The following is a 230,686-nucleotide window of genomic DNA, read 5'->3' as shown; positions in this document are numbered from 1 at the left end:
CGATAAAGGCTTGCCGCCCCAAATCATGACGGCTCACCCCTTTTTCACCCAGCTGGCGTTCCACCACAATTTGGGTGGCAATCCCTGCGTGGTCTGTGCCCGGTACCCACAGGGTGTTATGCCCTTTCATTCGATAGTAACGGGTCAGGCCGTCCATAATCGTTTGGTTAAAGGCATGGCCCATGTGTAGCGTACCAGTCACATTAGGCGGCGGCAGTTGGATACAAAAAGCCGGCGAGCCCGATTGCATGTGGGGCTGGAAATAGCCCGCTTGTTCCCACTCGGGGTACCAACGGCGTTCAATATCGGCAGGTTCAAAACTTTTTGCGAGATTCATGATGGTGCGGTGCAGTAAAATAGAAAAGTCTTGCGATTATAACGAAAACCGGTGGTCTCGCATGATTGTGCGTGTACGACTGTTGAGGTGGGATTGAAAAAAGTTTGATCTACCCAACATGACAGCGTCCCCGTTTGCGGGGATGTATTTATTGACTTCGCTTTTTTAAAAGAAGGAAATCCCGTGATCTCCGCTCCAATTTCCGTCGGCACGCCCGCCATGTATGTCGGCTTTTTTGCCGCCGTTGTGGTGATGATTGCCATCGATATGTTTGCCTTAAACAAGGCTGGCAACCACAAAGTCAGTGTCAAAGAAGCCCTGTCATGGACTGTGGTTTGGATCACTGTTGCCATGCTGTTCAACGGCTGGCTATGGTGGCACCTTGCCAGCGATCCTAACGTTGGCCGAGACATTGCCAACCACAAAGCATTGGAATTTCTCACTGGCTATGTGTTAGAAAAATCATTGGCAGTGGACAATATCTTTGTCTTCCTGATGATTTTTAGCTTTTTCAAAGTTCCACCGGAATATCAACGTCGAGTCTTGGTGTATGGCGTGTTGGGGGCGGTGATTATGCGCGCCATCATGATCTCGATTGGCGCCGTGTTGGTGCAAGAATTCCATTGGATTTTGTATATTTTCGGGGCGTTCTTAGTCTTTACTGGCTTGAAAATGATGATGCCAGAAAAAGAAAGCGATGATGATTTAGCCAACAATCCATTGCTGAAATGGTTGCGCGGTCATATCCGTGTGACACCAGAATTTCACCAAGAGAAGTTCTTTATTCGTGACTCTAGCGGCTGGGTAGCAACACCGATGTTATTGGTGTTGATCATGATTGAGTTCTCGGACTTGATTTTTGCTGTCGATAGCATCCCCGCTATTTTCGCCGTGACCACCGACCCGTTTATTGTGATGACCTCGAATATCTTCGCTATCTTGGGTCTGCGTGCGATGTATTTCTTGTTGGCCGATGTTGCCGATCGTTTCCACTTGTTGAAATATGGTCTGGCTGCCGTATTGACCTTTATCGGTGCGAAAATGCTGATGGTGGAATTTTATAAAATGCCAATCGCTGTTTCGCTCGGTGTGGTGTTCTTCTTCTTGACTGCCTCGGTTGTCGCCTCGTTAATCGTGACCAAAAAACATTGACCCCGCGTGATATTTCCACCTCACCGAATCGGTGGGGTGGAAGTACAACACACTACGGCTGCTGCCAGCCAAAGGGGGACGATTGTTCCAACGCGGTCACCGGCACAGCCATGTGCAATACCCACTTCTCTTTCACATCGGGAAACCGAATCGGATAAAACACCGACAGTTGTTCACCATTGGCCGAAGGCTGAATCAACACGGTTCCTTCTGCCATCGCTTGGCGCACTTTGTCGGTTATCTCTGGGGCTTTTTTGCCTAACCAAGCTGGGTTAGGGTGGCTGGCATAGATGCCGCCATAAGAGATTAACTGTAACTTGGCTTGACGATTAAATGCCGTTTGCCGCGATAAAATCTGTTGAAAATCTGCCAGCGGATAATCTGCACCGACCACCCCCAAAAATTTCCCTTCACGCACAATCGGCACCACCAGTGACATTAACCATAACTGCTGACCGCCAATACTATCGACATACGGCTCGGTCACGAAGCGTTTCAAAGTGCGTTTTGGCGTGTAGTACCACGGATAGACTTTCTCTGGCTCGGGAACTGTCTGCAAAGTATAAGTCTCGGCAGCAATCTCACCGCGTAAACGATGCCACCATGTGAATAAACGCCCACTGGCATCATAAGGTGCAACGCCGGCATAGTGTGCATCTTGGCCATCAAAAGCGTTGGGTTCCCAATAGGAAGACAACCCCAGCAATTTAGGATTTAAACGTAGGCCTTGCTGAGCGAGTTCATCGGCTAAGGGTCGCCGATTACGACCGCTGGCGATTAAATCAACTAGACCATTGGCAAGATTCTGAGCCATCCCAAAAGAATAGTTGATTTCATTTTCAAGATAAAAAGCGTGGGCAGCAGCCACTTCTTTGAGTAGGGCATAGCGTTGTTGTTGCAGGGCTTTACGGCTCGACCAAGTATTCAGCAACAACAACACCGATAGCAGACACAGCGCCAACAGCGTGGCATACCACAGTACGTTATGTTGTTTGATTCGTTCAGCTATTTTCATCTTGATGACACCCGCTGATCGTGGAGACGGATGAATCCAAGAGTAACACCGATCAGCAAGCGAAATAGTGAATTTTCTTGTCGCGACTTTGTCAGTCAACCAACGTTGTGGTATAGCTGCCCGATATTTTTTTAACCCGATTTGTGGAGATGTGCGTGTCAACTGCAACCGCAACAACCTTAATTGACGCCCGTTGGATCATTCCTGTGGTACCCGAAGGCGTGGTACTTGAAAACCATAGCATTGCCCTAGCGGGAGAAAAAATCCTTGCCATCATTCCACCAGAAGCACGTCACCAGTGGCAGGCAGAGGAAGTGATTTCGTTGGGTGAGCATGTGCTGATGCCGGGATTAGTCAATCTTCACGGCCACTCCGCCATGACCTTATTACGCGGTGTGGCAGATGATTTACCTTTAATGGATTGGTTACAAAACCATATTTGGCCAGCCGAAGGCCGCTTGATGTGTGATGAATTTGTTTATGATGGCAGTGTGCTGGGAATGGCAGAAATGCTGCGCTCGGGCACCACCACCATTAACGATATGTATTTCTTTCACGGCGCAGTTGCACGGGCCGGTTTAACCACCGGCATGAGAACCGTCGTCGGCTGTACCGTGATTGAATTTCCCACGGCTTACGCCAGTACAGCCGCAGAACATCTCAGCAAAGCCTTGGCCGAGCGCAGCGAATTTGTTGGAGAAAAACTGGTCAGCTTTGCCCTAGCGCCTCATGCGCCATACAGTGTCAGTGACGCCACTTTCCGCGAGGTGTTAGCGGTAGCGGAAAAAGAGGATATGTTAATTCATTGCCATATCCAAGAAACACAAGGCGAAGTGGAAACGAGCCTGAAAGAACATCAACAGCGGCCGCTGGCACGCTTACATCAGCTTGGCCTGTTATCACCGCGCCTGATTGCCGCCCACATGGTGGCAGCAGATGAAGCGGATATCGCGTTAGCCGCCCAATGCGGCATCAGCATTGCCCACAACCCGACCTCGAATATGAAACTGGCTTCTGGCATTGCCCCCATCAGTCGCTACTTGGCAGCCGGTATCAATGTCGGCATCGGCACCGATGGTTCCGCCTCAAATAACAAGCTCGACATGCTGGCCGAAACCCGCATGGCAGCGTTATTAGCCAAAGTCGGCACGCTTGATCCAACCGTAGTGCCTGCGGCAACCGCATTGCGCATGGCCACTTTGAATGGAGCACAAGCCCTCGGGATGGCCGATAAAATTGGCAGCTTAGAAGCAGGAAAATGTGCAGATATGATTGCAATTAACCTGAATGCCGTCGAAACCGCCCCCGCTTTCGATCCTATTTCTCATGTCGTGTATGCCGCTGGTCGTGAACAAGTTGAGCATGTGTGGGTCAATGGTCGCCACGTTTTGAAACAGCGCCAACTCGCCACAGTGGACTATGCTGCATGGTTACAACGTGCTGAAGCATGGCGACACAAGGTGGTTAGCGCGTAAATTGCGAAAGGATGGGATATGTCAAATCAAGAAACACAGACTGCCAACGTTGACCCACTTGAGCTCGATAAGTTTAGCCAAGTAGCGCATCGTTGGTGGGATACCGAAAGCGAATTTAAACCGCTACATGAGATCAATCCGCTGCGCTTATCGTTTATCCAAAAACACTGCGAATTGCAAGGTGCCAAGGTGTTGGATGTGGGATGTGGCGGCGGCATTTTGTCCGAAGGGTTAGCCAAAGCAGGCGCCGAGGTGACAGGAATTGATCTGGCGAAAAAGTCGATTAAAGTCGCCAAATTACATGCCCTCGACCAAGGGCTAACCATCGACTATCAAGTCGTCGCGGTAGAAACTTTGGCAGAACAAGCGCCAGCCAGTTTTGATGTGGTGACCTGCTTGGAGATGCTAGAACACGTCCCCCATCCAGAAAGCGTTGTGCGCGCTTGCGCCAACCTTGTCAAACCGGGTGGGATGGTTTTTTTCTCGACCTTAAACCGTAATGCCAAAGCCTATTTATTGGCAGTGGTGGGAGCAGAGTATGTGTTGAGAATGTTACCGCGTGGCACCCATGAATATGCGCGGTTTATCAAACCCTCCGAACTTAGCCGCATGGCACGCACTGCCGGTCTTGATCTACAAGAAATGACTGGCCTCAGCTATCAACCGTTAACCAGACAATATCAACTCGGTAGCGATACAGATGTGAACTATTTGATGGCGATGCGGCGTCTATCTTGACCTGTTCTCCGGCCCTTGGGCCGGAGATGACAATATGTGCAGATTGCAACACTCCACGATACACATCAGCAAATCTGGCTAAACGCCGGCAGCAGCGGCTTTTAGCGAAAAATGCTTGCTAAACCAATACCTCATTATCACCTTAACAATTTCGACTCTCTCATCGGGTGTCGTGCTGAACAGTGCTACACCAAAATCATGCTTTGCAACAAAAATGTTGCAAGTTTGTGACTCACTGATTTCATCTAGCAAAATCACGGTTTTATTAGCTTTGGCTAGTTTGTTAAGACCACGCTACGTTTTTCTGTCATCTTAGGTTCTGGCAAATTGTCATAAATGCGTGTTATGGTTACTCCCATGCGGCGGTGCAAAACAACCCACGCCCCGCTAAATTGCTTATTGAGGAGAGCGCCATTGAATACGCCAAACCAGAATGAACTGTTAGAAAAATTCTTTTCGAGCATCACGGAAACCAATTCCCGCATGTTGCAGCAGTTTGTTAACGCCATGAGCCAAACCGCTTTCAGCGTGCCACAAGACAAGCTTAATCCTTTTGCTTCGCTGTGGACGACCCTGTTCCAAAACCCAACCACGTTGTGGGAAGCCCAAACCAAGCTCTACCAACAGCACATGGACTTATGGATGACCATGTTGGGCACCAAAAAAGCAGAAGAAGAAAAAGGCGACAAACGCTTTGCCGCACCAGAATGGAATGAACATCCGTTCTACAACACCCTGAAACAGAGCTATCTGTTAACCTCGAAATGGTTGACCGAGATGGTCGATGGCGCGACAGCCGATGATGAGCAAAAAGAAAAAATGAGCTTCTTCACGCGTCAATATATTGATGCGATGAGCCCAAGCAACTTTGCTTTGACCAACCCTGAAGTGATGAAGCGTGCCATCGAAACCAAAGGCGAAAGCTTGGTCGAAGGGATGAAAAACATGCTGTCGGATATGGAGCGTGGCCATATCTCGATGACTGACGAATCAAAATTCGAAGTGGGCAAAAATATTGCCACCACCCCAGGCACAGTGGTGTTTGAAAACCCACTGTTCCAACTGATTCAGTACACCCCCACCACAGAAAAAGTGCATGAGCGCCCGATGTTGGTCGTGCCACCGTGCATCAATAAGTATTACCTGATGGATTTGCAACCAGAAAACTCGATGATGCGTTATCTGGTTGAACGCGGTTACACCACCTTTATTATTTCGTGGAAATCGGCAGACGAGTCGATCAAAACTTATAAATGGGATGACTACATCGAGTCTGGTGTGGTGAAAGCAGCGGAAGTGGTGCGCAACATCACTCGCCAAGAAAAAATGAATGTCTTGGGCTTCTGCGTGGGTGGCGTGATTTTGACCACTTCGTTGTGCGTGATGAAAGCCCGTGGTTTGGATTGGTTTGAATCGGCAACCTTTATGACTTCGCTGGTGGACCACTCCGAACCAGGCGAAGTGAAGATGTTTATTGATGAAAACCTGATCCGCACCCGCGAAATGAAAGTGGCAACCGGACAAGGTGGTATTGTCGCAGGTAAAGAAATCAGCCGGACTTTCTCCAACCTGCGTGCTAACGACTTAGTGTGGAACTATGTCGTGAACAACTACATGCTGGGCAAAACCCCGCCTCCGTTTGACCTGTTGTATTGGAATAACGATTCGGCTAACTTGCCAATGCCAATGCACACCTACTTGCTGCGCAATATGTACTGGGAAAATAATTTAATCAAACCCGGTAAATTAGAGCTGTGCGGTGTGAAAATTGACGTCAGCACCATCACCATCCCACTGTATATCTTTGCTGCCCGTGAAGATCACATTGTGTTGTGGCAATCGGCTTACTCTGGCTTGAAATACCTGACTGGCGCACAAGAAAAACGCTATGTTTTGGGTGCCTCTGGCCACATCGCCGGTTCGATCAACCCTGTGACCAAAGATAAACGTAACTATTGGGTCAACGACAATCTGCCAGCCACTGCCGAAGCTTGGTTTGAAGGCGCAGAATCGCGTCCGGGTAGCTGGTGGAAGGATTGGGATAGCTGGTTGACACCGCGTTCGGGTAAAGAAATTGCCGCACCGAAAACAGCAGGCAGTAAAGACTACAAAGCGATTGAACCAGCACCAGGCCGTTATGTAAAAGAACGTGCAAAAGAGCTGATCTCGTTATAATGGCGACACATCCAACCCATACTTCGGTGTGGGTTGGGTGCCATACCCAAAAAACAAAAAGGAAATGACTATGCAAGATATCGTGATTGTTGCTGCGCGCCGCACTGCGGTGGGTAATTTCGGTGGGTCTGTGGCAAAAGTGTCGGCATCAGACCTCGGTGCGACCGTGATCAAAGCGTTGTTGGAAGACACGGGTGTCAAACCTGAACAAATCAGCCAAGTGATTTTGGGCCAGGTATTAACCGCTGGTGTGGGTCAAAACCCTGCCCGTCAAGCGCTGTTGAAAGCCGGTATTCCTGTTGAAGTGCCAGCCAGCACCTTAAACGTGGTGTGTGGTTCTGGTCTGCGCGCGGTGCATCTGGCCGCACAAGCGATTGCCACTGGTGAATCTGAAATCGTGATTGCTGGCGGTCAAGAAAGCATGTCGCTGTCGCCTCATATTTTGCCAGGCTCGCGTGATGGTTTCCGCATGGGCAATGCTCAGCTGGTGGATACCATGGTCGCAGACGGCTTGACCGATGTGTATAACAACTACCACATGGGTATTACTGCTGAAAACATCGCTGAAAAATACGGTATCAGCCGCGAAGAACAAGATGCGTTTGCTTTGGCATCACAAACCAAAGCGGCGGCTGCACAAGCGGCAGGTAAGTTCGATGCTGAAATCGTGCCAGTGGTCATTCCTCAGAAAAAAGGCGATCCTGTTGTGTTCGCCAAAGATGAATTTATCAAAACCAACGCCACTGCCGAAGGCTTAGGCAAACTGCGTGCAGCCTTCAAAAAAGATGGCACCGTAACCGCAGGCAATGCCTCGGGTATCAATGACGGCGCTGCAGCAGTGATGTTGATGACTGCAGCGAAAGCCGCTGAATTGGGTCTGACACCTTTGGCAACCATCAAATCCATCGGTTTGGGTGGTGTTGCACCAGAAATCATGGGCATGGGCCCCGTCCCTGCCACACAACAAGCGCTGGCCCGTGCGGGTTGGACAATCGACGACCTCGATCTGATCGAAGCCAACGAAGCCTTTGCTGCACAAGCTTTGGGCGTGGCTCGCGAACTGAAATGGGACGCCGAAAAAGTCAACGTTAACGGTGGTGCCATTGCCATTGGTCACCCAATCGGTGCGTCTGGCTGCCGTATTTTAGTGACCTTGTTACATGAAATGGTGCGCCGTGATGCCAAAAAAGGTTTGGCAACACTGTGCATCGGTGGTGGGATGGGTGTCACACTGGCAGTTGAGCGTTAATTCTTATCCCCTTAACGCTGACCGCTAAGAAAATCCCCTGTGAATAAGCAGGGGATTTTTTATTTTTTACTCTTAAAAAAACCGGAAAACCTAAAAATGCTTAAAGTTATTAAAACAGCAGAAGAATGGAAAAAATTATTAAGTCCGGAAAGCTATCGCATTACACGAGAAGCCGGTACCGAACGTCCTTTCACGGGCGAATATTATGCCACTACAGCAAAAGGGGAATATCATTGTATTTGTTGCGATAGCGTGTTGTTCGAGTCTGATACCAAATTTGATGCTGGCTGCGGTTGGCCCAGTTTTTGGGCGGAAGCCGCTGGCGACAAGATTACCCGCCACCGTGATGTTTCCCATGGTATGGAACGCGTGGAAGTACGTTGTGCAAGCTGTGAAGCCCATCTTGGTCATGTCTTTCCCGATGGGCCTCCACCAACAGGTGAGCGTTACTGTATCAATTCGGTTGCACTGCGTTTTGTGGCAAAAGCGTAAGCTTGCAAAATAACTTAGAAAAAACAAAGCTGTTAGCGCACCTACGTAGCAGAGAAGAGTAAAAAAGGATTTTTTATAAAAAAGATATCGTTTCTGCTTTTTTTTCACTGGCAAATCAATTTATCATGGGGGCCGATTTGCCAGCGGATTCTTTATTTTTGTGATGGCAAGGCGTTCACTTAATTAAGCAACTTTATTTTCAGGCTGCTGCATCCAGTGCAGGAGACGTCCTAACGAGGATGAACCATGTCGTCAACCACGCTGCCCCCGACCTATCGCCGGACTCAATCTCTTAAACTCAAAATTTTATTGTGGTTTGTGCTGATCAATCTGATTACGGTTGTCACATTCAGTGTCAGTGCCTACCTCAATAAAGCCAGCGATGTACGTACAGAGATGGATGCTCGCTTACGTGCGGCCTCGTATGCCTTACCACGCATTATTGGCGATGCCTACTTTGATCGGGCACAAACCCCCGATAGTGTAAAAGAGGCTGAGTATCGAGAACTGGTACGCAAATTAGGGGCTTATGCAGAGGATGTCGGCCTTAGTTACACCTATGCAATGGCAATTCGTGGCGACAAGGTCATGATTATTGCTGATGGTGCAACTAAAAAAGATGTTGAGTCGAATAATTATGCAGCCTATTTTGAGCACTATTCCGATGCCTCGCCTGCTGTGCTCGAAGCCTACCGCACACAAACACCGCAGTTTGATGAATACACCGACAAATTTGGCAACTTCCGTTCGATTTTTGTGCCATTCCAAACAGCAAATGGCACCCGCTATGTTGTTGGAGTGGACATTCAAATTAGCTACTTGAAAGACTTACTTTTTAACAGCGCATTAAAACTAGGGGGATTGGCGGCCATTTCGTTAAGCATTGCCGTGCTATTGTCGTTATTTGGTGCACGGTTAGTGGTGCAACGGATTTTATCAGTGGCGCATGAGTTAGAGCATATTGCCCACAATCGCGATTTATCCCGTAATGTCAGCAGCAATACCCAAGATGAAATTGGTCGCATGGCCTCTGCCATGAACAGCTTATTAGAATTGCTACGCACCACGTTTGTTGATGCCCGCGTGGTGTCAGAATCGAATGCCTCGATGGCAAAACAGTTTGTCACCACCTCAGACGACCTTGCGGGGCAAGTCCGTGATGGCAGCGGCCAAGTGACTGAAATTGCACGCGATGCACAACAAATTCGTGACAATGCTCAACACTCAACCGAATTAGCCAACCAAGTCAAACAAGATATCAGCCACGCCCGTGAACGTTTAGCCAACGCCAAGCAAGATCTCGACGCAATGGTGTCTTCTATCCGCGATAGCGCACAGGCCAACACCAGCCTAGCGAAAGATTTGGATAAACTCTCGGTTGATACACAAGATGTAACACGTGTGCTGTCCAGCATCGCGCAAATTTCTGAACAAACCAATTTATTGGCACTGAATGCAGCGATTGAAGCGGCCCGCGCAGGGGAACAAGGGCGGGGTTTTGCTGTGGTAGCGGATGAAGTGCGGAAATTGGCCACACAAACCCAAACAGCCCTGACAGAAACCCACACCACCATCGATCGCATTGTGGCAGCGATTAATGAGGTATCACGGCGCATGAATGATACTGCCGCCGGGACAGCACAATTAGTCGATTCTTCTATCGATGCCCTCAAATCGATTGAAGACATGACAGCACTGATTGGCAATACCGCCCAAGGGGTAGAACGCTCAGTCGCACGTTCCCATGATATTCAAGATGCAGTCAGCGGCATGAGCAGTCGCCTCGGCCAAGTGACGCAGGCATTGTCACGCAGCGCAGAGGAAGTGGTAGAAATTCAAAGTGCCGCCGATCAACTCGGGGCAAAAGCAGATGAGTTACGCAATAAGCTCGAAGCCTTCCGCGTTTGACACCGAGGGTATGCACAGCAAAAAAGCCAAGGTTTTCGCCTTGGCTTTTTCACGTTTTACCCTTAAAGAAGCGATAACACCCAGTTAGTGTGCAGATTCGTACTGCCGCCAAACACAGGGTTTACCTGCTTTTTTGTCCAAAATATTGAGATACGCTTGATGCGCTGCCAATTCATCGGCATCTGCCGGTAAGACAGGCAGTGGAGCACGTTCGGATTGTTTCATTACCGCAGTGGTCACCGTCTGTTCCTGTTCGGGGGTGTTGCTCACCTCCATCATCAGGCTCTCTTGACCACGCGTCATGGCAAGATACACATCCCCCAACAAAGCACAGTCAATCAAGGCACCGTGAAATGTCCGTGCAGAGCGATCAACCCCGAAACGGTCACACAAAATATCAAGATTATTGCGTTTGCCAGGAAAGCGTTCTTTTGCCATCACCAGCGTATCAATCACCCCTGCAACCACCTCGTTCACCCGAGGTCGGTTCGCTCGCGCTAGCTCACTGTTTAAAAAGCCGACATCAAACGGCGCGTTGTGAATAATCAGCTCGGCATCTTGGATAAAGTCCAAAATCTCATCTGCCACATCAGCAAACAGGGGTTTGCCGTGTAGCATGTCTCGGCTAATGCCATGTACCTTTTGCGCTTCAGGGTCAATATCACGCTGGGGATCGACATACAGATGCAAGCTGCGCCCCGTCAATTTTCGGTTCACCATCTCTAAACCGGCAAACTCAATCAAACGATGGCTGCTTGGCTCTAAACCGGTGGTTTCGGTATCAAGAATGATTTGTCGTGTCATGCCACACATCCCTCGCTAATCGCACGGTTAGCCAAGGCATCCGCACGTTCATTTTCAGGATGTCCGGCATGGCCTTTCACCCATTGCCATTGCACAGCGGTATGACGAGTTGCCGCGTGTTCTAAGGCCTGCCACAAGTCTGCATTTTTCACCGGTGCTTTGTTTGCTGTGCGCCAACCGCGCTGTTTCCACCCTGCTAACCATTCCGTCATTCCCTTTTGCACATATTGTGAATCGGTAAAGACTTTGATCTGACAGGGGCGTTTCAAACTGTTTAATGCTTGAATCACCGCCAACAGCTCCATACGGTTGTTGGTGGTCTCTAATTCCGCCCCAAACAATTCTTTTTCTTGGCCACGCCAACGCAAAATCGCCCCCCAACCGCCGGGGCCGGGATTCCCTTTGCATGCCCCATCGGTGTAAATTTCTACCCAATCTTGTTGTGTCATATCATCCTAAATGTACTGATTGGTGTGGTTGACACGCTACCGCTGGTCGAGGTCTGCGTGTACTCGATACCGCCACCAGTGGCCGTGTCGGTACGGTTTTCCAACTGGGTGCGATCAAGCGCATCCCACGTACTCGTTTCACGATTTCCAAAGCATAAACCCCACTCACCACCGGCCACAACCGATCACCCGCTTGCTCCATAAAGCGACAGCGTTCAAAACCTTGTTGCCGTTTCAATGGTGGGGCGTAACATAAAAATCCCCCTCCACACGGTTCGAGTGCCAAGGGATTGAGCCATTGTCGCAATCGCAACAAGCTGACAAAGCGCCCTTGCCACGGCATCCCTTGACAGCGTTTCATCCGCCGTTTCATACCCCATAAACTATACGGATTAAAACCTGTAAGGATTAAACGGCCTTCAGGCATTAACACCCGTTCGGCCTCGCGCAGCACTTGTTGGGGCGAGGCACAAAAATCCAGTGTATGCGGTAATAACAGCAAGTCGAGGCTTTGTGTAGCAAACGGCAACTGTTCTGGATAGGCCAATACCGCCACCGGCGCTGGCATCGGTTGTGGGCTTAAGACAATTTGCCACGGGATACGGTTTTCGCGCAGAAATGGGTAGCCATGAAACCCGACCTGTACCGCCCGAAAGCCAAAGATATCCGACACAGCGCGGTCGAAATACGCTTGTTCACAACGAATCACGTATTGACCCGATGGCGTCTGCAGCCAATCATGTAGCTCTTGCATCGCTATTCCCTGCCATGAGGACTCTATGTTACGCATCCTAGCCCTTCCCGCTTTTCAGGATAACTATATTTGGCTGCTGCATGATCAACACCACGCGGTGGTAGTAGACCCCGGTGATGCTGCTGTGGTGCAGCAAGCCCTGAGCACACGTCAGCTCACCCTGTGCGGTATTTTACTGACTCACCATCATCACGATCACACCGGCGGTGTTACCACACTCGCCACCGCAGGGGTGAAAGTGTATGGCCCGGCTGGGATTGCAGGTGTCACTGATGTGGTAGATGAGGGCAGCACCGTTGAGTTCACAACACCAGCCTGTCAATTCAGTGTGCTGGCCGTGCCAGGCCACACCCAAGATCATGTCGCTTACTATGGCAATGGTGTCTTATTGTGTGGTGATACCTTATTTGCCGGAGGCTGTGGCCGTATTTTTGAAGGCACTGCCGCCCAGTTACACCATGCCTTACAACGGTTTTGCCAATTACCCGATGACACTTTGCTCTATTGCACCCACGAATACACGCTGAGTAATCTTGCCTTCGCTTTACAAGTCGAGCCTAATTCAACCGTCTTACGGCAACGTTATGCCCTAGAACAAGCCCGCCGCCAGGCCGAACAACCGACGCTCCCTAGCCAAATGGCACTTGAAAAACAAACCAATCCTTTTTTGCGGGTTCACCTTGCCAGCGTGGCACAACCAATTCAACAACACTGTCAAATCGACACGGATGATGAAGTGACGCTATTCGCCGCGCTGCGTGAGTGGAAGAATCGCAGTTAAATCGCGGCAAAATGTGCCTGTAATGCAGTCAAAACCGTTTGGGCGTGGCCAGCGGCTTTTACCCCACGCCATGCCTGAATAATCTCGCCTTGTGGCGTGATAAGGAAAGTGCTGCGTTCAATCCCACGCACTGTTTTGCCATACATCTGTTTTTGTTTTATCACGGCGAAGGCTTGGCACACGACTTCATCGCGGTCGGATAACAGAGGAAAAGGCAATGCCAGTTTGGCCGCAAAATTTTGATGGGTTTTCACACTATCACGCGACACCCCACACACCGCCACGCCCAAGGCAACAAACTCATGATACAAAGCCGCAAATTCTTGATTTTCAGTCGAGCAGCCGGGGGTGTTGTCTTTGGGATAAAAAAACAGCAACACAGGGCGAGTTTGTTGTGACAGTTGAAACACGCTGCCATCATGGGCAGGTAAGGCAAAATCAGGACATAATGGTGCGGACATTGCTGTCATCGCGATACCTTCTCATTCTTGTCTAAAACAACATGGCACCATGCCGCAGCCAACTCATCAGGTCAAGTGCTTTGCATCTCTTCTCGTTTCTTCTGACTACCACTCGCTTAATGAGCGCCAGCCATCACGCGCTCACACTCATCTTGCGCCAGCCACAACGCTTGCTGCTGCACCTTGGAGATAGCGCGCTATTCGCTTGGCCGATTTTGACGCTCATTGGTATCGCTCTCGGCATCAGTGTGGTACACCAGTTGCACTATCAATTGGGTAATGCCATTGATACCACGCTGAAATGGTTGGCCTATCTGATGTTATTTGAACTGGCACCGCTATTCAGCAGTCTGTTACTGTTAGCGCGCAATGGCGTAGCCTGTGCCAATCAATTTGCCCCTTATCAACTGCATGCAGACAATGAAATCAAACTGGCCAGCCTGATCGGGGTGCGGCAACTTGCCTATATGCTCTCGGGCTGTGGCTTGGCGATTTATTTGGCAGTGGCCAGCTTGATTGCCGGTATTGTCTATGCCAAACCGCGTTATCTATTTGAAGAATGGCAACAATTATTAGCCCAACTACCGCTTAGCCTTTGGCTTAGTCTACCGTGTAAAACAGCGGTGTTTTGTGGTGTGATAACGTGGTGTTGTTGCTTGGCTGGTGTGTTTTCTAGTCGGCGGCGACATGCTTCTCTCGCAACGTCACGGGCGGTATTCAGTTCGTTGACCGCTGTGTTTTTATTGGATGGTTTATGGGCTGTGTTTTGGCCACTCGACGCATGAAAAAAACATTGTCTTTCCAACGCTTGCCAACATTAGGTTTTAACCTGAGAGTCGGCATTTTTTTATGTGGTGCCCTCGCACTATTTATCAGCATTATTTTCACCGCTGGCCAAGCACAAGGCTGGTTTGAGGAGCATAGCCAGCTGCGTTTATATGCCCAGTCGGGCGCAGACTTAAAAAAAGGGATGCCGGTTCGCTTTCGTGCTTTTGATATTGGCACCGTAGAACATTTCAGCCTGCAAGAAGATGGCCATGTCGAAGTGGTATTAGAAATCAAAACCCGCTATCTGCGCTTTTTACGTACCACCTCGTCAGCACGTATCGCGCGGCAAAGTGTGATTGGTAATAGCTATATCGCACTCGATACCCTCGATACCCATGCCCCCCCTCTACGCGAAAATGGCTATCTTGCCCTCGCGCCAGCAGCCGATTTAGAACAAGTAGCACGCGAGTTACAGATTAAACTAGAGCCGGTTGTCGATGCCATGAACGATATTGCACAGCGTTTGCGAGATCCGAATGGCGACCTCAATCAAACCCTACGCAGCTTGCAACAGGCCAGCGCCGGCCTGGTCGAAACACAGGACAAATTAAATCGTGTGCTCGATACCAGTCAGGGATTGTTAGAACAAGAAGTGAAACAAACCTTACAAAGCAGCCAACACACCTTACAGACGGTGCAACAACATGTACCGCCGGTGTTGGCCGATATTCAAGCCACCAGCACGGCCGCCAGACAGACCGCAGAGGCAGTGAAAAACATCACTGAACAAGCCTCACCCCACGCGGCTGGTATTGCCCAACAAACGGAACGTTTATTAGATAACAGCAACCAAACATTAGATGCCGTGCGGGGCAGTTGGCCATTACGCCATTTATTCCCAGCCACACCGGCGGTGGTGGAGCAAGACAGCCATGATTAAACACGCGCTTCTGCTGTCTTTTGTTTTGATACTGCATGGTTGTGCAAATACAAGCACTCCCGCCTCACACAGTGATGCTATTCGCCGTGGCGATGCCTACTTACAACAAGCGAATGAGGCCCTACAAGCGGATTTACCGAAAAAAGCACAACAGCTGCTGCAAAAAGGCTTGCAGGAATATCGCCGTCTCGATTGGCAAGCTGGCATCATTCAAACGGAATTGGCGTTAATCAGTCTGCACATTCGACAACAACAATGGCAGACCGCCGCCCAACGCCTAAACCAACTCAAGCCTAACTTGTCTGTGGAGCAGCCTTCTATCCGTTTACATTGGCTGACCCGTCAAATTGCGGTGTCACTTGGACAACAACAGTGGCAACAGGTTGAAGAGGCTTGGCAGAATGCCGATGCGTTATGTGCCAAACGCTGCCCACAACAGGCAACACTGCATAACCAGTGGGCACGTTATCAATTGGCACAACAAAAATTGCCGGAGGCGGCGCGCGCGGCGCAATTGGCGTTAACCGTCGCAGGTGAAAACATTACCGAACGTGCCAACGCCCATCGGGTTTTAGCGCAAGTGGCGTTTGGCCAACAACAATGGGCGCAGGCACAACAACACTACGACAGCACCTTAACTCTCGATCAACAGAGTGGGCGTAGTGATCGCATTATCACCACCTTGCAAGGACTGGCAGCGGTTGCCGTGAAAACTGGGGATGCGGCGCTTGCCCAACATTATCAACAGCGCGCCCAAGCTGTCGCCGCTGCCCGACCTCGTGAGCCATAACGTGAGCTATAAAATGAAACACAAATCACCACAATATTTGCAAAAATAAAACATTAAATCTGTTTTTTCAGCTAGCCGTCTATCCAGACGGCTATTTTTTTGACTAAAATCAACATAAGCAACAATTTTTTATATTTTAGTCATTAAATCAGCATTAAGACAAAATTTGTCATAGTATCTGCAAATATACAGTCTAAAATGCAGAAGGTTTGAGCACTGTGGATGAGCCTGGCATGAGCGGGTTTTTGAACGGAGATTTTTATGGGGAACCTCAACATGCTATCGACCCTATTCGGTAAGAATATCCATCAACAAGCGATGGAACAGTCATTGTTTGCCGCCGTGACGATCAATGACAAAAATCAGATAGTGTTTTTTAATGCTGCCGCAGAACGCTTGTTTGGCTACACACGACAAGAATTGTTAGGGAAAAACGTCGATATACTCATTCCAACAGCGTTGCGTGCTGGGCATGATGACAAGGTCAACCGCCATCGCGAGACCGGCAGCAATCGGATTGTGGGCACCTCGCGAGAGGTACAAATTCAAACAAAACAGGGCACCCTGATTTGGGCGAGATTGGCACTCAGCCAGTTGCTGGTAGGACAAAAAAAGTTCTATACCGCTTTCATTCGTGATGTCACGCGAGAACGCAATTACCGTGAAACCATCTTTCAAACCTTAGAACAGGCGCTGGATGCGGTTGTTACCATCGACGAAAAAAACAATATTACATTTTACAACCCAGCCGCAGAACGCTTGTGGGGCTATTCACAACAAGAGGTACTCGGCAAAAATGTCAGCATGTTGGTACCTCATGCCATCCAATCACGACATGATAGCTATGTCGAACAAAACCGCCGCACCCGAGAAGACAAAATCGTTGGCAAAAGTCGTAAGGTAGAAATTTTTCGTAAAGATGGCCGCAAACGCTGGGGTGAGTTGTCGCTGTCTCGTGTCGAGCTCGAAGGCAAAATCTGTTACACCGCTTTTGTACGCGATATTACTGAAGACGTTGCCTTACAAGAAAAAATGCATGTGCTGTCGTTGGTAGCAGATACCACACGCAACTCGGTAATTATCTGCAATGCAGCAGGGGAAATTGAATACTGTAATGCCAGTTTTAGCCAACTGACCGGCTATTCATTCGACGAGATGCAAGGCAAACGCCCGGGGCAATTTTTACAAGGTGCCGATACCAACCGCGAAACGGTCGAACAAGTTAGCCAAGCATTAAAACAGAAAAAATCGATCAGCACCGAAATCCTCAACTACCACCGCAATGGTAAGCCCTATTGGATTTCAATGACCATCAATCCAATTCTGGATGAAAAGGGTGTACTACAGCGTTTTATTGCCATTGCCGCTGATATTACCGCCACCAAACAAAATGCTTTGGAATTTGAACAACGCTTAGAAGCCATTTCGCAAAGCATGTTAGTCGCTGAATTCACAGCTGAAGGTGCCTTGCTAACCTGTAATACCGCGATGGCCGATTTTATTGATAGCAAACAATCGCAGCCCTTACAGAGCTTATTACCAAGAAATTTATACCAACAGGTATTGGCAGGTGCATCGGTTGAATGTGAATTACGGCCAGCACACCAGCCAGAACAGATGTTGAACGCCACCTTGTCTGGGCTGAAAGACCGCCAAGGCAAAGTGAACAAAATTTTATTGTATGGTTACGATGCGTCGAATCGTTCCGCCGCGATCAGTGAAACACTCAAAGCGATGCAACAAGTGTTATCTGTGACAGAACGCATTGGCGCAATTGTCGGCAGTATTCATAGTATTGCTGATAAAACCAATCTGTTATCACTGAATGCCTCGATTGAAGCAGCACGTGCTGGTGAAGCAGGGCGCGGATTTGCCGTGGTCGCTGATGAAGTTCGCGTGTTGGCCGGTCAATCGGGCACCTCAGCGAAACATATTGGGCAATTAGCACAAGAAGCGCAAAGCTGTGTGGCGGCGCTGTCGGATTCGCTACAACGCCTCAGCCAATCTCAACGCGGCCAAGGATAATAAAAAAATACCCCCCGCCGAGGCGGGGGGTATACATGTAGAAAATATTGAACTTAGTCGCGGCTCATGCCAGTGAACGCCATCAACAGCTGCAACAGGCTAGTGAACAGGTTGTAAACCGCAACAAACAAGGTCAGGGTCGCAGACACATAGTTTGTTTCACCGCCATGAACGATTTCGGACACTTGGAACAGAATTAGCATCGAGCTAAACAACACAAACGCTGCGCACAAAGTCAGGTGCAGCGCAGGAATTTGTAAGAACAAATTCGCTACCACCGCCACCATCAACACAACAGCGCCGATGCTTAAGAAATTGCCCAAAAAGTTCAGCTGTTTTTTCACGGTAGTCGCAATCGCAGCCATCACAAAGAACACCGCTGCGGTACCGCCTGCAGCCACTGCGATCAACTGACCTCCGTTAGCCATTCCCAAAGCAAGTTGTAGGATTGGGCCAAGCAACACACCCATGACAAAGGTAAAGGCCAACAGTAAGCCTACGCCTAAGCTGCTGTTGCGATTGCGCTCAACAGCAAACATCAGGCCATAAATCACCGCCAACATGGCAATGGTCGACACAATCGGGCTGGACTTCATAAAGCTGAAGTTCAGGTTCACCCCGAACATCGCGCCTAGCATCGTCGGAATCAGTGAGATGGCAAGCAGTAGATAGGTATTCCGCAGCACTCGGTTTTGGCTGGCAGAAAGGAGATAAGATGTAGATGATGTCGGGTACATGGTAAGCCTCCTTAGGAATGGCAAAATCGTCTTCCGGCACAGCTAATTTTTATCAAACCTGCCAAATTTCAAGACGTGCTTGTGACTTTTTAACTGAGTTTCCTTGTTTTTAGCTTAAATCTACGTTATTATTCGCCTCCCTCAAGTGCGAGGATGGCGGAATTGGTAGACGCACTGGATTTAGGTTCCAGCGCCTTTGGCGTGAGAGTTCGAGTCTCTTTCCTCGCACCAGCATGACTTTTGACATGCCTCACATTGTAATTTCCCAGCTTTTCAGTTTTACTCATCACATCACACAATTTCACCGCTGGCTCATCCAAATCAGGCTGTTTTTACTCGCCAAAGTTTAAATCGGCGTTCACTAAATGGTGATTTTGCTGGGCGGAACGATGAAAAGCACTGTTAATGGTCATGGCAATATCCCAACCAATCTGACCACCCACACCCAATCCAATCACTAGCAAGACAGCTAGCCAGTATTTTGCTTTCCCTTTCATATTACTTTATCCCTTTCTGTCATCGGCAGAATGCTATGGACAGGCAAGCCTGTGACCGTCCAGCCTTCGAAATGCAAACAAAACCCACAGCGTTTCAGTGCTTCGGCAAAGGTCTGCTGAATTCTCCCGATTATTTTTTGTGTCATCGTCATCATTCCCACACTAAATACGTCTGATGCCTGAAAACGCATAATACAAAAGCATTGTATATGGTTTCAAACCCATTATTGCATTATTTTTCCTAGCATTTTCGGCTGTATGTTGGGAAAACTTGAGAAATTTTTACGCAAGACAAGTTTTTACGGACGTAAAGTAAATTGATGACATGAATTTGGCAAATAGTGTTTTTTTGACTTTATTTCGGCAAAAAACAGCAGAAAAACCAAAAAACAAGTCAAAGGCGCGACGAGGTTTACAAATGAAAGGGAAAAGATTGTTTCAAGATTAAAATGGCATCGCAATTTGGCAAATTGCCAACAATTGTGCACGCATCTCGGCTAAGGACTGACTCAGATCGACTGTCTTAAATCTGAGACAGTGACCGTGTAACACCAACCATTCATCCACAGTTTCAGCCACCACAGGATGTAATAACACCCCTGTTGCCGTGTCTGCTAATGGGTCGCCACGCCCTTCTTGGGTTCTTAGATAGGCATAAAGCTGATAAAGATAGGGACTGTGTAACGTGCGTTCACGGTACCAACCCGATCTTAACAAAGCGGTTAATTTGGTATCGATGACAATACGATGAGCTGGGGCAGTGCGCTCTAAGACAATGTCGGTTTTCATACGTGGCAAGATGGTGGTGATGCCACTGCTTTGCGCCTCAACAGGCCAATGCCAATGTTGGCCGGTTTTGACCTTCCATTGTTGAGGGTCTAGCACAGCACGATAGAAACCGGCTACCGCCTTTTCAAATAAACGGCGGAGACTTGTCGGATCTTGGATAGGCGAGGGAAGTTGAGCGGAATTGAGGGCCGGATGAGGCAAGCCCAAACGCAATAATAATTTGGCAATCAGCATTAACCGACGATCAGTCGCCTCGCGTAATTTACCTAAGCGGGAGACTGTTGCTAGAGCCTGCGAAGGGGATAACGCCGTGACACCAAAACCGTGTAATTGCTGTGCCAACCGCTGGCATTGCTGTTGCTGACTGAGATGACTTGCCCAAGCCCCGGCCTGTTGCACTGCGGCCAGTAGCACACGATGGAAAGCAGTGTCGTAATCTAAAGCAGAAAACTGACAAACCACTTGACCACGCAATAAGCGTTGTTGCACCAAGGTCGGCAAAACTTGGATACGCCCACGCACCTGAGCCGAAGCAACCTGCCGTGGCAAATGCTCAACCGCCAAGGGGCGGCGTAATTTGCGCACCAGCTCAGGTAAAAACAGTTCAATCAGAATATGTGGCAGACGATCAATCGCGTTTTCAATATCATGTGGAGCATAGTCAGGTTCGATTGCCAATTCTGAGGCATACCACAACAACCACCATACATTCCGAATCGGAATCGCTTGTTCGTTCAACACCATTTAGACCGGAGCAAGCAACTGCTGGCAAAGTGTTGTCACTTCATCGGGGGCATCAAACCAATACTCTTGCAATAAAGGCTGGATTTCAGTGGTCACTGATTGACACCACCAGTCCCATGCAGTGGTGGTGGATAATGCAGTATTAGGCGTGGCATAGCTATGACCCAAGCAGAATGCTGGCCCGAGGCGAGGGTCTGCCGCGATGTGTTGATTTAGCTGCAACATGCGTTGTTGTATTGCTTCTGCCAATGTGATCGGAACAGCACAGTGTTGTTCCATCCATTGCAACCACAAGGCATTAAACACTGGGGATAGAGTGAAAAACGCAAAGCGGCGCCGCAAAGCAAAATCGACCACGGCTAAGCTGCGATCGGCGGTATTCATGGTGCCAATCACATATAAATTGTCTGGCAAGTAAAAGGGACGCAACTGACCGTCGGCATCTGGATAATTCAACAATAACGCCTCACTTGGCGTACGTTTACTGGCCTCGAGTAAAGTTAAACATTCACCAAAAATCTGTGCAGGTTGACCACGGTTAATTTCCTCAATCAACAAAACAAAAGGTAAATCGGGATAACGCAGTGCGTGTTGTGCCAATTGCAACAACACACCATCACGAATCAATAATTTACCTTCGGCTGTTGGTCGCCAACCGCGTACAAAATCTTCGTAGCAAACATTGGCATGAAATTGCACTACGCGCAGTTGTTGTTGTCGCTGATACCCCATTAAGGCAAATGCTAGCCGTTTTGCTAACCACGTTTTGCCAGTGCCGGGGGGGCCTTGCAGAATCAAGTTTTTCTTGTGACGCCATACCGAGAGGAAACGTGCCAAGGTCTCTTGAGGTAAAAAACAGCCCTCACTGACGATATCCTCAATGCTATAGCGATCTAGTTCACTTTCGGAGAGAGGTTCTTCCGGCTCGGACAGAACATCAACCGGAGGGAGCGTGGTCACAGCCGGCAGAAAATCGGCAATCTGTTGTGGTTGCTGATCGAAGGCAAAAGCAATCAGCGCATCCCCTCGTGGATCGTGACCATAGGTCACCGCTTGAATGGTGTTGCGAAAAGTGTAGCGGTACCATTCATTGACTGTGGGAAATTGATATAGCCAATTCACCGCAATTGATTTGCCATTGAGCGGATTCGCAGTGATCACACCAATGGCTTTGATATTCATCACTGACACCACCTTACCACGCTGCTGCAACAGCGGTGGCAAACCATGTTTGCGGGTATAGGCAGCCTTCACCGCAATATATTCTCCAACCTGCATCTGACACACTAATGCTTGATAGCGGTCGTTATAACCATTTTCCCAAATGCCATCTGCTAAAAAGCGCGGCAGTTGGTCATCTTGATGGCCATATAAAGCACCAACAAACCAATGACGTGGTGGACGCTGGGAAAGTGCAGGGAGAGAAGGGGGTTGACTCATGATAACGGCAGACAAGATCCAACGATGGCCCAGCATGATACGCCAACCACCGGCGGCGAAAAGCGTCGTCTAACGATTTAAGCAGCGAGGGCGAGCGCAGATTGTCGGCACCGCAATGCAAATTGCTCTAATAATGCCAAACCTTCGGCCCATTCAGTATGGCCTGACGCAACATTAATATGCCCAGCGTGAGGTAACCACGTTAATGTCGCCCCCCATTGTTGAGCGATAACCTGTGCACGCTGAGGCACACAAAACGGGTCGTTATCACTGGCAATAACCGCCACAGGACAAGGAAAATGAAGCGTGGGGACAGGCGCAAAACGGGCCAAGCACTCAGGTGCATGTTGACGCTCCACATCCGCCGGCGCCACCAAAAACACCCCTGCAAGCTTTTCAGATGGATGATGTTTCAAATAGTGTGCAACGGTAACACACCCTAAACTGTGGGCAATGATAATCACCGGTTTGTGTGCTTGGCGAAGGGTTTGGTCAAGCTGATGCAGCCACGCCGCTGGCGTCGGATCGACCCAATCGTGGTTTTCCACTCGATAAGCCTTCAACTGCTGCGCCCAATGACTTTGCCAATGTTCCGGTTCCGAACCTTTCCAACCTGGTTGAATCACATAGTCAAAGGCTTCTAACACTGCAGATTCCCACACCATCGCCAAGTCCTCTTTGCTCTCGCTGAATAAGTACCAGCATAGCCTGAAACCATTACAATCTAAACGAATAAAAAACGATTTATTTATTCTTTTTAGTGGTTTGCAAACACTTTCGCAGAGCGTGGATTTTCAATTAGCAGCGTTTGATAGCGTTGGTTTGGCACACCGGGGGTCTCCATTCCGGGCGAACCTGTCACCATCCCAGGCACAGCCAACCCAATGGCTTTCGGCTTTTGCAACAACAGCTGTTTAATATCCTGCGCGGGGACATGCCCCTCGATCAAATAACCACCCACTTTTGCTGTATGGCAGGAACCATATTCTCTTGGCATGCCTAATTGTTGTCGCGTTTGGTTAATGTTAGCCACCTGATGAATTTTGACTGCAAAGCCAGCTTGTTCAAGATGTGCCGCCCATTTCTTACAACACGGACAGCTGGGGTCCATATACATCTCTGCCTGCAGCGGTGTTTGGGCAACAGCCGACAGGCTCAACAACGCATAACACCCCGCCAATAACCACGGTTTCCATTGATTTGCCATCGTAATTCCTCCCTACCATCAGATATTGAACAACCCCTTTTGACAGTCGGCTAAGATATCACGTTCCCGTTGATAGACTTGTGTTTGCACAGACATCAAACCAAGCAGCGTAGAAAAAACATCATCATGACTATAAGGCTGTGTTGACTTTTTACGCATACACGCCAAAGAAACGCCATTTTTTTGTTGCCAGTCGCGAGAAAACCACATCACCATCGGAATATGCTTTTGTGCATCGGGGGCGAAAAGATAAGGTGTTGCATGTAAATACAGATTATTTTCTCCTAATGATTCACCATGATCAGAGAGATACCACATTGCGGTGCTGATCCCTTGTTGCTGCTTTAATAAAGCAACCACCTGATCTAACACATAATCGGTATATAAGATGGTATTATCAAAGGAATTAATAATTTCTGGTTGAGTACATTTTTGCAATTCCGCTGTTTGACATTCTGGCTGAAAAACTGCAAATGTTTTCGGATAACGCTTGTAGTAGGCTGGACCATGACTGCCTTTTTGATGTAAGACAATCACCGTATCACGACTGATTTTCTTCAGTTGTTGTTGTAAGCTTTCCACCAATACCTCATCAAAACATTCTTGCCCTTCACAGTGATTTTTTGATGGCCGTTTTTCAAACAGATTCTCCGAATCAACACGTTCACAAACCCCTTTACAACCCGAATTATTATCTAACCATAACACATCCATTTGCTGAGTATGTCGCAATACATCAAGTACATTTTCTTGACCCGCTGCCACATCAAGTTCAAATTTTTCTCGTGGAATGCCAGAAAACATACAAGGGATGGAAACAGCGGTTTCTGTGCCGCACGACCACATATTCGAAAAATTAATGATGTCTTCAATTTGGCTTAATTTGGGATTGGTTTGGCGTGAATAACCATTCATCGAGAAATGATCAGCACGTGCAGTCTCACCGACAACCAACACCAACACCTGCGGTTGCTGTGAGCTAACCGAGTGTTTAGCGTCTTGTCCCAGTAACACCAGTTCTTTTGGCGTTGCAAAATGCTCTTTCAAATAAGAAGAAGTGGCTTGCAGGTAGTTAAACGGGGTAACAATAAAACGAATTTCACGATGATTACGAAAAAGCGAAGCAAAATCTTGATAATAAGAAAAACCAACAACAGCAATAGTACAAAATGCAGCCAAGATAAAAGCACTTCGAACGAATAGCTCACGATAAAAACGGCGATATTGAATTTTAGTTTTGACTATAAAAACAGTGGGCAACAAAGCCGTTAATAAAAGCCAAACCACCATGCCCCAAGAAACTAAGTCAAGCGATTCTAAAAAATCAGTCTGTGCAGCATTTCTCACCATGTTTTTATCAATCATCACACCATATTGCATCATAAAATAACTAATGGCAGATGTTGCAATCAACAGAGAAAGCACAATTGGTTTAAACAAAAACGGAATAAGCAACAAACAAAAAACCAAATATAAAACAGCACCAATCAGCAAAAAAACCATGAAGATAACGGTGAACTCATCGAGCCCCATCGGACTCAACCAAGCAGAAAGATGCTGCCAAAAAGAAATGTTAAAAACTACAATAAAAAACAGTGTGCAAAGCAAGGCTATTTTTTCTGGCTTTTGAAATAAAAAATTTCGATAATTAATTTTTAACATCATTAAACAGAGGGAAATTGAATGGTAATCGAAAAACCAGCAGGGGAGGAAAAGTTCACCTCAGCATGGTGGAGAGCAGCAATTTCTTTAATAAGTGATAAACCAATACCAGAACCACTTATTTTTTGACCAGCTGGACGATAAAAACGGTTACCAAGGTTTGCTAATACTTCTTCGGACACCCCAGGCCCATTATCTTCTATGGTGAGACAATTATTATTGACAGAAACCTGTACCATACTAGCACCATATTTCTCACTATTGTCAATAGCATTTCTCAACATCACAGCAATCAAATCTTCATCGAGTTGAACCAGACAATCCGTTTCATCTGAAGTAGAAAAATCGATTTTTATCCCGCCATCACACTTAATTTCTTGTAATTTATTTTTCACCACTTCAATTAAGCTATTTTGTTTAAGCGTCATCACCTGACTATCAACACGCGCTAATAAGAGTAATTGCTCAACCAAACGGTGAGCACGCTGAGTAGACAAACGAATATTACGTAGACCGCGTTGTTTTGCTTCTTGGCGTTGTGTAGTTTCTATCACATCTAAGCTCAATAAAATCCCTGCCAAAGGGGTGCGGAGCTCATGCGCAGCATCAGCAACAAAACGTTGTTCTCGCTGTCTAAATTCAGCGATTCTAATCAATAGTTGATTCAAAGCCTGTGGCAATACTTCAATTTCTTTCGGTACAGGCATCGTAAAAGCAGATAAGTCGTCACCTGGGCGACAAGCCACTTCTTGAGAAAATAGCCTTAATGGTGCAAGGCCGCGCCATACACCAAAAATCATCGCAATGCCCAACAACAATAAACAAATCATCACCACAGGTGAAACATCTTTTGCTACATCTGCAGCAAGATAATTACGCACATCTAACGAGATAGCGACGATGATTTTTTGATCGTTTTTAATTTCACTGTGTGTTTGCCAAGAAGTGTCAGCCAGATCAATTTTTCCGGTGGCATCAATCGGGAAAGGTGGAAATTGATTGGTAGCTATCAGATGCTTGGTTTTGATATTGTACAAACTATACTTAGCGAATAAAGAATAATCCTTATCTAAAACCAAATCACTTGGAATTTGCATCAGAACCTGTTTTGGTAATAGTTGATAAAATCGCGCCGCTTCAACTAGACGAGTTTCTATGATTTCATCCACTTCGTGACTAACCTGTCTGGCCACCAACGCTAACATCACAAAGGTAGCAATCATAATTCCAAGAAAAATATTGACACTGAGATTCAATAGGATAGAGTGTTTTTTTAATTGAGCCGCCACCCTTCACCTCGAATATTTTCTATGTAGGTGTCACCTAACATTTTCCTAAGCCGTGATAAATGCGAAGCCAACGGATTACTGTCATGCTCCACTGCATTACCATACAGGTAATCATTGAGTTGTTGATAAGACAATATTTGTTGCGGATGTGTCATAAAAGCATGCAGCAGACGCAATAGAATGGCACTCGACAACAAAGGTTGTTCTGCTTTCCACGCCATAGAAGCATCATGGGTCATACGCAAATCACGCCATACGATATAACTCACTGTCTTTTTGTGGGTTCGTCTAATCAATGCCTGTAGTCGCGCAATCAACTCTGCCAAATTAAAGGGTTTAGCTAAATAATCATCTGCTCCAGCATTCAGTAACTCAATTTTGCTGTCTAATTGGCCACGAGCGGTGAGCACTAATGTGGGAATGGCGTTTTTATATTGACGTAATGTTTTTAGTAACACTTCACCATCCAACCCAGGCAAACCCAAGTCTAAAATCAGCACATGATAATCATGATTGTTTTGTAGTTGCGCTAGACCTTGCAATCCATCCTGACACCAAGTGACCTCAAAATTCGCATCCCATAAACCATCTAATAAGCTTTCACCTAAGATTGGATCGTCTTCTAATAGAAATAGCTTATACTTCTCTTTTACTGGATTGTTCATTAAGTTTCACCTTCTTTTTACCATGAATCATGGCAGCAATCAGATTGTCTTTTTGCAAGAAACTTTCAAGAATAGCTGCTGTCACATGAATAAAAACCATGACATAAATCATATTAACTAGCCATTCGTGTAACTCTTCAACCCACTCCTCACCCCAAAATTGATCTAATGTCATCATCCAGCCACTAACAATTAAGGCTGACATTACACCCCATAAAGCAAAAATCATCATGGCAGCTAAGGGATTATGCCCTAAACCATGCTTTTCTCCATCATGAATATGTTTAATGTGTAATACAATCTGTTGTGACGTAGGGAAAAAAGAGGAAAATCTTGCGTACTGAGTACCGATAAAGCCCCATATCCAGCGAATACACATAATAGCGAAAATGGCATAACCTAAGTAACGGTGAATTTCATCGCCTTCTTCAGTTAAAAATGCGTTAATGAAAAATAGCCCTGCGACTAGCCAATGTGAGGTACGAACCCATTTGTCCCATACCAATACTTTATTTTGCATTATCGTTCTCTATAGAAAAAGCCAGCAGCAGCTGGCTTTTTCGTTGAAATCAATTAGGATTCTGTCTTGGTTTTCACAACTTTACCATCAACAGGATTGAAATAGACTTCCACTTTCTGACCTTGTTTGTTCTTGCCATAGATTTCATAGCAATTACCATCGGTCACTTTGAATTTCTTAATTTGATAGCCTTGCTCAACCAATTGTGCTTGGAACTTATCCTGATTTTGCCAAGTGCTTGGTTCTGCTTGGGTACAGGTTGGGCCAGCCACAGCAACACCAGACAACAACGCCACGGCAACAGCAGATAACAGTTTCTTCATTACATTCTCCCTATCGAGGTCATTACCACAAGTTCGGCAGGGACCATTAGACAGGGAGAGATTCAAACCTAACTTAAGTAGGTCACAAGCAGCGAAGAAATATCATCAAGACCAAAATTTTTAACAGCAAGCAGAAAAAGCCTCATCTATACTTCATTACTCGCAATTTTGTATCGTGATTGACTATGTTAAACAAATTTTCTTTGCGGATTCGGCTATGGCTGGTGGTGTTAATTGCGTTGTTTGGCGTGCTTACGCTCGCAGCGGTCTCGGCACTGCATGTCCGAACGCTGATGTTAGAGGAGCGTAAGGCACAAATTCGTGCGTTAACCCAAGGGGCTTACAACATCCTTGATTACTACTATGCCCAAGAAAGCAGTGGCCGGCTAAGCCGTGAGCAAGCGCAAAGCTTAGCCAAAGAAGCCATCCGCCAAATCCGCTTTAATGGTCCAGATGGAAAAAGTGACTATTTCTATATCTGGACGCCCGAGGGGGTCAGTGTGATGCACGCATTGAAACCCGAATGGGAAGGCAAGCCGATGGGGGAAAAAATCGAGGATGGTAATGGCCAGAAAATCATCCTTGAACTGGCTAAGCTGTTACAACAGCAAACCAAAACCTATATGGACACCCACTTCGTCAAGAGCAATAACGACCCAACGCTTTATCCAAAATTGTTATATGCCCAAAAATTTCAGGCATGGAATTGGATTGTTGGCACTGGGGTTTATATCGATGAAGTCAAACAAGCCTTTCACCAAGCCTTGCTCTACCAAGGCAGTATTGCTGCGGCAGTGTTGTTGCTGATTGGTAGCATCTGTTGGTTGGTCACACAGAGTGTATTAAACCAGTTGGGGGGAGAACCTGCTTGGGCGACAAAGATCATGCAGCAGGTCGCAGCAGGCCAACTGAATGCCGATCTCGGCAAAACTCAGCCCGGCAGCCTTGTCCATGCCCTCGCCAGCATGGTGCAATCGTTACGCAACATCATGACGGATATTCATCATAATGCCGATTTGCTGGTTCAGCATGCAAAAGTAATTCATGTTGCATCGACGCAATTAGCCAAAAATACCGATGACCAAGCCGATGCAACCAATTCGATGGCAGCAGCCATTCAACAATTGACCGCCACGTCGAGTCATATCTCAGACAGCACAGAGAAAACCGAGGCCGATTCCTGTACCGCCGCCAACTTGTCGAAACAAGGCAAGGCGCGTGTCGATCAGGCAGCCGTGGCCATACAAAGCATTGCAAGTACCGTTGCCTGTGGTTCTGAACGAATTCGCAATCTTTATGAACAGGCCAATCGTATCTCTTCGATTGCAAATGTAATTAAGGATATTGCAGGCCAAACCAATCTGTTGGCATTGAATGCCGCGATTGAAGCAGCTCGGGCCGGAGAACAAGGTCGAGGTTTTGCAGTGGTGGCAGATGAGGTGCGTAAACTCGCAGAAAGAACCTCCTCGGCAACCATTGAAATTGAGCAGATGATTAGCAGCATCCAAAAAGAAACCGGCGAAGCCGTTGCCTCAATGGATAGCGCGTTGCCGGAGGTAAAACAGGGGGTTGATTTAGCACAAGCCGCCGCCGAGTCGCTGCATCAAATCGAACAGGGCGCATTGCGTACACTCGACCATGTGCGAGAGATGGCGCACGCCATTCGTGAACAAAATGCTGCCAGCAATGCTATTTCAGAACGGGTTGAAACTGTGGCCCAAACCGTGCAGGAAATCAGTGGCACCATGGACCACACCATGCACTCAGCAAAAGATTTAGAACAGGTGGCAGCGCAACTGCGCGAGTTGATTAAACACTTCCAACTCTAAGCTCTCATTGGATCTATACCGCTGTTGGCCGCTGAAAAGCGGCCAATTTCTTTTTCAAATCGTCTAATCGAAATGGCTTACAGAGAAAATCGTCCATACCTGCCTGCAAACAAATTTCACGGTCACTCTCAAACGCATTCGCAGTTAAAGCGATCACATACGGTTGTATGGCTAATGGTAATTGGCGAATGGCTTGTGTTGCCGAGATACCATCCATCACCGGCATTTGCATGTCCATAAACACAATATCGTATTGATGTTGCTGTACTTGTTCCACCGCCACCGCTCCATCGACCGCCGTATCAGCAGGAATCCCTAATTTAGCCAACAAAGCGACTGTTAAAGTGCGATTGACAGCGTTGTCATCGACCACCAGTGCGCGCACCGACTGTGTGGCCATCGACTCTGTTTGAACCATGCTAGGCGCTGTACTGCATAACGCTTCACCAATCCCAAACCGTACCGCAAACCGAAAAGTAGCCCCTGCGCCAGCTTCACTTTCAACGGTAATCCAACCTTGCATTGCCTCTGCCAGTCGGGCACAAATCGCCAACCCTAAACCAGTCCCACCATATTGCCGAGTGGTTGAAGCATCGGCTTGAGTAAAAGCTTGAAATAAACGGCTTTGCTTTTCTGGTGGGATACCGATTCCACTATCTTGTACCGCACACCGCAATTCCACCGCATGTTCAGAGAGAACATATTCTGCATGGACTTGAATCTGACCACGTGGCGTAAACTTGATGGCATTCGAGAGTAGATTAGAGAGAATTTGGCGCAGGCGAGTGCTATCACCTATCACCAAGTGATTCAGTTCACCCTTGATGGCCACGTTGAGGTGTAGATTCTTTTGGTGAACAGCCGGCTGAAATAAGTCAAGTGTGCTTTGTAGCTCTTTGCGTAGGTCAAACGCCCTTTGCTCCAGTTCTAAGCGGCCAGCCTCAATTTTAGAAAAATCAAGAATATCGTTAATGAGAACCAATAGGGCATCACCACTGCTGCGAATGGTTTCTAAACATTGCTGTTGTTCAGACGACAGCGGTGATAATTCCAACAGCTGTGTCATGCCCAAGATGCCATTCATTGGCGTGCGAATTTCGTGGCTCATCATGGCCAAAAATTCACTTTTTGCGCGGGTCGCCGCTTCTGCCCGTTCTAAAGCTTGTGTTAATTCTGCGGTTCGTTCCGCCACTTGCTGTTCAAGATTGGTGGCTAATTGCTGTAACTGTTGGTTGATGTGATACAGCTGTAGGCTTTTTTGCTCTAATAATTGTTCTGCTTGTTTGCGTGCCGCGCGTTCACGTTCAAGCCGCCGCGTGAGGCGGCTGACTTCATCCTGAGTGGTACCCGATTTAACAACGGGTGAGCATAAAGCGTTCACGGCGTGCATCGCCTTCTCCGATAGATTCACGGCTAATGTTAATTTCACCACCGAAATGGGCCACACAACCGCGCATCAAACCTTCTGCTAAATCTTCAAAATGCCGACCAGAATGATAGAGCAATTGCAGTCTTGTGGTGTCGTGGTGTTCTATGATAAAGCGCGGTAACTCAGCATCAGGATACAATTTTAATACTTCGGCATGAATAATGTCTTCAATACCAGCTAAAAATTGAAAAGCATCGGTTACACCGACAAAAAAAGCAGGATACCCCTGCACAAAACGACCAAATAGATGTTCACCAAACGCCAACAACAGATCTCGCACGCTCAAACCGGTTTGTTGTGACAGCGCCAGCACCAACGCCACAATTTCCTCATGGGGATAGGTGCCTACAGCGGTATATACCCCACCCGATGGCAGGTTAGCCGCATCAATCACATCATCGACCAAATCAGCCGAAAAACGTGCCTCGACCATTTCCAAAAACTCTGTAAATACGACGCCTTTCATCTGGCTCTCCATGCTGGTTGTCATTGCCTTTAGCACGATAACAAAAATGCTCTGACAACACCAACACCTTATCCTTAAATCAAAATACCAACAATTTAGTTATTTTTAACAAATGAAACAAATAAAATGAAACAAAATTGACAACGCACGCTCAGTAATTCACGAAACCATTTGATTATAATTGCAAAAAATAGAATTTTTGTTCAAAATTTATGGAAAGATACGGAGTCAGTCGCCAAAATTTTGGCTTGACTCAAAAAAAGACAGCATAAAAACATCAAAATCAACAAAAAATGGACAACGCCATGAAAGCCCAATCTTTTACCACCGAGGTTGAGACACAGGTTCCAGCCGGACAATTTATCTATTCTCGGACTGACCTCAAGGGAAAAATTGTTGAGGCGAATCAGGCTTTCGTGGACATCAGCGGCTATTCACGAGAAGAGATGATTGGCCAGCCTCATAATCTGGTGCGGCATCCTGATATGCCTAGCGAAGCATTTGCTGATATGTGGCGAGACCTGAAATCGGGCAGACCTTGGCGCGGCATTGTGAAAAATCGGCGCAAAGATGGTGGATTTTATTGGGTGGTTGCCAATGCTTCTCCTGTCCGTGAAGAGGGGAAAATTGTCGGTTATCAGTCGGTGCGAACCCGTCCGACGGTTGAAGATGTGATGGCAGCCAAAGCTGCTTATCAACGCCTGCAACAGGGTGATCGTTCTATCCGTGTTTTTCACGGTCGGGTTGTCCCCAAACGTCGTTCCTTATGGGCTTTGTTTTGCTGTTCCGAAGTTCAGCCTTGGCTATTGAGTGGCAGTTGCTTGTTATTTACCGGCTTGTTTTTATTGCGTGTCGTGTTGGGATGGACGTGGTTAGACAAGGTGTTACCCATACTGGCTACCTTGTTGTTGACCATCACCTTATTTTTTATGCTGGTTTTCATGCCAGCATTTCAAAAGGGCTTACAACAACTGACCGATTACCTTGAAACATTGTTGCTATCAGGTGATTTAACCAAACGATTTGACCTACAACGACAAGACCCCCTCGGCATTATTGCCAGAAAAGTCGATCGTTTTGTTTCTTCAGTACAAGCCACCATTCAATGTATGGGAGATGCCGCGCGCCAAGTTCGCGATATTGCCAACGAGGTGGAACAAGGCATGACCCAAGTACACGTTGCGGCACAACAACAGAATATCGCCTGTTCCTCTGCGGCCCATGAAATCAGTGCTGTCACCCGTTCCATCGCCGATGTTGCCAACAGTGCTGGCCACACCTGTCAGGTTTCCGCCTCGGCCAAACAATCCTCTGAGGCAGGTAGTGTGGTAGCACATCAAGCCAGCCAAACCATCGTCTATTTAGCCGATGCAGTGAAAGCGTCAGCGCAACAAGTTGAACAATTAGGGCAAGAGTCGGAAGAAATTTCCCGTATCACAGCAGTGATTAAAGACATTGCTGAACAGACTAATTTATTAGCGTTGAATGCAGCCATTGAAGCGGCAAGAGCCGGCGAAACGGGGCGGGGTTTTGCAGTCGTGGCAGATGAAGTCCGCAAACTCGCAGAACGCACTAGCATGGCGACTGAAGACATTAGCCGCATGGTACAGGCAGTGCAACAAGAAACGGTCAAGGCGGTGGCGGGAATGCGTTCGGGGGCGCAGCATGTAGAACAAGGGGTACAACTGGTTGAACAAGCAAAAGGGGCATTGCATGACATTAACCAAAAAATGCAAACCACGACTGAACGCGTCAGTGAGATTTCATTTTCTGCCCAACAGCAAAATCAAGCCGTTCATACCCTAGAAGAACATTTGGGACAAATTGCGGTAATGACAGAACAAAATCGGGTGGTGGTGTCGTCTACCAGTGACACCGTTGCACACCTAAACAAAATGGTATTGCGTATGGAAAAATCCGTTACGCAATACCGCGTTAAGGGCTAAAACTTATTTCACACCATACACTTGGTCAAACACGCCACCATCTGAGAAATGCGCTGTCTGGTTCTTTGCCCAACCGCCTAAATCGGCAATCGAGAATAGTTTGACCTGCGGGAATGTATTGCGATATTGGGTAGCGACCTGTGGATCGATAGGTCGGTAGTAATTCTGGGCAATCAAGGCTTGTGCCTGTGGGGTGTATAAGAATTTCAAATAGTCCGTCGCCAGCTGTCGTGTGCCTTTTTTATCGACGTTCTTATCAATAATTGCCACTGGCGGCTCGGCCAAAATTGATAGCGAGGGCACCACAATATCAAATTTTTCGGGCCCTAATTCTTTCTTTGCCAAAATGGCTTCGTTTTCCCATGCCAATAACACATCACCAATCCCACGTTCGGTAAAAGTCATGGTTGAACCACGCGCCCCTGTGTCCAGTACCGGAACGTTTTTATAGAGTGCGCGCAAATAGTCTTTTGCTTTTTGTTCGGTGGCCCCCGGCTGTTTTAATGCCCAACCCCACGCAGCTAAATGGTTCCAACGCGCACCACCGGATGTTTTTGGATTAGGGGTAATCACTTGCACCCCAGGCTTGACCAAATCCCCCCAGTCTTTAATCTGTTTGGGATTGCCCTTGCGAACCAGAAAGACAATGGTGGACGTATAAGGAGAGCTGTTATGAGGCAGGCGGCTTTGCCAATTTGCTGGCAACAGCTTAGCTTTTTGGCTAATTTCATCAATATCATACGCCAAGGCCAGCGTGACCACGTCTGCACTTAAGCCATCGATTACCGAACGGGCTTGTTTACCCGAACCGCCGTGGGATTGTTGAATCGTTAAGGTGTCTTTGGTGTTGCGTGCTTGCCAATCTTTGATAAAAGCAGCGTTGATCTCTTTATATAGTTCACGAGTCGGGTCGTAGGACACATTTAAAAGTGTCACTGGCGCGGCCCAAACCGATGAAGACAAACCGACAGCGGCAAGCAACCATGTAAAACGAGTCATGATGTTATCCTTAATTGAGTTGACTCGCCTAGCTTACCCCACCCACAACCAAGTAAAAAATAATAAATAACGCTTCTTTTATTCTCAATTCGTCTATTGATGATATTGACCAAGGGGGATCGGTATTTCAAACACCACACAACAGCCGCCATAATAGCTATCTTCAATCCACACCTTGCCGCCACAACTTTCTACAATACGCCGCACAATCGCCAAACCAATCCCCGTGCCACCACCATCGCGTTCACCAAGGGCATTCGATTGTAAACGCTCAAACACACGAAACACCCTTTCACGATAAGTCGCCTCGATACCCACGCCGTTATCACACACGGTATAGCGGACGCTGTTCACATGACGTTCACCGTGAATGACAATATGCAGTGGTAATATCGGTGGTGTTTTCTCTTGATGGGACGGCTGAGCATGCCGCAGGGCGTTTTCTAAAATCGTTTCGAAAATTTGATTGAGGCGTGGCGTATCAATCCAAACCGCCGGCAACGCTGGATGCACCTCTACCTCGGCATGATATTGCTGTAAAGCAGGGGTCAGACGTTGTAACAATACAGTCAATAATCGATTGACATCCACCTCCACCATTTGACCACGCGGTTGATCGGCGGCCAAATAACGTTCGACATCACGCAATAAATTCTGTTGGCGCCGCGCCTGTTGGCGAATAAAGTTTAAGGAAAACGCCACTTCGGGATCATCCTCAACGCGATTGCCTAGTAGAGAAGTCAAATGATCGGCATACGAGGCAAGACGGCGGGCAGGTTCTTGCAGATGGTGGGCGGTCACTTCAGCGAAGCGTTGTAACTCGGCATTACTACGCGCCAGCTGCGTCATCATCTGTTTTTGCTGGGTAATATCACGGCTGACATGCACCATCCCCATCGCCTGTTCGCCCCATGTCACAGGGGATAATATGACTTCAAACCAGCGTTGTCCTAAGCGATCCTCGACCTCGATACGATGTCCTGTTCCACCTTGATAAATCTGTTGGCACACCGGACAGTCTTGAATCGACAGATGTGAGGCATGTAATACATCATGGCAATGTCGGCCAACACACTCGGCCTCGGATAGATTGAACAACTTACGAGCCGCAGCATTGGTTTGGCGAATTTCACCATTCACATCAATCACCACCGTCGGGTCGGGAATGGCATCGTAGGTTGTGGCGGCATGGGCCATTAACCGGAACGGCCCCGCTAGGGCATATTCCACCAACGCCACATAGATATACCAATAACCAAGAATTTTAAACAAATGGCCAATCAGGTTGGATAAGCCATAGACATCAACATAAAAAGTAAACGCCAACTCGGCAATAATCGTGGCCACAATCGACACTGAAATCAGCGCCACCATGTGAGGATCAAAGCATTTTCGCCGCCAATAGAGGTGTAAACCAGCCAATATCAGCAATAACACGATGATATATTCACTCACGATTTTAAAAGGCGTGAGTCCTTTTCCTTCAATAAAGGCATCGGGAAAATAACCCGACATAATCCATGCCCATACCGCCAGCGCAATCCCTCCCATCGTGGTAATCAGCCAACCACGGTGTAGCGTACGCCCTCCAAACCACGGCACGGCCAATAACAACAGCGCCTGTAAATAACGGGTTGCAACCCAAACTTGGGTGGGTAAATTGGCATCAGTCACGCCGGGATAAATATTCATTCCCTTGTAAACCAAGGTATGAAATAAATCTAAGGCGCCCAACCACAACAAACCGGTACCGAGAAAAAGCAAAAACGGATTACGCGAAAAACCATAGGTATTCCATGCCACGATAAAAGCACTGGTTGCCACTACGATAGACACCAGTTCTGCCACGGTATGGAACAATAAAAAGCTGAAAAAACTTAACGGGATTAACAGCATCACCGCCAGTAGGGGCACAATCGCTCGCCGTCCAATTAGCATGGACTTGAGCGATTGTATAATTTCTGAACCATACCCATTCATTGGTTTTCTTTCACGCTTTCAAGCGTCATTTCCGTCAAATAGGGAATTTCAAAGGTGAAACACGAACCCAAGCCTTCGCCAGCTGATTCCACCCACAATCGCCCACCATGATGTTCAACAATTTTGCGACAAATCGCCAATCCTAAGCCAGTGCCTTCATAGGCCGAGCGAGATTGCAAACGCTGGAACATTTGGAACAAACGTCCGGCTTGCTCCGGCATGATGCCAATTCCATTATCTTGAATCGACACCGACCACATACCATCGCCGACCACTGCCCGGATTTCAATATGTGGCACACGCTCCGCCACACGAAATTTCAAGGCATTACCGATCAGGTTTTGTAACAAACGCAATAGCTCATCCGGACTGGCAAACAGGCGTGGCCATTCACCCTGCACTGTGATCTGTGCGCCCGACTCACGCACCATTGGCTGTAAGAATAACAGCACTTGTTGCAACACCTCTTGGCTTTCTATCCAAACAGGGGGTTCCCCCTTGCGGCCAACACGCGAATATTCCAACAACCCAATTAACATCGCATCTAGGCGTTTTGCACCATCAATCGCAAAATGACAAAATTGTTGTTGGTCTTCATCTAATTGATTACCCAAACTTTGCCGCAGCAATTGCAAATAACTCGAAATCATCCGCAGTGGTTGCCGCATATCGTGAGAAATACTGTAGCTAAATTGCTCTAGCTCAGCATTGGAATGTTCCAACGCATGGGTTTTTTCTTGCAATTCGGCTTCGCTGGCTTTGAGCGCACTGATATCAATTGCGGTCACCGCCACCAAACGCTGTTCGGCTAATTGCACCGGAATGGCATGTAACATCACTGCGATCTGACGGTCTGGTAGCGCAATATTGAGATGGTCAATTGTCGCCAACTGCCCCTGAATGGCCTGAGCCAACAGCCGTTGCAATGCTGCTTGTTGTTCAACCTGCGGCCAACAAGGTAAGTCAACTAAGGTTGCACCCAGCACTCGTTCCCGTTGTCCATGTAAGACAGTTAAAGCCTGCGAATTGACTTCTAATAGCCGCCCATCACTATCAACAATCGCCGCCATCAAACTGGATTGTTCAAATAACGCGCTAAATAAGCCTTGGCGATAGGCCAACGCTTGGTTAGCCTATGCAATTCTGTGCTCATCACGCTTCATCCGCATGATAAACAGCACAAACAGCACCATTAACACCACAGCAAACACCGATACCCATGCCACTTGTCGGTACCAATCGGCCAAATAATCCTCATCCGCCAAAGCCACCTGCACATAAAACGGATATTTTTTCAACACACGAAAACTCGCAAGGCGTGGTCTAGCATCGGTGGAGGCGATAAACCGTAATGAACCTGCGCTCACCCCCGCTTCAATTTGTCGGCGCACCGCATTACTCGGTGGAATCGGTTGATTGATGTCTTGCTCTTGTACGCTGCTATAAGGGGTGCGGAAAATCAGCCGGAAATTATCCGACCGCCGCAGTAAAGCACGCCCTTGATCGCCGACATCCAATTTCGCGAAATCATCGGCCAAATCGTCAAGGTGGAACAGGGCATTCACCACACCGATCAATTCGCCATCAGCGTTACGAATCGCCAGCGATTGCACCAATGCCCACTTTCCTGTGGCACGAGCGATTAACGGGTCAGAAAAGACATAATTTAACGAGGGGTTGGCGCGCAAGCGTTGGAAATGCGGACGATCAGCAATTGAAAACGGGCGCCATTCAGCATCAGAAGACAACAATAATTGACCATCGGCATCAAAAATAAACAACCCTGCTACGGCAGGAAAATCAACAATTAAATTCGCCAGCCGTTTTTGCATTGGCAATAGCGATTCTGAAGGAGTGCGGCTCCATAAGCCTTGGCTACGCACTTCGTCTGCCACAAAAGAAAGAATGCCATCCACACGAGAAAAGTCAGCCGCCACCCGTGTTTCTAAAACCTGCACCAAGTTATCAGTATTGATCTTGGCACTGTTCACGGCCTGTTGATGACTCGCCCACAGGAAATAGACCATTGTGGTAAGAAGACATAGTAAACCAAGGCTAAACGCCAACACCGGTGTCCGCATGGTTTGCATAGGCAAGGAGGATGAAGCAGAAAGTGGTGCCATAACGGTAACCCTAACGCTGCAATAGATTGATGTAAAAGTGAAAAAATAATAGAAAAAAGTTTTTTCACTTTAGAAGATCAGCACTGCGATAACTGACATTATTATACAATCTATCATATTTATATTTTTTGCGAAATCTCAATAAAAAAGCCCTGTTGTGGCACCAACAACAGGGCCTTGCCAACCAATCAGAAAGCCATTTAATTTTGAATCACAATTTTTGGCATCCGGCTCGAATAGTCTCGTGCTTTTTCTCCGACTTTAATTGCCACTTTGCGCGCAATTTGACGGTAGATTTCTGCAATTTTGCCATCTGGATCAGCAACAACCGAGGGCTTGCCTTCATCGGTATGCAATCGGATCGACAAATCCAGCGGCAGTTGACCAATCAACTCCACGCCATATTGCGCTGCCATTTTTTCACCGCCACCGTGGCCAAAAATCGCTTCCGTGTGGCCACATTGCGAACAAATGTGCATCGCCATGTTTTCTACAATGCCCAATACCGGAATATTGACCTTTTCAAACATCTTGAGGCCTTTTTTGGCATCAAGCAGGGCAATATCTTGCGGCGTGGTCACCACAATCGCGCCGGTAACAGGAATTTTTTGTGACAAAGTCAATTGCACATCTCCTGTGCCGGGCGGCAAGTCGATGACTAAATAATCCACCTCATCCCAACGGGTGTCGTTCAGCAGCTGCATTAACGCTTGCGTCACCATCGGCCCACGCCACACCATCGCCTGATCTTCATCCACCAAATAGCCAATCGACATGGTTTGCACACCGTAGTTTTCAACGGGATAGATTGATTTACCATCAGGAGATTCAGGACGACGGCCAGCCAACCCCATCATCAAAGGTTGTGAAGGGCCGTAAATATCAGCATCTAAAATACCAACTCGCGCCCCTTCTGCGGCCAAGGCCAACGCTAAGTTAACCGCCGTGGTCGATTTACCCACCCCACCTTTGCCACTGGAAACAGCAATAATATTTTTCACCCCCGACAACAAAGGCACGCCACGCTGTACGGCATGGCTGACGATCTCGCTTCGCACTGCAACACGCGCTTCACTAATGTCGGTTAACTGCAACAGATGATCGGCGATGTGTTGCTCTAATGTGGCCCACTGGGTTTTTGCCGGATACGGCAACACCACGTCCACTTCGACCACACTGCCTTGTAATTGAATACGGCGAATGGTTTTACCTGTCACCACATCATGGCCGGTATTGGGGTCGATACAGGTTTGCAGATGGTCGCGCAACTGTTGTTCGGTGTAGGTCGCGGTAGGCTGACCTTGTAAAAGTTGTTTAATTTTGGCAAACATGGCTGGGCTCCAAAGTAATATCCGACTATTTTAATCAACTTTTATTCATCCTGACCAGCATCACCGGTCTGGGCCGTGGCTGCGGTATACTTGCGTTTTGACTTCTAACTGTATTCGAGACCGTTACGCCATGACACAACGCAAAATTCTGGTCACCAGCGCCCTTCCTTATGCCAATGGTTCGATTCACCTTGGCCACATGGTTGAACACATCCAAACCGATATTTGGGTACGCTTTCAGAAAATGCGCGGCCATACTTGTCACTATGTTTGTGCGGATGATACTCATGGCACGCCCATTATGTTGGCAGCAGAAAAACAAGGCATCACCCCCGAACAACTGATTGAACGAGTTCATGCTGAACATTTCGCCGATTTCCAAGGTTTTCACATCGGTTACGACAACTATTACAGCACCAACAGCCCCGAAAACCGTCATTACAGTTACGACATTTATCAAAAGCTGCGCGATGCCGGCAAAATCGTCAGCCGCACCATTGAACAGCTCTACGATCCAGAAAAGGGCATGTTTTTACCCGATCGCTTTGTTAAAGGCGAATGTCCGAAATGTCATGCCAAAGACCAATACGGCGATTCATGTGAAGTGTGCGGCGCAACTTATAGCCCCACAGAATTGATTCACCCCTATTCCGCAGTCAGTGGCGCCACGCCGGTCTTACGAGAGTCGGAACATTTCTTCTTCCGTTTAGGGGAATGTGCCGATTTCCTACGGGATTGGACGGCTGGCCACAGCCCCCTCTCTGATGGCCGTGACCAACCCCACTTACAAGCAGAGTCACTCAATAAGATGAATGAGTGGATTGAAGGTGGTTTGCAAGATTGGGATATTTCACGCGACGCGCCTTACTTTGGTTTTGAAATTCCCAACGCCCCCGGCAAGTATTTCTATGTCTGGTTGGATGCACCTATCGGTTACATGGCCAGCTTTAAAGCCTTGTGTGATCGCGAAGGGTTGAATTTCGACGAGTATTTCAAGGCCGATTCAAGCACCGAGCTTTATCATTTCATCGGCAAAGATATTCTTTATTTCCATGCCCTATTCTGGCCAGCCACTTTGCAATACAGCGGCTATCGCACTCCAACCGGCGTTTTCGCACATGGTTTCTTAACCGTTGACGGTCAAAAAATGTCGAAATCGCGCGGCACATTTATCACCGCCCGTAGCTATCTCGATTGTGGTTTGAATCCAGAGTGGATGCGTTATTACATCGCCGCCAAACTCAATAGCAAAATTGAGGATATCGATTTATCGTTGAGCGACTTTGTGGCACGGGTGAACTCAGATTTGGTTGGGAAATTTATCAACATCGCCAGCCGTGCCGCCGGTTTTATCAGCAAGCGCTTTGATGGCAAATTGGCTGCCCAACTCAGTGACAGCAGCTTATTAGATGCCCTCACCGCCCCAGCAGAAAGCTTGGCACACAGCTTTGAACAACGCGAATATGCTCGTGCTTTGCGTGATGTGATGGCCTTGGCCGATCAGGTGAATTTGTATGTCGATGCCAATAAACCGTGGGAATTGGCCCGTCAAGAAGGCATGGAACAACAGCTACAGCAAGTCTGTACCGTGTTAATCAATGCGTTCCGCCTGCTCACGATTTATCTCAAGCCGGTGTTGCCAAAATTGGCCGAACAGGTCGAACAGTTCTTAAATATCGCCCCACTGACTTGGGCAGATAGTCAACAGACATTGCTCGACCATACCATCCAACCTTATCAACATTTAATGCAACGGATTGAACCGAAATTGATTGAACAACTGATTGAAGCCAATAAACAAAGCACCCCTGCTGTCAGCGAAACGGCAGCGGCGAACTACGAACCTATCGCAGACACGATTGCCATTGACGACTTTGCCAAAGTCGATTTGCGCGTTGGTGAGGTGTTAACGTGTCAATATGTCGAAGGTTCGGATAAATTGCTGCAATTTACCGTCAACCTCGGCTTTGAAACCCGCAATATTTTCTCGGGCATCCGTAAAGCCTATGCCGAACCAGAAAAATTAGTCGGTCGTAAGGTGATTGTGGTAGCCAACTTAGCGCCACGCAAAATGCGTTTTGGCGTTTCACAAGGGATGATTGTTTGTGCATCAGGAACCGACGATAACAGCGGTCTGTTCTTGTTAGATGTCGATCAAGGCGCACAACCCGGTATGCGTATCGGTTAACTGTTTTCTCTGAAAATTTTTACAACACTGCGCCAGCGGCTAAACACCGCTGGCAACAGCTTTTAGCGCAATTACACGCGTGGCGCAGCGGCGGTAAATTCTAAAGCTACCGATTCCCCTGCCACCGTTGGATCACTTTCTCCCGTTGCAACCGCAGCCATAGCGGTCATGTCTTCTTGCAAATCCGCTTCAAATTCGCTCACTGGTTTAGCGTTCACCAAACCTTCAGCTTGCACCAAAGCAGCAATTTCTTCTGGTGTCGCTTCCACGGCAACCGGTTCTTGCTGTGCCAAGCCCAAATCAGGGAAAGCCTCCTCCGCTGTCTCATCGACAGACGCAGCCGAAGCCTGTGCCGTAGCAGTGATTTCATCGGCTGCCGCTAAAAAGGCCTCGACTGCTGATGTTTCAGAAGCAGGGGTAGGCATTTCACCGGCTGCTTGCAACATGGCCGCCACTTCTTGCGAGTCTAGCAAGGCGCTATCGCTTGCCACGACAGCCTCTTCATCGTCAAAGGCCACGGGAAATTCTGGGGCAGCGTCGGCTTCTGTCACGGCTTCGACTGGCATATCGCTTGCAATCGACTCAGCAGCAGCGGTCACCTCCGCCATGACCTCAGCGTCAGCACTTGGGTTGTCTTCTACGGCAGGTGCTTCCACCACGTCAGGGGTTTCTGATACCAGACTGGCCATCTCTTCTACCGGTGTTGCAGAGGGTTTGACTGCCGCACCGGACAACAGCGAAGCCAAAGCAGCCACTTCTTGCGAATCTAACACCGCGCTCAGATGTTCTTCTAACAATAACACAGCATCGTTTTCGGCCAATTTCGCCTGATCGATCTCTGCGCGCACGTCTTTGATTTTCTGCACCAACACAAAACACAGCTTCCAAGCATGGCTTGGTGCCGCCGGTTGTTTCCCCAAATCAGCAGAACTGACATCAAGCAAGTCAGCATCCGCATCATAGTCGTTGGGTTGGCGTAGAGAGGTGTTTGGGTCTAGTTCAAGTAAAAGTGCATTCAGTTTTTCAGTCAGGGCAATTGCCGCTTTTTGATAAAAGGCCTCGGTATTGGGCTTCATAGGGATTCACCGCTCTCAAGAAAGTACACGCATGGGCGCATGATTCTCTTCCTGTTTGTGTTCACAGATGCACTCAAACAGGCATCACCTTCCCGACTATCTCTAGAACCCCTCCAGAAATAGCACCGCCGTTACCGGCTGGATTCGCCACGGGTAGAGCAGTTACGGTTGCCAGCCGTTCATCAAAACTGATGAGGTCATCGCAAGGCAAACGCTTACGATACGACAATCATGCCACAGCTGAGAGCGAAAAAAACCCCGATGTGGTGACATCGGGGTTTTTCGGGTCATCAAGCTTAGCTTATTTCATGCCACCCACGGTTTGCAGGGTTTCCCACTTGCCGTCTTTCACTTGGTACACCGTCACAGCACCGTTCACCAAGTCGCCCTTGTCGTCAAACTTGACCTTGCTGGTCACACCAGCATATTCGGTTTCAGCCAGTTTTGGAGCAAACGTAGCCGGATCAACCGAGTCGGCTTTTTTCATCGCATCGACCATCACGCGCACTGCGTCATAGGCATAAGGCGAGTACATTTGCACTTCGCCATACTTGGCTTTGAATTTTTCGTTAAACGAAGCAAACCCCGGCATTTGATCGCGTGGCATACCGATGAAGGAGGCGTAGTGACCTTCGGCAGCTTCGCCAGCCAATTTCAGGAATTCTGGCGAGTAGATCCCGTCAGCACCCAACAATTTGACTTCGATGCCCAATTTCTTCATCTGTTTTGCCAATGGACCGCCCTGAGCGTCCATCCCACCAAAGAACACCAGATCAGGCTTCGCAGCTTTGATAGACGTCAAAATCGCCATAAAGTCGGTGGCGGTGTTAGAGGTGAACTCACGCTTCACCACTTTCGCACCTTTGGCCTCGGCAGCCTTCACGAATTCGTCAGCAATCCCTTGACCATAGGCAGTGCGGTCATCAATCACCGCCACATTTTTCACTTTGAGGCTTTCTACCGCAAAGTTACCCAACGATGCGCCTTGTTGCACATCGTTTGCCACCACACGGTAAGCGGTCTTGAAACCTTGCTGGGTGTAAGCAGGGTTGGTAGAGGAAGGCGAAATTTGTGGAATGCCCGCGTCAGCATAAATTTTCGATGCTGGGATGGTGGTACCGGAATTCAAGTGACCAATCACGCCCACCACTTTTTTGTCCACCAAGCGTTGTGCCACTTGGGTTGCAATTTTCGGGTCGGCTTGGTCATCTTCAGACACCAACTCCAGACGCACTTTTTTGCCACCGATGGTTAACCCTTCGGCATTAATCTCGTCCACCGCCAAACGGGCACCGGACTCGTTATCTTTCCCTAAGTGGGCAATCGGGCCAGTCAATGGTGCAACACTACCGATCAGAACGGTGGTTTCTTCAGCAGGCGCTGCCGCAGCAGGTGCCGGAGCCGCAGCATCGGCGGCAGGCTTAGGGGCCTCGGATTTACCGCAGGCGGACAACGCTAATACAGCAGAGGCAATCAGGGTTAAACGAGCATACTTCATGGGGACATCCTTCACGTGAGCTTAAGGGAACGGGGATGATTATTATGAGTGCTTTGCCAGACTGTCAATCACATTGCCACATATGCCTTTAGCTTAACTTACCACCCAATTCGGGTTGCCGACGTTCGATAAATAGGCTGCAACCACTGGTTTTTTTCGCCACTTTTTTCGCTTCGGCGGCAACAGCAGAAATATCACGGTGTGAATGATAGAGCGTTGGTTCAATCCGAATCGCACCAATTGATAATGCCGTCAAGGGTAAAAAAGCACTCTCACCATTGCGCTGCACCGCTAAAAATCCACCAAGATCTAAATGTTCTGGCCGGAAAAAACGTTTCACCTGTTGTTCAAAAGCCGCCAAAATCCCACGGCAACGGGCTTCCCAATCGTCACTGCGAAATAACACAATAAAATCATCACCACCGACATGGCCGACAAAATCCTGATTAGGGTCGGCATGTTCTAATAACAGATGGCCGGTAAATTGAATCAATTCATCGCCTTGACTAAAACCGTATAAATCATTAAACGGTTTAAAGTGATCTAAATCACAATAAGCAACCGTGAATAACCGCCCTGTCAGTAACTCTTGGTCAATCGCTTCGTTAATCGGCACATTCCCGGGCAACCCTGTCAGTGGATTGGCATGACGGGCAGCACGAATTTGGATTTCGTTGATTTTTTTCATCAAGTCAAAGCCCGTTCCCATGCCGAGATAACGCCCTTGATCGGTGATGATAAAGCCATCAATCAAGTAACGGCGTTCTGCCGCCACCACAATGCTCGACAAGGTTTGAATACTCATCGAAGCGTCAACAATCAAGGGTTTAGGATCCATCATCCCAGCACAGGGTTTTTTCGCATATAGCTCGCGGCTAAACGGGCGTGCAAAGGTTTCGAGCACATGATGTCGCCGCAACAAACCGACTGGTCGGCCATCATCCACCACCGGAATAGCGAACAAATCGGCATCTTCGGCAAATAAGCGATAGGCGGTGTCAGCTGGAGCATGTGAAGCAAGGGTATCCACCGCCACCAATAAATCCCCCGCTCGATCTGCCGTTACAATGATTAAATTGCTTTCTTGCTGGCCAAAAGGACTGTGTTGGTGATGACGGATTTGAAACTGACGAGCAGGTAAGGCCGATGGTTTACCGAAAAAATAGCCCTGCCCAAAATTGACGCCAAGGTCACGCAGGGTTTGATATTCAGCTTGGGTTTCCACGCCTTCGGCCACCACATGGCAACCATTATGCTCAGCAAGTTGAATAATACTGGTTAAAAAGTGCCGATGAATCGGGTTTTCGTCGATGTTTTGGATAAAAAACTTATCCAGCTTCACAAAATCAGGGGAAATTTCTGCCCAACTACGCAGATTGGAAAAACCTTCACCCAAATCATCTAATGCCACTCGTAAACCCTGTTGACGATAAGCATGTAAACGATTGCGTAAAGTTTCAAATTGACCAAAGGGTCGGCTTTCGGTCAACTCAATAATTAAACGCTGTGGGGATAGCCCCTGTTTGAGCAACTGTGGCACCAATCGGTCTGGGTGAAAAGACTCAGTTTGTACCGTATCCGGCCCCAAATTAATCGACAGCGACCCCTTCAAATCGAGTTCAACAAAGCGTTCGAGCACGGCGGCAAAGCAAGTTCGCTCGAGCGCTTGCGTCATATTGCAGCGACCTGCGACTTCAAATAAATCCTGCGGCGAATACAAACGGCTTGATGCCGGGCCGCGAATTAGGCCCTCGTAACCGATGATAGAGGAGGTGGAAAAATCGACAATCGGTTGAAACACGGGTGTCAGACGCTCGCCCTCGATGATGGCAATCAGTTCGCCAATCAACGCAGGTTCAAGTTTTTCGGGGAGAGAAGATTGAGGCAGTTCACGGGTAAGCATGTTGACAACCCTTATCGCAAGGCAGTGAGCTAAGGGATACAGTGTAGCGAGTGATGATGAATTTTTTTTGACAGGTCATTCGCAGTACCTGAAATTTGAGAAAAAATTTCAAAATCAGCGTAAACCAGCGGAAACAACAATATAATGCTTTTACATCGCTGCCAAACTGTGACCAAGACCATGCCTACTTTTCGTCTGTCGTTGTTTGCCCCCTGTTGGCATACCCTGCTGATGTTAGGTGCGGGACTGTTGTTCTGTTTCGGCCACAGCCTAGCTAATCCAGCCCCGTCTCCGCCTCCAGCAAACAGCCCCCTCCATCGTTTCGTACTGCAACTGAAATGGCAACACCAATTTCAGTTTGCAGGCTATTACGCCGCCGTACAAAAAGGCTTTTATCGCGAAGCGGGTTTAGAAGTACAACTGGTTGAGGCCACCCCCGATACCGATGTGGTCAAAGAAGTGTTAGCGGGTCATGCTGATTTTGGGATTAGCAGCACCAGTTTGTTACCGCTGCGAGCCCAAGGGCATCCGGTGGTAGCGATGGCAGCCATCTTTCAGCACTCAGCACAAATTTTTATCACACGGCCAGTGCCCAGCAGTGACGACCGCCCTGGAGTGTTTCCCAATTTGCACGGCAAAAAGGTCATGATCGAATCACATGCAGATGAACTGTATGCCTATTTACAGCGAGAAAAAATTGATATTGGCACCATGACACCGGTGGCGCATAACTTTGGTATCCGCGCCTTCACCGAAGACCGCGTCGCCGCCATGTCGGGCTATCTGACAGATGAACCCTTTTTGTTACAACAACAAGGTGAGCCTTTTCAGGTGTTTAACCCACGTCATGTCGGCATTGATTTTTATGGCGAGATTTTGTTCACCACCGAAGACACTATTGCCAATTACCCAAAACAAGTCGAGGCCTTTCGTAAGGCTAGCTTAAAAGGTTGGGAATATGCTCTCAATCATCCAGAAGAAGTGATCCAGTGGTTACAACAACGCTATCAAACGCAAAAATCGGCAGCGCATTTGCGCTTTGAACACCAAAAAATGCAAGAGTTGATTCAACCGGACTTAATCGAAGTCGGCCACATGCACCAAGGGCGGTGGCAACACATTGCCCGCACCTATGCCGACCTAAATATGCTGCCAGCCAAGTTTTCACTAGACGGCTTTCTCTATCACCCGCCAGTCAAAGAAACCCTACCGACTTGGTTACGCTACACCATTGCCGGCGGGGTATTGTGCATGGTGTTAGGGCTGTTTGCTGTGGCGTATATTTTGCGCTTGAACCGCGAGTTAGCCGGACAAATTGCCACCAGCCAACACATTGAAGCCGCCCGCCTCCGCGATCAAGGCCGCATCCACGCTGCGAATGAACGTTTACAAGGCATGATGACGCATCTACCGATTGCGCTGGCGTTGGTCAATGCGGATACCCAACAATTTATTTTATTAAATCCAAAATTTGTTGCGACCTTTGGCTATCAACGAGAACAACTGCAAGACATGGCCACTTTTTGGGCGCAATGTGCGCCTGAACGCAGCAGCTATCTGCAAGAATATTGGCAACAACAAATCAGCAATGTCATTCGGCATGGTGGGGAAATTCCACCGTTTGAATTTCATGCCCAACACCCAAACGGACAACAAGCCATTTTGCAATGTCACATGGTGCAATTTGACGATTGGCAGCTGATTGCCTTTGTCGATTTAAGTGAACAAAAACGCTTGGAATCGCGCTTGCAATATATGGCGTTACATGACGAACTGACCGGTTTAGCCAACCGTACCTTATTGCGCGAACAGGTGGAACAGGCAATTCATCATGCAAAACGGCATCAATCCATGCACTTTGCGGTATTATTTATCGACTTGGATGGTTTTAAAGCAGTGAATGATGAGGCAGGCCACGCCATTGGCGATGAGGTGTTAAAAGAGGCGGCGCAGCGTATTAAACAGAGTTTACGGGCCAGCGATCAGCCAGCCCGCTTGGGCGGGGATGAGTTTGCGGTGATTTTGCATGATATCCAACGACCAGAAGATGCGCTCACCGTGGCACAACATGTGCTAGATGTCTTGAAACAACCCTATCCGGTGGGAGAACGCGAGTTTGATTTAAGTGCCAGCATCGGCATCGCGCTGTATCCAGATCATGCCACCGAAGTCAAAGCCTTGTTACATGCAGCGGATGATGCCATGTATCAAGTGAAACGCAATGGTAAAAACCAATGCCAACTGGCACAAAATCGTGCCCAACCGTCTGTTTCAATCTAAAGGAAAACAGCTATGGAAGTGATGGTGTTGCTGGCTCTTGCTGTGGTCATCGTATTGGCCAAAGCGATCAAAGTGGTTCCTCAACAGACCGCTTTTGTGGTCGAGCGTCTCGGCCGTTTTCACGCAGTGTTATCGCCGGGCTTAAATATCATCATTCCTTTTGTGGATCGCTTGGCCTATCGCCATTCTCTGAAAGAAATTCCGTTAGATGTACCGAGCCAAATTTGCATTACTCGCGACAATACACAATTGACAGTGGATGGCATTTTGTATTTTCAGGTCACCGATCCACAACGCGCCAGCTATGGCAGCAGCGACTATATTCTTGCAATCACTCAGTTGGCACAAACCACGCTGCGTTCAGTGATCGGGCGCATGGAATTAGATAAAACCTTTGAAGAACGGGATGAAATCAACCGTGCAGTGGTGGCGGCATTGGATGAAGCGGCAATCACGTGGGGCGTGAAAGTATTGCGTTATGAAATTAAAGACCTTGTGCCACCCAAAGAAATTTTGCACTCGATGCAACAACAAATCACTGCCGAGCGCGAAAAGCGCGCCCTGATTGCTTCTAGCGAAGGTCGCAAACAAGAGCAAATTAACTTAGCCACTGGTGAGCGCGAAGCCGCGATTCGTAAATCGGAAGGCGAACAACAATCGTTAATCAATCAATCGGAGGGTGAAAAACAAGCACGGATTAATAAAGCCATGGGGGATGCTGAAGCCATTCGCTTAGTCGCAGCAGCCAACGCCGAGGCCATCGCCAAAGTCGCACAAGCGTTACAACAAAACGGCGGCATTGAAGCAGTCAATTGGAAAGTGGCCGAACAATATGTTCAGGCTTTCTCACAATTGGCCAAAGAAAGTAACACACTCATTATTCCTGCTAATACGGCAGATGTGGCGGGGATTGTCGCCACAGCACTCAACACTATTAAAGCAAGCACTGACCCTCACTTGCCAAGGCTGTGAGCTTGCGAGGATAATCGTTCACTATGAAATTTCTCTCCGACCTCTTTCCGGTCATCCTGTTTTTTGCTGCGTTTTACCTCACCCGCGACATGTTTATTGCAACGGGTGTTGCCATTGTCGCGACCTGTTTACAAGTCGGTATCACTTGGCTACGAACTCGGCGCGTTGAAACCATGCAATGGGTCTCTCTGGCGTTAATGTTGGTGCTCGGTGGTGCAACACTGTTGTTGCACAATAAAGCTTTTATTATGTGGAAACCCACCGTCCTCTATTGGTTGATGGGCCTTGGCCTTGGCTTTGCCCATTGGGTCTTGCGGCGGCAACCTTTACGCGCCATGTTAGGTCAACACCTCAACCTGCCTGATCCGCTGTGGTCGCGTTTGACGCTGGCGTGGGTGGGCTTTTTCTTGGCCATGGGCGGCTTAAATCTGTTTGTGGCGTATCAGTTCAGTGAAGAAATCTGGGTCAATTTCAAGCTATTTGGTGGCATGGGATTGATGTTTGCTTTTGTGTTGGCACAAGGTGTTGTGCTGGCACGTTATATGGAAGACGATAAAACGTGATGTTGTATATGATCTTGGGGAAAGATGTCCCCGACTCACTCGCGCAACGTTTAGCAAGCCGGCCAGCGCATCTGGCACGTCTGCAAGCGCTACAAACCGAAGGCCGCTTAATCATGGCTGGCCCGTTACCGGCAATTGATAGCCCCGATCCGGGTGCAGCAGGGTTTACGGGTAGCCTGATTGTGGCGGAGTTTCCTTCTTTGATCGACGCCCAAGCATGGGCTGATGCCGACCCTTACTTAGCTGCTGGCGTGTATGCTTCCGTCGAGGTCAAGCCTTTTAAAAAGGTTTTGCCCTAATGGATGTCGCACAAGAAATCCATCAGCGTCTGACCGTATTACAGCCAGAGTTGTGCGATCTCGATGATGATAGCGCTGCCCATCAGGGCCATGCCGGTGCGGCAGGCGGGGGCGGGCACTATACCTTAACGATTGTCAGCGCTGCTTTTGTTGGTAAAAACCGCGTTGCCCGCCATCGCCAAGTGTATGACTTGTTGCAGGACTTAATGCCGCATACTATCCATGCCCTAGCGCTTAAAACCTATGCACCTGGTGAAATTTAACACTGGTCGTTGCTTTTTTCTGAATTTGTCTTAAAGGACCTGATATGCGTCTGACTCAAATCGCTGCTTTATGTTTGGCTGCCAGTTTAAGCACGGCGGCCTTCGCTAACGATAAAGTGGCCGCAGTCGTCAATGGCACAGAGATTCCACAAGCGGAATTAGATGCGTTTGCTCAACAAGTGGTAAATAGCAGCGGTGGACGGGTCAAAGATTCGCCAGAATTGCGTGCCGAGCTGAAGCAACAGATGATTAACCGCACAGTCATCTTGCAAGAAGCCAACCGCCGTGGCTTAGAAAAAACCCCTGAATTCAAAAATCGGATGGAAATTTTCCGCAAAGACTTGTTACAACAAGCTTTGTTTGAAGATATTGCCAAACAAAACCCTGTGACAGAAGCACAAGTCAAAACCGAATACGACCGCATCAAAGCCCGTTTAGCGGGACAAAAAGAAATGCGCGCACGTCAAATCGTGTTGAACAGCGAAGCTGAAGCACAAGAAGTCATTGCCCAACTCAAAAAAGGCGGCAAGTTTGACGAATTGGCCAAACAAAAATCGAAAGATCCTGCAGCAAAACGCACTGGCGGTGAAATGGGCTGGGTCAACCTCGGCGCAGTCCCACCACAGTTAGCCGATGCCCTCAAAGCCTTGGGTAAAAACCAAGTGAGCAGCCAAGCCTTGCGCTCTGACGTTGGCTTCCATGTCTTTAAAGTAGAAGACATCCGCGATGCAAAAGTGCCAACTTTTGAAGAAGTGCGCCCACAGCTGCAACGTCAAATGCAAAGTGCACAAATCGAGAAAGTGTTAATCGAGCTGCGCAACAAAGCAAAAATCCAGTAAGCTAATCTCGTTTTGTTGATCTCAATGGCCCGTATCAACGGGCCGTTTTCTCATAAGAAAATCTCTCTATGCGTAATCTGTTTTCAAAAACTGTTCTTGCGGCTGTCCTTGCTGTTGGCTGTAGTGCTTCCGTCTTCGCCGCAAATAATACTGTTGCCACTGTCAATGGCATGGCTATCCCACAGGCACGTGCCGAAGCCATGATGCGTCAATTAACCAGCCAAGGTCAGCCAGACACCGCCGAAGTGCGTGCGATGGTGCGTGATGAACTGATCATGACCGAGTTGTTGCGCCAGCAGGCGACACAAAAAGGCTTGGATAAAACAGCGGAATACAAAGCAGAGTTAGAAGGCTTATCTGCTCGTTTATTAGCCAATATGTATGTGCGTAACTGGGTTCGCACCAATCCTATCGGCGAAGCCGAATTGCGCACCCGCTATGAACGCTTAAAAGCACAAATGGCACAAAAAGAGTATCACCCACGCCATATTTTGGTTGCCACTGAAGCAGAGGCGGTTGCTTTGTTGGAAGACCTGAAAAAAGGCAAACGCTTTGATGAATTGGCAAAAGCCAAGTCATTAGACGCCGGTAGCAAAGAAAAAGGCGGCGATTTGGGCTGGATGATGCCCAATGTGCTCGACCAAGCTTTTGCTGCAGCCATGATGAAGCTCGAACGCGGACAAATCACGGCAACGCCGGTCAAGAGCCAGTTTGGTTGGCATATTATTCAGTTGGGTGATGTTCGCGACAGCGAATTCCCACCATTAGAAGGCATCCGTGCCCAACTGACACAACAAATTCAGAATGAGCGTCTGCAAGGACATCTCAACCAGCTGAAACAAACAGCCAAAGTGAATTGATATGCGGCAGCAACCACGCTGCCAACTTGATTGAAAAAAGCGACAGTGGAATGGATAAACTGTCGCTTTTTTGTTTTTTGTCATACTGTGAAACACGAATTTATATTATTTTTTGTTTTATTTGAAAAATACTCGTGCAATACCTCATTTTCTTTTCTTTTCGCATCATGTCATTTTTGTAGATGGTCGTTATAATCGTTGCAGCCAGATTCTTTCGCTAAGGAACCGCCGTGAGCTTCGTCAACACTTTGCAAGATATTTCTGTTGTGCTGGTTGAACCCTCTCTGATTCAAGCACGCTTAATTCAGGAGCATTTAGCAAAACAAGGCGTCGTCATGGTGAGGCATGTTTGTCAGGGACAAGAAGCCTTAGTCGAACTAGAACGCGCCCCTGTCGATCTACTGATCAGTGCCATGTATCTACCTGATATGTCGGGCTCTGATTTAATTACACAAATCCGTGAAGCACCGTTTCTTGCCGATCTCGCTTTTATTCTGATTTCTAGTGAAACCCGCCCACAGGTGTTAGAACCTGTCCGTCAATCCGGCGCCTCGGCCATCTTGCCTAAGCCGTTCACTGATTTTCAACTGGCCACCGCGCTGCGTGCCACCCTCGAATATATCGCCCCCACCAACAATGCCCTACCCATCGAGCTTGATTTTGATGCACTGAGGGTGTTGATTGTGGATGACAGCCGTTCGGCGCGGCATTTTATCCGCCATGTCTTTGAACAGCTAAAAATTCAAAACTTTTTTGAAGCCGGCAACGGCAAAGAAGCCGTCGCGGTATTGTCAGAAAATTATGTCGATCTTGTTGTCACCGACTACAACATGCCGGAAATGGACGGGCGAGCCTTGGTCGAATATATCCGTCAACAAAGCTGGCAGGCTTCCGTACCGGTGTTGATGGTATCAAGTGAGCAAGACGAAAGCCGGCTAGCAGCCGTCGAACAAGCCGGCGTATCAGCTATTTTTGATAAGCCGTTTGATCCATCGCGTGTTCGTGAATTGGTGGTGCAAGTGTTAACCTCGGGCGGCTAAACGGGTATGGCGTGCTGTAACAACAATTGCACACGCCGTTGCCCCCGAAATTCGTTGACCTGTAATTGATAAACCGCTTGGATGACATTGGGCAAGGGGTCGGGGTGATTGAAAAAAATCGCATCCCACGTTTGGTTAGCAAAGCCCAAGCTCAGTTTACGATGTTTCTCGGCAACCACGCGCTGTGCAAGCACAGTAAATTCACCACTAAATAACGGTGGCGGAAAACCTTGCCCCCAAATCAAACTGTCTAACTGTTCTGCTTGTTGTAAAGTCATGTCCTCTGCCAACAAAGCACCATCAGTTTCAATACGGCGAGTGAGATGGTATTCATCCAGCCATAGTTGCGCGACTTCTTCAAAGGCAGCAGCAAAACGTGGAAAATCTTGTTCGCGTAGCGCCACCCCCGCCGCCATTGCATGGCCACCAAAGCGTTGAATTAAGTCGGGATAGCGTTTGGCAATCCAATCCACGGCATCGCGCAAATGAAAGCCCGGAATAGAACGACCCGAGCCTTTAATTTGATCGTCATCAGCAGGAGCAAACACAAAGCAAGGCCGGTGGAAACGTTCACGCAAGCGCGCAGCCACAATTCCTACCACTCCCTGATGCCAGTCATCACGAAACATCGCTACGCTATAGCGGCTGTCGTCTAGGTTGTCTGGCAAAGCCGCTAATGCTTCTTGCTGCATCCCCCCTTCAATTTGCCGCCGTTCACGGTTGAGTTCGTCAAGTTGTTGCGCCAGTTGTTGTGCGCGAAGTCGATCATCCGTTAATAAACATTCAATTCCCACGCTCATATCGTCTAATCGACCTGCGGCATTCAAGCGCGGGCCAAGGGTAAAGCCCAAGTCAAAGGCACTGGCACGACCCAGCTGGCGGCCACTGACTTCAAATAGAGCCCGAATCCCCTCGGCACACTGTCCTTGTCGCATACGCAACAAACCTTGTTGTACCAAAATACGGTTGTTCGCATCCAAACGCACCACATCAGCCACCGTGCCAAGGGCAACCAAGTCTAACCATTGCGCCAGATTGGGTTCTGGCCGTGTCGCAAATGCACCACGCTGTCGCAACTCGGCACGCAATGCCATCAACACATAAAACATCACCCCCACCCCAGCCAAATGTTTGCTAGGGAAGGGACAGCCGGTTTGATTGGGGTTGACAATCAATGTCGTGGGGACTTGCTCACCCGGTAAGTGATGATCGGTAATCAGGACTTCTAAGCCCAAACGATGGGCGTGCTCCACCCCGTCCACACTGGCAATCCCATTATCCACAGTCAACAATAGCTGCGGCTTGGGTTGGCAAACACGCAAGGCAAGGTCAACAATTTCGGGAGTCAGTCCATAGCCATATTCAAAACGATTGGGGACCAGATAATTAACCTGTGCCCCCATCGCACGCAAACCACGCACCGCACAGGCACACGCCGTTGCACCATCGGCATCATAGTCAGCGATCACGGTCAGGGTTTGCTGAGCAGCAATTGCATCTGCCAACCGCCGCGCCATCGCTTCGATATTGTGCAGATCGTGGAATGGGACGAGATGATTCAAGCGCGTTTCTAGCTCGGCACGGTCTTGCACCCCTCGGGCAGCAAAAATCCGCGCCAGCAACGGCGATATCCCCTGTTGTTGTAATCGCGTTGCGCTTTCTGGCACTGGACGTACCACAATATCCGACATGGCCTCGTTCCTATTCTGCAGAAAATACCGTCAGGGGGCGTGGCCGCCGCCAAATTTGCCAGCGCATACCGGCGGTGAGCTGTGCCACAAAACCGTTATGGTCTGGTGCAATCAAGGTAAGACGGGATAATTGGCCGCTCGACCACGCTTGCCATGCCGGTGCAAACCAGTTTTCTTCCAAGATGGCCATACGTTGCAACCATTGATAGACGTCCTCATAACGCGCTGGACAATCGAGGCTATCTAACTCCACTAAAACCTCAGCCTGTTCCGGCCAAGTCGATACTGCCGCCGCATAGTCGTATGGTGCGCTATCGAGTGGGGTATGGCTAAGTTGTGCCAATGCCGCCAAAACCGGTTGCTCGGTGGCAATATGAGAAAAATTGGGTTTGGCCACCTGTGTAGGCAACGGCGTTGTTTCTCCCCAAAACCAGACGCTATTTAATGCTGGTTCACCCTGTTGTTCACGTTGTTGATTCACAGGATGTTCAAACCACAACATCTGGACTTCGTTGAGATAGCGTGACCAACGCTTACCCTCGGCCCCCGTCGGCATCGCCTGCCGCATGTCACGCAAAATGGCCTGTTGCAATGGGGTGAATACCGCCTGTGGTGGTGCCGCAAGGTGGACATACCAGCGATCAGGCGTGGGCGTCAAAAACCGCATCCCTTCGGTGGCAAAGCTGGCATTTAATGTGGCCGCCAATGCTTCAGCCTCAGCCAAAGAGAAGGTCAACACATCCGGCCCCACCAGCCGCATTCCCTCTTGGGTGATCTGAACATGCACAGGATCGGCCCGCAGATAATAGCCGTCCTTAATTGACAGCCCATCGTAATGGGCAGAGAGCGCCACCTCCGGCACATCAGAGACACCAAACCAAGTTTGGTAATACTCTGCCCGTGAGCGGGAGACAGGTTGTAGCTGACTGCGGCCCAAACAACGCGCCAACCACGGCGCTTCAAGATGGCGATACACCGCAGCCGCATCATCATGCGGCCACGACAAGCCGGGGATCAATAGCGTTAAAGCACGCATTAGGCGACAGTCACCTTAGCAAATTTACGTTTACCCACTTGGAACACCGTGCAAGTTCCACTCACCAATTGCAACCCCTTATCGCTCACCCGTTCACCGTCGGCTTTAACCGCACCTTGGTCAATCATCCGCAACGCTTCCGACGTGCTGGCGACCAAACCAGCTTCTTTTAATAAACGTGCAATCGCAATCTGTCCCTCTTCGGCAGTAACCGTGATTTCAGGGAGGTCATCTGGAATCGCATTTTTCTGGAAACGCGCTTCAAAATCGGCCAAAGCCGCATCCGCAGCCGCTTGATCGTGGAAACGCGCCACCAATTCTTGCGCCAGCATCACTTTAGCATCGCGAGGATTGCGGCCGGCTTCAACTTCTGCTTTCAAAGTGGCAATGTCTTGGGTCGAACGCAGCGACAGCAAATCAAACCAGCGCCACATCAAGGTGTCAGACACCGACATGGTTTTACCAAAAATTTCGTTCGCCGGTTCTGACACACCGATGTAGTTGCCCAACGATTTAGACATCTTGTTAACGCCATCCAAACCTTCTAGCAACGGCATCATGATCACACACTGCGGCTTTTGCCCGTGTTGTTGTTGTAGGGTACGCCCCATCAGCAAATTAAATTTCTGATCGGTGCCGCCCAACTCAATGTCTGCCTTCATCGCCACCGAATCATAGCCTTGCATCAGTGGATACATAAATTCATGAATTGAGATTGGCTGATTGCTGTGAAAACGCTTGTGGAAATCATCACGTTCCAACATCCGCGCCACCGTTGTACTGGCGGCCAGTTTCAACATGCCATCTGCCCCCAACTGACCTAGCCAATGTGAGTTAAAACAAATTTCGGTTTTTTCTGGATCAAGAATTTTGAACACTTGTTCCGCATAGGTTTTGGCATTCGCCTGTACCTGCTCGGGTGTCAGCGGTGGGCGGGTGGTGTTTTTGCCAGAAGGGTCACCAATCATGCCGGTAAAGTCACCAATCAAAAACATGATGTGATGGCCCATGTCTTGTAGTTGGCGCATTTTGGTTAACACCACGGTGTGACCCAAATGTAAATCAGGTGCCGTCGGGTCAAAGCCAGCTTTGACTCGTAATGGGCGGTTTTCTTGTAACTTGGCCACCAATTCGGCTTCAATCAATACTTCATCTGCACCACGACGAATGATGTCGAGGTTCGCTTGTAATGCTTCATTCATAATGTGTTGTCCTAAATCACTTAACCATAGCCAAGCATTTGTTTTCTTTTGAATATCTGCCAGTCACGCTAGTTTCACCGATGGCAGCTTTCTGCTAGGATGCGTCGTTTATTAGCTATCCTGCAATGCAGCGAAACAGGCATGGATTATCGCAAACCCCTCACGCAAGCGCAAAAAGCGACTTTTCTCTTCGATCAAGATAGCCCTTGGCGCAGTCATCTTGCTTGGCTCAGTGCAACCGCGATTGTACCGGCTTTAGCGATGGCCACAGCTTTTGCGATTGCGCCCAATAGCGCCACCGACGCCACCCCCAGTCGGGAATGGATCACCGAAAGCCTCGCCCTACCCACCGTCAATACCTTGCCGATGAGTGGCAATCGCTATTGGCGAGCTGAGATTATTCAACGCGGTGACCGCTTATTGACAGTCTTGAGTCGGCTTGGCATTCAACGGGCAGACAGCACGAGTTTGTTACAGCAAGACGAGATGTCGAAAGATTTGCTCAAACTGCCAGCCGGCGCCACTTTGCATGTGCAAACCAACGACCAAGGCCAGTTATTCGCGGTGCGCTTTCTAAAAGATGACGCACAAGGTGAAACGCAGTTGGTTTGGTTGCAACGTCGCGAAGGTCATTGGCAAACCCATGCGGATGCGATTGAACCGCGCCGCTTAGAGGGTGTGGCACATATTCGCTTGCAGGGGAAACAATCTTTCCAACAAGCCGCCCAACGCGCCGATCTGCCGCGAGAAGTCTTACAACAGCTGCAAGAAATTTTCTCCGACCGCATGGCACTGCAGAGCTTACGCAATGGCGACAGTGTGCAAGTGGTGTTTGAACGGTTGTATTACGAAGGCGATTTAATTGGCTATGGCCAAGTGCTGGCCGCCAATGTGCAACGGGACAAACAGACTTTCACTGCGTTTTATCATCAACATGACAGTGAATCAGGCAGCTACTACGACGGCAATGGCCAACCCTTAAAACAAGGCTTTACCGTCGAACCGGTTGAAGGGGCGCGCATTACCTCTGGTTTTGGTATTCGTGTGCATCCGGTGTTAGGGGGATTGCGGATGCACCAAGGGGTTGACTACGCCGCCGCCATCGGCACCCCTGTGCGGGCGCCTGCCGCCGGTCAGGTGGTCAGTGCCGAATATCAAGATGGCTATGGCAATGTTGTCACCTTGCGTCACCAAACCCGTTATCAAACCCTATATGCCCACCTATCCCGTTTTGGTGAACAGGCCAAACCCGGCAAAATGGTAAAAGAAGGCGACATTATTGGGTATGTTGGCAATACGGGTCGTTCAACAGGCCCGCATTTGCATTTTGAGGTGCGCGTTAATCAACAACCCGTTGATCCAAGCAGTACCGTCCTCAAAACCCCGCCTTTAAGCGGCCCAGCCTTAGCCCAATTCAAACAAGTTGGACAACGCTATCAACAGCAACTGGCCATGTTGCGACAATTGCCAGTACAACTGGCACAGGCAGAATAATGCAATTTGACTGCAACGCCGAGGATCGGTTTATTGGTTTAATGTCTGGTACCAGCCTCGATGGGGTGGATGCGGTATTAGTCCAGTTTCCTGCCCCACAGCAGGTGAGCGTGTTAGGCCGCGCCCACTTGCCTTACCCTGCCCCACTACGGCAGGCCTTATTGCGGCTACAAGACACCCATGCCGGCGAGTTACACCAAGCGGCCTGTGTGGGTAACCAATTGGCAACCTTATACGCTGAAGTAGTGGGTCAATTACTCAGCATTTGCCAACTTCCCCCCAGCGCCATCAAGGCAATCGCGTGTCATGGCCAAACCATCCGCCATGTCCCTGAACAAGGTTATACCCTGCAAATTGGCAACCCAGCACGCCTAGCCGAACTCAGTGGAATTGATGTCGTGGCAGATTTCCGCAGTCGTGATATTGCTGCTGGCGGTCAAGGTGCGCCGCTGGTGCCGGCTTTCCACGCGGCTTTTTTTGCCCATTCACAACAACAGCGGGTGGTAGCTAATATCGGGGGCATTGCCAATATCAGCATTTTATCGCCCGACCGCCCCGTGCTTGGTTTTGATACCGGCCCCGGTAATATGTTGCTTGATGGTTGGATTCAACAACAACGAGGGCTGGCGTGGGATGAAGGGGGGCAGTGGGCCAGCCAAGGTCGCGTGTTACCCGATGTCTTACACCGTCTATTAGCCGAACCGTATTTCAGTCTGCCCCCGCCCAAAAGCACAGGGCGTGATTTATTTTCACTGGCATGGCTACAGCGTCTGTTATCTGGCGAGGAAAGCGCGGTTGATGTGCAAGCCACCTTGCTTGCGCTCACTGTGGAGAGCCTCAGTCGAGCCATTGAACATCATGCCACCGAGAGTGAAGCAGTATTCATCTGTGGTGGCGGCGCATACAATCATGCTTTGATCACCGCACTGCAACAACGACTCACCCCGCGTTTGATTAGCACTACTGCCACCTTGGGCATACCCGAAATGGATGTTGAAGCAGTCGCCTTTGCTTGGTTAGGACACGCATTTTTTGCTGGTCATGCCGGTAACCTGCCAGCGGTGACTGGCGCACGCGGCCCACGGCGATTAGGCGCATATTATCCGGCTTAAGCCGTTATAATCCATCTCATTGCCCGTCATTAAGGATGGAAACCATGGCGCTCTTCAAACGTAAAGCAGTGGTGAAAAATCAGGCTTTACCCCCTTACTTGAGCACGTGGCTCAAGCAAAGTCGTTGGGTGCTCTATAGCCTAATCAGTGTGTATCTGATTATGGTATTAGTCAGTTACACCCCGACCGATCCCGCTTGGTCACACAGCAGCAGTAGTGATACCCCGATTACATTGGGTAATTGGGGCGGCGGCTTTGGTGCATGGTTGGCCGATTTATTATTGTATGGCCTTGGTGTCTCAGCATGGTGGAGCGTGATTTTCTTCGCGTGGCAAGCCATCAATAGCCACCCACGGTGGCAACTGCGGCGTTTACTACGCTCTAGCCGTCCTGCTCGTTGGGCTGGATTTGTTTTGTTTTGCATTGCCAGCAGTAGCTTTGAAGCCATCCGTTTTCATAGCCTAACCGCCACCCTACCCTTAGCCCCGGGGGGTATTTTGGGCAATTTAATTGGTGATGGCCTAATGGCGGTGTTAGGTTTTACGCTCACCTCACTGTTGGTATTTATCGGCATGGGCATTGCGTTTTCGCTGTCCACCGGCTTGTCTTGGCTAGATACCGCAGAAAAAACCGGTGAATGGATTGAAAACTTGGTGTTGAGTGTTGTCCCCATCTCATCACGTCGTGCTGCACTGGACACGGTGCCAAGTACCGCTGCACCGGTTCAGCTGCAAGAACCCCATTGGGACAGCGCGCCTCTGCCACCGACATTCAGCAAAACCACTGCCGAGCCAACACTAGATCGTCTGCCCGAAGTCGAAACACCGGCTTTTGATCCCCATGCCATTTTCACCCGCACCGCCGATAGCCCTCCGCCAACACTGAAAACCACGGTCGTCGAACCCACCACGCCCACCCCACCGAAGGTTGAGCCGATTCCAGACCCCATCCCTGCGATGGTGGAAGAAGCATTACCGCCTTTGGCAACCGAGACGATCAATCCGCCAGTATTAGAAACCGCTTTGCCACAACCGGCTTTAGAACTGCCGACGTTAGACAGTGTGGCACCCACCGCACCTGCGGTGACTCGCCACACTCGTAAAAAAGTCGAAGCAGAAAACACCTGCATTTTGCCTGAGGCACCGGCTCACGAACCGTGGGAAGACACCCCGATTTTCTTGGAGCTGCCGCCGGTGGACAGTATTGAATCAGACAACACAACGACAAATAAAAAGAAAAACTCACTTAAACAGACTTGACCGATGGACATATTCGAGTCATTGTCTGGTTTTTGTCCAATACAAAATTATGAGCCATTTCCACACCGAACCTGCTTACCGACACGACCAAGTGGCTAAGCTTGGTATTCTCCTTATCAACCTCGGCACCCCCGCCGCCCCCACGGCAGCGGCCTTGCGGCCTTATTTAGCCGAGTTTCTGTCAGATCGGCGCGTGGTTGAGATTCCCCCGCTGGTTTGGAAATTGATTTTACACGGGGTGATTTTGCGAGTACGGCCAGCGAAGTCGGCACATAAATATGCTTCGGTTTGGCAAAAAGACGGCTCACCCCTAGCCATTTACACCCAAGCACAAACCAATAAATTAGCCGCACGCTGGCAACAGCGTTACGGTGAAGCAGTCGTGGTGCGCTATGCCATGCGTTATGGTGCGCCAGCTGTGGCTGATGTAATGGCCGAGATGAGAGCACAAGGTGTCACTCGTTTTGTGGTATTGCCGTTATATCCGCAATATGCCGCGTCTAGCAGCGGCAGTGCTTTGGATGCGGTGTGTCGGGCATTACTGAAAAGCCGCAATATGCCGGAAGTGCATACCATTCGCCATTTTCACGATGATACTGGTTATATCGAGGCGCTCGCCCAGCGCATCGAACAGTATTGGGCCGAACATGGGCGAGGGGATCATCTGTTGATGAGCTTTCACGGTGTACCACGCTACACCCTCGACAAAGGCGACCCCTATCATTGTGAATGTCACAAAACCGGTCGATTGTTGGCTGAGCGCTTAGGGCTCGATAAGTCGGCCTACACGGTGGCATTCCAAAGCCGTTTTGGTAAGGCGGAGTGGATTAAACCTTATACCGCAGAACGGCTACAACACTTTGGCCTTGCAAAAACTCGCCGCTTAGATGTGGTATGTCCGGGGTTTGTGGCGGATTGTTTGGAAACGTTGGAAGAAATTGCGATGGAAGGTAAAGAAACCTTCCTTGAAGCAGGGGGTGGGGAATATCACTATATTCCTTGTTTGAATGACAGCGAGGGATGGATTGAGGCATTGGATCGTCTGGTGAGCCAACACGCCGCGCCTTGGCTACCGCCCATCGTCCCCGACCTCGCCAGCCGGCAACGTACTCTCGACCGCGCCAAAGCCCTCGGCGCTACGGCTTAAAACGACATGCCACACCCTGACGGTGTGGCATGGTTGTTTTGACTTATCGCCGCCAGCGCCCTGCGCTTAACAGCCGTTCCAACAAGTGCATGTCTTGTTCATTTTTCAACAATGCCCCTGTCAGCGGTGGCTGTTGCTGTAGCTGCTGCGCGTCCACTTCATGTGCAGTCAACAACCGCAGCCAATCTAACAATTCCGAGGTAGATGGTTTTTTCCGCAGCCCCGGGACTTCGCGCAACGCCAAGAAACACGATAGTGCTTCTTCTACCAATTCACGCTGTAAATTCGGGTAGTGCACATCAACAATCTGTTGCAAGGTCTCGCGGTCGGGAAAACGAATGTAATGGAAAAAACACCGCCGCAAGAAAGCATCTGGCAGTTCTTTTTCATTGTTTGACGTGATGATAATAATTGGCCGTTGTTTTGCTTTGACCAATTCGCGTGTCTCATAGACATAAAACTCCATCTGATCGAGTTCACGCAATAAATCATTAGGAAACTCAATATCGGCTTTGTCGATTTCATCAATCAACAAGACCGGCGCTTGTTCCGCAACAAACGACTCCCAGAGTTTGCCGCGCACAATATAGTTGCCAATATCGTGCACCCGCGCGTCACCGAGCTGTGAATCACGCAAGCGCGACACTGCATCATATTCATACAAGCCTTGCTGCGCTTTGGTGGTCGATTTAATCGGCCACACAATCAATTCCCGCGCCAAGGCACGAGCCACTTCCTCTGCCAGCAAGGTTTTACCGGTGCCGGGTTCACCTTTAATCAATAAAGGACGTTGTAAGGTAATGGCAGCATTGACTGCCATCATTAAGTCAGGTGTCGCAACGTAGCGGTCGGTTCCAGAAAAACCCACCGCCGCTGTCGTAGTAGAAACGGTCATGTCCCCTCTCATGTACGCGAAAATTCACGTTCCAGAATCTCTAAAGTGAGATGCCAGCGTTTCATCATGTGGCGCAACAAAGCCATTTCTGGTTCGCTGATGGTGTCATCGGCTTTGCACAAATCGAGTGCCAAGGCGCAAATCAGGACCCGCTTTTGATAATCGGTGATTTGATCAAACAGATAATCAACCCGCTCTGGATCAATCAGATGGATTAAGCCGTTGTCGTCAGCTTCTGCACTGATGTCGTCGCAATAACGCATCAACACTTCCAAGAAGCGTTTGCGCTCAATCCCGATCAACTCGAACAAATTCAGTTCTTCAATCGTATCCAACTCACGTTCGTCCATCACACCATCGCTGATGATAAACATGGCCAGAATGCGAGCCATCGCTTCTGGGCTATTCACGGGGTAATCTCTCATGGTTGTCTCTCTTCGCCAGCGCAGGCTTGTAGGAAGCATTCAGGCACTCGCGCCACTTTGCGTGCCTGATAATCAAAAAACACAATGCCGGTTTTGACGCGAGCAATTTCTTGCCCGTCACTGATACGACACAAACGATACAGTAAATCACAACCGTACTTATTGAAATCTGCACAGCTGACACCGACCTGTAAAACATCACCATGAAATGCCTCGGCTTTGTAAATCACAGCCGCATCGCTCATGATTAACCCCAAGCCACCGATGTCGAGTTCGGAAAATCCTAACGATTTCAGATAACGTAACCGTGCCTCGTGAGCAAGACCCAGCACTGCATCGTTGCCCAGATGGCCGCCATAGTTAATATCACGAATCGAGACGGTGATTTCGGTGTAAAACGCAAAATGTTCAGGAAGTTCAAGTGTTAAACGTGCCACAGGATGCTTTCTTATAGAGACTCATCGAAAAATGAGTGTAAGACGGTGTTTATAGTTTGCACAAGCCCCGCCCCTCATACCCACTTTGCAAAGGAAAAACCATGTATCAACGCCTCTATGTTCCAGTCGATGACAGCCACACCTCACACCGCGCGCTTGATGAAGCCGCCAAATTAGCCAAAGAATCGGGAGGAATGGTGCGCTTAGTGCATGTGGTGGATTTGGCACAGTTTGGCTGGGGCGGCAGTGAGTTTTTGGATGCCAATGAGTTGCAAAACAATATCCGCGAGGCAGGTCATAAAGTCTTGCAAGAAGCTGCCGACCGCCTGCAAGCAGCGGGTGTGCAGCATGACCAGCAATTATTAGAGAGCTGGGGCGAGAAAATTTCGGAGGTTTTACTGCAAGATGCCGAAAATTGGCAAGCCGATTTAATTGTGATGGGCACGCATGGCTGGGGCGAGTTGATGCAGTTGCTGTTGGGCAGTGTGGCCGAAGGTGTGCTACGCAAAGCCAACTTACCGGTGTTGCTGCTACGCAGCCAAGATAGCTAAGACAGCGGCACCACAACCCAGCCCGCGCTCGCGGGTTGGGAAAAATCATGGATGCCGGTGCCTGTTTCACCAAGGGGCTTAACCCAATCAGATGATTTAGTCTTGTTGGAAGGGATAAATTGAGCCCAGCGCTAACAGTTGCGTCAGTTCGTCCAAAGCTGTCCGTGATTCTTGCAACAATGTTGGATCAGCTAAATCTTCTATGCACAGACGATCACGATAATGTCGATTGACCCAATCGGTTAGCTGTTGATAACGCTGGTCGTTGATCCACACTTGAGGATTCACCGCTGCCCGTTCGGCTTCAGTGAGTACCACGCGCAAACGCAAACACGCCGGCCCACCTCCATTTTGCATGGACTGTTGCAGGTCAAATACTTTGAGTTCGGTAATCGGATAGCGGCCAGCATTCAAGATATTCTGTAAATAGCGCCACACTTTTGGCTGCTGCTGACACTCCTCTGGCACCACCAAACACATGCTGCCATCTGGCCGACTCAATAATTGACTATTAAATAAATAACTTTGCACCGCCTCGCTCACACTGACCGCCACCGCCGGCACTTCAATCGCTATCAAATCACTCCCTATTGCCTGTAGTTTTTGCCGTAACTCTGCTAACACCTGCTGCGGTTGATAAAAAGCATTTTGATGGAAAAACAATACATTACGATTGCCGACGGCGATGACATCATTGTGAAACACCCCTGCATCAATCGTCTGTGGCAGTTGTTGGGCATAGACAACGCGCTCTGGCGCTAAACCATGTTGACGGGCAATCGCTTGCGAGGCTTCGCGGGTTTGTCGCGCTGGAAAGCAGCGAGGCATAGGGGCGTGGGGGTCTGTCATGGCTTGGCCATAGACAAAAAAGGCAATACCAGCTTGACCATATTCCGCACAAAAACGGGTGTGGTTGGCCGCGCCTTCATCTCCAAACCAAGCATGGCTAGGCAAGGCGGCATGATGTGCGAAGTAACGCTCATCGGCAAAAATCGCCTGTAACGTACGCGATGTTTGCGAATGTTCAATCGTGCGATGCAATTTATTGTGCAAGTTGGCAGCAGTGAAATGTACGCGACCATCTGCCGTATCAGCCGAGGGACTGACCGTCGCCGCGTTCGCTGTCCACATTGCCGAGGCAGAAGAACAAGCAGCTAATAAAAAAGGGGCGTGTTGTTGTGCTTGCATCAAGACATCGGCATCAGACCCTGTAAAGCCAGCCGCACGCAGCACGGCCAATGCCGGACGCTCTTGCGGCGGCAAAACCGCTTGTGGAAAGCCCAAGTCGGCCAATGCTTTCATTTTATCCAGCCCTTGCAAAGCGGCCTCTCTGGGTGAAGAAATCGCAGCGCCATTCTCGATTGAAGCCACATTGCCATACGACAATCCAGCATAGTGATGCGTTGGGCCGACTAAACCATCAAAATTTGCCTCATAAGCAACCATCTCAGAAGTCTCCTCATTTATTTTTTTATAGCGATGCCAAGCCGCAGCATGACAGTTGAGCGTTCTCACCCTGCCACTGGGTCACATCGAGCATAAAACAGTGCTGTATTTCATTCTACGCAAGCCACAGCAAACAAGATTGCCCCAGCGCGACATGCTTTTTACAGATTGTCATTTTTTTAGCCAGATCGCCCAATAACATCGCTAAGACAACACCAAAGCCATTTTTTTCGCCTTTGTGCTAGAAACGACATAACCTGTCGTAACGCACTGCTATCATGCCAAGCCATTAAGCCATCATCTTTTTTCGAGGTTGTGCTCATGTCTTCCCACGATACCCTAGTGCGTCGTTTATCCGAGATGTTATTCAAGCTTAACCAAGGCGAACGCCTCGACCCTGCGGCCTTGGCAGAAGAATTCGGCGTCAATATCCGCACCATCCAACGCGATTTAAATGAACGGTTTGCCTATCTTCCATTAGAAAAACATGATCGCCTGTATGCCCTCGAGCCGAGTTACCTTGGCCGCCTGACTTTTCACGACATCAATCGCTTTGCTTCGCTGTCTGGTCTTGCCGGTTTATTTCCTCAAATCGATCAACACTTTTTGCGTGAATTATTCGATCACCGTATGCAAGAAGCCATGTTGATTCATGGCCATTCGTATGAAGATTTAAGCCAACAGTGGGAATTGTTTAAACAGCTGCAACAAGCCATTGTGCAACATCGACAAGTAACTTTTATTTATCAAAAAACAGAAGGGGAGAAAGAAGTCACGGTTAAACCTTATAAGCTGATTAACCATACAGGCATTTGGTATCTGGCAGCTGTCGATCAAGATAAAGTGAAATCGTATTCTGTGGCCAAGATACAAAAACTCTTTGTCAGCCAACACACTTTTCCGCCCGATCAGACGATTTTAGACATGCTTCAGCATGAGGACAGTATTTGGCTGAATAAGCAAAAAACTGAAGTGATTTTAAAAATCAGTGTTAAAGCAGCTCATTATTTCCGGCGTCGTAAATTGATTGCAGGCCAAGTGATTGAAAAAGAGTTAGAAGACGGCGGTTTGTTAGTCTCTGGTCGCTTTGCCCATCCTAATCAAATTTTGCCGATTGTCCGTTATTGGATTCCAAATGTAACGATTGTCAGCCCAGAGGCATGGCAACAAGATATGGAACAAGAATTACGCGATTATCTAAAGCAATGAGTATGGCTATGTTGCTATGGGCAGTTATTTTACTGTTGATTATTATCACAGTTTATCTGATTTTTCTTTACTTTCATCATTTCGACTCATTAACCCTAATGTTGATATTGGTGTTTGGTATTTTCTTGTTAGTGCTTTTCTATGGCACTGGCTTTGCATTAACTATCGCATCGTTATGGCTGTTACAAGCATGGGGGGCGTGGCTTGGGTTTTGTTCTGTGTTAGTGAATTTATTGCTTGGTGTGGCAATGGGTTGGTTGTTGTTTGAAAAACATTTATCAAAGGAGCGTGTGAAATGATTAAAAAATCTTTGTTGGCGGTTACCGCCATGATGCTAACCGCAGCGGTTTATGCAGAGCCCATTTCTGGTGTGTTAACCATTGGAAAACAACACTCGGCATTGGTTTCTGTAAGTGAGGGATCGGGTGATGTGGTGGCATATACTTTTGCCAATCAATCTAGCGTGGGAAAAGCTATTTTTAATCACTGTTTACCAGAGATGTGGTGTGAAATTGCACAACCTAAAGTTGGAACAGGGGATATTCCAAATTTGGGTTTTGATTTTACTGTGTCTGGTGGTTGGCCTTTGTTAGCAGCTAAGGGAGTCAGTTTAACAAATAGCCAAGTTTCTTATGGTGAGCGTTTGAAAACTCGTTATGGTGTTTTAAGCGTCAATGCTGATGGTAGTTTACGGTTAAACAATAAAAAATTTCTGCCTCATATCCAAGCAAACTCTTCTTTGAGTTTTGTAGGTCATTATGAAATGGGTAAAACCGATTTTGTTCTTGTGCAAAATACCGGCGGCACTGCATGTCCGGCTTTATTTCATATTGTCAGTTTAAATCCACAAAAACACACGGGGACGGCAGAGTTTGGTACTTGCTCGGATTATTTCAGCCTCGGCAGTCTTAGCAACGATGGTTTAACGATGTATGTTGCTGATTTTAATGACAATAAACCGAAACGGGTAACCTATCGCTTATCGCAAGGTAAGTTAACAGAGAATGGTAAACCTGTGAAATAGGAGCACTCCAATGCCAATTCCCCCTTCACCAATGAGATATCGGTGTGTGCAATGTGGCTGGTCCACTATTACACGACCAAAGAGTGATTGTTTGTTACCAGGAGATATTATTCATCGCTGTCCACAGTGTGGAAGTGCGCAGATTCAAAGTGAAACAGTCAACACATCATTAGCTATTTTAAATAGCTTATTTACGATATTGAAAAATAAGTAAAATAAAAAGCCAGTGACTAACACAATTCGCCCTCTGCCCCAACATAGCAAGTTTTAACGTCCAACACGATGCCAACTTGCCATGACACGGAAAATTCTCGGGCCATTCAATCGAGTCGAAGGCGATTTAACAGTCAGTATTGACATTCAAGATGGGGTAGTCGCTTCAGCACAGGTCAGCAGTGGCCTATTTCGTGGCTTTGAGCGCATTCTTGTTGGGCGGCACCCCTTAGATGCACTGGCCATCGTGCCGCGCATCTGTGGCATTTGCTCCGTTTCCCAATCCGTTGCCGCCGCACACGCCCTCGCTACACTCTATGGCATTCACCCACCACCCAATGGTGAGCGTGTCCGCAATATCATTCACGCCGTCGAAAATGTGGCAGACCACCTCACCCATTTCTACCTATTTTTCATGCCTGATTTTGCACATCCGCATTACAACAACCAAGCATGGTACCCAAGCATTCACGACCGTTTTATTGCTATTCAAGGCAGCGCACATCGTGAGATGTTGGCAGCACGTGCCATGTTGATGCGGCTGATGGGAACACTGGCAGGGCATTGGCCGCATAGCCTTGTGATTCAACCCGGAGGGGTCAGTCGCACCGTCAGCGCAGCCGAACGCATTCGCCTACAACATTGGTTAGCAGGGTTCCGTCGTTTTCTGGAACAAAAAACATTTGGTATACCACTCGAATCCTTGGCCGAACTCGCAACCACTGAGGCACTTTCGGTTTATCAAGCAAACCACCCACACGCCGATTTCAGCCAATTTTTACAACTCAACCCAACATTAAAGCTAGATCAACTTGGAACCTGTCGGGCGGCTTTGCTTGCTGCCGAGAGCTATCCGGTAGAGGGTAAAGCGTGGTCACCCGCTGGGGTGTGGCACAACGAACGCCAAGCGTGGCACTCGGCACACATTCGTGAACACAGTCATTATGCTTGGTTGGTTGATTATGACGCCGCTTCGCCACATCAAGATCACACCATGCCACTATTAGATAAAGCACATGCTTATAGCTGGAGCAAAGCACCACGCCTAGACGAACAGACCGCCCAAACCGGTGCCTTGGCACGCGGTGTCTTGCGTGGCGATCCGTTATTAGCGGCTTTGTGGCAACAACAAGGCAGTACAGTGTTGAGCCGTGTCGTTGCACGAGTACGAGAAGTTGCGTTGTTGACCTTGAAAATGCAGACTTGGTTACAGGAATTGGTGTTGGATGACCCGTTCCAAACCCCTTTGCCGACAACACCTGTCATCAGCCACAGCGAAGGATTTACTGAAGCGGCGCGTGGTATGTTGGGACATTGGCTCGGTATTGAACAAGGCCAAATTCAGCACTATCAAATCATTGCCCCAACAACATGGAATTTTTCACCACGAGATCATCAAGATCAGGTTGGGCCGTTAGAACAAGCCTTAGTTGGCACCCCTGCCACCGACGCAGATAGCTTGGCGATTCAACACATCGTCCGCAGCTTCGATCCGTGCCAAGTTTGCACCGTACACTAACCCTCACCACAGGTTCGATCTTCTATTAGGAAGGACAGCACCATGCAACGCAAAAAACTGCCGATTGGCATTCAAACCTTCAGCGAGATTCGCCAGAACCATTATTACTACATTGATAAAAGTGAAATGGCTTATCGCTTAGCGAATGAGGGCAAACATTATTTCCTGTCCCGTCCACGTCGTTTTGGTAAAAGCTTGTTCCTCGATACCTTGGCTGAACTGTGGGCAGGGAATGAAGCACTGTTTCAAGGGTTATGGATTCACGATAAATGGGATTGGTCGGTGTCTTATCCGGTGATTCGCATCAGCTTTGGCGGTGGGGTGATGATGAATGTGGAAACCCAGCTACCGAATAAAATTGCAGAGCAAATGCGCATCAATGCCGAGCGTTTAGGACTGAATATTGAGTTAGGCGAAGCAGAAACCTGTTTTGCTAATTTAATCCGTGCAGCAGAAGCGAAAACCGGTCAGAAAGTGGTGATATTGATTGATGAATACGACAAACCCATTCTGGATAACCTGACCAAACCGGAACTCGCCAAAGCGATGCGAGATGAACTGAGGAATTTGTATTCGGTGATCAAAGACCTTGATGCCTCGATTCGTTTTGTGTTTCTGACTGGGGTATCAAAATTCAGCAAAGTGAGCTTATTTTCAGGTTTAAACAACCTGAATGACATCACCCTTGATGCCGAGTATTCAGCGATTTGTGGTTACACCGACCACGATATTGACACCGTTTTTGCACCGGAATTAGCTGGATTAGACCGAGAGCAGATTCGTGAGTGGTACAACGGTTATAACTGGCTAGGTGAGTCCGTTTACAACCCGTTTGATGTGCTGTTGTTGTTTCAAAAACGCGATTTCCGGCCCTATTGGTTCGAAACCGGTACACCAACGTTCTTACTCGATTGGATCAAAGCACATCATGTGTGGCTGCCAGAACTGGCTGCCTTGCGCGTCAGCGGTGACTTGTTGCAAGCGTTTGATGTTGACATGATGCTCACGGAATCCTTGATGTTCCAAACCGGCTATCTGACGATTGCGAAACGCGAGTATCAGTTTGGTGAATATCTGTACCAACTGCGTTATCCAAACCGTGAGGTTTACCAAAGCTTTCACAATAGTGTGCTGTATGTACTCCAACCCGATGCGGTTCAAAGCAGCCGCACCAAACACCAATTGGGCCAACTGTTACTGAAAAATGACTTTGCTGGCATGGAAGCCTTATTCCACAGCTTATTTTCCAGCATTCCCTACGACTGGCAACGCAACAACGCCATTGCCCAATACGAAGGCTATTACGCTAGCGTGTTCTACAGCTACTTCGCTGCCCTTGGCTTAGACATTCGCCTTGAAGACATCACCAACAAAGGCCGCATTGACATGGCGGTGTTGTTTAACCAACAAGTCTATTTGTTTGAATTCAAAGTCGTTGAAGCCACACCACAAGGCAAAGCCTTACAACAACTGCAAGACCGAGGCTATGCCGAGAAATACCGCAGCCGAGGTGAACCGATTCACTTAATCGGGATTGAGTTTAGCCGTGAACAGCGCAATGTGGTGGGGTTTGAGTGGGTTACGATTGCAGAATAAAAATACAGGATAAAACCATGAGAAACAGCAGCCAAAAAAAACTGCCGATTGGCATTCAAACCTTCAGCGAGATTCGCCAGAACCATTATTACTACATTGATAAAAGTGAAATGGCTTATCGCTTAGCGAATGAGGGCAAACATTATTTCCTGTCCCGTCCACGTCGTTTTGGTAAAAGCTTGTTCCTCGATACCTTGGCTGAACTGTGGGCAGGGAATGAAGCCTTGTTTCAAGGGCTGTGGATTCACGATAAATGGGATTGGTCGGTGTCTTATCCAGTGATTCGCATCAGCTTTGGCGGTGGGGTGATGATGAATGTGGAAACCCAGCTACCGAATAAAATCGCGGAGCAAATGCGCATCAATGCCGAGCGCTTAGGGCTGAATATTGAGTTGGGTGAAGCAGAAACCTGTTTTGCCAATTTAATCCGCGCTGCAGAAGCCAAAACCGGCCAGAAAGTGGTGATATTGATTGATGAATACGACAAACCGATTCTTGACAATCTCACCGATCCAGAACTGGCAAAAGCCATGCGTAATCGATTGCGTAATCTGTATTCGGTCATCAAAGACCTTGATGCCTCAATTCGTTTTGTGTTTCTGACTGGGGTATCAAAATTCAGCAAAGTCAGTTTGTTTTCTGGGTTGAACAACCTCCGCGACATTACGATGTCTCCAGAATATTCTGCGATCTGTGGTTACACTGATCACGATATTGACACCGTTTTTGCACCGGAATTAGCTGGGTTAGACCGTGAACAAATCAGAGAGTGGTACAACGGTTATAACTGGCTGGGTGAGTCGGTGTATAACCCGTTTGATGTGTTATTGTTATTTCAAGAGCGCCAATTCCGTGCCTATTGGTTCGAAACCGGCACACCCACTTTCTTAATTGATATCCTGCGCCAACGCCAAGCCTTCACCCCAGAGTTATCACAGTTGGTGACGATGGAAACGTTGTTATCACGCTTTGATGTTGAAGACATCCCGACCGAAGCACTGATGTTCCAGACCGGCTATCTCACTATTGCGGATAGCTTCCACATGGGTGCCTTAACCGAATACACCCTGAAATATCCCAACTTAGAAGTCCAAGCCAGTTTAAATGGGGTATTGCTGGAAATGTTAATGGGCAACTCTTCATTGCCACATCAATACACCGGACAGTTATATCGGTTGCTCAGCAAAGCGGATGTTTCCAAGCTCGAAACGCTGCTGCACGCTTTATTCGCTAGCATTCCCTATGACTGGCAACGCAACAACGCCATGGCCCAATACGAAGGCTACTACGCCAGCGTGTTCTACAGTTACTTCGCTGCCCTTGGCTTAGATATCCGCCTTGAAGACATCACCAACAAAGGCCGTATTGACATGGCGGTGTTGTTTAACCAACAAGTCTATTTGTTTGAATTCAAAGTCGTTGAAGCGACACCACAAGGCAAAGCCTTACAACAACTACAAGACCGAGGGTACACCGAGAAATACCGCAGCCGAGGTGAGCCGATTCACTTAATCGGGATTGAGTTTAGCCGCGAACAGCGGAATGTGGTGGGGTTTGAGTGGGAAACTTTACCTGCCTCCAAATCAAATTAGGGAGACCCATGAGCGCATCTCAAAGTGAAATTGAACGCACTGGCCAAGCCTTAGCAGAAGAAGCATGGATTGATGTGATTCGGCGCATGGACGAGGTGTATACCGAGTTGGTCACTTCTCAAGAAACCTTAGAGACCAAACACCGCGAACTGGCTGAAGCACATCAGTTTACGGAAGGAATCCTCGCCGCGATGACGGATGTGATGGTGGTCTGTGACGCCTTGGGTTATGTCAAACAAGTGAACCGTGCGATGACCGAATTGACAGGACGCAGTGAAACAGGACTGATCGGGGAAAACCTACTTAATTTAATTGCCTACCCACAACAACAACCACAATTACAACAACAGCTCCCCCCCACTCAACCAGAGGTGAGCGACCTTGATTTGAATATTTTTTGTCAAAACGGCAACACAGTCCCCGTGACATGGAATATCAGCGCACTGTTCGATGGCCAACATCGTTACAGTGGTTTCGTTGCTGTGGGGCGGCCAATGGGTGAATTAAAACGTGCATATGCTGAGCTAAAACAGGCCCATCAAGCACTACAAGCCGCACAAGCCCAGCTCATTCAAGCAGAGAAAATGGCGTCTTTGGGTCGTTTAGTCGCAGGGGTGGCACATGAGTTGAACAATCCCATCAGTTTTGTCATGGGTAATAGCTATGCGATGCAACGCTATGCACAAAAGCTACAACGCTATCTCGCTGCCGTGCATCAACAGTGCCATGACCATGATTTGCAGTTATTACGCCAACAACTAAAAATTGACCGTTTATTGGCTGACCTACCGTCTCTTACCGAAGGTTTACTTGAGGGTGCACAGCGCAGCAGTGCCATTGTGGATGCGTTAAAACGTTTTTCTGCTGTTGAAACCGATATACAACAACCAGTCAATTTGGCCGAATGTATTCAACAAGCTCTGCATTGGGTGGTTCAAGCCATGCCACATCGAGTGACAGTGCAAGAAGTTGGCTTAGCTGAAGCCTGTTGGGTCTCAGGTTCGGCCAATCAATTACAACAAGTGCTAGTCAATTTAATTCAAAACGCGTTCGATGCGGTTGAAACTGTGCCACACCCCCAGTTGGAATTGACACTGTCACAAGACACTGACCAAGCCGTCTTTACCTTAGCAGACAATGGCACAGGGATTGCCGCCGCCGACTTAGCAAAAATTTTTGATCCTTTTTTTACCACTAAACCGGTGGGTAAAGGCACGGGTCTAGGTCTCTCGATCAGCTACAGCATCGTGGAAAAACATGGAGGCCAACTTACAGCAGGTAACCGCACTGAAGGGGGGGCTTATTTCAGTTTACGTTTACCACGATTGCAAAACTGATAAGTAAGCATCCAATCTGATGGATAGTAAAATTTCAGCATCCATCATCAAGCACACTCTGTTTTTTTCATCCACTCACAAAAACAATCACTTAGCTCACCTTTGCCTCCGAGTGTTGACTGGCACGATTTTTGTGTCGCGCTGACGTCAGCGCGCCAGCACTGGCGTGACCATAACAACATCTCGGAGACGCTATGAATCGCACCCGTTTACTTAGTGCTATCTGCCTTAGCACCCTCGCCCTGCCTGCCGCAGCCCACACAGGTCATCAGGATAGCTTCAGTTTCTTATCTGGTTTGGCTCACCCCGTTGGCGGTTTTGATCACCTCCTTGCTATGGTTGCAGTCGGGCTTTGGGCCGCCAAACAACAAGGCAAACAACGGTGGCTTGCCCCTGTCACCTTTGTGTTGTCAATGCTCATCGGCGCATTACTTGGTGCAGCTGAGTTGGCCCTGCCTGCTGTCGAATCGACTATTGCCTTATCAGTTCTGATTTTGGGTTTGATGGTTGCAAGTCATCGCACAGTCGCCCCTCAGATTGCCTTACCTTTAATCGCCTTGTTTGCCTTGAGTCATGGTCATGCCCACGGTGCCGAAGCCCCCTCTGGCGCACTCTGGCTCTATATGGTTGGGTTTGTGATTGCCACCTCAGCCTTACATACTGCAGGTTGGTTTGCTGGTGAAACGCTGTTACGGAAAGCCGGCGCGTTATTGCGTACCGCAGGTATCGCCATTGCTGCCAGTGGTCTGTGGTTATTTGGTAGCGCTCTGTAACTCGACTTCATCACAAAGGCCTGATCATGGAAACGTTCTATCAAGCGATGCGTCGGCAAGGCGTCACCCGTCGTACCTTTTTAAAATTCTGTAGCCTCACCGCAACCGCCATGGGCTTAGGGTCAACCATGGTGCCTCGAATTGCCCATGCCCTCGAAACCAAACCCAGAATGCCAGTGATCTGGTTGCATGGTTTGGAATGTACCTGTTGTACCGAGTCGTTTATCCGTTCAGCCCATCCCTTGGCCAAAGACGCGATTTTGTCGCTGATTTCACTCGACTATGACGACACAATTATGGCAGCGGCAGGGCATCAAGCCGAAGCCATCTTGGAAGAAATTGTTGAAAAATATAAGGGGCAATACATTGTTGCTGTCGAAGGCAACCCACCCTTGAATGAAGACGGTATGTATTGCTTCCCCGGTGGTGAACCGTTCGTTGAAAAGCTCAAACGTGTTTCTGCTCATGCTAAAGCCTTAATTGCATGGGGTTCTTGTGCCAGTTGGGGCTGTGTGCAAGCGGCAAAACCCAACCCAACACGGGCGACCCCCATCCACCAAGTGATTTTAGATAAACCGATTATTAAAGTCCCGGGCTGTCCTCCTATTCCAGAAGTGATGGCAGCGGTTATTACCTATCTTGTCACCTTTGATCGCATTCCCGAATTGGATCGCCAAGGCCGCCCTAAGATGTTCTATGGCCAACGGATTCACGATAAATGTTATCGCCGCCCCCACTTCGATGCCGGACAATTTGTCGAAACATGGGATGATGAAGGCGCACGACTGGGCTATTGCTTATACAAAGTCGGCTGTAAGGGCCCAACCACCTACAACGCCTGTTCTACTGTGCGCTGGAATGGTGGGGTGAGTTGGCCGGTGCAATCGGGTCATGGCTGTATCGGCTGTTCAGAAGACGGATTCTGGGATAAAGGCTCGTTCTACGACCGCGTTACCAATATCCCACAATTTGGCATTGAATCGACCGCGGATCAGATTGGGATGACAGTCGCCGGTGGCGTTGGGGCAGCGATTGCAGCACATGCGGCAGTCAGTGCAATCAAGAGCACGGTGTTGAAAAAACAAGACCTGAAACCGCTAGAGGCAACAGCACAGCAGAAGGAGAAAGCATAATGGCCGCTTATCAAACTCAAGGCTTTACGCTAGACAACAGCGGCCGGCGGGTGGTGGTTGATCCAGTGACCCGTATTGAAGGCCATCTGCGTTGTGAAGTGAACCTCGACAGCAATAATGTGATTGCAAATGCCGTCTCGACGGGGACGATGTGGCGTGGTTTGGAAGTGATTTTAAAAGGCCGTGATCCACGCGATGCGTGGGCCTTTGTAGAGCGCATCTGTGGCGTCTGTACCGGCACTCATGCCCTCACCTCAGTGCGAGCCGTCGAAGATGCCCTAAAAATTGACATTCCACCCAACGCCAACTTAATTCGCAATTTAATGCAGGCTGCGTTGTATGTGCACGACCATTTAGTGCATTACTACCATTTGCACGCCTTAGATTGGGTCGATGTCGTCTCTGCATTAAAGGCAGATCCAAAGCGCACCAGCGAACTGGCACAAAGCATTTCTAAATGGCCACTCTCAAGCCCGGGTTATTTTCATGATTTACAAACGCGGTTAAAGCGTTTTGTTGAATCTGGTCAACTTGGCCCGTTCCGCAATGGCTATTGGGGACACCCAGCCATGAAGCTACCGCCAGAAGCCAACTTAATGGCGGTGGCACACTACTTAGAAGCGTTAGATTTCCAAAAAGAAATCGTCAAAATTCACACCATTTTCGGCGGCAAAAACCCACACCCAAACTGGCTGGTCGGGGGGATGCCGTGTGCGATCAATGTTCATGACACAGGTGCTGTTGGCGCAGTGAATATGGAACGCCTGAATCTGGTTAAACAAATCATCGACCGCAGTATCGAGTTCTGTGAACAAGTGTATGTGCCAGATGTAATCGCTATTGCAGGATTCTATCCAGAGTGGTTCAAAATTGGCGGTGGATTGGCTAGCCAAAGCCTACTGTCTTATGGCGATTTCCCCGATCAGGCCAACGATCATCGCGCCAGCAATTTGCTGTTGCCGCGTGGCGCCATTATCAATGGCAAATTCAATGAAATTCATCCAGTTGATTTGTATGCACCTGATGAGATTCAAGAATTTGTGACCCATAGCTGGTATAGCTATGGGGATGACCAAAAAGGATTGCATCCCTTTGATGGCATCACCGAACCGAAGTTCGAGCTTGGCCCTAACCACAAGGGAACAAAAACCAAGATTGAATCGCTGGATGAATCGGCGAAGTATTCGTGGATTAAGTCCCCACGCTGGAAAGGTCATGCGATGGAAGTGGGACCGCTGGCACGGTATCTCATTGGTTATCATCAAAACAAGCCCGAGTTCAAAGAACCTGTTGATGCCCTGCTCAAGCATTTTAATGCCCCTCTCGAAGCCATGTTCTCGACCAATGGTCGGACAGCTGCACGTGCGATTGAAGCGGTGTGGGCAGCCAAGCAGATGTCACGCTTCTACGATCAATTAATCAGCAACATCAAAAATGGTGATTCCAGCACTGCCAACGTCGAGAAATGGGATCCAAGCACATGGCCGAAAGAGGTCAAAGGGGTGGGCTTTACCGAAGCACCACGCGGTGCATTAGGGCATTGGCTCAAGATCAAAGACACCAAAATCGAGAGCTATCAATGTGTGGTACCAACCACATGGAATGCAGGCCCACGTGATAACAAGGGACAGATCGGTGCGTATGAGGCCTCGTTATTGGGCACCAAAATGGCTATTGCCGATCAGCCGTTAGAAATTTTGCGTACCTTACACAGTTTCGATCCATGCTTAGCCTGTTCTACCCATGTAATAGGGGATGACGGTGGCGAGTTGGTTCGCGTACAAGTGCGCTAGGGGCTAACCATGAAAAGCTATGGATTTGACGGCAATGCACCACAGGGGCTGGGGCGTAAAGTCACATCGGTATATGTCTATGAAGCCCCAGTGCGGCTGTGGCATTGGGTGACAGTTGCCTGTATTGTGATTTTATCGGTTACAGGCTATTTCATTGGTCAACCACTACCCAGCACAGGCGGCGAAGCAACGTTTCAATATCTGATGGGATACTTACGCTTTGCCCACTTTGCCGCAGGCTATGTGTTGGCGATTGGTTTGGTTGGGCGGTTGTATTGGGCGATAGTGGGCAATCACCATGCCCGTGAAATTATCTTGGTGCCAATTTGGGATAAGGCATGGTGGAGTGAATTTTTCTTTGAGATTCGCTGGTATTTGTTCATTGAACGCTATCCGAAAAAATACATCGGACACAACCCTGTCGGGCAAATCGCGATGGCCAGTTTTATCTGGGCAACGGTGTTTATGTGCTTCACTGGCTTTGCGCTGTATGGTGAAGGCACCGGCGAAGGCAGCTGGGCGCACAGCGCCTTTCATTGGGTCATCGTTGCTTTTGGCAATAGCATAGATGTTCACAGCTGGCACCGCCTTGGTATGTGGGCCATTTTGGTGTTTGTAATGATTCATGTCTATGCCGCGATTCGCGAAGACATTATGTCTAAGCAAAGCATGGTTTCCACCATGATCAGTGGCTTCCGCATGTTTAAAGACTGAACCCAACCTTTACTCATCCAGAGCGCGCGCACCACGCTGTATTACACAGTGGGTGCGCGTACTGATCTCAGTCACTCCACATCATTCTCGGGTGTAGATCACTTCCCAATCGCCATCATCCCCATCGTCGATGTCATCCTCATCCGCTTGGTAATCAGGATTGAGGGTGAACTGATGTTCACGCAACACGGCTAATAGCTCACGGACATCTTCTGGCAAGCGTGATTTCCAACTCATTGCCTCGCCTGTGGTGGGATGAATCAAGCCTAACACCGCCGCATGGAGGGCTTGTCGGCCCAGTTTTTTCACTGCCAAGGCCAAGTCTTCTGGGATTTTATAGCGAGGATTGCCATATAACGCATCGCCAGCCAAAGGATGACCGGCTTGTTTCATGTGCACTCGGATTTGATGCGTACGGCCTGTTTCAAGACGGCATTCGATATAAGTATGGTAGTCAAACCGTTCTAATACCTTCACATGCGTCACAGCAGGTTTACCGCCAAACCGCACCACCGCCATTTTCTGCCGTTGGTGGGGATCGCGACCAATCGGCTCATCAATTACGCCATCGTATGCCACCTTACCATCGGCAATAGCACGATACACACGCTTGACCGTTCTGGCTTGTAATTGCCGCACCAAATCGGTTTGGGCAGCCAAAGTTTTGGCCACCACCATCAGGCCACTGGTTTCTTTATCGAGGCGGTGGACAATGCCAGCGCGGGGAATATGGCGCAACGAGGGCAAGTAATGCAGCAGGCCGTTAAGCAAAGTCCCCGACCAATTGCCAGCAGCAGGATGCACCACCAAGCCCACTGGTTTATCGATCACCAAAATGGCGTCATCTTCATACACAATATTCAGCGGCATCGCTTCTGGGGCAAAAGCGGCCTCTTCGGGAGTCAGTTGTTCGAAGACTTCGAGCTTCTCTCCACCATAAATTTTGGTTTTGCTATTGACCGGCGTGCCGTTCATCAATACAAAGCCATCCTTAATCCATTGTTGTAATCGACTGCGTGAGTAGTCGGTCAACAAGGCAGCTAAGGCTTGATCTATACGTTGTCCGCCGAGGTCAGTTGGGATTTCCACGACACGGGGGCTAGAGAAGTCGTTATAATCGACCGGATTATCAATGGGATCTGTCATGAAACGATTCGTTGTAGGAATGCTGATGGCGGCATCATTAGCCGCATGCTCGACCACTACCGAGCCAAAAGATGAAACCCGAGGCTGGCCAGTCGAGCGCCTGTATTATGAAGCGCGGGAAGAGCTGAACAGCAGCAATTATACCCGTTCCATCCAACTCTATGAAACTTTGGAGGCACGTTACCCCTACGGTCGCTTTGCACAACAAGCGCAAATGGACCTTGCCTATGCCCATTACAAAGAGCAAGAGCCGGCTTTAGCCCTCGCCGCCATCGACCGCTTCATGAAGCTCTATCCAGCACATCCCAATTTAGATTACATGTATTACCTCAAGGGATTGGTCAATTACAACGACGATGGTGGGATTTTTGCCCGCTTTACCGGCCAAGATCGCGCCGAGCGTGACCCAAAATCGGCCCGTGAAGCCTTCCTTGCCTTTAGTGAATTGGTCAAACGCTTCCCAGACAGCAAATACAGTGCTGATGCCACGAAGAAAATGGGCGATTTGGTCAAAGGCTTGGCAGAAAACGAGCTCTATGTGGCGCGTCACTATATGAAGCGCAAGGCGTATGTGGCAGCGATCAACCGCGCTCAACAAGTGATTAAAGAATTTTCAAGCACCGAGTATGTCGAAGAATCGCTGGCGATTATGGTGTCTGGTTACGATGCCCTCGGCCAAACCCAGCTGCGCGATGATGCCAAGCGTGTGTTAGCAAAAAACTACCCCAATAGTCGCTATCTCACACAAGATTGGCAGCCCCGCGATGTGCCGTGGTATCAATTCTGGTAATCCCCGTCCCCGCCTCGTGCGGGGATTTTTTTGCCGACATATTGCGCTCATCGAAGTAACATCATGTTGTAATGCAGCTACCGCAAGCTAACCCCACCATCAAAAAGACGTTCATGATCAACAAAGGGGTGTTGAGGTGAAGATGAAAAAAACTAAAATAAAAGCATTAGTCGGTCTTGCGGTGATGTTATTGCTTGTACAAGGGGCGGGTTATCATGTCGCCCATCAATTAAGTCATGCCTTTAGTGGTAAAAACGTCACTAAAGTAACAAAAGCAGGAAATTAGTTGCGTCTGAATCTGTCTAAATAGTTGCCGGTACTGCACGTGTGGTCTGGCGTCTGATATTGCTTGTGTCCTAATGGCCAATCAATAGGTTTTGCAGAACGAGGAGTAGCACATCATGAAAAAAAGAGCGATGACCCCAACCGAACGTCGTATTCTCAATGCTGAGATTTCTGCGTGGCGGGCGGGCGGTAAGCAACATGTTTTTCAGCCAATTAGCCTCGCCGAAGCCAAACGCCGCCAAGCGCGACTCGACATTGAATATCTACGCGATTTACGCGCCTGTGCGGCCTAAATTGCATTGAGCGTGAATACGGCTATTTTCGTACACACGCCACTGCTCGGCTGAGAGAATCGCAAAAAGCCGCTAAACGCCGTTATAGACAGTGATTAGCGGTTCGTGCGGTGTAGGTTTTTTCTAATTGTTCGCGCAATGCTGGACATTTTTCTAAGACAGCTTGTAAATGCTGTCGTTGCAACATCAACAGATGACACTCAGTCAGTGCGCGCACCGTCGCTGTGCGCTTCACCACTTTTAGTAAAGCAATCTCACCAAAATAATCGCCCTGTGTTAACTCGGCGAGTTGCTGTGTGCCTGTTGAAGGATGTTCAAGTATCACCTCGACCTGTCCTTGCTGAATCATATACAGACAATCGCCGTCCTCTCCCTGTCGAATAATCACCTCCCCCGCCATAAACTTGGCAGGGGTGATATGGCAATCAATATCGCGCAGTAGTTCGTGGTCATCGAGCATTGAAAACAAAGAGATTTGTTTAAGAGAAGAAAGAGACATGCGATTTCACCTTATATCAATCAGACAAAGTACCGCCGCAGCCTTGCCACGGCCCATAAAATATTCCATAAATCATAAAACCGTATTATTTTACGCGAAAAAGTAAGTAAGGTATGACGTAGATTTATTGAAAAAGGAAGGAATGATAAACCATTTAGGGCAAAAGCTCACGATAAATTATTAAATTGTCCTACATCAAACAAAGCCTAGAAAGAAACGAAATACGGTGTTTTTGTGATTTTTTACATATAAAATAGATTTATGGGAGTTATCTAGGCAATCTGGGGCAAAAAATGTTCTATTCAAAAGAAATTGATATCCATACCGACCGAGAAGTGTTGTTCAAAATTCGCGTGCAAAGCCTTGGCGTCACTGGCTGCCGCACCACACCACATTGCAGCGCGGAAGTGTTGGTCTACGATTCTGAATTCACCCCACCGTTTGCCTCTATCGTGTCGTTTCATCAGGTTTTTGACAGCATAGAAGGTGCTTTTCACCACGCAATGACATGGGTACGCCATTACAGTCGGCAACATCGCTATAACATCTCACACATTGATACTTTTTATGGCGAGAAAGAAAAACTGTTATTGGCCACCAATCCCTAATAGCTAACATATACCTGACGCTCGCAATCAAGGTAGCAACACAAGCGGACATGCTTTTGAAGTATGCACGCAGAGGAAACACACCCACGGGCGTGGGGAAGACGGTTGTCGGAGGCATCAATCACACGGATCGTTGCACGTCCTGATTTCCCTCGCCCAATTTTGTTAACTGAGACAAAGCAGGGGGCAAAGGCTTGGTTGGTTAAGGAGGTCGCAGAATGGCTGCATCAGAACCAAGCAAAAGTTCCGCGTGGCCGTCAACGTAGCAAATAACAGCATAGGGCTAGCTAACGCTGGCCCTTTTTCTCGTGTGCAATTGATATTTTTAGGAAAAAGTGATGGAAACATCTAGTTTGCTTAGTGTGGACTCACCAGCATAGGAAAGCCAAAATAATTAGAGTTACTAAAGCCCTTTATTTGATTTTAAACCAGTTAGCAAGAATATCTATTAGCTTTCAAAACCAGTATGTTGCTCATGTTTCCATGAGGAATTAAACTGTCCTGATCTCATCCAGTAAATCTGGATGTCGATCCAACAGTTTAAGTAACTTAACCAAAGCTAATGATGGTTTAGTCTTACCATTCTCATAACGAGAAAAGGCGTTTACACCACCACCGAAGATTTCAGCAGCTTGTCGTTGATCGAGGGCCAATTTTTTGCGCACATTCGTAATGAAACAGGGATCGACAATAGCTGCATTCACCTGTTTCGTAAATGCCTGCATCTCAGACATTACGCGGTCTGATTCCGAAGCATCCAAAACTGATTCAGCACAGGCAGGACAAAAATTACCTATCACAGAGGCAATCACTGTCGATTCACCTTTGTAGGTATAACGCACATCCCGGGTATCATGGATCAGTTCAGCCGCACCACAGACAGGACATTTCATATTTATAGCTCCTTGAAAGACACGATCAGCACATCATCAATGACCGTCAATTTCAGATAAATGTCACCAACTTGAGTTCTTGGCCGATAAACATCTTGCCAAATTGTATGGTTTGTATGAGTTGTCATACTTTTGTAAAAGTCCGAAGTCGTCAGTGACATGACAACATCTAGCATGTCCGAAAAACATAGACCCAACTCGCTTGCACCTGCACGCGCTGAGTGAGTAGTACCTACTTTTCCAGCTTCAACCAAGCTTTTAACGACTGACAATTTACAATGAGGGGTTAGTTTTTCCATTAACTAAATTTAACCTAGTTGGTTGATTTGTGCAAACCCTGCTTTCCCCCTTAACACCCCACCCAAAAACCCCGTAATTTGACTTCCTCCCCGCCCTAAAGAGCGGGGATTCCTGCTGCCAGACGGCGAAGTCCCGCCGCGAGAATGTTTTTGGCAGCGTTGGTGTCGCGGTCGTGTATTGCACCGCATTCGCTGCAAATCCATGCTCTTATTCGCAAACTTGCTCTACCTTTCGGACTGCTGGCGGGAATTTTCCCGCAGCACGAGCAGGTTTGGGTTGAAAACGCTTCGTTGATTTCCTCGAACACCACACATTGCCTCATGGCTTTGTACTTGAGTTGTGTTCTGAACGTTGTCCATGCCGCATCGTGCACCGATTTTGCCATCGGTGTTTTGGCGAGTGCCTTGGCGTTCACGTTACCAACGAAGATGATGGCGTGAGCTTTGACAAGACGTGTCGTTTCTTTGTGGATGGCGTCTTTGCGTTGATTGGCAATTTTCGCGTGTATCGCTCTCACACGGGCTTTTTTTCTCGCACGTTGCGCAATACCAAGCGCTGCCTCTGATTCTCGATACCACTGTTTTGGCTCGAATTTGCCGCCGTTGCTGTCTGTTGCAAGGGTTTTTCTTGTGGCTTGGCAGCTTTGATTATAGGGTCGGTTAGCTTCATGGCAGGCCCTTGTGTATAACAACATCCTATCGGATTCTAGCTATACGCAAAGTTATACACAAATTTCATTGTTCCCATCGTTGCCAACAGATAGCCACAAGCAACAAAAAACCCAGCAGGCACAAGGCTTTTGCTGGGTTTTTTAAGTCATGCTAAGCATCACTTTTTGATTCTGTGGTGCCGGCGGCAGGATTCGAACTCGCGACCCCCTGATTACAAGTCAGGTGCTCTACCAACTGAGCTACACCGGCGCTGAAGAGAAGCTCATTATGTCAGCGCTTATTAGTTTTAGCAAGCACTTTTTCTTGTTTTTTTCTCACCACAGCAGCTTTTTTAGCTACCTTATTGTTTTTACTGGTTTTTAGTAACGGTTTTTTCGCGTTGTTGATCGCTTTCTTTTTCACAACAGCACGACGTACCTGAGCAGGCGAGCGTTTCACTACCGTGGTTTTCTTGACCTGTTTAGCAGCAAGCGCAGTCTTCGCCCGCGTAGCTGGGGCTTTTTTGCTGGCGATTTTTGTTGCAGGGCGTATTTTTGCTTTTGTTAGCACCGCTTTTTTCTTGACAGCTTGTACTCGCAAGGCGGCTTTGTTTTTCACAACTTGACGTGAAGGTTTAACCGACTTGGCGAGTTTGCCTTTCAGTTGAGACTGAGCACGCGCTTTTAGCATACGCTGGTTTTTGGGCGTGACTTTTGCTTTGACCTTTTTCGCTTTGTTAACGGTTGGCTGTTTCTTAGTCACAGCCTTTCTTACTGCCCGTTGAGTCGGTTTTTTGTCTGCAACGGGTTGGCTAGGTGAGGCCGTACGAGTAACAGCAGGGCGTTTTTTTTGCACTTGTGGCACGAAATCACCTGGCAATGGCGCATCTTCTGCGTACGCCACAGGCATCATTGCAGTGCAAAAAACTACGAGAAGGACGTTGTATAAATGTTTCATCAGCAGTTTTTAGCAAAAAGGTAGAGAAAAATTGCATTTAATGATTGAAGAACTACTTAGGTGATATTTATATTACCACCGTCTGACTGGGACCGTCTTTGACGTGTCACCAGATGTTCAATATTTTGATGTGTTACGACACAGGGAGTTTCCCCATGGAATTTTCACGACGAAAGCTGTTAATGGCGCTGGTAGCAAGTGCCTTTGTGGCAGCATGTGGTAAGAGTGCTGAACCCAAACCTGCTGATAATGCAGCTGCCCCCGCTGCGCCAGCTGCAACTGAAACACGCACCTACGTCGTTGGAACGGATGCCGCTTATGCACCGTTCGAGTTTGAAAATGAGAAAAAAGAAGTCCAAGGCTTTGATATTGACGTCTTGAGTGCCATCGCAGAAAAAGCGGGTATTCAAGTTAAATTCGTCAACACCCCGTGGGAAGGTATCTTTGCTACGTTGGATCAAGGCGACCGTGACATCGTGATTTCTGCCGTCACCATCACCGATGAGCGCAAACAATCGATGGACTTTACCGAACCCTACTTTGAAGCACGCCAGCTGATTGCCGTCGGCAAAGGGGTGACCGATATTAAAACTTTCAATGATTTGAAAGGTAAAAAAGTCGGCGTTCAAACCGGTACTACCGGTGATGAAGTGGTACAAAAGCTGTTAGGCAAAACCAGCGAAGACATCAAACGCTTTGAAAGCACGCCATTGGCGATGAAAGAGCTGGAGAGTGGCGGCGTACAGGCTGTGGTGGCGGATAATGGTGTAGTCATTAACTATCTGCAAAACAACGCCAACGCTGGTTTGAGCCTGATTGAAGACAATCAAAGCTTCTCCCCTGAGTTCTACGGTATTGCAGTGAAAAAAGGCAATGCAGAACTCTTAGGCAAACTTAACGAAGGACTGAAAGCCATTAAAGCAGACGGCACTTACGATAAGATCTACGCCAAGTGGTTTGGCGAGAAAAAAGCGGGCTAACCCCATTTTCTCTGCTCTATTGGAAGCGCACCGGTCATCCCGGTTGCGCTTCTTTTAATTTTTTCACCACATAAAAAACGGGGAACGCTATGGACTTTCGCTGGGCGATGATTATCGAATACATGCCCTTGTTCATCAATGGCCTCAAGATGACGCTGATGATTACCCTCATCGCAGTCTTTTTTGGCACGCTAATTGGTTTATTGATGGGCATGGCACGTTTGGCTGATGCCAAACATGGGGCACAACACTATTTATTGCGTTTTGGCGTGCGGCTACCCGCTGCTGCCTATGTCACTTTTTTTCGTGGTACGCCGCTATTTGTACAAATTTTGCTGATTCACTTTGCACTGATGCCAATGTTAGTCCATCCAGTCGATGGTTTACTGATTGCTGGCGAGAGCGCACGCGAATTACGGCAAAACTATGGTGCCTTTTTATCTGGTTTGCTGGCACTGACGCTCAACGCTGGAGCGTACATCACTGAAATCTTCCGTGCCGGCATTCAGTCGATTGACAAAGGACAAATGGAAGCCGCTCGTTCATTGGGCATGTCCTATGGTCAAGCGATGAAGGAAATCATCATTCCACAAGCATTCCGCCGCATGTTACCGCCGCTGGGGAATGAAGCCATTATGCTGTTAAAAGATAGCTCGCTGGTGTCGGCGATTGGCTTGGCAGAGTTGGCCTTTGCAGCGCGTACGGTGGCAGGGGTGTATTCTCGCTATTGGGAACCCTACCTCACCATTTCTTTCCTCTACCTTGGCTTGACCTTGTTATTGGCTTGGGGCGTGGCTGCACTCGAGAAAAAATACCAAATGAAATCACGCTAAGTCGTTGTGTTGGGTTGCCAAGTTCCAGCAGCCCAACATGCTCTCTACACCAGTTGATTTTTGGGTGGATACGCTATGCTTATCCACCAAGTACAGATTTAGTGTGTTTTTTGCAAACTGCGGAAAATACGCTGATAAAACGCCACACGCTTTTCTGATAATTCACCACGCTGTACCGCCTGCTGTAGTGCACAACTGGGTTCAACCAAATGCAAACAATTATGAAATTTGCACTGCCCCAAGAAGGGTTGAAAATCGGGGAAATAACCGGCTAAAGCCAACGGCTCGATATGTTGCAAACCAAATTCTTGTAAGCCGGGAGAATCAATCAAGTGTGAGCTAGCATCAAGATGATAAAGCTGTGCATGGGTGGTTGTGTGTCGTCCCGAATCTAACGCCACAGAAATATCCCCTACCCGTGCCGCCGCTTCAGGCACTAAGGCATTGGTCAAAGTTGATTTTCCCATGCCGGATTGCCCAACCAATACCGATGTCTGGTCTTGTAACCATTGGCGCAATGGCGAAACATCTTGCAAGGCAGATAACTCTAGGACGGGATAGCCCAAGGCAACAAAGGGGGCTAATTGCTGTCGTGCTTGAACCACTTCGGGAAGATCGGCCTTGTTCAACACAATGCGTGCTTCTATACCAGCCGCTTCTGCAGCCAATAAACAGCACGCTAACAATTCCTCGCTAAACGTTGGCACGGGCGCGACCACCAAAACCAAGAGCGACACATTGGCCGCAATAATCTTGCTGCGAAACGCATCAGAACGATATAACAGAGAAGAACGGGTTTCATGGCCACTGATCACCCCTTGTTCGGCATTTTCAATTGTTAGGTACACCACATCACCACAGGCATAGTCGGTACGCTTGCCGCGAGTGGTACAGTCATAACAGGTGCCATCGGCCAATTCAACAATAAAGCGGCGGCCATGACTTTTCACAATCACACCGGTGAGTTCAGCGGTTTTTGCTTGTGCATCATGCAAAGAACGGGAAGGACGTGCGGGGGAACGACTCAAGACAAAAATCCTTGCAGTTTAGCCACCCGTGCGGTGGCGGGGGGATGTGAATCATAGAAAGCGGAGTGCAGTGGATCGGGCGTTAATGTGGCAGCATTATCCCGATACAGTTTGGTTAAGGCACTGATCAATGCGGCTGCCGGTGCATGTTGGGCGGCAAAATCATCGGCCTGATACTCCTGCCGCCGTGATAATGCGCTAAAAATGGGGGTCAGTGGGAACAATAATAGCGGTAATAATTGGCTGAATAAAAATAGTGCAGCCGCCGCAGAAGTCGTGGCGACCCCTAGCTGTTGATAAAAAGCAGGGGTATCAGCCAACACCCCCAACACCGCAAATAACAACAGGCTAAAAACCATGCTGCCGAATAGCCGTTGTCGAATATGTTGATAATGAAAATGCCCCAATTCATGCGCCAGCACGGCTTCAATTTCGTCATGACTGAGATGGTCTAATAACGTATCGAAAAACACGATACGCTTAGCACGACCAAAGCCAGTGAAATAGGCATTACCATGGGCAGAACGTTTTGAACTGTCCATCACAAAAATGCCCTGACTATCAAAACCACAACGCTGTAATAACTGTTCCACCCTATCTTTGAGTACCGCGTCAGCCAGCGGCGTAAAATGATTAAAGAGCGGTGCAATCCACAGCGGAAAAATCACCATCAGCAAAATAGAAAACCCAACCCACAATAGCCACGCCCACAGCCACCACAGTTCGCCAGCCCAGCTCATCAGCGCCAACAACGCAGCCATCAAACCTCCACCTAACACCCCACCCAATAATGCACCGCGAAAGACATCGAGGATAAATAGACGACGTGACAAGCGGTTAAAACCAAAACGGGCTTCAAGGTGAAAATGGGAGTAATAGAGAAACGGCAGTTCAACCAGCTGTAACACAGCAAAGACCGAGAGTAAAACTACGGTTTGTTGGGCAATGCCCTGCGGTAGAAGTCCTGCCCATATTTGTTGCAACCACTCAAACCCACCACCTAAGGTTAATAACAGCACCATCAGGGTATGGAATACCAGCTGAACCTGACCCAAGCGGCTTTTGGCAATGGTGTATTGCGCGGCTTTTTCATGCTGTTCAGGGGGAATATGCGCGGCAAACAGACGGGGCACCCGCCCTGCATAAGCGGCAACGTGACGGCGTTGTCGATACGCTAAATAACTCTGCACAACAGATGAGATACCCAACAAAGACAAAAAAACCACCGTAAAAGGAAAAGCGGACAGGGTATCGTTCATAAATGGGCGCTGCTTGACCTAAAATGTGTGCGACAATTTGAAGATTTTGAAGGACAGACCGCTATGGCGCAAGATCAAAACCATCTCATTTGGCTAGACATGGAAATGACTGGCCTGTTCCCCGACCGCGACCGCATTATTGAACTGGCGGTGGTGATTACCGATGCCAATCTAAACACAGTTGCCGAATCGCCGGTGTTGGTTGTTCATCAACCAGACACCGTGTTAGACGCGATGGACGATTGGAATAAAAACACCCACGGCAAAAGTGGCCTGATTGATAAGGTGAAAGCCTCTACCCTCACCGAACAAGAAGCCGAAGCCCAGATGTTGGCCTTTATCAGCCAATATGTACCGGCACGCAAGTCGCCCATGTGTGGCAACTCGATTTGCCAAGATCGACGCTTTATGGCGCGGTGGATGCCAACGCTGGAAGATTATTTTCACTATCGCAATTTAGACGTATCGACCCTAAAAGAGCTGGCAAAGCGCTGGCGTCCTGATGTGGCAAAAGGGGTGGTTAAAAAAGGGCGCCATGAAGCCCTAGCCGATATCTACGAGTCCATCGAAGAGATGAAACACTATCGTGAACATTTCATTCGCCTTGTCCCCTAACCTCTAAAACTTGTTGTGTATGAGTCAAATCAATCTTTCCTCGGTGTGGGTACAACTGCATCAACACCAACGTGCAACCCGTCATCTCCACATGCGCGATTTATTCGCCACCGAGCCAGATCGCTTTCAGCGTTTTTCATTACGGTTAGATGGCTTGTTGCTGGATTATTCAAAAAACCGCATCACCGAACGCACACGCGATTTATTGATTGAGTTGGCTCATACCGCTGAATTAGCCACTTGGATGCAGCGTTTACAGGCAGGTGACGCCATCAATGTCAGTGAACAACGTGCCGTGATGCACCACGCGCTACGCGCACCGGCGGACAGTGATATCCGTGTTGATGGTGAGAATATCGTGCCGTCAATCCAAGCGGTATTACAGCGCGTGGGTGAATTTGTCGAAAAAATTCACCAACAACACTGGCGGGGGCATAACGGCAAACCGATTCGACATGTCGTGAATATTGGTATCGGTGGTTCCGACCTCGGGCCAATGTTGGTCACACGCGCCCTCAAACCGTATTCAGTTGGCAAAGTAGAATTGCACTTTGTTTCCAATCTCGATGGGCGACATCTCGCCGATACATTAGAAGCCTTGGATGCAGCAGAAACCTTATTTATTGTTGCTTCCAAGTCTTTCAGCACTCCAGAAACCTTACTAAACGCACAAGCCGCCCGAGAATGGTTCTTGGCCCAAGGCGGCAGTGTTGAGGCCATACAACAACATTTCGTTGCTGTTTCCAGCAATATCTCTGCGGCAACCGCATTTGGCATTGCTCCCGAGAACTGTTTTCCTTTTTGGGATTGGGTGGGAGGGCGTTATTCCGTGTGGTCGGCGATTGGGCTGCCGGTGATGTTATCTATTGGTATGAACCACTTCCGGCAATTCTTGGCCGGCGCACATGCCATGGATTGCCATTTCTTTAGCGCGCCTTTTGCAGAGAATGCGCCCGTGCTGCTGGGATTGCTAGGGATTTGGTATAACACTTTCTACCGTGCACACACCCATGCCGTGATGCCATACGATCAGGGACTGTCACGCCTACCCGCCTATCTACAACAACTGGATATGGAGTCGAACGGCAAGCGGGTTGGTCGTTGTGGGGCACGCTTGGACTTTAACACTGGGCCGATTATTTGGGGCGAAGTCGGCGTTAACAGCCAACATGCTTTTTTCCAGCTGCTACATCAAGGCACTCGCTTAGTGCCATGTGATTTTATTATTCCCGCCTGTGAACATGGCAAACTCAAAACCCACCATACCGCTATGTTGGCCAACTTTCTGGCACAGACTGAAGCTTTGATGCGAGGAAAAAACGAAGCAGAAGTGCTAGCAGAGTTTGGAACGGAACTGCCTGACAATATTGATATTTTATTGCCACAAAAAGTATTTCCTGGCAATCAACCATCAAATACCCTAATTTTAGACAATTTAAACCCGTATAATCTGGGTATGTTGTTAGCGTTGTATGAACACAAGGTGTTTGTACAAGGTGTGATCTGGGGCATTAATTCTTTTGATCAATGGGGCGTGGAGTATGGCAAACAGTTGGCCCGCAAAATTGAACCTGAGCTACGCGCAGTAGAATTGCCCAACTTGCACCACGATGCGTCAACCAATGGATTGATACGCCATATTCACCAACTACGACAACAACGGAAATCGCTGCTATGACCCAACTGGCAAATGAAATCCAACACAGCGCACACCAGTTAGCCCAACAACTGTTACAACGCGGTGAAACAGTTGCCACTGCAGAGTCATGCACCGGTGGTCTGATTGCAGCAACGTTAACAGAGATGGCTGGTAGTTCTGCGTGGTTTGGTTGGGGAATCGTCAGTTATGCCAATGAAGCCAAGCAGCAATTGTTACAGGTCAAGGCTCATACTCTCGCTACCGATGGCGCTGTCAGTCAAGCGGTGGTCGAACAAATGGCAACCGGCGTGCACCAGCTCAGCGGCGCAAACTGGGCTGTCGCTGTTTCAGGAATTGCAGGGCCCAGCGGCGGTTCGGTAGAGAAGCCAGTGGGTACAGTGTGGATTGCTGTGGCAGGGGCACAAGGCTGCACGAGCCGTTGTCATCTCTTTACGGGTGATCGACAACACATTCGCGCCCACACCGTCTTGATGGCCTTGCAACAACTACAACAACAGATCGCATTGACTGTGTCAGACAATCAATAGCGTTTTGATAACCCCTTATTTTTAGGTGGCGCTAATATGTCTTTTTGGGCGAAATGGTCGCGCCAGGCGACTGCTGATGCTGCGGCGAGTAGCAATCACGATGTGATTCTGACTTTACAACTGAATGGAAACGCGCTCAGCAGTCAGGCATTGAGCCCGTGGGGAGACCTACAACAGCTCAGTTTGGTCTTAGCTTTTGTCTCACCACATCTCAATATGCAGCAGGTGGGACAACAATTACGACGATTATTCCCGCCCCAAGTTAAATTAGGCTTAATCAGTACCGCTGGTGAGTTGTGCCAATCTGCACAGATTGCTGCCGGACAAAGCTGCTCGCCTTATTTAGCAACCCCACAACAAGGCTGGCATCATGTCGTACTCGCTGGTTTTTCACGACATATTTTCAGTCACGTCGATTTACATTGGGTTCCCTTGCCAAGTGAAGATATTCGACGCGGTACGCCACAATTAAGCCGTGAACAGCGGTTACAACAATTGGAAACGCATCTTGGGCGTTTGCGTCCTAGCTTCAACATTGATGACCGCGATACCTTGGCATTAACCTTTTTTGATGGTTTGGCAGGCGCCGAGAATTTGTTTATGGAAGCGCTTTATCATACCGAACGTTTTCCATGCTTATTTATTGGCGGTTCAGCAGGTGGCCTACTCGACTTTAAGCACACTTGGTTATCCGATGGTGAAAAGGTTTTCGAAAACCATGCTTTAATGGTGCTCTGCAAAACAGCACCAGACATTCGCTTTGGGGTGTTCAAAAGCCAAAACTTTACGCCCACCACCACCCGCTATATTGTCGCTGATGCCGACCCCCTTCGCCGTACCGTCAGTCGTGTGTTCAACCCACAACAGCAACAGCTCCATTCTTTCATTGATGTCTTATGTCAAGACCTACGCACCACACCTGAACAATTAGCAAAACAATTTGAACAACACGCTTTTGCAATTGAGTTAGGCAAAGAACACTATATCCGTTCCGTGGCACAAGTTAATTTACAAAAACAAGAAATTGCTTTTTATTGTGATATTGAGCCGGGCGATCAACTTGTGTTGATGAAAACCACCGATTTTATTCGCCAAACGCAAGACGATTATCAACGCTATGCCCAAGGCAAACCGAAACCGATTGGGGCTATTTTTAATGATTGTGTTTTAAGACGTTTATTTAATCAAAGCCAGCTTAATCAGTTAACGATTTTTAAAGATACCCCGATTGCTGGTTTTACGACATTTGGTGAATTACTGGGTATTAATATCAATCAAACTCTCTCTTCCGTCTTTTTCTATCGCGTGGCACAAGGTGAACCTTTTAACGATGCGATGATGGATCACTTTACCGTTCGATATGCCAATTTCCAAAATTATTTCACCAGAAGACAGTTAAAACGATTGCAAATGGTAGATACCATTCGCCAAAGTGTGATTCAACAACTCGACCAGTTCCGCATGTTAAGCACAGAGGCACAGGCATGTTTGCCAGAAATGCAGAACTACTTACAAGAGTCAGGCAGTTTATTAACGCAATTAAATCAAGATATTAGTCAATACAGCAGCGAAATTGAACACAGTGTCAGCGAAGCCAATCAACTATCAGAGCGGATGCAAACTTTGGTGATGGGGGCGGCAAAAATTGAGGAAATTTTGACTCAAATTGCCCGCATTGCAGAACAGACTAATTTATTGGCATTGAATGCAGCAATCGAAGCGGCTCGTGCAGGGGAAGCCGGGCGCGGTTTCGCTGTGGTGGCGGATGAGGTACGCAAGTTAGCAGGTAATACCCAATCCAATTTAACGTCGACCCAACAATCGGTTCAAGCAGTGTTAAGTGGAATTGATGGCCTCAAACTGGCCTTAGCTGAGACCACCTCACACATTGCCAACATGGCAGAGGGCAGCCGCCATGTATCTGGTCAAGTCTCGGCACTGGCCACACGCGCCACTGCCGAGTCAGGCCTACTCGCTGAACAAATCCGCCAAATCCACGATCATTCGCTGATGTTAGAGGGGATTGACCATGCACTGCGCCAGCTAGAGGCCTTACAACTTTAACGTGGTGAGCGGTGGAACGTAACCGGTTGCACTGGAATCACCGACGGTGGGGGCGATTTGAAGATATGACTTTTCATCTTGCCCATCACATGCATTTCACAGGGGCGACATTCAAATTTGAGGGTGTAGGTGTCGTTACCTGATTTCAAAATCATCGGATCAGCACGCACTTGCCCCATCACCCCTTGTACCCCCTTGGCTTGCTTGGGACAGAGATGATAGGCAAAACGCAGACAATGTTTGGTAATCATCAAACTGACTTCGCCTGGTTCTTCATGTGCTTCATAAGCCGCAGCAATCAGTTCCACCCCATGCTTACGATAAAAGGCCCGCGCTTTCTCGTTATACACATTGGCCAAGAATGACAGTGAAGTTTCTGGGTAAGGAAAAGGTGGCTCGGTGGGTGGTGTCGGCGCTGGACGTTGCCACGCAGCCAGACGGGCGGCAAGCAATGCCTCTATTGCCTGTCGGCGTAGCTTATTCAGTTGTGAACTGGGAATAAACCATGATTCAGACGTAGCAAGGGTCAATTGCTCAAGATGAAAGAGCGTATTACCAAAACGAGATAATGCGTCTTCAAGGTTTTGGCGTGCTTTATCCGCCTGCTGTGCAGGGACTTTATCACACACCAAATGAGCTGTTACCGTCACCCCATCCTCATCTTGCAACGACAACGCCACGCCATCCGCACTGTCTTGTAAACAGGCTTGAACAGCAATGGTGCGTTGTGCCGAGGATTTGGTCAGCGCCATTTCCCAAGCGTGGTCACGGTTACGCGACAACAAAGTGCCCACTTTCAAGCCACGCAAGCGGGAAACCATTTCGTTTGGCCAAATACGCCAAATTTGACCGTCTTCACTGGCACGCTGCCACTTGGCTTGATTGGCCTGTACCCCAATCACTTCCCGCTTAAAAGTGTAATTTAAACCATCACCATTCGAGAGTGTCTCTTGGGTTTCCACCTCTAACCAATCCTGCCCCACCGCCACCACATGCCCCAGTGGCAACCCCACATATTTTGGCGAATCAAATGCACCAATATCGATTTTTCGGGCAGTGGCAAAATAATCCGTGCTACCGCGATGAAAGGTTTTATCAGGGTTTGGTGTAAATAAAATCTCTGTTTTTCCACTTGAAGCCCGACACCATTCAGGATGACGGTCTAAAATTTGATCTAATTGCTGGCGGTAATGGGCAGTGATATTTTTAACATACGCCATTTCTTTATAACGGCCTTCAATTTTAAACGACCGTATTCCAGCCAATAATAAGGCTTCAAGATTCGCTGTTTGATTGTTGTCTTTCATCGACAACAGATGTTTTTCAAAAGCCACCACCCCACCATTGGTATCCGTTAAGGTGTAGGGTAAGCGACAGGCTTGCGAACAATCGCCACGATTGGCACTGCGTCCAGTTTGTGCATGACTGATATTGCATTGCCCTGAAAATGCGACACATAACGCGCCATGAATAAAATATTCTAGCGAAACGTGCGCTGGCACCGCTTGTCGTATTGTCGCGACTTCTTGGATATTTAATTCACGCGCCAAAACCAGCTGACTAAAACCACTGTGGGCCAAAAAACGGGCTTTTTCTGGATGACGAATATCACATTGGGTTGAAGCGTGTAGCTGAATTGGTGGTAAATCGAGCTCAAGCAAGCCCATATCCTGCACAATCAGCGCATCAACACCTGCCTCATAACATTGATAAATCAAACGGCGGGCGGCTTCGAGTTCTGCATCATGCAAAATCGTGTTCAGGGTGACAAAAATTCGGGCATGATACTGATGGGCAAAACGGCATAAGGCAGCGATATCTTCGATTGAGTTGGCCGCATGTTCACGAGCCCCAAAACTTGGCCCACCGATATAGACTGCATCCGCGCCATGTAGAATCGCCTCACGGCCAATTTCAGCGGTTTTTGCCGGCGCGAGCAATTCGATTTGATGGGGTAACAAACTCATAAAAATCACTTTCTTGAGAAAATCACTGCCATCTTTAGCCAAACCACTGACCACACAGAGGGCTTACGACAACAGAAATCGAGCAATAGAGTGGCAATTATAAGCGTTTATTTTGAGGTCGACTATGATACAAAATTTCTTATGTCATTAAAAATGAAAAGATAAGCAAAAATCATTTATCTCGGCTTATTGGTACAAAAACTAAATTTAGTTTTTATGGTATGATGATGCACTTTATCAGAACAATTGAATTTATCAGCAATGCCTGACGCAAAAAGCATACGCTTTGTGTTAACACAGATAAAATAAAGCCAATCATGGCTAGACTTCACACGAGACAGGAAAGATATTGTTAAACCACGTGGATAGCGTGCTACAGAAAGGAGTATCGAGAGACTCAGTGTGAATCCACACGAGACTATCCTCTTGTCAGCAAGATCATTGCAACAAGCTCTCTCGCGCAAACAGATGAAAACTATCTTTATCGTTGATGATTCGCCCACCATCCTTCTCAGCGTTTCAGCCATTCTGACCAAAGCGGGCTATGCGGTCGAAAAAGCCTCTAACGGCCAAGATGCCCTCGCCCGTTTTCGTGGTGGCATTAAAGCCGATCTGCTGATTACCGACTTAAATATGCCGGGGATGAATGGATTGGAGCTTATTAAAGAGGTGCGGCAATTGCCAAATTATCGTTTTATGCCCATTCTGTTCTTAACGACTGAATCACAACAAGCACGGCGTGCCGAAGCCCGTGCCGCAGGGGCCTCGGGTTGGTTGGTAAAACCCGCTTCTGCTGACGACTTACTCAACACCATTAAATTGGTTTTACGGTGACATTGCTATGAGCCTCCCATCCTCACGTACTTCCGCCTCCACCGAAACGATTTCTTTTCAAGGGCGCAGCACTGCTTTAGCGGTGGTTACCGCGTTAGTATGCGGTTTGGGGGTGTATTTACTCTACGAACCTTTCCATGAACAGTTTTTGCCTGCCGTTGGACTCAGTACCCGTCTAGGCGATGCTATCGGTTCGGTCATCTTGGTATTTGTTGGCTATGGTGTAAGACGCTTGGTCTCGCTCTTGTTGTTCCGAGACACCATGCTCGGTCTAGAGCATGTCAAAAAACAGGTAGAAGAAGAGAATGCCCAAGTCCATCAATGGATGGGGCTGATTGCCGAGCAGTTGGCTAATGTTCCCAAATATAACTCGGTACTACGACAACAGCTCAACACGGTGATTCAAGAGACCGAAAACGCCGCCTACTCCATCACTGAACGCTTACAAACCATCGATCAGGTGGTCACTCACCTTCAGCAGTTTGTCAATGAAAGTGCTGCCCGTTCAAACCGTTTGGCTGAAGAATCAGAAGATGAAATTGCAGTCAATCAGCGTTTGATTGCAAATATGGATGACTATATCCAACAACGCCTTGATTTTACTCGTGAAGAGCAATCACGAATCAAAGTGGCAGTCGATCAAGCGCGGTCGTTAGAAGAATTGGTCAATTTGATTCGTGGTATTGCCAGCCAAACCAATCTATTGGCCTTAAATGCAGCGATCGAGGCGGCACGCGCAGGCGAGGCCGGACGCGGCTTTGCTGTGGTCGCCGATGAAGTGCGTAAGCTTTCCGCAGAAAGTGAACAGGCAGTCTTGCGGATTAACGAGGGGATTCAAGCCGTTGCGACCACGATTGAAGAGCAATTCAACTCGAAACTGATTGCCACCAATATCGAAGGTGAACGCACCACCTTACAAAGCTTTTCTCATCAATTAAATGAGCTTAATACCGATTATGCAAACTTGTTGCAATCTCAAAATGAGATGATACGCACCATTCGTGAGAGCAGCGATACCCTTGCCAATATGTTTATGGATGCACTGGCAAATGTTCAGTTCCAAGATGTTTCTCGTCAAATGATCGAACATGTGATGAGCGCGCTGGAAAAACTCGATCAACATGCCATAGATTTGCAACAACGCCTTGCACGCGGTGCACCACTCGAAGCCGCCGACCTACCGCAACTACAAGCCACATTAGAAGCTGTGTATGGCAGTTATGTGATGCAGCAGCAGCGAGATACCCATCAACGCGCACTCAATCAAACTTCATCTGGCAATCACAGCAGTGGAGGTGGGGGTGGCAGCAAAGTTGAGTTGTTTTAGTGAGCCAAATGATGTTTAAGCCAGCACAAGACCTGACCATCTACCATGTTGCAGCATTAAAACAACAGTTGGAACAGTATTTGGCACAATCACCAAGCGATATGATTTTAGACTTATCCGCTGTGCAAGATATGGACAGCGCTGGCTTACAGTTTGTGTTATTGACACAACAAGAGGCAAAGCGGCGGCAGTTGGCACATGCACTGCATCACCCTACCGTCGCCATCAAGCAACAACTGGCCTTCTTGCGACTCACACCGGTGTTTACGTTCGAGGAATAAGATAGCTCATGGATGAATTATTGGCCGTTTTTGTGCAAGAAAGCCGTGAGCAGCTGCAAGCACTCGAAGCCGGTTTAATTGCACTTGATCGTGGTGACCACGACCCAGATACCCTCAATGGTGTCTTTCGTGCTGCCCACACCATCAAAGGCGGTGCAGGGGTGGTGGAATGTGACTTTATTGTCGAATTTACCCATGTCGTTGAAAACACCTTAGACGCTCTCCGCAATGGCAGCCGCGAACTCTCCCCACCCTTAATTGCGGCCTTGTTGCAATGTAGCGATCATCTGTCAGATTTACTCGACTTACTCGAACAGAGCGCCACCCCCGATGCCGAGTGCCTAGCACGCGGCCAACAGCGCCTAGCCAACCTAGGCAACCCCACCGCCCCCACGCCAACACCTACTGCTGCTGCAACGCCGCCAGTGGCCGCCAATAGCAACCGACATTGGCATATCTCGGTGCGCTTTGGCTTGGATACCCTGCGCCACGGCATGGATCCTGTTTCTTTTCTGCATTATTTAGAGGAAATGGGCGAGATTGTTGGCTTGGCAACGATTTATGACCAATTACCGGCCTTAGCTGAGTACGACCCAGAGGGCTGTTACCTTGGTTTTGAAATTGATTACGCCAGCACAGCCGACAAGGCCAGCATTGAGCGAGTATTTGATTTTGTGCGAGATGATTGCTTGCTCCACATCATCCCCCCCGATAGCAAAGTCGATGACTTTATTCATCTGATTGAACAATTACCAGAAACACCGCCGCGTATCGGGGAAATTTTGGTTCAGGTCGGCGCCCTGACTGAAAAAGAGCTACAACAAGCGCTGCATACCCAATCGCAACTTCCATATGATGATGACCACCCTGCTCCCAAAGTTGGGGAAATTTTGGTTGAACATCATCATGTGCCCCCACAGCTGGTCGAAGCCGCTGCGGGCAAACAAGGGAAACTACAAGCCGGACAAAACCATACCTTACGCATTCAGGCGGATAAGCTGGATAAGCTGATTGATTTAGTCGGCGAGTTGGTGATTGCCGGCGCCAGCGCACGTTTACTGGCGCGTGAAATCGGCCAAACACGACTCAGCCGCGTGACACAAATTATGTCGCGTTTGGTGGAAGAAATTCGCGATTCAGCGCTTGAGTTACGCATGGTGCAAATTGGCGAAACCTTTAATCGTTTCCATCGTGTGGTGCGTGATTTATCACATGAACTCAATAAAGAAGTGGAATTAAACATCTCGGGGGCAGAAACCGAGCTTGATAAAAGTGTGGTCGAGAAAATCAGCGATCCGCTGATGCACTTGGTCCGCAATGCCATTGACCACGGCATTGAATCACCAGAACAACGCCTTGCCGCAGGGAAACCCGCACGCGGCAAAATTGGTTTTAATGCCTATCACGATTCCGGTTCAATCGTCATTGAAGTGCGAGATGATGGCGCTGGTGTCAACCGACAAAAAGTCTTAAAACGTGCCATTGAGCGAGGGTTGGTCTCCGCCAATCAAAGCCTGTCAGATACCGAAATTCTCAACTTATTGTTAGAGCCTGGTTTTTCGACTGCCGATAAGGTGTCGAATGTCTCCGGACGCGGTGTCGGTATGGATGTGGTAAAACGTAATATCCAATCCTTGCGTGGTCGGATTGATATGGAAAGCGTTGAGGGACAGGGTTCACGGTTTATGATTCGTTTGCCGTTAACCTTGGCCATCATCGACGGTTTTCATGTGGCAATTGCGGCCAGTACGTATATTTTGCCGTTGGATTCTGTGGTGCGCTGTTTGGAATTCAAAGACGCGGCCAGCGATCGCGACTATCTCGACTTTGGTGGTGAAGCCTTGCCCTTTGTTCGTTTACGCGATTTATTCCGTATTGATGCCCCAATGCCGCCACGCCAAAATGTGATTGTGGTGCAATATGCTGGACAAAAGGCAGGCTTAGTGGTCGATCAGTTATTGGGTGAATCACAAACCGTCATTAAACCCCTCTCGTCAATGTTTCAGCACATGCGCGGTATTGGGGGCGCCACTATTCTCGGCAGTGGTGAAGTTGCTTTGATTTTAGATGTACAAGCCTTGGTGCAATTGGCCGCCACACGCGAAACCGACAGTTTCTCAGTCCAGCGTGAGCCTGCAGTCAATCAACCGGCCTAATTCACAGGAGAGTCATGTTGAGTAACTTAAAAATTGGTGGCCGACTGGGCTTGGGCTTTGGCCTGGTCATTGTCCTACTGTTAATTGTCGCCGGCCTTGCGCTATTACGTCTGCAAGCACTAGGCGATGCAATGGATACGGTTGTTAACGACCGTTTTGTCAAAACCCAACGGGTGAATCTGGTAGAAAGCCAAATTAATGTGGTCATTCGTGCCACCCGTAATTTGCTATTAGACAATTCTCCTGCTGCGCTTGAGAAAGAAAAAGAGCGCATTGCCGAAGGCGCGCGGATTATCGGGGGTGAATTACAAGCCCTTGAACAAACGATTAACTTACCCAAAGGCCGTGAACTGCTCAGTAATGTGATGGCAAAACGGGTGGATTACCTCGACTCACAAGTCCGCTACATGAAAGTCATCGGCATTGACCGAGAGCAGGCGTTGCAAATCAATAACCAAGAGCTACGTCCTAAGCTCAATGCCTATATCGCCGCCATGCGCGCTTTAGCCGACTATCAAGTCGAATTGGCGAAAGAAGATGGCGCGCAGGCTATTGCCTTGGTTGAACAAACTCGCTTGATCTTGATTGCGTTAGTGGTAGCGGCACTATTGCTGTCGGGTTTGATTGCATGGTTGATTACGCGCAGCATCACCCAACCGACGGCGAAACTGTTGGAGCTGGCACAAGATATGTCAGCAGGTAATTTCTCTCGCGAGGTGGATACCAGTCGCAAAGATGAGATTGGCACTTTGGCACAAGCTTTTGCTGCATTACGACAGTCGATCAACAATATGAAAGAAGACGCGATGTCGCTATCGCGGGCAGCGGTGGAAGGTAAACTCAGCACACGCGCTGATGCTAACCGTCACCAAGGTGACTACCGCCGCATTGTCGAAGGTGTGAACGCCACCCTCGATGCAGTGATTGGGCCACTCAATGTCGCTGCCAATTATGTTGATCGTATCGCACAAGGTTCGATTCCGCCGAAAATCACCGACAACTACAACGGTGATTTCAACGTGATCAAACAAAATCTGAATACCTGTATTGATGCGGTGAATCTGCTGATTGCCGATGCGGCAACCCTGTCGCGTGCCGCTGTTGAAGGCAAGCTCAACACACGCGCTGATGCCAACCGCCATCAAGGCGACTACCGCCGCATTGTCGAAGGGGTGAATGCCACCCTCGATGCAGTGATTGGGCCACTCAATGTCGCTGCCGACTATGTCGACCGGATTGCCAAAGGCGCGATTCCACCGAAAATCAGCGATAACTACAACGGTGACTTTAACGTCATTAAACAAAATCTGAATCAGTGTATTGATGCGGTCAATCTACTCATCACCGACGCTGCCATGCTGTCGCGGGCGGCGGTTGAAGGGAAGCTCAGCACACGCGCCGATGCCAACCGTCATCAAGGGGATTACCGCCGCATTGTCGAAGGGGTGAATGCCACCCTCGATGCGGTGATTGGGCCACTCAATGTCGCTGCTGACTATGTCGACCGCATCGCCAAAGGGGCCATCCCACCAAAAATCACCGACAGCTATAACGGTGATTTCAATGTGATTAAACAAAACCTGAACACTTGTATTGATGCGGTCAATTTGTTGATTGCTGACGCCAATATGTTGTCTCAAGCAGCAGTAGATGGGCGAATTGAAACCCGCGCTGAAGCCATCCGCCATCAAGGGGATTACCGCAAAATTGTCGAAGGCGTGAACGCTACCCTCGATGCTATTGTGGTGCCGTTGAATGAAGTCATGCAGTTGCTCTCAGCCGTGGAAAAAGGCGATATGACTGTCCGCGTTACCGGTGACTATCGTGGCACCTTCGCTCGACTGAAAGACATCAGCAACAACACAGTCACCCAACTGGCGCAAACCATTACCCAAGTGACGCTAACCGCCGATCAAGTGTCGAATGCCGCTTCGCAAGTGAGCGCGACGGCACAATCGTTGTCGCAAAGCTCTAGCGAACAAGCCGCCAGCGTAGAAGAAACCACGTCGTCTATCGAGCAGATGACCGCTTCGATTAACCAAAATACCGAAAATGCCAAGGTCACCGACGGCATGGCGGCAAAAGCAGCAAAAGAAGCCAATGAAGGCGGCAGTGCGGTGCGCGAAACGGTAGAGGCCATGAAACAGATTGCCGATAAAATTGGCATCATCGATGAAATCGCCTATCAAACCAATCTGTTAGCCCTGAATGCAGCTATCGAAGCCGCTCGTGCTGGTGAACATGGTAAGGGTTTTGCGGTGGTTGCCGCAGAAGTCCGAACCTTGGCCGAGCGCAGTCAAGTGGCAGCACAAGAAATTGGTCAATTGGCTGGTTCTAGCGTCAAATTGGCAGAAAAAGCCGGTGCGTTGTTGGACGAAATCGTGCCTTCGATTCGTAAAACCTCTGATTTGGTACAAGAAATTGCTTCGGCGTCGGAAGAACAATCGACGGGGGTTTCTCAAATCAATTCGGCGATGGAACAGCTTAATCAGGCAACCCAACAAAATGCGTCGGCGTCGGAACAGCTCGCAGCCACCGCAGAAGAGATGGGGTCACAAGCAGGTCAGCTGCAACAGATGATGCAGTTCTTCCGCTTGGCGGATAATAGTTTTAGCCGCAACGCCAATTTTGCAATGCCAAGCCCCAGCCCAACGCTGAACAATAGCCGCCCTGCCGTGATCCGCCGCCCTGCCAGCCTTGGTGCACTGCCGCCACCGTTGGAACAAGGGCCCGATGAAGCGGATTTTGTTCGTTTTTAATCAGGAGCAAGCATGGCTAAAACCGCCTCTTCCAGTACCCCGGCGGCTTCCAGCGCCAGCAGCCAGTATCTGCTGTTCCTGTTAGGGGGTGAGCCATTTGGCATCGACATCGCGCATGTCAAAGAGATTATTGAATACGGCCAACTGACCGAGATTCCGATGACCCCTGATTTTATCCGTGGGGTCATCAATCTACGAGGCAGCGTGGTGCCGGTCATTGATTTAGCAGCGCGCTTTGGCCGCCCTCCCGCAAAAATCGTCCGCCATACGTGTATCGTGATTGTCGAAGTCAGCCACGGCGAGGGAGAACGACAGGATATTGGTGTGGTGGTGGACAGTGTCAGCGAAGTACGCGAAATCACCACTGATGATATCGAGTCGGCACCAACCTTCGGCACTCGAATCCGTACCGATTTCATTGCTGGGATGGCCAGAATCAGTCAACGCTTTGTGATTTTGTTGAATGCTGACCGTGTGTTATCCACAGATGAAATCGCTGAACTCGCCGCGCTGTCGGTCAAAGATGAGGCAAATTAAACGTCTTGATGGATAACGGCACTTACACCCTCTCGGATCATGAGTTCACCCTGTTTCAACGCCTATTACAGACGTTAGCAGGGGTTTATCTGCCTCCGGGAAAACAAAGCCTTTTGCTCAGCCGCCTTAGCCGGCGGCTGTTGCATTATCAGCTACCTTCTTTTAGTGCCTACTACCGTTTGGTCACCGATCCACAACATCGGACTGAACTACAACACATGGTGGATTTACTCACCACCCACGAAACTTATTTCTTTCGTGAACCCGCCCACTTTGATTTTTTGCGCGATTATTTCCAACACAGCGCCCCACAACAGTTGTTTCGGGTATGGAGTGCGGCCTGTTCGAGTGGCGAGGAGGTGTATAGCATCGCCATGACCTTGGCCGATTGCCGACCACATGGACAATGGGAAGTGGTTGGTAGTGATATCAGTGTGAAAGAAATAGAAAAAGCACGGCGCGGTCACTATCAAATGGAAAGAATCGACGGCATTCCAAACGGTTATCTACAGCGTTTTTGCCTCAAAGGGGTTCGCCAACAAAGCGGCAGTTTTCTGATACAAGCGGCTTTGCGTAAACGAACACAATTCCGTCAAATCAATTTACTCACCCCATTACCCAACGATCTTGGCTTATTTGACCTGATTTTCTTACGCAATGTGATGATCTACTTTGAAACTGCCACTAAACAAAAAGTCATCGATCAACTGACGCGAACCCTTCAGCCCGGTGGTTATTTAGTGATTGGCCATTCGGAAACCCTCAATGGTTTACAACATTCGCTAGAAGCAGTCCGTCCCACCTTATATCGCAGACCTTTACGTGCCTGACTTCTTTCGCGCTACGCCCTCCACACAATCCGTGAATGATATTTTTCTGCGCCCGGGTGAGTTTTATTTCGGCCAAGGGCATATCCGCTTGCGTACCCTGTTAGGGTCTTGTATCGCTATCGTGTTATGGGTTCCTAAACTCAATTTGGGGGGCATGTGTCACTTTATGCTGCCACAACGCCGCCACGGTATTGCTGCGCCAGCGCCCGATGGTCGTTATGCCGACGAAGCCATGCAATTATTCGACCAAGCCCTTTTGCAATACGGTGTTTCTGCGCAACAATGCCAAGCTAAACTGTTCGGCGGTGGGCGCATGTTTGGAGAACACATTGCGACCCTCGATATTGGTGAACGTAATTTAACCGCTGCCTACCATTTATTAGCTCAACGCCGCATCCCTGTTGTGGCGGAACATGTCGGTGGTTATGGCCATCGGCGGATTGTGTTTGATATTTGGAGCGGTGATGTGTGGGTCAGTTTTCAGGAGGGCATTGCTTGAGTCAGATCGCAGTATTGATTGTGGACGATTCTGCTGTGGTGCGGCAGGTTACCCGAAAAATCCTTGAAACCGATGCCTCGATTGAAGTGATCGGCGTTGCAGCCGACCCTATTTTTGCCCGACAAAAGATGGGGCAACGGTGGCCGGATGTCATCATCCTCGATATTGAGATGCCACGCATGGATGGTCTGACCTTTCTGCGGCAGATTATGAGCGAACGCCCGACCCCCGTTTTAATCTGTTCTTCTCTGGCAGACCACGGTGGAGAGACAGCGATGGCGGCCTTAGCAGCAGGGGCCGTTCATATCCTGACTAAACCACAGGCAGGGGTAAAAGATTTTTTAGAAGGCAAACAGCATGATTTAATTAACGCGGTAAAAGCGGCAGCGAAAGCCAAGGTCAAAGCTGGGGTCAAACTCCCGCCGCCCGTACCCGCACAAAAATTAAATGCTGATGCGGTGTTGCCAGCAGGGAAACCAACAGCGATGGCCAAAACCACCGAACGTGTGGTGGCGATTGGCACATCAACCGGCGGCACCCAAGCACTGGAAGCCATTTTGACCGCCTTGCCTGATATTTGCCCCGGCATTGTGATTGTGCAACACATGCCAGAAAAATTTACCGCACTGTTTGCACAGCGACTGAATGGTTTATGCAATATCGAAGTCAGAGAGGCACAAGACGGTGATCGGGTGTTGCCGGGACGGGCTTTGATCGCGCCCGGTGGCAAACATTTATTATTAGAGCGCAGTGGCGCGCAATATCATGTCAAAGTGGTCAACGGCCCCTTGGTCAATCGCCACCGGCCATCGGTGGATGTTTTGTTTCGTTCGGTAGCACGCAGCGCTGGAAAAAATGCCTTGGGGATTATTATGACCGGCATGGGTGATGATGGGGCGCGAGGTTTAAAAGAAATGCGCGACGCCGGTGCCCATACTGTGGCACAAGATGAGGCCAGCTGTGTGGTGTTTGGGATGCCAAAAGAAGCCATCCGCCTTGGTGCGGCACAAGAAGTCATGCCTTTACAGCATATTCCACAAAAAATCCTCAGCGAATTTACCCTCTAATTTTTCGTTTTTTCTCTTAGAACAGTTGAGCCGAGATGCTCACTGTTCTTTTTTTTTCTGTGTGATGTATGGATATTTTTGTTGAAATCATTTTAAAAGCCGGTCGTTCAGCGATTGAGCTGTCTTTGTTTGTATTGTTGCCTGTCATGGTGGTGATGTTAGCCATCATGCGGTTATTAGAAGCGAAAGGGATTTTAGATTGGCTGGTGGCAAAGCTATCACCGTTCCTCAAACCCTTTGGGTTGACTGGCTTAGGCGTGTTTGCCGCCTTACAAGTCAACTTTGTCAGTTTTGCCGCGCCGGTCGCGACATTAACCATGATGGAGCAGCGTGGTGTATCAAGTCGGCATCTGGCAGCAACCTTGGCGATGGTCATGGCGATGGCACAGGCTAACGCTTCATTTCCCCTTGCCGCATTGGGACTTCACCTCGGTCAGGTGTTGCTGTTTTCGATTGTGGGCGGATTAGTAGCGGCCGCCATGGCCTACCATGTTTTCGGGCGGGGATTAGACAACCAAGAACAGCGCATCGACGAAACCTTAGCTCATCCCGTAGCAGAAAACGCCAAAGGCGTCCTAGACGTGATTAACCGCGCCGGTGCCGAGGCTTTCAAAATTGCCATTGGCGCCATTCCAATGTTGGTGTTGTCGTTAGTGGTGGTAAAAAGTCTGGCCGCTGCCGGTGCAGTAGATCGCCTAACGTGGGTGTTAAGTCCACTGCTATTAGCTGCCAACATTGATCCTGCGTTGATCTTGCCTTCGCTCACCAAATACTTAGCAGGTGGCAACGCCATGTTGAGCGTGATGGACACCCTTCGTCGCACTGAACAGGTCAGTGCCGAGGTATTAAATCTGGCGGCAGGTTGGTTGATTCACCCACTCGATATTCCGGGGATTGCGGTATTGATTTCAGCTGGCCCACGTGTTGCGGCAATATGGAAACCAGCGGCATTAGGCGCAGCGGTTGGCATTGCTTGCCGCACGCTGGCCCATGCGTATCTTGGTGGCTGACCTCATACCGAGGTATCGAGATCAACCAACCGTTTAGGCTTGTGGTGCAGGGGTGCGAATCAGGTGGTCAAAAGCGCTCAGGCTGGCTTTGGCCCCTTCACCCATCGCAATGATAATTTGCTTGTAAGGCACGGTCGTTGCATCACCGGCAGCAAACACCCCAGCCAAAGAAGTTTGTCCACGCTCATCAATCACAATTTCACCACGCGAGGACAACTCCACACGACCTTTCAACCAATCGGTATTCGGCAAGAGGCCGATTTGGACAAAAATCCCTTCCAACTCGACATGACGTGCCTCACCAGAGCGGCGGTCGGTATAGTCTAAACCGTTGACTTTCTGACCATCGCCGGTCACAGCAGTGGTTTGTGCCTCGGTGATAATGGTGACATTTGGCAAACTACGCAGTTTGGCCTGCAACACCGCATCAGCACGCAAGGTTTCGCCAAATTCCAACAACGTCACATGCGCCACGATGCCAGCCAAATCGATAGCGGCTTCGACACCTGAATTACCGCCACCAATCACCGCCACGCGTTTCCCTTTGAACAGTGGACCATCGCAATGTGGGCAGTAGGCCACGCCTTTAGTGCGGTATTCCGCTTCCCCTGGCACATTCATTTCGCGCCAGCGAGCCCCAGTGGCAATAATCACGCTACGGCTTTTCAGCGTAGCACCGCTGGCTAAACGGACGGTGCGATAACCGTGTTCACCATCCACTTCAATCGCTTCGGCTCGCTGCAAGTTAATAATGTCCACTTCATAATCACGGACGTGTTGCTCTAAGGCCGCAGCCAGTTTTGGCCCTTCGGTTTCTTTCACCGAAATAAAGTTCTCAATCCCTAAAGTATCCAACACTTGACCGCCAAAACGCTCGGCGACAATCCCCGTGCGAATCCCTTTACGGGCAGCATAAATCGCTGCTGCTGCGCCGGCTGGCCCACCCCCCACCACCAACACATCAAACGGTGCTTTTTCATTCAATTTGGCTGCTTCACGTTCGACCGCCCCGACGTCCACTTTCGCCAAAACTTCTTCAATACTCATGCGGCCTTGGGCAAATGGCTGGCCGTTCAGGTAGATGGCTGGCACCCCCATGATTTGGCGAGTTTCAACCTCTTGTTGGAACATACTGCCATCGATCATCACAGCTTGGATGTTGGGGTTTAACACCGACATGGTGTTCACCGCCTGCACCACGTCAGGGCAGTTATGGCATGACAAAGACACAAAAACTTCAAAGTGTAACGGTCCGGGCAAAGCTTTCACTTGCTCGATAACCTCAGCATCCAACTTTGGTGCATAACCACTGACTTGTAACAAGGCCAACACCAGCGAGGTAAACTCATGCCCCATCGGAATACCGGCAAAGTGTACCCGTGGTGCTTGCCCGACTTGGGCAATGGCAAATGAGGGTTTACGGGAATTGTCGCCATCTTCACGCACACTGACTTTCGGCGACAGCGCAGCAACATCATGCAACAAGCTACGCAGTTCAGCAGCTTTGGCACTGTCATCAAAACTGGCGATCAGTTCGATAGGGTTGACCAAGCGTTCAAGGTAGGCTTTGAGTTGGGTTTGAATGTTGCTATCAAGCATCGTTGTCTCCTAAGGGTCGGGTGATGGCGGCGGCAGCGAAATCACCGCTCCGAATTACGCCAAGGATTACACATAAACAAGCATTCTTCTTTGATAAAAATGCTGGTTTATGTGGCAAATAGCATGATGTTTTTTGCTTAACAACAGCGGGTGTTGCCACCCGCGTTGTATCTAAACCGTAGACCGACTGGCGCTTAGATCTTGCCAACTAAGTCCAGCGATGGTGCTAAGGTTTTTTCGCCTTCTTTCCATTTTGCTGGGCACACTTGGCCTGGGTTGTTTGCGACATATTGTGCGGCTTTCAGCTTACGCAGTGTTTCGCTGACGTCACGAGCGATGGCGTTGTCGTGCACTTCCAATGTCTTGATCACGCCTTCTGGGTTGATGATGAAGGTGCCGCGCAGTGCCAAACCTTCTTCAGGAATATGCACACCAAAAGCATTGGTCAGTTGATGTGTTGGGTCACCGATCAGCGGGAACTGTGCTTTGCCAACAGCTGGCGAAGTTTCGTGCCACACTTTGTGCGAGAAGTGAGTATCGGTGGTCACGATATACACTTCAGCGCCAGCTTTCTGGAACTCAGCATAGTTGTTCGCTGCGTCTTCGATTTCAGTTGGGCAGTTAAAGGTGAAAGCGGCTGGCATGAAAATCAGCACTGACCACTTGCCTTTCAGATCGGCTTCGGTCACATCAACGAATTTGCCATTGTGGAAAGCAGTGGCTTTAAAAGGTTTCACTTCAGTGTTGATCAAGGACATTCGGGTTTCTCCTGTTGGGGTTTGACAGAACAACTTGTTGATGGGATGGATCTTAACCAGATTATTTTGATAGCTCCAATTGATTGTTTGTATAACAACCATTGCTATTAACTATCCACATCCCTCATCAGCACCACGTCACTTGCGCTGTGCCACAGATTATCGGTGCATCTAGCAGGAATCCAAGAGCACACAGAAACGAGAATTGTGTTTGCAAAAACGGTACAATTCGCCCAATCTTTTTTCAGGTCGGCACCGCTGTGGGCGGTGCTTTGATTTTTCTGGACTTATCTATCATGACATTGTTGCAACTTCTCGACCAACGCGTTTGTACCGCCCTTACTGCCGCTGGAGCCAGCCAAGCACAGGCGCTGATCCAACCGGCTTCACGTCCTGAATTTGGCGATTACCAAGCCAATGGGGTGATGGCCGCCGCTAAACAGCTAAAAATGGCCCCTCGTGCCCTCGCACAACAAGTCGTTGATACACTCGATTTAGCGGGAATTGCCAGCAAAATTGATATCGCCGGCCCAGGTTTTATCAACATTACCCTCGATAACGCTTTCTTAGCCCAACAACTTCAACAAGCAGCACAAGACTCACGATTGGCAGTAGCACCGGTGGCCGCGCCGCAAAAAGTGATGGTGGAATATTCCTCCCCCAATTTGGCAAAAGAAATGCACGTCGGCCATCTGCGTTCGTCCATCATTGGTGACGCGTTAGCGCGAGTATTGGCATTTTTAGGCCATGATGTCATTCGTGCCAACCACGTCGGCGATTGGGGCACCCAATTCGGGATGTTGACAGCGTATTTATTAGAACAACAAAGCGCCAGCAGTGATTTAGCGTTAGATGATTTAGAGACTTTCTATCGCCAAGCCAAAATTCGGTTTGATGAAGACGAGCAATTTGCCGAACTAGCACGTGAATATGTGGTGAAGCTGCAATCAGGCGATGCCGCCGTGTTAGCCTTATGGCAGCAATTTGTTGAGATTTCGTTGTCCCATTGTCAAGCCGTTTACGACCGCCTAGGAGTCAGTTTAGATCGCGCTGCAGTGCGAGGTGAGTCGGCCTATAACGATGATTTGCCGCGTATTATTGATGATTTACGTGCAAAAAACTTGTTGGTGGAAAGCGATGGCGCACAGGTGGTCTTTTTGGAGGAGTTTAAAAATCCAGAAGGTGAGCCACAAGCGGTCATTATTCAGAAAAAAGATGGGGGCTATTTGTATGCCACCACTGACCTAGCCGCTATTCGCTACCGCCATACGGTATTAAATCTCGACCGCGCATTATATGTGGTAGACGCACGGCAGAGCTTACATTTCCAACAGATTTTCACCATCGCCCAAAAGGCGGGTTATAGCGCCAATATGGTGTTAGAACATATTGGATTTGGCACCATGATGGGTGAAGACAATCGCCCATTCAAAACCCGTACGGGTGGCACGGTGAAGCTAATTGATCTACTCAATGAAGCAGAACAACGTGCCTTTGAACTGGTCAGCAGCAAGAACCCTGAATTAGATGAAACACAACGCCGCCGGATTGCTCAGGTGGTGGGGATTGGCGCAGTGAAATATGCAGATTTGTCCAAACACCGCAACAGCGATTATGTGTTCAATTGGAACACCATGTTGTCGTTTGAAGGCAATACCGCACCTTATTTGCAATATGCCTACGCTCGTGTCGCATCTTTATTCCGTAAAGCAGATGATTTTGATGCAGCTTGTGAGCTGGTGTTGCAAGAGCCGGCCGAGCATCAGTTAGCTGTGCAGTTATTGCAGTTTGCTGATGTGTTAAAAGATATTGCGCGTGATGGTACACCTCATTTCTTGTGTCAATATCTGTATCAGTTAGCAACGCTGTTCTCTCGTTTCTATGAAGCCTGCCCAGTGTTGAAGAGCGAAGGTCAATTACGACAAAGCCGCCTGAAATTGGCACGCTTAACAGCAGATACGTTGAAAACAGGGTTGGGGTTGTTGGGGATTGAAACCCTCGAATCGATGTAACCCTACTTTGGGGCGCATCATGCGCCCCAAACAAGGATCAATACCAAGTCGGCAAGGTTAAGTTACCGATGCTTAACAAACCTAATAACATAAACCAACCCAACGGACTACAATTAACCATATCACCCTCAGCCCCGACTCCAATCATGCTGCCGCTGCTCGACCCGAAGAACGATTACATTTTCAAACGTCTCTTTGCCCAATCACCCGAATTGCTATCCGATTTGATCAATAGCATCCGCTACGATCAACCACCGATTACGATTACGGATATTCTCAACCCCAATATCTCCGGTGAAGACCTTCACGCCAAAGAAATCGTGTTAGATGTCTTAGCGAAAGATGGGTTTGGGGTGCAATACAATATTGAAATTCAGGTGCGGAAACAGACGTATTGGGGAGAGCGAAGTTTGTATTACAGTTCGCGTCTTATCAGCGAACAGTTAGAAAGCGGTCAATCCTATCGCGAGATGAAGCATGTGATTTGTATTCATCTACTGGATTTTGATTTATTCCCTGAACACCCAGAACAAGCCTCATGGCGGTTTGAACTGCGCGATCAACATATTCCCGATGTTGTCCTCACCAAAGCACAGCAAATTGATATTCTGGAATTAGACAAAGCCGACCGCCTCCAACTGGCCCCAACAGCATTAAAGAATTGGGTCGATCTGTTTGAACACTGGCAGGAGCAACATATCATGGCACAGCTGACACACACACCAGTAATGACTGTTTTGCAATCCCTAGAGCAAATGAGCCAGACCAAGGAAGAACGGTTACGGGCATTGGCGCGAGAACGGGCGGTGTGGGATTACAACACAGAGATTCAAGTGGCAGAAGAACGTGGTGAGCAGCGAGGGTTGGAAAAAGGCATGCAGAAAGGTATTCAAAAAGGCCGCGAAGATGGCATGCAAACCCTCCTCCGAACATTGATCGAGGCGCGGTTTAGTCAGCCATTACCGGATTGGGTGTTGTCGCGGTTACGGGCAGCGACGCCGGAGCAGTTGCAGCAGTGGGGAGTGTCGTTAACACAGGCGCAGCGGTTAGAGGATATTTTCGAGGGTTGACTCTATCTCATCCTGAAACCCATAGTTAGTTTGGCAGGGGGGGTTGTCCACCAAAATTCATATCATCCAGAACAGCCAAAAAAACCGCCCCACCGAATCAAAGGCGAGGTAGCGGTGTTTTGCCGTTTTTTTACCGATGTCGTGGGCACAAAAGCGGTGCCCACACGACCAAACTATTGTGGGTTTGTTGGGTTGTCTCATTCGGTTGGTTTTAGGTTAATACCCTCAATTGCTTGCACAATTTTCTTGTTGTTATCACAACGAACAGAAGCCAGTTGCTTTTGTTTAACCGTGACATTCACACCCGCTTCAATGGGATGTTGGTCATCCAAACGATCGACGCCCCAAAACACGCTATACACCGTATCACCATTCGGAATATCCACTGCATACGATACATAACGGCCTACGCCCTGCCATTGATACGTTGATGCTGCCGCACGCGGCACTTGCACCACAATTTCTGGGGTTTGAGTTGGCTTACCAAACGAATACACCATGGTTTTTCCAGCATCACACAACTCAATCAGCTTCCCTTTAGTCGTGGTACAAGTAAATACTGTTTTACTACCAGCGTTACATTGTGCCCATGCGGGTATGGCCAGCATCGCAACTAAAGCCGCTGCCAATAAACATCCTTGTTTCATAGAATCTCCGTAAGGAAACCCCTGACTTGAGTCAGGGGAGGAATTGCGGGTGCGCGAAGCGCACCATGTGGTATAAACTGTGACGTATGGTCGATGTTGTCACAAAACGTAATTACTTCTATCAAACGGCCTACCATGTGATCTGGTGCCCGAAGTATCGGCGCGACGTACTGATTGGCGCGGTGGCATCAGCGCCGAAACCATCCGTCGCTACATCGAGCGTTGCGAGCATGTCACCAAGAGGCGATAAGCGATGATGCGCACGGCGTCGATTCGGCTTGATACGACGGCGGAACACGCGGGCCGTCTTGCAGCACTTCAAGTGGCCTATGCGGACGCCTGCAACCGTCTTGTTCCCATCGTGCGCGAGCACCGTCTCTACAACCGCGTCGGTCTGCACCAGCGAGCCTATACGATGCTGCGCGAAGCGACGCCGCTGGGCAGTCAGATGTGCTGCAACGCCATCTTCTCGGTCTGCAAGGCGTACAAGGCGCAAAAAGAACTCGGGCGCATCAGGAAGGACGCACCCATCCCCGACATCCGCTTCAACCGCACCAGTGTCCACTTCGACAAACGCACCTACACCCTCAAAGGCAAGACCGTCTCGCTCTATACCCTCGATGGGCGTATCACCGTGCCGTTGCGTCTCGGCGAACACCAGCGCCGCATCCTCGAATCCGGCCAGCCGAAGGAGGCGGAGCTGGTCTTGCGCAACGGGCAATGGTTTTTCAACCTCGTCGTCGAGCAGGGCGACGTTGAACCCGTGGCATCCGGCCCCGTGATGGGCGTAGATGTCGGAGAAAACAATCTCGCTGCCCATAGCTTGGGCAAGGTCTTCGGCGGCGAGCATCTGCGCGACAAGCGCGACCGTTACCTTGCCCTGCGCCGTCGTCTTCAGTCCAACGGCAGCCAGAGCGCGAGACAAAAGCTCCGGCAGGTCTCCGGCAAAGAGGCGCGGCGTGTGAAGCACATCAACCACCAAACGAGCAAGGCCATTGTTCAGGCGGCGATCCAAACCGGTGTCGCCAAGATTACGATGGAAGACCTGACGCACATTCGCTCTCGCATCAAGGCGGGCAAACGCATGCGTGGCCGCCTGCACCGATGGGCGTGGCGGCAGTTGCAAACCTTCGTCGAATACAAGGCCAAGGCAGCAGGCATCGCGGTCGAATACGTCAACCCGGCCTACACCAGCCAGACCTGCTCGTGTTGTGGAGGATTGGGGAAGCGCTCGAAACATCGTTTCGAGTGCCCTCACTGTGGTCTGCGGGCGCACAGCGACTTGAATGCAAGTCGGAACCTTGCCCGCATTGGCGAGACCGCCGTCTCGCCAAGGGCGGCTGTAAATACGCCTGATGTTGGGAGTGTCGATAGGGGTAACCATGTCTGCGCTTCACAATAAAGCCTTCGACTTCAGTCGAGGGTTATTTACCTTGCCTCCCCAAACATAAAAAAACCGCAAAAAACCGAAGTCTTTTGCGGTCGTTGCTAGCTCATCAATGCTACGACTCAACGGCGTTCAATCTGAGACACATCGCGCACAGCACCCGTATCCGCACTGGTTGTCATTGCGGCATAAGCACGCAACGCCGGACTGACCACGCGATCACGGTCAACCGGTTTCCATGCTTGAGCACCACGCGCTTCCATTGCTGCACGACGGCGTGCCAATTCTTCATCACTGATAGCCAAGTGAATCGTCCGTGCTGGAATATTGATTTCTAAGGTATCGCCCTCTTCCGCCAAACCAATCACGCCCCCTTCGGCGGCTTCTGGGCTCACGTGACCAATCGACAGGCCAGAGGTCCCGCCAGAGAAACGACCATCGGTTAACAAGGCACACGCCTTACCCAAACCTTTTGATTTGAGGTAACTGGTGGGGTAGAGCATCTCTTGCATCCCGGGCCCACCTTTCGGGCCTTCGTAGCGAATCAACACCACATCGCCCGCCACCACTTGATCGCCCAAAATTGCTTCGACGGCATTATCTTGGCTTTCAAAAATGCGTACACGACCGGTAAAAGTCAAAATAGATTCGTCCACACCAGCGGTTTTCACAATACAACCGCGTTCCGCAATATTGCCGTACAACACCGCCAAACCGCCGTCTTGTGAATAAGCGTGTTCTTTGCTGCGGATACATCCTTCGGCACGATCGCTATCTAATTCTGGATAACGCATGCTTTGGCTAAACGCAATCGTCGTACGGACACCACCGGGTGCAGCACGATATAAGGTTTTTGCCGCTTCATCACAACTTGGGCGTTGAATATCCCAACGGTCGAGACTATCGCCCATTGTCGCGGCATGGACAGTTGGCACATCGCGATGAATCAAACCAGCACGATCCAGCTCACCCAAAATACCGATCACCCCACCCGCACGATGCACGTCTTCCATGTGATATTTCTGCGTCGCAGGGGCAACTTTTGATAAGCAAGGCACACGGCGTGAAATACGGTCGATGTCTTGCATGGTGAAATTGACACCCGCCTCACGCGCTGCTGCCAATAAATGCAATACCGTGTTGGTCGAACCACCCATCGCCACATCCAAACTCATGGCATTTTCGAATGCTGCGAACGTGGCGATATTGCGTGGCAACACGGTGTTATCGTCTTGCTCGTAATAGCGTTTTGCCAGCTCAACAATAGTACGCCCAGCTTGTAAAAATAATGCTTTACGATCAGCATGCGTCGCCACTAAGGAACCATTGCCGGGTAACGACAAGCCGAGTGCCTCGGTTAAACAGTTCATCGAATTAGCAGTGAACATACCGGAACAGGAACCGCAAGTTGGACATGCAGAACGCTCAACGGCAGCCACTTCTTCATCACTGACTTTATCGTTGGCAGCTTCGACCATGGCATCAACCAAGTCGAGTTTGCGAATCTCATCACCCCATTGCACCTTACCGGCTTCCATTGGGCCGCCAGAGACAAAAATCACTGGGATATTAAGACGCAAGGCGGCCATCAACATGCCGGGGGTGATTTTGTCACAGTTGGAAATACACACCAGCGCATCAGCACAGTGGGCATTCACCATATATTCCACACTGTCTGCAATCAAATCGCGGCTTGGTAAGGAATACAACATACCGCTGTGCCCCATCGCAATCCCGTCATCAATCGCAATGGTGTTAAATTCTTTGGCAATGCCGCCGGCTTTTTCAATTTCTTTGGCGACCAACTGGCCGAGGTTGTGCAGATGCACATGACCCGGGACAAATTGAGTGAAGCTATTGGCAATAGCGATAATTGGTTTACCAAAGTCGCTGTCATTCATGCCAGTGGCGCGCCACAAAGCGCGAGCCCCTGCCATATTGCGGCCATGGGTAGAAGTACGGGAACGATAAGCGGGCATAGCGACATCCTGTTACGCATACGAAAAACGCTATTGTGCGTCCGCCTAGTCTCGCTGAGCAAGCGAGAGAAGAAAGGAAAAATCGGCTAGGGCAGTGTCTGCCTGTCCTAGCCGACAGAAAAAGCTATTCGCGGGGTGGTTTCAATACCTGTTGCGCAACGTCAAAGGCAAAGCCACGGCTAGCAAGAAAGCGCATCTGTTTGGCGTATTCTTTTTGGTCTTGTGGCAGCTGACCAAACTTACGTTGCCATACCTCGCGCGCCCGACTGAGTTCATCTGGCAACGTCGCCAGCGCCTCAGTAATGTCTTCACGAGACACACCGCGTTGTGCCAAGTCTTGCCGCAACCGCAAACTGCCATGACGGCGTAGATGACTGTTCACCCACGCTTGAGCAAAACGCCGGTCGGACAACCAACCACGCGCCTGATAGTCATCTAACAATGCGGCCAGTTGTTGTTGCTCAAACTCGTTTGTGGTGTCTCGCACTAAACGTTGCCACAGCTCGGCGCGAGTGTATTCACGCCGAGCCAGCAAATTGAGCACTTTATCGCGTAATCCGGTCATCGCTTAATCTAACGGTGGAATGCCTTGGTCGTCATCCTCGCCTTCGGCAATTGCAGCAAAAACCGCCGGATTCACCCCAACTTTTTCGCGAATTTTATTTTCAATTTCTTGTGCAATCGCGGGGTTGTTACGCAGCCATTCACGCGCATTGTCCTTGCCTTGACCAATTTTTTGGCCGTTATAGGCATACCATGCACCTGACTTGTCAACGATACCGTTTTGCACCCCCAGCTCCACCACTTCCCCTTCACGGGAAATGCCTTCGCCATACAGAATATCAAACTCGGCTTGACGGAACGGTGGGCTCACTTTGTTTTTCACCACTTTCACCCGTGTTTCATTGCCAATGATGTCCTCGCCTTTCTTAATACCACCAATTCGGCGAATATCCATCCGCACTGAAGCATAGAATTTCAGTGCATTACCGCCGGTTGTGGTTTCTGGACTGCCGAACATCACACCAATTTTCATGCGGATTTGGTTAATGAAGATCACCAAAGTATTGGTACGCTTGATATTGCCGGTGAGTTTACGCAAGGCTTGACTCATTAACCGAGCTTGCAGACCCACATGGCTATCGCCCATTTCGCCTTCAATTTCGGCCTTCGGAACCAAAGCCGCCACCGAGTCAACCACGATGACGTCAATCCCACCGGAGCGCACCAGCATGTCGCAAATTTCTAATGCTTGTTCACCCGTATCAGGTTGTGAAATCAATAGGTCATCGACATGCACCCCTAATTTTTGTGCATAGACAGGGTCGAGCGCATTTTCAGCATCAATATAGGCGCAAGTACCGCCCAGCTTTTGTGCTTCTGCCACCACCTGTAAACATAGGGTTGTTTTCCCTGACGATTCAGGGCCATAAATTTCAACGACTCGGCCACGCGGCAACCCACCAACGCCCAATGCCAAATCCAGCCCCAATGAACCCGTTGAAATCACTTGCAAGTTTTCGGCAACTTGGTTATCGCTCATCTTCATGATCGAGCCCTTGCCGAATTGTTTTTCAATTTGTGCTAATGCAGCAGACAATGCTTTGCTTTTATCGCCCTGATCGATAGCCATAATGCCTCCGGAAAAAAATGAACCGCGGATCACGCCAAACAAATGACGTGAGAGCGAAGATTATCTCATAAGTCCGCGACAGGTCTTGTCGTTGCTTAAAATGGCATGATTTTGTCCAAGAAGTTTCTTCGACTGTGTTTTCTTTTGTCTTGCTTGCTGATTGAATTGTGTTGCCATGTTAAATGAACGCGCCCAGCTCTTACTCAAAACCCTGATAGAGCGCTATATCGCCGACGGCCAGCCGGTGGGATCACGCACGCTATCGCGTGTCTCGAATCTGGATTTATCTGCCGCTTCGATTCGCAACATTATGTCCGATCTCGAAGAAATGGGATTGTTGGCTAGCCCACATACCTCAGCGGGCAGAGTGCCGACGGCAAGGGGTTATCGCGTTTTCGTCGATCAGCTCATCACCATCACCCCACCCGAAGAGGCTGCCTTACAACAAATGCACAATGGCCTGCATCCTGATAGCCCTCAACGCTTGGCCGCTGCTGCGTCACAGTTGTTATCAGATTTAACCTGTTTTGCTGGTGTGGTGATGATGCCAAAACGACCAGATATGGCCTTTCGGCAAGTCGAGTTTTTGCGCCTTTCGGAAAAACGAATTTTGCTGATTTTGGTCACCCTCGATGGTGATGTACAAAATCATCTCTTACTGACTGCAAAAGACTACACCTCAAGTGAATTAATCGAAGCTGCTAACTATCTTAATCATCACTATGCCGGACAAGCGTTAGATCGTGTTGTAGCCGATTTACAGGCCGAGCTAGGCAGCCTACAAGACGATATTGCCAATTTGATGAACGCTGCCATTCGCGCAGGGCAACAAGCATTGCAAGACGACAGCCAAGCTGTGGTAATTGCAGGGGAAAAGCGTCTATTGGGCGTTGATGATTTATCGTCTAACCTGTCAAATTTGCGTGGCTTATTCGATATTTTTGAGCGTAAAACAGAATTGCTTCATCTATTGGAAAACAGTCGGCAAGCACAAGGTGTGCGGCTGTTTATTGGTGACGAGTCGGGGGTCATGCCGCTGGGGGAGTGCTCAGTCATCACCGCCCCGTACCGCATTAACAGTCAAGTGGTCGGTACCTTGGGTGTGATTGGCCCAACACGCATGGCCTATGAGCGAGTGATTCCTATCGTCGAAATCACCGCCCGTCTAGTCTCAGGGGCTTTATCAAACCCTGATTGACCAAACCATCAAAGACGCCACGGTGAAACGCTACTACTACCAGACACATGAGCAGTTAAAAGGCCATTGCAGACCTTTTTGATGGCCTACAATTTTGCCAGGCGATTGAAGATGCTAAAGGGTTTAACCCCTGTAAATAACCCTCGACTGAAGTCGAAGGCTTTATTGTGAAACGAGAGCATGGTTGATCCCATTTCCAACATCAGGCGTATTTACAGCCGCCCTTGGCGAGACGGCAGTCTCGCCAATGCGGGCAAGGTTCCGACTTGCATTCAAGTCGCTGTGCGCCCGCAGACCACAGTGAGGGCACTCGAAACGGTGTTTCGAGCGCTTCCCCAATCCTCCACAACACGAGCAGGTCTGGCTGGTGTAGGCCGAGTTGACGTATTCGACCGCGATGCCTGCTGCCTTGGCCTTGTATTCGACGAAGGTTTGCAACTGCCGCCACGCCCAGCGGTGCAGGCGGCTACGCATGCGTTTGCCCGCCTTGATGCGAGAGCGAATGTGCGTCAGGTCTTCCATCGTAATCTTGGCGACACCAGTTTGGATCGCCGCCTGAACAATGGCCTTGCTCGTTTCGTGGTTGATGTGCTTCACACGCCGCGCCTCCTTGCCGGAGCTTTTGTCTCGCGCTCTGGCTGCCGTTGGACTGAAGGCGACGGCGCAGGGCAAGGTAACGGTCGCGCTTATCGCGCAGTCGCTCGCCGCCGAAGACCTTGCCCAAGCTATGGGCAGCGAGATTGTTTTCTCCGACATCCACGCCCAGCACAGGGCCGGATGCCACGGGTTCAACGTCGCCCTGCTCGACGACGAGGTTGAAAAACCATTGCCCGTTGCGCAAGACCAGCTCCGCCTCCTTCGGCTGGCCGGAGTCGAGGATGCGGCGCTGGTGTTCGCCGAGACGCAACGGCACGGTGATACGCCCATCGAGGGTATAGAGCGAGACGGTCTTGCCTTTGAGGGTGTAGGTGCGTTTGTCGAAGTGGACACTGGCGCGGTTGAAGCGGATGTCGGGGATGGGTGCGTCCTTCCTGATGCGCCCGAGTTCTTTTTGTGCCTTATACGCCTTGCAGACCGAGAAAATGGCGTTGCAGCACATCTGACTGCCCAGCGGTGTCGCTTCGCGCAGCATGGTATAGGTGCGCTGGTGCAGACCGACGCGGTTGTAGAGACGGTGCTCGCGCACGATGGGAACGAGACGGTTGCAGGCGTCCGCGTAGGCCGTTCGCAGCGCGGCAAGCGCTCTAGCCTGTGCCGCGCTCAATGCCAGCCGAATCGACGCCGTGCGCATCATCGCTCCCTGTTTCCTCCGCCACCGCGCCAATCAGTACATCGCGCCGATACTTCGGGCACCAGATCACATGGTAGGCCGTTTGATAGAAGTAATTACGTTTTGTGACGACATCGACCATGCGTCACAGTTTATACCACAGGGTGCGCTTTGCGCACCCGCAATTCCTCCCCTGACTCAAGTCAGGGGTTTCCTTGCGGAGATTCTATGAATTCATCTGCAAAACCTGGACAAAAGAGCCTGAACGATTCAGGATCAATCCAATCCAGCACACCGTGGGACTAAACACCTAGGGAGCTAAGCGGCTACGCGCCCAGCCATCAGGGATGCGTTGATATAACACACGGTCATGCAGCCGGCTGGGACGGCCTTGCCAAAATTCAATTCGTTCAGGGGTGACGGCATAGCCACCCCAATGAGGGGGGCGTGGCACATGCAAGGGATGGCGCGCTGCAAACAAGGCGGCCCGTGTCACCAACTCGGTTTTACTGCTGATTTCGCGGCTTTGTTCCGACGCCCATGCCCCTAAACGGCTTTGATAGGGACGGCTGTTAAAGTAGGTATCTGACACCTCATCCGAGACTTTTTCAGCACGGCCTTCAATGCGAACTTGTCGTTCTAACTCAGGCCAAAAAAAGGTCAAGGCCACATCAGGATGGCTGGCAATTGCCTGCCCTTTACGGCTGTCATAATTGGTGTAAAACACCAACTGACCCGCTTCCACGCCTTTTAACAACACCATCCGCGCACTGGGTTTACCATCGGCGTTCACCGTAGCGAGGTGCATCGCAGTCGGCTCATGCACTTGCGAGGTAATGGCTTCATTGAGCCAAATTTCGAATTGTGCCACGGCATCGGCCAAACACTCTTCCGGCGACAATTCTTTCTTGCTGTAATCTTGGCGAATATCTGCCAAATTCGGTGTACTCATCGTCTGTCACTTTCTTTAAAGAATCCTGTTTTGCTTAGTTACGGCGTGGTTGACTGTGCAAAACCAAGCTGGCCACACCCCCCGCCACCAAGCCCCAAAAGGCCGATCCAATACCTAATAAGGTCAACCCCGAAGCGGTCACCAAAAACGTAATCAATGCCGCTTCCCGTTCTTGTTCATCGCGCATAGCGGTCGCTAAACCATTGCCAATCGTGCCGAGTAATGCCAATCCAGCAATGGCTAAAATCAAGGTTTTCGGCAATGCACTGAACAAAGCCGCAACTGTTGCCCCAAAAACACCGATTAACAGATAAAACACACCTGCAGCAATGGCTGCCACATAACGGCGTTGACTGTCTTCATGTGCTTCGCGGCCCATACAAATAGCAGCAGTAATGGCGGCGAGATTCAACGCATAGGCACCAAATGGTGCCAGCAACAGCGTCACAGTTGAAATCCAACCAATTAAGGGTGAAATCGGCGCTTCATAGCCCGATGCCCGAATGACCGCCACCCCCGGGATATTCTGCGAAGCCATCGTTACCATAAACAAAGGCAAGGCAATTCCCACCATCGCTGACAATGAAAAACTGGGCTCAATCCATACTGGTGTGGCTATCGCCAGTTCAAAACGTTCAAAGTGCAATTCACCTTGTGCCGCCGCCACAACCGTACCCACCGCCAACGCCAAAATTACCGCATAGCGAGGTAAAAATTTGCGCCCTAGTAGGTATACCACACACATACTCAACACCATCGATAGGGCATGTTGTAGCGAGACAAACACATCCAAACCAAAGCGCAACAACACACCAGCCAACATACCCGAGGCCAACGACAACGGGATACGCTTTAATGCACGCTCGAACCAACCAGAAAAACCACTCACCGCCATCAGCACAGCACACACAATAAATGCGCCAATCGCCTCAGCCATCGGCACCCCAGAAGCCGAAGTAATTAGCATGGCTGCCCCCGGAGTAGACCATGCGGTCACCACAGGTACACGGTAGCGCAATGATAAGACGATACAAGTCACCCCCATACCGATACCCAATGCCCACATCCATGACGCCATCTGGGCCGGCGTTGCACCTACGGCATGTCCCGCTTGAAACACCAATGCTGCCGAGCTGGTAAACCCAACCAACACCGTCACAAAACCGGCCAAAATAGCCGAGAGCGAGCAATCTCGCCATACATCACGCAATCGCATGCAAAACTTTCCTTTTTGTTTAAGTTGCAATTGAGACGAGTTCTCAATAGAATTCTGGCCGCATTTAGCCAGCAGCAGCTGATCAGGATAATCGGGTCAGCGTCAACTGCAAGCCACTGCCCACGTTTGGATCAAAACCATCCAACCGTCTGTGCCCGCACCGTATGGCGCGGACGGCTTTCTTTGACGCAAATTCAAGAGCACACCCTGATGATGAAATGCCTGAAAGAGTCTTCTGCAGTCCACAGCTTTGCTAAAGTTCCACTCAGTGTTGCCACTGTGGCAGGTTTATTAGGCACTTTGGCCGCCCCCGCTTTTGCTGATACTGCCGCTAACACCCAGGTTTTACAGCCGGTGAATGTGACGGGTCAAAACAGCACTGGCCGCACACCACAAAATGGCTATGCCGGCAATTTTACCAGTGTTGGCAAAGGCAGCCAGCAACAACGCGATATTCCACAATCCACCACCGTCATTACACAAGAAGTGTTGAAAGACACCGGTGCAACCAGCTTAAAAGATGCGTTGAGAACTGTCAGCGCCATCACATTTAACGCCGGTGAAGGCGGTCGGACGGGTGATATTTTGGCTTTGCGGGGTTTCTCTGCGACCACCGATTTGTTCCTCGATGGGGTGCGTGATGCCGGTCAATACAACCGCGACACCTTTAACATTGAACGTGTAGATGTACTGCGTGGCGCCAGCTCAATGTTGTTTGGTCGAGGTTCGACAGGTGGGGTGATTAACCAAGTATCGAAACGGGCGCATTTAGAGAATGAACGCACGGTTGGTTTAACTGTCGGCACCAGCGATTTCTATCGTGTTGAAGCGGACATCAACCAAAAATTAGATGACACCTCCGCCCTGCGGGTGAATGTCATGGGGCAAGATGCCGAAAGCTTCCGCTCGGGTGCAACCAGTGACCGGTGGGGCGTTGCACCAACTGTTCGCTTTGGGATCAATACGCCAACGGAAGTTGAGCTGTCTTATTTCTATATGAAGGAAAAAAATGTCCCCGATTATGGCGTGCCATTCAATTCCTTTACCCGCGAGCCTTTGGATGTGCCGGTGGATCGTTTCTATGGCTTGAAAAACCATGACTACGAACACACCGAAACCCATATTGCCACCGCCACCATTCAACATCGCTTCAGCCCAACAGCCAGCGTAAAGAACACCCTGCGTTATGCAGAATACGAACGTGATGTGTGGCCAACCGCGCCACGTATCAGCCTCGGCGGGGCCTCGTCGATTAGCGATAAAACTACGGTCAACCGCAGCCGCCCCGGTCGCAGTGGTAAAGATGAAGTCTGGTCGAACCAAACCGATTTTTCGTTCCGATTGTTTACTGGCGACATCAAACATGATGTGTTGGCCGGCTTAGAATTGGGTCGTGAAAAATCGAATACCTTGCGTTGGGCTAACGTCAATGGTGCAGTTCCTCCAACAACGGTCGGCAACCCCAATAATGGTGACAACATCACCAATGCCACCAAAGTCTATAGCACTGATGTCAATTTCACGGCAGACACGGTATCGGCGTATGTGCAAGATATGATGTCGATCACGCCAGAATGGAAAGTGCTGTTGGGCGCACGTTGGGATCGTTTCTCGGGTGATTACACCACAGTCAATCTGGCCAATAAAACCCAGCAAGACACTTCGCGTACCGACTCGATGTGGAACTGGCGCGCAGGCCTGATTTGGCAACCTGATGCACAACAGTCTTATTACATTTCCTATGGCACGTCGTTCAACCCTTCTGGTGAAGCGTATGCGTTAGATCCTCGTGGCGCCAATACCCCACCCGAGAAAAACCGTAACTATGAAATTGGCGCGAAGTGGGATTTGTTCGAGGGCGATTTGTTGCTGAGAACCGCTATTTTCCGCACCGAAAAAACCAACGAGCGTAATACCGACCCGCTGGTGACCGATGTGTATCTGCTGTCCGGTGCCCGTCATACCGATGGTATCGAGTTGGAAGCGGCTGGCCGTATCACCGACAAGTGGAAGATCTTCGCGGGTGTCGCTTTGATGAACCCGAAAATCACCAAAGCTGCTGGTTCGGCCAAAGGCACCGAGGGCAATGCCCCAGCCAATGCGCCGGAGTACACTGCGAACTTGTGGTCAACCTACGAAGTCGGTAATGGCTGGAAAGTCGGCGGTGGTTTTAACGCCGTGGGCCGTCGTTTTGTTAACGCGAACAACGTCAATAAGATGCCGTCTTATGTCCGTTGGGATGCGATGGTGGGCTATGACGCCAAAAACTGGGATGCACAGTTAAACGTCTACAACTTGTTTGACGAGAAACATTACGAAGGTCTGTATGGCGGTCATGCCTTACCAGGCACCGAGCGTTCTGCCCACGTCAAAGTCAATTTCAAATTCTAATTTGAGCTGACCTCACACCGAACCACAACACGGCACAACTCTGTGCCGTGTTTTTCATATACCAGAAAGGTCATACTATGTTGCTCCATATTCCTGAAGTGCTCAGTGGTGAATCGCTACAACAAGTGCAACAGTTATTGGAACAAGCCGAATGGGTCGATGGCAAAGTCACTGCTGGCACACAATCGGCCCAAGTCAAAAACAATATGCAGCTCCCCGAAGACAGCCCCGCCGCCCAAGCCGCTGGCCATATTATTTTGACGGCTTTAGGTCATCACCCCATTTTTATGTCCGCTGCCTTGCCAAAACGGGTATTTCCGCCGCTGTTTAATTGTTATCAAGGCGGGATGGCGTTTGGCAATCATGTGGATAATTCTGTCCGCACCATTGCCCGCACTGGTGAGCATATCCGTACCGATGTGTCGTGCACCCTATTCTTGGCCGAGCCAGACAGCTATGATGGCGGAGAATTGATTGTTGAAGACACCTATGGTGTGCATTCGGTGAAACTACCTGCTGGCCATGCAGTGATTTATCCTTCAACCAGTCTCCATCGGGTCGAACCTGTTACTCAAGGTGCCCGCGTGGCTTCATTCTTTTGGCTGCAGTCGATGATTCGTGATGACAGTAAACGGGCACTGTTGTTTGATATGGATATGAACATCATGCGCTTGCGTGAGGCATACGGCGATCAAGAAACCATCATCGGTCTCACCGCGACTTATCACAATCTGGTGCGGATGTGGGCGGAGATTTAACGCCCAAAAGCAGATCATGTTTAGGGTTGGTTGCATTTCCCATAACATTTACCCTCCATAGCGGGTAAGAGAAAAGCAAACGGGGAGATAATGTCGAAGTTTCAGTTGATATGGGCAGCCAACCAGTCGAGACCTTGCTCTGCAAACGTGAACAGTTGGTCGCTATAGCCTTGAGCAATGACGCTACGGATGATCTCGGGGTCAATATTCAGATAATCGTGCACCAGCGCATTGTGAAGGCCAATGATCTTGCGCCAGCCGATTAAGGTGTCGGGGGATAGTTCACCACGCTGGGCCAAGATTTCGAATGCCTGATAGGCATCTTGTGGGGTATGACTTGCCAATGCTTTAGCCCAGTGCTTTGCCACGCCAATACACGCTTCGATAGACACTTGCAAAGTTCGCTCAGCTGCGCGGTACTCCAGATTGGAAAGCGCACGCAGCGCCAGAATAGCCCTTATCTCTGACAGCTCGGCCTGATAGCGCGACAGGCTGATGCGTAAAGCACCGATATAGGCGTTATCACTCATCTTTACTCCACTCCTCAGAATGAGGCTTGCTGATATAGGGCTGGCGATGGGGATAACCAAGTTCCATCTGCGACATGATCCGCGCCTCCTCTTGCAATCGTCGCCCCTCATCACGGCTATAGAGAGGACAATTTGCGTCGACTACCGCAAAAGCCAACGGGATCGGGGCCTGATTGATATCGACAACTGAAAGTTTCCCCTCTTCTAGCCCAAGGGCGCGTTGCCAATCCAACGCCAACAGCTCAGGGCGCAACCGGTTTTCCAGTGCAGTACCCAGTGGCCCACTCTGTTTGATCGGATCAAAGGCCACCGCCAGATCCCAGTCGCTGGCAGGACCAGCAATCCGCTTAGCACGAGAGCCGTAAAGCCAAAGCACCTGCACTTGGGGGTTGCTGTTGGCGAGGGTAATTAACTGGTAAATAACATCGCTGTCGGGTTTCATAGCAACCCCGCACTATATCATTAAGGTCAAACGACGACTCCACTGAGTAGGGGTCATACCCATTTTTTTCAAAAAAACTCGACCGAAAGCTTCGGGGCTTTGATAACCCACTGTGCTTGCCACTGTTTTCAAATTTTTCCCCTGCCGCAAAAGATTTCTAGCAATAGATAAACGCCAATTCGTTAAGTATTCCAATGGAGTTATGCCAGCAAGGCGATGGAAATTTGCAGCAAATCGAGATCTAGATAAGTTTGCAACTTCTGCTAATTGCTCTAAGGTCCATGAGTGCGCTGGATTCTCATGCATTGCTTTGACTGCTTTAGATAACCTTATATCATTCATAACAGCTAACAATCCAACACTGAATTGATTACGTGAAAATAAATATCGAATCACGTGAATAACAAAATACTCTAATAAGCAATTGATAGCAGCTTGACGACCCGCTTTTTCAGCAGAAGATTCCTGACAAATTAGATCTAGAATGGTCAAAACCGAAGGCATTTCTGCAAGAGGAATAACCACGTACTCAGGTAAAGCGGTGACTAATGGGCTTTGTTCTAGTATGCCCAGATCAAGAGTGCCGCAAATAATATCAACCGTGCATTGTGGTATGAGTTGATGAGCACATGGTCGAGGGAATAATACAACGCTTGGTACATCAACCCGTATTTGCTGATTGTTAGGTAAATCAAGGCGCAACTGCCCAGATCTCATCACATGAAGATGACCATGTGGATCAGTACCATTGTAACCACCTCCCTCACAAGTTACTCCTGAAAAGTAGTAGCCTACTGAGGGAGCTATTTGATTCAGCAATGGGGTCAATGGATCCATGATAAGACTCCTAATCAGTGTTGTGAGACGAATGGTACTGGCAAGAATAGTATCATCGTTGACATCCTATAGAGGATCCGTTGTTCCGCTAAGGTAACGTCAGTCACCCCAACTCAGGAGAACTTTAATGTCAAAAACTAACACCCCCACAACGATTGCATTTGCAATCGGTGCAGCCCTTGCAGTCATGACCTCGCCCGTACTTGCCCAAGACAAGCCAGCAGAAAAGGAGAAGTGTTTTGGCGTGGCTCTGAAGGGGAAAAATGACTGTAAAGCTGGAGCAGGAACATCCTGCGCTGGCAGTGCTAAGAAAGACTATCAAGGTAATGCGTGGTCTTTTGTACCAAAAGGAACCTGCGAAAAGATGGCTTCGCCGACTTCCCCTACAGGGAAAGGTCAACTGACAGAATTTACTGAGAAGAAGGCATAAGCATGCCTTGCCCGCCAGTCATAAATCTTTCAAGAAGTACAGGCATTGGACTCAAACCAGAGTATTTCCAAGAGATTATTGAGACAAAACCTGATATAGGCTTCTTTGAGATCCATGCAGAAAACTATATGGTTGCTGGTGGGCCATTCCATTTTTATCTTGAAAAAATCAGGCAGGATTATCCATTATCAATACATGGCGTTGGATTGTCGATTGGGGGAAAAGATGATTTAGATCAAAAACATTTATCCCGCCTCGCACATTTAATTGACCGCTATCAACCTGAACTGTTCTCTGAACATCTAGCTTGGTCAAGTCATCAGGGAGTGTTTTTCAATGATTTATTACCTATTCCTTATACTCAGAAAACGCTACAACAGGTCTGTGACCATCTAAATCAAACTCAGGATTATCTAAAACGTAATATCTTGTTAGAAAATCCTAGCACCTATATTCAATTTTACAGTTCAACCTATTCAGAACCCGATTTCTTGTGTGAAGTGATTAAACGCACGGGGTGTGGACTACTATTAGATGTCAACAACCTTTTCGTAAGCTGTAGTAATCATTCACTTGATCCTATTGCAGCCTTACATTCGATGCCTATAAAAGCAGTAGAGGAAATCCATCTTGCTGGATTTTCTATTGATCTTAGCGACCAAAATGACATAATAATAATCGATAGCCACGATTCTGACATTGCGGATGAAGTATGGGCACTTTATAAAACCACGATTGAATTGACCGGAATCTTGCCTACACTGATTGAACGAGATCAAAACATTCCCGCATTACAAGTTTTACTTGCTGAAGCACAGTATGCACAGGATATTTTGAACCAAAGAGTGGTAATGAAATAATGAAATTTAGGTAAACTAATATCATGCACACAGATTTTGCACGTAGACTTCTTGATCCTCACCAAAAAATTCCTGCCGATGTTGTGAGTCGAATAGGAGCAGACCCAGTTCGCCGGTTTAATGTTCACCGAAATAATGTAATGCTCTCCCTCATAGAGGCACTACAAGATACATTCCCAGTTGTTGCCTCATTAGTGGGGAGTGAGTTTTTTCATTATATGGCACATTGTTTTGTCCAAAAAAATCCACCTCAATCTCCAATATTAGTCGAATATGGACATCAATTTCCAGATTTTATTAAACACTTTGAAGCAGTAAAAACGCTACCTTATCTACCGGAAGTTGCTCAACTTGAGTGGCAACGTGTTATATCGTGGCATGCAGCTGAAAGTCGTGATGTCGTGATTGAAGAAATTATCTCACTGCTCGAGAAACCTGATCTATTAGGGAGTAGTATATGGGAATTTAAATCCTCGGTTCAAATAGTAAGATCTCCCTTTGCTATTGTATCACTCTGGTTATTGCATCAATCAGAAAACACATTAGATGATCTTGCAAAGATTAACATTACCTCTCCGGAAAGTGCTCTAATATTTCGTCAGTCACAGAATGTGATAGTACGACCTATTACTCTAGCCGAATATGCATTTATAGAAGCGTTATATAAAAAAACTTCACTTACCGAAGCAGTAAGTGCAGGGGAATCTGTTACAGCATCATTTGATGTTTCTTTTATTTTTGCAATGCTTCTTGAAATTCAGGCTTTATCTGACTTTTCTATAAAACAAAAGGATACAGAATAAAATGAGCGTAACAAGATTCTTCGTCAATTTTTTCTCTAAACTCGAACAGATTCCACATTCTTTGATTGCCTTTTCAGCACGATTCTCAATGGCGGCTATTTTTTGGTTATCCGCACAAACCAAAATAGAAGGTTTTTCAATAAATATTATCAGCGGCGAATTTGAATGGGGAATGCCATATTTTTCTGAAGCAACGATTTCTTTATTTCGTGATGAGTATCGTCTACCTCTTTTATCCCCAGAATGGGCAGCTGTAGCTGGAACATGGAGTGAACATATCTTTGCAGTATTATTATTAATTGGTCTGGGTAGTCGTGTGGCAGCGCTGGGTTTACTGGTAATTACTTTAATTATCCAGTTTTTTGTTTATCCTGATGGTTATCCTACTCATGGTGCGTGGGCAGTCTGCTTGATTTACATCATAGCGCATGGACCAGGCATTATTTCTATCGATCATTTTTTAAAAAAACATATAAAAATACCCGTTAAAGGATAAACCACATGCAAATCGGCACTCGTTTATCGATTAGCTATTCCATTCTTCTAACACTCCTCATTTCCATTTCGCTAGTGAGCATAATTCGACTTGAATCAATCACAGCAAGTAATCAAGAAATTATTAATGGTGATGCTATTCGTGCTGATTTGGCTAATAAAATCAATCTTCATGCAGAAAGCGCTGCTGGACGCCTTACTCTACTTTTTATTCTTGATGATCGTGAACTACGAGTCAAAACTTATCAAGAAATTGACACTCATAATGCCGCAATTGATCATGCATTAGAAAGATTAGTTCCTTTACTCACTCATAAAGATGATACCAAATTACTTAATCAACTTACCCATTTACGAGCTGAATATGAAAGAGAATTCAGTATCACTGTTGAAGAAATAGAGTCAGGTAATCGTGCTGGTGCAATTCAGAGAATGGCAGGAAGAACTAGAGATAGCCTAAATGCTCTATTGGCAGAAACTTCACACTTATCATTATCACAATATCAATCGATGATAGCTCGACAGACAGCATCAGCCGATGCTGCATTGTCAGCTAAACAATTAGTAATATTAATAAGCATAGCTGCCACAAGTTTGGGATTAGTCATGGCCTTTTTCATGACAAAAAGCATCACCTCACCAATGAATAGTGCAGTTGCTGCAGTATCCAGAATCGCAAATGGAGATCTAGAAACTAAAATAGTCACAATAACTAAAGACGAAATTGGTTATCTACTACTCGATATGGAAAATATGCGTCAACGATTAAGAGAGGTCATTAAATCAATTCATCACGGTGCAGATGCAGTTAGTCTAGCGGAAAAAAACCTGCAAATTCCAGCATTGCAGGTAACCACAGGTTCGACTGAACAACAGGAACTTGCCCATAGAATTCAAAGTTCAATTAGCCATTTAGCGAGTGGCGTCACAAGCATGGCTGAACAAGTGGAAAATGTTCGTAAAACAGCTCTCTTTGCTGTTGATATGGCTAAACAAGGTGCTAACGATATTGTTATTGCTGCTGATGAAATTGCTAAAACCACCGAAACAGTTTCTGCATCTGCCAAATCAGTTGGAACTCTGGATGAAAATGCAAAGAGTGTTGCAAACACAGTATCAGTGATTAAAGAAATTGCTGATCAAACTAATTTACTTGCACTAAATGCGTCAATTGAAGCAGCACGCGCAGGAGAAAGTGGACGAGGATTTTCAGTTGTTGCTGACGAGGTACGAAAACTAGCTAATCGAACAGCAACTGCAACTCATGAAATTGATCGTGTAATCATAATTATTACCGAACAAATAGCGCAAGCAGCTTATGATATTGAAACAGGCAGGGTTAGTATGGAGCGAGGAAATCAACTTATTCGCTCAATTGTCAGCCCTCTTAATGAACTACGTATCAGCGCACAGCATTCACTCGATGGATTAGAAGTGTTAAACCATGTTGCACAGCAACAAGCGGTTGAAAGCAAGATGATCGCCGAACACATTGTTGACATTGTCACCAAAGCAAATGTGAATACTCTAGCAGCTTATGATGTCAACCGAATCACACAGGATCTAGGTCAGATGGCAGAAAATCTACAAACATCCATCAAAACCTTTCGGATTTAATCCGCTTTTTCCTAACTGGTCTAAAAACAGGACTTACAAAATAATACACATCACGCAACTCGCGAACTGACAAGAGGGCGGTGTATAGTGATGGGTTTTCTGTACTGCTGGCCTTGGACATGACCGACTTTATCCGTATTCGTGGTGCGCGTACGCACAATCTGAAAAATGTTGACTTGGACTTGCCGCGTCACCAGCTGATTGTGATGACGGGTCTTTCTGGCTCGGGCAAATCTTCGCTCGCTTTTGATACGCTCTATGCCGAGGGTCAACGCCGCTATGTAGAATCCCTCTCTGCCTATGCCCGTCAATTCCTGCAAATGATGGAAAAGCCGGATGTCGATTTGATTGAAGGTCTGTCGCCGGCCATTTCCATTGAACAAAAAGCCACCAGCCACAACCCCCGCTCAACCGTCGGTACGGTTACCGAAATTCACGATTATCTACGCCTGTTGTTTGCCCGTGTAGGCACCCCAGTTTGTCCCGACCACGGGCAACCGCTGGCTTCCCAAACTGTCAGCCAGATGGTTGACCATGTGTTGTCCTTACCAGAAGACACCAAACTGATGATTTTGGCGCCAGTCGTCATGGGTAAAAAGGGAGAGAATCACGATTTATTTGAAGAATTACGCGCCCAAGGTTTTGTACGGGTACGGGTTGATGGCGAAGTGTATGACATCGACGCTATCCCAAAACTGGAAAAAAATCGCAAACATACCATTGAAGTGGTCATTGATCGTTTAAAAGTCCGTGCTGATAATCAGCAACGGTTGGCAGAGTCGTTTGAAACGGCACTCGGCCATGCCGAAGGACGAGCAATTGCCGTTGAAATGGAGAGTGGAAAGGAACACTGGTTCTCTGCCAAGTTCGCCTGTCCGGTTTGCAGCTATTCCTTACCAGAATTAGAACCACGCTTATTCAGTTTTAACAATCCGATGGGCGCGTGTCCCAGTTGTGATGGGCTGGGGCACATGAGTTTTTTTGATCCCAAACGGATTGTTGCTCACCCTAGTCTCAGCTTGGCTGCTGGGGCAATTAAGGGATGGGACCGCCGCAATCAATTTTATTTTCAGATGCTACAAAATCTGGCAGAACACTATCAGTTTGATTTAGAAACGGCTTTTGAAGACCTCCCCGAGGCCGTGCAACATGTGGTGCTGTATGGTTCTGGGCACGAGGAGATTGCGTTTACGTATCTCAATGAACGTGGCACACGTTTTTCTCGCAGTCATCCGTTCGAAGGCATTGTCTCTAACTTTGAACGTCGCTATCGCGAAACAGAATCTAGTGCAGTGCGCGAAGAACTCGCCAAATATCAAAACAGCCAAGTGTGCCCGAGCTGCCAAGGGTCGCGGTTACGCAAAGAAGCACGCTATGTCGAAGTGGGGGGCCAAACCCTCCATCAAATCAATCAATGGCCATTAAAAAATACCCTCGCTTGGTTTGAACAGTTGCAGTTGATTGGCCACAAACAAACCATCGCCAGCAAAATTGTCAAAGAAATCGCCGACCGCCTCGGTTTTTTGGTGAATGTGGGTCTCGATTATCTCTCGCTAGAACGCTCCGCCGACACTTTGTCTGGTGGAGAAGCACAACGCATTCGCCTCGCCAGCCAAATTGGTTCGGGATTAACGGGGGTGATGTATGTGTTAGATGAACCATCAATAGGCCTACATCAACGGGATAACGACCGTCTATTAACGACATTGATGCGGTTGCGCGATTTGGGCAACAGCGTGATTGTGGTGGAGCATGACGAAGATGCGATTCGTGCCGCTGATTTTGTGGTGGATATGGGGCCCGGTGCCGGTGAGCATGGTGGGCACATTTTAGTGGCTGGCCACCCAGAAACGGTCGCCAACCACCCCGATTCTATTACGGGTGCTTTTTTATCCGGTCGGCGCAGTATTCCGATTCCTACACAACGCCGCGCGCCCACAGAAAACGTGTTAAAAATTCATGGCGCCAGCGGCAATAACTTAAAACAGGTTGATTTGACGTTGCCGGTCGGTTTGTTTGTTTGTGTCACTGGCGTGTCGGGTTCTGGCAAATCTACGCTGATCAACGATACGCTCTATCACGCTGTCGCGCATCACCTCCACAATAGCCAAACCGAAGCCGCGCCTTATCAAGACATCACTGGCTTAGAACATTTTGATAAGGTCATTAACGTTGACCAATCGCCGATTGGCCGCACGCCGCGCTCCAATCCAGCCACTTACACCGGTTTATTTACCCCAATTCGCGAATTGTTTGCTGGCGTGCCCATGAGCCGCGAACGTGGCTATGGCCCGGGCCGCTTCTCGTTTAATGTCAAAGGGGGACGTTGTGAGGCGTGCCAAGGGGATGGTGTGCTTCGCGTTGAAATGCACTTCTTACCCGATATCTATGTCCCCTGTGATGTGTGTCATGGTAAACGCTACAACCGTGAAACATTAGATGTGCAATACAAAGGCAAAACCATTGATGAAGTGTTGCAAATGACAGTGGAACAGGCACTGGCCTTTTTTGCTGCCGTGCCGACTGTTGCCCGTAAATTACAAACTTTGATGGATGTCGGTTTGGGCTATATCCGGCTGGGACAATCTGCCACCACACTATCTGGAGGCGAAGCGCAACGGGTTAAGTTGGCATTGGAACTCTCGAAACGCGATACCGGTCGAACCCTGTATATCTTGGACGAGCCCACCACGGGTTTGCATTTCCATGATATCGATTTGTTGCTCAAGGTACTGCATCGTTTGCGTGAACATGGCAACACGGTGTTAGTGATTGAACACAATCTGGATGTGATTAAAACAGCTGACTGGATTATCGATCTTGGGCCAGAAGGGGGCGCGGGAGGGGGAACCATCCTTGCAAATGGCACACCAGAACAGGTCGCCACCATTCGCAACAGCCACACCGGTCACTATTTGGCAAAAGTCTTAGGCATGGCAACGTCCTCATCTTAGAAAATCATCATGGCTCAATTTATCAACCGCTTTGCTCGTCTACCAGATGCGCTGTTCGCTCGAGTGAAAGCAACGCCACTCTCGGACAGCCGTTTGTTGCTATGGAATCAACCGCTGGCACAACAACTACAAATTGAAGCATGGCAACAGCAACCGGCAACCCTCGCCGCCTTAGCTGGAGACGGCCATCTTGTTGGCAGTGAGCCACTGGCCGCTTTATATGCAGGTCATCAATTTGGGGTGTATGTGCCACAACTTGGCGATGGCCGCGCATTATGGCTTGGCGAATTGGCTGTCGCCAATGGCCAATATGCAGAGTTACAGCTTAAAGGCGCCGGCCCCACCCCGTTTTCACGTGGGGCTGATGGTCGAGCTGTCTTGCGTTCTAGCATCCGCGAATATCTGGCCTCGGAAGCCATGCACGGGTTAGGCATCCCCACCACCCGCGCCCTTGCCTTATTTGGATCGTCCCAGTTGGCACGGCGTGAACGCTGGGAACCGACAGCAGTGGTGTGCCGTGTTGCCCCGAGTTTTATCCGCTTTGGTTCGTTTGAGGTGTTGTATTGGCGTGGTGAAACTGCTTTATTAAAAATATTGGCAGATTTTGTGATTGAACAGAGCTATCCCGACTGTCAATCTGCCGCCAATCCCTATGAAGCTTTATTGCAATGCGTGGTATTACGTACAGCAGAGCTTATGGCGGCATGGCAGGCGGTGGGTTTTGTGCATGGCGTGATGAATAGCGACAATATGTCGATTGCTGGGCTGACGTTGGATTATGGGCCATATGGTTTTCTCGACCGCTATGTACCCGATCAGGTATTCAATCACTCCGACGATCATGGGCGCTATGCTTTCTCACAACAACCGCGCATTGGCCTGTGGAATTTATATTGTCTTGGTCAAGCTTTAATCGATCTGATCGGTAAGGACACCACGCTGGCGGTACTCGGACAATATGAAGCGCATTATCAACAGGCTTGGCAACAGAATATGGCCGCCAAATTGGGATTACGCGAATGGCAACCCGACGATGCGGCTTTAGTTGAAACATGGCTGACTTTGTTGGCTGAGCAAGGCGCAGACTACACTCGTGCCCACCGCCTGCTAGCCTATTTTGTGAACGCAGAGGCTGCCGGCCCAGTTCGAGATGAGTTTGTCGATCGTGTCGCCTTTGATCAATGGGCACAGCGCTATCAGCAACGCTTACAACAACAGAACCTGTCTGCGATTGAACGGCAAACCATGATGCTGGCGGCCAATCCCAAATATATCCTGCGAAACTACATGGCAGAACAGGCCATCCAGCAACTAGAACAACATCAAGATGACAGTGAGCTACAACGCCTCGCCCATCTGTTACAACAACCGTATGCTGAACAAGAGGAATATGAGGCCTATTTTGCCCACCCACCGGCGTGGGCGCAGGGCATCCATCTCAGTTGTTCATCCTAAATACTCCACCCACCTCGGCGCAGAACGCACTATTTGCTGAGGGGTGCCAGTTGGAGATAAGGCGATGTTGGCGCGTAGGCAGGCTGATCGCCAGCGGTGGACACGCGATGGAGAGATAATAAGGTGTAATGACCGATATTGCCCTTTTCAATCGCCATCTGTTGCCACTGTTCGCCATCAAATAGCGCAATGCTGTTGCCGTGTTCCATTTTTGGACATTCATCCGCTAAACAAAGGGAATAACGGGTAAAGCGTGCCGCACCTTCAACCCGTCCATCAGGTAAAAAGCGGACTTGTTGGGGTGTCGCTTGGCCAGAAGGAGTCAGTACACGATAGCTGCCTTGGAACCACATTTGATTCAGTAGACTGCGAAATGGTGATGCTTCATCAGGATTCACTTTAATAAACAAAGCATTATCACGCAAACGTTGATATTTGCCATTCGCCAGAGGCACAAAAACCTCTTGTGGGTGTTCACCCATCGCCGACACAGTAACACGACCACTGAAATCACGTTGGTAAGCCAAGCTGAGATTATGTTTGGCGGTACTCAATAACACTTGTGGGGCGGAAGGGTGGAACCGCAGTTCTAGTGTTTCGTGAACAGGCAACGTCCCTTGCAGGGTTGTCGCAGTGGACAATGTTTCGAGTGCTGATTCATTGATCCAAACCCCGCGCTCACCCTGTATTTTGACTTGTTGTGTTGCCAGCGGGGTAGTACACGCGCCCAACGTCAAGCCCATCATCGTTGCGGTCATCGTGGTTTGCCACATGCGTTTTGACATGACCATCTTATTTTTTTCCTTGGCAAAGAAGCGATAGACGAAGATTAACAGACTTGGCGCTGTCGTACAGCCGCTTTGCAGCATGGATGACTTAGCTATTCTCTTTCGGTTTCAGCGCAGCCAACGCATTGCGTTGTGCTTCTAATGCACGAACCTGCATGGTAATCATGCCCAAATTCATGGTCAGCCAATTCTCAATCACGCGCAGTTCGGCCAGTTTCCGATCCAATTCTGCTTCGCTCATCGGCGGCATAAATTGTTGCAAAGCGTGCAAAGGATTCACTGTCCCGCCGGGCCAAAATTGACGTAGCAGGGCAAAGGGGTCGGTTGGGTTGAAGTCTTGACTCATACTATCCTCGGCTCTCATTGGGTTAAAAAAAGCGCGTGCTGAGGCATACTCTAACACGCGCTTATCATTCACAGGAGAATGTAAAACAGTTACATCATGTGTTGACCGCCATTGATAGCCACGTTAGCACCAGTCATAAAGCCCGCTGCATCAGACGCCATATAAGCCACCAAAGAGGCAATTTCTTCTGGTTTACCGAGGCGACCCACAGGGATATTGGCAATGATCTTATTGCGTACATCTTCCGGCACCGCCATCACCATCTCAGTGGCAATATAGCCGGGGCTGATGGTATTGACTGTGACCCCTTTTTTCGCCACTTCTTGCGCCAAGGCCATCGTAAAACCGTGCATACCAGCTTTGGCGGCGGAATAGTTGGTTTGGCCAAATTGACCTTTTTGGCCATTGATGGAGGAAATATTGATCACACGGCCAAAACCACGCTCAACCATCCCATCCACAATCGGTTTACAGATATTGAACAGCGAGTCCAGATTGGTGCGAATCACCGCATCCCAGCTATCTTTATCCATCCGTTTGAACGTGCCGTCGCGGGTAATACCGGCATTATTCACCAACACATCAATTGCGCCGACTTCTGCTTGCACTTTCGACACCATCTCAGCACATGACGAAAAATCACCCACATCGCACTGATAAGCGTGAAAGTGGTAGCCCTGTTCTTTCATGTTTGCCAGCCAATCCTGTTCTTTACCAGGACGGCTGAATGTTGTCACGACGGTCATCCCAGCATCAGCCAGCATTTTACAAATTGCTGTTCCAATGCCACCCATGCCACCTGTTACAAGTGCGATACGTTGAGTCATGACTCCCCCTTTATGGTTTTTGTGTGTCTTAACATCCTGCTCGAAGCAGTTTCGCTACCTTGTTTGTGCCCATTTTTGGGCCAATTCGTACAATTAAGTATGATTGACAAGATTTGAGACTCGTCCCGCTTGGGTTTACGGAACAGGTCAGATTCAATAAGGTCAATAGTTTTAAAGCCGTACAGCTTAACTTGGCATTGTTAACTTAGCATGAAAGGTGCATGGAACAATAGTTCCACTAGGCGGGAATGTCGCGAAAATGTACGTTTTGTTGCAAAAACGTACAATTAGCCCTAAAAAAAACCTACTGCTCACAACAGAACAGTAGGTTTAGATGAAATTAAACTATTTTGACAAAAAACAGGCTTATTCACTATGCGATAGCTTTAAGCCAACAATCCCAATCACAATGCACAACACAGACAGAATCCGCCATAGATTGGCACTGTCTTTAAAAAAAGCGATACCAACGATGAACGCGCCCACCGCACCAATTCCGGTCCAGATCGCATAGGCAGTGCCAATTGGAATGGTGCGTTGCGCTAACCACAAAAAATAACCACTGGCGGTCATTGCCGCGACCGCAAAGCCAATCCACGGCCATTTATACGGCGTGGTTTGTGACAACTTTAAGCCCAACGGCCAGCCAATTTCACATACCCCAGCCAACAACAAATAAATCCACGCCATAAAACAACCTATTGTTTTTTCAATAAAAAGTAAAACTCACGCCGCGAACCGGGGCGGTTGCCTTGCCAGATAATTTCCCACGAGGGTGAGGGTTGATAATCAGCACGATAGTGCATCACCATCCGATACTGACACGCAGCACCTGCGGTTTGTTCTGTCGGCAACAGCCGAATACCGGCAAAGTAATACCACAATGCCCGTTGGACATAATGAGTGGAGGCGGTGGCCACACAGTTGGCATCGGATGGAATCGCCGCTTGCATTGCCAACGCCGTCGAACGATAGCTTTTTTGTGCATCAAACCACGGCAACCACAGCGTCATACCCAATCCCCATACCAAAGTTGCCCCCGCTGCCCAATTGGTCACTGCTTGACGACCACGCACATGCCGGCGTGTCACCGCCCACACCCATGTCAAACTTGCGGCAATACCCAAGATCAGAAAAGGCCAGTTAATGTGTGGCTGATACGCCGGACTAAAGAAATGTGAACGCTCGGCCAATTTTGTTGGCCAGCCAAAATTCATTGCCCCCCAACCCACCCACATAAATGCGCCTAGCAGGCCAAAGGTCATTAAACCAAACCAATTCAGAAAAGAGGCTGCACCACGCCGTAACGAATCCAACTCGCTGGCGGCCAACATCACCAAGGGCAATAACAACGGCAATGCCAAGGCTTGGGTTTGGCGAGGAGACAAGGTCAGCAGACATAACAACACCGTGAAAAACAATAACGAGAGCTGTGTGACAGGCTCATCTAAACGGTGACGGCGTTGCCACACCGCCCATGCCGCTAATGGCCACGCCGGCCATGTAAACCACGGGAAAAGTTTGAGGTAATAACCGAATTCATGCAGAACATCTAAGCGGCCAAAACCGTTAAATGGTCCCAACGCATGTTGCAACCACCATTGTTCAAATAATGCTGGACTGGCTTTGTGTAACAACAAGGGCCAACACAATAGCAATGGCAAAGCCACCACCGGTGCCACTAATAAGGTTTTGAGATATTCTCCACCACGCCATGCCCTAAACGCAGGCAGCGTCAACGCCACCATCCAAATCAACGCCAGCTCTAACAGGCTAGCACACCACATAATCAATACGCTCGCTAAGCCCAACCACAAACCGGCTAACCAGCCCTGTCGAATACCGAGGGCAAGGGCATAAAAGCCAAGACAAAATCCGGTGAACAACCCAACATCAGGAGACAGCTCATGGCCCCACGTCATAAGACCCAGACAACCAATCAAGATCATCACCGCACTGCGGCCATGGCGACGCCCAATTAAATCTCGTCCTGCCAATCCCACACACCACAGCGCCAGCGACATCAATAAAGGTGTAGCAATCCGCGCAGCATCGTGAGCAGACAACAACCACGGCGACAATAACGAAACCAGCGATGCAGCCAGCCAATGATAGAGCGGGGGCGTTTCTAAGTAAGGCACCCCGACAATGCTTGGTACCGACCAATTCCCTGTTTCTAGCATCGATTGCACGATACCAACCACATACGGTTCATTCGGTCGCCACGGATCGTGCCCCAAGATGCCAGGCCATAACCAAACAAAACACAATAAGAGCAACAACCACGGTTTTTCTGTAGGTCGTTCGGCTTCGGGTGGGCGGGGAGGAGTGTAGGTCAACATAACAGCACCACGTGATCCAAAATGGACAGGCGAAAAAAAAGGCAGCCTGCGCTGCCTTTTTTTGCGGAGACGCGCAGAGATTAACGCGCGAACTTGCCGAACTTCTGTTTGAACTTGTCGATACGACCTGCGGTGTCAACCACTTTCTGTTTACCTGTGTAGAAAGGGTGGCACTCGGAGCACACTTCAACGTGGAAGCTTTCTTTGCGCATGGTCGATTTGGTCACAAAAGCGTTGCCGCAAGAGCAAGTCACTTTCAGATCGGTGTATTCAGGATGGATACCGGATTTCATGATTTTCCTTTGGGGTTTCGGGTATAGGGGTTGTGCCTATACCGCTTTGAAAACCCAGCATTATCCTTGAGCCTTGACCGATTGACAAGGTAAAACAGCGTTAAACTCGCCGCCAAGTGGTTCCTTGAGGGCCATCCTCCAACAAAATCCCCGCCGCCAATAATTCATCACGGATGCGGTCAGATTCTGCCCAATTCTTTGCGGCTCTTGCTTCACGTCGCGCCACAATCGCCGCTTCGACACGTCCAGCGTCCCAATCGCCAGCTTCTTGTCCACCTTGCAGAAAAGCCAACGGTCCGCGTTGCAATAAACCCAATACGCCCGCCAAAGCACGCAGTACACTGGCTAAAGCAGCCGATCCAGTCCGATTGACCTCTCCGGCCAATTCAAATAACACCGCCATCGCTTCAACAGTATTGAAGTCATCATTCATTGCAGCTTGGAAACGCTGGGCATACGGTTGTTGCCAATCGATTTCCGCTGTCAACTCAGCAACCGAGAAAGGTTTTAATGCGGTGTAAAGACGGGTTAAAGCCCCTTTAGCATCCTCTAAATGGGCATCAGAGTAGTTTAATTGGCTGCGGTAGTGTGCACGCAAAATAAAGAAGCGCACGACTTCGGCATCAAATTTTTCTAGCACTTCGCGAATGGTGAAGAAATTGCCGAGTGATTTCGACATTTTTTCGTTATCCACCCGAATAAAGCCATTGTGCATCCAGTAATTCACATAAGCGTGGCCATGTGCGCCCTCGCTTTGTGCAATTTCATTTTCATGGTGAGGAAACTGTAAATCTGCCCCGCCACCGTGAATATCGAAGTGATCGCCTAAATGATGGCAGCTCATGGCTGAACATTCGATATGCCAACCCGGACGGCCATCACCCCACGGCGAGGCCCATTTTGCCTCGCTCGGTTCATCCGCTTTGGCAGCTTTCCACAACACAAAATCTAACGGATCTTGTTTATTGGGATCGACGTCCACCCGTTCACCTGCGCGCAAGTCTTCTAAACTTTTACCAGACAACTTGCCGTAACCAGAAAATTTACGCACCGCATAATACACATCGCCATTCGGGGCACAATACGCCAAGCCTTTTTCAATCAGTGCCGCAATCAGTTGATGCATTTGGCCAACAAACTCGGTGGCTTTCGGCTCATGGTCTGGTCGTAACACACCAAGGGCATCAGCATCTTCGTTCATCGCTTGGATAAAACGGGCAGTTAAATCATGGATCGACTCTTGATTTTCGAGTGCTCGCTTAATGATTTTGTCGTCGATGTCGGTAATGTTACGAACATAGGTGACTTGATAACCTGCAGCACGCAACCAACGCGCCACCATATCAAAAACCACCATCACCCGAGCATGACCTAAGTGGCAATAATCATAGACTGTCATACCACAGACATACATCCGCACTTGATTGGGTGTAATAGGACGAAAAACTTCTTTTTGACGGGACAGGGTATTGAACAGAGTAAGCATAATGATCCGACGGTAGGTCAGCTGAAAATGGTACAGTGTAACAGAAAGGCGCGCAGCAACTGAACGCCGCGCGCCAACAAATAAAACGTGCTCTACCGGATGAGGGCAGAGCACAGGATTATCAAGCGTCAGACTTAAGAGGGTTTCTTCGCGTCTGCTGCGGCATCTTGTGGTGCTGATGATGTATCAGGTTCGGGTTCAGGCTCTGGCTCTTGCCAAGGCAGGCTAATGGGTTGTTTATTCACCGTCAGCTGCTGGCCATCCCACGTTAGCGCAGTATCAATCTGCCCACCTCTGATAACAACATAGCCCTGCTCTCGCCATTGCAGCAATTGACTCGAAAACAGGCTTTTCGCCAAGTCATCAATTTCTTGCACGCTAGGCGGATTTTCTGCCCGTTCATCGACCATAAACAAATTACGCGCCTGCGCCACCACCAGATCTTCTAGCGTTTGACGTGGCAGACTTAATTTGGCGTCGGCATGAACCTTGGTCAGAAAATCGAGGGCTTTGTGTAAGTCCGCGTCTTGCACCGCCTTTAACGCCACCTGACCACTGACATCAACGACGCCATCTGGTAGCTGTAATTTCAGCGTATTGACTTTAACAATCGGGTCTTGCTTCAACAGCGGTGCACCCTCACGCAATACGGTATCAACATAAGTGCGGCGCAATTCAGCAGGGTCTTTGCCTTCAAATGGAATCGCGGACAGGGCTTTGTCAAGTTTAACCAACGTGGGGCCATGTAAATGGTTTGCTGATACATCCAGCTCTAACGGGCCCACCGTGGTTTTATTGATCATCAAACTGGCGAAATCAAAGCGACCACGGGTGTTAACAAATTCTCCATCTTCTTCCGTGTTAACACGATAGCGCAGCTTTTTCAGTTCAGCTTTCGATGGTTTGATTTCACCGGAAGGATTGATAAATTCACCCACCCGAATCCGCGTCAACAAATACACCAACTCATTCAGACGAATTTCGTAAGGTACACTTTCTCGTGAATCAAGTTGGATGTTCTCTATCGTTAATTCGCTATTACCAATATCGACGCCGGTTTTGCCGGGTGTGGTCTCTGACACAAACGCCACGTTTTTAAATTCAACGTGACCTTTGATCGCTGCATCCACTTCTAAACCCGGTAAACGCGCATCGATTTGGTATTGCTGATAACCCGAGGCATAGTCTACTTTGCCATGAAAACCGCCCCAACGAATTTTGACGCCAGAGAGGGTTTCTTCGTAGTCAAATTTGGGAATAGCCACCTGCAGTTCACCACCACCGGAGAAGTACAGACGATTGGTTAGGGTAATCGGGTCGGCATCACCAAAAAACTTGCTCAGCGTTTTGCGCGTCGCATCACTCATAATAAATTCAGTGCTGACTAACGCGCGTGCGGGACGTAGGTCGAAATCGGTCAGGCCAGGTAAAGGGCCATGTTTGATGTGGTGGGTATAGACAATTTTGGCGTCTAACATCCCTCTTGCTTGTTCGGGCAAAATATTGAGATAGGGTTCGAACAACTTACGGTTGAGCACCAACTCGGTTTTTTCGCTAGAGCTAAACCAACCACGCTGATAGTCATGCGATTGCACAGTAAATAAAGGCAACCCAGCCACCATACGGTGTTGTTCTAACAAGGTTTCTTCTGCTTTTAAACCTGTCCAATACGCTGCCCCTGCATAGCACAGAGCTGACAGAGCCACTCCAGCCGCAGCGAGCCGCCATGTTTGCTTACTCACTATTTCTATTCCATCAGTATTTGCCGTGGCAAGAATCTTAGCACCATTGCTCATCAAATCGTGTTTTTCTACGACTTTTCTGCTATCGCGGCCTGTCACCCAGACAACGATCAAACAAGCCACATCTAACAGTGCCAAGTCGATGGCTGCATCTGTTAAGATAGTATTTTGGTTAAAAAATGAAGGATGTACCGCCCATGTTGTTCCTCGAAGGTCTGATCGACCTACCCTGGTGGGGCTATGTATTGGTGGCATTGGGATTAACTCATATCACCATCGCGGCAGTAACCATTTATCTGCATCGTCATCAAGCCCATCGTGCGCTCGACTTGCATCCCATCCCAAGCCATTTTTTCCGCTTCTGGTTATGGTTGACGACGGGGATGATTACCAAACAGTGGGCGGCCATTCATCGTAAACATCATGCACGCTGCGAAACAGCGGATGATCCACATAGCCCACAAGTGCTCGGGATCAAAAAAGTGATGTGGGAAGGGGCCGAGTTATATCGTGTCGCCTGCAAAGATCAATCTATCATGGATAAATTTGGCCACGGTGCCCCTGATGATTGGTTAGAGCGCAATATCTACACCAAACACAATGGCAAAGGGATTGTCCTGATGGCAGTCATTGATGTCTTGTTGTTCGGCCCGATTGGTTTAACCATCTGGGCGGTACAAATGGCATGGATTCCGTTTTGGGCTGCCGGTGTGGTGAATGGGATTGGTCACTATTGGGGCTACCGTAATTTCGAAAACGAAGATGCCGCTACCAATGTTTTCCCGTGGGGCATTTTAATCGGTGGTGAGGAGTTACATAACAATCACCACACCTTCGGCACTTCGGCCAAACTGTCTTACAAATGGTTCGAGTTTGATATTGGCTGGATGTATATCCGCATCATGGAAATGATCGGCCTCGCCAAAGTCCGCCGTGTGGCACCTAAATTACTGCATGGCGAAGTGAAATCCCATCTCGATTTGGACACTTTACACGCCATTATCGCCAATCGTTATGCAGTGGCAGCGCAATACGCAAAATCGCTCAAATCGGCTTATGAAGAAGAATTGAGCAGCTTGCGCGGTAAATTGCCAGAGATGCAAGGCAATATGACGCGGCAAATGAAAGTGTGGCTGAAACAAGATGGCAAAGACATTCCAGCACAAGAACGCTCACAGTTAGATCAGTTGTTAGAGCAAAGCCCAGTGTTACAGACCATTTATTCCATGCGGCAAGAATTATCTCGGCTGTGGGAACGCTCGAATTTGACCAAAGAGCAATTGCTTAAAGAGTTACAAGATTGGTGCGCTCGGGCCGAAGCATCTGGGATTGCCCAATTACGCGAGTTCTCGTTACGTTTGCGTGCCGTTGCGGCAGTGGCTTAATCGGGGAGAAAAGGGATGTCGTCTATTCAACGTTTATTACCCGGTGCACGCTTATCCGAGGCCGTGGTATTCAATGGGATGGCCTTCTTAGCAGGCCAAGTACCAGAAGACACCAGCCGCGACGCCGAGGAGCAGACGGCAGAAGTCTTATCGTTAATCGATAATGTGTTAGCGCAACTGGGCACCGATAAAACCCGTATTCTCGATGCAACTATTTTTTTAGCTGATTTGGCTGATTATGATGCGATGAATCGGGCATGGGATGCGTGGGTACCGGCTGGTCACAGCCCAGCACGCGCCACCGTCGAGGCGAAATTAGCCAATCCAGCATGGAAAGTCGAAATTAAAATCGTCGCTGCCTTGTGATTTTTTTGTGGTATCAGGCCCGCTGTGTCAGCACAGCGGGTCTTTTTTTGCGATGTGAAAATGGATTTATTCGAAACCCCTTCCTCAACCACGCTACCGTTAGCCGAGCGAATGCGCCCACGACATCTGGACGAGGTCATTGGGCAATCGCATTTGCTTGGTGCAGGTAAACCGTTACGGTTGGCTTTTCAAGCACGAAAACTGCACTCGATGATTTTTTGGGGGCCGCCCGGGGTGGGTAAAACTACCTTGGCCAGACTGACTGCCCATGCTTTTGAGGCAGAGTTTATTGCACTCTCGGCGGTGTTTTCGGGTGTCAAAGAGATTCGTGCAGCAATGGAACAAGCCGAACACTATCGGCAACAGAATAAAAAAACCATTTTATTCGTTGATGAAATTCACCGTTTTAATAAGTCGCAACAAGATGCCCTGTTGCCTTATACCGAGAGTGGCTTAATCACTCTACTCGGCGCCACCACCGAAAATCCCTCATTTGAAGTGAACTCGGCTTTGCTGTCGCGGGCACAAGTCTATGTTTTGCAATCGTTAACTGACGATGAATTGCAACAGCTGTTAGCCCGCGCCCAACACATAGCTATGCCGGATTTGATTTTGGATGAAGTCGCACGCACTACGCTGGTTGCGTATGCCGATGGTGATGGCAGGAAATTGCTCAATTTGGTTGAGCAATGTACCACAGCAGCACAAGCAGCAGGGATTCGCAATATTGATGCGGAGTTTATCCACCACGCCTTAACCCTCACCCCCCGCCGATTTGATAAAGGGGGCGAGTTTTTCTACGACCAAATTTCGGCTTTACACAAGTCAGTACGCGGCTCTAATCCCGATGCCGCCTTGTATTGGTTAACTCGAATGTTAGATGGTGGGGCCGATGCTAAGTATTTGTCGCGGCGGATTATTCGGATGGCGTGGGAGGATATTGGGCTGGCCGATCCAAGAGCGATGCAAATTGCCAACGATGCCGCCACCACTTTTGAGCGTTTAGGCAGTCCTGAGGGAGAGTTGGCATTAGCGCAGGCAGTGATTTATTTAGCTGTCGCCGCAAAGAGTAATGCGGGGTATGTGGCTTACAATCAGGCCAAGGCTTTTGTAAAGCAGGATAAAAGCCGAGAAGTCCCCGTTCATCTACGCAATGCGCCAACGAAATTAATGAAAGAACTGGGTTATGGCCATGAGTACCGCTATGCGCATGATGAACCCAATGCTTATGCTGCAGGGGAAAATTATTTCCCTGACGGGATGGCCGCACCGAATTGGTATCAACCTGTACCAAGGGGGCTGGAAATAAAAATTGCGGAAAAACTCGCTATTTTGCGGAGGTGGGATGAAGAAGGATAGTCGCAAGCCGATTAGGTTTCAGTCTATCGATATGGTCAGCTTCGGTGCTACCCTCGAATAAATTTGAGAAAAATGTTTTATTAACCACCATAAAAAATGCCAATTTATTTACCTAACGATATTTTTATAATCGGTTAAAGGTAAATCATGGAAAAATAGTGCTTTACTCATAGTATCCTTACAAGGAATAACAATGAATATACATAAGCTAGAGATCAAAGGTTTTAAAAGTATTGCACATATTAAGCTTGGTAATAGTTCACCCTTTCTGGTGTTAGCAGGTGCAAATGGCTCAGGAAAAAGCAACTTAGTTGATGCACTTGCATTCCTTGGTGCAGTTATAAAACGAGGGGTTGTTCAAGCGGTTCGTGAGTTTGGTGGGTTTAACCAAATTCACTGTTTCAAGTTTCGCAAAGAGCAACGGACAACGATGTCATTCACACTAGAAATAGATATAAACAGTGTGCACTATCATTATGACTTAACGATCCGATCGCTAGAAAACTTACCAGAAATCCAAGAAAGTTTAAAAGTCAATGGTAGCATATTGATTGATCGTAAAAACTCCAGTGAACCTCAAGTCCAATTAGGTGATCGTGAGGGGTTACAAAAATTAACAAGCTATCCTAAGGAAATGTCAGCGATGATGTTATTAAGCGATACTGCACTTTATCGCTTTCTGACTAATATTTGTGTTTTCCGTATTGACCCGTTTGCAGCAAAAGAACCTGATAATGCTGCGGCCGATGCCACAGCGCTTGATCCAAACGGCAAAAACATCGCAACGATGTTATCTGTGCTTGAAAAAGACGATGATTTTCGCGAACAGGTATTAGAGTGGATCGAACTCATCGTTCCGGGTATGGAAAACGTGAAAACAGAGAAGCAAAGGCTGGATGCTTCAACTGTAATAACATTTAAAGAAGAAGGCACCAAGGCACGATTTCCAGCTTCACTAATATCAGATGGTACAATTTACGCTTTATGTATATTAACTGCCATTCTAAGCCGCGCACGGGAATATGGAATTACCATCATTGAAGAACCTGAGCGTGGCATTCATCCGAAGGCTATCGCAGAACTCGTTCAACTCATGCGTGAAAATGCCTCTACCCAGCACCCTGTGTTCATCACCACTCATAGCGAATCAGTTGTGAGAAGTTCGGAGGTAGAGGAACTTTATTTTGTGAGTAAAAAAGACGGAAAAACACAAATTCAAAGTGCTAAAACCTCTGGTATTGATAAGAAAAAAATTGCATTAGATACAGCATGGTTAACAAACCTATTTGATGGGGGTTTACCATGGTAACAAATGAACGTAAAAAAATAGGCTTTATTGTTGAAGGGGGTAGTGAAAAAATTATTATTGAGTCGCCACAGTTTAGGGCATTCTTGAACAAACATGGTTATGAGCTGGTAACACCAGTTATCGATGCCGAAGGCGGGGGTAATTTACTACCACAAAATATTGAGGAATTTATTAGCCGACTTGAACAAAAACAGGTAGATGCTATTTATGTTTTGACTGATTTAGAAGATGAATTGCACATCGAGACGGTTAGACAAAGGGTGAGACACACCAAGGTTACCTTTGCTTTCATTGCTGTCAAAGCACTTGAAGCATGGTATTTAGCAGATACCGATGCGATGAATACTTGGCTAGGCACCCAAGATTTTTATGAGCCAGAGCCAGAGAAAACAGTGGGCAAGCCATGGGATAGATTAAAAGAAATTGCAGCTGAAAATGGTAAGCGTGGCCCTGGACAAAAAATATCTTTTGCAAAGAGAATCACTAAATATTGGCATTTTGCTATTGAAAATGCTGCAAAACATCCGGCTTGCCCGAGTGCAGCGGAGTTGATCAGTTATTTTGAAAAATCAACTCACAGATAATCAACTCAGACTACAAAACTTGAATGGCGCTAATGCGCCTCGCCCACTTTCACACCAGAACGTAATTGCTCTGGTGGAATGGCGAGGGCGGCGACGGTGGTTTGCATCGCGATAAAGTCTGCTTCGGTTAACCGTTGCTGTGCCGCTTCGATAGACAACTGCCCCGCCATCGCAGCCAAACGCGGCGCTAAAGAAGACGGAATCGCACGCTGTTCACCCCATGCGTTCAAAAGCGTCTGTGCCAAATCAGGACGGTTACACACCAACACCATGTCACAACCGGCTTGCAAAGCTAACGCAGCCCGTTCCACCACACCACCGGCGCCTGCAGCCCCCTCCATGCACAAATCATCGCTGAAAATCACGCCTTCAAAACGCAATTGTTGCCGCAGAATGTGTTGCAACCAGAAAGCAGAAAAACCAGCAGGTTGATTATCAACCGCCGGATATACCACATGGGCCGGCATCACCGCAGCCAAACCCTGTTGTGCCAAAGCAGAAAAAGGCTGTAAATCCGCCGCTGCAATCGTGGCAAAATCACGCTCATCCACTGGAATTGCATGATGAGAGTCTGCTTCTACCCAGCCATGCCCCGGGAAATGTTTGCCACACGCCGCCATGCCGCCACGAGCCAAGCCACGTATCAATGCCTGTGCTAACACCGTTACCGTGCTTGCCTGCAAAGCAAAAGAACGGTCGCCAATCACCCCAGAACGGCCCCAGTCTAAATCTAAGACCGGCGTAAAACTCAAATCGACGCCCACTGCACGCAATTCAGTCGCTAACACTTCGCCACATTGCTCTGCCAAAACCAGCGCCTGCTCAGGGGTTTGTTGCCATAACTGCCCCAATACCCGCATCGGCGGCAAATGCGTAAAACCGGATAAAAAGCGTTGCACCCGCCCACCTTCATGATCGACTGCCACCAATAAAGCAGGAGATCGCACCGCATGAATCTCTGCCACCAGATCACGAATTTGTGCTGGCGAGACAAAATTACGCCGAAACAAAATCACCCCGCCGACTTGTGGGTGACACAGTAATTCGCGTTCATGGGCTTGTAGCTCGGTGCCCTGAATATCCAACATTAAAGGGCCGCGTGGCAAAGATAAAATTGGCATCGGTTTATTCGTCCGTTTCTAAGACAACAAAAGCTAGCGACAGCTGTTTTTCATCAGAGAGAGAAAGATGACAACGCTGAATCTGACGTTCAGCCAACCACTGCGCCGCTGCAGGGGCAAACACCACAACAGGCTTGCCAAGGTGATCGCGTTGAATCGACATGGCCGGTAACAGGAAAGGCGCACGTACCCCCAACCCTGTCGCCTTACCAATCGCCTCTTTTGCCGCCCAACGCTTGGCTAAAAAAGCCACCGGCTGTGGATGTGAAAGAAACTCAGCAAACTCAACCGCACTCAGCAAGCGGCGGGCAAACCGTTCACCGTGTCGTTGCCAAACGGCGGCAATGCGTTGGTGATCGGTGAGATCAGTACCAACACCGTAAATCACTTCGCGCCCCGCCGTGCCTCAACCATCAACGTTTTCATATCGCGTACGGCTTGAGCAAAACCAGTGAATAACGCTTGAGCAACAATGGCGTGACCAATGTTTAATTCTGCAATGTCTGCAATTTCTGCAATAGGTGCGACATTGTGATAATTCAAACCATGACCTGCATTCACCACCAAGCCCAAATCGGCTGCACGACGGGCAGCCACGCGAATCCGCTTCAATTCTTGTTGCGGTAAATCATGCCCTTCGGCATCGGCGTAACGGCCAGTGTGCAATTCAACCACCGTTGCCCCCGATTCTGCTGAAGCACGAATGGCCTCTTCATCAGGATCGATAAACAGCGAAACACGAATGCCGGCCTTACGCAAAGTGCTGACATAGTCTTGAATCAAATCAAATTGTGCCAACACATCCAACCCACCTTCAGTGGTGATTTCTTCACGCTTCTCTGGCACCAAACAGACATCTTGCGGCCGGATGGCCAGCGCATGTTCCAACATCTCTGGCGTCAGTGCCATCTCTAAATTCATGCGCGTTTTAATCGCCCCACGCATCAATTTCACATCTTGATCTTGAATATGGCGGCGGTCTTCGCGCAAGTGCAACGTAATTAAGTCAGCACCAGACGATTCCGCCACCAAAGCAGCCTCAAGTGGACTGGGATAACGTGTGCCACGTGCCTGTCGCAAAGTAGCAACATGATCGATATTCACACCAAGCAAAATCATGGCAAACCCTTCTTAAAAAGAAACATTAAGCCGGCATCACCGGCCACACGCGCGTACGCGGCTCATGTACCGCATGTAACACCCGTCGGGAAGTTAGTGGCGCTGTCCCCAATACGGCATCAAGCAAAGTACGCAGTAAAACCTTGGCTTCTTGCAATACCCAACGCTGTTGTAATTGATCGTGTGCTAACGCCAATAACGTGGTACCCGAAACCAAACATTGATAACCCGTTTCAGGGAGATCCACCGGCAACACCAACGGCAGCGGTTCCGCCCCATGACCGGCAATAAAACAATATTGTTGTTCCGGCGCAATCGGTATCACACCACCAGCTTGGTGGGTGAGGTTAGGGGCATATCCTAGGCCAGTTAACAACGCCAATTCAAAACGCCGCAACACCCACGACACCGCGCCGATTTCACCACAGGCCAGCCCAATAATGGCTTGTTGATAGGCAGTGAATACTGCTTCATGTGGGTCATCACGCGCCAGCAATCGCAACAACAACTCGTTGAGATAAAAGCCAGACAGCAAGGGCAACCCGCTTAACTGTGGCACCCCTCCGAGCCATTCTACTTGTGCCAAAGTCCGCAGTTCGCTTTTACCAAACCAATCGACCACCAACGGCACAAACGGTAAAACCTGCCCGCGAATTTCTGCCCGAGGCCGCCGAGCGCCACGGGCCACTAAAGCCACCCGACCATAATCACGGCTTAAACATTCCAACAACAGGCTGGTTTCTTTGTAAGGCTGGCTGTGCAGCACAAAAGCCGGTTGTGCCTCGACTTTCATAGCCGGTGCTTATAAATCAAATTGCTTCAAGAAACGAACATCATCTGCCCACCCGCCTTTAACCTTGACCCACACTTCAAGGAATACACGGGTCGCAAACAGTTTTTCCATATCGGCCCGCGCTTCAGACGCAATTTTTTTCATTCGCTCGCCACTTTTCCCAATCACAATCGCCTTTTGTCCGGGTTTATCGACAAAAACAGTGGCGTAGATATGGAAGCGGCCATCTTCTTCGGTTTCAAAGCGATCTACTTCGACATTCATCGCATACGGCAATTCTTCACCGAGATAGCGAAACAGTTTTTCACGGACAATTTCTGCGGCTAAAAAGCGGGAGTTTTTGTCGGTGACCATGTCCTCTGGGTATAACGGTGGGCCTTCTGGCAAATAAGGGCTGATGATACTGAGTAGGGCATCTAACCGATGGCCATGTTTTGCCGATACGCTAATGATTTCAGCAAATTCAAACGCTTGGCTGGCGGATAATAAAAACGCTGCCATCCGCGCTTTGTCTTTCAAACGATCCGCTTTATTCACCACCAAAATCACTGGGCGGTTTTTAGGCAGCAAAGCAATGACTTCGCGGTCGGCATCCGACAATCGCCCCGCTTCCAACACAAACAACACACAATCGACATCCGCCAAGGTATCACGCACGCTTTTATTCAACGCATCGTTGAGCGCATTGCGGTGTTTGGTCTGAAATCCCGGGGTATCCACAAAGATGTATTGCACCAAAGGACGAGTTTCGATGCCCGTCACACGATGGCGTGTGGTTTGTGCTTTTTCTGAGGTGATCGAGATTTTTTGCCCAATCAGGTGGTTCATCAAGGTCGATTTACCCACGTTTGGCCGACCCACAATGGCGACAAAACCACAACGAAAACCTTCGGGCACAGCAAAATACGGTTGCACCGTCTCAGGGAGCTCGGGCAAGGTGTCGGGGGCATCGTTCATGGTTTCACTTTCCGTTTTTTGCTGGGTGATGGCTGGGCCAAAATGGCAAGCACTGCTTCAGCCGCTTGTTGCTCTGCACGCCGGCGGCTAGAACCGCTGCCTTCGGCTACCACGGTCAGGACAGGTAATTCACAACTGACGCGGAAATGTTGTGCATGGGCTTCGCCCGACTGTTCGATAATACGATAGTTCGGCAATGCCAAACGGCGGCTTTGCAGCCATTCTTGCAGCCGAGTTTTGGCATCTTTGACGTGGCCTTCTGGGTTTAAAGCATTGACCTGTTCAACAAACAGATGGCGCACCACATGCTCTGCTTGTGCAAAATCGGCATCTAAACAGACCGCCGCAAAAATCGCTTCTAGGGCATCCGCCAAAATCGATGGCCGTTGTGCACCACCGCTTTTCATTTCGCCTTCACCCAAACGCAAGACACCACTGATACCGATGTCTAATGCCACTTGTGCCAAGGTATCCTGATTGACCAAATTGGCGCGCAAACGCGACAAACTGCCTTCGGATTGATCAGGAAAACGGTCAAACAGCATCCGCGCAATGCTGTAATTCAAAATACTGTCGCCGATAAATTCGAGGCGCTCATTATTAGGCACACCAAAGCTGCGATGGGTCAGCGCCTGTAACAGCCATTCAGGTTGTTGAAAGACATAATTCAGACGCTGCATCAACAGCGGTAGAGAAGAAGACGCCATGCTCAATGTATCCGCGTCCCAATGCGAGAGGGTTCGCTAAAATTCATCCAAATAAAGAAAGCCTCACCGACTAATAACTGATCTGGGACAAATCCCCAATAACGGCCATCATGACTGTTATCGCGGTTATCACCGATGGTGAAATAATGTCCAGCAGGCACTTTGCAGCTAAAACCTTCTTCGTTGTAACGACAATTTTCACGGAAAGGAAACTCCGCCACTTGAGGCATAAACACCGGCGGCATCCCTTCCACTTTTAAGACTTGATAAGAACGACCATCCAACGTTTCGCGATATTGCCGTGAATGCACCATCGCCAAACCTTGTTCTAAATAATCGTAGGTACCGTCCGTCACATCTTTGACCCGTTCGCCGTTGATAATCAAGGTTTTATCACGGTATTCCACCACATCACCGGGCAAACCCACGACGCGTTTAATAAAGTTGACTTGTGGATTAGGTGGGAAACCAAATACGACCACATCACCACGCTTTACCTTGTTCACGTCGATTAACACATTGTTTAACACCGGCACGCGAATACCGTAGGTAAATTTATTCACCAGAATAAAATCACCGACCACTAAGCCAGGGCGCATCGAGCTAGAAGGAATTTGGAACGGTTCAACCAAAAATGCACGCAGCAAAAACACCACCAAAATCACAGGGAAAAAGCTACGGGCATATTCAACAAAATGAGGTTGTAGCTGTTCGGGTGAACGGCGTTTGGCTAGCACAAAGCGATTCAGCCCTGTCACCACCCCCGTCACCAGCACAAACACCAACATCACAGCAGTAAAGCTCATCCATTGGGACAACAAACCAAAGCCACCGAGCACCAAACACAAATAACCTGTTTGCACGCCAATCGGCTGATCTTTATCGGTTGGCTGCCGTTTTCCTGAGACCGCAATCAGGATGGGGCCTAATACGGTCAGAATGGCAAATGCCCATAACCAATTCATCTCGTGCAATCCTTATTTATCGCTGACTTGCAAAATGGCCAAGAAAGCGGCTTGTGGAATTTCCACATTACCCACTTGCTTCATCCGTTTCTTACCTGCTTTTTGTTTCTCAAGCAGCTTTTTCTTACGCGTAATATCACCACCGTAGCACTTCGCTAACACGTTTTTACGCAGTGCTTTAATGGTTTCACGGGCAATAATGTGGCTACCGATGGCGGCTTGTACTGCAATATCAAACATCTGGCGTGGAATCAGTTCACGCATCTTGGCAGCCAACTCTCGGCCTCGATATTGGCTAGAAGCACGGTGTACGATTAAAGACAAAGCATCGACCCGTTCGCTATTGACCAAAATATCCAATTTCACCAAGTCTGCCGTTTGGAATTCTTTGAATTCATAATCCAACGAAGCATAGCCACGGCTGGTTGATTTCAATTTATCAAAGAAGTCCATCACCACTTCATTCATTGGCATGTCATAGGTCAGCATCACTTGCCGCCCCATGTATTGCATATTGCGCTGCACGCCGCGTTTTTGATTACACAAGGTCATCACTGCGCCGACATAATCTTGTGGTACCAAAATGGTCGAGGTAATGATCGGTTCGCGGATTTCTTCGATTTTGCCGGGGTCGGGTAGGCGCGAGGGGTTTTCCACCTCAATTAACTCACCGTCTTTCAGCAACACTTCATAGACCACCGTTGGCGCCGTGGTAATGAGGTCCATATCAAATTCACGCTCAAGACGCTCTTGCACAATTTCTAAGTGCAACAGCCCCAAGAAGCCACAGCGGAAACCAAAGCCCAAGGCTTGCGAGACTTCTGGCTCGAATTTCAACGAAGCATCGTTGAGCTGCAATTTTTCTAAGGCATCGCGGAGAGCCTCATAGTCATGGCTTTCCACCGGATATAAACCGGCAAACACCTGAGATTGCACTTCTTTAAAACCCGGTAAGGGTTCGGTAGCAGGCTGAGAAGCCAAGGTGATGGTATCGCCCACTTTTGCCGATTTCAGCTCTTTAATACCGGCGATCACAAAACCGACTTCACCTGCATGTAATGCCGGACGAGGCATCGATTTGGGTGTAAAGACCCCGACTTGCTCACATAAATGTTCTGCGCCGGTGGCCATGAACTTGATTTTGTCTTTGGGTTTGAGACTGCCATCCACCACCCGTACCAACATCACCACACCAACATAGTTATCAAACCATGAGTCGATAATCAGGGCTTTCAGTGGGGCATCGGCTTTTCCCTGTGGTGGCGGAATTTTTTTAACAATCTCTTCTAGAATGTCTTCGATACCAATACCCGATTTTGCCGAGGCACGCACAGCATCGGTGGCTTCAATCCCGATAATGTCTTCAATTTCTTGCGAAACGCGCTCAGGTTCAGCGGCAGGCAAGTCAATTTTGTTCAACACCGGCACCACTTCTACGCCCAATTCGATGGCGGTATAGCAGTTGGCAACGGTTTGGGCTTCTACCCCTTGTGAGGCATCGACAACCAAGAGCGCCCCTTCACAAGCCGACAATGAGCGGCTGACCTCGTAAGAAAAGTCAACGTGTCCGGGGGTATCAATCAGATTCAGGGCATAGGTTTGACCATCACGGGCGCGATATTGCAGGGCAGCGGTCTGAGCTTTAATGGTAATGCCACGCTCTTTTTCGATATCCATCGAATCAAGCACTTGGCTGTTCATTTCACGCTCAGATAAGCCGCCGCAGTATTGGATAAAACGATCAGCCAGTGTGGATTTACCGTGATCAATATGGGCAATAATCGAAAAATTACGGATTAGGTTCATGGCATTCGGCAAAAAAGATGAAGGGCACACGCGGTGCCCTCTAAAGACGCTTAACAGCGCGCGATTCTAGCGGATTTCCTTTAGGAAAGCATTAACCCGTGTCAGGTCGAGATGCCAATGACAGAGTTCTTCTTCCTCGTACATTAAAACTGGCACCTTTTCGTCAAAGCGGGCTTCTAGTTCAGGGTCGGCATCGACATCTCGAATATCCAATAAAAATGGATAGGTTTGTTGCAACTGTTTTAACTGCGCCAGCATGGTATGACACAAACTACAATACTCGCGAAAGTAGAGGGTCAGGGTAATGGGTGGTGTCATTTATTCTGCCCCAACAGGAATAGCAACAAACAAGGTGCCGCCGCCACGCAGAATACGCAGCGCCAGTGCACCACCGGGTTTGGCCTCGTTGACGGCTTGGCGGAATTGTTCGCTATTGCTCAGCATCTCGTTACCAACCCCAATAATCACATCGCCCGTTTGCACCCCAGCACGCTGAGCCCCTGCACCGACTCGCTGCACCAACAAACCAAATTTCACCTGAAAGCGTGCCAGTTGTGCCGCTGGTAATTCAACTAGCTGTAAACCTAAACGCGGGGCAGCCACTTGACCGGCAGGTTCGGGGTTCCGCTTCGGTTCGCGTTGTGCCAGACGGCCCTCTGCTTCGCGGATCTCATCCGGTGTCACAGAGACCAGTCGCAGGCCACGATTACGCCAAATTTCTAATTGAATGGGCTTACCGGGTTGGCTATTACCCACTTGACGCGGTAAATCAGCAGAGTTTTCAATCGCCTGCCCATTGACCTTCAAAATAATATCGCCAGTGCGTAACCCTGCACGCTCAGCCGGTCCCCCCGGCTCTACTGCATTGACCAGCGCACCATTGGCAGAGGTCAAGCCAAAAGAGGCCGCTAAATCACGCGACAGCTCTTGAATGGTGACACCAATCCGGCCACGCACCACACGGCCTTTATTTTTCAGTTGATCAGCAATTTGCATCGCCACATCAATCGGGATAGCAAAGCTAATCCCCATAAAACCACCAGAGCGGCTGTAAATTTGCGAGTTAATCCCAACAACTTGGCCATTCATATTGAACAACGGGCCACCAGAGTTACCCGGGTTAACGGCAACATCAGTTTGAATAAAAGGCACATAGGATTCATCTGGCAACCGGCGCCCTTTAGCCGAGACAATCCCCGCTGTGACCGAACTTTCAAAACCAAAGGGAGAGCCAATCGCCACCACCCACTCACCGACTTTCAGTTGCGCGGGATTACCCAAAGAAACCGACGGCAAATTATTGGCCTCGATTTTGAGCAATGCCACATCCGTCCGCGCATCGGCGCCAATCAATTTGGCACGATATTCACGCTTGTCAGTGAAAGTCACGGTGATTTCATCTGCTTTTGCTACCACATGGGCGTTGGTTAACACATAACCATCTGGTGAAATAATAAAGCCAGACCCCAGAGAACTGGCTTGAAACTCACGCTGCGGTGCAGTTTGTGGTTGACCAAAACGGCGGAAGAATTCGAATAACGGATCGTTTAACAATTCATCGGGAAATGGCGAGGCATTTTGCCGTTGTCGTACCGTTTGCTTAGTCGAAATATTGACCACTGCACGGCCTTCTTTTTCGACTAATTGCGAAAAATCGGGCAGATTGTTCACCAGTGGTGCCGCCGTTACCGGCATCGCCACGGCCAACAAAGCAGCAAGACTACTGGCAATTAAGAGTTGGCTGAATTTTTTTTGAGCTGACATGGCTTCTCCACACAACGCCGCTGTTGCGGTAAGCGACGTAAAATCACAGGCTGAAACACAGCATTGCCACGGTATTTGGCTGCGTATTGTCGAATCATCAAGAGTGAACCCAAAAAGGCAACCACTGCGGCTACCACTGAAACCAACTCACTCATCAGCGCCCCCAACATGGCACCAAAAAATAGGGCCAATAACGGCACGACATAACCCAGTAGCGCACTGCGGGTCAGTGCTTGTTCAGCGACAGCAACCACCACTTGATCCCCTGGTTGAGAGTGCAGAGGATCGAGGACTTGATATTGTTGTGGTTTAAGCGCAAAGACACGAGCTATCGAAAGTGAACGACACCCATGAACAGGATCGCAATTTGGGCAAGCTTGATGAGGACGGGTTTCTACCCATGCCATGCCATCTGCTACAGAGATGACATATGCTTCTGTTTCAATCATAAGGGTCGTGGGCTAAAAAATCGGCGGATTAACGTTTTGCTGAAACGGATTCAGCAATATCACGCAAAGCATTATCCGGCAAATCACCTACCACCGTCACTCGCATTCCATCACGCTGACGAATGTAGAGCCGTGTGGCGCCTTGACCTTCCATCTTAACAGGTCGCATTTGTGGCTGTACCGGCTCAATAAACACCGAAAAACGCGCCAAACCATCGCTAAAAGTCAAATGCCGCACGGCTTGCCGACCGTCGGGGAAAGTGCGGCTGCGATCTTTCAATAGATAGAAACCGGCGGGTAAGGTCAAGATGTCGGTGGTGGCAACATTATTGTTCGTGGTTGGTGGCTCGACAAAGCGCCGTTGTTCAGGAAATGCGGGTTTTGGCCAAGTGTTGGGCGGCGGGACTTGGCGAGAGAACGCCGTAAACATCAGTCTCTCTAATACCTTGCCATCAACATCTAACACTTGGGTTTTCATCACCATACCGCTATCCGGTTGAAAACAGACATGGCGGACAAACCGATTCGGCTCAATCGGCACCAATGCCCACCACAGGCAATTTTGTCCAGCGGCACGATCAAGATGTAATCGCTGTAAGCGATAGTGGTTAAGAATATGTTTTGGCTCACCAGTAAAGATATTGGGGTAGGGACGAGCGAGTGCCGTGTGCGCCGCCATTTTGCCGGCATGGTGCGGAGCAAATAAACGAATCAGATGACCGTCACGCCATGCTTCCCATGTTTCGCCTTCGAGGGAACTGCGTTTTTCTAATACACCATCAGGACTCCAATGGTGAATAATCTGTAATGCAGTCAGCTGTGCATCGGCATGTAATACATAGCTACCTTGATAGCTGGTTTGCTGAGCGGCGAGTGTGGCTTTCTCCAATAATGCGACGCCCGCCTCGTTATTTGCCATTACCCAGCTTGCCTGACATAACAAGCCGATGGCCAGCCCGTGGCGCCAGCGCATCAACGATTTTCTCCAGACAGGGCCACTCGTTGTGCCATCACGGGCGCAAACACCCCTTCTTGATGTGCATAAAGATAAGGGTTATTGACACCCACATCACGCCATGCCACTGCCGTTTGGTCGGCCACCATCGGCGCCCGCGCCGAGACTGTTGATTCTGCTTTCACACTGACAGCAGCAACAGGAGTCGCCGACACCGCCGATTCCCACTGTGGTGCAAACCACCAACTCAAAGCAAACACCGATGCTGCCGTGGCAGTAAACCACCAAGCCGAGGGCATCATGCGTGGTTTTGCTGGCGGTTGTTCTTGGATAGGACTCACCGAAGGTGCAGGTTCAACAGCATCAGCCATTGGGTCAGCGGTGATCGCATTTTGTGGCGCTGCTTTTTGTTCAAAAGCCCGTGGCGCTAGAATCACCGGTTCATGTTGTAGGGCTTCGCGTACTCGATCAGCCACCGAACGGCCCACCACCCCCGCATCGCCCCGCAAGGCGTCACCGATAAGGTGATAGGTCTGCCAACGCTCGTTTAATAGCGCGTCGCTTGCGGCCAATCGAGCTAAACGGGCAGATTCGGCAGGGTCGTCAACCTCACCGTCTAACCACGCCGACAGCTCGGCCAGCTTATCCTCATCATGTTTTGACATCATTACCACCTTCTATCTTCAGATGTTTCCAGAATCGGGCGCAAACGCGCGGCAATCGCTTCGCGAGCACGGAAAATACGCGAACGTACCGTACCAATCGGACAATCCATCACCCGTGCAATTTCTTCATAACTCAGCCCTTCCAATTCGCGCAGCGTAATAGCAGTACGCAACTCCTCTGGCAAGGCTTCTGTGGCAGCGTGAACAGTGGCGACAATTTGCTTATTGGACAATTCCGCCTCAGGCGTCGCCAAATCACTACCGTGAGCAAAGGAATCTTGCCACTCGCCTTCGTCATCTAGTGTATCGCCGTTTACCACAATTCGACGACTGCCAGCACTGATGTAATTTTTGGCAGTATTGATGCCAATTCGATACAGCCATGTGTAAAAAGCACTATCACCACGGAAGTTCGGCAAAGCCCGATACGCTTTGACAAAAGCTTCTTGCGCCGCATCCTCGACTTCGGCAGGATCGCGCAGATAGCGACTGATTAACCGCATGAGGCGCCGTTGATATTTCAAAACCAACAGATCAAACGCACGAGGCTCACCTCGTTGTGCTCGGCGCACCAAATCTTCATCGACTTCTCGTTCAGTCATGATTCATTATTCTTTCGTTACGCAGGTCGTCCCAATCGAGATTGGATTGAGATGACATCACTTGGCCAAGTTACCGCGAACATGCAGTGGGTACGGTGAACAGCTGCGACACACTGCTTACATTTCAGTGCACTGTGCTACATTTGATACACGCATAAGTTGTCAGGTAAGAACAACGATGGTGGCAAAAGTTCCCAACAAAACAATCTTCTGCTTTAGATTGCCAATCATTCCCTTGTTGCAGTTTGATGAAGATATTGCATCTTCTATTTACGCCTAAACCAAGCACTTGCTAGAATACCAAGCAATTGCTCGGTAACCCCGCAGCACAACCCCAGTTTCCTTCAGGAGAGTTACTATGACCACAGCCGGCCAGCGCTTCCGTCAAGCCGTTCAAGAAGAACACCCACTCCAAGTTGTTGGGGCGGTGAATGCCTATGCCGCCCGTCTTGCTGAACATTCGGGTTTCAAAGCCTTATATCTGTCCGGTGGCGGTGTGGCGGCTTGCTCTTGCGGGATTCCAGACTTGGGCATCACCACATTAGAAGATGTGTTGATTGATGTGCGCCGGATTACTGAAGTCACCGAACTGCCGTTGTTGGTGGACATCGATACGGGTTGGGGTGGCGCCTTCAATATCGCGCGCGCTGTCCGCGCTTTGGAAAAAGCCGGTGCCGGTGCTGTGCATATTGAAGACCAAGTGCAACAAAAACGCTGTGGTCACCGCCCAAATAAGGCGATTGTTAGCCAAGAAGAAATGGTTGATCGGGTGAAAGCCGCAACTGACGCTCGCCGCGATGACAGCTTTGTCATTATGGCGCGTACCGATGCGCTGGCAGTTGAAGGTTTACAGTCGGCTATCGACCGTGCCCGCGCATGTGTGGAAGCCGGTGCTGACATGATCTTCCCAGAAGCCATCACCGATTTGGCCATGTATAAGCAATTTGCTGAAGCAGTTGGCGTGCCTGTATTGGCCAATATCACCGAATTTGGCTCCACACCACTGTATACCACACAAGAATTGGGCGAAAACGGCGTTAGCTTGGTGTTGTATCCCCTGTCCGCATTCCGCGCCATGAGCAAAGCCGCATTGGCGGTCTATGGCAGCCTGCGTGAACACGGTACACAAAAACACGTGGTTGATTTAATGCAAACCCGCATGGAATTGTACGATCACTTGGGCTACCACGACTACGAACAGAAGCTCGATGCGCTGTTTGCCGAAGGTAAAAATAAATAACCGAATTTAATAAGGGCGTTGTGCACACTGACACAACGCTTTACCACGCAGTTGCCTCACTTAATGTCACTGCCTACTCAGGAGACTCACCCATGACCGAAGCAGCACAAGCCCCTAAAGTTAAAAAATCTGTTGCCTTGTCTGGCGTAGCCGCTGGTAACACCGCTTTGTGTACCGTTGGCCGTACCGGTAATGACTTGCACTACCGTGGTTACGACATTCTCGATATCGCGACCACCTGCGAATTCGAAGAAATCGCTTATCTGCTGATTCATGGCAAATTGCCAAACACCGCCGAATTGGTCGGTTACAAGAAAAAATTGAAAGCCCTGCGTGGCTTGCCAGTGGCAGTGAAAACCGCATTGGAAGCCTTGCCAGCCGCCAGCCATCCAATGGATGTGATGCGTACCGCAGTGTCGGTGTTGGGTTGTGCCTTGCCAGAAAAAGATGACCACAACAGCCCCGGCGCGCGCGATATCGCCGACCGTTTGATTGCATCCTTGGGTTCGGCTTTGTTGTACTGGTACCACTTCAGCACCAACGGCAAACGCATTGATGTAGAAACCGATGATGATTCTGTCGGTGGTCATTTCTTGCATCTGTTACATGGCGAAAAACCTTCCGAACTGTGGGTAAAAGCCATGCACACTTCGTTGATTCTGTACGCAGAACACGAATTTAACGCTTCGACCTTCACTGGCCGTGTGATTGCCGGCACAGGATCGGATATGTACAGTGCCATCACGGGGGCCATCGGTGCTTTGCGTGGTCCAAAACACGGTGGTGCCAACGAAGTGGCATTCGAAGTGCAAAAACGCTACGAAACCCCAGACGAAGCCGAAGCTGACATCAAAGCACGCGTTGAGCGTAAAGAAGTGGTGATTGGTTTTGGTCATCCGGTTTACACCATCTCCGATCCACGTAACAAAGTGATCAAACAAGTGGCACAAGAGTTGTCCGAAGCCGCTGGCGACATGAAGATGTATGACATCGCCGAGCGTTTGGAAAGCGTGATGTGGGACATCAAGAAAATGTTCCCGAACCTCGATTGGTTCAGCGCCGTGTCTTACCACATGATGGGTGTGCCAACCGCCATGTTCACCCCATTGTTCGTGATTGCTCGTACCACTGGCTGGGCAGCACACGTGATCGAGCAACGCATTGATGGCAAGATCATTCGCCCAAGCGCCAATTACACCGGCCCAGAAAATCTGGAATTCGTGCCTATCGCTCAGCGGTAATCAAGCATGGGGGGGCTACGGCCCCCTTGCCGAGTTATGACTTCTCTTTTTGCATCGACATCATGAACACAGCAAACCGCAAACCTCTGCCCGGTACTTCTCTGGATTATTTCGACGCGCGCGCCGCAGTCGAGGCCATTCAACCTGGCGCATACGATACCCTGCCTTATACCTCGCGTGTGTTGGCAGAAAACTTAGTGCGTCGTTGCGATCCCGCTACCCTAACCGACTCTCTCAAGCAACTCATCGAGCGCAAACGCGATCTGGACTTTCCTTGGTATCCCGCACGGGTGGTGTGTCATGACATCTTAGGTCAAACTGCGCTGGTGGATTTGGCAGGTTTGCGTGATGCGATTGCAGAACAAGGCGGTGACCCAGCTAAAGTCAACCCAGTGGTCCCGACCCAGTTGATCGTTGACCATTCGCTGGCTGTTGAATGTGGTGGTGATGATCCAGACGCTTTTGCCAAAAACCGCGCCATCGAAGAACGCCGCAACGAAGACCGTTTCCACTTTATTGATTGGACGCGTACCGCGTTTAAGAATGTGGATGTGATTCCTGCTGGTAACGGCATCATGCACCAAATCAACTTGGAAAAAATGTCGCCGGTGATTCAAGTGCGTGACGGCATTGCGTTCCCAGATACCTGTGTCGGTACCGATAGCCACACCCCGCATGTTGATGCCTTGGGCGTGATTGCGATTGGTGTAGGTGGTTTGGAAGCAGAAACCGTGATGTTGGGCCGCGCTTCGATGATGCGCTTGCCAGATATCGTCGGTGTGAAATTGACTGGCAAACGTCAACCCGGCATTACCGCCACGGATATTGTTTTGGCATTGACCGAATTCCTGCGCAAGGAACGGGTGGTCGGTGCGTATGTTGAATTCTTCGGTGATGGCGCTGCCAGCCTGTCAATCGGTGACCGCGCCACCATCTCCAATATGTGTCCAGAATATGGTGCAACCGCTGCCATGTTCTACATCGATGAACAAACCATCGATTATCTGAAATTGACTGGCCGCGAGTCCGAACAAGTCGCTTTGGTAGAAAACTACGCCAAAGTCACCGGTCTGTGGGCAGATAGCTTGGTAAAAGCAGAATACGAACGCGTGCTTGAGTTTGATCTGTCTAGCGTCGTGCGTAATATGGCTGGCCCATCCAACCCACACCGCCGCTTGCCAACCAGCGCCTTGGCCGAACGCGGTATTGCGGTGGATCTTGATAAGGCCAAAGCAGAAGAAGCACAGGGTTTGATGCCCGATGGCGCAGTGATTATTGCCGCTATCACCAGCTGTACTAATACCTCCAACCCACGTAACGTCGTTGCCGCTGGTCTGCTGGCGAAAAAAGCCAATGAGTTGGGCTTGGTGCGTAAACCTTGGGTGAAATCCTCGTTTGCCCCCGGTTCTAAAGTCGCTGAGTTATACCTGCAAGAATCCGGTTTATTACCTGAGCTGGAAAAACTCGGTTTTGGTATTGTGGCTTTCGCTTGCACCACCTGTAACGGCATGTCTGGTGCGCTCGATCCAAAAATCCAACAAGAAATCATTGATCGCGATTTGTACGCTACAGCGGTGTTGTCTGGTAATCGTAACTTTGATGGCCGGATTCATCCCTATGCCAAACAAGCTTTCTTAGCATCACCTCCATTGGTGGTCGCCTATGCCATCGCGGGTACGGTACGCTTTGATATTGAAAATGATGTCCTCACCGTGGTCGATGGCAAAGAGATTCGCCTGAAAGACATTTGGCCTTCTGATGAAGAAATCGACGCCATCGTTGCTGCCTCGGTAAAACCAGAGCAATTCAAACAGATTTACATTCCGATGTTCGACCTCGGTACAGTGGAAGAGGCCAAGAGCCCTCTGTATGACTGGCGCCCGATGTCTACTTACATTCGCCGCCCACCCTACTGGGATACCGAAGGGGTCGGTGCGCTGGCTGCCAACCCACGCACACTCAAAGGGATGCGCCCACTGGCGGTGTTGCCAGACAACATCACCACCGACCACCTGTCGCCGTCCAACGCGATTTTGGCCAGTTCAGCCGCCGGTGAATATCTGGCGAAAATGGGCTTGCCAGAAGAAGACTTCAACTCGTACGCCACCCACCGTGGCGATCACTTGACCGCAATGCGCGCCACCTTTGCCAACCCACAGTTGGTGAATGAAATGGCTGTTGTTGATGGCGAAGTGAAAAAGGGTTCGCTGGCTCGCGTTGAGCCGGATGGCAAAGTGATGCGTATGTGGGAGGCCATCGAAACCTATATGGACCGCAAGCAGCCGCTGATTATCGTGGCCGGTGCTGACTATGGCCAAGGCTCTTCGCGTGACTGGGCCGCCAAAGGGGTACGTTTGGCAGGGGTAGAAGCAATTGTGGCAGAAGGCTTTGAGCGTATCCACCGCACCAACTTGGTCGGTATGGGTGTGCTGCCACTTGAGTTTAAGCCCGGTGTGAATCGCAAAACCCTGAACATTGACGGCACGGAAACCTATGATGTGATTGGTGAGCGCAAACCACGCGCCGACTTGACCTTGGTGATCCATCGTAAAAATGGTGAAACAGTCGAAGTCGCCGTTACCTGTCGTCTCGACACGGCAGAAGAAGTGTCGATTTATGAAGCAGGCGGGGTGTTACAACGCTTTGCACAAGACTTCTTAGCGTCTTCTGCTTCAGCTTAATTGTCCGATTGCTCTGCTGTCCCACTCTATGTTTTACACATGGAGTGGGCTGCCGGACTTTTTTTGAATGACCCCAATCGCGTGCTGTGCTGCCGCGCTTGATGAGGATTGATTGTCATGGCTCACCTACCTCAAATGAAAATCCCCGCCACATACATGCGTGGTGGCACCAGCAAAGGTGTGTTTTTCCGCTTACAAGATTTGCCAGCCAGTTGCCAAGTCCCCGGTGAAGCACGTGATAAATTATTCATGCGGGTGATCGGTAGCCCCGACCCCTATAGTGCCCATATCGACGGCATGGGTGGTGCCACTTCAAGCACCAGCAAGTGCGTGATTCTTTCTCAATCCAGCGTACCAGACCATGACGTGGACTATTTATATGGTCAAGTCTCTATCGATAAGGCCTTTGTCGATTGGTCGGGTAACTGTGGCAATCTTTCTACTGCCGCCGGTGCCTTTGCCATCCATGCAGGTCTCGTTGATCCAGCACGAATTCCAGACAATGGCACAGCTGTCGTCCGAATTTGGCAAGCGAATATCCAAAAAACCATTATCGCCCATGTCCCTGTGGTCAATGGACAAGTGCAAGAAAGCGGTGATTTTGAACTCGATGGTGTGACCTTCCCTGCGGCAGAAATCGTATTGGAGTTCATGGATCCGTCTGATGATGGCGAAGAAGGCGGCTCGATGTTCCCAACGGGTAATCTGGTTGATGATTTAGAAGTGCCCGGTGTTGGGACTTTCAAAGCCACAATGATTACAGCCGGTATCCCTACGGTGTTCGTTAATGCGGCAGACATTGGTTACACTGGCACAGAATTACGCGAACAGATCAATACCGATCCCGAAGCATTGAAACGCTTTGAGGCGATTCGGGTGGCAGGGGCTTTGCGGATGGGCTTAATCAAAACACCAGAAGAAGCTCTCAAACGCCAACATACGCCCAAAATCGCTTTTGTTGCCCCCCCCACTGATTATGTGGCTTCCAGCGGCAAAACAATCCAAGCCAATGAAATTGACTTATTGGTACGCGCTTTATCGATGGGCAAACTGCATCATGCCATGATGGGCACTGCTGCTGTCGCGATTGGTACCGCTGCCGCTATCCCCGGCACCTTAGTTAACCTCGCCGCCGGCGGTGGAGAACGGCAAGCAGTGCGTTTTGGTCATCCGTCTGGGACGTTGCGTGTCGGCGCAGAGGCCAAACAGGTTGATGGTACTTGGACGGTTACCAAGGCTATTATGAGCCGCAGTGCGCGAATTTTAATGGAAGGGTGGGTTCGAGTCCCCGCAGACACCTTTTAACTGAAACAAGGTTTGTTTTGCGCCAATGGGTCGTGACGCGATCTATTGGTGGGTAGTGTGTGTCGTTCTACCGGTGTGGCGATCCCAGGCACCGGTCCTTGTCGCCGTTCGGTGTTTGCCGAACGGCGTTTTTCTTGCCGTACCGATTTAAGGGTGGTAGTACAAACCATACATCGGGCGTTGATCATTGTAGTTCAGCCAGCCACGAATCACCCGATACAACGTCCACACCCAAACTATCCCCAATACAATAAAGCCAACACCTAGCCACGATGTTAACAATCCCAGCCCAGTCCACAGCAATCCATACCAAAAAGTACGAATTTGCCAACGAAAGTGCGATTCTAGCCATGTACCGGCCACGGCATCACGCTTGAGATAGTTGATAATAATCCCCGCCACCGCAGGCAAGCCGCCGAGGAAAAAGGCAAGCCCCTGTAAAATATAGACAAATAGTGTCACTTTAGCCGCAGCGGCCAGTCGGTCAGGTTGATTCGGGTTAGGGTAGTACATAGACGTCTCCAAAGGCACCAAATATTCATTGACTTCCTCCCCGCCCTAAAGAGCGGGGATTCCTGCTGCCAGACGGCGAAGTCCCGCCGCGAGAATGTTTTTGGCAGCGTTGGTATCGCGGTCGTGTGTTGCACCACATTCGCTGCAAATCCATGCTCTTATTCGCAAACTTGCTCTACCTTTCGGACTGCTGGCGGGAATTTTCCCGCAGCACGAGCAGGTTTGGGTTGAAAACGCTTCGTTGATTTCCTCGAACACCACACATTGCCTCATGGCCTTGTACTTGAGTTGTGTTCTGAACGTTGTCCACGCCGCATCGTGCACCGATTTTGCCATCGGTGTTTTGGCGAGTGCCTTGGCGTTCACATTACCAATGAAGATGATGGCGTGAGCTTTGACAAGACGTGTCGTTTCTTTGTGGATGGCATCTTTGCGCTGGTTGGCAATTTTGGCGTGTATCGCTCTCACACGGGCTTTCTTTCGTGCGCGTTGCGCAATACCAAGCGCTGCCTCTGATTCTCGATACCACTGTTTTGGCTCGAATTTGCCGCCGTTGCTGTCTGTTGCAAGGGTTTTTAGACCCAGATCAATCCCGATGGCTGACGCGCCATATTGAACCGGCTTGGCTTCGGTTTGACACTTCACTACTACGTTGAGATACCAACGGCCACGAGAATCTTCGTTAAAACTGCCTGCTCGGAATTCGTATTTTGACAAGCCGTAGGAATCCCACAAGCTCATGTGGATACCCTTGAAGCGAACTTGGCCATTTTTGTAGGTTAACGCACCTTTTTTAAAGGGAATCCAGCCGAGTGAGTATTTGGGGGATGTCTTGTTGCTGACACGCCAATTCAGACGTTGTTTTTTGAACTGTCTCAGTCGGGTTGCAAATTCTTCACAAACCGCTTGCTGGGTGCTTGAGCCAATATGAACCCCGTCGCATTTGCTGAAACCGTTGGTGAGTTTTTGCAGATCAAACCCCGATAACCAACGCTGCGGTTTGTTCGTATAACGTCGCAAGCTTCGATACTGCGTTTCGTTGCAAAAATTCCAAACCGTATTCACATCACGCGCCATCGCCAGCAACACTTTCGCGTGCTTGTCTTTGATGCGTAGTTTCAGTGTTTTGACGGTTTCCATGACAGAATTATAGCAAGCTGTTGTGATGAGCTGATTGATATTCTGAGATAATCACAAACAATCCCACTAGGCCGCTTTCAGCGTCCGCGCTCTTGACCTCGGGCTGAACCCCAAGGCTTTCCGCGTATTGGGTAACAACCTATCATATACGGCAGCATCACATTTCATATAAATGTGATATGTTTTTTGACTTGGCTCAAGATAGAGAAGGACAAACTGCGTCAAATTGACGCAATCTATTTTAACTAAGCAAGGAGAACAGCGATGGCTCTGCTCAAAGAAATGCTGTCATCAGATGTGGGGTTGATGAGTCTAGGTACAATCGTCGTGGCGACGATTGTGGTGGTGGTCTGTGCCATTGTCTTTATTCGCAAAGCAAATGAAGAACCGCCAAAACAATAACCACGCCCCAAAAAACAACCCCGCGATGTGAAGCAAGGGATACTTGCTGTTTACATCGCGGGGTTTTTGTTGCGGCATTACCGCAGCTAATCCGATCAAGATCAGCCGATGGTCGAACCCAGCGCGTCGCCAGACTCGGCTTGAGCCGCTTCGGTCTTTGCTTTCACTGCCTTACGCAAGCTCTTGTACAGATCTGGATGCGTTTCTTTGAGATACTCAATGATTTCAAAATCTTCGCGTTTCACTTTGGACAAATCGATTTGCTCGATGTGCACCAAGCGCAACAATTCGCGCACAGGCTTAGGCATGTTGCGGCCAGATTCGTAGCGAGAACCACCAGATTGCGTCACACCGATGCGGCTCCAGAATTCTTGCTGGTTCAAGCCCAGTTTGCGACGGATTTCACGAGGGTTTTGGATTTTTTCAAACAATTTCATTGATTGTGTGCGAGCAAGCCCGGCTAATGTGCACGGGTAGGGATAGCGCGTCGTCATCTAAACGACCCTGTCCTCGCCTCTCCTTTCTGTTCAGAGTGCTATCTTTAACGTTAACCACCACACCATCACTATTCGGTGTTGATATCCGTGATGGCGCCGATTTCATGCCTAGTGTTTACGGTAGGAGCAAGCTTGATTTTGCAATTTCATCTTCCTCGCTTACCAACAAAGAACATTCACTACAGCCTTTCCGACATAAAAACCATGTTGAAAGTTGCAGTGGTTGAATCATTTGTCCTCTCGTTTTGACTAATGAAACAACCGCTCCCTGAATTTTATAAACAATATCTTCAAAAAAACCAGCAAAATTTGCAAAAAACTTTTCTTACTGCGGTTTCTACTGATGGCCATCGCTAAAAAATGACCAATTCATTAGCCATTCTATGCAAAGAATTCGCCCATGACAAACAAGAGAATGTTACATATTGTTCAAAATGCAACATCTTTTCAGTTATAACAGATGAGTTCACAGCAGAAAAATTCAAGAGAAGAAAAATACAACAACAGAATAAAGCGGAGGTGGCGAGCCTTAACCCCGGCACTTGCAAATCATAGCTGTGGCTGCTTCCTTCCGGACCTGACCAGGTTCACTACATTGCAATGCGAGGAGACCCGCCATAGAGACAAGACGGCGGACTATATACCTATCCGTCTTGTTTGACAAGAGTCAAAGAAAAGAAATTTTTATGCTGCTTACAACCGGCTAGTCTTCTTTCTTAAACTGGTCGTGACAGCTTTTACAGGTTTTTTGTACTGCACCAAACTGTGGTTTGATTTGGGCTAAATCACCAGTTTGTGCCACTTGTACCAATTTTGCAGTTTCAGCTTGATGCTGATCGATGGCCTTTTTGAATTCGGCAGGTTTGGTCCAAATGTCAGCGCGGGAGTTGGTTTTGCCCTTGTCGCTACCGGCAGGAAAATGCTCCCATGGTTTTTTTGCCAAAGCATCCATATCGCTGGCCAACTTAGCAAAAGCGGCTTTGTCGTAAGGTTGTTTCCCTTTAATCACCTCGCCCATCTGCTCACCGAACACTTTTTTGTATTCTTTGAAGACCGCTTTACGCGCTTCGATTGGATCTTGGGGGGCAGCATGAGCACCGAGAGCGGTACCAGCCAACACCGCAGCGAACAACAATTTTGTGATACGCATGTTTTTCATCTCCTGTTGTCATAAGACCATGACTGTTTACAACACAAACCGACATAGTATCGGCAAATCATAATTAAGAAAATATTAAACTGATGCCAATGGCGAAAAACTTTTCAGGCTATCTAGCAGCACAGAAATGTTATACAATATCATTTTGATCGCCACTTGCTACATTTATGGACGCTGAACTGTATCTACAGCGCGCAGCATCTCACTGCACCGCTCAAGGCAGCCGCCTCACGCCACTACGCCGCAAAATTTTACAACTCGCACTCGCTCAATCAGGTTTGATCAAAGCCTATCAGCTCCTGCATTGTTTACAAGCCGAACGGGGACTCGACAACGGCGTCGTCGCCCCACCGACCATTTATCGTGCATTAGATTTTCTGGTGGCTCATGGGTTTTTACATCGTGTCGATGCCCTCAACGCTTATGTGGTGTGTCCACATTTTGCCTGTGAACATGATGGCATTATGTTGGTATGTGACCATTGTGGCCAAGTACAAGAGGTTGATGCCGCGCAAAGCCTCAGCTCCCTATGGCAACACTGCCAACAACATGGCTTTCAGCCTCACCAACGCGACTTAGTGCTCACAGGAACGTGTCAACAATGTCAAACAGCCTAAGCACGCCGACTCAAGGTACAACGCCGGTTCACTTGCTGGCTGGATTCCTTGGCACCGGTAAAACCACCACGCTGTTACACCTGTTGGCTCAACGTCCCGCCACAGAAAAGTGGGCGGTTATCGTCAACGAGTTTGGTGAAATCGGCATCGATGGTGTGGTGTTACAACAACAGGACATTGAAGTGCGAGAAATCAGTGGGGGTTGTCTGTGCTGTACCACGGGCCCCCAGTTACCTGTTACTGTCACACGCCTATTGCGCGATCATCAGCCTGATCGTCTGTTCATTGAAACCAGCGGGCTGGCCCATCTGGCAACGTTAGTTGATCAACTAAAACGTCCACCGCTTGGCAATGCACTGGCGATGCAAGCGGTGATCACGCTTGTCGATGTTAGACAATTTTTTGATAGCCAATATCGCGATCATCCGGTATACCGTGACCAAATTCAAATTGCTGATGTTTTGGTTGCCAGCAAAACCGATCTCGCCAGCCCGGAACAGTTGTCGGCCTTCGAACAAGAAGGCACCACGATGTTCCCCCCCAAACAAGCCATCTTGAATATGCAGCATGGCCATCTCAGCCCCGATGTATTGATGATAGGCACGGCCTCGCCAGCCCCGAGTCGCTATCGGCCCAAATTACCTGACGCCGACAGTGCAATTAGCAGTTGTGGTTGGCGTTTTCCGGCACAGCAACGCTTTGATGCCGATCGTGTCGCACAGCTTTTTGATCAGCTGCCACACTTGGTGACAGGGCTATGGCGAGCCAAAGCCGTGTTATACGTTCATCAACAACGCTTGTGGTTTAACTGGAGTGCTGGGCAATGGGGTGTTGAATCTGTGGCATGGCGCGGTGAAAGTCGCTTCGAGCTAATTTGTCATCAAACACAAGATTTTTCCGACCTCGAAGCAGCGTTACACGCCTGTCTGGTTACCGATTATTGAAGCAGGAACAGTTATGCATCATCACACAGGTTTTAGCCTGTTTGCCGCCTCATTGTGGGCGCGGCTGGGTTTGGTTGCCTTGGCAGCAACAGTGTTATGGCTTGGGGTTTATTGGGCAATCTCACGATGAATAGCGTCTCTCTCCCCAACCATGCCGAACTTGGCCTCGACAATCTCACCGTTTCTTATCAACGCCGCCCAGCGATTCATCACCTCAGCGGCAGATTTACCCTCGGCAGCAGCAATGCCATTTATGGGCCGAATGGCGCTGGCAAAAGTACGGTGCTTAAAGCGTTGCTGGGTTTGGTACGTCCGGATCACGGCACAGTGATGTGTCACGGTATCCGCACAGCAGATATTGCTTATCTCCCTCAAGCCAGTGACATCGACCGCAGTTTACCGATCACTGTGGCTGATTTGGTGTTGACGGGGCTATGGCAACGAATTGGCATGTTTCGCGCTGCCGGTAAGACAGGCCGACAACGGGTCAGTGCAGCGCTGACCACCGTCGGTTTATCGGGTTTTGAACATCGTCCGATTTATCAGTTATCGGGTGGTCAATTTCAACGGGTCTTGTTCGCCAGAATTTTGGTCCAAGATGCCAAGGTGATTTTACTCGACGAACCATTCAACTCGATTGATGCCAAGACCACCGAGGAACTGCTGGCACTGATTCACCAATGGGTCTTAGAACAACGTACGGTCATTGCCGTGTTACATGACGAACAACAAGTCCGCAACCATTTCCAACACACGCTTTTACTTGCCCGCGAAATGATTGCATGGGGCCCAACGCACAAAGTGCTCACCCCAGCTCATCTCCAACGTGCACGGATGAACGTAGCCGTATGGGATGAGGCACCGCCAGTCTGCCATCGTGATGATGCCGTTGTAACCGCTTCTTGAGACGTACCGTGACCTTCTACGATTTGTTTTTTGCTCCTTTTGTGGAGTTCAGCTTTATGCGCCGCGCGCTGGTGGGCTGCATTGCCCTCGCCTTTGGCTGCGGCCCGATTGGCTTGTTTTTAGTGATGCGGCGGATGAGTTTAATGGGCGATGCCATGAGCCATGCGGTCTTACCGGGGGCGGCTGTCGGTTATTTATTGGCTGGTTTATCGCTCCCCGCGATGAGCATTGGCGGGTTTATTGCCGGTGTCAGTGTGGTGTTAATCGCTGGTCTTGCCAGCCGCTTTACTGAGTTGAAAGAGGACGCCAGTTTAGCAGCGTTTTACTTATTGTCTTTGGCAGCGGGGGTCTTATTGGTCACCCGTTTTGGCAGCCAAGTCGATTTAATCCATATCTTGTTTGGCTCGGTTCTTGCCGTAGATAACGCCGCACTCTACCTCGTTTCGACTATTGCCACCCTTTCCATGCTAACCCTCGCGGTCATTTATCGACCTCTGTTGTTAGAAAGCCTCGACCCCGCTTTTCTCCGCGCCAGCGGTAACCGTGGCGGGTGGTATTACCAAATTTTTATGCTGTTGGTTGTGTTGAATTTAGTCGCGGGTTTTCAAGCACTGGGCACGCTGATGTCGGTGGGGCTGATGATGATTCCGGCAGTCAGTGCCCGACTCTGGGCGCAATCCATTGGCTATATGTTGCTATTCGCAATTGGTATCGCACTGTTTTCCGGTTATGGCGGTTTGTTACTGTCTTTCCACTTCGATTTGCCGTCTGGCCCAGCGATTATCTTGCTCGCCGGCAGCCTATACGCCATCTCGCTATTGATTGCCCCTGCCGGTGGGGTATTAGGTCGCTATCTTCGCTTACGCCATTTAGAACGTTAGGAATACCCACTCAATGAAAAAATCGCTTCTTGCCCTAAGCCTCAGTGTCAGTTTTGCCGTTCCAGCATGGGCAGCAGAACCCTTGCCGGTGTTAACCAGTTTCAGCATCCTAGCCGACATCACACAACAAGTCGGTGGTGAACGTGTCACGGTCAGCAGTTTAGTTGGCCCCAATCAAGATGCCCATGTGTATCAACCTTCGCCACAAGACGTCAAAAAACTGTTGGCAAGCCGCGTTTTTGTGGTCAATGGTTTAGGATTCGAAGGCTGGATTCAACGCCTGACCCAATCCAGCCAATATCGTGGTCAAACAGTGGTAGCCAGCGAAAAAATCAAACCCCTCGCTGTCAAAACCAGCCATGGACACGATCACGGACATCGCCATGATCACGGAAAAGGTGTCGATCCCCACGCTTGGCACAACCCACAGCATGTCATTCAATATGGCCATACCATTGCACAAGCCTTAGCAAAGGCCGACCCTGCCGGTGCCAGCTATTATCAGCAGCGCGCCCAACAATTTGAACAGCAACTGCGCCAGCTCGACCAATCGATTGAGCAACAGTTTGCCACTATCCCAGTAGCACAACGTAAAGTAATCACTAGCCACGATGCTTTTTCTTATTTAGGACAACGCTATCAAATCCGCTTTCTCGCACCACAAGGGATGAGTACCGAATCGGAAGCCTCTGCCGCCAGCGTCGCCAAATTGGTCAAACAAATTCGCCAAGAGAAGGTTAAAGCGTTGTTTGTCGAAAATATGGCCGACCAACGCCTACTACAGCAAATTTCACAAGAAACCAACGTCAAAGTTGGCGGTAAGTTGTATTCCGATGCTTTGTCCGCAGGGGCACCAGCGGGTTCGTACATTGAGCTAATGCAATATAACGCTAAAAATCTCGCTTCTGCATTGCAATAATTGCGCTAGAATTGCCACCCATCCCCTGTTTTCCTTTATAAATTAGGGGGTGGGTGTTTATTTTCTTTGACATTGGCGTTTAATTTGTTAAATTAGACCAAACATAGCTTGTCTAACACAATTCTTTGTCCTGTTTATTCAGCTACCGAGGCAAAATTCCTGTCTCACATCCGCTTGGCTGCAAACTTTGGTCACGGTTACTGACAAAAATTTTAGGTATTTGTCCATAACAGTGCTCATCTTTGACAAAAAATCGGATAAAGTAGCGTTTTTGTTATTCTGAACGAGGTTTGCATGTCTCGCACACCCAATACGTCCCAATCAGCAGCTCTCGACGCCGACTCGCCTGATGCTTTCTGCAGCACACGCCAAGCCGCCACTCGTCTTGGTGTGTCAGTAGGGACAGTACAGCAAATGGTCGAACAAGGCGTGCTATCTGGTTGGAAAACCGCCGGTGGACACCGCCGGATTAGTCTACGTTCGCTTGAAACGCTGCTGCGCTCCCGCGTTGGCGCAACGTCCTCATCTGACGCACACACGCTGTCAGTGCTGATCGTTGAAGATGATCCTTTCGAACAAGCGTTCTATCGCGAAACGCTGGCCGAAATGAAATTGCCATTAAAATTAGAAATCGTTGGTAATGGTTTTGATGGTTTGCTGGTTGTCGGTCGTCAACGCCCTGATGTGTTGATCTCTGACTTGATGTTGCCCGGGATGGATGGCTTTTTGATGATTCGCGCCCTGCGTGCCGATCCAGATTTATCCTATCTTGATATTGTCGTCGTCAGTGGCCTCAGCAGCGAAGAAATCGCCGAGCGTGGTGGTTTACCAGAAGATGTGACTGTCTTTTCCAAGCCTATTCCTTTCCGTGAATTACACGGCTATTTACTCGCTAAACGTATCCAGCTCGGTCGACGCGGCGCACGCTAATTCCTTTCTGCCAGCCCGTCTGCATGATATCCGGAAGTTTTAATATGCTGAATCAATCAGAATTTGACGCGCTGGCGGCACAGGGATATAACCGTATCCCCGTTACGCTGGCTTTATTTGCCGACCTCGACACGCCCTTGTCGGTTTATTTGAAGCTAGCCAACCAACCTTATTCCTATTTGCTTGAATCGGTTGTCGGCGGGGAACGGTTTGGTCGTTACTCTTTTATTGGCCTACCTGCGGCAACCCGCTTGCGGGTGAATGGTAAACGGGTACAAGTCGAACACGGTGATCGAGTCCTCGAAACCCACGATGGTGACCCACTGGCGTTTATCGAAGCATTTCAAAATCGCTTTTCTACCCCACCACAGCAAGGTCTACCGCGCTTTTGTGGCGGTCTTGTCGGTTATTTCGGTTATGAAACGATCAAGCTGATCGAGAAAAAATTGGCCGATTGCCCAAACAAAACCGACACAATCGGCACCCCCGATATTTTGTTAATGCTGTCAGAAGAACTGGCCGTGGTAGACAATTTATCGGGCAAATTGCATTTGGTCGTGTATGCCGACCCAGCCGTCCCAAATAGCTATCAAAAAGCCCTTGCACGCTTGGAAGTATTACGGCAAAAACTGCGTGAGCCGACGCCGATGCCGCTGTCGAGTCCATCTCAAGTGACCACAGCACACAGTGTATGGGGACAAGAGGCGTTTAAAGACGCAGTGAGCCGCAGCAAAGCTTATATCCAAGCGGGTGACATCATGCAGGTGGTGTTATCACAGCGGATGGAAATGCCTTTTAGCGACAGTCCACTGTCACTGTATCGCGCCCTACGCAGCCTCAATCCCTCGCCCTATTTGTTCTTCTACCATTTTGATGATTTTCATGTCGTCGGAAGCAGCCCTGAAATTCTCGTACGCCAAGAAAACCGAACGGTCACCGTCCGCCCAATCGCCGGTACCCGTGTGCGCGGTCAAACACGCGAAGAAGATCAAGCACTCGCAGAGGACTTGCTGGCCGATCCCAAAGAGATTGCTGAGCATGTGATGTTGATGGATTTGGGCCGCAATGATGTTGGTCGTGTTTCGGAAACTGGCTCAGTGCAGGTCACTGATCGCATGGTGATCGAAAAATATTCACACGTAATGCACATCGTCTCTAGTGTGGAAGGCCGTTTGCAAAAGCAACTCGGTAATCTGGATGTGCTAAAAGCGACTTTCCCAGCAGGGACTCTATCTGGTGCGCCCAAAGTCCGCGCCATGGAAATCATTGATGAACTAGAACCGATTAAGCGTGGGATCTACGGCGGTGCCGTCGGTTATCTCGGTTTTAACGGTGATATGGACTTGGCGATTGCGATTCGGACAGCGGTGATTAAGGATGGCACCTTGTTTGTGCAAGCGGGTGCCGGTGTGGTGGCCGACTCGGTCCCAGAAAGCGAATGGCAGGAAACGTGCAATAAAGCCCGCGCTGTGCTGCGCGCCGCCGAATTGGTGCAACACGGTTTGGATGCCTAATGCCCTGATTGACAAAATCAGGGTATAATTGCCCGACATAATAGGGCAATAGATATGACAAAGCAAAAAGCCGTTCTCACACCCTTACTCACTGCCTCCCGAGCAAGTGTGATACTGTTTTTGCTGTATTTGCTCAGTGGCTGGGTGTCGTTGCTATTAATCGCACCACCCGGCTACGCCATCCCCATTTATCCCCCTGCCGGTTTTGCCCTTGCCTTTGCTCTGATCTATGGCGTTCGGGTTTGGCCGGCGGTGTTGTTCGGCTCTATCGGCATCCAATGGTTATTAAACACCTCACAACCGATGTCGAGTGGTATTGGCTGGCCGATGCTGTCCTTTATCCCCCTTGGGGCGGTATTACAGATGTGGGTAGGACACCGCCTTGCTAAAACGCTACTCCCCTTCCCGTACGCCTTAGATACCCCAAGCAGTATTGCGCGGTTTTTACTGATTATTGCACCACTGGGTTGTCTCATCAGTGCCGGTGTGGGGATTGCCACGCTCTATTTTGCCGGTCATCTCAAAGGTGATGATCTTGGCTTTAATTTATGGAGTTGGTGGATCGGCGACACCCTCGGGGTGTTGATTGTCACGCCCTTGGTATTTGCCTTGTTGGGCCAACCGCGTAGCGATTGGATAGGCCGCCGTTTAGTGATTGTGTTGCCGCTTATCGTGGCACTGTCGGTGGTTGCAGTTGCACATACCCATATCAACCGCTGGGAGAAACAACGGCTGGCAAGCGAATTTGAACGCGATGCCAATCACCTCAGCCAATTGCTCAGCCATCGGCTACGCGTGCAAAACGATATGGTTTTTGCACTGGAGCGGTTTTTGATTTTGCACCGCAATTTAACCGCCGCTGATTTCAAAACATTTGTCTCTGCTTGGTTACCTCGTTATCCCGGTTCACAAAATATCGGCTGGAGCCCGATGGTACCGGAAAGCCAACGCACCACATTTGAACAACACTGGCAACAACAACTGCAACAGCCCGATTTTTCCATTCTGGTGCGCGACCCAAACGGCAAAACCTTCCCCGCCCCCACGGCATCGCATTATTTGCCAATTTTATTTGTTGAACCATTACAAAAAAATCTCAGTGTCCGAGGCCTCGATCCACTGGGTTTTGCCCCCACTCGTTCTGCGATTGAAACTGCGCTCCATAGCGGCAACCCCTCAGCCGCCCAAGCCATTCGCCTAGTACAAGAAGCCCATCATCAAAAAGAACAGCGCGGCATTGCGGTCTATCACGCCGTGTATGCACCAGCGGCAACCCCAAATGAAAAACCCACCTGGCTAGGGGTGATTTCGACCGTGTTTCGGATGGATGATGTGTTACAAGCCACGTTGGGCAATCCCAGCGAGCAAATTGAAATTTGCCTAGTCGATATTTTTTCACCACCAAGTAAACAGCGACTCTCGGGACCAGACGGCTGTCAATACAACAGTTGGTTGGCCGGCCACCACCCGATTTATCGAGAAACCTTACAATTTAGCGGTCGTGAATGGGAATTACGCTTGCGTCCAACAGAATTGTATTTGGCCCATAAACGGACATGGGCAGCATGGTTTATGTTGGCAGCCAGCTTAGGTTCGGTGGCGGTCTTGGGCGCTTTCTTACTCTTAATCAGTGGCCGCACACGGCGAGTCGAGGAACACATCGAATATCTCGCCCACTACGATGTGTTGACCAACTTACCAAACCGCAATTTATGGCGGCAACAAGCAGAAGAAGCGATTGGTGAAGCACAAAAATATCAAGATAAACTGGCTATCTTGTTTTTAGACCTCGATCACTTCAAAACCGTGAATGATTCGCTCGGTCATCCTGTTGGCGATCAACTCTTAACCATCGTGGCAGACCGCCTGTCGTCCTGCCTGCGGCAAGAAGATGTGTTGGCCCGACAAGGGGGCGATGAGTTTGTCTTAGTCTTGCCAGCCCTCGACAATCCACAGCAAGCGGGGGTTGTCGCACAGCGTATGTTGACCACCCTTGGGCAAAAAGTTGACATTGAAGGGCACGAATTAAAACCCTCCATGAGTATCGGTATTGCCATTTACCCCGAAGATGGCGAAGACATCGATACATTGTTGCGTCATGCCGATTTAGCCATGTATAGCGCCAAAGCCGATGGCCGCAACAGTTACCGTTTCTTTGAAGAAGAAATGAATGCCCGCGCTTTAGAGCGTTTGATGTTGGAAAGCGCACTACGACGTGCGATTGAACGAGATGAGTTAGTGTTGTTCTATCAAGCGCAATTTGATACGGAACAGCAAGGCTTTTTTGGTTGTGAAGCATTGGTTCGTTGGCGACATCCTGAAATGGGGATGATTTTGCCAGCACAATTTATCCCAGTCGCAGAGGAATCAGGGTTGATTGTGCCGATGGGAGAATGGATTTTGCGCGAGGCGTGCCGACAACAAGTGCGCTGGCAAATGGAAGGCAAGCACATCATTATTGCGATTAACATTTCGGCACTGCAATTTGCCAAGCCCGACTTTGTCACCACTGTCGCAAAAATTTTGCAAGAAACGGAAGCCGACCCTGCCTTTATCGAGCTGGAAATTACCGAAAGTGCATTGATGCAAAACAGCGAGGTTTTACAAAAACGCTTACAAGCGTTGCGTGATTTGGGCCTGACCCTCGCCTTAGATGATTTTGGCACCGGCTATTCTTGCCTTGCCTATCTCAAACAGCTGCCGATTAGCCGCATTAAACTCGACCGTTCTTTTGTCAAGGAACTGCCAACCGACAGTGAGGATATTGCGATCGCCAGTGCAACGCTGTCATTGGCACACAATCTGGGAATGGAAGTGGTCGCTGAAGGGGTCGAGAACGAAGATCAAAAGATCTTTTTGGAAGGGCTGGGCTGCCGTTTTATGCAAGGCTATTTCTTCGCCCGTCCCACCGCCCCCGACCATTTTTTACACGTTCCACAACTGAAATCCGTACCGGTGACGGGAGTTGTGGTGTAATTGGCTACACCCACATTTCCCCCAGCGCCTCAGCTTGTTGTAGCACCAATTCCACCGCAGCATCCTGCTGATCCGGCGGGTATTTATACTTGCGCAGGATGCGCCGGACCATCAGGCGCAGTTTCGCCCGGACGCTTTCCCGGGCTGACCAATCGACGGTGATGTTCTGGCGCAGGTTCTCGGTCAGTTCGTGGGCGATTTTCTTGAGCGTTTCGTCGGAAAGTTCGCGCACGGCGGATTCATTGTCCGCCAGCGCATCATAGAAGCGCACTTCGTCCTCGCTCAGCCCCAGTGCCTCGCCCCGATGGGCAGCGGCGCGGAACTTCTTCGCCATTTCGATCAGTTCCTCGATGACCTGAGCGGTTTCGATGGCGCGGTTCTGGTAGCGCTTGATGACGTTGGTGAGCAGCTCGCTGAATTTCTTCTCCTGCACCAGATTGCCGGCAAAGCGGCTCTTGATCTCGCCCTCCAGCAGGCGCTCCAGCAGTTCCACCGCCAGATTGCGTTCGGGCAGGTTTTTGACCTCGGCGAGGAATGCGTCGTCGAGAATGCCGATGTTCGGCTTGTCGAGGCCGACGGCATCGAAGACATCAACCACATCTTCCGACACCACCGCCGAGCCGATGATCTGCCGGATCGCCAGCTCACGCTCCTCGTCGGTTTTCTTTTTCTGGCTGATGTCCTTCTTGGTCAGAATCACCTTCACGGCCTGCAAGAAAGCCACTTCTTCGCGCACGGCCTTGGCTTCATCCAAGGTGCAGCAAAGAGAAAAAGCCTTGCTCATCGCCAGCGCGGTGTCGGCAAAGCGCTTCTTGCCGTCTTTCTGGCCCAGCATATGGTCGGCAGCGCCAGCGAGCCGCTTGTGGCTGGCGGTGAGGAAATCGCTGTAATCGTAGCCGTGCAGCAGGCCGCGCAGGATGTCGAGCTTTTCGGCCAGCACGGCATAGGCTTCGGCGGCATCCACGGTGGGACGACCGCGTCCCTGGCTGGCGGTGTATTCCTTGAGCGCCGATTTCAGCTCGTTGGCGATGCCGATGTAGTCGACCACCAGTCCGCCCTGCTTGTCCTTGAATACGCGATTGACCCGAGCGATGGCCTGCATCAGGTTGTGGCCCTTCATCGGCTTGTCGACGTAGAGCGTGTGCACACAGGGCGCGTCGAAGCCGGTGAGCCACATGTCGCGCACGATGACCAGCTTCAGGTCATCTTTCGGATCTTTGAAGCGTTTTTCCAGCCGTTTCTTGACCTGTCCGCTGTAGATGTGCGGCCGCAGCAGCGCCTTGTCGCTGGCCGAGCCGGTCATCACGATCTTGATGGCGCCCTTTTCCGGGTCGGGGTCGTGCCAGTCCGGACGCAGTTTGACGATCTCGTTGTAGAGATGGACGCAAATCTCCCGGCTCATGGCGACGACCATCGCCTTTCCGGACTGCGCCTTGTTGCGTTCCTCGAAGTGGGCCACCAGATCAGCCGCAACGCTGGCAATCCGGGGTTCGGCACCGACCACCTTCTCCAGTGCCGCCCATTTGCTTTTCAACTTCGCTTGCTGGCCTTCTTCCTCATCCTCCGCCAGTTCATCCACTTCATCGTCGATGGCTGGCAGTTCGTCCTGCTTGAGCGACAGTTTGGCCAGCCGTGACTCGAAGTAGATGGCAACGGTGGCACCATCCTCCTTGGCCTGCTGCATGTCGTAGACGTGGATGTAGTCGCCGAACACGGCGCGCGTGTCGCGGTCTTCGCTGGAAACCGGAGTGCCGGTGAAGGCGACGAAGGTGGCATTGGGCAGCGCGTCGCGCAGATGCTGGGCATAGCCAACTTGATAACGCATCACAGGCTCCGCCGCCTGCAAGACGTGTTCATCATTGGCGGCGGGTCGTGCGATTGTTCGCGGTTTCAAGGTTTTTATTTTTGCCTCAAAACCATATTGGGTGCGGTGGGCTTCATCAGCAATCACAACAATATTGCTGCGCTCGGACAAAATCGGAAACGTGTCTTCATCCTCACCGAGCATAAATTTCTGGATGGTGGCAAAAACAATCCCCCCCGAGGGTCGGTTGCCCAGCTTGGCGCGGAGGTCTTGCCGGGTGTTCGCTTGCACCGGCTGTTCGCGCAACAAGTCCTGCGCCAGCGAAAACACCCCGAACAACTGACCATCCAGATCGTTGCGGTCAGTGATCACCACGATGGTCGGGTTCTCCATCGCGGTTTCCTGCATCACCCGGGCCGCGAAGCAGGTCATGGTGATGCTCTTGCCGCTGCCTTGGGTATGCCAGACCACGCCGCCCTTGTGGCGAATTTTTGCTTCTGCGCCGGGGCGCGAAGACACCACCACCTGCCGGATGGCGGCACGAACCGCATGGAACTGGTGATAGCCGGCGACCTTCTTGACCAAGGTGCCGTCATCTTCAAACAGCACGAAGAAACGCAGGTAATCGAGCAGCACGGCCGGCGCGAGCAGGCCGCGCACCAGCGTTTCCAGTTCGCTGAACTGGCCGAGCGGATCGAGGGTGACGCCGTCAATCGTTCGCCACTGCATGAAGCGCTCGGCACTGGCCGACAGCGAGCCCAGCCGGGCCTCAGTACCATCGGCAATGACCAGCAGCTCGTTGTATTGAAAAACGTCGGGAATCTGCGCTTTGTAGGTCTGGATCTGGTCAAAGGCCTTCCAGATATCCGCGTTCTCGTCGGCCGGGTTTTTCAGTTCCAGCAGCACCAGCGGCAGGCCATTGACGAACAGGATGATATCTGGGCGGCGGGTGTGGTGAGGGCCTTTGATGGAAAACTGGTTCACCGCCAGCCATTCGTTCTTCTTCGGATTGGCCCAGTCGATCAGGCGGACGAAATCGCCGCGTGTTTCACCATCTTTCTGATATTCAACCGGCACACCGCTAACCAGCAGTTTGTGGAAATAGCGGTTGGCTGATAGCAAGATAGGCACCCCCAAATCCATCACTTGTTTGAGTGCATCTTCCTTGGCGAGGGTGGGAATGTCGGGATTTAGGCGGTGAATGGCCTCGCGTAAGCGGAGGGGCAGCAGCACCTGTTGGTGGTTGTCGCGTTCGGGGTTCTCGCTATCAGGCGCAATGGCCGAGCCGTACAGATGGCGGTAGCCAACTTCCTCCAGCCAGCCGAGGGTTTCTTGTTCGAGTTGGTCTTCGGTCATGCCCGTGGTTTCCTCAACTTTTCAAGCACTGTCAGTTTTTTGTTCTAAAATCTATGCCAAAGTGGATTGGGGTTCCCTGTCGGTGCTCTGGCCTCGGTGGATACATCGGGGCCTTTCGCTTTTCTGGGGCTCAGCTTTTGTTCGGATCATCATCCATTTGGCCGTGTCCCATGGCTTCAACCAAGTCCAGCTTCAGATCATCAGGGAAATCATCGTCTTCGATCAGGGAAACGACCACTCGCTGAAGCAAAGCTTTGTCAATCGTTCCTTCAGCCACAGCCACAACAATGTTTTCCATCTGGATCATAAACTGCGGCACGCAATAGTCATAGCCGTTCAGTGTCAGGAAATAGGCACCCAAGGTTAAGCTGGAGCGTTTGTTGCCATCGTTGAAGGCGTGGAACTTGTTGATACCGAAAATCAGATGTGTCAACTTAGCATCAAAGGTGGGGTAGTAATCATCGTTCTGGATGTGATCCAGAACACTCTTTAGTTGCCCCAAATCCTTCAGCCCTAGCAGCCCCCCGGAATGTTTAATGATCCAGTCATGTATATCCACGGCCTGTTGGACGTCGAAATACAGCGTCAGCGAAGTCATGGCGTCAGCGGTCTTTCAGCCGCTGAAGCACGGCCAGCAACTTTGGGTCTGACAGGCGTTCTTCGAGCGCCTGAGTACGCTCCCCAAGGAAGCGTTCAAAATCCGCCTCGGGTACGGCCTGAACATACGCCTCCAGCTTCTGATGCAGGGCCTCACGAAAACCCAGATCACGGCTGGCCATGCGAGTGCGGGCGTCCTCAATCAAGGGTTTGAGGTAGGGGCTGGCGGCGGCTTCAGCGAGTAATAGGTCCACTTCCGCTGGTTTGAGCTTGCGCTCCAGTTGCCGGGCTTGTTGCTGAATGGTGACGGCCAGCCCGCTTTCGAAGCTGGCCAGAGTTTTCAACACCTCAGCATACATGGTGTCGCGTGTGCTATCACCATCGGCCAGGCGCAACACCTGCTTGTATTCACGGGCGTTCTCGCAGAAGACCGCCTGGTAAATTTTGTCTGTGAACACTGCGTACTTGTGGTTACCCATGTCAACGTGGTCACGCAGCGCATTGGTGAATTGCTTGCGGTAGCTGTCTTCCATGAAAGCCGAGGGAAGATAATCTTGATCTCGCTGATTGATAAACCGCGTATGTCCACCCGTGCGTTCAGCCACCACATCCAGCACGATATCCAGCATCCGGCTGCGAATGGCCTTGGCCCTTTCGCTTTCGGTCACCAGCATGGCGATGTTCAGTACCGCTCGGAATGAGAATACCCCCAGCGCAGGCACTTTGGCGCCAATCAAGTCGGCGACATGAATGTCGTCGACTTGAGCTAACTTCAGGGTTTTTAAGGGTTTTCCTTTGAGGATTCGGTAGCCGTTCTGTTTAAGCTCCGTCTCGTGGCTGGCGAGATAGCGGTCGATGGTCCGCTCATCAATGGCCAGTAGTTCCGCCACATGCGATTTGAAGAAAAATACCTCACCTTCGACGCGCAAACCTCCCAAGGCGAGGTGTTCCTCCAGCTTGCTCAGGGCATAGCGGTTGTTGAGGACATTACTGCGCGCAACGACTGAAGTGGTCAGGTCCTTGCTCATAACTCCTCCCTGCCGATGTCATCCAGTGCCAGTTCGGCATTGACCGCCAGCGCTGCCCGTTGCCGGACTTGGTCAAAGCCCAAGCGAAGCGCTTGTCGGTAACGCAACACCTCTTTGGCTGCGGGGTTGGCAAAGGACTCTGGCAGCACATCGTCCTTGAACAACTCGTCGTGTGTGGTGACGATATTTTCGATTTCCGAACTGTCCTTGGCTTCTTGCAGCCCCAAGGCGTTGATCAGGATGCCTTGGTTGGGTATGGAGGCGGCAATCCCTTTCAATTCTGCGAGCTTGCGGCTGGCACTGGCAAGACGCTTCAGGATGGCTGGCGACTCAAAGCGAACAGGGTTCAGCGAGGAAAGGGAGGGAAGTGACGACATATCAGGCTCTTCTTAGACGGAACGTGTATAGAAAACAGGAGTTTTTATACAGATAACCTCTGACATGTATAGAAAAGCAAATTTTTTAAGCAGATTAGAGCGGATGTGTATAGAAATGCTCATGTTGCTGCCTCCACCATCACTTCAGCCTCTGGCAAGCGGAGCTGACCGGAGATCAGGCGGGGCAGCATGGTGTCGCGGAGGGTCGCGAGGGTTTGGGCTTGGTGTATGTTTGCATTCATACGCGCCACCAGAGGGCGAATCGCTTCATTCAGTTCCATTGCAACTTCTGTTGGTTGAATACAAATCGGATAAGCCGCCAAGTCTTTCCAGTTTACGCGGGGCATCTTTGCGCCGTTGGAAAGGCGGTTGGCATACTCAATCAATGTCTCGCTGAACAAGTGCATTGCCACAACACCAAAATACTCTGTGGTTCGGGGCTGACAGACCAAAATATCCGTCGAGCAAACGCCCGAGAACGGAGCAATAACCACCTTGTGGAAATAAGGCCGCAGCTTGCCGAACAAAATGTCGCCCTCGGAAAAAGCTGCCTTTGCGCTTTCCAAACCTTCAGCATTGCCCCAAGCCGTCAAGCTCAGTGATTTACGCGGCATGTGCTCAAGTCCGATGTAGTGTAAATCGGCGTGCAGATCGGAAACCTGCATTTGCTGTCTTGCAGTCTGTGCAACGTCACCGAGTGTCCCAACCCGCCACCCCTTCGGCACCAAGCCCAATTCCGATTCCTCGAAGCTGTCGGGAAAGAGGGCGGCGGTGGCGTCACTCATGCCTTCCGGGGCGCGGCCTGCCTGCTTGGCGCGGACGGGGTCGAAATCGACAAACCACGACTTGAACAGCACCTGCGCGATGGCTTCGAGCGTGGCATTGGTTTCGCGCAGGAGGGTGATGCGGTCGTCGAGGGCACCCAGCGTGGCTGCAATTTCTCGCTGAGTACCGATGGGGGGTAAGCGGAGCTTGAACTTGAAGCAATCTCCAACCCTTATGTGACTTACAACTGATCCCGACCCCTCATGACTGCCAAACTGGTGCTGTAGCGAGGGGGACAAGAATGAATACAGCAAGAAGCGAGGGTCCATCACCTTCGGGTTAGCTCGGTACTGCATCAGCCTCTGACCGAGGAATACCCCTTCGGCTTCTTTGACCAACCCAACCTCACCAATTGGAGCCTCGCGAGTGAGAATGACATCCCCACGCTGCAACTTCGCGCGGCGAGTCCATTTTTCGTAGGTATTTTCATCGACATACCGACATTCGCTGAGGTCGATTTGGCCCCGTCTCACATTGGTTGTGCGAATCATCCTAAACGGGGTCTCATCGGCAATGACCGGAGCGGTCTTATTCACGCAGTCAACAATGAGGTCGCAGACATCCTCAACTGCGACTGTCGGCCACTCAGAACTCATACCCCAGCCCCCCAGCTTCTGCCGGTGCGATGGTTTCATCTTGATGGCTTGGGTAGATATTTCCCGCATCAAGAAACGTCACCAAAACCAGAGCCGGCTCAGATCGTGATGGAACGGGAGTTTCGTCAACGAAACGTATTTGGCCATTGGGTTCCAGAACGGCCTCGTAGGTTTGCAACATGGTCGTACTCCTGAAATTCTCCAATCAATGATTGGAGTTTTGCCGTCCAATTTGAATAATGCAAGCACCGCTTGCACAAATTAGAACTCATACCCCAGCCCCCCCAGCTTCTGCCGGATCAGTGCATCCAGCTCCGCGCCCTTGGCCATCTGCTCGCCCAGTTTTTCGGTGAGTTTCTGCATCTTCTCGGCAAAGGCTTCGTCGTCGTCCTCGACTTCTTCGGCGCCGACGTAGCGGCCCGGGGTGAGCACATGGCCGTGCTGGGCGATCTCGTCCAGTTTGACGCTGCGGCAATAGCCGGGGATGTCTTGGTAAGGTGTTTGCCCTTCGACAGGCTCAGGGCAAACGGTTGTGGATTCCGTTTGTGCTGAGCTTGTCGAAGCACGCCAAGCGGCGACGGTGTTGCCGATGCGCTCGATGATTTCATCGGTCAGTTCAGCCTGCACCCGGCTGATCATACGGCCCAACTTGCGAGCGTCGATGAACAGCACTTCGCCTTGGCGGGTTTGTTTCTGCTTGGCAAGGAACCACAGGCAGGCGGGGATTTGGGTGTTGAAGAAGAGTTGGCCGGGCAAGGCGACCATGACTTCCACCACGTCGGCCTCGAGCATCGCGGCGCGGATGCTGCCCTCGTTGTTCTGGCTGGAACTCATCGAGCCGTTGGCGAGCACGATGCCGGCGCGGCCGTTGGGCTTGAGGTGATAGAGCATGTGCTGCAGCCAAGCGTAGTTGGCGTTGCCCTGCGGCGGGGTGCCATAGACCCAGCGCGGGTCGCCTTCCAGACTGCCGTGCCACCAGTCGCTGATGTTGAAGGGCGGGTTAGCGAGGATGAAGTCGGCGCGTAAATCCGGGTGCTGATTGCGGGTGAAGGTGTCGCCCGGTTCGCGGCCGAGATTGAAGTCGATGCCGCGAATGGCGAGATTCATCGCCGCCAGCCGCCAGGTGGTCGGGTTCGATTCCTGGCCGTAGATGGACACGTCGCCAATTTTTCCGCCGTGCGCTTCGATGAATTTTTCCGACTGTACGAACATGCCGCCCGAGCCACAGCAGGGGTCATAGACCTTGCCGTGGTGCGGTGCCAGCACAGCGACCAATGTTTTGACGATGGAGGCCGGCGTGTAGAACTGGCCGCCCTTCTTGCCCTCGGCGCTGGCGAACTGGCCGAGGAAATATTCATAGACCTGCCCGAGAATATCGCGAGCAGTGCTGACATCGTCGCCAAAACCGATAGAGGAAATGAGATCGACCAACTCACCGAGCTTGCCATCTGGCAACTGGGCACGGGCGTAGCGTTTATCGAGGATTCCTTTCAGACGGGGGTTTTGCTGCTCGATGACGGTGAGGGCTTCATCAATACGTTTCCCAATATCTGGCTGTTTCGCTGCAGCGCGTAACTTCTCCCAACGAGCCGCCTCTGGTACCCAAAAAACATTGGCCGCAGTGTAGTAATCACGCTCTTCTAACTCTTCCGCAAGCATCTCAGCATCAGCGTCACCCACAAAATACTCGTCGTTTTCATCTGCAAAACGCACGGTCAATTCAGCACGACACGCGGAAAAAGTGTCCGAGACATATTTCAGAAAAATCAGGCCAAGAACGAGGTGTTTGTATTCTGCTGCGTCCATATTGGCGCGTAACTTATCGGCAGCAGCCCAAAGCGTTTTTTGAATATCGTGAATCATCTGTTTATATCCGGTTTTCTACCCATCAACACAGGGAAAAATGGTGACAAATTTAGCATTAAAAAATCATGCTACAAATACAATCATCTAAAAAATCGTGTGTGAATCGCAAAAACAAAAAAGCGCCATCGCAGAAACGATAGGCGCTTTTTAATTAGAAAATTATTTTTTACTGCAAAATCAAAGACTTCATTCTGTTTTTGGCCATAACAATGCAAGTTGTTTTTGCCCTTTGCCCAATTGGAAAGTTTGTGCTTTTTGCACGCCATTTGCCATCGCTTCGATGCGGTAGGTGCCGGCGGGTAATTTCACCAATACCAAAGGCCCCAAGCCCGCCGCTTCCATGACTTTATCCCCTTTGGGCGTGCGGATGGTGATGGCTACGTTGGCCAAATACTCCGCGCCTCCCTCACGTAAACGCGCCAGTTCAATATACAGCGGGTATTGTTTAGCGGCAGCTTTAATCGCCTCGGTTTCATCACTGCCAATGCCACCCGAGATATACGTTGCCTGACCAGCATGTTGCACAGGTGGCAAGGCTGTCTCATCCGCCCATGCAGGCAGAGCAAGCGATAAGGTAGCGAAAGACATCACGGTTAACAGACGTTTCATCATCGCATCTATCCTTTCTAAATATTAGAAATTGCTACTTTGTTTAGCATCGAGGCAAAGCAAACGAATTTCAAGCACCAGATGCCCCACGGCCAACAAAATCAGAACGATTGAAAAATGGGGGAAAGCATTTTTAGAATATCCGTTTTACTGGATTCCTTTTGATCAAGCAATGAACATCTGCCAATCTTGTGGCGCATGTTGCGCCCATTTTCGCGTGTCTTTTTATTGGGCTGAAGCCAATGATGGGGGTGGCCCTGTCCCTGCTGATTTAACCGAAAACATCTCACCACATCTGCGGTGTATGAAAGGCACATGGTCAAATCAACCCCGCTGCATCGCCCTCGCCGGCACCATAGGGGAACAAGTGCACTGCACCATTTATCAGCAGCGTTCCTCCACTTGCCAACAACTTACAGCAGGATCGGAAGGCTGTTTACGCGCACGCCAACGTTGGGGTTTGCCAGCGATTGCCCACGAAGAACAGCCCTATCCCGATTTTAATAATCCACAAGCAGCTTAAATTTCAACTTGCGAACCTAATTCAATCACACGATTGGTTGGAATATTAAAGAAAATCATCGCACTGGTGGCACTGCGGCTCATCCAAATAAAGATTTTTTCACGCCAACGTGCCATCCCACCGCTTAATGTGGAGACAATCGTTTCACGGCTGAAAAAGAAAGAGGTTTCCATCAAAGCAAATTCTAAACCGTGCAGGTTCTGATTATACAAAATTGCTGGAATATCTGCCGTCTCTTTAAAACCATAACGGATTATTAAACGATAAAATCCATTTTCGAGAGAAATTAAGGTGACCCTCTCCTTATCATCAACAAAAGGGACGTCTTGATTTTTGACGGTCAACAAAATAATTCTCTCATGCAAAACTTTATTGTGATATAGGTTGTGCAATAAAGCATGTGGTACGCCTTCATCACTTGCGGACATAAAGACAGCTGTACCACTCACACGATGAGGCGATGAATAAGATAGGCTAGTAATAAATGGCTCTAATTCAATCAAGTTTGGTTTTAGGCGATCAAATAAAATTTCACGGCCTCTTTTCCAAGTCAGCATAAGAACACAAATCATACAACCTAGGAATAAGGGGAACCAACCACCATCAGCAATTTTCAGCAAATTAGAGCTAAAGAAAGCTAAATCAATCAGCAAGAAAATACCACCCACCAAAATTGCTAACCCAAGCGGCCACCGCCAAACATAACGCATCACCACACATGCCAACAGTGTCGTTACAATCATCGAACCCGTGACGGCAACACCATAGGCAGCAGCAAGGTTACTCGATGTTTTAAACCCTAAAATAGAAATCATCACACACAGAAACAGAGTCCAATTCACAAATGGAATATAAATTTGACCAGCAGATTGTGCCGGATAAAAAATATCCATCCGAGGCCAAAAACCCATTTGGATTGCCTGTTTTGTCAATGAAAATGCACCAGAAATCACAGCTTGTGAAGCAATAACGGTTGCTAGCGTTGCCAAGACAACCATCGGATACAACGCCCACTCAGGAAACATTAAGAAGAACGGGTTTTCGATTGCCTCGGGGTTATCTAATAACAATGCACCTTGCCCAAAGTAATTGAGTCCTAAAGAGGGCAAAACTAAAGAGAACCACGCCTTTCTAATCGGCTGTACGCCAAAATGTCCCATATCAGCGTATAACGCCTCGCCTCCGGTTAAAGACAATACCACTGCACCCAAGGCGATGAAAGCCACTAATGTGTTCTCAACACAAAAGTTAAAAGCATAATAAGGATTGATGGCATATAGGATGTCTGGTTTTTTGGCAATACTCATCACACCGAAGACAGCCAGACAGCTAAACCATAACAACATAATCGGGCCAAAGAACTTGCCAACTTTCTCAGTGCCGTTTTTCTGTACTAAGAACAACAGCGATAAAATTAAAATGGCAATAGGAAGGATATAACGATCAAAAACAGGGGTAGCAACTTTTAAGCCTTCAATTGCACTCAATACGGATACTGCGGGTGTAATCACACAATCACCATAAAAAAGTGCAGCACCCACAACCCCTGCAACAAGTAAAATTTTATGAAAATGAACAGGAGATTGACGTAATGCGAGGGCTAATAATGCAAGCACACCACCCTCCCCTTTATTGTCTGCTCGCATAATAAAAATTACGTATTTTAGTGTAACCACTAAAATTACCGACCACAAAATTAAAGATAAAATACCAAAGATATTAGTAGGTAGTAGTTCAATGCCACTCTCAGCATGGAAGCATTCACGTAAGGTATACAGCGGACTTGTACCAATATCCCCATACACCACGCCAATTGCCCCAACGGTTAGAGCTAATAATGTCTTTTTATCTGTTGCTGTAACATCTTGCATAAAAAACTGGCTTTCATCCCATTATAGGGTCTGACGAAAGCAGCTATGTTACTCCTCGCAACATGTCATGAATATGATTGTGGATTTTGTTTAGTAAATTATAAATTTTAGATATGCTTAAGTTGCAGTAAAAAATAAAAGCCTGAGGAGATACACAAAAACCATATTGATTCGATTATTGTATGTTGCCCTCAGGCTAAATCACTGTATTAACAACGGAATACTGCGCTTCGCCCTTGCAACTGTTGAATTAACTCGGTTAAGCGGTTGGTGGCTTCGGAGGCTTGGTCGGCCATGGTAGCGGCCTGCATCCCGTGTTGCGATAACGCACTCAAACTGTGATGGATATTGTGCACTGCACGATTTTGTTCTTCCGTGCCGTGAGCAATTTGCCGGTTCATCTCAAACATCGTGCGTAAACGCTGGCTAAGCTGTTGCAAATCATCCTTAGCCTGTTGCAGCTGCGCCATGCCTTGCTCGGCATTGCTAAAACTGTTGGACAACTGTTGGGTCATGGCCTCGTTAGCCGAACGCAGATTTTCGGTCGTGTGTTGAATTTCCGTGGTCGAGGCCTGTGTGCGTTGCGCCAAAGCACGCACCTCATCCGCCACCACAGCAAAACCCCGCCCTTGTTCACCCGCCCGTGCCGCTTCAATCGCCGCATTCAAAGCCAATAAATTGGTTTGATCGGAAATATCGCGAATCACATCCAAGACATGGCTGATTTTCTCGCTGTGCTCACGCAAAGCAGCCAGCTGTTGTCGGTTTGCCTGCATATCACGGTTGAGCTGGGCAATGGCGGCATAACTCGATTCAATCTGTACATTGGCATCTTGCAACACTGCACCGCCATCATCCGAATGCCGCGCCACACTACCCGCATGATTGGCAACGGTACCGACTTGTTGGGTGATTTCATCCATATCAGCCGCCACCCGTTCTAGCGTTGACTGCTGTTGATGAAAAGCCGAGGTGGCATCATCCGCACCTCCGCGCAATTCCGCCGCAATCGCCTGCACTGCTTCGCTGGTTTGTTGTACGGCGCCAATCGTGTCGTGCAAACGTGCAACAAACTGGTTCAGCTGCTCACACATTTCACCAATTTCAGCTTGGTCGCGAGATTGAAAGCGAGTACGCAAATCGAGACTGTCAGTAATTTGTTTAACCTGTTGCCGCAGGGCGGCCAAGGGCCGCAATAGACCACCTGCCAAGGGATATAACAACACCGTTGCCATCAACAACAAAGCAGCACCAGCGGCTAAGGTCAACCATTGGTTATCTTGAATGCCTTGGGTGATTTCTGCAGCGGGAATGGTCGCCACCAAGTAGCGTTGTAAGGAAGGAATATAAATGGCACCGACAAACGCAGATTCGCCCGTTGCTAAAGTAGTAGAACGAATGGCATAGCCGCGTTCTTTTAATGCCGACCAGCCATTGTCAAGCAAAGCCTGATAAGCCGATTCTTGTTGCAGATTCAATTTGCCAGCTTGGGAGGTATCAGGATGGACATCCACTAAACCACCGGCTTGCACCAACATCACCGACCCTTGCTCACCAATGCGATAGTTGCGAATCAGCTCGGCCAATTGCTGCATATTCATCGCCCCACCCGCCACATTCAACGGTAAACCGTCGCTGTGGTTGGTATCGCTGCGATAGTTGATGAAAATTTGTAAACCGGCGCTGCTCAAAGCATTGCTGTCTAAATTCAGTTCATACGCCTGGCCGGTTTTGACATAGTTGAAATACCAGCTGTCATCAGCAGAAGTAGGCGACATCAGGCGGTGTTGCAACTTGCCTTTTTCATAGTGGTGATAGCGGATGCCTTCTGGCGTATGTACCGCCATAAAAACAGCGTTTGCCTGCAACGAACGTTGTGTACGCGCCATAGCCGCTTCCATCTCGGGGAGGCGATCGAGTGGGGCACCTTGTTGAATCCATTGCTGAATAAAGGTGTTATTGGTTAAGGCTTCCGAACCCGAGATTGACGCACTCAATTTTGCTTCAATCGCCTTCGCCACACTGGTTAGCTGTGCAGGTAACTCTTGTTGTTCCAGCCGCTGTAGCTGGTCTGTTCGCGATAGGTGTGATTGAAATAACACCACCACACACACAGTCAAACACAGCATCAACGCCGACACGGTAAAAAACCGCACACGCAAAGATAAAGCATGCCAAAGCACAGGAATCTCCCTCGCTATCACACAGAATCACGCACAAAAAAAGTGCACAATTTTCCTAGAGGGCCGCACTTTAGCACACAAATCAATCTAAAAGCATAATCAAATCATTTAACATAAACAGATGTATTTGTTGATTTTGTGGTATTTATGAGTGTCATCTTACTGAAACATACCTTTTATCTTTTATTTTTCTCCTCGACATAAAAAAAACCGGCACCCAAATGGCGCCGGTTTTTCGATGGCAAGGGATGTAACTTAGCGTTTTTCCCAGAAATCTGCCTGTTGAATATCGAGTTTTTTCGGATCAAATGTGGGCTCAACCCCAGCTTTTTGTTGTGCTTCGTAGTCCTTCAAAGCTGCAAAAGCGGGCTTCTGTAACATCAAAATGGCGAAAATGTTCAACCACGCCATTAAACCCACGCCAATATCACCCAAGCCCCATGCCAAATCAGCTGTTTTGATACAACCGTACACGGTAGAGCTCATCAAGCCAAACTTCAACAACAGGGTCAACCAAGGACGGTCAATTTTACGGTTGATATACGCAACATTGGTTTCAGCAATGTAGTAGTAAGCAACGATAGTCGTAAAAGCGAAGAAAAACAGGGCAATCGCCACAAACACCGCACCAAAACCCGGCATAACACTTTCAATCGCCTGTTGGGTATAAATCGGGCCGGGTTCAAGCTGACCTAAACCGCTATAGATAAAGCTTTTACCATCAGCCGCTTTGACGTTGTAAGTCCCTGTCAAAATCAGCATAAAAGCAGTGGCAGAACACACGAACAAGGTATCGACATACACCGAGAACGCTTGTACCAAACCTTGTTTAACTGGATGCGATACCTCAGCTGCCGCAGCAGGGTGAGGCCCTGTCCCTTGGCCGGCTTCGTTAGAATACACGCCGCGTTTCACACCCCATTGAATAGCCAACCCTAAGATGCCGCCAAATGCCGCTTCCAGACCAAAGGCGCTTTTAATAATCAGCATCAAAGCAGCAGGCAGTTGTGAAATATTGATAGCAATAATCACGCAAGCAACGATGATGTAGCCCAAAGCCATAAAGGGCACCACCAATTCAGCAAAACGCGCAATCCGCTTCACACCACCAAAAATAATGAAACCTAACAGCATCGCTAACACCGCAGCGGAAACTTCAGGTACCACGCCAAATGCGTTTTGTACGCCTGCGGCAATACTGTTTGCTTGCACGCCCGGCAATAAGAAGCCGCAAGCCAAAATCGTTGCCACAGCAAAGATCCAAGCGTACCACTTCATGCCCAAGCCTTTTTCAATATAAAAGGCAGGGCCACCACGATATTGACCGTCCACTTTTTCTTTGTAGATCTGGGCCAAAGTTGATTCAACGAAAGCCGAGCTTGCCCCTAAAAAGGCCACCATCCACATCCAAAACACCGCACCGGGGCCACCAAAGGCAATCGCAGTGGCGACACCAGCAATATTCCCCGTCCCAACCCGTCCCGCCAGCGACATCGCCAAGGCTTGGAAAGAAGACACGCCATTGTCGGAACTTTTTCCATCAAACATCAGCCGCACCATCTCTTTAAAATGGCGCACTTGTAAAAAACGACCTCGAACCGAAAAATACAACCCCACGCCCAGACAAAGATAAATCAGTGCCGGACTCCAAATAATGCCGTTAACTGCATTGACGATTTCGTTCATGACGAATCAGCTCCTTGATTTTTGTTGTCAAACCGTGTCGGGATCTCCGACAACAGCTGAGTTTCTCTGTGTATTTCACTTGTCTGACAAAACAGCGAAGGGGGCGACTATAAGCAACTTTCGCTAGAAAAGACCAGATAAGACAGAGAAAAAAAGCACAGCATTGCGTTTTATTGCCATTTTTGTCTGGCAAGCGCCAGCTAAAAGCACAATCTATGCCTAAAAATAGCTAAAACCAGAAAACCGACTTTTGCCGTCAAACATCGCTAGACAGTCTCTAAGCTGCCGCCTAGCATTAGCAGCTATCAAACAGTTGCTTGAAATTTAACCAAAGGATTGCCCAACCTTATGACTCATTTCTTAAAGTACAGCGTGATCGTTGCCGGTTTATTGGCACAACAAGCGTGGTCAGCCGATTTATTACAAACTTGGCAAGCGGCCCGCGATTACGACGCCAGCTATGCCGCAGCGCGTTATGCGCGTGAAGCTGGTAGTGAAAAAAAATGGCAAGGCATAGCACCATTGTTGCCTCAGCTCAATGCCAGTGCCAGCTATAGCAAAACCGATAACCGCTCCAGTAAACGCAGCGCCAGCAATCTCAATAGCCCAATTGGTGATGGTGATAACACCCGTAAAACACAGGGTATTTCTCTGACTCAAACGGTGTTTGATTGGGCTAAATTTGCCAATCTCAGTATCAGCGAACAGCGCAGCCTGATTGCCGAGGATCAATTTCTGGTGGCGGAACAAGATTTAATGCTGAAAGTAGCGACAGCTTATTTTGATGTGCTCTTGGCAGAAGACACCCTGACTTTTACGCAAGCCGCCAAAACTGCATTTGCTCGCCAGCTTGAGCAAGCAAAATTGTCATTTAAAATTGGCACTGCCACGGTAGTCGATACCTACGAAGCGCAAGCCAACTATGACAACGCCAGTGCACAAGAAATTGCTGCACAAAATGATCTAGCGATTAAACGCGATGCTTTACGCACACTCAGCAATGTGGATCCACAACAGCTTAAACCGTTGGGAGAGGCCCTGCCGCTTAGCCTGCCACAACCGGCGCAAGAAGAGGCTTGGCTGACCCGCGCCACGGCACAGAATTTTGAACTTGCCGCCAAACAAAAGCAGTACACGATTGCCAAGAAAGAAGTGGAAGTCAGCCGCTCAGGTCATCTTCCAACCTTACAGCTCAAAGCGAACTGGGGGCGTGATACGGTCGATTATCGCCAAGGGGGTGGGGCGTATGACACCGATGGCCGCAGCAATAGTATTGCAGCTGAGGTGGTGATTCCGTTGTTTGCTGGTGGTGGGGTGCAATCTCAGTTGCGAGAAAAAGCCGCACTGGCCGAGCAAAGCCGTGAGGAATTAGAAGCCACTCGCCGTAAAGTGACACAAGACACCCGCGCCGCTTTCTTAAATGTCAGCAATGGTGCCGCGCAGGTCAAAGCACGAGAAGAAACGCTTAAGTCGGTGAAAAGTCAGTTAGAGGCAACGCGTTTAGGGCGTGAGGTTGGGGTAAGGACGAGTTTGGATATTTTGAATGCTGAACGCGCCTATCAAGACGCCCGCCGCAATTTGGCGCAAGCGCGTTATGACTATCTTAAAGCGCGTTTACGCTTGGCCGCACAAGTCGGTGAGCTAAACCCAGAAGTATTAGCGGACATCAATCGTTTATTACAAGGCAAGCGCAGCTAATTTCTTCACCAGCTATCGCGATGAGGTTGGATTGCCAAATACCAGCCATCCAACCTCATATCTACGCTAGATGCCTAAATTACTTAGTTTTTATTGATCAAACTGATTCGCTTTCAATCTCGCGAATTAACATCACAGCTTCCTTAAGATTAAGCTCTAACATCGCTTGTCCACCGATATAACCGGCCATGGCACTTCTTGCTCGCTCATCAATTTGCTCAGAATGAATTAACTTTAATCTTGCAAGTGCCCTAATGTCTTCTTTATCGTTATCAGCGAAACGAGCTATTTTACTGATCGCTAAATCAACAGGAGAAAGCACATGCACTCGGATATTCTCTAATCCAAAGTCTACAAAAATAGCGTTATCTAAGTAATCTTCGTGCATAAGTGCAAAAGTTGAATTGTAGTTGGTATCCAAAAAGATCACCTGTGGAGTGCCATCCTCCAACGTAACTTCAACCATTAAATCATTTGGAAGATAAATTCGGGCACCAAACTCAGCATCGACATCAGTTGTAACACGATTTGCAGTATAAAGATGAACAGCCATACCGCCGGCTAAATACACATTTACAGGACAATTTAATGCGAGTCTTTCTTGCAATTGACTAAATAATTCACGAAGACCAACTGCAAGTGCGGTTTTTGTATGAAAAATCTGATTTTCTACCATTTTATTAGCTAGTTAGTCGATGCGTTAGCATGTCACGTAAACGGGGAAGACTCACCACCCACCCTTTTCTGACAACTTCAGCTGGTGGCAATCTTTCATTAGGGTGCAAAGCAAAATAGCGTTCGCTGGCATACATCAAAGCCTGAGACTCGATAGGAAACCGCGACTGCACCACCATAGCAGCTAAACGAAACACATTGGCTTCACATTGATCTTGTGCAGATTGTTTCATCCCACGGGCAACAATAGCGCACCGTGTCAATAACCCCGACTCAGTATCTCTTGCGGTCATTTTATCCTCCTCATATTTTTATACCATAAAAATCAATCTGTTACTTTCAAAAAAACACCTCTAAAAAATATCCCATAAAAATTCAATCAAAATTGAAATATTTTTTTAACCAACTTTTGCTAGCCTGATGACAAGTCCACACATCAAGGTTTTATCATGGAACACGCCCCCTTCAATGTCCTCTTTCTATGCACCGGCAACTCTGCCCGTAGCATCATGGCAGAAGCCCTATTGAATTACACCGGCAAAGGCAAATTTCATGCTTTTAGCGCCGGCAGTCAACCCGCTGGCCATATCAACCCTTTGGTGCTCGAACTGTTGAACCAACAAAAACTACCCACCGCTGATTTGCGTAGCAAAAGCTGGGATGAATTTGCCACCACCAACGCGCCAAAAATGGATTTTGTATTTACCGTGTGCGACAACGCCGCAGGCGAAGTCTGCCCAGTGTGGCCGGGACAGCCCATGACTGCACACTGGGGCATTGATGATCCAAACCGCGTTACGGGTAGCGACACCGCCCAACGTGAAGCCATTTCCGCCGCTTACCGCCAATTGAGCCGGCGCATTTCCTTGTTTATTAGCTTGCCATTCGACAAATTAGATGCAATGTCACTCAAACACCATCTAGACAACATTGGCCGCAGCTAATTTTCCTCATACCGGCCATCAGAGCAGCCACGTGCTGCTCTTTTTTATTCCACCTAATCGGTGCAGGTTTCATCAAACTGCAATCTATTGCTACAATAATTCAACCATTGTTGAAATGTTTAACACAAAGGGGATAAAAAATGCGTGTAGGTATCAATGGCATGGGGCGGATTGGGCGTTTGGCGTTACGGGCGGCAATGGGTGCGGCAGAACGGCCACTCGACGATCCACGCGCTAACAATCGGCTTGATGTCGTCCATCTCAATGAAATCAAAGGCGGTGTTGCAACAGCCGCCCATTTGCTGGCTTTTGATAGCGTACAAGGCAAATGGCGCGAAAACATCCGCGCCGAAGGTGAAGACAGCCTGTGGATTGGTGACAAGAAATTATCTTGGAGTGCCCATGCCACTGCGGCAGAGATTCCGTGGGGAGAGCTTGGGGTAGATGTGGTGTTGGAATGTACCGGCAAGTTTCTGACCCCAGAAACCTTGCAAGGGCATTTGACACGCGGCGCCAAGCGGGTGATTGTTGCGGCACCGGTCAAAACCGGCAATGTGCTGAATATCGTGATGGGCATTAACCACACCCATTACAACCCAGCCACAGACACCATTATCACCGCCGCGTCGTGCACCACCAACTGCCTTGCGCCCGTGGTAAAAGTTGTGCATGAAAATTTTGGGATTAAACACGGTCAAATCACCACCATTCATGACCCCACAAATACCAACTTAGTCGTAGATGCACCACATAAAGACTTACGCCGCGCACGCAGTGCAATGACTAGCCTCGCCCCAACCACCACCGGCAGTGCCACCGCGATTGCACTGATTTATCCCGAGCTAAAAGGCAAATTAAATGGCCATGCAGTGCGGGCACCCGTGTTGAATGCCTCGTTGACCGATTGTGTCTTTGAGCTCAACCGCGCTACCGATGCCGAAGAAGTGAATGCTTTATTCGCCAAAGCCGCAGCAGGCGAGTTAGCAGGGATTTTAGGCTATGAAGAACGCCCCTTAGTCAGTGTCGATTATGCACAAGATACCCGCAGTGCCATCATCGATGCACCTTCCACCCTCGTCACCGATGGCACTTTGTTAAAAGTGTATGCTTGGTACGATAACGAGATGGGCTATGCCTGCCGGATGGTAGATTTGGCTTGCTATCTGGAACAACAGGGGTTGTAAACCATGTCTCACGCTGCCCGCCACTACGCCATTGTCACCGCTGCTTATTGGGGATTTACCCTATCGGATGGTGCCTTGCGGATGTTGGTTTTATTCCATTTTTACCGCCTTGGTTATTCCCCTTTTACCCTTGCCTTTCTGTTTTTGTTGTATGAAGCCGCAGGGATTGTGGCGAATTTGATTGGTGGCTGGCTGGCAGCGCGTTTTGGCATTACTCGTATGTTAAGCATTGGATTAAGCACCCAGATACTGGGCTTTGGTTTGCTGTCTTTGCTTGATCCAACTTGGACAGCGACGCTTTCGGTGGCTTGGGTAGTGATGGCACAGGGAATCTGTGGGATTGCCAAAGACCTCACCAAAACCGCCAGCAAATCGGCCATTAAAATCACCCAAGCCGCTGCTGCAACGGCCAATGACAATGGGCAATTATTTCAATGGGTGGCATGGTTCACCGGCAGTAAAAATGCTATGAAAGGCATCGGTTTTTTCCTCGGTGGGGCTTTGCTCGAAAGTTTCGGTTTTCAAGCTTCACTGTGGTTGATGGCAGGGTTGTTAGGCTGTGTCCTGATTGGTGTGGTGTTTTCTTTGCCACAGATGATGGGAAAAACGAAGGCTTCACGCTCAACCAAAGAATTTTTGGCAAAAAGCCGCGCCATCAACCTATTAGCAGCAGCACGAGTGGTGTTGTTTGGCGCACGAGATGTGTGGTTTGTGGTTGGGCTGCCAGTCTTTTTATATTCGGTCGGCTGGACTTTTAGCATGGTCGGGACATTTTTAGCCTTGTGGACCATTGCTTATGGTGTCGTGCAAGGTTTAGCACCACAGATCGTCAAACGCAGCAGTAACGGTCTGCAAACAGAAGTGCCAGCGGCACAACACTGGTCGGCCATACTGATGCTGATTCCTTTAGCGTTAGCGGTTGCTGTATGGCAAGACACTCCTGCCCTTGCATGGGTGGTGGTGATCGGATTGGGTTTGTTTGGTTTTGCCTTTGCGATCAATTCGTCAGTGCATTCTTACTTGGTGTTGGCGTATGCTGGCTCGGAAAAAGCCGCTGAAGATGTCGGTTTTTATTATGCCGCCAATGCGCTCGGTCGGTTTATCGGTACCCTGTTGTCCGGCATTTTGTATCAGTATGGCGGCCTATCTGCTGCCTTACTTGGCTCGGCATTGATGTTACTGTTGTGTTGGCTGACAACGCTTAAATTGCCAACTCAGGCTCATTCTCATGGATAAATTGTGATGCAAGAAACTGATGTGATTGCTGGGCTCGCCGCCCTTGCTCAAGAAACTCGTTTACGGTTGTTTCGTTTATTGATTGAAACCGGCACCGAAGGGATGACACCAACCGGCATCACGGAAAAACTCGGTTTAGCACCGTCGGCGATTTCTTTTCATCTAAAAGAATTACTTCATGCCAATCTGGTCACGGTCGAGCGACAAGGCCGCCATTTAATTTACCGCGCCGATTTAAATACCATGAATCAATTATTGGCTTATTTAACCACCAATTGCTGTCAGGGGGTGCCATGTTTTGATTTACCTGCGGCCCGCTGTCAAAGTCCTTGTTAATCTCACCAACACTAAGAGAGAAAAAATGGGTTTATTTGAACGGTTTTTAACCCTGTGGGTCGCACTCGGTATTGCTGCTGGGGTGGCGTTGGGTTCGCTATTCCCGACTGCTTTTCAAATAGTGGCAGGATGGGAATATGCCCAAGTGAATTTGGTGGTGGCTGTGTTTATTTGGGTGATGATTTACCCAATGATGATTCAAATTGATTGGTCGGCAGTAAAAGAGATCGGCAGCAAACCACAAGGCTTGTTGTTAACCTTGGTGATTAACTGGCTGGTGAAACCGTTTACGATGGCTGGTTTAGCGGTACTGTTTTTTCAATATCTGTTTGCACCGTGGGTCGATCCCACTTCGGCATCTGAATACATTGCCGGCATGATTTTACTCGGTGTCGCACCGTGTACGGCAATGGTGTTTGTGTGGAGCCAACTGGTTAAAGGCGATGCCAATTACACGCTGGTGCAGGTATCGGTCAACGATTTAATCATGGTTGTGGCGTTTGCGCCGATTGCTGCGTTTTTGCTCGGGGTCACTGATGTCACTGTGCCGTGGGAAACGCTGTTGCTTTCTACCGTCTTGTATGTGGTGTTGCCTTTATTGGCTGGCATGACAACACGGCGGGCGCTGGCGGCGCGGGGTGGGGCGGCAGTCTCAGACTTTGTCGGTCGGCTAAAACCGTTTTCGGTGTTAGGTTTGATTGCAACAGTGGTCTTGCTGTTTGGTTTTCAGGCGCCAACGCTGTTAACACAACCGACAATCATCGCGCTGATCGCTATTCCGCTGTTGTTGCAGACTTATGGGATTTTCTTTTTGAGTTGGTGGGCAGCAAAACGGTTGCGGCTCGCACACGACATCGCTGGCCCAGCCTGTTTAATTGGCACGTCTAATTTTTTTGAATTAGCAGTGGCAGTTGCGATTTCGCTATTTGGTTTACAATCCGGCGCCGCCCTCGCTACGGTCGTCGGTGTATTGGTTGAAGTACCAGTGATGCTCTCACTGGTCGCTATGGTCAATGCGTGGCGGCCCAAATCGACCATTTAATTTTGTTGTCGGGTGAACATGCGGCGCATGTTCATCCAAATTCGCCTTAAAACCATGCCCTATACCCTCCATCAAGCCGTCCACCACACCTTGACCATCAAAAAAAGCCAGTTTATCGCCTGCGTTGAACCGATGGCAGACCGCCAACAGGCACAACAGCGCGTACAACAACTGTGGGCAGAACATCCACAAGCAGCGCATATTTGTTGGGCATTATTGGCTGGTGGGCAGTCGGCAGCGGTGGATGATGGCGAACCCAGCGGCACCGCCGGACGACCCATGCTCGATGTCCTGCGCCATCAACAACTCGATGGGGTTTTAGCCACCGTCGTCCGCTACTTTGGCGGCGTTAAACTGGGCGCGGGCGGATTGGTGCGCGCTTATACTGATAGCGTGGCACAAGCGCTATTGCAGGCGGAAAAAATCCCTGTCTTTATCCTATCCCGCCTGCAATGTGCCGTACCGTACGCTCTTGAAGGCGTGGTGCGGCGCGTTATAGCCCAACATCAATTAAGCCTCGAACAAGTCAGCCACGGCCAACAGGTAGAGCTGGCCTTCAGTCTCAAAAGCGAACAACGCGACAGCATCCAACAACAGCTCAACGAACTCTGCCACGGCCAAATCCTATGGCAGGATTAGTGTAAAACACGCGGCCCAGCGAGGGTAAACGCAGGGATTTCTGCCTCAAACTGCGTGCCATCCTCGGCCAGCATCGAATACGAACCTTGCATCATCCCAACCGGCGTTTTTAAGCGTGCTCCACTCATATATTCAAAAGTCTGCCCGGGTGCTAGCTGTGGATTTTCACCAACCACCCCCGGCCCGCGCACTTCTTCTTGATGACCGTTTTCGTCAGTAATCACCCAATGCCGCGTTAACAACTTGGCCGATACCGAACCCTCATTGGTTAAACGAATACGATAGGCAAACACATATTGCTCTTTGTCAGGGTGGGAATGTTCTGTCAGATAAAACGCCTCTGGCTGAACAGCAATATGATATTTCATTTTCTCATTCATGATTTTATCCTCAGTATTGGGCTCATTTGGTCGAAAGCACCTCACATTGAGGCAACAGAAACAGCCTTCAATCTATGGCCATCTGCGATGACAAACAAGACATCAGCCCGTGCATTGCACTATGATTCGACCAATAAAAAAGTGAGATTTAGCAAATGCGTTATATTCTATGGGGATTGTTTATTACCTTGGTCTTAGCCAGCGTAGGCGCGGCGGTGGTTGGGGTGTGGATGTTATCTGGTCGAGATGAAGCCCCGTTCCGTTATCAAAACTTTATCGACCGCCCACCCAAGCCGACAGAAACCCTTGCCCCCTCCGGTGCCGTGCAACCACGGTTACATACCATTGAACCCACACCCACCGCCTCCGCCATTGCATTAAATGAGCTATCCTCTCTTGCCGAACCTTCGACACAAGGAAATTGATGATGCAATCGGCCCGCGTGAGCTGTTTAGCTGTCCACCGTGTAGGCAATCCCACCCGCCAAGAAGCCTTATTGCTGTCCGACCGCAGCGCCAGCGTCAGCCCTGCAGTGGAAAAACTGATTTTAGAAGGCTATCTACACGGGATTTATGATAGCAAACGGCAATATCAGTTTATCCACCCCATTCATCTGCAACACAATGTGCTGTACACCCTTTCGCGGCAGTTTTTCCGCGAAGAAATCGACTTTTTAACCCTCTCACGCCAAATCGCACAACATCTCTATCAACAGTCACAGCATCCCAAAATCAGCGAAGGCGATGTGTTGGTGATTCTGTTTGAAGGTTTAGGTGACGAGGGCGAGACACGTGGCATTGGCATTTTCAAAGCCGAAGTTCGCGATGAGTTTCTCACCATCATCGATCAACACGGCGTTTTAGACCTAGCCCACGCCTCGGGTATTAACCCACGCTTGATTGATAAAGGGGCCTTGTTACTGGAGAGCAGCCCCACGGTATATGCGCTAGATCGCTTTGGTAAAGAAAGCCAATTCTGGGTTGAGGCATTTTTACAAGCGTTGCGCGTCCCCGACAGCCAATCGAGCAGCAAAATGCTGACCGAGGTGATTGCAGAATTGGCCGACACTTTGCCTGACCCACAACAGCAACAACAGTTCAAAGACGATGTGCTAGGGTTGTGCGAATCACAAGAAGCGGTGTCGATTGCCAGCATGAGCGATGTGGTAGAAAAATTTGTGCCACGGCAAACACTGCAAGACACCCTCGACCATGCCGCAGAAAGCTACGGCTTTGCCCTCGATTCCACCCAAACCGTCCCCACTCAAGCAGTACAAAAACGGTTACAACGCCAATGGAGCCGCATTGGTATTGGACAAGGCATCAGCATTCTGTTGCCGTCAGATTTGCATTTTATTGGTGTTGAACAGCAAGAGTTAGCCAATGGTGAGCTGACTTTCTTGCTGCGTGTTGAACGAAAACAAGGAGCGTGAGCCATGTTAACCACCCTCGTTTCTGCTTCACAACTGGCCGCCCTTGCCAGCGATAACATCGTTATCCTCGATTGTCGCCACAGTCTGGCCGATCCACGATACGGTGAACAAGCGTATGCCTTTGCTCATATCCACGGTGCACATTTTGTGCATCTCGACCGCGATTTGTCAGGGCCCTGCACCGGAAAAAATGGCCGCCACCCCTTACCGGATATTGGCCGCCTCGCCAGCTTATTCGGTCGTATCGGCATCACCGCCGATAAACAAGTGATTGCCTATGACGATGCAGGCGGTATGTTTGCTGCCCGCGCATGGTGGTTGTTGCGCTGGTTGGGACATGAAGCTGTAGCCGTGTTGGATGGGGGTTGGCAAGCATGGCAACAGGCACAAGGCCAAATTGATGGCCTACAACCCAGCCGCAACGGCAGCCAATTTTTATTGCGTCCCGCACTGGAGCAGGTGGTCAACGCCGCCACCGTGTTACAGCAGTTATCGCAGCCTGATTTATGTTTGATTGATGCCCGCGCCCCCAACCGTTTTGTTGGCCAAGATGAGACATTAGACCCCGTTGGCGGCCATATTCCCGGGGCAAAAAATCGCTTCTTTCAACACAATCTCAATGCCGACGGGACATTTAAGCCGCTGTCACAGTTGCGTGACGAATGGCAAACCTATCTCACGCCACAGACCGCCAAACAAGCGATTCACCAATGCGGTTCTGGTGTCACTGCCTGCCATAACTTATTGGCACTGGCGCATCTTGGTTGGCACGGTGGCCGACTGTATGCCGGTTCGTGGAGCGAATGGTGCAGCGAACCAAGCCGCCCCATCGCCACCGGAGCAGCGGCTTAAAACCCAGCCACCACCCCCTCACGGCGGGGGTCTGCCCCGCCAATCAATCGACCATCGGCTTGTTTGGCAATAATCGACAAGCCGCTGGTCATCGGCAACAGCTTCACACTGTGACCGCGTTGTTGTAGTGCCTCGGTCAGGCCGTCTAAGCCTTGCCCTTGTTCCAACTCAGTGGCGGCATTGCGGCTGCCATAATGCGGTAAATTTGCTGCCGCTTGCGGTGTTAAACGCCAATCGGTCAAGGCCAAGATGGCTTTTGCCACATAAGGGATAATCAAACTGCCGCCGGGTGAACCCACAGCCATCACCGCTTCACCCTGTCGATTGAATAACAGCGTCGGCGCCATGCTGCTGCGTGGACGTTTGCCGCCTTCAAGACGATTCGCCACTGGCACACCCTCTTTTTCTGGTAAGAAGGAAAAGTCAGTGAGTTGATTGTTCAATAAGAAGCCTCGCACCATAATGCGACTGCCAAACGCATCCTCAATCGAGCTGGTCATCGATGCCACGCCACCTTCAGCATCAAACGCCACCAAATGCGTGGTCGAGGGTAAATCGGCGGAATGGTTTTCCGCTTGCGCGGTTTTCACCCCAGCGGGTTGACCGGCAGGCTGACTGCCGTGGCTACGCACTGGGTCAATTCGTTGACTGCGTAGCGCCAAGTACACAGGGTCTAATAAAGCCTGTTGCGGCACAGCGACAAAATCGGGATCGGCAAGATAACGCTCACGGTCGGCAAAGGCTAAACGCCCTGCTTCACTGAATAGATGCACGGCCTCTACCGACACAGGAGAGAGCTTAGCCATCTCAAACCGCGACAGCACACCCAACATTTGCAATACCGCAACCCCACCGGAGCTGGGCGCAGGCATTCCACATACGTTCCATTGCCGGTAAGGGGCACACAGCGGAGAACGGATTTTGGCTTGATACTGTGCCAAATCTTGCAACGACAAATCCCCAGCTTTGGCGTGATTTTTCACAGCGGCGACCATATCACGCGCCACCTCACCTTGATAAAACCCTTGAGGCCCATGCGCGGCAATCCGGCGCAAGGTGTCAGCATACGCCGGATTGCGTAACAACGTCCCCACCGGATGGGGTTGTCCCTCGGCAGTGAAAAAATAAGCACGCGCAGCAGGGTCTTGCTGTAGGCGGGTTTCTTTGCTCAACAGGGTATGCAAGCGCGGCGATACCGGAAAACCGGCCTCGGCTAAACGAATCGCGGGTTCAGCCAACTTAGCCCACGGCAATTTACCTTGCCGCTGATGCGCGACATACAACATCGCCACCAAACCCGGCGTTCCAACGGCTTGACCACTGGCAACTGCCTCAGTAAACGGCATCGGCTGACCATTGGCTTGTAAAAACCGCTGGGGTGTTGCGCTGGCGGGGGCGGTCTCGCGGCCATCCCATGCCGTCAACCCTTCACGCAGATGATGTGATAACAAAAAACCGCCGCCCCCGATACCGGAAGATTGCGGTTCAACCAAGCCCAACACCCATTGCGCAGCAATCACCGCATCTACCGCACTGCCACCTTGTTGCAAAATGGTTTTTCCTACTTCACTGGCCAAGGGATGGGCGGTAACAATCATGGCCTTTTCGGCCACGATAGCGGCTGATTTTTCTACACGACCGCTGGCAGCCTCGGGCGGCGGTGAAACATCCGCCAAGGCCCATGAAGACAATACACAACTCAATAACACCAGTAATTTTTTATATTGCATTCGATCACATCCTCAATTTATTTGTCGCTGTTGGTTTCGTTTGTTGGTTTGGTTTGGCAACGCAACAGCCATTCATGCCCATCACGGCCAGCAATCAGATAACTTTCATGGCCTTGACCAAGCCGCTCCCCTTCGACTAAACGCGCTTCCCATTCTGTCCCCCGATAACGCACCCGTGCGTGCTGTTCATCGCGCCACAACACCACCTGCACCGCCTGTCCAATATCCGCATCCGGTAATGCCGCCACCAATTGTTTTGCCTTGCGCCGCCGCCACAGCAAAGAAAAACCAGACAACATCACGGTTGATGCCACCCACCACGGCAATTCTGGCCAACTGTCACCGGCCAACCATGCCGCTGCACCGGCCGCGCCAAGGCCAACTGCCACCACCAACATAAAAAATGCGCCGCTAAAGAGTTCGGCCACCACGGCTAATAACGCCGCCGCAAACCAAAAATAGGTCATTGTGTGTTCCCCCATTGTTCGCTGATGCCACATTGTGGCAGCCTAAAGCCCATCTCAGTTGGAATCAAACGAAGAAAAGGATACCCCATGCGTGCCATTGTGCATCAAGCGCCCTGCAGCGCAGTCGATTTATCATTGCAAGAGGTTCCCATGCCATCCATCACGCCGACACAGCTCTTGGTGAAAGTCGCTGCAGCAGGGGTCAATCGTGCAGATATTGTGCAACGCCAAGGGCGTTATCCCGCGCCAGCCGGTGCTTCGCCTTTATTGGGGTTAGAAATTGCCGGTGAAGTGATTGCCGTCGGTGACGCTGTCACTGATTTTGCTATCGGTGATGCGGTATTGGGTTTAATCGGCGGTGGGGGTTATGCCGAATATGCGGTATTGGACACAGCGTGTGCCATCCACAAGCCCGCCGAACTGTCGTGGCAAGAAGCCGCCAGTCTCCCCGAGGCGTGGATGACAGCGTGGCTCAATCTATGTGAGTTAGGCCAGCTTCAAGCAGGCGAAACGGTATTGATTCATGCCGGTGCCAGTGGCGTTGGCAGTGCGGCGATTCAATTGGCCAAATGGCGCGGCGCTAAAGTCATCACCACCGTCGGCAATGCAGAAAAAGCGGCTTGGTGCCGTGAATTGGGCGCGGATATCGCCATTGTCTATTCAGAACAAGACTTTGCCAGCGTGGTACGCGAACAGGGGCGAGTGGCATTGATTTTAGATTGTATCGGCGGCAGTTATTTGCAGCGCAATTTGCAATGTCTTGCCACCGATGGCCGCTTAATTGTGATTGGTGTAATGGGAGGGGCAAAAGCAGAATTGGATTTGGCGATGTTATTGGTCAAACGTATCCGTTTATTGGGTTCAACGCTACGCAGCCAAGGCTTACCACAAAAACAGCAACTGACGCAGGCACTTCGCGAACATATCTTGCCGGCGATACTGCGTGGCGCACTCCGCCCCACTATTGATTGTTGTTTTGCCCTCGCCGATGCTGCCGCCGCCCATCGTTATCTCGAAGAAAATCGCAATTTGGGCAAAGTGTTGCTAAACCCTTAAACCAGCGGGTTTTAGCGAAAAATCGGCACCACGCTGAGCGGTTTTTAGCCTCGCCGCATCGCAATTGTCGCGGTTGGTGTAAAATCGGTCGGTTTATGTTCGAGCCAACTTGTGTACTGTTGGCGCGACAATCACTATTGAGTAGGCGAAGCAAGTACGCCATGCCCACCACCCTATTGATTAGAGAATGTTATGAAAGCTGCTGAGATTCGCCGCAAGTTTTTAGATTTCTTCGCCTCCAAAGGCCACCAAATCGTCAGCTCAAGTTCCTTGGTGCCGCACGACGACCCGACATTGTTATTCACCAATGCCGGAATGAACCAATTTAAAGACGTGTTTCTAGGGTTTGATAAACGCCCCTATACCCGCGCCACCACCAGCCAAAAATGTGTGCGTGCAGGCGGCAAACATAACGATTTAGAAAACGTCGGCTATACCGCCCGTCACCATACTTTCTTTGAAATGTTGGGCAATTTCAGCTTTGGCGATTACTTCAAACGCGATGCCATCCACTATGCGTGGGAATTTTTGACCAGCCCAGCGTGGTTAAACCTGCCGAAAGACAAGCTGATGGTGACGGTTTATGCCACAGACGATGAGGCATACGCTATTTGGCACGAAGAAATCGGTGTCCCAGCAGAAAAAATTGTCCGGATTGGCGATAACAAAGGCGCGCCGTATGCCAGCGATAACTTCTGGCAGATGGGTGATACTGGCCCGTGCGGCCCATGCACCGAAATTTTCTACGATCATGGCGCGCACATCTGGGGTGGCCCTCCCGGAAGTCCTGAGGAAGACGGCGACCGCTTTATCGAAATTTGGAACAATGTGTTTATGCAGTTTAATCGCACCGAAGATGGTGTGATGCACCCCTTACCGAAGCCCTCGGTCGATACCGGCATGGGCTTGGAACGTATCTCGGCGGTGTTGCAAGGCGTTCATGCCAACTATGAAATCGACTTGTTCCAAAATCTGTTACAAGCCGCTGCGCGTGAAGTCGGTGTGCCATTCAGCATGGACGTGCCATCGCTGAAAGTGATTGCCGACCATATTCGTGCCTGTTCGTTCTTGATTGCCGATGGGGTGATGCCATCGAATGATGGTCGTGGTTATGTGCTGCGCCGCATTATTCGCCGCGCCATTCGTCATGGCTACAAACTCGGCCAAAAACAACCGTTCTTCCATCGTTTGGTGCAAGATTTGGTCAACGAAATGGGCGATGCCTACCCCGAATTGCGCCAGCAACAAGCCCAAATTGAAGACGCGCTGAAACAAGAAGAAGTGAAATTTGCCGAAACCTTAGAAAACGGCATGGCCTTGTTAGAAGCCGCGTTAGCCAATCAAGCCACGACCCTCGACGGGGCCACCGCGTTCAAACTGTATGACACCTACGGTTTCCCGCTTGATTTAACCGCCGATATTTGCCGCGAACGGGAAGTGACCATCGATCAAGCGGGTTTTGATGCCGCAATGGAAGCACAACGTGCGCTGTCGCGGGCAGCTTCTAGCTTTAAAACCCAAGGCCAGTTGGAATACAGCGGCAGCGATACCCGTTTTGAAGGCTATGACAGCAGCAGCGTCGATGCCCATGTTTTGGCACTGTATAAAGACGGTCAAGCCGTCAACAGCCTCAGCGCAGGCGATCAAGGCGTGGTGGTGTTAGATTGCACCGCGTTTTATGCCGAAGGCGGTGGTCAGGTCGGTGACCGTGGTGAAATTGTTGCAGCTGGCGGTGTGGGCGCATTATTTGATGTGGTCGATACCCAAAAAGTCACCGCAACAGCTTTTGGTCATCACGGCACTTTGGCACGCGGTCAACTGCAAGTAGGCGACAGTGTGCAAGCCACAATTGATTTACACGCTCGCCGCGCTACCGAACGCAATCACTCCGCCACTCACTTATTACACGCCGCTTTGCGTGAAGTATTGGGTAAGCATGTGCAGCAAAAAGGCTCGCTGGTCAATCACGAGCGCACTCGTTTTGACTTTGCCCATACCGGCCCAGTGACCGCCGATGAATTGGCTGACATTGAGCGCGTGGTAAACCGTGTGGTGTGTGCCAACTATGCCGTTGATTGCCGTTTGATGAAGCATGAAGATGCGATTAAAGCCGGTGCAATGGCATTGTTTGGTGAGAAATACGGCGACGAAGTGCGTGTCTTGAAAATGGGCGAGTTCTCCACAGAATTGTGTGGCGGTACGCACGTCGAGCGGACGGGTGATATTGGCTTGTTCAAGATTGTGACCGAAGCCGGTGTGGCGGCTGGAGTGCGCCGGATTGAAGCGGTAACCGGTGAAGCTGCCGTGGCGTATGTGCAAGCACAAGATGCGTTATTACGCGATGCGGCTAACCAGTTGAAAGCGCAATCGACCGATGATGTCGGCAATAAAATCCACGCTTTGCAAGATCACGCTAAGGCCTTGGAAAAAGAAATTGCCCGTCTGAAAGGCAAATTGGCCTCTAGCATGGGCGATGAACTGGCAGCACAGGCCCAAGAGATTCAAGGGGTGAAAGTGTTGGCAGTGGAATTGGACGGAGCCGACAGCGCCGCACTGCGCGAAACAATGGACAAGCTGAAAGATAAACTGAAATCGGCAGTCATTGTGTTAGCCAGCCGCAGTAGCGATAAAGTGCAGTTGGCTGCTGGTGCAACGGCAGATGTGTGCAAAAAAGTGAAAGCCGGTGAGCTGGTCAACTTTGTTGCAGCCCAAGTGGGTGGCAAGGGCGGCGGTAAACCCGATATGGCCATGGCTGGTGGTACCGAGCCAGCAAAATTGCCAGCCGCACTCGCCAGCGTTGCCGATTGGGTGAATAGTCAGTTGGCAAAAGCATAACACCGCCTTTACAATACTGTTTGGATGCGAGACACGCCGCAAATTTATCAATTTGGGGCGTGTTGTTACGCAAGTAAAAAGTAAAATCAAGCATATAGCAAAAAATCAGCTATGCTAAAAAGTGTGTCAGGGGAGAATGTATCATGCGTGTCGAAGGGTTATCTGCCGTCACTCCTGCTGCAGTCATAACGCCTGCACGCAATAGCACGGCACAAGCAACGTCAGAACAAACCTCATTCTTTGCGGCCTTAAGTCGTATTGGTGAATGGCGCAATGCGTCTGGCAATCAAAACACCAGTGCAACGGTGGTGGACAATCGCGGCAAACGCGATGTGGACAGCGAAAACAGCCGCAATGCCAGCACCAAAACCACCCTCACGCCTGAACAACTGCGCGAAATACAACACCTTGCCTCAACTGATCGCCGTGTGCGGCAACATGAGCAAATGCACATTGCAGTTGGCGGCGAGCTGATTACCAGTGGCCCGACTTATGACTATAAGAAAGGCCCAGATGGTAAGCACTATGCCGTCGGTGGTGAGGTTGGGATTGACACTTCGCCAGCACGGACAGCCGAAGAAACAGTGCCAAAGGCACGGAAAATTCGCGCTACCGCCCTTGCGCCACCCGATCCATCGCCACAAGACCGCAGTGTTGCCGCTCGTGCCACACAGATGGAATTGCAGGCACAAATGGAAATTAGCCTGACTCGTGCCCGTAGCTTACGCAGCAGCAGTGCACTCACCACAGAACAACCACAACTGGCGGCGAACATTCCGCCAACCTATGCCAGCCGCGCCTTACGCACCTACGAGCATTTTTCTGGTGCCAGCAACCGCGAGGTGTTTAGCTTATACGCCTAACCCGAAGGCAGGGTTGTTCTCTCACCACTCACGGCGTTGGCAGATGACTTCTGCCACGCCGTTGGTGTTTTTAAGCGCCGCCAACAACGCCGACAAGCGAAGTTCATCCGTCGGGTTTATCGTCGCCGGTAACAGCAACACCACCGATAATTGCCCTGCTAAATAATGCAGCAAGCACTCAATGTGTGCGGCATCTTCACCAAGATGCGCCTGTAACAGGGCCTCGATTTCGCTGCGGTCGGGCAGTTGTAAACAAGCGGAGGTGCCTTCGTCGTCTTCAGGATCAATATGCACCAATACATCCAACACAGTTGGGCATTGTTGTTTCACCCGTTGTCGTGCCAGCGCCGCAATACGATGGCCTTCTGAGACACTGATTTTGCCATTGACCAAAATATGGGCATCGACTAAAGCCTGATCGCCCATTTTCCGCGTCCGCAAATCATGCACTCCCAAGACCCCTGATGTCGCTGCCAGTGTCTGTTCAATGGTTTGCACGGTGTTGTCATCCACGCTTTGATCCATTAAATCGGACAAGGCTTGCCAAGCAAATTTGCCGCCGGTACGGGCAATCATAAACCCCACCAACGCCGCCGCCAGTGGGTCGAGGAAGGTATAACCGGCCAAATTGCCGGCAATCCCTGCTGCCACCACTAACGATGACGCGGCATCCGAGCGTGCATGCCACGCATTGGCAATCAACATATTCGATTGCACTTGTTTGGCAATCCGCAGCATATAGCGGAATAAAATTTCCTTGGCCGCCAAGGTAAACAACGCCACCCACAGCGCGGCCACATGCACCGCTGCGATAGTCTCTGGATGTTGGATTTTTTCAGCGGCAGACCACAACATCCCCAAACCGGCGACTAAGAGAATAGTACCGAGGAACAGCGAGGCGGCGGTTTCAAAACGGGCATGGCCGTAGGGATGGCGTTGGTCGGGGTCGGCGTGGCTAAAGCGGTTGACAAACAACACCACAAAATCGGCCAATAAATCGGACAAAGAATGTAGACCGTCGGCAATCAAGCTCTGCGATTTTGCCCAAAACCCCACCACAATCTGCAAGATCACCAAAATCAGATTGACGACCACACTCACCCAAGTGGTGATATGGGCAGCGCGTTGTTTGTCGGCAGGGGTAAAAGACATGCGGTATCAGCTCCTTGATGCAACAGCCTAACAAGTGATGTTCAAACGGAGATTAAGCGGCGGTTTTCGGTTTGTGGTTGACCCACATCACCCCACCCAACACCAACGCCGCACCAATCAGCTGTTGTGATGACATCGCCTCACCCAAAATCACCCAGCCCATCAATAAAGTCATCACTGGGCCGAGGGTGGACACCATCGCCATTCGCGAAGCCCCAATCATTTCCATCGCTTGGTTCATCAAGAGCACGGGCAATACAGTGCTAAAAATCCCCATCAGCAAACCATAGAAATAGACCGGCATCGGCTGTACCAGTTGGCTGAGGTCTTGTGTGACTAAGAAATGCGCTACCACACCGAGGGTAGAAATCATCCCTGCCCACGCCGCCATCTGCAACGGGCCGATTTGTTTCACCAACTCGCCAGCACCGACCAAGTATAAGGCATACGTTACTGCACACGCCGCCACCCACGCCACGCCCAGCAATACATCTGGGCCTTCGCTGGCATGTTGCCAATCGTGCGCCACCGCCAACCCGATACCGGCATAACACAGCAACAACGCGCCCATTGCTTGGCGGCTAATGCGTTTGTGCAGGAAGATGGCGGAGAAAATCAGTACAAAAGTGGGGTAGAGGTAGAGCACTAGGCGTTCGAGGGCCGAGGAAATATATTGCAGGCCAATGAAGTCAAAGATGCTGGATAGGTAATAACCACCGATCCCCAACAGGAACAACTTGCCCCAAGTCCGGCGGTCGAATTGTGGCAAGGTGCCACCTTTTTCTGCTGTCCACGCCATCCACATAAAGAACGGCAAGGCAAACAACATGCGCAGAGTGAGTAAGGTAACGGGGTCAACCTGATAGCGATAGGCCAATTTGACAAAAATCGCTTTGGCAGAAAACCCCAATGCAGATAACACTGCCAACATCACACCTCGGCCAACAAAGGTACGCGGCATGTGTGATAAGGCCAAAGAAACAGGACTCATAATAAGGTACGCTTGTCGATGAGTGAATTGAGGATGGCGGATTGTGGAAGATTTCTGCCATTTCCACCATGCGGATTTGTTACAGTAAGACTTCGCGATTGGCGAAGGCTGAGATAAAGGATAGTGTGGTGAGATTGCATTACGATTTCACAGATTTAAGATTGTTTATTCATGTGGCGGAAAGCGGCAGCCTCACCGCCGGTGCCAGCCGCTTGCCATTGGCGTTGTCGGCGGCATCGGCACGGATTCAAAAGTTGGAATCGAATGTCGGTTGTCGCTTGTTGTGGCGAGAACGCGAGGGGGTAACCTTAACCCCCGCTGGCGAAGTGTTTTTAAGCCATGCACGCAATTTGTTACAAGAGGCAGCGACACTACACGAGGCAATGGGCGCGTTTGCCGAGGGTTATGTGACGGAAATTCGGCTGTATGCAACGACGGTGGCATCGACTGAATTTTTACCCGACGCCTTAAGCCGCTTTTTAAGTGATTTTCCAGATGTTACGGTGGAAATCATCGACCGCCCAAGCCGCGATATTGTCAACAGCATTGCCGCCGGTGAGGTGGAGTTGGGCATTGTCGATCACAGCGTGGGTGCTGAGCGGTTGGAACGGCAAATTTGTGCTCATAATCAGTTGGTGTTGGTAGTACCAAAAGACCACCCCACCGCCACCATGAGTGAGATCCCGTTTTCGGCGGCGTTGGATTATCCATTTATTGGGGTGCATCCGGCGAGTGCGATGCAGCAATTTATAGAGAAAGTGGCGCGGATGCACGGCACCAGTTTACGGTTGCGGGTGCGGGCGCATAGTTTTGAGGCGGTGCATTTGTTGATTGCAAAAGGGGTGGGGATTGGGGTGTTGCCGTTGTCGGCGGCGGAGCGGTATCGCAGTCAGGGGACAACGCAGATTATTACGCTCACCGACCGCTGGGCAAAACGCACCCTTACTGCCTGTGCTCGTCATTTTGCCAGTTTGCCGACGGCACATCGGATTTTATTGCAGTATTTAAAGGGAGATTCGCAATGAGAAATGGTTTGTTATGTGCTGGATTGGCTTTTTTGTATGGGTGCAGCCATGCCCAACCCCCAACCACACCACCGGCGCGGCATGATGTGCATTTTATGTGCGATCAAGGGGAAACATTGTCTGTGCGCTTTTTTCCGCAGCAGGGGGTGGCGGTGTTGGTAAGGCATGGCGACACCATCGAGCTACAACAACAGCCGAGTGGGTCTGGTTTTATGTATAGCAATGGCCCGAATACGATTCGGGGCAAAGGCTCGGCTTTGCGGGTGGAAATTGGTCGAATGAGAGCAATAGAATGTGAGGCTAAGAAATAACGCGACTTGGCTAAATCAGTGGGCACAAAAGCAGTGCCCACGCTACCAGTTAAAACAAAAACGAATAGAAACGAAAACAGCCCGATATCGGGCTTTTTTTATTGGCATTGCTTTGTCCCTTTAACAACAGGGCTGAATTACTACCGTTGTGGAAAACTTCAAAGAAGGACCAGATGATGTCTTAATCCCTTTAACAACAGGGCTGAATTACTACGATTACCGATTGGAAAGCATTGACGGCACTGACGGTCTTAATCCCTTTAACAACAGGGCTGAATTACTACTAAACCTTTACTAAAAAAAGGATATTCGTTATTAAGTCTTAATCCCTTTAACAACAAGGCTGAATTACTACAGAAAACAAAGAAATGAAAGAGTTCTTGACATATGCAGTCTTAATCCCTTTAACAACAGGGCTGAATTACTACGCCGACGACCAATGGAGATCAGGCGAAGAATTGGAGTCTTAATCCCTTTAACAACAGGGCTGAATTACTACGCAAACAAAATTGGCGAAAAAATGGTTGGCTGGATGTCTTAATCCCTTTAACAACAGGGCTGAATTACTACCCTTCGCTCTGAATTTCCCTTACAAATCAAGGGCTTCTAGAGGGGGTTACCAACTTTTTAAAGATCGAAAAAGCTGGGCCGTTAATTGCAATTACGCCTGCAACGCGACACATCCATTAACTATAGCAATCCCACAACAACAATACAAGAAAAAAATCAACACAGCCCGTTTTATCTAATCGCCCACCCTTAACAAGCTTGCCAAACCACAAAAAAACCTATGTTGCTTTACCTTTGGGTTATCTTTTTTCATTGCTAGAGGATAACCCCATGAGCAGCCTATACATCGACCGCAAAGGCATCGCCCTCGAGATCGAACATGGCGCGTTGGTGTTTCGCGAAAACGGCGAACGAGTCGGCACCGTGCCCATCTCGCCGCTGTCTCGTGTGGTTTTCCGCAGCGATGTTCAACTCTCGACGAAAGTATTAAGCAAACTTGGTGAGGCGGGTGTTGGGCTGATTTTTCTTGCTGGCAACCACAAAGCCCCAGCCCTACACTATCCCCGTCCACATCACGACATCGCCCGACGCATGGCCCAATGGTTGGCCAGCCAACAAGTCGATTTTTGTTTGATCGTTGCACAACAACTCGTACAACGAAAACTCGAACAACAAGCCGCCGTGCTTGAACATTACCAAACCCACCGCCCCGACCAACGCTATCCACTTAGCCATGCTTTAAAAACGCTGTATCACAGCATAGAAAATATCAATAGCTATCAAAGCCTTAACCATCAGCGCGGTGCCGAGGGGGTGGCGGCGCGGTGTTATTTCCAAGCCTTGGCCGCGATTGCGCCAAGTGCGCTACAGTTTCAAGGCCGCAACCGCCGCCCACCGAAAGACCCACTCAATGCCATATTATCGTTGGGTTATACCCTGATTCATGCCGAGGCGTGTTTAACGCTGTATGGCATGGGGTTTGATCCGTATGTGGGTTTTTATCACCAAATCGAGTTTGGGCGTGAATCGCTGGCGTGTGATGTGATCGAACCCGTACGCCCATTGGTGGATCGTTTTGCCTTGGGTTTGTTTGAAAACGAGGTGTTACGCGCAGAAGATTTTAGCCAACACAATACCGAGGGCTGTTTATTGGGTAAGGCGGGGCGGTTGCGTTTTTATTCAGCTTATGAACAAGCATGTGGTGATTTTCGGTCGGCAATTAAAAACGAAATCGAGCGATTAAAACAATGTTTCTATCAAGAATAGGACATTAAAACATGGCTCATTTCATCATTTGTTATGATATTCAAGATATTAAACGGCTAAACCGCGTGCGTTATTATTTACAACACCATGCGATGCCATTACAACATTCTATTTTTTTATTGACAGGGACAGAGCAAGATTTTTTGCGTTGTATGGAAAAACTCTCGGCTGAAATTCATCCAAAACAAGACGATTTGCGAGGTTATCGAATCCCTCACAGCATACCGATTTGTCGTTTTGGCAAGGGGATTTTTCCAGAGGGGATTGTATGGTCGGAATGGCCGTCGGTAATAGGGGGCGAGGAATGAAACGGGTTTTGTATTTAATTGGTTATGATGTGGCGGATGCAAAAAGATTGGTTAAGATAAGGCAGTATTTAACTGCATATCGGGTTGGGGGGCAAAAGTCTTTGTTTGAGTGTTGGTTAACCCAGCATGAATATGAGCTGATCTTGAAAACGCTACACGATTTTATCGAACCAACGCAAGACAGTATTTTTATTGCTCGCCTCGACCCTCGGCAAGAGATACAGCTTTATGGTTTAGCTAAACCATTTTTTGGTCATTTTGTGATCGCTTAATCTGTTTTACTCGGTCTAAATCAGTGGGCACAAAAGCAGTGCCCACGCTACCAGTTAAAACAAAAACGAATAGAAACGAAAAAAGCCCGATAACGGGCTTTTTTTATTGGCATTGCTCTATCCCTTTAACAACAGGGCTGAATTACTACTGTTACGATAACGAACTCCACGTTGTCGTAGATATGTCTTAATCCCTTTAACAACAGGGCTGAATTACTACGAAAAACAACGCACAATTATTTCGCTGGGCAATCCGTCTTAATCCCTTTAACAACAGGGCTGAATTACTACTTAGAAGCCGCGTTCGGGTATGAGTCTTACCCTAAGTCTTAATCCCTTTAACAACAGGGCTGAATTACTACATCTATTACTGCACCAAAGAGCTGCTGCGTTATGAGTCTTAATCCCTTTAACAACAGGGCTGAATTACTACTGTTAACAGTGTTAAACCAAGTAAAATCATTGTGGTCTTAATCCCTTTAACAACAGGGCTGAATTACTACCCTTCGCTCTGAATTTCCCTTACAAATCAAGGGCTTCTAGAGGGGGTTACCAACTTTTTAAAGATCGAAAAAGCTGGGCCGTTAATTGCAATAAACCACAACCAACGGCGCATCACCTGAATATAGCAAACGGCATATCCAAACACAAGAAAAAAAATCACCCCTGCGTCAAACGATACCCCCCACACCCAAACACCGCCTCCTTACCCACATGCAAAAACTGCCCATACCACAACAACGGCCACACCTCGGACAAATCCCCCACCAACTCCCACCGCCCCAACAATCCCCCCAACACCATCTTACGCTGCTGCCGATTCGAAAACCGTTGCCAATCGTGCCACACCAAACGACGCGACTCGGTTACCCCCGCCACCAACGGCAACAAACTCGGCAACAACGCCATATCCTCATCACGCCCCTCGCCATAACACCGCGCCAACAACCATTGCCGCCGAAACAACGCCCGCAACAAATGCTCCACCGACAACCGATGATTCGACAAAGCACAACCATTTTGCTGAATCCGCAACGGCGAATAAAACGACAACTGATAAGCCGTCACCCCCGCCGGTGTCGGCGGTAACACCATCGGCACACACGGCAACACCTCACCCTCGGCCTCGGCATCAAACACACACACCTCACCCTCGGGCAAATCGGTTTGCCACACCCGCAACAACCGCCCCTTGCCACATTTCTCGGCAGGCCCAACCCCACGCGCCAACGCCTGTTTCCACGCAAACACCAACAACGGCAACTGCCGCAAGGCATCGCCCATCAACACCAGATGAAAACTGAGCGTCTCGCCCTCCTGCCACACCCGTTGTCCCAATGGCGGCTCGATTACATAAGGTTTGGGTGCTTCGCGCACACGTTCTAAACGCCCTTCTTGAGAAGGCGGTAGGCTTTCAAAAATTGCCGCATAGGGACAGGTTTTGCGTAAAGAACAGCCATCACACGTTGGCTGTTTTGTCATACAGGCCAATCGGCGCAACGCATGACCAAACACCCCACGCAAAGCCGAGCCTGCATACTGCGGCAAGAAAAAAGGCGATTCGACAACCGCTTCAAAACGCAAACGCACCACCGGAAAAAACAAGGTTGCAGGCAAGGCCATTTTTATCTTCCTTTCAAAAATTCACACCGATCAATGCAATACAGGCAGCGCAACCGCAAGGGCAGGGGCGTAGCCTTGATGCACGGTTTTTGACAACACGTCCGACAACACACCGCCCTCTCCACCACCGCCTAAGCCCTGCCCCACCCAACCGCGTTCCCAATCGGCCTCAGCCAGCGGCGATAACACCGCCCCTGTCGCCGCCAACAACAACGGCTTTTTAAACGGTTGGCCAAGAATCGCCGCCATATCACCATGTCGGCCATAACGGGTAAAGGGCCGATAAAACGAGCGTGCCGCATCCCATTGACCGCCCTGTGGCGCACACGGGGCGAGGGTGAGCCACGCATTGGGGGTGGCGGTGTTGGATAGGGTGGGGGGTGGGGTGAGCCATTCGGCGGTGAATTTCCCCAAACCACTGCTGGCATCACGGCCATAGCCCATCTGCCCCACCTGTTCCAAGACGTGCAATAAACGCTCGGCACTCAACCGCGATTCGTCCAACAACACATACAACGACCACACGCTGTCAGATAAATAGCTGTGTTGTGTCACGGTATAGGGCGCAAAACCGTTGTCTTTCCCCGTACACAAGGTGAGGCGGTTGATGCTGTTGTGGGGTTGTTGGTAGCGCATCCGTACCGCGTTGACGTCTTGGTCTGTCACGGCATGGCTTTGCCACGTTGGCAACGACTCGGATAAAGCGGCATACGGCACCCATACCTTTTTCTTCAAGGCCTTGCGTTGGCTAGGGTCGGTTGCTTCGCCACGCCAAAACACTGACGGCAAGGTGGGCAAAGGCACATAGCCAGCGGGAAAAGGGTCGGCCACAATCAAAAACGGCTTGCCTTCGGTATATCCCACCAACAAGTCGTTTAAGTAGGCCTCGCCCCAAGCGTGGCGAATTGCCCAACACAACTGACCAAATAACATATCCGCTTGCCACGGCGAAGCAAACGCGGTTTGTGGGCGCAGGGTCATCCAGAGTCGTTGCATCATTTTATTCCTCCAACTTGAATGGATCGGTCGGCAATTCGATGGGTTGACCATCCAGCGTCAGGTCTTCAAACACCACTTTGCCATTACCACGCGACCCACCCCCACCGAGGCTATCGCACTCTAACAAGCGCAACCCCGCCAACACCGTCTGTAACAAATGCGGGTCATCTTGATCGAGCGATTTCAGGCTCAGACGAAAATCAAAACGGGCACCAGCAGGAACACGCTCGGTTTGGCGCGGATGTTGGGCGGTGCCGGTGATGCGGTTAATCACGTTCTCGCTTTTCACCTCGGTGAGCATCTGGGATTCGCCCACCTCGTCCACCCACGAAGGTTGCAAAGAACAATCCCAAAACGCCAAGCGTGTGGGGCCGATGTGTTTGGCGGTTTCTACGTCCAGCTGATCGCCGCCCGACACGCCAAACAAGCGTAAAATCGCCAACACCAACGACTTTTGCCCGTCTTTTGCTTGTTTCCAATCGGCAATCCCCAACGGCTTTTCTTGCACCATGCCACTGCGCCATTCCAACAGGCTGCGGATTTTCCCCTTCAGGCTCGACCCCGGGATATAGGGAACTTTGGTATGAGGGTGTTTAATCACCGGATTATCCGTGCCCCCAATGTGCATTTCACTGTCACCCGCGCCAATATGCAGGCCAGTTTGTAATACCAATGTCGCTTTCAGTGTGTGGATGGTCTTCAGTTGCATCGCAAAGTCTCCTGTAACAAAGGGGGATGGGCAAAAAACGGGTTATGGACGCAGGGCTTTGTAAAAGCCGATAAAGGCTTCAAAAAACAGTTTGCATTGCGCCAGCGTTTGTGCGTTTTTCACCTGATTCAGGCAATGGCACAGCAAATCGCAAAACGATTGATCGACATGCTTACGGCCTGTGGCGTAGTTCACCTTGGCCTTGAGCATCTTAATCAGCGGCGCCACTTGTTGATATTGCTGTTGGCATTGTTGTGGCGTGCCTGTCCGATTGACTTTCTCATTCCAAAAACACAATTCATCGTAAAAACGGCGCAACTGTGTCGAACGGTTGGTATCCGACTTGCTGTTGTCACACAAAAAACGGGCAATGCTCTGGGCAATATCGGCATACAGTTCATCAGAAATGTTGTCACCAAACTGCACCTTGTCTAACAGCAACTGGATACTGGGCGATGCTTGGCGCGATGGCTGTGAAGGGTGTGGCATGGTAAGTCCTCCTCTACAAGGCGATTAAGTACGATAACGATACAGGTGATTAGAGACCGCAATCTGAACAGCAAGCTTGTGATCGAGCAAAGCAGCGCGCAATTTACCGGCAATGTCGGCCTGTGCCTGTTGTCGATCAAGGTGGGACGGCAGCTGATCGACGACAAAACGCCGTACACGATAGGCCAACCACGATTGCCAAATGCTGTCTTCCGGTTTTTTGCCCTCTGCCATCTGTGACAACGTCAACAGACGATAGACAAAGCCCGTGCTCATGCGATAGTCGGCGCGGAAGGTCTCAAGCGATTGTTCTAATTGCTTCATGCTGGCCAAGCTTGACCACGACACCGACACTTGATGACACGTCACGGCATTTTTACCGTCTATTTTTTTGGCTTGCTCAAGGGCATCTTCTGCGGTTTCTGCCAACGCACGCACAGGGATGCCCGGCTTGACCATCACCATCCCTGCCGAGAAATGCAGCTCGGGATTACCCGCCACAAACTTGGCAAAGTGCTCGGCCAACGTGCCTGCTAAGGCTTGGGTTTCTGCCCACGGGCCAATTAAAAAGAAATCATCACCACCGGCAAAAACCGTATAGGTGTTGGGAAACGATTTGGCACACAGCCACGGCAAATAGAGAGCAAAAAAGCTGTTTAATTGGCGTGACAGCGCAGCCATGCGCGCAAAGGTAACGGGATCAATACCACGTTGGAACACCATGCCCAAGTTGTCGACATCCCCCTTTAACACCGTCAAAGCGGTGATACCTTGCCATTGTTCTAAATCTGCAGTGCAGGGGATTTTGTCCTCACACGCCAGATGGTTAAAGGTTTTTAATGGCGCTTCACGGTCGAATAGCTCGATGGCTTCGGCTTCCCATTGTCCATATTTTGCACTTTCCCATTCCAAGGCCTTTGGATCGAATAGGGGCACATAGCCATTGATGTCACGGCGGGCATAACCCACAAACACCGGCTTGCTACCGTCTGAAGACAGCGGCAAATGGAAATCCCAACAGCGCAACAGCTGTCCACGACGGGCCAAATCGCCAAACCGCCCCGCATCATCCTCATCACGAGCAAACGCGACTTGAAAGCCAAAATAATCGAGTGACAACGGTTTCACTTTGCTCGATTGCCACACGTTGGCCCCTGTCCGCACCACCAACAGACGATCAAACAGCGGATTGGCAAGATAACGGCCAATTTCAATTTGATCGCACGCCAATAGGCTGGCGGCTTGACCGCGATAGTCTGTTTTGGCTGGGCGACGGCCATCGAAGGCACAAGGCCCTTGGCTAAAATCTGCCGCCTGAATCGCTGCCGGTGCATGGGCTTGGCACAGTGAAAAACGCTGTAACTTGGCGTGTTCGAGCTGTTGGAATAACCGGCGAATCAGGGTTGGGAATTGCTCTTGCGTAAAATCGCACTGGGCCGCCGGTAACATCGCCAAACTAAAGCCACATTCGCCAAAGGTTTGCGCCAAAAACCATTCGTTCAGCGTGGCTTGAACCTCGGCCAGCTGTTGTTTGGTGTGTTCGGTATTTGGCGCGACAATCAGGAATTTACCTGCTGCATTGATGATTTGGCTGGTAGAAGGCAGGCCGAGTTGTTCCAATACCGCCAAAGCAGCCAATTCACACAATAACGACACTTGGAACGAACGCCCACGCAACAGCTTGGCCGCCTGTTTTTGGGTTTGGCTGCCTTCGGCGAAGATAAAATCTTGAATGCCGGCAAAATCGCCTTGCACCAACAAGAATTTTTCAGTGTTTAACTCTTGCTCGGCCTCAGTCGTCCGCGCCCGCAGTCCATCCCACAAGAGACGCAAGCGTGCAACCGTCTTGGCTTCGTCTTCTTGCTGTGCCTCGTGCCACCGCCACAAAGCCACTGCCAATGCGGCTACGGCTTTGGAATGGTCGTATAAGCTGACATCAGGACGGGTATTAAACGCAGTCGCGCTGGGAATGGCGTGGGTAAAACATTGATAGGCGCTGTCGAAATGGTCTAGCCACATCGGCAGTGATTGACGATGCGCCAGCGGAATGTCGGCCACCGCAGCGACAAACTGTTGCCACAGTTGGAGATACTCGGCTTGGGCCAAGGCTTTGTTAGCTGGGGTCGCCTGATTTTTACGTTGAGGAAAAAGCGACTCGGGTGCCAGCGGTTTTAATGGTTGCACCCATTCATCTTGCTGCGCTTGTTTCGATTCAAGACGCAGCCCCTCGAATAACGACAACTGGCGAATTTGATAGTGGTTATTCGCCTCGCCTTTTTGGTTGTATTCACTGAAAGTTTGCCGTTCAAAACCCGAAGCCAAGCGATCAGCGGTGGCGATAATCCATTGCAAAGCAGTATCCGGACGGTGATGCCGAGCCGCAGCATTCACCAAGCTATCATCCGCACGAGATGAATGAGGACGGCCAAACGGCACATCCATTAAATCGTCTTTTTTCGGTAATAATGGTTCGAGTGCAGCAAACCCGACACCGGTATAGGCTGCATGGATATGGGTTGCTCGTCCATTCCAGTTTGGACAATCATCTTGACGATAGTATTCAGTGTTTTCGTCTAAACGTGCCCGTTCAGCAAATTTACCGATGTCGTGCAACATCGCAGCCAAGGCAACACGGCAAGACGGCTCAAGCATCTGTTTCATAGCAACCCCCAGATAAAGAAAGTGATTCGATTAAAACAACAATCCGCTGGCAATACAGAACAACAAGCTTGTCCCCATGCACCTAGTGCAGTTGGCTTAATAGCTGTTTCAGGTCTGTTTTCTTTTTGCCGAGGCTGGTGAATTTGGCTTCTAGGTTTTTGATGCTAAAAGTAGCCGCCAAGTCAGCACGCTCTGGTTGTGTCCAGACATCAGGATTGGCAACCGCCTCAACCAGCAACTGATATACCTTGTTAAATAAGGGATTGCCGGTATTGGCCTGTTTTGGCGTGCGCGCCCATTCTTCTTTGATATGCTCCAGCTGCTGTTGCTGGGGTGATAGGCTCATCAGCTTGGCCTGATGCTGTTGCGCTGCGATCGCGGCAGCAAGACGCGCTTGTTCGATTTGCTGTTGCTCGCGCTGTTTTTCCGCCTTGGCTTCCATTGCCAAGGCGCGTTGTTCGGCCAGCTGTTGTTGGCGGCTTGCCAACTGCACAGGTGATTGTTGTTCACACCATTTCTTTAGCTGTGGCAGCGGTTCTATAGGATCCCATTCCAACAACGCCCACCCAAACGGCACCCCAAGCGTGCCACTGGTTTGCTCACACGCCAGCCAAAAGGTTTTGGTTTGCGGTAGGAATAAAGGCTTGCGGTCTTTCCCTTGCATAATCTTGATCTGTGCCACGTTACTGAGTGTTTTACTTTCAGCACCGCAGTAACGTCCCAAACGCACAAGGCATGCCCGTCCACTTTGTAACAAGGGTTGTAATTCGCCGTCTAACAAACGGCGGACATTATCTACCCACGATTTATCAACCACTCCCCGCGCCAGCATAAGCTGAATTTCTTGCTCAAAACGAGGCAAGTGATAGCGGTTCACGTAATGACACAGATCAACCAACGATGGCAAAGACGTGGCTGGCAATTTTTCCGCTGCATGGCGAGCAGCAGTCGGTTGTTGTAGGCTCAACGAACCGGTTAAAGCACGATATTGACCGTATTCAATACAGTCTTTGCGTGTTTGAACGCCTTTTGGTTGCCCTTGGCGTTGCACCTTGTAGTGATTGGTGGCAATCCACACGCGGCGGATTAAATCGCCGGTCGGCATCAAATCCGACGGTTTGAAAAAGCGCATCGGGCTTTTATCAAAATTGCCCCCTAAGCGATCTTGCACCACTTTACTTTCCGTACCACACGGGACGGCACGCCCGTGATTGATGGCATCCACCCATGCGGTTACCAACATGCCTTTTAAGCTACTGCCCGGAATATAAGCTTGTTTTTTCAAACCGCCGCTTACGATATGTTGTTCAATCGCCAATTGGTTATTTTGTCCAGGCAATTTTCGTTGAGTAGGACGTGGGTTAATTTGACCTTGGTATTGATCGACCACCCCTTTCACGACCGGCAGCAGGGTGTGGGTATAGGGCAAAAACGTGGATTGATTGCGAAAGAAAAAGCTTTGTAGCTTTTTTATATCAATTGGATCTGTGTCGATAATCTTGTTGAGATCATCAATTTGAGGTTTTGACAGGTCGGCAAGGCTGGTGTCAAACTGGTGCAGAATGCCATTCTCTATTACGTATGAAGTCGGGTCGATGTCCTCACCACTGCCAATGTGGATGGGCGATAGCGGAGTCAGTGCAAGGGTGTGGTTGGTGATGAAATTCATGGTGTTCTCCCAAACAATCGTCAACAGTGATGCAGGTCATAGTGCGCACATATTAAAATCAATCTATCATAACGCTCTTTTTATGACATATCAATACCCCAGTAAGATGGATGACCGTTAGACAAGGATAAAAAAGCCGACAGCTTAATCAGAATGACAAGCTTGCGGCACAAAAAAGAGGGCGCCCCCGCCCCCCAACCACGACCAACCACCACCGCCTTACTGCCTAATCAATCGCCTTTGTGTCGGCACATGGTCAATAATGTGGTCGATCACCTTATCAATATTGTATTGATGCAAGGCGCTGTAATAGACGGGTTTACTAATACTTAATCCTGTCGATTCTTTAATCCGCTTTTGCACCGACACGGCTTTTTCTTCTAAAAAAGCAATCAATTCAGGTTCAGGTCGATGGATGTTGTCGTTCCAAGCACGCCCCTTCATCGCCATATCCGCTTGATTGATAACCACCACCACACGGCTCGGCTCAATCGCTTGCAACACCACCGATTCCAATAATTTGAATGCAGTGCCCAAGTCTCTCGACCCCCCATCTAACAACACCATCACCATATCAATAAAGCCATAGTCAACACCGCCAACATGACACTGGCGCAACAGCTCAGCAGTGATATTTTTTGCATGTTGTGTATCGGCAGCCTTACCGTCACCCAAGCCAGCCGAATCGTGAATACGCAAATAATCGTGCATAGCATAGGATGAAATGAGCTGTGTCTCAGGTTCAACCCCTGTACCCACTTTGGCCACCTCGGCACCAAAAATCGCATTTAAGGTCGAGCTTTTGCCCGAACCTGTCCCTCCGACCAACAACACATCCCAAGGACGCAACAAGTTATGTTGTTTGATTTTCGATGCCAGTTTGTCAGCGTGGTATGTTCTCATTCCAATCCCCTATGCAATAAAAAAAGACAGCAAGCGCAACCACCTACGATGTCAGAAAAAGCTGCTGAAAAAGCCAACCACACCACCCACCACCGCTCCTACCGCAGAGCCAATGGCTCTCCCCGGTGCGCCAAACAAGCTGCCGATTTCGCCACCGATATCGGCCCCTTTACTGGCGGCAGACTTAATCGATTCGAAAATCGACTGTTTAATCTCGGTGCGATAGTCTTCTAACTCGTCATCGTCTTCCCACATCCGCTTGTCTTGGTTGATGTCTTGCACAAACACCGCCCGTTTTTCTTGTTTGGTGTGGCGAAGGATATGGGCCAACAACTTCGACAGGTTGTAAGGGTTCTGCATATCGCGGCCCTCTTTATACCCAGCAGAGTAATAAATTGGCGTCACATCCACCCCTGTGGCTTCGTGAATACGGCGGCGGGTTGATTCAACTTTTTCATTTAAAAATTGAATCAATTGTGGTTCGGGTTGGTTGTTTTCTTTATCCCAAAACCGTCCTTTCATCGCCATATCCGCCTGATTGATAGCAATCAATAAGCGACTGGTATCACTGCCCAAGCTTGGAATAATCACGTTTTCAATGAGCTCAAACGACGTGCCTAAATCACGGCTGCTGCCATCGAGAATCACCAACACCAAATCAATCAACAAATTGCCGTCAGCCTCGCGTTTCAGCAACAAATCAGTGATGTTTTTCGAATGGCGACGGTCGGCTTCTTTGCCATCACCCAATCCGGGCGAGTCAAAAAGAATGATGTTTTCCAGCTCGTATTGGGTAATATCCATCGTTTCAGGATCGACCCCCTGCCCAACTTTTGCCACTTCGGTATTAAATAGCGCGTTAATCGTGGACGATTTACCGCAACCAGTCGCACCGGTG

The 230,686-nt window shown here is 49.5% G+C and carries 217 protein-coding genes, 2 tRNA genes, 1 other RNA gene, 2 pseudogenes and 2 CRISPR repeat arrays (2 of these 224 running past the window's edge); of the genes and pseudogenes, 112 read left to right on the top strand and 110 right to left on the bottom strand.

What is annotated here, in order from left to right; genetic code table 11:
• On the bottom strand, positions 1–337 hold the 5' portion of the coding sequence (locus tag ACYVJG_RS05240; protein WP_460430117.1) for a valine--tRNA ligase. It extends 2,477 nt beyond the left edge of the window; 337 of the gene's 2,814 nt are visible here — the first part of the coding sequence; the start codon lies at positions 335–337; its stop codon lies off the left edge, out of view.
• Between the two features lie 219 nt (positions 338–556).
• Between ACYVJG_RS05240 and ACYVJG_RS05235 the strand changes: the two genes are divergently transcribed.
• Entirely contained in the window at positions 557–1,489 is a 933-nt protein-coding gene (locus ACYVJG_RS05235; RefSeq protein WP_460430133.1) for a TerC family protein, read from the top strand.
• 52 nt (positions 1,490–1,541) lie between these two features.
• Here the strand turns inward: ACYVJG_RS05235 and ACYVJG_RS05230 are convergent, their stop codons facing one another.
• Positions 1,542–2,504, bottom strand: coding sequence for a cache domain-containing protein (locus ACYVJG_RS05230; protein ID WP_460430116.1), 963 nt, complete (start codon positions 2,502–2,504; stop codon positions 1,542–1,544).
• Between the two features lie 155 nt (positions 2,505–2,659).
• Here ACYVJG_RS05230 and ACYVJG_RS05225 point away from each other — a divergent pair, with 155 nt between their 5' ends.
• The 6 genes from ACYVJG_RS05225 (at position 2,660) to ACYVJG_RS05200 (ending at position 10,541) form a co-directional block, all read left to right on the top strand.
• Complete coding sequence (locus tag ACYVJG_RS05225) at positions 2,660–3,979, top strand: TRZ/ATZ family hydrolase (RefSeq protein ID WP_460430115.1); 1,320 nt, start codon at positions 2,660–2,662, stop codon at positions 3,977–3,979.
• 18 nt (positions 3,980–3,997) lie between these two features.
• Positions 3,998–4,717 (top strand): bifunctional 2-polyprenyl-6-hydroxyphenol methylase/3-demethylubiquinol 3-O-methyltransferase UbiG, encoded by a 720-nt coding sequence (gene ubiG / locus ACYVJG_RS05220; RefSeq protein ID WP_460430114.1) that lies wholly within the window; start codon positions 3,998–4,000, stop codon positions 4,715–4,717.
• 414 nt (positions 4,718–5,131) lie between these two features.
• Positions 5,132–6,892 (top strand): PHA/PHB synthase family protein, encoded by a 1,761-nt coding sequence (locus ACYVJG_RS05215; protein ID WP_460430113.1) that lies wholly within the window; start codon positions 5,132–5,134, stop codon positions 6,890–6,892.
• 70 nt (positions 6,893–6,962) lie between these two features.
• Positions 6,963–8,141 (top strand): acetyl-CoA C-acetyltransferase, encoded by a 1,179-nt coding sequence (locus ACYVJG_RS05210; RefSeq protein ID WP_022654150.1) that lies wholly within the window; start codon positions 6,963–6,965, stop codon positions 8,139–8,141.
• Positions 8,142–8,237: 96 nt separating this feature from the next.
• Positions 8,238–8,633 (top strand): peptide-methionine (R)-S-oxide reductase MsrB, encoded by a 396-nt coding sequence (msrB, locus tag ACYVJG_RS05205; protein WP_027405329.1) that lies wholly within the window; start codon positions 8,238–8,240, stop codon positions 8,631–8,633.
• 246 nt (positions 8,634–8,879) lie between these two features.
• The gene (locus ACYVJG_RS05200; protein WP_460430112.1) at positions 8,880–10,541 is read left to right on the top strand and encodes a methyl-accepting chemotaxis protein; all 1,662 of its coding nucleotides are present in this window, start codon (positions 8,880–8,882) and stop codon (positions 10,539–10,541) included.
• A gap of 84 nt (positions 10,542–10,625) precedes the next feature.
• On the opposite strand, the gene dnaQ is transcribed toward ACYVJG_RS05200, so the two are convergent.
• From dnaQ to ACYVJG_RS05185, 3 genes are read right to left on the bottom strand one after another with little or no spacing between them, the layout of a single operon-like run.
• Positions 10,626–11,345 carry a DNA polymerase III subunit epsilon gene (dnaQ, locus tag ACYVJG_RS05195; RefSeq protein WP_460430111.1) on the bottom strand — a complete coding sequence of 240 codons (720 nt, stop codon included), beginning with the start codon at positions 11,343–11,345 and terminating at the stop codon, positions 10,626–10,628.
• The gene (rnhA, locus tag ACYVJG_RS05190) at positions 11,342–11,794 is read right to left on the bottom strand and encodes a ribonuclease HI (RefSeq protein WP_460430110.1); all 453 of its coding nucleotides are present in this window, start codon (positions 11,792–11,794) and stop codon (positions 11,342–11,344) included. Before rnhA ends, dnaQ begins: the two co-directional genes overlap by 4 nt.
• Before the next feature lies 1 nt (position 11,795).
• A complete protein-coding gene (locus ACYVJG_RS05185) occupies positions 11,796–12,548 on the bottom strand; it encodes a class I SAM-dependent methyltransferase (protein WP_460430109.1) in 753 nt (250 codons plus the stop codon).
• Positions 12,549–12,573: 25 nt separating this feature from the next.
• Between ACYVJG_RS05185 and gloB the strand changes: the two genes are divergently transcribed.
• Entirely contained in the window at positions 12,574–13,329 is a 756-nt protein-coding gene (gene gloB / locus ACYVJG_RS05180; protein ID WP_460430108.1) for a hydroxyacylglutathione hydrolase, read from the top strand.
• On the opposite strand, the gene ACYVJG_RS05175 is transcribed toward gloB, so the two are convergent.
• Positions 13,326–13,799 (bottom strand): peroxiredoxin, encoded by a 474-nt coding sequence (locus ACYVJG_RS05175; RefSeq protein WP_460430107.1) that lies wholly within the window; start codon positions 13,797–13,799, stop codon positions 13,326–13,328. The two genes, gloB and ACYVJG_RS05175, sit on opposite strands and share 4 nt — an antisense overlap.
• Before the next feature lie 110 nt (positions 13,800–13,909).
• Here ACYVJG_RS05175 and ACYVJG_RS05170 point away from each other — a divergent pair, with 110 nt between their 5' ends.
• From ACYVJG_RS05170 to ACYVJG_RS05155, 4 genes are all read left to right on the top strand, one after another.
• Positions 13,910–14,575, top strand: coding sequence for an ABC transporter permease (locus ACYVJG_RS05170; protein WP_460430106.1), 666 nt, complete (start codon positions 13,910–13,912; stop codon positions 14,573–14,575).
• On the top strand, positions 14,572–15,498 hold the full coding sequence (locus tag ACYVJG_RS05165) for an MlaD family protein (protein WP_460430105.1): 927 nt from the start codon (positions 14,572–14,574) through the stop codon (positions 15,496–15,498). Before ACYVJG_RS05170 ends, ACYVJG_RS05165 begins: the two co-directional genes overlap by 4 nt.
• Entirely contained in the window at positions 15,491–16,288 is a 798-nt protein-coding gene (locus ACYVJG_RS05160) for a tetratricopeptide repeat protein (RefSeq protein ID WP_460430104.1), read from the top strand. The genes ACYVJG_RS05165 and ACYVJG_RS05160 overlap by 8 nt, the downstream gene beginning before the upstream one ends.
• A gap of 276 nt (positions 16,289–16,564) precedes the next feature.
• Positions 16,565–18,313 (top strand): PAS domain S-box protein, encoded by a 1,749-nt coding sequence (locus ACYVJG_RS05155; protein WP_460430103.1) that lies wholly within the window; start codon positions 16,565–16,567, stop codon positions 18,311–18,313.
• 53 nt (positions 18,314–18,366) lie between these two features.
• On the opposite strand, the gene ACYVJG_RS05150 is transcribed toward ACYVJG_RS05155, so the two are convergent.
• Complete coding sequence (locus ACYVJG_RS05150; RefSeq protein WP_460430102.1) at positions 18,367–19,050, bottom strand: Bax inhibitor-1 family protein; 684 nt, start codon at positions 19,048–19,050, stop codon at positions 18,367–18,369.
• Positions 19,051–19,197: 147 nt separating this feature from the next.
• Between ACYVJG_RS05150 and ACYVJG_RS05145 the strand changes: the two genes are divergently transcribed.
• Positions 19,198–19,281: transfer RNA gene (locus ACYVJG_RS05145), tRNA-Leu, on the top strand.
• 101 nt (positions 19,282–19,382) lie between these two features.
• Here ACYVJG_RS05145 and ACYVJG_RS05140 read toward each other — a convergent pair.
• The 10 genes from ACYVJG_RS05140 to ACYVJG_RS05095 form a co-directional block, all read right to left on the bottom strand.
• The gene (locus tag ACYVJG_RS05140; RefSeq protein ID WP_460430101.1) at positions 19,383–19,547 is read right to left on the bottom strand and encodes a hypothetical protein; all 165 of its coding nucleotides are present in this window, start codon (positions 19,545–19,547) and stop codon (positions 19,383–19,385) included.
• Between the two features lie 444 nt (positions 19,548–19,991).
• The gene (locus tag ACYVJG_RS05135) at positions 19,992–21,080 is read right to left on the bottom strand and encodes a 5-methylcytosine restriction system specificity protein McrC (protein ID WP_460430100.1); all 1,089 of its coding nucleotides are present in this window, start codon (positions 21,078–21,080) and stop codon (positions 19,992–19,994) included.
• Complete coding sequence (locus ACYVJG_RS05130) at positions 21,081–22,520, bottom strand: McrB family protein (RefSeq protein WP_460430099.1); 1,440 nt, start codon at positions 22,518–22,520, stop codon at positions 21,081–21,083.
• Positions 22,521–22,597: 77 nt separating this feature from the next.
• Positions 22,598–23,185: an RBBP9/YdeN family alpha/beta hydrolase gene (locus tag ACYVJG_RS05125; RefSeq protein WP_460430098.1), complete on the bottom strand. Its 588-nt coding sequence runs from the start codon at positions 23,183–23,185 to the stop codon at positions 22,598–22,600.
• 92 nt (positions 23,186–23,277) lie between these two features.
• Positions 23,278–23,727: a DUF411 domain-containing protein gene (locus ACYVJG_RS05120; protein WP_460430097.1), complete on the bottom strand. Its 450-nt coding sequence runs from the start codon at positions 23,725–23,727 to the stop codon at positions 23,278–23,280.
• An 18-nt stretch (positions 23,728–23,745) separates the two neighbouring features.
• Positions 23,746–25,392 carry a phosphoethanolamine transferase gene (locus tag ACYVJG_RS05115; protein ID WP_460430096.1) on the bottom strand — a complete coding sequence of 549 codons (1,647 nt, stop codon included), beginning with the start codon at positions 25,390–25,392 and terminating at the stop codon, positions 23,746–23,748.
• Positions 25,392–26,678, bottom strand: a complete 1,287-nt coding sequence (locus tag ACYVJG_RS05110) for an ATP-binding protein (RefSeq protein ID WP_460430095.1) — start codon at positions 26,676–26,678, stop codon at positions 25,392–25,394. Before ACYVJG_RS05110 ends, ACYVJG_RS05115 begins: the two co-directional genes overlap by 1 nt.
• Entirely contained in the window at positions 26,663–27,343 is a 681-nt protein-coding gene (locus ACYVJG_RS05105; RefSeq protein WP_460430094.1) for a response regulator transcription factor, read from the bottom strand. Before ACYVJG_RS05105 ends, ACYVJG_RS05110 begins: the two co-directional genes overlap by 16 nt.
• Positions 27,315–27,863, bottom strand: a complete 549-nt coding sequence (locus ACYVJG_RS05100) for a cytochrome b/b6 domain-containing protein (protein WP_460430093.1) — start codon at positions 27,861–27,863, stop codon at positions 27,315–27,317. Before ACYVJG_RS05100 ends, ACYVJG_RS05105 begins: the two co-directional genes overlap by 29 nt.
• 53 nt (positions 27,864–27,916) lie before the next feature.
• Positions 27,917–28,186 (bottom strand): PepSY domain-containing protein, encoded by a 270-nt coding sequence (locus ACYVJG_RS05095; RefSeq protein ID WP_022653241.1) that lies wholly within the window; start codon positions 28,184–28,186, stop codon positions 27,917–27,919.
• A 185-nt stretch (positions 28,187–28,371) separates the two neighbouring features.
• Here ACYVJG_RS05095 and ACYVJG_RS05090 point away from each other — a divergent pair, with 185 nt between their 5' ends.
• Positions 28,372–30,015 carry a methyl-accepting chemotaxis protein gene (locus tag ACYVJG_RS05090; protein ID WP_460430092.1) on the top strand — a complete coding sequence of 548 codons (1,644 nt, stop codon included), beginning with the start codon at positions 28,372–28,374 and terminating at the stop codon, positions 30,013–30,015.
• 13 nt (positions 30,016–30,028) lie between these two features.
• Here ACYVJG_RS05090 and ACYVJG_RS05085 read toward each other — a convergent pair whose 3' ends face one another.
• Positions 30,029–31,396 (bottom strand): ATP-binding protein, encoded by a 1,368-nt coding sequence (locus ACYVJG_RS05085; RefSeq protein WP_460430091.1) that lies wholly within the window; start codon positions 31,394–31,396, stop codon positions 30,029–30,031.
• Positions 31,368–31,910: a heme NO-binding domain-containing protein gene (locus tag ACYVJG_RS05080; protein WP_460430090.1), complete on the bottom strand. Its 543-nt coding sequence runs from the start codon at positions 31,908–31,910 to the stop codon at positions 31,368–31,370. The genes ACYVJG_RS05085 and ACYVJG_RS05080 overlap by 29 nt, the downstream gene beginning before the upstream one ends.
• Positions 31,911–32,215: 305 nt before the next feature.
• On the opposite strand from ACYVJG_RS05080, the gene ACYVJG_RS05075 reads away from it, so the two are divergent.
• Positions 32,216–33,856, top strand: a complete 1,641-nt coding sequence (locus ACYVJG_RS05075) for a methyl-accepting chemotaxis protein (protein WP_460430089.1) — start codon at positions 32,216–32,218, stop codon at positions 33,854–33,856.
• Between the two features lie 3 nt (positions 33,857–33,859).
• Here ACYVJG_RS05075 and ACYVJG_RS05070 read toward each other — a convergent pair whose 3' ends face one another.
• The 5 genes from ACYVJG_RS05070 to apbC all read right to left on the bottom strand — a co-directional run bounded on the left by ACYVJG_RS05070 (position 33,860) and on the right by apbC (position 40,289).
• The gene (locus tag ACYVJG_RS05070; RefSeq protein ID WP_460430088.1) at positions 33,860–34,855 is read right to left on the bottom strand and encodes a sulfate ABC transporter substrate-binding protein; all 996 of its coding nucleotides are present in this window, start codon (positions 34,853–34,855) and stop codon (positions 33,860–33,862) included.
• Positions 34,856–34,948: 93 nt separating this feature from the next.
• A complete protein-coding gene (locus tag ACYVJG_RS05065) occupies positions 34,949–36,793 on the bottom strand; it encodes an MASE3 domain-containing protein (RefSeq protein ID WP_460430087.1) in 1,845 nt (614 codons plus the stop codon).
• 38 nt (positions 36,794–36,831) lie between these two features.
• Positions 36,832–37,956, bottom strand: a complete 1,125-nt coding sequence (locus tag ACYVJG_RS05060; RefSeq protein WP_460430086.1) for a sensor histidine kinase — start codon at positions 37,954–37,956, stop codon at positions 36,832–36,834.
• Between the two features lie 12 nt (positions 37,957–37,968).
• Complete coding sequence (locus ACYVJG_RS05055; RefSeq protein WP_460430085.1) at positions 37,969–38,958, bottom strand: cache domain-containing protein; 990 nt, start codon at positions 38,956–38,958, stop codon at positions 37,969–37,971.
• A gap of 200 nt (positions 38,959–39,158) precedes the next feature.
• Positions 39,159–40,289, bottom strand: a complete 1,131-nt coding sequence (gene apbC, locus ACYVJG_RS05050) for an iron-sulfur cluster carrier protein ApbC (protein WP_460430084.1) — start codon at positions 40,287–40,289, stop codon at positions 39,159–39,161.
• 130 nt (positions 40,290–40,419) lie between these two features.
• Between apbC and metG the strand changes: the two genes are divergently transcribed.
• Positions 40,420–42,477 (top strand): methionine--tRNA ligase, encoded by a 2,058-nt coding sequence (gene metG, locus ACYVJG_RS05045; RefSeq protein ID WP_460430083.1) that lies wholly within the window; start codon positions 40,420–40,422, stop codon positions 42,475–42,477.
• A 71-nt stretch (positions 42,478–42,548) separates the two neighbouring features.
• Here metG and ACYVJG_RS05040 read toward each other — a convergent pair whose 3' ends face one another.
• The 3 genes from ACYVJG_RS05040 to ACYVJG_RS05030 all read right to left on the bottom strand — a co-directional run bounded on the left by ACYVJG_RS05040 (position 42,549) and on the right by ACYVJG_RS05030 (position 46,954).
• Positions 42,549–43,553 carry a hypothetical protein gene (locus ACYVJG_RS05040; protein ID WP_460430082.1) on the bottom strand — a complete coding sequence of 335 codons (1,005 nt, stop codon included), beginning with the start codon at positions 43,551–43,553 and terminating at the stop codon, positions 42,549–42,551.
• A gap of 301 nt (positions 43,554–43,854) precedes the next feature.
• Positions 43,855–45,051: a branched-chain amino acid ABC transporter substrate-binding protein gene (locus ACYVJG_RS05035; protein WP_460430081.1), complete on the bottom strand. Its 1,197-nt coding sequence runs from the start codon at positions 45,049–45,051 to the stop codon at positions 43,855–43,857.
• Between the two features lie 88 nt (positions 45,052–45,139).
• Entirely contained in the window at positions 45,140–46,954 is a 1,815-nt protein-coding gene (locus ACYVJG_RS05030) for a GGDEF domain-containing protein (RefSeq protein ID WP_460430080.1), read from the bottom strand.
• A gap of 180 nt (positions 46,955–47,134) precedes the next feature.
• On the opposite strand from ACYVJG_RS05030, the gene ACYVJG_RS05025 reads away from it, so the two are divergent.
• From ACYVJG_RS05025 to ACYVJG_RS04990, 8 genes are all read left to right on the top strand, one after another.
• Positions 47,135–49,234: a diguanylate cyclase domain-containing protein gene (locus ACYVJG_RS05025; RefSeq protein ID WP_460430079.1), complete on the top strand. Its 2,100-nt coding sequence runs from the start codon at positions 47,135–47,137 to the stop codon at positions 49,232–49,234.
• A gap of 12 nt (positions 49,235–49,246) precedes the next feature.
• The gene (locus ACYVJG_RS05020; protein WP_460430078.1) at positions 49,247–50,206 is read left to right on the top strand and encodes an SPFH domain-containing protein; all 960 of its coding nucleotides are present in this window, start codon (positions 49,247–49,249) and stop codon (positions 50,204–50,206) included.
• A 23-nt stretch (positions 50,207–50,229) separates the two neighbouring features.
• Entirely contained in the window at positions 50,230–50,769 is a 540-nt protein-coding gene (locus ACYVJG_RS05015; protein ID WP_460430077.1) for a septation protein A, read from the top strand.
• Positions 50,769–51,068, top strand: a complete 300-nt coding sequence (locus ACYVJG_RS05010; protein WP_460430076.1) for a YciI family protein — start codon at positions 50,769–50,771, stop codon at positions 51,066–51,068. The genes ACYVJG_RS05015 and ACYVJG_RS05010 overlap by 1 nt, the downstream gene beginning before the upstream one ends.
• Entirely contained in the window at positions 51,068–51,331 is a 264-nt protein-coding gene (locus tag ACYVJG_RS05005; RefSeq protein WP_460430075.1) for a BolA family protein, read from the top strand. The genes ACYVJG_RS05010 and ACYVJG_RS05005 overlap by 1 nt, the downstream gene beginning before the upstream one ends.
• Before the next feature lie 44 nt (positions 51,332–51,375).
• The gene (locus ACYVJG_RS05000) at positions 51,376–52,170 is read left to right on the top strand and encodes a peptidylprolyl isomerase (RefSeq protein WP_460430074.1); all 795 of its coding nucleotides are present in this window, start codon (positions 51,376–51,378) and stop codon (positions 52,168–52,170) included.
• 68 nt (positions 52,171–52,238) lie between these two features.
• Positions 52,239–53,030, top strand: coding sequence for a peptidylprolyl isomerase (locus ACYVJG_RS04995; RefSeq protein WP_460430073.1), 792 nt, complete (start codon positions 52,239–52,241; stop codon positions 53,028–53,030).
• Between the two features lie 230 nt (positions 53,031–53,260).
• Entirely contained in the window at positions 53,261–54,070 is an 810-nt protein-coding gene (locus tag ACYVJG_RS04990; protein ID WP_460430072.1) for a response regulator, read from the top strand.
• Here ACYVJG_RS04990 and recJ read toward each other — a convergent pair.
• The 3 genes from recJ to tyrS are packed head-to-tail and all read right to left on the bottom strand — an operon-like array spanning position 54,067 to position 57,999.
• Positions 54,067–55,761: a single-stranded-DNA-specific exonuclease RecJ gene (gene recJ, locus ACYVJG_RS04985; RefSeq protein ID WP_460430071.1), complete on the bottom strand. Its 1,695-nt coding sequence runs from the start codon at positions 55,759–55,761 to the stop codon at positions 54,067–54,069. The genes ACYVJG_RS04990 and recJ overlap by 4 nt on opposite strands.
• Positions 55,762–55,771: 10 nt before the next feature.
• Positions 55,772–56,797: a hypothetical protein gene (locus ACYVJG_RS04980; RefSeq protein ID WP_460430070.1), complete on the bottom strand. Its 1,026-nt coding sequence runs from the start codon at positions 56,795–56,797 to the stop codon at positions 55,772–55,774.
• A complete protein-coding gene (gene tyrS, locus ACYVJG_RS04975; protein ID WP_460430069.1) occupies positions 56,797–57,999 on the bottom strand; it encodes a tyrosine--tRNA ligase in 1,203 nt (400 codons plus the stop codon). The genes ACYVJG_RS04980 and tyrS overlap by 1 nt, the downstream gene beginning before the upstream one ends.
• Positions 58,000–58,098: 99 nt before the next feature.
• Between tyrS and ACYVJG_RS04970 the strand changes: the two genes are divergently transcribed.
• From ACYVJG_RS04970 to hemH, 4 genes are read left to right on the top strand one after another with little or no spacing between them, the layout of a single operon-like run.
• Positions 58,099–59,493, top strand: a complete 1,395-nt coding sequence (locus ACYVJG_RS04970) for a peptidoglycan DD-metalloendopeptidase family protein (protein WP_460430068.1) — start codon at positions 58,099–58,101, stop codon at positions 59,491–59,493.
• Positions 59,493–60,605, top strand: a complete 1,113-nt coding sequence (locus ACYVJG_RS04965) for an anhydro-N-acetylmuramic acid kinase (protein WP_460430067.1) — start codon at positions 59,493–59,495, stop codon at positions 60,603–60,605. The genes ACYVJG_RS04970 and ACYVJG_RS04965 overlap by 1 nt, the downstream gene beginning before the upstream one ends.
• A gap of 44 nt (positions 60,606–60,649) precedes the next feature.
• On the top strand, positions 60,650–61,864 hold the full coding sequence (locus ACYVJG_RS04960; protein ID WP_460430066.1) for a DNA translocase FtsK 4TM domain-containing protein: 1,215 nt from the start codon (positions 60,650–60,652) through the stop codon (positions 61,862–61,864).
• 49 nt (positions 61,865–61,913) lie between these two features.
• Positions 61,914–63,011 carry a ferrochelatase gene (gene hemH / locus ACYVJG_RS04955; protein ID WP_460430065.1) on the top strand — a complete coding sequence of 366 codons (1,098 nt, stop codon included), beginning with the start codon at positions 61,914–61,916 and terminating at the stop codon, positions 63,009–63,011.
• 43 nt (positions 63,012–63,054) lie between these two features.
• On the opposite strand, the gene ACYVJG_RS04950 is transcribed toward hemH, so the two are convergent.
• The 3 genes from ACYVJG_RS04950 to ACYVJG_RS04940 are packed head-to-tail and all read right to left on the bottom strand — an operon-like array spanning position 63,055 to position 64,768.
• On the bottom strand, positions 63,055–63,906 hold the full coding sequence (locus ACYVJG_RS04950) for an AAA family ATPase (RefSeq protein WP_460430064.1): 852 nt from the start codon (positions 63,904–63,906) through the stop codon (positions 63,055–63,057).
• Positions 63,907–63,914: 8 nt separating this feature from the next.
• Positions 63,915–64,331: a tellurite resistance TerB family protein gene (locus ACYVJG_RS04945; RefSeq protein ID WP_460430063.1), complete on the bottom strand. Its 417-nt coding sequence runs from the start codon at positions 64,329–64,331 to the stop codon at positions 63,915–63,917.
• Positions 64,328–64,768 (bottom strand): acyl-CoA thioesterase, encoded by a 441-nt coding sequence (locus ACYVJG_RS04940; RefSeq protein ID WP_022653215.1) that lies wholly within the window; start codon positions 64,766–64,768, stop codon positions 64,328–64,330. Before ACYVJG_RS04940 ends, ACYVJG_RS04945 begins: the two co-directional genes overlap by 4 nt.
• 101 nt (positions 64,769–64,869) lie before the next feature.
• On the opposite strand from ACYVJG_RS04940, the gene ACYVJG_RS04935 reads away from it, so the two are divergent.
• Positions 64,870–65,319 carry a universal stress protein gene (locus tag ACYVJG_RS04935; protein ID WP_022653214.1) on the top strand — a complete coding sequence of 150 codons (450 nt, stop codon included), beginning with the start codon at positions 64,870–64,872 and terminating at the stop codon, positions 65,317–65,319.
• A gap of 96 nt (positions 65,320–65,415) precedes the next feature.
• Here the strand turns inward: ACYVJG_RS04935 and astB are convergent, their stop codons facing one another.
• A complete protein-coding gene (gene astB / locus ACYVJG_RS04930; protein WP_460430062.1) occupies positions 65,416–66,765 on the bottom strand; it encodes an N-succinylarginine dihydrolase in 1,350 nt (449 codons plus the stop codon).
• Positions 66,766–67,086: 321 nt separating this feature from the next.
• Here astB and ACYVJG_RS04925 point away from each other — a divergent pair, with 321 nt between their 5' ends.
• The 11 genes from ACYVJG_RS04925 to cybH all read left to right on the top strand — a co-directional run bounded on the left by ACYVJG_RS04925 (position 67,087) and on the right by cybH (position 79,668).
• Positions 67,087–67,974, top strand: coding sequence for a helix-turn-helix transcriptional regulator (locus ACYVJG_RS04925; RefSeq protein WP_460430061.1), 888 nt, complete (start codon positions 67,087–67,089; stop codon positions 67,972–67,974).
• A gap of 2 nt (positions 67,975–67,976) precedes the next feature.
• Positions 67,977–68,273, top strand: coding sequence for a hypothetical protein (locus ACYVJG_RS04920; protein ID WP_022654637.1), 297 nt, complete (start codon positions 67,977–67,979; stop codon positions 68,271–68,273).
• Positions 68,270–68,998 carry a hypothetical protein gene (locus tag ACYVJG_RS04915; RefSeq protein WP_460430060.1) on the top strand — a complete coding sequence of 243 codons (729 nt, stop codon included), beginning with the start codon at positions 68,270–68,272 and terminating at the stop codon, positions 68,996–68,998. Before ACYVJG_RS04920 ends, ACYVJG_RS04915 begins: the two co-directional genes overlap by 4 nt.
• A gap of 295 nt (positions 68,999–69,293) precedes the next feature.
• On the top strand, positions 69,294–70,730 hold the full coding sequence (locus ACYVJG_RS04910; protein ID WP_460430059.1) for a nickel-dependent hydrogenase large subunit: 1,437 nt from the start codon (positions 69,294–69,296) through the stop codon (positions 70,728–70,730).
• A 42-nt stretch (positions 70,731–70,772) separates the two neighbouring features.
• Positions 70,773–72,326: an ATP-binding protein gene (locus ACYVJG_RS04905; protein WP_460430058.1), complete on the top strand. Its 1,554-nt coding sequence runs from the start codon at positions 70,773–70,775 to the stop codon at positions 72,324–72,326.
• 17 nt (positions 72,327–72,343) lie between these two features.
• Entirely contained in the window at positions 72,344–73,918 is a 1,575-nt protein-coding gene (locus ACYVJG_RS04900) for an ATP-binding protein (protein WP_460430057.1), read from the top strand.
• An 8-nt stretch (positions 73,919–73,926) separates the two neighbouring features.
• On the top strand, positions 73,927–75,255 hold the full coding sequence (locus ACYVJG_RS04895) for a PAS domain-containing sensor histidine kinase (protein ID WP_460430056.1): 1,329 nt from the start codon (positions 73,927–73,929) through the stop codon (positions 75,253–75,255).
• Between the two features lie 194 nt (positions 75,256–75,449).
• Positions 75,450–76,028: a HupE/UreJ family protein gene (locus ACYVJG_RS04890; protein ID WP_460430055.1), complete on the top strand. Its 579-nt coding sequence runs from the start codon at positions 75,450–75,452 to the stop codon at positions 76,026–76,028.
• A 26-nt stretch (positions 76,029–76,054) separates the two neighbouring features.
• On the top strand, positions 76,055–77,161 hold the full coding sequence (locus tag ACYVJG_RS04885) for a hydrogenase small subunit (protein WP_460430054.1): 1,107 nt from the start codon (positions 76,055–76,057) through the stop codon (positions 77,159–77,161).
• The gene (locus ACYVJG_RS04880) at positions 77,161–78,954 is read left to right on the top strand and encodes a nickel-dependent hydrogenase large subunit (RefSeq protein ID WP_460430053.1); all 1,794 of its coding nucleotides are present in this window, start codon (positions 77,161–77,163) and stop codon (positions 78,952–78,954) included. Before ACYVJG_RS04885 ends, ACYVJG_RS04880 begins: the two co-directional genes overlap by 1 nt.
• A gap of 9 nt (positions 78,955–78,963) precedes the next feature.
• Positions 78,964–79,668 carry a Ni/Fe-hydrogenase, b-type cytochrome subunit gene (gene cybH / locus ACYVJG_RS04875; protein ID WP_460430052.1) on the top strand — a complete coding sequence of 235 codons (705 nt, stop codon included), beginning with the start codon at positions 78,964–78,966 and terminating at the stop codon, positions 79,666–79,668.
• A gap of 81 nt (positions 79,669–79,749) precedes the next feature.
• Here cybH and rluD read toward each other — a convergent pair whose 3' ends face one another.
• Positions 79,750–80,814 (bottom strand): 23S rRNA pseudouridine(1911/1915/1917) synthase RluD, encoded by a 1,065-nt coding sequence (rluD, locus tag ACYVJG_RS04870; RefSeq protein ID WP_022654784.1) that lies wholly within the window; start codon positions 80,812–80,814, stop codon positions 79,750–79,752.
• Here rluD and ACYVJG_RS04865 point away from each other — a divergent pair.
• From ACYVJG_RS04865 to ACYVJG_RS04855, 3 genes are all read left to right on the top strand, one after another.
• Positions 80,813–81,604, top strand: a complete 792-nt coding sequence (locus ACYVJG_RS04865; protein WP_460430051.1) for an outer membrane protein assembly factor BamD — start codon at positions 80,813–80,815, stop codon at positions 81,602–81,604. The two genes, rluD and ACYVJG_RS04865, sit on opposite strands and share 2 nt — an antisense overlap.
• 142 nt (positions 81,605–81,746) lie before the next feature.
• Positions 81,747–81,890 carry a hypothetical protein gene (locus ACYVJG_RS04860; protein ID WP_460430050.1) on the top strand — a complete coding sequence of 48 codons (144 nt, stop codon included), beginning with the start codon at positions 81,747–81,749 and terminating at the stop codon, positions 81,888–81,890.
• A 115-nt stretch (positions 81,891–82,005) separates the two neighbouring features.
• Positions 82,006–82,182 (top strand): hypothetical protein, encoded by a 177-nt coding sequence (locus ACYVJG_RS04855; protein WP_460430049.1) that lies wholly within the window; start codon positions 82,006–82,008, stop codon positions 82,180–82,182.
• Between the two features lie 82 nt (positions 82,183–82,264).
• Here the strand turns inward: ACYVJG_RS04855 and ACYVJG_RS04850 are convergent, their stop codons facing one another.
• On the bottom strand, positions 82,265–82,681 hold the full coding sequence (locus tag ACYVJG_RS04850) for a cyclic nucleotide-binding domain-containing protein (protein WP_460430048.1): 417 nt from the start codon (positions 82,679–82,681) through the stop codon (positions 82,265–82,267).
• A gap of 293 nt (positions 82,682–82,974) precedes the next feature.
• Here ACYVJG_RS04850 and ACYVJG_RS04845 point away from each other — a divergent pair, with 293 nt between their 5' ends.
• Positions 82,975–83,289 (top strand): hypothetical protein, encoded by a 315-nt coding sequence (locus ACYVJG_RS04845; RefSeq protein ID WP_460430047.1) that lies wholly within the window; start codon positions 82,975–82,977, stop codon positions 83,287–83,289.
• Positions 83,290–83,780: 491 nt separating this feature from the next.
• Here ACYVJG_RS04845 and ACYVJG_RS04840 read toward each other — a convergent pair whose 3' ends face one another.
• The 5 genes from ACYVJG_RS04840 to ACYVJG_RS04820 form a co-directional block, all read right to left on the bottom strand.
• Positions 83,781–84,182 (bottom strand): type II toxin-antitoxin system MqsA family antitoxin, encoded by a 402-nt coding sequence (locus ACYVJG_RS04840; RefSeq protein ID WP_460430046.1) that lies wholly within the window; start codon positions 84,180–84,182, stop codon positions 83,781–83,783.
• A 2-nt stretch (positions 84,183–84,184) separates the two neighbouring features.
• Positions 84,185–84,481, bottom strand: a complete 297-nt coding sequence (locus ACYVJG_RS04835) for a type II toxin-antitoxin system MqsR family toxin (protein ID WP_460430045.1) — start codon at positions 84,479–84,481, stop codon at positions 84,185–84,187.
• A gap of 95 nt (positions 84,482–84,576) precedes the next feature.
• Positions 84,577–85,176 (bottom strand): RNA-guided endonuclease InsQ/TnpB family protein, encoded by a 600-nt coding sequence (locus tag ACYVJG_RS04830; RefSeq protein WP_460430044.1) that lies wholly within the window; start codon positions 85,174–85,176, stop codon positions 84,577–84,579.
• Positions 85,177–85,326: 150 nt separating this feature from the next.
• Positions 85,327–85,402, bottom strand: a tRNA-Thr gene (locus tag ACYVJG_RS04825).
• Positions 85,403–85,423: 21 nt separating this feature from the next.
• Positions 85,424–86,089 (bottom strand): hypothetical protein, encoded by a 666-nt coding sequence (locus tag ACYVJG_RS04820; protein ID WP_460430043.1) that lies wholly within the window; start codon positions 86,087–86,089, stop codon positions 85,424–85,426.
• Positions 86,090–86,244: 155 nt separating this feature from the next.
• On the opposite strand from ACYVJG_RS04820, the gene ACYVJG_RS04815 reads away from it, so the two are divergent.
• Both ACYVJG_RS04815 and ACYVJG_RS04810 read left to right on the top strand, forming a co-directional pair.
• Complete coding sequence (locus ACYVJG_RS04815; RefSeq protein ID WP_460430042.1) at positions 86,245–87,069, top strand: basic amino acid ABC transporter substrate-binding protein; 825 nt, start codon at positions 86,245–86,247, stop codon at positions 87,067–87,069.
• Positions 87,070–87,158: 89 nt separating this feature from the next.
• Positions 87,159–87,902: an amino acid ABC transporter permease gene (locus ACYVJG_RS04810; RefSeq protein ID WP_460430041.1), complete on the top strand. Its 744-nt coding sequence runs from the start codon at positions 87,159–87,161 to the stop codon at positions 87,900–87,902.
• Between the two features lie 98 nt (positions 87,903–88,000).
• Here the strand turns inward: ACYVJG_RS04810 and rsgA are convergent, their stop codons facing one another.
• Both rsgA and ACYVJG_RS04800 read right to left on the bottom strand, forming a co-directional pair.
• Positions 88,001–88,897 carry a ribosome small subunit-dependent GTPase A gene (gene rsgA, locus ACYVJG_RS04805; protein ID WP_460430132.1) on the bottom strand — a complete coding sequence of 299 codons (897 nt, stop codon included), beginning with the start codon at positions 88,895–88,897 and terminating at the stop codon, positions 88,001–88,003.
• Positions 88,898–88,926: 29 nt separating this feature from the next.
• A complete protein-coding gene (locus ACYVJG_RS04800) occupies positions 88,927–90,189 on the bottom strand; it encodes a M48 family metallopeptidase (protein WP_460430040.1) in 1,263 nt (420 codons plus the stop codon).
• 63 nt (positions 90,190–90,252) lie between these two features.
• Here ACYVJG_RS04800 and orn point away from each other — a divergent pair, with 63 nt between their 5' ends.
• The 5 genes and pseudogenes from orn (at position 90,253) to ACYVJG_RS04775 (ending at position 95,055) form a co-directional block, all read left to right on the top strand.
• Positions 90,253–90,804 (top strand): oligoribonuclease, encoded by a 552-nt coding sequence (gene orn, locus ACYVJG_RS04795; protein WP_460430039.1) that lies wholly within the window; start codon positions 90,253–90,255, stop codon positions 90,802–90,804.
• A 19-nt stretch (positions 90,805–90,823) separates the two neighbouring features.
• Positions 90,824–92,482 (top strand): glucose-6-phosphate isomerase, encoded by a 1,659-nt coding sequence (gene pgi, locus ACYVJG_RS04790; protein WP_460430038.1) that lies wholly within the window; start codon positions 90,824–90,826, stop codon positions 92,480–92,482.
• Positions 92,479–92,991: a CinA family protein gene (locus ACYVJG_RS04785; protein WP_460430037.1), complete on the top strand. Its 513-nt coding sequence runs from the start codon at positions 92,479–92,481 to the stop codon at positions 92,989–92,991. Before pgi ends, ACYVJG_RS04785 begins: the two co-directional genes overlap by 4 nt.
• Before the next feature lie 36 nt (positions 92,992–93,027).
• Positions 93,028–94,236: pseudogene (locus ACYVJG_RS04780) on the top strand (FIST signal transduction protein); the annotation flags it as partial.
• A gap of 90 nt (positions 94,237–94,326) precedes the next feature.
• Complete coding sequence (locus ACYVJG_RS04775) at positions 94,327–95,055, top strand: methyl-accepting chemotaxis protein (RefSeq protein WP_460430131.1); 729 nt, start codon at positions 94,327–94,329, stop codon at positions 95,053–95,055.
• Here ACYVJG_RS04775 and ACYVJG_RS04770 read toward each other — a convergent pair.
• Positions 95,052–97,022: a peptidase U32 family protein gene (locus ACYVJG_RS04770; protein ID WP_460430036.1), complete on the bottom strand. Its 1,971-nt coding sequence runs from the start codon at positions 97,020–97,022 to the stop codon at positions 95,052–95,054. The two genes, ACYVJG_RS04775 and ACYVJG_RS04770, sit on opposite strands and share 4 nt — an antisense overlap.
• 468 nt (positions 97,023–97,490) lie before the next feature.
• Between ACYVJG_RS04770 and ACYVJG_RS04765 the strand changes: the two genes are divergently transcribed.
• The 10 genes from ACYVJG_RS04765 (at position 97,491) to ACYVJG_RS04720 (ending at position 108,322) form a co-directional block, all read left to right on the top strand.
• A complete protein-coding gene (locus ACYVJG_RS04765; protein WP_460430035.1) occupies positions 97,491–97,856 on the top strand; it encodes a response regulator in 366 nt (121 codons plus the stop codon).
• Positions 97,857–97,863: 7 nt separating this feature from the next.
• A complete protein-coding gene (locus ACYVJG_RS04760; protein ID WP_460430034.1) occupies positions 97,864–99,183 on the top strand; it encodes a methyl-accepting chemotaxis protein in 1,320 nt (439 codons plus the stop codon).
• 8 nt (positions 99,184–99,191) lie between these two features.
• Positions 99,192–99,464: an STAS domain-containing protein gene (locus tag ACYVJG_RS04755; RefSeq protein ID WP_460430033.1), complete on the top strand. Its 273-nt coding sequence runs from the start codon at positions 99,192–99,194 to the stop codon at positions 99,462–99,464.
• An 8-nt stretch (positions 99,465–99,472) separates the two neighbouring features.
• A complete protein-coding gene (locus ACYVJG_RS04750; RefSeq protein ID WP_460430032.1) occupies positions 99,473–101,620 on the top strand; it encodes a chemotaxis protein CheA in 2,148 nt (715 codons plus the stop codon).
• 14 nt (positions 101,621–101,634) lie between these two features.
• The gene (locus tag ACYVJG_RS04745; protein ID WP_460430031.1) at positions 101,635–104,379 is read left to right on the top strand and encodes a methyl-accepting chemotaxis protein; all 2,745 of its coding nucleotides are present in this window, start codon (positions 101,635–101,637) and stop codon (positions 104,377–104,379) included.
• Between the two features lie 12 nt (positions 104,380–104,391).
• Entirely contained in the window at positions 104,392–104,916 is a 525-nt protein-coding gene (locus ACYVJG_RS04740) for a chemotaxis protein CheW (RefSeq protein ID WP_022653675.1), read from the top strand.
• Positions 104,917–104,924: 8 nt separating this feature from the next.
• The gene (locus ACYVJG_RS04735; protein WP_022653674.1) at positions 104,925–105,746 is read left to right on the top strand and encodes a CheR family methyltransferase; all 822 of its coding nucleotides are present in this window, start codon (positions 104,925–104,927) and stop codon (positions 105,744–105,746) included.
• Positions 105,739–106,245: a chemotaxis protein CheD gene (locus ACYVJG_RS04730; RefSeq protein ID WP_022653673.1), complete on the top strand. Its 507-nt coding sequence runs from the start codon at positions 105,739–105,741 to the stop codon at positions 106,243–106,245. Before ACYVJG_RS04735 ends, ACYVJG_RS04730 begins: the two co-directional genes overlap by 8 nt.
• Positions 106,242–107,312, top strand: a complete 1,071-nt coding sequence (locus ACYVJG_RS04725; RefSeq protein WP_022653672.1) for a protein-glutamate methylesterase/protein-glutamine glutaminase — start codon at positions 106,242–106,244, stop codon at positions 107,310–107,312. The genes ACYVJG_RS04730 and ACYVJG_RS04725 overlap by 4 nt, the downstream gene beginning before the upstream one ends.
• A gap of 68 nt (positions 107,313–107,380) precedes the next feature.
• A complete protein-coding gene (locus ACYVJG_RS04720) occupies positions 107,381–108,322 on the top strand; it encodes a nucleoside recognition domain-containing protein (RefSeq protein WP_460430030.1) in 942 nt (313 codons plus the stop codon).
• A 33-nt stretch (positions 108,323–108,355) separates the two neighbouring features.
• Here ACYVJG_RS04720 and ahpF read toward each other — a convergent pair whose 3' ends face one another.
• On the bottom strand, positions 108,356–109,921 hold the full coding sequence (ahpF, locus tag ACYVJG_RS04715) for an alkyl hydroperoxide reductase subunit F (protein WP_460430029.1): 1,566 nt from the start codon (positions 109,919–109,921) through the stop codon (positions 108,356–108,358).
• Positions 109,922–110,115: 194 nt separating this feature from the next.
• Positions 110,116–110,679, bottom strand: coding sequence for an alkyl hydroperoxide reductase subunit C (ahpC, locus tag ACYVJG_RS04710; protein WP_460430028.1), 564 nt, complete (start codon positions 110,677–110,679; stop codon positions 110,116–110,118).
• A 296-nt stretch (positions 110,680–110,975) separates the two neighbouring features.
• Here ahpC and argS point away from each other — a divergent pair, with 296 nt between their 5' ends.
• Positions 110,976–112,691: an arginine--tRNA ligase gene (argS, locus tag ACYVJG_RS04705; protein WP_460430027.1), complete on the top strand. Its 1,716-nt coding sequence runs from the start codon at positions 110,976–110,978 to the stop codon at positions 112,689–112,691.
• 146 nt (positions 112,692–112,837) lie between these two features.
• On the top strand, positions 112,838–113,761 hold the full coding sequence (locus ACYVJG_RS04700) for an Rpn family recombination-promoting nuclease/putative transposase (protein ID WP_460430026.1): 924 nt from the start codon (positions 112,838–112,840) through the stop codon (positions 113,759–113,761).
• A gap of 197 nt (positions 113,762–113,958) precedes the next feature.
• On the opposite strand, the gene ACYVJG_RS04695 is transcribed toward ACYVJG_RS04700, so the two are convergent.
• On the bottom strand, positions 113,959–114,408 hold the full coding sequence (locus ACYVJG_RS04695; RefSeq protein ID WP_460430025.1) for a hypothetical protein: 450 nt from the start codon (positions 114,406–114,408) through the stop codon (positions 113,959–113,961).
• Between the two features lie 253 nt (positions 114,409–114,661).
• On the opposite strand from ACYVJG_RS04695, the gene ACYVJG_RS04690 reads away from it, so the two are divergent.
• On the top strand, positions 114,662–115,810 hold the full coding sequence (locus ACYVJG_RS04690) for an RNA-guided endonuclease InsQ/TnpB family protein (RefSeq protein WP_460430024.1): 1,149 nt from the start codon (positions 114,662–114,664) through the stop codon (positions 115,808–115,810).
• 107 nt (positions 115,811–115,917) lie between these two features.
• On the opposite strand, the gene ilvD is transcribed toward ACYVJG_RS04690, so the two are convergent.
• The 3 genes from ilvD to recA form a co-directional block, all read right to left on the bottom strand.
• Positions 115,918–117,774 carry a dihydroxy-acid dehydratase gene (ilvD, locus tag ACYVJG_RS04685; protein ID WP_460430023.1) on the bottom strand — a complete coding sequence of 619 codons (1,857 nt, stop codon included), beginning with the start codon at positions 117,772–117,774 and terminating at the stop codon, positions 115,918–115,920.
• A 124-nt stretch (positions 117,775–117,898) separates the two neighbouring features.
• Entirely contained in the window at positions 117,899–118,339 is a 441-nt protein-coding gene (gene recX, locus ACYVJG_RS04680) for a recombination regulator RecX (protein WP_460430022.1), read from the bottom strand.
• 3 nt (positions 118,340–118,342) lie between these two features.
• Complete coding sequence (gene recA / locus ACYVJG_RS04675) at positions 118,343–119,407, bottom strand: recombinase RecA (RefSeq protein ID WP_460430021.1); 1,065 nt, start codon at positions 119,405–119,407, stop codon at positions 118,343–118,345.
• A gap of 175 nt (positions 119,408–119,582) precedes the next feature.
• Here recA and hrcA point away from each other — a divergent pair, with 175 nt between their 5' ends.
• Positions 119,583–120,605 (top strand): heat-inducible transcriptional repressor HrcA, encoded by a 1,023-nt coding sequence (gene hrcA, locus ACYVJG_RS04670; RefSeq protein WP_460430020.1) that lies wholly within the window; start codon positions 119,583–119,585, stop codon positions 120,603–120,605.
• A pseudogene (locus ACYVJG_RS04665) lies at positions 120,601–120,737 on the top strand (IS481 family transposase); the annotation flags it as partial. The gene hrcA and the pseudogene ACYVJG_RS04665, both read left to right, overlap by 5 nt.
• Positions 120,738–120,767: 30 nt before the next feature.
• Here the strand turns inward: ACYVJG_RS04665 and ACYVJG_RS04660 are convergent.
• The 4 genes from ACYVJG_RS04660 to ACYVJG_RS04645 all read right to left on the bottom strand — a co-directional run bounded on the left by ACYVJG_RS04660 (position 120,768) and on the right by ACYVJG_RS04645 (position 124,043).
• Positions 120,768–121,361: an RNA-guided endonuclease TnpB family protein gene (locus tag ACYVJG_RS04660; protein ID WP_460430130.1), complete on the bottom strand. Its 594-nt coding sequence runs from the start codon at positions 121,359–121,361 to the stop codon at positions 120,768–120,770.
• A gap of 488 nt (positions 121,362–121,849) precedes the next feature.
• The gene (locus tag ACYVJG_RS04655; protein WP_460430019.1) at positions 121,850–122,017 is read right to left on the bottom strand and encodes a transposase; all 168 of its coding nucleotides are present in this window, start codon (positions 122,015–122,017) and stop codon (positions 121,850–121,852) included.
• A 168-nt stretch (positions 122,018–122,185) separates the two neighbouring features.
• Positions 122,186–122,827 (bottom strand): pyridoxamine 5'-phosphate oxidase, encoded by a 642-nt coding sequence (gene pdxH / locus ACYVJG_RS04650; protein ID WP_460430018.1) that lies wholly within the window; start codon positions 122,825–122,827, stop codon positions 122,186–122,188.
• A gap of 34 nt (positions 122,828–122,861) precedes the next feature.
• Positions 122,862–124,043, bottom strand: coding sequence for a benzoate/H(+) symporter BenE family transporter (locus ACYVJG_RS04645; RefSeq protein ID WP_460430017.1), 1,182 nt, complete (start codon positions 124,041–124,043; stop codon positions 122,862–122,864).
• A gap of 210 nt (positions 124,044–124,253) precedes the next feature.
• Between ACYVJG_RS04645 and ACYVJG_RS04640 the strand changes: the two genes are divergently transcribed.
• Together ACYVJG_RS04640 and ACYVJG_RS04635 are read left to right on the top strand one after the other, a co-directional pair.
• A complete protein-coding gene (locus ACYVJG_RS04640) occupies positions 124,254–126,434 on the top strand; it encodes a TonB-dependent receptor (protein ID WP_460430016.1) in 2,181 nt (726 codons plus the stop codon).
• Positions 126,435–126,511: 77 nt separating this feature from the next.
• Positions 126,512–127,192 (top strand): Fe2+-dependent dioxygenase, encoded by a 681-nt coding sequence (locus ACYVJG_RS04635; RefSeq protein ID WP_460430015.1) that lies wholly within the window; start codon positions 126,512–126,514, stop codon positions 127,190–127,192.
• Between the two features lie 101 nt (positions 127,193–127,293).
• Here the strand turns inward: ACYVJG_RS04635 and hepT are convergent, their stop codons facing one another.
• Genes hepT through ACYVJG_RS04620 form a run of 3 tightly spaced genes read right to left on the bottom strand, consistent with a single transcriptional unit; the run spans position 127,294 to position 129,001 of the window.
• Entirely contained in the window at positions 127,294–127,722 is a 429-nt protein-coding gene (gene hepT / locus ACYVJG_RS04630; protein WP_460430014.1) for a type VII toxin-antitoxin system HepT family RNase toxin, read from the bottom strand.
• Entirely contained in the window at positions 127,715–128,164 is a 450-nt protein-coding gene (mntA, locus tag ACYVJG_RS04625; RefSeq protein WP_460430013.1) for a type VII toxin-antitoxin system MntA family adenylyltransferase antitoxin, read from the bottom strand. The genes hepT and mntA overlap by 8 nt, the downstream gene beginning before the upstream one ends.
• Positions 128,165–128,176: 12 nt before the next feature.
• Positions 128,177–129,001, bottom strand: a complete 825-nt coding sequence (locus ACYVJG_RS04620) for an AraC family transcriptional regulator (protein ID WP_460430012.1) — start codon at positions 128,999–129,001, stop codon at positions 128,177–128,179.
• 127 nt (positions 129,002–129,128) lie between these two features.
• On the opposite strand from ACYVJG_RS04620, the gene ACYVJG_RS04615 reads away from it, so the two are divergent.
• The 7 genes from ACYVJG_RS04615 to ACYVJG_RS04585 all read left to right on the top strand — a co-directional run bounded on the left by ACYVJG_RS04615 (position 129,129) and on the right by ACYVJG_RS04585 (position 137,615).
• The gene (locus ACYVJG_RS04615; protein WP_460430011.1) at positions 129,129–129,431 is read left to right on the top strand and encodes a BufA1 family periplasmic bufferin-type metallophore; all 303 of its coding nucleotides are present in this window, start codon (positions 129,129–129,131) and stop codon (positions 129,429–129,431) included.
• 2 nt (positions 129,432–129,433) lie between these two features.
• Positions 129,434–130,291: an MNIO family bufferin maturase gene (bufB, locus tag ACYVJG_RS04610; protein WP_460430010.1), complete on the top strand. Its 858-nt coding sequence runs from the start codon at positions 129,434–129,436 to the stop codon at positions 130,289–130,291.
• Positions 130,292–130,314: 23 nt separating this feature from the next.
• Positions 130,315–131,094, top strand: coding sequence for an HvfC/BufC family peptide modification chaperone (locus tag ACYVJG_RS04605; RefSeq protein ID WP_460430009.1), 780 nt, complete (start codon positions 130,315–130,317; stop codon positions 131,092–131,094).
• Position 131,095: 1 nt separating this feature from the next.
• Positions 131,096–131,590 (top strand): DoxX family protein, encoded by a 495-nt coding sequence (locus tag ACYVJG_RS04600; protein ID WP_460430008.1) that lies wholly within the window; start codon positions 131,096–131,098, stop codon positions 131,588–131,590.
• Between the two features lie 5 nt (positions 131,591–131,595).
• Entirely contained in the window at positions 131,596–133,206 is a 1,611-nt protein-coding gene (locus ACYVJG_RS04595; RefSeq protein ID WP_460430007.1) for a methyl-accepting chemotaxis protein, read from the top strand.
• Between the two features lie 119 nt (positions 133,207–133,325).
• Positions 133,326–136,160: an excinuclease ABC subunit UvrA gene (uvrA, locus tag ACYVJG_RS04590; RefSeq protein WP_460430006.1), complete on the top strand. Its 2,835-nt coding sequence runs from the start codon at positions 133,326–133,328 to the stop codon at positions 136,158–136,160.
• 9 nt (positions 136,161–136,169) lie between these two features.
• Positions 136,170–137,615 (top strand): protein adenylyltransferase SelO, encoded by a 1,446-nt coding sequence (locus tag ACYVJG_RS04585; RefSeq protein WP_460430005.1) that lies wholly within the window; start codon positions 136,170–136,172, stop codon positions 137,613–137,615.
• Positions 137,616–137,644: 29 nt separating this feature from the next.
• On the opposite strand, the gene ACYVJG_RS04580 is transcribed toward ACYVJG_RS04585, so the two are convergent.
• The 8 genes from ACYVJG_RS04580 to ACYVJG_RS04545 form a co-directional block, all read right to left on the bottom strand.
• Entirely contained in the window at positions 137,645–138,400 is a 756-nt protein-coding gene (locus ACYVJG_RS04580) for a hypothetical protein (protein ID WP_460430004.1), read from the bottom strand.
• A gap of 91 nt (positions 138,401–138,491) precedes the next feature.
• Complete coding sequence (locus ACYVJG_RS04575; protein ID WP_460430003.1) at positions 138,492–138,749, bottom strand: PhaM family polyhydroxyalkanoate granule multifunctional regulatory protein; 258 nt, start codon at positions 138,747–138,749, stop codon at positions 138,492–138,494.
• 89 nt (positions 138,750–138,838) lie between these two features.
• A complete protein-coding gene (phbB, locus tag ACYVJG_RS04570; RefSeq protein WP_460430002.1) occupies positions 138,839–139,576 on the bottom strand; it encodes an acetoacetyl-CoA reductase in 738 nt (245 codons plus the stop codon).
• A 366-nt stretch (positions 139,577–139,942) separates the two neighbouring features.
• Complete coding sequence (locus ACYVJG_RS04565) at positions 139,943–140,266, bottom strand: DMT family transporter (RefSeq protein WP_460430001.1); 324 nt, start codon at positions 140,264–140,266, stop codon at positions 139,943–139,945.
• A gap of 8 nt (positions 140,267–140,274) precedes the next feature.
• The gene (locus ACYVJG_RS04560; protein WP_460430000.1) at positions 140,275–141,918 is read right to left on the bottom strand and encodes an ArnT family glycosyltransferase; all 1,644 of its coding nucleotides are present in this window, start codon (positions 141,916–141,918) and stop codon (positions 140,275–140,277) included.
• Between the two features lie 80 nt (positions 141,919–141,998).
• Complete coding sequence (rpmE, locus tag ACYVJG_RS04555) at positions 141,999–142,211, bottom strand: 50S ribosomal protein L31 (RefSeq protein WP_460429999.1); 213 nt, start codon at positions 142,209–142,211, stop codon at positions 141,999–142,001.
• Positions 142,212–142,311: 100 nt separating this feature from the next.
• Complete coding sequence (gene cysS, locus ACYVJG_RS04550; RefSeq protein ID WP_460429998.1) at positions 142,312–143,697, bottom strand: cysteine--tRNA ligase; 1,386 nt, start codon at positions 143,695–143,697, stop codon at positions 142,312–142,314.
• Positions 143,698–143,831: 134 nt separating this feature from the next.
• A complete protein-coding gene (locus tag ACYVJG_RS04545) occupies positions 143,832–145,577 on the bottom strand; it encodes a YdgA family protein (RefSeq protein WP_460429997.1) in 1,746 nt (581 codons plus the stop codon).
• A gap of 59 nt (positions 145,578–145,636) precedes the next feature.
• Between ACYVJG_RS04545 and ACYVJG_RS04540 the strand changes: the two genes are divergently transcribed.
• The 5 genes from ACYVJG_RS04540 (at position 145,637) to ACYVJG_RS04520 (ending at position 150,442) form a co-directional block, all read left to right on the top strand.
• Complete coding sequence (locus ACYVJG_RS04540; RefSeq protein WP_460429996.1) at positions 145,637–146,824, top strand: DesA family fatty acid desaturase; 1,188 nt, start codon at positions 145,637–145,639, stop codon at positions 146,822–146,824.
• Positions 146,825–146,839: 15 nt separating this feature from the next.
• A complete protein-coding gene (locus ACYVJG_RS04535) occupies positions 146,840–147,190 on the top strand; it encodes a RidA family protein (RefSeq protein ID WP_460429995.1) in 351 nt (116 codons plus the stop codon).
• A gap of 60 nt (positions 147,191–147,250) precedes the next feature.
• Positions 147,251–148,549, top strand: coding sequence for a replication-associated recombination protein A (locus ACYVJG_RS04530; RefSeq protein WP_460429994.1), 1,299 nt, complete (start codon positions 147,251–147,253; stop codon positions 148,547–148,549).
• A 193-nt stretch (positions 148,550–148,742) separates the two neighbouring features.
• Complete coding sequence (locus ACYVJG_RS04525; RefSeq protein ID WP_460429993.1) at positions 148,743–149,858, top strand: AAA family ATPase; 1,116 nt, start codon at positions 148,743–148,745, stop codon at positions 149,856–149,858.
• On the top strand, positions 149,852–150,442 hold the full coding sequence (locus ACYVJG_RS04520) for a DUF4276 family protein (RefSeq protein ID WP_460429992.1): 591 nt from the start codon (positions 149,852–149,854) through the stop codon (positions 150,440–150,442). Before ACYVJG_RS04525 ends, ACYVJG_RS04520 begins: the two co-directional genes overlap by 7 nt.
• Before the next feature lie 29 nt (positions 150,443–150,471).
• On the opposite strand, the gene nagZ is transcribed toward ACYVJG_RS04520, so the two are convergent.
• The 14 genes from nagZ to rpoE all read right to left on the bottom strand — a co-directional run bounded on the left by nagZ (position 150,472) and on the right by rpoE (position 162,345).
• Positions 150,472–151,563, bottom strand: a complete 1,092-nt coding sequence (nagZ, locus tag ACYVJG_RS04515) for a beta-N-acetylhexosaminidase (RefSeq protein WP_460429991.1) — start codon at positions 151,561–151,563, stop codon at positions 150,472–150,474.
• A 4-nt stretch (positions 151,564–151,567) separates the two neighbouring features.
• The gene (gene acpS, locus ACYVJG_RS04510; protein ID WP_460429990.1) at positions 151,568–151,951 is read right to left on the bottom strand and encodes a holo-ACP synthase; all 384 of its coding nucleotides are present in this window, start codon (positions 151,949–151,951) and stop codon (positions 151,568–151,570) included.
• Entirely contained in the window at positions 151,948–152,682 is a 735-nt protein-coding gene (gene pdxJ / locus ACYVJG_RS04505; protein ID WP_460429989.1) for a pyridoxine 5'-phosphate synthase, read from the bottom strand. The genes acpS and pdxJ overlap by 4 nt, the downstream gene beginning before the upstream one ends.
• 25 nt (positions 152,683–152,707) lie before the next feature.
• A complete protein-coding gene (gene recO / locus ACYVJG_RS04500; RefSeq protein ID WP_460429988.1) occupies positions 152,708–153,475 on the bottom strand; it encodes a DNA repair protein RecO in 768 nt (255 codons plus the stop codon).
• Positions 153,476–153,484: 9 nt separating this feature from the next.
• Positions 153,485–154,432, bottom strand: a complete 948-nt coding sequence (gene era, locus ACYVJG_RS04495) for a GTPase Era (RefSeq protein ID WP_460429987.1) — start codon at positions 154,430–154,432, stop codon at positions 153,485–153,487.
• Positions 154,429–155,139, bottom strand: coding sequence for a ribonuclease III (gene rnc / locus ACYVJG_RS04490; protein WP_460429986.1), 711 nt, complete (start codon positions 155,137–155,139; stop codon positions 154,429–154,431). The genes era and rnc overlap by 4 nt, the downstream gene beginning before the upstream one ends.
• A 2-nt stretch (positions 155,140–155,141) precedes the next feature.
• Positions 155,142–156,104 (bottom strand): signal peptidase I, encoded by a 963-nt coding sequence (gene lepB, locus ACYVJG_RS04485; protein ID WP_460429985.1) that lies wholly within the window; start codon positions 156,102–156,104, stop codon positions 155,142–155,144.
• A 12-nt stretch (positions 156,105–156,116) separates the two neighbouring features.
• Complete coding sequence (lepA, locus tag ACYVJG_RS04480) at positions 156,117–157,910, bottom strand: translation elongation factor 4 (RefSeq protein WP_460429984.1); 1,794 nt, start codon at positions 157,908–157,910, stop codon at positions 156,117–156,119.
• A gap of 66 nt (positions 157,911–157,976) precedes the next feature.
• Entirely contained in the window at positions 157,977–158,228 is a 252-nt protein-coding gene (locus ACYVJG_RS04475; RefSeq protein WP_460429983.1) for a glutaredoxin family protein, read from the bottom strand.
• Positions 158,229–159,674 (bottom strand): DegQ family serine endoprotease, encoded by a 1,446-nt coding sequence (locus tag ACYVJG_RS04470; RefSeq protein ID WP_460429982.1) that lies wholly within the window; start codon positions 159,672–159,674, stop codon positions 158,229–158,231.
• On the bottom strand, positions 159,641–160,081 hold the full coding sequence (locus tag ACYVJG_RS04465; RefSeq protein ID WP_460429981.1) for a SoxR reducing system RseC family protein: 441 nt from the start codon (positions 160,079–160,081) through the stop codon (positions 159,641–159,643). The genes ACYVJG_RS04470 and ACYVJG_RS04465 overlap by 34 nt, the downstream gene beginning before the upstream one ends.
• A 70-nt stretch (positions 160,082–160,151) precedes the next feature.
• Positions 160,152–161,096: a MucB/RseB C-terminal domain-containing protein gene (locus ACYVJG_RS04460; RefSeq protein ID WP_460429980.1), complete on the bottom strand. Its 945-nt coding sequence runs from the start codon at positions 161,094–161,096 to the stop codon at positions 160,152–160,154.
• Complete coding sequence (locus ACYVJG_RS04455; RefSeq protein ID WP_460429979.1) at positions 161,096–161,746, bottom strand: RseA family anti-sigma factor; 651 nt, start codon at positions 161,744–161,746, stop codon at positions 161,096–161,098. The genes ACYVJG_RS04460 and ACYVJG_RS04455 overlap by 1 nt, the downstream gene beginning before the upstream one ends.
• The gene (rpoE, locus tag ACYVJG_RS04450) at positions 161,746–162,345 is read right to left on the bottom strand and encodes an RNA polymerase sigma factor RpoE (protein ID WP_460429978.1); all 600 of its coding nucleotides are present in this window, start codon (positions 162,343–162,345) and stop codon (positions 161,746–161,748) included. Before rpoE ends, ACYVJG_RS04455 begins: the two co-directional genes overlap by 1 nt.
• A 358-nt stretch (positions 162,346–162,703) precedes the next feature.
• Between rpoE and prpB the strand changes: the two genes are divergently transcribed.
• From prpB to prpF, 4 genes are all read left to right on the top strand, one after another.
• The gene (prpB, locus tag ACYVJG_RS04445; protein WP_022652821.1) at positions 162,704–163,585 is read left to right on the top strand and encodes a methylisocitrate lyase; all 882 of its coding nucleotides are present in this window, start codon (positions 162,704–162,706) and stop codon (positions 163,583–163,585) included.
• 92 nt (positions 163,586–163,677) lie between these two features.
• Positions 163,678–164,826 carry a bifunctional 2-methylcitrate synthase/citrate synthase gene (gene prpC, locus ACYVJG_RS04440; protein WP_022652822.1) on the top strand — a complete coding sequence of 383 codons (1,149 nt, stop codon included), beginning with the start codon at positions 163,678–163,680 and terminating at the stop codon, positions 164,824–164,826.
• A 62-nt stretch (positions 164,827–164,888) separates the two neighbouring features.
• A complete protein-coding gene (gene acnD, locus ACYVJG_RS04435) occupies positions 164,889–167,507 on the top strand; it encodes a Fe/S-dependent 2-methylisocitrate dehydratase AcnD (protein ID WP_460429977.1) in 2,619 nt (872 codons plus the stop codon).
• Between the two features lie 117 nt (positions 167,508–167,624).
• The gene (gene prpF, locus ACYVJG_RS04430) at positions 167,625–168,812 is read left to right on the top strand and encodes a 2-methylaconitate cis-trans isomerase PrpF (protein ID WP_022652824.1); all 1,188 of its coding nucleotides are present in this window, start codon (positions 167,625–167,627) and stop codon (positions 168,810–168,812) included.
• Between the two features lie 147 nt (positions 168,813–168,959).
• On the opposite strand, the gene ACYVJG_RS04425 is transcribed toward prpF, so the two are convergent.
• Complete coding sequence (locus tag ACYVJG_RS04425; RefSeq protein WP_460429976.1) at positions 168,960–169,325, bottom strand: DUF4870 family protein; 366 nt, start codon at positions 169,323–169,325, stop codon at positions 168,960–168,962.
• A 45-nt stretch (positions 169,326–169,370) separates the two neighbouring features.
• Positions 169,371–170,465 (bottom strand): RNA-guided endonuclease InsQ/TnpB family protein, encoded by a 1,095-nt coding sequence (locus ACYVJG_RS04420; protein ID WP_460429975.1) that lies wholly within the window; start codon positions 170,463–170,465, stop codon positions 169,371–169,373.
• A gap of 264 nt (positions 170,466–170,729) precedes the next feature.
• Between ACYVJG_RS04420 and ACYVJG_RS04415 the strand changes: the two genes are divergently transcribed.
• The gene (locus tag ACYVJG_RS04415; protein ID WP_022652826.1) at positions 170,730–170,867 is read left to right on the top strand and encodes a DUF3149 domain-containing protein; all 138 of its coding nucleotides are present in this window, start codon (positions 170,730–170,732) and stop codon (positions 170,865–170,867) included.
• Between the two features lie 101 nt (positions 170,868–170,968).
• Here the strand turns inward: ACYVJG_RS04415 and ACYVJG_RS04410 are convergent, their stop codons facing one another.
• The 3 genes from ACYVJG_RS04410 to ACYVJG_RS04400 form a co-directional block, all read right to left on the bottom strand.
• Entirely contained in the window at positions 170,969–171,304 is a 336-nt protein-coding gene (locus ACYVJG_RS04410) for a helix-turn-helix domain-containing protein (RefSeq protein ID WP_022652827.1), read from the bottom strand.
• Positions 171,305–171,882: 578 nt separating this feature from the next.
• Positions 171,883–171,981: signal recognition particle sRNA small type (gene ffs, locus ACYVJG_RS04405), an RNA gene on the bottom strand.
• Between the two features lie 86 nt (positions 171,982–172,067).
• Positions 172,068–172,514 carry a c-type cytochrome gene (locus ACYVJG_RS04400; protein ID WP_460429974.1) on the bottom strand — a complete coding sequence of 149 codons (447 nt, stop codon included), beginning with the start codon at positions 172,512–172,514 and terminating at the stop codon, positions 172,068–172,070.
• Positions 172,515–172,690: 176 nt separating this feature from the next.
• On the opposite strand from ACYVJG_RS04400, the gene ACYVJG_RS04395 reads away from it, so the two are divergent.
• The 8 genes from ACYVJG_RS04395 to ACYVJG_RS04360 all read left to right on the top strand — a co-directional run bounded on the left by ACYVJG_RS04395 (position 172,691) and on the right by ACYVJG_RS04360 (position 182,210).
• The gene (locus ACYVJG_RS04395; protein WP_460429973.1) at positions 172,691–173,140 is read left to right on the top strand and encodes a transcriptional repressor; all 450 of its coding nucleotides are present in this window, start codon (positions 172,691–172,693) and stop codon (positions 173,138–173,140) included.
• The gene (locus tag ACYVJG_RS04390) at positions 173,125–174,084 is read left to right on the top strand and encodes a CobW family GTP-binding protein (RefSeq protein WP_460429972.1); all 960 of its coding nucleotides are present in this window, start codon (positions 173,125–173,127) and stop codon (positions 174,082–174,084) included. The genes ACYVJG_RS04395 and ACYVJG_RS04390 overlap by 16 nt, the downstream gene beginning before the upstream one ends.
• Positions 174,085–174,210: 126 nt before the next feature.
• Entirely contained in the window at positions 174,211–174,990 is a 780-nt protein-coding gene (locus ACYVJG_RS04385; protein WP_460429971.1) for a metal ABC transporter ATP-binding protein, read from the top strand.
• 56 nt (positions 174,991–175,046) lie between these two features.
• Complete coding sequence (locus tag ACYVJG_RS04380) at positions 175,047–175,871, top strand: metal ABC transporter permease (protein WP_460429970.1); 825 nt, start codon at positions 175,047–175,049, stop codon at positions 175,869–175,871.
• A 13-nt stretch (positions 175,872–175,884) separates the two neighbouring features.
• On the top strand, positions 175,885–176,790 hold the full coding sequence (locus ACYVJG_RS04375; RefSeq protein WP_460429969.1) for a metal ABC transporter solute-binding protein, Zn/Mn family: 906 nt from the start codon (positions 175,885–175,887) through the stop codon (positions 176,788–176,790).
• A 294-nt stretch (positions 176,791–177,084) separates the two neighbouring features.
• Positions 177,085–177,720, top strand: coding sequence for a response regulator (locus tag ACYVJG_RS04370; protein WP_460429968.1), 636 nt, complete (start codon positions 177,085–177,087; stop codon positions 177,718–177,720).
• Between the two features lie 44 nt (positions 177,721–177,764).
• A complete protein-coding gene (trpE, locus tag ACYVJG_RS04365; protein WP_022652836.1) occupies positions 177,765–179,234 on the top strand; it encodes an anthranilate synthase component I in 1,470 nt (489 codons plus the stop codon).
• A 54-nt stretch (positions 179,235–179,288) separates the two neighbouring features.
• Complete coding sequence (locus ACYVJG_RS04360) at positions 179,289–182,210, top strand: EAL domain-containing protein (RefSeq protein WP_460429967.1); 2,922 nt, start codon at positions 179,289–179,291, stop codon at positions 182,208–182,210.
• Between the two features lie 4 nt (positions 182,211–182,214).
• On the opposite strand, the gene ACYVJG_RS04355 is transcribed toward ACYVJG_RS04360, so the two are convergent.
• From ACYVJG_RS04355 to ACYVJG_RS04320, 8 genes are all read right to left on the bottom strand, one after another.
• A complete protein-coding gene (locus ACYVJG_RS04355; RefSeq protein ID WP_460429966.1) occupies positions 182,215–185,370 on the bottom strand; it encodes a type I restriction endonuclease subunit R in 3,156 nt (1,051 codons plus the stop codon).
• 130 nt (positions 185,371–185,500) lie between these two features.
• Positions 185,501–185,968: a type II toxin-antitoxin system death-on-curing family toxin gene (locus ACYVJG_RS04350; RefSeq protein ID WP_460429965.1), complete on the bottom strand. Its 468-nt coding sequence runs from the start codon at positions 185,966–185,968 to the stop codon at positions 185,501–185,503.
• Between the two features lie 4 nt (positions 185,969–185,972).
• Positions 185,973–186,995 carry a hypothetical protein gene (locus ACYVJG_RS04345; protein ID WP_460429964.1) on the bottom strand — a complete coding sequence of 341 codons (1,023 nt, stop codon included), beginning with the start codon at positions 186,993–186,995 and terminating at the stop codon, positions 185,973–185,975.
• On the bottom strand, positions 186,992–187,372 hold the full coding sequence (locus ACYVJG_RS04340) for a Fic/DOC family N-terminal domain-containing protein (protein ID WP_460429963.1): 381 nt from the start codon (positions 187,370–187,372) through the stop codon (positions 186,992–186,994). The genes ACYVJG_RS04345 and ACYVJG_RS04340 overlap by 4 nt, the downstream gene beginning before the upstream one ends.
• Before the next feature lie 119 nt (positions 187,373–187,491).
• Positions 187,492–188,793, bottom strand: coding sequence for a restriction endonuclease subunit S (locus tag ACYVJG_RS04335; RefSeq protein WP_460429962.1), 1,302 nt, complete (start codon positions 188,791–188,793; stop codon positions 187,492–187,494).
• Positions 188,783–188,974, bottom strand: a complete 192-nt coding sequence (locus ACYVJG_RS04330; RefSeq protein ID WP_460429961.1) for a hypothetical protein — start codon at positions 188,972–188,974, stop codon at positions 188,783–188,785. Before ACYVJG_RS04330 ends, ACYVJG_RS04335 begins: the two co-directional genes overlap by 11 nt.
• Before the next feature lie 80 nt (positions 188,975–189,054).
• Positions 189,055–190,656: a class I SAM-dependent DNA methyltransferase gene (locus tag ACYVJG_RS04325; protein WP_460429960.1), complete on the bottom strand. Its 1,602-nt coding sequence runs from the start codon at positions 190,654–190,656 to the stop codon at positions 189,055–189,057.
• Between the two features lie 189 nt (positions 190,657–190,845).
• Complete coding sequence (locus tag ACYVJG_RS04320) at positions 190,846–191,271, bottom strand: hypothetical protein (RefSeq protein WP_460429959.1); 426 nt, start codon at positions 191,269–191,271, stop codon at positions 190,846–190,848.
• A 169-nt stretch (positions 191,272–191,440) separates the two neighbouring features.
• On the opposite strand from ACYVJG_RS04320, the gene ACYVJG_RS04315 reads away from it, so the two are divergent.
• Positions 191,441–191,791, top strand: a complete 351-nt coding sequence (locus ACYVJG_RS04315) for a YkgJ family cysteine cluster protein (protein ID WP_460429958.1) — start codon at positions 191,441–191,443, stop codon at positions 191,789–191,791.
• Here the strand turns inward: ACYVJG_RS04315 and ACYVJG_RS04310 are convergent.
• The 3 genes from ACYVJG_RS04310 to ACYVJG_RS04300 form a co-directional block, all read right to left on the bottom strand.
• The gene (locus tag ACYVJG_RS04310; RefSeq protein WP_460429957.1) at positions 191,788–193,662 is read right to left on the bottom strand and encodes a potassium transporter Kup; all 1,875 of its coding nucleotides are present in this window, start codon (positions 193,660–193,662) and stop codon (positions 191,788–191,790) included. The genes ACYVJG_RS04315 and ACYVJG_RS04310 overlap by 4 nt on opposite strands.
• 209 nt (positions 193,663–193,871) lie before the next feature.
• The gene (locus ACYVJG_RS04305) at positions 193,872–195,845 is read right to left on the bottom strand and encodes a methyl-accepting chemotaxis protein (RefSeq protein ID WP_460429956.1); all 1,974 of its coding nucleotides are present in this window, start codon (positions 195,843–195,845) and stop codon (positions 193,872–193,874) included.
• A gap of 255 nt (positions 195,846–196,100) precedes the next feature.
• A complete protein-coding gene (locus ACYVJG_RS04300) occupies positions 196,101–197,531 on the bottom strand; it encodes an alanine/glycine:cation symporter family protein (RefSeq protein WP_022652842.1) in 1,431 nt (476 codons plus the stop codon).
• A 348-nt stretch (positions 197,532–197,879) separates the two neighbouring features.
• On the opposite strand from ACYVJG_RS04300, the gene ACYVJG_RS04295 reads away from it, so the two are divergent.
• Entirely contained in the window at positions 197,880–199,229 is a 1,350-nt protein-coding gene (locus ACYVJG_RS04295; protein ID WP_460429955.1) for a TolC family outer membrane protein, read from the top strand.
• A gap of 97 nt (positions 199,230–199,326) precedes the next feature.
• Here the strand turns inward: ACYVJG_RS04295 and ACYVJG_RS04290 are convergent, their stop codons facing one another.
• Positions 199,327–199,905, bottom strand: a complete 579-nt coding sequence (locus ACYVJG_RS04290; protein ID WP_460429954.1) for a DUF6036 family nucleotidyltransferase — start codon at positions 199,903–199,905, stop codon at positions 199,327–199,329.
• 4 nt (positions 199,906–199,909) lie between these two features.
• Entirely contained in the window at positions 199,910–200,197 is a 288-nt protein-coding gene (locus ACYVJG_RS04285; RefSeq protein ID WP_460429953.1) for a hypothetical protein, read from the bottom strand.
• Positions 200,198–200,353: 156 nt separating this feature from the next.
• Here ACYVJG_RS04285 and ACYVJG_RS04280 point away from each other — a divergent pair, with 156 nt between their 5' ends.
• The 6 genes from ACYVJG_RS04280 (at position 200,354) to ACYVJG_RS04255 (ending at position 205,285) form a co-directional block, all read left to right on the top strand.
• On the top strand, positions 200,354–200,848 hold the full coding sequence (locus tag ACYVJG_RS04280) for an arsenate reductase ArsC (RefSeq protein WP_460429952.1): 495 nt from the start codon (positions 200,354–200,356) through the stop codon (positions 200,846–200,848).
• 140 nt (positions 200,849–200,988) lie between these two features.
• Entirely contained in the window at positions 200,989–202,032 is a 1,044-nt protein-coding gene (locus ACYVJG_RS04275) for an ArsJ-associated glyceraldehyde-3-phosphate dehydrogenase (RefSeq protein ID WP_460429951.1), read from the top strand.
• 3 nt (positions 202,033–202,035) lie between these two features.
• The gene (gene arsJ / locus ACYVJG_RS04270; protein ID WP_460429950.1) at positions 202,036–203,268 is read left to right on the top strand and encodes an organoarsenical effux MFS transporter ArsJ; all 1,233 of its coding nucleotides are present in this window, start codon (positions 202,036–202,038) and stop codon (positions 203,266–203,268) included.
• A 6-nt stretch (positions 203,269–203,274) separates the two neighbouring features.
• On the top strand, positions 203,275–203,604 hold the full coding sequence (locus tag ACYVJG_RS04265; protein ID WP_022652848.1) for an ArsR/SmtB family transcription factor: 330 nt from the start codon (positions 203,275–203,277) through the stop codon (positions 203,602–203,604).
• 25 nt (positions 203,605–203,629) lie between these two features.
• Entirely contained in the window at positions 203,630–204,646 is a 1,017-nt protein-coding gene (arsB, locus tag ACYVJG_RS04260) for an ACR3 family arsenite efflux transporter (RefSeq protein ID WP_460429949.1), read from the top strand.
• Positions 204,647–204,673: 27 nt separating this feature from the next.
• The gene (locus ACYVJG_RS04255; protein WP_460429948.1) at positions 204,674–205,285 is read left to right on the top strand and encodes an IMPACT family protein; all 612 of its coding nucleotides are present in this window, start codon (positions 204,674–204,676) and stop codon (positions 205,283–205,285) included.
• Here the strand turns inward: ACYVJG_RS04255 and apaG are convergent.
• Positions 205,282–205,665 carry a Co2+/Mg2+ efflux protein ApaG gene (gene apaG, locus ACYVJG_RS04250; protein WP_022652851.1) on the bottom strand — a complete coding sequence of 128 codons (384 nt, stop codon included), beginning with the start codon at positions 205,663–205,665 and terminating at the stop codon, positions 205,282–205,284. The genes ACYVJG_RS04255 and apaG overlap by 4 nt on opposite strands.
• A gap of 155 nt (positions 205,666–205,820) precedes the next feature.
• Here apaG and ACYVJG_RS04245 point away from each other — a divergent pair, with 155 nt between their 5' ends.
• From ACYVJG_RS04245 to ACYVJG_RS04235, 3 genes are read left to right on the top strand one after another with little or no spacing between them, the layout of a single operon-like run.
• Entirely contained in the window at positions 205,821–206,090 is a 270-nt protein-coding gene (locus ACYVJG_RS04245; RefSeq protein ID WP_460429947.1) for a hypothetical protein, read from the top strand.
• The gene (locus ACYVJG_RS04240) at positions 206,090–207,097 is read left to right on the top strand and encodes a nucleoid-associated protein (protein ID WP_460429946.1); all 1,008 of its coding nucleotides are present in this window, start codon (positions 206,090–206,092) and stop codon (positions 207,095–207,097) included. Before ACYVJG_RS04245 ends, ACYVJG_RS04240 begins: the two co-directional genes overlap by 1 nt.
• Positions 207,098–207,100: 3 nt before the next feature.
• On the top strand, positions 207,101–207,949 hold the full coding sequence (locus tag ACYVJG_RS04235; RefSeq protein ID WP_460429945.1) for a sulfurtransferase: 849 nt from the start codon (positions 207,101–207,103) through the stop codon (positions 207,947–207,949).
• On the opposite strand, the gene ggt is transcribed toward ACYVJG_RS04235, so the two are convergent.
• Together ggt and ACYVJG_RS04225 are read right to left on the bottom strand one after the other, a co-directional pair.
• Positions 207,946–209,679: a gamma-glutamyltransferase gene (ggt, locus tag ACYVJG_RS04230; RefSeq protein ID WP_460429944.1), complete on the bottom strand. Its 1,734-nt coding sequence runs from the start codon at positions 209,677–209,679 to the stop codon at positions 207,946–207,948. The genes ACYVJG_RS04235 and ggt overlap by 4 nt on opposite strands.
• 17 nt (positions 209,680–209,696) lie before the next feature.
• On the bottom strand, positions 209,697–210,146 hold the full coding sequence (locus ACYVJG_RS04225; RefSeq protein ID WP_460429943.1) for an NfeD family protein: 450 nt from the start codon (positions 210,144–210,146) through the stop codon (positions 209,697–209,699).
• An 87-nt stretch (positions 210,147–210,233) separates the two neighbouring features.
• On the opposite strand from ACYVJG_RS04225, the gene ACYVJG_RS04220 reads away from it, so the two are divergent.
• The 3 genes from ACYVJG_RS04220 to ACYVJG_RS04210 all read left to right on the top strand — a co-directional run bounded on the left by ACYVJG_RS04220 (position 210,234) and on the right by ACYVJG_RS04210 (position 214,900).
• On the top strand, positions 210,234–211,202 hold the full coding sequence (locus ACYVJG_RS04220; protein WP_460429942.1) for an NAD(P)H-quinone oxidoreductase: 969 nt from the start codon (positions 210,234–210,236) through the stop codon (positions 211,200–211,202).
• Between the two features lie 192 nt (positions 211,203–211,394).
• On the top strand, positions 211,395–214,037 hold the full coding sequence (alaS, locus tag ACYVJG_RS04215; RefSeq protein ID WP_460429941.1) for an alanine--tRNA ligase: 2,643 nt from the start codon (positions 211,395–211,397) through the stop codon (positions 214,035–214,037).
• A gap of 143 nt (positions 214,038–214,180) precedes the next feature.
• Positions 214,181–214,900, top strand: a complete 720-nt coding sequence (locus ACYVJG_RS04210) for a putative metalloprotease CJM1_0395 family protein (RefSeq protein WP_460429940.1) — start codon at positions 214,181–214,183, stop codon at positions 214,898–214,900.
• A gap of 21 nt (positions 214,901–214,921) precedes the next feature.
• Here ACYVJG_RS04210 and ACYVJG_RS04205 read toward each other — a convergent pair whose 3' ends face one another.
• On the bottom strand, positions 214,922–216,052 hold the full coding sequence (locus ACYVJG_RS04205) for a cation diffusion facilitator family transporter (protein ID WP_460429939.1): 1,131 nt from the start codon (positions 216,050–216,052) through the stop codon (positions 214,922–214,924).
• Between the two features lie 52 nt (positions 216,053–216,104).
• Positions 216,105–217,043 (bottom strand): DMT family transporter, encoded by a 939-nt coding sequence (locus ACYVJG_RS04200; protein ID WP_460429938.1) that lies wholly within the window; start codon positions 217,041–217,043, stop codon positions 216,105–216,107.
• Positions 217,044–217,171: 128 nt separating this feature from the next.
• Here ACYVJG_RS04200 and ACYVJG_RS04195 point away from each other — a divergent pair, with 128 nt between their 5' ends.
• The 5 genes from ACYVJG_RS04195 (at position 217,172) to cas2 (ACYVJG_RS04175) (ending at position 220,735) form a co-directional block, all read left to right on the top strand.
• A complete protein-coding gene (locus tag ACYVJG_RS04195; protein WP_460429937.1) occupies positions 217,172–218,068 on the top strand; it encodes a LysR family transcriptional regulator in 897 nt (298 codons plus the stop codon).
• Positions 218,065–218,379: an MliC family protein gene (locus ACYVJG_RS04190; RefSeq protein WP_460429936.1), complete on the top strand. Its 315-nt coding sequence runs from the start codon at positions 218,065–218,067 to the stop codon at positions 218,377–218,379. Before ACYVJG_RS04195 ends, ACYVJG_RS04190 begins: the two co-directional genes overlap by 4 nt.
• A 108-nt stretch (positions 218,380–218,487) precedes the next feature.
• A CRISPR array of direct repeats spans positions 218,488–218,949; the repeat unit is 36 nt; unit sequence GTCTTAATCCCTTTAACAACAGGGCTGAATTACTAC.
• 270 nt (positions 218,950–219,219) lie between these two features.
• Positions 219,220–220,155 carry a CRISPR-associated endonuclease Cas1 gene (gene cas1, locus ACYVJG_RS04185; RefSeq protein ID WP_460429935.1) on the top strand — a complete coding sequence of 312 codons (936 nt, stop codon included), beginning with the start codon at positions 219,220–219,222 and terminating at the stop codon, positions 220,153–220,155.
• An 11-nt stretch (positions 220,156–220,166) separates the two neighbouring features.
• A complete protein-coding gene (cas2, locus tag ACYVJG_RS04180; protein WP_460429934.1) occupies positions 220,167–220,463 on the top strand; it encodes a CRISPR-associated endonuclease Cas2 in 297 nt (98 codons plus the stop codon).
• On the top strand, positions 220,460–220,735 hold the full coding sequence (cas2, locus tag ACYVJG_RS04175) for a CRISPR-associated endonuclease Cas2 (RefSeq protein WP_460429933.1): 276 nt from the start codon (positions 220,460–220,462) through the stop codon (positions 220,733–220,735). The genes cas2 (ACYVJG_RS04180) and cas2 (ACYVJG_RS04175) overlap by 4 nt, the downstream gene beginning before the upstream one ends.
• A 113-nt stretch (positions 220,736–220,848) precedes the next feature.
• Positions 220,849–221,238: direct repeats of the CRISPR family, unit length 36 nt; unit sequence GTCTTAATCCCTTTAACAACAGGGCTGAATTACTAC.
• Positions 221,239–221,395: 157 nt separating this feature from the next.
• Here the strand turns inward: cas2 (ACYVJG_RS04175) and cas6 are convergent.
• The 8 genes from cas6 to ACYVJG_RS04135 all read right to left on the bottom strand — a co-directional run.
• The gene (cas6, locus tag ACYVJG_RS04170; protein WP_460429932.1) at positions 221,396–222,358 is read right to left on the bottom strand and encodes a CRISPR system precrRNA processing endoribonuclease RAMP protein Cas6; all 963 of its coding nucleotides are present in this window, start codon (positions 222,356–222,358) and stop codon (positions 221,396–221,398) included.
• A 30-nt stretch (positions 222,359–222,388) separates the two neighbouring features.
• Complete coding sequence (gene csm4, locus ACYVJG_RS04165) at positions 222,389–223,357, bottom strand: type III-A CRISPR-associated RAMP protein Csm4 (protein WP_460429931.1); 969 nt, start codon at positions 223,355–223,357, stop codon at positions 222,389–222,391.
• Between the two features lies 1 nt (position 223,358).
• Positions 223,359–224,066, bottom strand: a complete 708-nt coding sequence (csm3, locus tag ACYVJG_RS04160; RefSeq protein ID WP_460429930.1) for a type III-A CRISPR-associated RAMP protein Csm3 — start codon at positions 224,064–224,066, stop codon at positions 223,359–223,361.
• A 42-nt stretch (positions 224,067–224,108) separates the two neighbouring features.
• Positions 224,109–224,555: a type III-A CRISPR-associated protein Csm2 gene (csm2, locus tag ACYVJG_RS04155; RefSeq protein WP_460429929.1), complete on the bottom strand. Its 447-nt coding sequence runs from the start codon at positions 224,553–224,555 to the stop codon at positions 224,109–224,111.
• Between the two features lie 24 nt (positions 224,556–224,579).
• Positions 224,580–227,216, bottom strand: coding sequence for a type III-A CRISPR-associated protein Cas10/Csm1 (gene cas10 / locus ACYVJG_RS04150; protein WP_460429928.1), 2,637 nt, complete (start codon positions 227,214–227,216; stop codon positions 224,580–224,582).
• An 82-nt stretch (positions 227,217–227,298) separates the two neighbouring features.
• Positions 227,299–228,885 carry an RAMP superfamily CRISPR-associated protein gene (locus ACYVJG_RS04145; RefSeq protein ID WP_460429927.1) on the bottom strand — a complete coding sequence of 529 codons (1,587 nt, stop codon included), beginning with the start codon at positions 228,883–228,885 and terminating at the stop codon, positions 227,299–227,301.
• Positions 228,886–229,104: 219 nt separating this feature from the next.
• Positions 229,105–229,788: a GTPase family protein gene (locus tag ACYVJG_RS04140; RefSeq protein ID WP_460429926.1), complete on the bottom strand. Its 684-nt coding sequence runs from the start codon at positions 229,786–229,788 to the stop codon at positions 229,105–229,107.
• A 51-nt stretch (positions 229,789–229,839) separates the two neighbouring features.
• Positions 229,840–230,686, bottom strand: partial view of a GTPase family protein gene (locus ACYVJG_RS04135; RefSeq protein ID WP_460429925.1) — the 3' portion only. It continues 131 nt past the right edge of the window; 847 of the gene's 978 nt are visible here — the last part of the coding sequence; its start codon lies beyond the right edge, outside the window; the stop codon is at positions 229,840–229,842.

It is taken from the genome of Aquaspirillum soli (assembly GCF_054781915.1).
Note: the sequence above shows the minus strand (reverse complement) of the source record. Positions and strands in the feature narration are given on the sequence as shown.

Bases quoted from the DNA above. Each gene is read 5' to 3' on its own strand.
- ACYVJG_RS05235 (WP_460430133.1), top strand. From the start codon at position 557: ATGTATGTCGGCTTTTTTGCCGCCGTTGTGGTGATGATTGCCATCGAT.
- ACYVJG_RS05230 (WP_460430116.1), bottom strand. From the start codon at position 2,504: ATGAAAATAGCTGAACGAATCAAACAACATAACGTACTGTGGTATGCC.
- ubiG (WP_460430114.1), top strand. From the start codon at position 3,998: ATGTCAAATCAAGAAACACAGACTGCCAACGTTGACCCACTTGAGCTC.
- ACYVJG_RS05210 (WP_022654150.1), top strand. From the start codon at position 6,963: ATGCAAGATATCGTGATTGTTGCTGCGCGCCGCACTGCGGTGGGTAAT.
- msrB (WP_027405329.1), top strand. From the start codon at position 8,238: ATGCTTAAAGTTATTAAAACAGCAGAAGAATGGAAAAAATTATTAAGT.
- ACYVJG_RS05200 (WP_460430112.1), top strand. From the start codon at position 8,880: ATGTCGTCAACCACGCTGCCCCCGACCTATCGCCGGACTCAATCTCTT.
- dnaQ (WP_460430111.1), bottom strand. From the start codon at position 11,345: ATGACACGACAAATCATTCTTGATACCGAAACCACCGGTTTAGAGCCA.
- rnhA (WP_460430110.1), bottom strand. From the start codon at position 11,794: ATGACACAACAAGATTGGGTAGAAATTTACACCGATGGGGCATGCAAA.
- ACYVJG_RS05185 (WP_460430109.1), bottom strand. From the start codon at position 12,548: ATGCAAGAGCTACATGATTGGCTGCAGACGCCATCGGGTCAATACGTG.
- gloB (WP_460430108.1), top strand. From the start codon at position 12,574: ATGTTACGCATCCTAGCCCTTCCCGCTTTTCAGGATAACTATATTTGG.
- ACYVJG_RS05175 (WP_460430107.1), bottom strand. From the start codon at position 13,799: ATGACAGCAATGTCCGCACCATTATGTCCTGATTTTGCCTTACCTGCC.
- ACYVJG_RS05170 (WP_460430106.1), top strand. From the start codon at position 13,910: ATGAGCGCCAGCCATCACGCGCTCACACTCATCTTGCGCCAGCCACAA.
- ACYVJG_RS05165 (WP_460430105.1), top strand. From the start codon at position 14,572: ATGAAAAAAACATTGTCTTTCCAACGCTTGCCAACATTAGGTTTTAAC.
- ACYVJG_RS05160 (WP_460430104.1), top strand. From the start codon at position 15,491: ATGATTAAACACGCGCTTCTGCTGTCTTTTGTTTTGATACTGCATGGT.
- ACYVJG_RS05155 (WP_460430103.1), top strand. From the start codon at position 16,565: ATGCTATCGACCCTATTCGGTAAGAATATCCATCAACAAGCGATGGAA.
- ACYVJG_RS05150 (WP_460430102.1), bottom strand. From the start codon at position 19,050: ATGTACCCGACATCATCTACATCTTATCTCCTTTCTGCCAGCCAAAAC.
- ACYVJG_RS05140 (WP_460430101.1), bottom strand. From the start codon at position 19,547: ATGAAAGGGAAAGCAAAATACTGGCTAGCTGTCTTGCTAGTGATTGGA.
- ACYVJG_RS05135 (WP_460430100.1), bottom strand. From the start codon at position 21,080: ATGGTGTTGAACGAACAAGCGATTCCGATTCGGAATGTATGGTGGTTG.
- ACYVJG_RS05130 (WP_460430099.1), bottom strand. From the start codon at position 22,520: ATGAGTCAACCCCCTTCTCTCCCTGCACTTTCCCAGCGTCCACCACGT.
- ACYVJG_RS05125 (WP_460430098.1), bottom strand. From the start codon at position 23,185: ATGGTGTGGGAATCTGCAGTGTTAGAAGCCTTTGACTATGTGATTCAA.
- ACYVJG_RS05120 (WP_460430097.1), bottom strand. From the start codon at position 23,727: ATGGCAAATCAATGGAAACCGTGGTTATTGGCGGGGTGTTATGCGTTG.
- ACYVJG_RS05115 (WP_460430096.1), bottom strand. From the start codon at position 25,392: ATGATGTTAAAAATTAATTATCGAAATTTTTTATTTCAAAAGCCAGAA.
- ACYVJG_RS05105 (WP_460430094.1), bottom strand. From the start codon at position 27,343: ATGAACAATCCAGTAAAAGAGAAGTATAAGCTATTTCTATTAGAAGAC.
- ACYVJG_RS05100 (WP_460430093.1), bottom strand. From the start codon at position 27,863: ATGCAAAATAAAGTATTGGTATGGGACAAATGGGTTCGTACCTCACAT.
- ACYVJG_RS05095 (WP_022653241.1), bottom strand. From the start codon at position 28,186: ATGAAGAAACTGTTATCTGCTGTTGCCGTGGCGTTGTTGTCTGGTGTT.
- ACYVJG_RS05090 (WP_460430092.1), top strand. From the start codon at position 28,372: ATGTTAAACAAATTTTCTTTGCGGATTCGGCTATGGCTGGTGGTGTTA.
- ACYVJG_RS05080 (WP_460430090.1), bottom strand. From the start codon at position 31,910: ATGAAAGGCGTCGTATTTACAGAGTTTTTGGAAATGGTCGAGGCACGT.
- ACYVJG_RS05075 (WP_460430089.1), top strand. From the start codon at position 32,216: ATGAAAGCCCAATCTTTTACCACCGAGGTTGAGACACAGGTTCCAGCC.
- ACYVJG_RS05070 (WP_460430088.1), bottom strand. From the start codon at position 34,855: ATGACTCGTTTTACATGGTTGCTTGCCGCTGTCGGTTTGTCTTCATCG.
- ACYVJG_RS05065 (WP_460430087.1), bottom strand. From the start codon at position 36,793: ATGCTAATTGGACGGCGAGCGATTGTGCCCCTACTGGCGGTGATGCTG.
- ACYVJG_RS05055 (WP_460430085.1), bottom strand. From the start codon at position 38,958: ATGGCACCACTTTCTGCTTCATCCTCCTTGCCTATGCAAACCATGCGG.
- apbC (WP_460430084.1), bottom strand. From the start codon at position 40,289: ATGTTTGCCAAAATTAAACAACTTTTACAAGGTCAGCCTACCGCGACC.
- metG (WP_460430083.1), top strand. From the start codon at position 40,420: ATGACACAACGCAAAATTCTGGTCACCAGCGCCCTTCCTTATGCCAAT.
- ACYVJG_RS05040 (WP_460430082.1), bottom strand. From the start codon at position 43,553: ATGAAGCCCAATACCGAGGCCTTTTATCAAAAAGCGGCAATTGCCCTG.
- ACYVJG_RS05035 (WP_460430081.1), bottom strand. From the start codon at position 45,051: ATGAAGTATGCTCGTTTAACCCTGATTGCCTCTGCTGTATTAGCGTTG.
- ACYVJG_RS05030 (WP_460430080.1), bottom strand. From the start codon at position 46,954: ATGCTTACCCGTGAACTGCCTCAATCTTCTCTCCCCGAAAAACTTGAA.
- ACYVJG_RS05025 (WP_460430079.1), top strand. From the start codon at position 47,135: ATGCCTACTTTTCGTCTGTCGTTGTTTGCCCCCTGTTGGCATACCCTG.
- ACYVJG_RS05020 (WP_460430078.1), top strand. From the start codon at position 49,247: ATGGAAGTGATGGTGTTGCTGGCTCTTGCTGTGGTCATCGTATTGGCC.
- ACYVJG_RS05015 (WP_460430077.1), top strand. From the start codon at position 50,230: ATGAAATTTCTCTCCGACCTCTTTCCGGTCATCCTGTTTTTTGCTGCG.
- ACYVJG_RS05010 (WP_460430076.1), top strand. From the start codon at position 50,769: ATGTTGTATATGATCTTGGGGAAAGATGTCCCCGACTCACTCGCGCAA.
- ACYVJG_RS05005 (WP_460430075.1), top strand. From the start codon at position 51,068: ATGGATGTCGCACAAGAAATCCATCAGCGTCTGACCGTATTACAGCCA.
- ACYVJG_RS05000 (WP_460430074.1), top strand. From the start codon at position 51,376: ATGCGTCTGACTCAAATCGCTGCTTTATGTTTGGCTGCCAGTTTAAGC.
- ACYVJG_RS04995 (WP_460430073.1), top strand. From the start codon at position 52,239: ATGCGTAATCTGTTTTCAAAAACTGTTCTTGCGGCTGTCCTTGCTGTT.
- recJ (WP_460430071.1), bottom strand. From the start codon at position 55,761: ATGTCGGATATTGTGGTACGTCCAGTGCCAGAAAGCGCAACGCGATTA.
- ACYVJG_RS04980 (WP_460430070.1), bottom strand. From the start codon at position 56,797: ATGCGTGCTTTAACGCTATTGATCCCCGGCTTGTCGTGGCCGCATGAT.
- tyrS (WP_460430069.1), bottom strand. From the start codon at position 57,999: ATGAATGAAGCATTACAAGCGAACCTCGACATCATTCGTCGTGGTGCA.
- ACYVJG_RS04970 (WP_460430068.1), top strand. From the start codon at position 58,099: ATGCGTCGTTTATTAGCTATCCTGCAATGCAGCGAAACAGGCATGGAT.
- ACYVJG_RS04965 (WP_460430067.1), top strand. From the start codon at position 59,493: ATGCAATTTGACTGCAACGCCGAGGATCGGTTTATTGGTTTAATGTCT.
- ACYVJG_RS04960 (WP_460430066.1), top strand. From the start codon at position 60,650: ATGGCGCTCTTCAAACGTAAAGCAGTGGTGAAAAATCAGGCTTTACCC.
- hemH (WP_460430065.1), top strand. From the start codon at position 61,914: ATGAGCCATTTCCACACCGAACCTGCTTACCGACACGACCAAGTGGCT.
- ACYVJG_RS04950 (WP_460430064.1), bottom strand. From the start codon at position 63,906: ATGACCGTTTCTACTACGACAGCGGCGGTGGGTTTTTCTGGAACCGAC.
- ACYVJG_RS04945 (WP_460430063.1), bottom strand. From the start codon at position 64,331: ATGAGAGATTACCCCGTGAATAGCCCAGAAGCGATGGCTCGCATTCTG.
- ACYVJG_RS04935 (WP_022653214.1), top strand. From the start codon at position 64,870: ATGTATCAACGCCTCTATGTTCCAGTCGATGACAGCCACACCTCACAC.
- astB (WP_460430062.1), bottom strand. From the start codon at position 66,765: ATGGTTGCTTATGAGGCAAATTTTGATGGTTTAGTCGGCCCAACGCAT.
- ACYVJG_RS04925 (WP_460430061.1), top strand. From the start codon at position 67,087: ATGTCTTCCCACGATACCCTAGTGCGTCGTTTATCCGAGATGTTATTC.
- ACYVJG_RS04920 (WP_022654637.1), top strand. From the start codon at position 67,977: ATGGCTATGTTGCTATGGGCAGTTATTTTACTGTTGATTATTATCACA.
- ACYVJG_RS04915 (WP_460430060.1), top strand. From the start codon at position 68,270: ATGATTAAAAAATCTTTGTTGGCGGTTACCGCCATGATGCTAACCGCA.
- ACYVJG_RS04910 (WP_460430059.1), top strand. From the start codon at position 69,294: ATGACACGGAAAATTCTCGGGCCATTCAATCGAGTCGAAGGCGATTTA.
- ACYVJG_RS04905 (WP_460430058.1), top strand. From the start codon at position 70,773: ATGCAACGCAAAAAACTGCCGATTGGCATTCAAACCTTCAGCGAGATT.
- ACYVJG_RS04900 (WP_460430057.1), top strand. From the start codon at position 72,344: ATGAGAAACAGCAGCCAAAAAAAACTGCCGATTGGCATTCAAACCTTC.
- ACYVJG_RS04895 (WP_460430056.1), top strand. From the start codon at position 73,927: ATGAGCGCATCTCAAAGTGAAATTGAACGCACTGGCCAAGCCTTAGCA.
- ACYVJG_RS04890 (WP_460430055.1), top strand. From the start codon at position 75,450: ATGAATCGCACCCGTTTACTTAGTGCTATCTGCCTTAGCACCCTCGCC.
- ACYVJG_RS04885 (WP_460430054.1), top strand. From the start codon at position 76,055: ATGGAAACGTTCTATCAAGCGATGCGTCGGCAAGGCGTCACCCGTCGT.
- ACYVJG_RS04880 (WP_460430053.1), top strand. From the start codon at position 77,161: ATGGCCGCTTATCAAACTCAAGGCTTTACGCTAGACAACAGCGGCCGG.
- cybH (WP_460430052.1), top strand. From the start codon at position 78,964: ATGAAAAGCTATGGATTTGACGGCAATGCACCACAGGGGCTGGGGCGT.
- ACYVJG_RS04865 (WP_460430051.1), top strand. From the start codon at position 80,813: ATGAAACGATTCGTTGTAGGAATGCTGATGGCGGCATCATTAGCCGCA.
- rluD (WP_022654784.1), bottom strand. From the start codon at position 80,814: ATGACAGATCCCATTGATAATCCGGTCGATTATAACGACTTCTCTAGC.
- ACYVJG_RS04860 (WP_460430050.1), top strand. From the start codon at position 81,747: ATGAAAAAAACTAAAATAAAAGCATTAGTCGGTCTTGCGGTGATGTTA.
- ACYVJG_RS04855 (WP_460430049.1), top strand. From the start codon at position 82,006: ATGAAAAAAAGAGCGATGACCCCAACCGAACGTCGTATTCTCAATGCT.
- ACYVJG_RS04850 (WP_460430048.1), bottom strand. From the start codon at position 82,681: ATGTCTCTTTCTTCTCTTAAACAAATCTCTTTGTTTTCAATGCTCGAT.
- ACYVJG_RS04845 (WP_460430047.1), top strand. From the start codon at position 82,975: ATGTTCTATTCAAAAGAAATTGATATCCATACCGACCGAGAAGTGTTG.
- ACYVJG_RS04840 (WP_460430046.1), bottom strand. From the start codon at position 84,182: ATGAAATGTCCTGTCTGTGGTGCGGCTGAACTGATCCATGATACCCGG.
- ACYVJG_RS04835 (WP_460430045.1), bottom strand. From the start codon at position 84,481: ATGGAAAAACTAACCCCTCATTGTAAATTGTCAGTCGTTAAAAGCTTG.
- ACYVJG_RS04830 (WP_460430044.1), bottom strand. From the start codon at position 85,176: ATGTTGTTATACACAAGGGCCTGCCATGAAGCTAACCGACCCTATAAT.
- ACYVJG_RS04820 (WP_460430043.1), bottom strand. From the start codon at position 86,089: ATGAAACATTTATACAACGTCCTTCTCGTAGTTTTTTGCACTGCAATG.
- ACYVJG_RS04815 (WP_460430042.1), top strand. From the start codon at position 86,245: ATGGAATTTTCACGACGAAAGCTGTTAATGGCGCTGGTAGCAAGTGCC.
- ACYVJG_RS04810 (WP_460430041.1), top strand. From the start codon at position 87,159: ATGGACTTTCGCTGGGCGATGATTATCGAATACATGCCCTTGTTCATC.
- ACYVJG_RS04800 (WP_460430040.1), bottom strand. From the start codon at position 90,189: ATGAACGATACCCTGTCCGCTTTTCCTTTTACGGTGGTTTTTTTGTCT.
- orn (WP_460430039.1), top strand. From the start codon at position 90,253: ATGGCGCAAGATCAAAACCATCTCATTTGGCTAGACATGGAAATGACT.
- pgi (WP_460430038.1), top strand. From the start codon at position 90,824: ATGAGTCAAATCAATCTTTCCTCGGTGTGGGTACAACTGCATCAACAC.
- ACYVJG_RS04785 (WP_460430037.1), top strand. From the start codon at position 92,479: ATGACCCAACTGGCAAATGAAATCCAACACAGCGCACACCAGTTAGCC.
- ACYVJG_RS04775 (WP_460430131.1), top strand. From the start codon at position 94,327: ATGATGGATCACTTTACCGTTCGATATGCCAATTTCCAAAATTATTTC.
- ACYVJG_RS04770 (WP_460430036.1), bottom strand. From the start codon at position 97,022: ATGAGTTTGTTACCCCATCAAATCGAATTGCTCGCGCCGGCAAAAACC.
- ACYVJG_RS04765 (WP_460430035.1), top strand. From the start codon at position 97,491: ATGAAAACTATCTTTATCGTTGATGATTCGCCCACCATCCTTCTCAGC.
- ACYVJG_RS04760 (WP_460430034.1), top strand. From the start codon at position 97,864: ATGAGCCTCCCATCCTCACGTACTTCCGCCTCCACCGAAACGATTTCT.
- ACYVJG_RS04755 (WP_460430033.1), top strand. From the start codon at position 99,192: ATGATGTTTAAGCCAGCACAAGACCTGACCATCTACCATGTTGCAGCA.
- ACYVJG_RS04750 (WP_460430032.1), top strand. From the start codon at position 99,473: ATGGATGAATTATTGGCCGTTTTTGTGCAAGAAAGCCGTGAGCAGCTG.
- ACYVJG_RS04745 (WP_460430031.1), top strand. From the start codon at position 101,635: ATGTTGAGTAACTTAAAAATTGGTGGCCGACTGGGCTTGGGCTTTGGC.
- ACYVJG_RS04740 (WP_022653675.1), top strand. From the start codon at position 104,392: ATGGCTAAAACCGCCTCTTCCAGTACCCCGGCGGCTTCCAGCGCCAGC.
- ACYVJG_RS04735 (WP_022653674.1), top strand. From the start codon at position 104,925: ATGGATAACGGCACTTACACCCTCTCGGATCATGAGTTCACCCTGTTT.
- ACYVJG_RS04720 (WP_460430030.1), top strand. From the start codon at position 107,381: ATGGATATTTTTGTTGAAATCATTTTAAAAGCCGGTCGTTCAGCGATT.
- ahpF (WP_460430029.1), bottom strand. From the start codon at position 109,921: ATGCTTGATAGCAACATTCAAACCCAACTCAAAGCCTACCTTGAACGC.
- ahpC (WP_460430028.1), bottom strand. From the start codon at position 110,679: ATGTCCTTGATCAACACTGAAGTGAAACCTTTTAAAGCCACTGCTTTC.
- argS (WP_460430027.1), top strand. From the start codon at position 110,976: ATGACATTGTTGCAACTTCTCGACCAACGCGTTTGTACCGCCCTTACT.
- ACYVJG_RS04700 (WP_460430026.1), top strand. From the start codon at position 112,838: ATGCTGCCGCTGCTCGACCCGAAGAACGATTACATTTTCAAACGTCTC.
- ACYVJG_RS04695 (WP_460430025.1), bottom strand. From the start codon at position 114,408: ATGAAACAAGGATGTTTATTGGCAGCGGCTTTAGTTGCGATGCTGGCC.
- ACYVJG_RS04690 (WP_460430024.1), top strand. From the start codon at position 114,662: ATGATGCGCACGGCGTCGATTCGGCTTGATACGACGGCGGAACACGCG.
- ilvD (WP_460430023.1), bottom strand. From the start codon at position 117,774: ATGCCCGCTTATCGTTCCCGTACTTCTACCCATGGCCGCAATATGGCA.
- recX (WP_460430022.1), bottom strand. From the start codon at position 118,339: ATGACCGGATTACGCGATAAAGTGCTCAATTTGCTGGCTCGGCGTGAA.
- recA (WP_460430021.1), bottom strand. From the start codon at position 119,407: ATGGCTATCGATCAGGGCGATAAAAGCAAAGCATTGTCTGCTGCATTA.
- hrcA (WP_460430020.1), top strand. From the start codon at position 119,583: ATGTTAAATGAACGCGCCCAGCTCTTACTCAAAACCCTGATAGAGCGC.
- ACYVJG_RS04660 (WP_460430130.1), bottom strand. From the start codon at position 121,361: ATGTCGGAGAAAACAATCTCGCTGCCCATAGCTTGGGCAAGGTCTTCG.
- ACYVJG_RS04655 (WP_460430019.1), bottom strand. From the start codon at position 122,017: ATGGTCGATGTCGTCACAAAACGTAATTACTTCTATCAAACGGCCTAC.
- pdxH (WP_460430018.1), bottom strand. From the start codon at position 122,827: ATGAGTACACCGAATTTGGCAGATATTCGCCAAGATTACAGCAAGAAA.
- ACYVJG_RS04645 (WP_460430017.1), bottom strand. From the start codon at position 124,043: ATGCGATTGCGTGATGTATGGCGAGATTGCTCGCTCTCGGCTATTTTG.
- ACYVJG_RS04640 (WP_460430016.1), top strand. From the start codon at position 124,254: ATGATGAAATGCCTGAAAGAGTCTTCTGCAGTCCACAGCTTTGCTAAA.
- ACYVJG_RS04635 (WP_460430015.1), top strand. From the start codon at position 126,512: ATGTTGCTCCATATTCCTGAAGTGCTCAGTGGTGAATCGCTACAACAA.
- hepT (WP_460430014.1), bottom strand. From the start codon at position 127,722: ATGAGTGATAACGCCTATATCGGTGCTTTACGCATCAGCCTGTCGCGC.
- mntA (WP_460430013.1), bottom strand. From the start codon at position 128,164: ATGAAACCCGACAGCGATGTTATTTACCAGTTAATTACCCTCGCCAAC.
- ACYVJG_RS04620 (WP_460430012.1), bottom strand. From the start codon at position 129,001: ATGGATCCATTGACCCCATTGCTGAATCAAATAGCTCCCTCAGTAGGC.
- ACYVJG_RS04615 (WP_460430011.1), top strand. From the start codon at position 129,129: ATGTCAAAAACTAACACCCCCACAACGATTGCATTTGCAATCGGTGCA.
- bufB (WP_460430010.1), top strand. From the start codon at position 129,434: ATGCCTTGCCCGCCAGTCATAAATCTTTCAAGAAGTACAGGCATTGGA.
- ACYVJG_RS04605 (WP_460430009.1), top strand. From the start codon at position 130,315: ATGCACACAGATTTTGCACGTAGACTTCTTGATCCTCACCAAAAAATT.
- ACYVJG_RS04600 (WP_460430008.1), top strand. From the start codon at position 131,096: ATGAGCGTAACAAGATTCTTCGTCAATTTTTTCTCTAAACTCGAACAG.
- ACYVJG_RS04595 (WP_460430007.1), top strand. From the start codon at position 131,596: ATGCAAATCGGCACTCGTTTATCGATTAGCTATTCCATTCTTCTAACA.
- uvrA (WP_460430006.1), top strand. From the start codon at position 133,326: ATGACCGACTTTATCCGTATTCGTGGTGCGCGTACGCACAATCTGAAA.
- ACYVJG_RS04585 (WP_460430005.1), top strand. From the start codon at position 136,170: ATGGCTCAATTTATCAACCGCTTTGCTCGTCTACCAGATGCGCTGTTC.
- ACYVJG_RS04580 (WP_460430004.1), bottom strand. From the start codon at position 138,400: ATGTCAAAACGCATGTGGCAAACCACGATGACCGCAACGATGATGGGC.
- ACYVJG_RS04575 (WP_460430003.1), bottom strand. From the start codon at position 138,749: ATGAGTCAAGACTTCAACCCAACCGACCCCTTTGCCCTGCTACGTCAA.
- phbB (WP_460430002.1), bottom strand. From the start codon at position 139,576: ATGACTCAACGTATCGCACTTGTAACAGGTGGCATGGGTGGCATTGGA.
- ACYVJG_RS04565 (WP_460430001.1), bottom strand. From the start codon at position 140,266: ATGGCGTGGATTTATTTGTTGTTGGCTGGGGTATGTGAAATTGGCTGG.
- ACYVJG_RS04560 (WP_460430000.1), bottom strand. From the start codon at position 141,918: ATGTTGACCTACACTCCTCCCCGCCCACCCGAAGCCGAACGACCTACA.
- rpmE (WP_460429999.1), bottom strand. From the start codon at position 142,211: ATGAAATCCGGTATCCATCCTGAATACACCGATCTGAAAGTGACTTGC.
- cysS (WP_460429998.1), bottom strand. From the start codon at position 143,697: ATGCTTACTCTGTTCAATACCCTGTCCCGTCAAAAAGAAGTTTTTCGT.
- ACYVJG_RS04540 (WP_460429996.1), top strand. From the start codon at position 145,637: ATGTTGTTCCTCGAAGGTCTGATCGACCTACCCTGGTGGGGCTATGTA.
- ACYVJG_RS04535 (WP_460429995.1), top strand. From the start codon at position 146,840: ATGTCGTCTATTCAACGTTTATTACCCGGTGCACGCTTATCCGAGGCC.
- ACYVJG_RS04530 (WP_460429994.1), top strand. From the start codon at position 147,251: ATGGATTTATTCGAAACCCCTTCCTCAACCACGCTACCGTTAGCCGAG.
- ACYVJG_RS04525 (WP_460429993.1), top strand. From the start codon at position 148,743: ATGAATATACATAAGCTAGAGATCAAAGGTTTTAAAAGTATTGCACAT.
- ACYVJG_RS04520 (WP_460429992.1), top strand. From the start codon at position 149,852: ATGGTAACAAATGAACGTAAAAAAATAGGCTTTATTGTTGAAGGGGGT.
- nagZ (WP_460429991.1), bottom strand. From the start codon at position 151,563: ATGCCAATTTTATCTTTGCCACGCGGCCCTTTAATGTTGGATATTCAG.
- pdxJ (WP_460429989.1), bottom strand. From the start codon at position 152,682: ATGATTTTGCTTGGTGTGAATATCGATCATGTTGCTACTTTGCGACAG.
- recO (WP_460429988.1), bottom strand. From the start codon at position 153,475: ATGAAAGTCGAGGCACAACCGGCTTTTGTGCTGCACAGCCAGCCTTAC.
- era (WP_460429987.1), bottom strand. From the start codon at position 154,432: ATGAACGATGCCCCCGACACCTTGCCCGAGCTCCCTGAGACGGTGCAA.
- rnc (WP_460429986.1), bottom strand. From the start codon at position 155,139: ATGGCGTCTTCTTCTCTACCGCTGTTGATGCAGCGTCTGAATTATGTC.
- lepB (WP_460429985.1), bottom strand. From the start codon at position 156,104: ATGAATTGGTTATGGGCATTTGCCATTCTGACCGTATTAGGCCCCATC.
- lepA (WP_460429984.1), bottom strand. From the start codon at position 157,910: ATGAACCTAATCCGTAATTTTTCGATTATTGCCCATATTGATCACGGT.
- ACYVJG_RS04475 (WP_460429983.1), bottom strand. From the start codon at position 158,228: ATGACACCACCCATTACCCTGACCCTCTACTTTCGCGAGTATTGTAGT.
- ACYVJG_RS04470 (WP_460429982.1), bottom strand. From the start codon at position 159,674: ATGTCAGCTCAAAAAAAATTCAGCCAACTCTTAATTGCCAGTAGTCTT.
- ACYVJG_RS04465 (WP_460429981.1), bottom strand. From the start codon at position 160,081: ATGGCATGGGTAGAAACCCGTCCTCATCAAGCTTGCCCAAATTGCGAT.
- ACYVJG_RS04460 (WP_460429980.1), bottom strand. From the start codon at position 161,096: ATGCGCTGGCGCCACGGGCTGGCCATCGGCTTGTTATGTCAGGCAAGC.
- ACYVJG_RS04455 (WP_460429979.1), bottom strand. From the start codon at position 161,746: ATGATGTCAAAACATGATGAGGATAAGCTGGCCGAGCTGTCGGCGTGG.
- rpoE (WP_460429978.1), bottom strand. From the start codon at position 162,345: ATGACTGAACGAGAAGTCGATGAAGATTTGGTGCGCCGAGCACAACGA.
- prpB (WP_022652821.1), top strand. From the start codon at position 162,704: ATGACCACAGCCGGCCAGCGCTTCCGTCAAGCCGTTCAAGAAGAACAC.
- prpC (WP_022652822.1), top strand. From the start codon at position 163,678: ATGACCGAAGCAGCACAAGCCCCTAAAGTTAAAAAATCTGTTGCCTTG.
- acnD (WP_460429977.1), top strand. From the start codon at position 164,889: ATGAACACAGCAAACCGCAAACCTCTGCCCGGTACTTCTCTGGATTAT.
- prpF (WP_022652824.1), top strand. From the start codon at position 167,625: ATGGCTCACCTACCTCAAATGAAAATCCCCGCCACATACATGCGTGGT.
- ACYVJG_RS04425 (WP_460429976.1), bottom strand. From the start codon at position 169,325: ATGTACTACCCTAACCCGAATCAACCTGACCGACTGGCCGCTGCGGCT.
- ACYVJG_RS04420 (WP_460429975.1), bottom strand. From the start codon at position 170,465: ATGGAAACCGTCAAAACACTGAAACTACGCATCAAAGACAAGCACGCG.
- ACYVJG_RS04415 (WP_022652826.1), top strand. From the start codon at position 170,730: ATGGCTCTGCTCAAAGAAATGCTGTCATCAGATGTGGGGTTGATGAGT.
- ACYVJG_RS04410 (WP_022652827.1), bottom strand. From the start codon at position 171,304: ATGAAATTGTTTGAAAAAATCCAAAACCCTCGTGAAATCCGTCGCAAA.
- ACYVJG_RS04400 (WP_460429974.1), bottom strand. From the start codon at position 172,514: ATGCGTATCACAAAATTGTTGTTCGCTGCGGTGTTGGCTGGTACCGCT.
- ACYVJG_RS04395 (WP_460429973.1), top strand. From the start codon at position 172,691: ATGGACGCTGAACTGTATCTACAGCGCGCAGCATCTCACTGCACCGCT.
- ACYVJG_RS04390 (WP_460429972.1), top strand. From the start codon at position 173,125: ATGTCAAACAGCCTAAGCACGCCGACTCAAGGTACAACGCCGGTTCAC.
- ACYVJG_RS04385 (WP_460429971.1), top strand. From the start codon at position 174,211: ATGAATAGCGTCTCTCTCCCCAACCATGCCGAACTTGGCCTCGACAAT.
- ACYVJG_RS04380 (WP_460429970.1), top strand. From the start codon at position 175,047: ATGCGCCGCGCGCTGGTGGGCTGCATTGCCCTCGCCTTTGGCTGCGGC.
- ACYVJG_RS04375 (WP_460429969.1), top strand. From the start codon at position 175,885: ATGAAAAAATCGCTTCTTGCCCTAAGCCTCAGTGTCAGTTTTGCCGTT.
- ACYVJG_RS04370 (WP_460429968.1), top strand. From the start codon at position 177,085: ATGTCTCGCACACCCAATACGTCCCAATCAGCAGCTCTCGACGCCGAC.
- trpE (WP_022652836.1), top strand. From the start codon at position 177,765: ATGCTGAATCAATCAGAATTTGACGCGCTGGCGGCACAGGGATATAAC.
- ACYVJG_RS04360 (WP_460429967.1), top strand. From the start codon at position 179,289: ATGACAAAGCAAAAAGCCGTTCTCACACCCTTACTCACTGCCTCCCGA.
- ACYVJG_RS04355 (WP_460429966.1), bottom strand. From the start codon at position 185,370: ATGACCGAAGACCAACTCGAACAAGAAACCCTCGGCTGGCTGGAGGAA.
- ACYVJG_RS04350 (WP_460429965.1), bottom strand. From the start codon at position 185,968: ATGACTTCGCTGACGCTGTATTTCGACGTCCAACAGGCCGTGGATATA.
- ACYVJG_RS04345 (WP_460429964.1), bottom strand. From the start codon at position 186,995: ATGAGCAAGGACCTGACCACTTCAGTCGTTGCGCGCAGTAATGTCCTC.
- ACYVJG_RS04340 (WP_460429963.1), bottom strand. From the start codon at position 187,372: ATGTCGTCACTTCCCTCCCTTTCCTCGCTGAACCCTGTTCGCTTTGAG.
- ACYVJG_RS04335 (WP_460429962.1), bottom strand. From the start codon at position 188,793: ATGAGTTCTGAGTGGCCGACAGTCGCAGTTGAGGATGTCTGCGACCTC.
- ACYVJG_RS04330 (WP_460429961.1), bottom strand. From the start codon at position 188,974: ATGTTGCAAACCTACGAGGCCGTTCTGGAACCCAATGGCCAAATACGT.
- ACYVJG_RS04325 (WP_460429960.1), bottom strand. From the start codon at position 190,656: ATGATTCACGATATTCAAAAAACGCTTTGGGCTGCTGCCGATAAGTTA.
- ACYVJG_RS04320 (WP_460429959.1), bottom strand. From the start codon at position 191,271: ATGATGAAACGTCTGTTAACCGTGATGTCTTTCGCTACCTTATCGCTT.
- ACYVJG_RS04315 (WP_460429958.1), top strand. From the start codon at position 191,441: ATGAACATCTGCCAATCTTGTGGCGCATGTTGCGCCCATTTTCGCGTG.
- ACYVJG_RS04310 (WP_460429957.1), bottom strand. From the start codon at position 193,662: ATGCAAGATGTTACAGCAACAGATAAAAAGACATTATTAGCTCTAACC.
- ACYVJG_RS04300 (WP_022652842.1), bottom strand. From the start codon at position 197,531: ATGAACGAAATCGTCAATGCAGTTAACGGCATTATTTGGAGTCCGGCA.
- ACYVJG_RS04295 (WP_460429955.1), top strand. From the start codon at position 197,880: ATGACTCATTTCTTAAAGTACAGCGTGATCGTTGCCGGTTTATTGGCA.
- ACYVJG_RS04290 (WP_460429954.1), bottom strand. From the start codon at position 199,905: ATGGTAGAAAATCAGATTTTTCATACAAAAACCGCACTTGCAGTTGGT.
- ACYVJG_RS04285 (WP_460429953.1), bottom strand. From the start codon at position 200,197: ATGACCGCAAGAGATACTGAGTCGGGGTTATTGACACGGTGCGCTATT.
- ACYVJG_RS04280 (WP_460429952.1), top strand. From the start codon at position 200,354: ATGGAACACGCCCCCTTCAATGTCCTCTTTCTATGCACCGGCAACTCT.
- ACYVJG_RS04275 (WP_460429951.1), top strand. From the start codon at position 200,989: ATGCGTGTAGGTATCAATGGCATGGGGCGGATTGGGCGTTTGGCGTTA.
- arsJ (WP_460429950.1), top strand. From the start codon at position 202,036: ATGTCTCACGCTGCCCGCCACTACGCCATTGTCACCGCTGCTTATTGG.
- ACYVJG_RS04265 (WP_022652848.1), top strand. From the start codon at position 203,275: ATGCAAGAAACTGATGTGATTGCTGGGCTCGCCGCCCTTGCTCAAGAA.
- arsB (WP_460429949.1), top strand. From the start codon at position 203,630: ATGGGTTTATTTGAACGGTTTTTAACCCTGTGGGTCGCACTCGGTATT.
- ACYVJG_RS04255 (WP_460429948.1), top strand. From the start codon at position 204,674: ATGTTCATCCAAATTCGCCTTAAAACCATGCCCTATACCCTCCATCAA.
- apaG (WP_022652851.1), bottom strand. From the start codon at position 205,665: ATGAATGAGAAAATGAAATATCATATTGCTGTTCAGCCAGAGGCGTTT.
- ACYVJG_RS04245 (WP_460429947.1), top strand. From the start codon at position 205,821: ATGCGTTATATTCTATGGGGATTGTTTATTACCTTGGTCTTAGCCAGC.
- ACYVJG_RS04240 (WP_460429946.1), top strand. From the start codon at position 206,090: ATGATGCAATCGGCCCGCGTGAGCTGTTTAGCTGTCCACCGTGTAGGC.
- ACYVJG_RS04235 (WP_460429945.1), top strand. From the start codon at position 207,101: ATGTTAACCACCCTCGTTTCTGCTTCACAACTGGCCGCCCTTGCCAGC.
- ggt (WP_460429944.1), bottom strand. From the start codon at position 209,679: ATGCAATATAAAAAATTACTGGTGTTATTGAGTTGTGTATTGTCTTCA.
- ACYVJG_RS04225 (WP_460429943.1), bottom strand. From the start codon at position 210,146: ATGACCTATTTTTGGTTTGCGGCGGCGTTATTAGCCGTGGTGGCCGAA.
- ACYVJG_RS04220 (WP_460429942.1), top strand. From the start codon at position 210,234: ATGCGTGCCATTGTGCATCAAGCGCCCTGCAGCGCAGTCGATTTATCA.
- alaS (WP_460429941.1), top strand. From the start codon at position 211,395: ATGAAAGCTGCTGAGATTCGCCGCAAGTTTTTAGATTTCTTCGCCTCC.
- ACYVJG_RS04210 (WP_460429940.1), top strand. From the start codon at position 214,181: ATGCGTGTCGAAGGGTTATCTGCCGTCACTCCTGCTGCAGTCATAACG.
- ACYVJG_RS04205 (WP_460429939.1), bottom strand. From the start codon at position 216,052: ATGTCTTTTACCCCTGCCGACAAACAACGCGCTGCCCATATCACCACT.
- ACYVJG_RS04200 (WP_460429938.1), bottom strand. From the start codon at position 217,043: ATGAGTCCTGTTTCTTTGGCCTTATCACACATGCCGCGTACCTTTGTT.
- ACYVJG_RS04190 (WP_460429936.1), top strand. From the start codon at position 218,065: ATGAGAAATGGTTTGTTATGTGCTGGATTGGCTTTTTTGTATGGGTGC.
- cas1 (WP_460429935.1), top strand. From the start codon at position 219,220: ATGAGCAGCCTATACATCGACCGCAAAGGCATCGCCCTCGAGATCGAA.
- cas2 (WP_460429934.1), top strand. From the start codon at position 220,167: ATGGCTCATTTCATCATTTGTTATGATATTCAAGATATTAAACGGCTA.
- cas2 (WP_460429933.1), top strand. From the start codon at position 220,460: ATGAAACGGGTTTTGTATTTAATTGGTTATGATGTGGCGGATGCAAAA.
- cas6 (WP_460429932.1), bottom strand. From the start codon at position 222,358: ATGGCCTTGCCTGCAACCTTGTTTTTTCCGGTGGTGCGTTTGCGTTTT.
- csm4 (WP_460429931.1), bottom strand. From the start codon at position 223,357: ATGATGCAACGACTCTGGATGACCCTGCGCCCACAAACCGCGTTTGCT.
- csm3 (WP_460429930.1), bottom strand. From the start codon at position 224,066: ATGCAACTGAAGACCATCCACACACTGAAAGCGACATTGGTATTACAA.
- csm2 (WP_460429929.1), bottom strand. From the start codon at position 224,555: ATGCCACACCCTTCACAGCCATCGCGCCAAGCATCGCCCAGTATCCAG.
- cas10 (WP_460429928.1), bottom strand. From the start codon at position 227,216: ATGAAACAGATGCTTGAGCCGTCTTGCCGTGTTGCCTTGGCTGCGATG.
- ACYVJG_RS04145 (WP_460429927.1), bottom strand. From the start codon at position 228,885: ATGAATTTCATCACCAACCACACCCTTGCACTGACTCCGCTATCGCCC.
- ACYVJG_RS04140 (WP_460429926.1), bottom strand. From the start codon at position 229,788: ATGAGAACATACCACGCTGACAAACTGGCATCGAAAATCAAACAACAT.